Below are 230,686 nucleotides of genomic sequence, written 5' to 3' on the forward strand. Positions count from 1 at the left end.
AGGACATCGTTCAAATCAGCGCGACAAGGCTGTTCAGTTCAAACCTATGTTTTTTACAGAGAAACTGATTCCCCCGTCTTCCTGCCGGGGTTTTCGTTTTCCTTTGCGTACTACACGACAGGGCCTGCCTTAAAGCTCTCTTCGGCGGAATGCCCCAACTTCTTCAGCAGTTCGACTGCCTGCTTCTTCTCCTCTACGCTGAGACCCTCAACGGCATGCACAAGCACCTGCTGATGATGCGGGAAAATCCGCTCGATAAAGGCCCGTCCTTCATCGGTCAGATCCGCGAAAATCACGCGGCGGTCATCCGGGGACGCTTTGCGGACCAGCAAGTTTTTCTTCTGGAGTTTATCGGCTACATAGGTGATGTTACCGCTCGAAATCAGCACCTTCTCCCCGATCTTTTGCAAAGGCTGCGGGCCTTTATGATACAGCAAATCCAGTACGCCAAACTCTGTCGTGTTCAGGCCGTGGCTTTGAATATCGCGTATGGAATGCGCGACCACCGAATTGTAAGCACGTGTAAGAACGATAAATAGATCCAGGGATATTTCGTCATTGTTCGTTTTGTCTGCCATCCTAGAAACCTCCAAACGTACTATCTTAATGCAAAGATAATAGAAAGCTGCGGGATTGTCAATCTCCCGCTTGTTTCGACGCTGGAGGCTGGCTTTTTAGAGGCAGCACCAATCCCGCTTTTTCAAACATTATTTCCGTTCCAGCACCGTCACCGTGCCATCCTTGCGGCCGATGATCGCCCGGGCGGCAAGCCCGATGAAAAGGCCGTTATCCACGACTCCCGGCATTGCCAGCAGCTTGCGGTGAAGTTCGGCGGGATTGTCGATGGAACCAAAACGGCAGTCCGCAATATAGTTGCCGTTATCCGTGACGAAGATATGATCTTCTTCCGTTCTGAGCATAGGATTCGCACTTATTTCATCCAGCGAAGCGAGTGTCCATTCATTTGCAAAAGGAATGATTTCCACCGGCAGCGGAAAACTGCCCAGCTTGTCCACCAGCTTGCTTTCATCGGCGATGACGATCATCTCCTTGCTGTGAAAAGCAACGATTTTCTCCCGCAGCAGCGCCCCGCCGCCGCCTTTGATCAGGTGAAGTTCCGAGTCGAGCTCATCGGCTCCGTCAATCGTAAGATCAAGGCCATCCAGCTTGGCAAAAGGAATCAGAGGAATTCCATGCTCCTGCGCCAGCTTTTCCGAAGCTTTCGAGGTGGCCACGGCCTGAATTTCCAGCCCTTCGCGCACCCGTTCGCCTATTTTCCGGATTGCCCAATAAGCCGTCGATCCTGTTCCAAGCCCAATCCGCATCCCGTCCTTGACATATTCCACCGCTTTTTCCGCTGCCAACTGCTTCAGATTCATTTTTCCACGCCCCTCTACTGAAATGAGATCCTTGCTTCGGACCCATCGCCCGCCTAGAAGCGGACCCGGCCGGACAGCGCGCTGCATTCTTCTTTAAAGCGCGGCTGCTTCGCCTCGAAGACATGATCAACATGCTTGAATGGGTCATCAATGAGCCAAATTGCAGTTATCATATGTAGTAATAAAGCATCTTTCGAATCAGCCGCCCCTTGCATTTTTAGATACAAGCTCCACGACCTCTACAGGCGATCTGAACAAAAAATCAGGCTCCGGCGCCAAGGTTAGATTTTGTACCTCTTCAAACCAATGGGCCCCCCCGGTCCATGCGCCTGCGGCACGTCCGGCAACCATATCCGCATTGCTGTCGCCAATAAATAATGTTGCTTCAGGTTTGATGCCAAGCGCCGCCATCGCCCGGTCGATTCCTTCGCGGTCGGGTTTGGGCCGCACCAGCTCATCACCCGCCAGTTGCACGTCAAAATAATGCCTCATACCGAGCTTATCCAGCGAAATATCCAAGCTGCGCCGGCTTTTGCCAGTAATGATGCCCATCGGAATCCGCAGCCGGGCTAAGTTATCCAGCATAGTCTGAATATTTGCTGCTAGCGGCAGCATATCCTCATGATATTCATCATACAGACGGTAATACTCACTGCAGGCTTCGGTGGAGAGCGCGCGATCCTGGACAACGCCTGCAATAATCCCGTCCTCCGTTGGACCAAAAAGGCTTACCAGCTCCGGATTGGTATATTCCTTGCCCGCATACCTTCGGAATACTTCCTTAAATGCAAAAAAAGAAAGCGGAAGCGTATCTGCAAGCGTTCCGTCAAAATCAAACAATACACCTTGAAATTGAACTTGCCCTCCCTGATCTCCCATATGGCTCCTCCTCTGACTGTATTCAGGCCTTCGGTATCATCCATCGTGTTGAAGTTTTATGCGTTAAGGATAACCCTTACGCCCTTAGCTGCTGCAATTGCTGTTCGAGGCGGGTTACCGCATCGTTTTCTTCGGCGTTCTCCACGGCATGTTGGCAGGATATGATGTCCAGCATTTCTCCCTTGGCCGCAAATTCAGAGCAGGTTAGCTCCATGATTTGCACCGCATGACCCAGCTTCAGCTCGCTGATGGTTCCATTCATCCGGCATAAGCAGACATGCACTGTTCCTTCAGCTTCCTTGAAAGATGCTTCGAGGAGCGGAATTACTTCCCCAGGCCTCTCTGCTTCGGCTTGGCGGCTCACTTGCACCGTATAAGAGGAAAAAGCCGGAACATCTCCTTTGACTTCCCGCTCCCCGGCAATGATTCGCGAATTTCTCCAGGCAAGCATGCCCGCAAGTGCGAGAATCAATATTGCCAATGCACATCCGATATAAAAAATCAAATCTTCACCTTCATCCATTTAAGGACTGTACACGGCCATAAGACCATGCACAGTCCTTGTATTCATCCGATAAGAGTCAGATGCGCATTACAGTTTTTTCAGCATATGAATATCCTCGGGTTCCAACCGGAACAACTCTTCATCAACGTGATCGGTAATTTTGCCGCCGCTTGCCATATAAAATTGGACTGCGGACTCCGTTTCCGTGGAGGAAATATACAAATAAGACGCTCCGCGCTCCTTCGCTTCCCTGCCAAGTTCCTGGATGATCTTCGTTCCGATTCCCTGCCGGCGGTGACTGCGGCTGACATACATCAGATCCACTTGCAATTGGTCCTGGTTTTCGCCCCGGAACTTGTGTCCGAGTACCCCGAAGCCTACAAGCGTTTCCCCGTCAAAAGCGCCAAAAGCGACGCCGCCGGACTTCAGCTCATATTCGAACCGTTCGATCAATTCCTGCGTCTCCCGCTCATCCCAGGTCGGGCACTCATGCCCTGCAGGAGCCGTTTCAAGCATGCCTTGATTCATTTTGTAAATTTTCCCGATCTGTTCCGATCTGTCGATTTGCCGGATCAACCCGGATTCATGCAGCTGCATCTGTCTAATCATCATTGTTTTATTCTCTCCTTAAATTTTGTTTTGGATTTTCAGCCTCCTTTGATTGAAAACTTATATTTGGAAATGCAATCGTCATTTTTTTAATAACTTCACAGCTCCTCTCTTTTACTTTAATTATACGGAGATTTTGAAAAAATCCAATAATTAGCTTTATTAACATGGATGCTCTAGCAAAATAACCCCACAAAGTGTATCGGAAAGAAGTCCGACGCCTGAAGGGCGCTTTTGCGAAGCAAAAGTACTGAGTGGAGCCTATGCTTCGATGCTTATTCCAAATACTTTGCGGGGACCCCAAAAAACTTATATAACACCCCCACAAAGTGAAGCCTTTGCTTCGATGCTTATTCCAATTACTTTGCGGGGACCCCAAAAAACTTATAAAATTCTATAATTGCAAAAAAAAAGCCTGCGGCTTTAAGCCGAGGCTCTTCGAAATGAAGCTTTTACATGATGTCATCAAGCAGAGTTTTCCCGCGCCTCATACAGAGGCTGCTTTTTTTTGCCGGAAAAACGGATCTGCGGAACGGCAATGCCGATAAAAATGAGTACGATCCCCAACCATTGAAGCCCGCTCACATGTTCATGCGCGATAAATACCGATGCAACCACCGCAGCGGGAAGCTCGGCAGCACCGAGAATAGCCCCCATGCCTGACCCCACTTTCGGCATCCCGATCGCAAAGAAAACAACGGGGATCAAAATACCGAGAAAACCAAGCGCGATGCCGTATTTCCACAGCCCTTCCCCCATGGAACCATCCCACAAAAAGGAAGGAGAAAATACCGACAATACAATGACGCCTGAACCTGATGTCATAATGAAGCTTTTATTAAATGCAGGCACCGATGTCTCTACGCGTCCACTGACAAACATGTACAACGCAAAAGTAAATGCCGACAGTAGTCCAAACACAACGCCGGCGACATTCAGCACTCCGGAAGTTTCGCCAATGATCCCGCCCGCAAGCAGTGTCCCCGCAATCAGAATAAAAATCGATACGATCTTGCTCTTGCTTGGAGCACGGCGGTCAGCCGCCGCTTCCAGCAGAACCCCGATCCAGGTGAACTGGAACAAGAGCACGACGGCGATAGATGCCGGCAGCCGCTCAACGGCTTTTCCGTAAAAAATCGATGTGCCGCTCATGGTGATGCCAACGGCAAGAAGCGACAGCCACTGCTTTAGAGTCAATTTTTTGCGGGAAAAAACCAGCATTAAAATCAGCAGAAACGTCCAGCCAAACACGTATTGTCCGCCCAGCATCTGGTTAACGGTAAAACCTTCATGCATGCCAAGCTTCATAATGGAGGACAGGATGCCGTAGCTGCATGCCCCGATCAAAATCAGCAATGAGTATTTAAATTTGTTCATGACCATTCCTCCTGATGCCAGTTTGCGCATCACCAAAAGCCCCCTGCCTTATAGGCGGGGGGCGAACGAAACCGACGACTGTTAAAGGTTGTTCAAAAAAGTCCGCTCCTTGCGTCCCTAGCTGCATCCAACTCAAGCGTTTGAAAAAACGCACAATGTAGCATGAGCCAAAGCGTTTTGAAAAAACGCACTTCGGAAGTAGATGTTCCGGTGCTGAAAACCGGCCTTTTTAAACACGCAATTTTATGGATCGCCGTTAAAATTTCGCCACTCACGAACGAATCGGAGTTTATAACAGGTGCTGCGATATTTTCAAATGTCGGATCATGATGCTTACAAAATGACATGTTAAAGCATTATTTCGAAGGCGTCAATGAACTACGTTAACATAATAAAGCAAGTACAAGCACCGTGAAATCAAAGGCAGTAAATTTCTTCCCATTTTCCATCTTTCCGTTCCCAGATCCGCTGATTCCTGCTCCCTCTGAATGGGATAGTCAAATCCCGCTGCTTCAGTTCGAACCTTCCGTCCACCAGCACATCGACATAGGACAGCAGCTCCGATTTATACCTGTCGCCGCTTGCTGCGAGCTCTTCCAGCGTATAACCCGTATACGCCCATATATGCTTTCCCTGCTGCCGCAGCTGAAGCGCGACTTGACTCATGCCCCGTGCCTGAAGGAAAGGGTCGCCCCCGGACAACGTAATATCCGTCAGCGGATTGCTTCCGGCTTCCCTAACGATCTCGGCGATGCCCCACGGCTGCCCGCTGCGCATGCTCCAAGACTGGGGATTATGGCATCCCTCGCAGCGATGCGCACAGCCGGCGCAAAATATAACGGTACGCAAACCTTCTCCGTCCACCACGCTGTCATGGATGATATCCATGATCCACACCGCATCTTCCCTGTTTGCCCGATCTTCCGTCGCATCACACATGCTGTTCACCGCCTTTTGGCTCCCCTATCTGCCATGTTTGACCCGGTCGGCTTCCTCGGCGCGTTTGGCCGGGTTCCATTTATCCATATCTCCCACCAGATAACCGGTTATTCTCCGGATTCTTTCGACATGCCCATCTTCGGCGCCGCATGCCGGACAATTTTCGGCGATAATGCCGCTGTAACCGCAGCTTTTGCAGCGATCGACAGGATGGTTGATCGAGCCGTACCCGATTCCATTCTCCGCCATGCAGCGCACGATCCGGTCCAAGGCCGCCGTATTGTGAATCACGGACCCATCCACTTCCACATAAGTGATATGCCCGGCATTGCAAAGCTCATGATAAGGAGCTTCCAATTTGATTTTTTGTGCGGCCGTAATCGGATAATAAACGGGGATATGAAATGAATTCGTGTAATAATCGCGGTCCGTAACCCCCGGAATGTTTCCGAATTGCTCCCGGTCCTTTTTCACGAACTTGCCTGACAAACCCTCGGCAGGCGTAGCGATCAATGTGAAATTCAGGCCGCTCTCCTCAGTTTCGCGGTCCATGCGTTCACGCATCGAGCGAATGATTTCCAGTCCCCGTCGCTGCAGCTCGGGATTTTGCCCATGATGTTCCCCGTAAAGAGCAGTCAATGATTCGGCCAGCCCGATAAAACCGATGCTAAGGGTGCCTTGCTTCAGCAACTCTCCCAGTTGATCATGGGGTCTCAGAAACTCCCCTCCCCGCCATACGCCTTGGGAATATAGGAAACGATAATTGCCCGCCTTTCGGCCCGCCTGATAGCGAAAACGCTCATGAAGCTGTTTGACCGCCATATCCACTGCTTCCATCAGCCGCCGGTCAAACTCGGCCGGGGTTGCGGATAAAAGCGCCAGTTTGACAAGATTGATCGATGTAAAAGAGAGATTGCCCCGGCCAATCGCGTTTTCTTCCCCATTGACATTGCCCATCACGCGTGTGCGGCAGCCCATATAGCAAACTTCGCTTTCCGGCGTGCCGCGGTCATAAGCTTTGTTGAACGAGGCATCCAAAAAGGAAAAGTTCGGGAACATCCGGCGGGCCGTCGTCTCCAGGGCCAGCTTGTACAAATCATAGTTTGGATCTTCCGGCTGAAAATTCACCCCTGATTTCACCTTGAAGATCTGGATTGGAAAAATAGGCGTCTCCCCATTCCCCAAACCGCGCTGCGTAGCGAGCAGCAGCTGCCTCGTCAGCATTCTTCCGTATGCCGATGTGTCCGTGCCATAATTAATGGATATGAACGGAACCTGTCCTCCGCCTCTTGAGTGCATAGAATTTGCATTATGTACAAAAGCCTCGCATGCCTGAAACACGTCGCGTTCGGTCATTTTCCACGCTTCCTGCTCCCGGTCGAAATTTTCGGGCAAGGGCAGCTCCTCCAGCAGCTGCAGTTTCTTCTCATATGTCTTCCGTACATAAGGCGCCAGATCGTAATCAAACATCGGAAAAGCTTGTCCTCCATGCTGCTGGTTCTGGTTGGCCTGCAAAATAATCGACGCAAGCGCCATGGCGCTTTTAATGTCCTGCGGTTCGCGCATATGGCCGTGACCGGTGTTAAACCCTCCCCGCAAAAGTTTGCCCAGCGGAATCTGGCAGCATGTCGTCGTGCCTGCGGCATAGAAATCAAGGTCATGCGGGTATAAAATATTTTGGTCTATAGCTTCCTTGACTTCCGGTGATAACAGGTTCTCATAGGTATACAATCTGGCGCTTTCGCTCCCAAATTTGCTCATGAGTCCCATAGGAGATTTTCCGTCCACATTGGCGTTTTCCTGAAGCAGTTCTTGATTGCCTGCATGTATCATTTCATGGAAGGAACTCCAGAGCTGACTGATTTCATCCTGCTTGCTAACATTCATCAAATCTTCCTCCTTCACGACGTTCAGTGAGGTGGTGTCAAGCCACTCAACACTACATATGGTAGTAAAAACAAATTCACTACACTATATCTATTGTCACAGCGAAAAAGAAAGACTGATGCTGATGCTCTCGAACCTCATCCTCATGAAAGCGTCATCACAGGGTTAAAAAAAGGCCCCGGCAGAAATCCGCAGCTGTAGCATAAAGATTCGAGCGGATGCCCGTGCATGACTTTGACCCGCAAATAAGATTCTCCCGTCTTCTCTAGAAGGGTCAAAACATACCTTAGCATCTTGGCACCCAGTCCCTGGCCCCTATAAGACGAATGTACGGCAAGCACGTAAATGGAAGGAATGCGGTCTTCCGCCGTTTCGATTAAACAGACACCGATCAACGCATGTGTAGCGGCATCATAAAGCAGGCAGGAAGCTGTGAGAGCGCTTTTCGGACTATATCCGGCATACTTGCGAAGATTAGACAGAACGGCAGAGAATGAACCCGCAGCCGCCCCCGGATTGTCTCCTTCATGATGTTCAATTCCAGAGAATATGCCCGCAGGGATGCCAAATTTCTTTTCGGGCTCTCCATAAACATGTTTAAACAAAAATAAACCAATCTCCCGTTCCAGCTTCAGCCTCGGTTCATCGGAATCCAGAGCCGCCTCGACCGGGCGGCAAATGATATTTTGTTCTGCCAAACCGGTATAAGCGGAAGTAGGACGCAGCATCCAGCGGTAGCGGTATGGCTCCGGCCAAAAACCCGCTCTGATGTACGCATCCTCTTGACCTTCCGGCACATCCAAGGCTTGAAGAGGCAGCTCCCGTTCCCCCATTTGCCGCATGGCTTGGGTAATCCGTTTAATCAGCCCGGGACTCGTCTCAAATGGAGGGACCGTAAACAGATTACGAATTCCGCTATCCGAGAGCGCAACCCCTCCCAGAAGCCGATCACCTTGCTTAAGCCAAAAAGGCGCATACCCCTCGGGCAGAAGCACGGAGAGTCCGGTCAGCCGGTGAAAGCCGTCTGCAGCCTGACTGTAATAAACAGAGCAGTACCGCTCCCACACTGCGAATTCAGCACGGCTTAAATCCAGCGAGTCAGCGGGATCAAGAGGAAGCAAATTATCCTGACTTATTTTATAGTCCATATCGCACCCCTTTTAGGGTTGTTTAGAATATGCCACTTACGGTGCGGTTTCTATGACACTTTAAGTGACTGAAGGTTAAAAAGGCTCCCCTCACAATTTTACGCTCAGGCGATACGATTTCATGCCACTTGATGTTGCGATTCCTATGGCATTCGATGGTGCGGTTTATATGCCACTTATCGGTGCGATTTATATTACATTTGATGGTGCCGTTTATACGCACTTAGCGGTGCGAAATCTATTTCATTTCATGGTGCCATTTATATGCCACTTAGCGGTGCGAATCTATTAAATTTCATGGTGCGGTTTCTATGCCACTTTAACGGTGCGATTTATATTACATTTCATGGTGCGGTTTCTATGCCACTTAAAAGTGACTGGAGGTACCTAATTCCCCAAAATCTTTCGGATTTTTGGGTAAAATCCTGGAAATATTACCCTGATCGATATATTATGGAACTAGGTTTCATCTAATAAAACAAACTGTTTTAAAGGAGGATTTTTATGAAGGCTGTTGTTGTTGAAGCATTGGGTTCAGCTGAGCATATGAAATGCATTGATATTCCTAAACCGACCATTTCCGCTAAACAGGTTCTAATCCGCGTGCACACGGCCAGCGTTAATTTTGCCGATATCAAATCGCGGTATGGCAAGAAGGGCGCAGCTAAACTTCCGTTTGTACCGGGTTTGGAAGCTTCCGGGATTGTGGAAGAAGTCGGTGCGGATGTGACTGCCTTCCGCAAAGGCGACAGGGTATTGGCTTTCCCTCATAACGGTTCTTATGCCGAATATATCGCGGCGGACGAGCTTTTGACTTTTGCGGTACCGGAAGGCATCGGACTCGAACTGGCCGGTGCATGCGGTATCGTCTCCTTTCTTTCCTGCAAGCTGCTGACGGAAGTGGCCCGGATGCAGACCGGCGAAAACATCATGGTTCACGCCGCGGCAGGCGGTGTGGGAACTACGGCGATTCAGATCGCCAAAGCGATGGGAGCGGGGTTAGTCATAGGGACCGTCGGCCACGAGAACAAAATCCCGGCAGCCCAAAAAGCCGGAGCGGATCATGTAATCTCTGCTGAACATCAAAAAATCGCCGAACAAGTGCTTGATGTAACAGGCGGCCGTGGGGTAAACATTGTCCTCGACTCCGTAGGCGGGGAGTTGACGCGGGAGAGCCTGAACGTTTTGGCCAAGTATGGACGGCTTATCATTTTCGGCAATTCCAGCGGGGAGTACAGCCAAATCGGAACCGGTGATCTGCATGCCAGCTGCCGTTCCGTACTCGGATACAGTCTGGGAACAACCCGTAAAGAACGTCCGGAATCGCTCCGGGAAACCGCGGCAACCGTATTTGGGCTGTTGGAATCCGGAAAGCTGAATATTCATATTGGCAGGACCTTCCCGCTGCATGATGCAGCCTTGGCTCATGATTGGGTGGAAAGCAGACAAAGCACCGGAAAAGTAATCTTATCCGTGTCAACTAACTAAATATAGTTTGAGGCTTGCAGAAAATAGTTTGTTGGTGGTGATGTGAGGTCATGTCAGTTTCTAACGGACACCACAGCCGCTAAGAGGCTAAAAACAGCCATTCTTAAATTTTAACGGACATCACGGCTCTTATTTACTCCCAAACACCGCCCAAAAGGGACTTTTTGACTAAATAGCGGCGTCTGTGTCCGTTAAAACTCAAAATGGTCGAAATTATCCTCAATAGCGTCCGCTGTGTCCGTTATAATCATATATGGCGGTGACCGTCAGGCCATGTTTGATTCTAACGAAACCTGCAGTCGTTCTAACGAAACCAGCAATCGTTATTTGATCAAAAAAAGGCTTCGCAAAAATCTAACGAAACTAGGAATCGCTATTTAGTAAAATGAAGGGGAATAAAGCCGTATTTCGCCCGAATAACGATATGGAGTTTCGTTAGACTTGGAACATCGTCATTTTTGCCGAAATAACGTTGCTCAGTTTCGTTAGAGTATATTTGAGCCCCAGGCACTTTTTGCCTACATCCACCATGCTCGTTCACTAAAACCCTAGCGCCTCTTGCTTTCATCCGCCATATTCGTTCGCTAAGGCCCCGGCGCCTCTTGCTTTCATCCGCCATACTCGTTCGCTAAAACCCCGGCGCCTTTTGTTCTCATCCATATGCTCGTTCGCTTGGGCGTCAGCCGCTGCTGGCGGCTCTTTGGTTGACCTGTTCATACTCTTGAAGCGGATCGACTAAAATAACCCCACAATGAGTATCGGAAAGAAGTCCGACGCCTCTCACGGAGGGGCGCTTTTGCGGAGCAAAAGTACTGAGTGACGCGTAGCCTTTGAGCTTATTCCGATTACTTTGCGGGGACCCCGGAAGTTTATACTTAAAAAAGGATGCTCCCCCTCTCTTCTGCAGAGCGTGGGAACATCCTTCTTATCTTCCTGCACCTGATCGGCTGCAGTCCCGTTCGATCAATCCGCAATGTCGTAAGGCGCCTTCTGCGCTTGTTGTTCCAAGAAAACCAGGTTAACCGATGGCGGGATGCCGGCAACTCACACAAAGCCGCATCCTTTCGCAAAAAAGGCCTGACGGCAGGTCTCCTTTCACTCACTGAAGCGGGATTATGCAGTGGCTGTTATGTATCCTTTGATTTGCGCCATATGATGCCGGTCATGTTCGTAAAAATCCAGCAAATACTCATCGACGGATAATGTATCCTCATATTTATAGGCGTATTCCGCTTCCGGAATGTTTTGCAGCACTTCAAGCAACTGCTGCCGTGCATCCACGGTTTGCGAAATCAAAGCTTCCTTGCTTTGCGTCAGCCCGTAAGCAGCCGCATCGCGGTTGAATTCGTTGAAATCTTGATTTTTCAATGTCATGGGCCGATGTTCGGCCATCGGGCACACGGCATTCTCCAGAAAATATTTGTCCCAAAGCATGATGTGGCTGACAATATCCCGCGGCGACCATTTGCCTTCCGCGATCGGTCCCGTCCACTTCTCCTCAGGCAGATCCATCAATGATTGGGCAAACGTTATCCATTCCGCATAAGCTTCCAGTTTCTCCTGCTTCGTATACATTGGCGCTCCTCCTTGGCATAACCAATTTGTAATTTCCCTTTCCTGATTATACCATCGGCCGCAGGACGAAACAAGAACATTTGTTTGCCTATTGCTGTTTATTGTCCATTAAGTTCCTCATCTTCCGGTAAGCTTCATGCGTGCCCAGATCATAGCTGGTTCCCTCGGCAAAAAATGCCTTCATTTCTTTTATGCGCGACAGCCATTCCGGAAAATGGCCGGGTGCATCCGGCTCATGACCAGCCTGCAAATAATCCCTGAATAAAGGCAGCGTCTCTTTCCGGTACAGATAAATCGCAAACACTCCGACATCCGTTTTGGGCTGCGCCGGCTTTTCCTTAAACGACAGCACCCGCTGCGAAGCATCCAGTTCCGCCACGCCCACTCTTCTTAGTTCATCCTGATCCTGCATGCGCTGAACAAGGATGCAGTCCTTCTGCTCCCGCAAAAAATACTCCACATACGAGTTCAAATCAAACGTAAACACATTATCGCCTGCGCACACGAGCAAATCCTCGTCGATGCCTTCGCTTTCGATCGCAAACCCGATATCGCCGATGGCTCCAAGCCGATTCTGTTCGGAAGTGGAGCCGTCATTGATGATTTTTACGGTTTTTTTGAAAGAACGGGATTCCATCCATTTCCCAAAAGCTGCATAAAATTTGGCGTTGGATACAATAATGATTTCTGTAATGGAAGCAACGTCCTCCATTTTGCGTATGATCAGGTCCAATACCGTTAGATCGCCTAAAGGGAGCAGGGATTTCGGCAAGTTGCGGGTCAGCGGATACAATCTTGTCGCATAACCCGCAGCCAGAATAAGAGCTTTCATAGTGCCTCCTGTACAATTTATTCTCCTACTCCCAGTATAACTTGAATTACAGCAGCAAGCTTCTTTTTCTGAAAAGAATCACGCCCGCGGCAAAACCGGCCAAACCGACGCCCAGCAAAATGGCAACCACCGGACCCCAGTGAACCGTGCCTTTGACGATCTCTGCGGTATTAAAGAGCGAAAACAGGGAAATATTTTTCATCCAAGCCAGCTGATCGCTGATCTTACCCAATAGATTCAGGCTGAAAAAACCGAATACGATCACGCCGGAGATTCCGAGCGCCCTTTTCTCATCATTCGAAACCGCCGAAATAAAAAAGCTGATGCCGCAAACCGCGAAAAAAAGCAAAAACGCGCCAATGTTCAGCTGTAAAAATGCTTTGGAATCAAAATCGGAGAGGTTCCCGATAAACCACGCGTACCCTCCGTAACCGGCAAGCGTCGTCACCGCCGTAATGACCAGCAAGCCTGTAAGGAGAACGACAGCTTGGGTCAAAGCCACTTTAACGCGCGTCGTTGGCGCGGACAGCAGATATGCCATGGAGCCTTGATCAACGAGCCGGGCCATCAATTGGGTGGAAGTCATGATGCTGAATATGGAAAGAATAAGCACAAACAGCAGTCCGTAATATTCTCCGGAAATAAAAGAATCAACGGTGCCGAAACCATTCTCCAGTCCAAACGCCCTGCCGATTCCTTCAGGCATGGATGCAATAAGCTCGTTCAAGCTTGCCGACTGTTCCATGATGCTTGGGTAGATTCCGAACATCAGCAAAATATAAAAAGCCGAACCAAAAGCATAACTCGTCATCGTACGCAGGTGATTTTTCAGCATTTGTCCATATAACGGCATATTCATATCAGACCTCTTCCTTCCCGGTCATAATAATCCATAAATATATCCTCTAAATTTTGGCTAAACACATCGATGCTGCGGATTTGGTATTTCGCTGTTTCCCTGACAAAATGGTTATAGTCGCCCTGCACCGACACGCGCACCTGATTGCCTTTATAGGAATCGACGTTCAGGCCGCTGGCAAGAAACGCATCCCGGTCCGCTTCATATTCGAAAGTAACTTCAAACAGCTTCCGCTGCACCGCCTGCAGTTCATGGATATTTTTGACGGCAATGATCCTTCCGTCTTTAATGATCGCCGCCCGGTCGCATGTGCGCTCGATTTCCGGAAAGCTGTGGGAAGACATCAGAAAGGTGGTGCCTTTCGCTTTTTCCTCAAGAACCAGTTCGATAAACACCTTCTGCATCAGCGGGTCCAAACCTGACGTCGGTTCATCCAAAATGATCACCTCAGGCTCATGCATAAAAGCGGCGACGATACCCACCTTCTGCTTCATGCCTTTGGACATTTTACGAATCGGGGTTCTGTCATCAAATTGCAATCTTTGGATCAATTCGGCCCTGCGCTGCGGGTTGACTCCGCCCCGTAAACCAGCTAAGAAGTCTAGAAAAGATTTGCCCGTCATCCCTTCCATAAATGCGATCTCTCCCGGCAAATACCCAACCAGCTTCTGAAATTTGCCTTGATCCTTCCAGGTATCCAAGCCATGGATTTGGACGTATCCTTTCTCCGGCTTCATAAAACCCATAATATGGCGGATCGTTGTTGACTTGCCCGCCCCGTTAGGGCCGAGAAATCCGAATACCTCCCCTTTGTGGACGGTAAAAGAGACGTCGTAAATCCCTTTACCGCCCGGAAATACTTTGGTTACATGTGACACCGTTAGCATAGCCAGCGCCTCCCGTTGTGGGAATGAATTTATGAAATATAACCAATCACATATTTCACAACCAGATCATACGCCGGAGAAATCACCGCGTCAATATAATTATGAAATATTTTTATGATATAATTTCATTATTAGACGGCGGCAGCCGGGGACGGAGTTGAAATGCAAATGAATGGTTTTGAGCGTAGAGCAAGGCAAATTAAGGGCAAAATTAAAGAAACCACTTTAAACATGTTATCCACGTCCAGCATGAAGGAAATCCGAATTGCGGATATCGCCAGGAAAGCCGGGGTTTCCCAGGTAACGATTTATAATTATTTCGGCAGCAAAGAAGCTTTGATCCGGGAAATCTTTCTGGAATTCATGGAATCGATTTTGGACGAATTCGAGGCGGTTGTAACTGGGGAAGCCGCATTAAAAGAAAAAATCGAATTCATCATTTTGCAAAAGAAAAAAAACTCCCATTCTTTTCATCCCTCCGTCATTGCGGAGCTGATGGAAAATGATTCTGAAGTCCGGGTTATGGTGCAAAAAAATTATGAAGAGCGCAGCTTGCCTTTAGTTGTCGAACTTCTAACCAAAAGCAAGGCAAACGGGGAGATTTCAAACGATATTTCCATCGATACGGTCATGCTCTATCTGAATATGCTTTATGAATCCTCGCATCGTATGCTGGAATCCATTCAGTACGAAGAAGATCAGGAAAAACTGATCGAAGAGATGGTCCAAGTATTTTTTTATGGTATTTGTGGACCGCAGACCCAAAAATGATTAACATTATGTTAAACCTATGTTAATTTAGTATTTTCATTATGTAAAAAAGCTAATATAGTATTGATTAGTATGTGGAGAGGGAAAAATTTACATACTCACGAAAGGAGTCAGAATGCTCGACTTTACCATACGTTCAAAACCTAAGACACCAGTCATCGCAGTATTTGTTTTGCTGATGCTGAAACTTTTGCTTCTACGCTATTTTTTCTTCCACGGGATCATGTGGAGCCGCATCGCAGTGGATGCTGCGTCGCTTGTCGTGCTCCTTTCCCTAATCGAGCTCATCACACCTTCCAAAGCGAAAGGAATCGTGTATTGGATATTCAATTTGCTGTGCTCGTTTATCTTTTTTGCATCGGCACTGTACTTCCAGCACTTCAATACCGTGCCGACCTACACCGCCCTGTTCGAGTTAAAGCAGGTGGGACAGATCAAAAGCAGCGTGCAATCCACGATTGAACCGGCAAACTATCTCTTTTTTGTCGACGTCGTTGTGATTGCTCTGGCGTGGGCGATCAGTAAACTGATAAAACGCAAATTCAGCATGTCCACGCCGCTGCGCAAAAGATGGCCGGCTGTACTTGGCGTCATCGCTCTGGCGGTATCCATCTTTTTCATCCGTCAGGACCGCATGATCACCAATGAAGTGCTTCAGGCGGAGCATCTTGGTTTCTTTAATTACCAGGTCGCTGCCGGGCTCAGAGCCAAAGAGGAAGCGGCAGTCGTCGCATTTGGCAATATCGAAGAAACCGTGGACAAAATCAATACCCAGGAAAAAAACTTTAATTACCAGGATCAACTGCAGAAGAAACCGAAGTTTTTCGGAGCGGCCAAAGGCAAAAATGTAATCGTGATCCAGATGGAGGCTTTTCAGAATTTTCCGATCCATCTGTCCGTCGACAATCAGGAACTGACCCCTGTGCTGAATGGTCTGGCCAAGGATAGCTTTTATTTCCCGCGGGTATTCCAGCAGATTGGACAAGGCAACACCTCCGATGCCGAGTTTATGAGCAACACGTCGATCTATCCGACGGCAACGGTCGCCATGTCTACCGGTTACGGTGATCGCGAGCTGCCAAGCATGCCGCGCCTGCTTGAGAAACGAAATTACGAAGCGGATACGTTCCATGTGAACGACGTCAAGTTTTGGGATCGGAACAAGCTGTATCCCGCTTTGAATTTCACCAATTACTACGATAAACCTTATTATAAAAACGATCATTTTAATGAATTTGGAGCTTCCGATGAGGAGTTATACAAATTCGGCATTGAAACTTTGTCCAAGCTGCATCAGGAACATAAACCGTTTTATGCGCAGTTTATTACCGTATCAAGCCATTTCCCGTTCAATGTGCCGGAAGACCGGATGAAAATAACGATTCCGGATTCCCTAAAAGACACGCAGCTCGGCAATTATCTGGCGGCTGTCAATTATACGGATTATGCGATCGGAACTTTGATTGACCAGCTGAAGCAAAACGGAATGTGGGACGATACCGTGCTCGTCATTTATGGCGACCATTTCGGCCTGCAGCCGCAGGACAACGATCCGGAAATGGTCAGTCAGGCGCTCGGCATCAAATATGATCCGCGGGTCACACGTTTTAATATTCCGCTCATTATCCATGTGCCCGGTGTGCAAGGCCAGGAAGTGAAGCGGGTCGGCGGACAGGTAGACATTATGCCGACGCTTGCCAACCTGCTTGGAATCTCGCTGAAAGACGAGAATTTCACCGCTTTCGGCCATGACCTGCTTAACATCGATCACAACATCATAGGCAGCCGTTATTATTTGCCGAGCGGTTCCTTCTTTAATGATGAAATCATGTACGTCCCGGGCAAAACGTTTGAGGAAGGCGACGCGGTCAATCTGGACACGCTGGATCCTGTCGAAGACTTCTCCAAATACCGTAAAGATTATGATTACAACTTGGCGCAGATGAAACTTTCGGACGAATACGTCAAGCTTCTGCCTAAACGATAATGAGTATGGCAAAATAACCCCGCAAAGAGTATTGGAAAGAAGTCCGGGCGCCTCTCACAGAGGGATGCGAAGCAAAAGTACGGAGTGACGTATAGCCTTCGAAGATTATTCCGATTACTTTTCGGGGCCCCCGGATATTACAAAAAGCCTCAAGCTCCCTTGCGGGATGCCTGAGGCTTTTTTGATCCAATACCTGCCGCAGTATGCTGTTTTCGAAGCATGTACCCCGCACCTTGCTCTTTTCCCGCGAATGGCGAACTGCCGCTGAATATCTTTAGGTTCAAGCCTCCGCCGCCACGATCAGCGCGATTCCTTTGTCCTTTAGCAGCCTGGCGTCCTCGGCATCGATGTGGCCGTCAGTGATAACGGTGCCGATCTCTTCCCATCCGGCCACATGCGTAAAAGCTTGCGTTCCGATCTTGCTGGCATCGGCCAAAAGATACACGGCAGCCGCCTGCTTGATCAATTTATGCTTCACCATGGCCTGCAATTCATTCGACTCGCTGATGCCCCGCTCGGGATGCACTCCTTTGCAGGAAACAAAAGCCTTGTCGACATAATACGCTTCCAGACTGCGTTCGGCCATCGGTCCGACATAAGAAAGGGATCTGGGCGCCAAAATGCCTCCAGTCGATATCACTTCGATTTTTTCCTTGGCGGACAGCTCAAGCGCGACCTTGATGGAGTTCGTCAGCACCGTAAGCGGTATATCCGGCAAAATGGAGGCCATGTACCAGGCCGTCGAGCTGGCGTCCAGCGCGATCCGGTCGTACGGCTCAATCAAAGCGACCGCTGCTTTTGCGATCCGCATCTTCTCATCGCGATGTATCACTTCCCGCTCGAAATACGGAATTTCGGCCTGCGTCTCCTTGACGCTGACAGCCCCGCCGTGGCTGCGCCGCAGCTTGCCCTGCTGCTCCAACCGGTCCAGATCGCGGCGGATCGTCTCTTCGGTCACTCCGCACAGCTCGCTCAATTCGGATACCCGGATGCTTCCTCTCTCGTTGACGAGATCCACGATTTTATCGTATCTTTCCGCAACTAACATAGCTACCCTCTTTCATCGCCGGCCGTTTATGCGCCGGTATAAGAACATTATATGAAAAACACGGATCGACGTAAATTCTTGGGAGACAGACCGCTTTCAGTTGATATTTTTCATGCGATAACAGGAAGTATCGTACCCTGCTGATTGATCATTCTGTTATCTAATGAAAAACACGGATCGACGTAAATTCTCACTCATCCCACGATCAAAGCGTAAGCGACGCCGGGTCCGTGTACGCCGATTGTCAGGTCGTTTTCGATATCCGATGACCGGCTTGGGCCTGATATGAAGTGCACGCCGGCCGGGAACCGTTCTGCGCGGACTGTGGCGATGCGGCTCATGGCCTCTCCGAGACGGGTGTACATGCGGTCCGCCGGAACAATGGCCAGCAAAATGTTAGGCAGCAGCGTGACCGAACGTCCTTTTTGCGCCGAAGAAGCGGCGACGATCGTGCCGGTGTAAGCCACCGCATAGTCGGCAAGCGCAATCCCGGCTGATGCTCTCTCACAAATCCGCAAGGAACCTTCCGGATCGCTCCCTTCCCAGACATGATGCTTCATCTCCGGCAAGCAGCCGTCCAGTTTCAGCTGCTCAAGCTCCGGCAGGTTTTGCCGGATGGTGGACTCAGCATTTTGCGCTTTGAGAATCGATGCGATCACCTCCGGAAGCTCGGAGAACGAGGACACCCTCTCCGCGAATCCGCCAACGGCCTGCCAGGCATCTGAGAAACGGGCGATGCGCTCCTCCCGGCCCAGTTCATAAGAAGTCCAGAAATCAGGCGCTCCCCGAAACGGATGCACCGGAGCAGGGCTGACGGCGGAACGCCCCAACCTGCCTGCGATATTTCCGATAAAGGCCTTCTCAGCTTCCAGCGACTCCCGATTCAACCTCGCCAGAAACGCGGGATCGGATTTGCTCATGTTCGATGCCCTCCTTGCGCCCGTCCCCGGACAATCTCTTCCATCCGCGACTTGATTTCTTCATCCATAGGTTTAAACGACTTCTCGGCTGCGGCGGATACCTCTGTCCACTGCTCCCTGAACGAACGCGCGGGCAACGCCGGCAGATGGCGGTATGCGGTCCATCCCCCCAGCGGGCCGATGCGTGATTTGATATAACCATCGCGCACCAGCAGCTTTTGCCCGATTCGCCCTGCCTTGACCGCCCGCTTAAGCCGTGTATGGCTTCCCATCAGCAGCTTGAAGCCCTTCATGGCCATTTTCTCTCCGGACGCGGCGGCGCCCCGCTCCACCTTGCGGTTTCGCAGGTAAACAAGCATATCGTGAAGAGGAATTTTGACCGGGCAGGCTTCATAACAGGCGCCGCAAAGGCTTGATGCGTTGGCGATGTCATGCCATTGCTGTACGTTGCTGTTCAGCGCAGGTGTAAGCACGGCGCCAATCGGACCGCTGTACGTTCCGGGGTAGGAGTGCCCGCCGATATGCCGGTATACCGGACAAGCATTCAGGCAAGCGCCGCACCGGATGCAGTTCAGCAGCTCTTGAAATTCCGGGTCTCCAAGCTGCAGCGAACGCCCGTTATCCACGATGATGAGATGCATTTCCTCCGGACCGTCCCCGTCCTCCATGCGTCTCGGTCCCGTGATGCCGGACATGTAAACCGTTAGCCGCTGGCCCGTTGCCGATCGCGGCAAGAGCGTAGCCATCACCTCCAGATCATCCCAGCTCGGGATAATCCGCTCCATGCCCATAAGCGTGATCTGGGTTTTCGGAACCGTGCTGACCATGCGGGCATTGCCTTCATTTTCAAAAATAACGATGCTGCCTGTTTCGGCAATTCCGAAATTGCATCCGGTCAGGCCGATATCCGCTTCCAGAAACCGGTCCCGCAGCTTGCGCCTTGCAAAACCGGCCAACACCTTCGTCTCCGGCGCCAGCGTTTCCCCCGCCTCCTTGGACAGCAGGTCCGCGATTTGCTGCCGGTTTTTGTGAATGGCCGGAATGATGATATGGGATGGCGGTTCATCTGCCAACTGGATGATGTATTCGCCAAGATCGCTTTCGATCGACTCGATTCCGATCTTTTGAAAGGCTTCATTGATATGAACCTCTTCCGACACCATCGATTTGGATTTCACCACTGTTTTCGCGCCCTTGTGCTTGGCGATTTCGATCGCGATCCGGGCGGCGTCTTTCGCCTGCGGAGCAAAATGCACATGTACGCCCTGCGCGCGGGCGTTCGCAATAAACCGGCTCAAATAATAATCCAGATGCGCCACTGTATGGGCCCGGATCTGCCGCCCCCGTTCCCGCCATTCCTCCCAGTTGCCATGTTCTGCCGCCGCCGCTAGTTTGCTGTTTTTCAGCCTTTCCGTCGTAAATTTGACCGCACCGGTCAAAAATTCATCCTTAAGGGCCGACTTTGCTCGTTCCTTGACGTTAGACCCCTGCGGTTTGCTCACGGTTTCTCACTCCCTCGTACAGCAATTCGGCCAAATGCATCACCCGGACCGGCTTGCCCCGGAATTTCAGGTTGCCGCCAATGTTGAGCAAACAGCCCATATCCAGCCCAACGAGTACTTCGGCTTCCGTTTCGAGTACATGCGTGCTTTTTTCTTCCACCATCGCTCCGGAAATCTCGCTCATCTTGATGGCGAACGTCCCGCCAAAACCGCAGCAGTCCTCAGCATACGGCAGCGGCACATATTCCATCCCTTCGATACGGCTCATCAGCTGCATCGGCTCTTCCTCAATCCCCAAAAGCCGCGTACCGTGGCAGGATGGATGATATGTCACCTTATGCGGGAAATACGCCCCGACATCCGTCACGCCAAGCACCTGAACAAGGAATTGGGTGAATTCATAGGTTTTCTCTTTTAAGCGGTTGCTTTGTTCAAGCAGCTTGGCGTCGTGTTCAAACAATCTCGGATAATAATGATGAATCATGCCGGCACAGGATCCCGAAGGCACAATGACAAAATCGCTGTCGGCAAACGCTTCCAATATAGTTTTGGCCGCCGCCCGCGCTTCATCCCAATAGCCGCTGTTAAACGCAGGCTGCCCGCAGCAGGTCTGCACTTCCGGGAAATGCAGGCGGACGCCGCAGCGTGCCAGCAATTGCGTCATGGCTTCCCCGATTGGCGGAAACATCGCATCGCTGATGCAGGTAATAAAAAGCGACACTTTCATGCCGAGACTCTCCTCCTTTGCCTACAAACGAATAAAGCGGTAGGAACAACCAATCCCCGTAAGCCTGAACGCGGCTCCTCCCGCATTAGCATAACGGGGAATCGGTTCCCTTCCCGACCACACGCATGTAATCTTCCCATAACGCAATCCATCGCATGTGATAAATTGATGATTACAAGCTTTTGAACCCCTGAATCAACGCGTAAAAGCTGCCGGTACGCCGCCGTCGATCGTCAGCATGCAGCCGGTCGTCTTTTCGGCTTTCGACGAAGCGAAAAAGGCGATGCCTTCAGCCACGTCCTTCGGATAAATGTTGACCAGAAGCGTCGTTCTTTTGCGGTAATGCTCCTCCAACTGATCCGGTTCAATGCCGTATGCAGCAGCACGTTCATTACGCCAACCGGAATTCCAAATCGCCGAACCCTGCAAAATGGCATCTGGCAAAATCGTGTTGACGCGGATGCCATGCTCTCCGCCCTCGGCGGCGATGCAGCGGGCCAGATGAGCTTCGAGTGCTTTAACCGAGCTGTAAGCCGCCGCGTTTTTGCCAGCGTATACGGAATTTTTCGAAGCGACAAAAATCATGCTGCCCCCAAGTTCCTGCTCCTTCATCAGCTTGAATGCTTCCCGCGCCACGAGGAAATAACCTGTGCCCAGCACGTTCATGTTCAGGTTCCATTCCTTCAGCGAGGTCTCTTCAAACGGACTGGATGTCGCCAGGCCCGCATTGTTAACGATGATGTCCACCCCGCCATAAGTCAAAGCGGTTTCGGCCAACGCCGCAGCCACCATTTCTTCGCTGGTCACATCCATTTTCACGGCCTTGGCCCGGCCTTCGCCGTATTTAGCGTTGATGTCGGAAGCGACTTTCTCGGCTCCTTCTAAGTTCAGATCAGCCAGAACCACATGAGCCCCTTCGGATACGAGGCGGCGCGCCGTTTCGCTTCCTATGCCGCCTGCGCCGCCGGTAATAAAGGCAATCTTGCGGGAAAATTCCGCTTCGGCAGGTGCGAGCGTCAGCTTGTAAAGCTCCAGCGGCCAATATTCCACATTGTAGGATTCATTTTCGTTCAGCGATACAAATTCGCCAAGGGCCGTGGAGCCCTTCATAACGGCGATAGCACGGTGGTATAACGCGCCGCTGACGCCAGCCATCGCCAGGCTTTTTCCCGTGTTGACCATGCCGATGCCCGGAATGAGGATGACGCGCGGCGCCGCCTCGAACATCACGTCCCCGTCTTGTTTATTACGCTCGAAATATGCTTGATATTCAGCTTTATATGCCGCGATACCTGTACGTACAGCTTCTTTGAGCGCAGCCGTCCCTGCGGACGGAGTCCAATCCACGAATAGCGGAACGCGCTTCGTATGTACCAGATGGTCCGGACAAGCTGCGCCGACTTGGGAAAGCTCCTTTGCATTTTTGCTGTTCACGAACTCAAGCACATCATCCCCGTCGTCATACATGCAGATCATTTTCTTGGCATCGCTGACAGCGCCCCGGATCATGGGCATCACTTCAGCGAGGATGGATTTACGCTGCTCCTCTGCAAGCGTTTCCGTTTGACTGCCGCCGAAAACCTGGCCCTCTTGAATCCGGCTGTTGATATACTGTTCCGCTTTCTGAATCATGGCAATTGTCTGGTTATAGCAAGCCTCCGAAGTTTCTCCCCATGTGACCAAACCATGCTTTTCCATCAGCACCAGCTGGGCATTCGGATTGCTGCGGACCCCTTCGGCGATCATTTTGGACAATGTGAAGCCTGGACGGATATAAGGAACCCACACGAAGGCGTCGCCGTAGATTTCTTTGGCGATTTCCCGGCCGTTATCCGCGCAGCAAAGGCTGATAATCGCGTCCGGATGGGTATGATCCACATGCGGAAACGGCAGGAAAGCATGCAGCAGCGTTTCAATCGAAGCTCTCGGATGTTTGCTGTCGATCATGCAGTGGGACAGATAAGCGACCATTTCCTCGTCCGGCATTTCGTCCCGCCCGATAAGCGGCTTGATATCCTCCAATCGGAGTCCTGTAAAATGCTGCGCCTTCATCGTGGCCAAATCCGAACCGCTGCCTTTGACCCACATCACTTCCACGTCACGGCCGCGGAAATCTTTTTCTACGGTTTTCAGCGATGTATTGCCCCCGCCCCAATTGCATACGCTTCGGTCGCTGCCGATCAGATTGGAGCGGTACACTAGTTCTTCCACTCCGGCTTTCTGCTTCGATGCTTCTTCGTTATTCCAAAGATTTTGAACCATGATGACGCCTCCCGAATAATTTTGTTTTTGTTTGTTTATATTTGAATTTCTTAAATTATATCAGATTGTTTTTTGTTTTTGCACTATTATTTTTGTTTATGACTGAAAAAATGAAGTGAAACTGTCTATCGGCACACTCACAGAGACAGACCACGCTTAGCAGCACTTTTTCTTGCGATATAAGGGCGCAGGAACCCCCGAAGTTTCCTTATATCTAAAATAGCGAAACCGGCAGTAATGCCGGCTTCGCTCTATGCAAACGATATTTTTCAATCTCCTTGTCATGCTTGTGTATCTATATATTATTTTACAGTGTACCGCTCTTCGATTTTAAAATATTTCCATATCAAAACGGCCAGACCCCAAATGAGCAGAAAACTGGCGACTAGGAAATAACCCAAATTATCGAAGTCGATGGAAGCGATCACATTCCATATGCCCCCGGATAAATGAAGCTTGTCCGTCGTGATTTGCGCCAATTCGATCATCCCGACCGCCAACGCAGCAACGACGGAAAGCGCGGTGACTACCAGATTGTAATAGACTTTCCGCACCGGTCTGTCATTTGCCCAAGCATAACTTTTGGTCATCATGATGCCATCCAGCGTATCGAATAAACTCATGCCTGCGGCGAACAAAATAGGCAAAGAAATGATTCCAAGCACGGGAAGATTATGATTCGCCGCACCTGCCGACATGGTCAGAAGAGAAATTTCCGTCGCCGTGTCGAAACCTAAACCGAACAGAAATCCAATCGGATAGATATGCCAGCTTCGGGTAACCACCTTAAAAAGCGACCCCAAGTAACGGGTGAAAAATCCCTTTGCCTCGAACATTTTTTCGAGTTCCGATTCGTTTATTTTTTCTACTTTCATTTTCCGGAACATATTCCAAAGCTGAATAAACAGCATTAAATTGATAATCGCCAAAAATACCAGGAAAACGCCCGATACTGCAGCTCCGATGATACCGCCGATATCCTGCATGCTGGACATGTATTTGGCGACGAACTTTACCGATACCGCAGTTAATACAGCCAGTAAAAAAACGACTGTGGAGTGTCCGAGCGAAAAATAAAAACCGACGCCCCTGGGATCCTTCTTTTGCGCAACCAGCTTGCGGACCGTATTGTCGATCGCGGCAATATGATCAATATCGAATGCATGGCGAAGTCCAAATACGTAAGCCGCGATCCCCATTCCAATAAAGGTTGGATGAGTCGGCACGACAGTGGACAATGCCGCGATGCCGATGATATGAATGATCACAACGGCCAGCATATAGCGATTCCAAATAAAGCCCATTTTCTCTCCCCCATCCGTCCAAAGCATTGAATCGATTTTAATATAAAAAATGACTCTAAACTGAAATTAGCTCTTGATATTATGCCGAGTTGACCGCTGCGGCTCCGGATCCTAAAGATTTTAGTATTTTCTAAGAAAACTTGGGGTAGTGTTAAAAAACGACTGATTGATCAGTCTATGACACTGCGCATAAATTCTCTCAATGGTTTGAGTCGAGTTTGCCAGTACGCGCACAATCAGCCCGGATACAGGCAGCAAGGATAGGCCGATCCGGTATTCCTGGGTATCCTCATATATCTCATGGTACAGCCGATCCAGAAAATCCTGATTCACCTGTTCCGAAATCACGATCATAGATCCGAGATGCGAATAACCTTCCATAATGCCGAGAGAGGACATATGCTGCGCAGCAGGATTCAATTTAATATGATCATAAACCGCCAATTCGCCATCCACATAAATCTCATTGGTTAACTGAAGCAGATCATAGCTAAATTGAACTCCGTCGGGAGACCACCCCGAAGTAATGATTTCTGAATAAAGAAGATTGGCCCCCTTATCCATTCGAATCACCGTTTTTTGTTTATACCGCGCGTCTTTATATCCAATGATCGGATCCGTTATATATTCGAGATAGCTGCCGTTCTTCAGCCAAATTTCAATTTCTTGGTAGGCGGGTTTCTTCGGCGTCTTGTATATTTTGGTTGCCGATTGCGTCGTTAATGTCATCCGCGCCCCTTCCTCCAATGAAACCTGCATCTGATAGCGGTCTCCGTCCAAATAACCTCCGCCGGGATTCAGAATATAGTAACACGCCTGCCCCGAATCATCGTGATAGACCGGCCGCATCACTTTAAACGCGCCTTGGAAATACACGTTTCTCGCGACGGTTTTCCCGCTTCTCTCCTCGGCATTCAGCCGCAGAATCCCAGTCCAGTCTTCCATCTATTCCAGATCCTTTAAGAACGCATTCTTTTTGACCCAGTCGATGACTTGGTCCAAACCTTTGTTATCCTTCAAATTGGTGAACACAAACGGTTTATTCCCGCGGAAAACCTTCGTATCCGATTCCATGACTTCCAGGCTTGCTCCGACGTAAGGCGCCAGATCGGTTTTGTTGATAATGAACAGGTCCGATTTAATCATGCCTTGTCCGCCTTTGCGCGGGATTTTTTCCCCTTGCGCCACATCGATAATATAGATCGAGAAATCAACCAGTTCGGGACTGAAAGTGGCTGCAAGATTGTCTCCGCCGCTTTCCACGAAAATGAGCTGAACATCCGGATGCCGCCCGATCAGCTCGTCGATTGCGGCAAAATTCATCGAAGCATCTTCGCGGATGGCCGTATGCGGGCATCCGCCGGTTTCAACGCCGATAATCCGGTCTACGGGCAGAACTCCGTTCTCCATCAGAAATTTGGCGTCTTCTTTGGTATAAATGTCATTCGTGACGACGGCCATGCTGATTTCCCCCTCCATATGACGGGTTAATTTCTCGACAAGCATCGTTTTTCCGGCTCCGACCGGTCCGCCGATTCCGATTTTAATGGGTCCCATAATTCACACGCTTCTTTCTGTATGATAGTTAATTAAGGCTCAATATAGAAATCGGTTCTTGATATTATGCGAGGTAAGCGCTACGGTTACGGATCGTTCTTCCGATCGCTGTTGCTCGCAGATTTCTTTGATTTTATTCTATAGTAGAAATCTGCTCACAAAGGCGACCGCTATCGCTTCTTCAGATCGATTCCGTCCCCTCCGCCACTTTCGCTCTTTTTCAAGCACTAATTATGAGGTTGAGCCTCATTAAGACATGAAAATCCGAATATTGACGTGTTCATGTTTCATTTGCGATAATTCCAGACCTGGCGATACGATCCCGAAGTCGTTCTCATCCAATTGGCCGATTAGTTCCGCGGCGCTTACCAATACATTCTGAAATTGTTGAAGCACCTTCTGCCCGGCCGTTTGGCCTAGCGGAATTGCGCGCACCGCATTTTGAACCAGGCTGGTGACGACCGAATACAAATAATATAAAAGGGTAGTCCTCTCGGAAACGCCGAGATGATACCCGGCCATTGTGAACACAATGGCCGGATGCCCAAAACTCAGCTTTGCTTTGATCCGCTTTTTGTACATGGAGAAAACAGGAGCCTCGTACAAGGATTGCACGAGATTCAACATCCGTTCTCCCATCTTTTGCGTGCCTTCCCTCGTTTCGCGGGGCAAGTTTTGAACAAACAGCATCCGGTCCAGCTTCCATACGGTGTCCATATCCCCATCCCGCAGTGCATGAAATGCAAGGCGGGACGCAAGCCCGTCCGAATAGACAAGCTGTTCATGGATATAAGTGTCAAGCCATTCGGCAAATGTAGCCTGATCCCTTACCAGATCTTCCTGAATATAAGTTTCCAGCCCGTAAGAATGGCTGAAAGCCCCGGTGGGAAAGTTGGAATCGCATAGCTGGAATAAGGCTAGAACCTGTTTATCCATGGCTGTGGCCGATATGGCGGAATGCCTGCTTCACTTTCCGCTCCTCCCTTGCATGAGGAATATGTAGCTGCACCAACAGTTCCTCAACAAGATAATCGTATTGAACGAGCATTTCGTCTCTTTCAAATTGGGCGGGCAGATGCCGGTTGCCTAATTGATGCGCGATGTTGCCCATTTCCTGCAGGCTGCGCGGACGGATCACGAGTAAATCGTCAGAGTGAACATCCACGATGATCATGTTTTTGTCATCCATGTACAACACGTCGCCTGCTACGAGATCGCGCTGCTGCTTCAAACGGATGCCGATTTCATTGCCATGGTCTGTCGTCACCCGTTGGATCCGTTTTACGAGATCGGCGCTTTCCAGGTATACTTTTTCGATATGGCGCTTTCCGATCTCTTCCCTGTCCAAATGTTCGATATTTGCAATAATCTCCTCGATAATCATCGGCTTCACCTCAAAATAAGAAATAGCGCTGCCCCATCGGCACTTTGCTCACAGGCTCGCAGGTCATTAATTCCCCGTTGACCCGGACCTCGTACGTTTGCGGATCAACGGTGATCTCAGGCGTTTCAAAATTAAGCTTCATATCTTTTTTCGTTAATGTCCGAATGCCGCGCACAGGCAAAATGATTTTTTCCAAGCCCAGCTGCTCGTGAACTTTATTGTCATAAGCGGATTGCGAAATAAAAGTGATGGAGCTTTGGGAAAGTGCTTTCCCGTATTGCCCGTACATCGGACGGTAAATGACCGGCTGCGGCGTCGGAATGGATGCGTTCGCATCCCCCATCAAGCTTTGGGCGACCATCCCGTTTTTGATAATCATTTCAGGTTTCACCCCGAAAAATGCAGGTGACCAAATGACCAGGTCGGCGATTTTTCCGACTTCAACGGAACCGACATATTCGGAAATTCCATGAGTAATGGCTGGATTGATCGTATATTTGGCCACGTAACGTTTGGCACGGTTATTATCGGAGAGCTCGCTGTCGCCTGAAAGCGTTCCCCGCTGCTTTTTCATCTTGTCGGCCGTCTGCCATGTGCGCAAAATGACTTCGCCGATGCGGCCCATCGCCTGCGCGTCCGAGCTGACCATGCTGAATACGCCCATATCTTGGAGAATGTCTTCGGCGGCTATCGTTTCGCGCCGGATACGGGAATCCGCAAAAGCAAGATCCTCGGGTATGGATGGATTCAAGTGGTGGCATACCATCAGCATATCCAAATGTTCATCGATCGTATTGATCGTGTACGGCAGCGTCGGATTGGTAGACGACGGCAGAACATTCATATAGCTGGCCGATTTGATCAGGTCGGGAGCATGTCCTCCCCCAGCTCCTTCCGTATGGTACATGTGGATTACCCGGCCTTTGATCGCAGCCATGGTGTTCTCCATAAAGCCGCCTTCATTTAGCGTATCGGCATGAACCGCTACTTGCACATCATACTTGTCGGCCACGCTTAGAGCGTGATCAAGCGCCGACGCGGTTGCTCCCCAGTCTTCATGGACCTTCAGTCCGATCGCTCCGGCCCGCACCTGCTCGGCAAGCGGTTCTTCGGCTGCAGCTTGTCCTTTTCCGGTGAATCCGACATTAATCGGCATCCCTTCCGCTGCCTGCAGCATGCGATGAATATTCCATTCTCCCGGAGTTACCGTTGTCGCTTTCGAACCCGCGGCAGGGCCTGTCCCTCCGCCGATCAGAGTCGTCAGGCCCGAAGAAAGCGCCGTCTCGATCTGTCCGGGGTTGATAAAATGGACATGCGTATCGATGCCGCCAGCGGTGACAATCATGCCTTCCCCTGCGATAATTTCCGTTGCAGCGCCGATGATGATGTCCACATGATCCATTACCAAAGGATTCCCCGCTTTGCCGATCCCCGCGATTTTCCCGTCCCGGATTCCAATATCCGCTTTGTAAATGCCTGTATAATCCAAAATAACCGCATTGGTAATCACAACATCCGGAATGCCGTCTCCGCGGGTTACAAGCGGATGCTGGCCCATGCCGTCGCGGATCACTTTTCCTCCGCCAAAAACGACCTCATCGCCATATGAAGTAAAGTCCTTTTCAATCCGGATGATGATATCCGTATCCGCCAAACGGATCGAATCTCCGGTCGTCGGCCCATACATTTGCGAATATTGACTTCTGGACATTTTAAAGCTCATGATTGACACCCGCCTTCCACAGATCCATCCGTTTTGTTGTTAAATCCATAAACCCGACGTTCACCCGCAAAATCAACCAGTTCCACTTCTTTTTCATCACCAGGTTCAAAACGGACCGCGGCGCCCGCAGGGACATTCAAATGTTTTCCAAATCCGCCCTGCCGGTCGAAAATAAGGGCTTCATTGACTTCATAAAAGTGAAAATGCGATCCGACTTGCACAGGACGGTCACCGGTATTTTTAACGGTTAATTTCGACACGGTTTTGCCGGCGTTGCAAATAATATCTTCCTTCTGCAAAAAGATTTGCCCAGGTATCATTAAACTCCCTCCCATCGGTTCAGATTTATCGTATCGGATGATGTACCGTCACCAGTTTCGTGCCGTCCGGAAAGGTGGCTTCAACCTGGATATCGTGTATCATCTCGGGAACGCCTTCCATAACGTCATCGCGTGACAAAATGGCAGCGCCGTATTCCATTAATTCCGCAACCGTCTTACCGTCCCGGGCTCCTTCGAGTACTTCATAGGTTATAAGTGCAACGGCTTCGGGATGGTTCAACTGAAGTCCCCTTTCCTTTCTGCGCTTGGCGAGATCTGCAGCAACAACGATGAGAAGTTTATCTATCTCACGGGGTAGCAATTGCATGAAATTAGCCTCCTTTGGTTTTACGAAACCTGTTCTGCACTGAAGAGAATGAATCGAATCGCTTGGTATGCACCCTCTTTCTGATTTTGATATGTTTCGATTCTCAGCAAAATAATGTCAGAAATAAAAGGCGTAAAATCAGTGTTTTCGGCTACAAGTTCTGTTGTGCTCTAGTAATTGACGATTGATCCTCTCTGAAGCTAATATATCATGTATATACATATGTAACAACTTATATAAGTAATCTATGACATATATATTCTATTTATATATATGAAGATTGGCGAATCTTTCGCCTACCATTCCACAAGCGGAGAAAAGGAGGTTTATTAGGTTTATTCCTGATCGTATCTTACTTCACAGAAAGAAGGGCTTATTGATGAAACAAGGCAACCCGCAACAACAGCATGAAAACATGTTTTTTTCTTTGGTCACTGCTGCTCTCAAAGGAATCTCCCAAGTCATTTTGATTGAAAATGCCATCAGCGGGCTCCTGATTCTAATTGCACTTCTGATATCATCCATTCCGGTGGGGATCATCGCATTTCTGTCAGCATTGATTGCCGTATGTATGGGCCGCTTTGGCGGAGCTGACAAAACGCTCGTCAACCAAGGATTGCTTGCCTACAATTCGGTATTAACCGGCATTGTGCTGGCCTTGAATTTTACAGGGGGACAGCGCTGGGTCATCGCTCTGGCCGGAGCTGCGATCACGACGCTGCTAACCGCAGCCATGATGCATTGGATGCGAAACTCCGGCACGCCGATTTTCACATTTCCGTTCATTATCGTTAGCTGGTTTCTTTTGCTCGCTTCTTACCGTCTGGGAACATTCCAGCTCCATCCCGGACTTGTTCCGCAAGATCTTTCCCAATGGAGGCTGCATCAGGGAGGAACCGTCGATTGGATCAACGGACTGGTCGATGGAGTTGGACAGGTCTTTTTACAGGACAGCATGTGGTCCGGAATTTTGATTCTTGCCGGAGTGTTCTGGGCGAGCCGCAAACTGGGTTTTTATGCCATCATTGGTTCTGCCGCGGCTTGGCTCGCCGCTTACGGTTTGGGGGGAGAAACAGCTCTGCTGAATGCGGGTCTTTACGAATATAACGCCGTATTGACCATCCTCGCTGTAGGTGCGATTTTTGATGCCAAAAGCCGATGGGCACCCGTGTCAGGTCTCGTCGCTGCCATTGTTTCCGTACCGATGACCGCTAGCTTTGACTCCTGGCTGCTGCCCTATGGGCTGCCGGCGCTAACCATGCCCTTTGTTGTATGCTCATGGGTGTTTATTGCCGCCAGAAAGGTTATCCCCAAGCTCTAATGAGGCTGCCTTAAAGCGGTATGTAAAAATGCCAAAAGCCCCGAAAAATCGGGGCTTCATGCATATACTCAAAGATTGTTTAGGCGGGAACCGCGCGCTGCGGCCCCCTTTGCCTACGCTAAGTAGAACACCTGCTCTAAGTCTTTTGCAACGGGACTATTGTCCGGGTTCGATTTCATAATGGGTGCCATATAAGCCCACCATTTTTTGCAAATGTCCGTTTCTGCGATTTTATCGTAAGCGGCTTTGTTTTCAACTTCTAAATAAGCAAATAGCGTATCGGTTTCACGATCCAGGAAAATCGAATAATTGGAAGCGCCGTGTTCCTTCAAAGCTTCCTCCATTTCAGGCCAAAGCTCATCATGGCGTTTTTGATATTCAGCCTGTTTACCCGGATATAAATACATCACGGATGCGATTCTTTCCATCATTATGCCTCCTAATGGATTTCAATGAGGTTTGCCACTTGCGAAGCCTACTATCTTTTTAGCAATACGTTTTTTTCATATGATTTGACCTCTTTGAACCAGTCAAACCCAACGGGCACGCTGTTGATTTCACAGAAATAATTCCAAACATCACTGTAAGGGAAATCTTTCAGCTCTTCGGTAATGACCATTCGCGAAGTAAAGTCGTTTTCCAGTTCCAATTTCTTAAGTTCCGCAGTAGGTTCCAAGAAAGCTTTAAGAAAAGCTTTTTGTGTGTTGCGCGTGCCAACCACCCATGCCGCCACGCGGTTGATCGTTGCATCAAAGAAGTCAAGCCCGATATGGGTATGCGGGAGAAGATCATTACGGACCAGTTCGCGCCCGATTTCTACCAGTTCATCATCCATCAACACAACATGGTCGCTATCCCAGCGAACCGGCCGGCTTACATGCAGCATCATGCCTTTGCCAAACAACGCCAGCGAAGACAGTTTGCCCGATATCATTTCCGTCGGATGGAAGTGTCCGGCATCAAGGCAAATTAATTTGCCCCGCGTAATGCCGTAACCCATGTAAAATTCATGCGATCCGACCGTATACGCTTCGGCGCCCAAACCGAAAAGCTTGCTTTCGACGGCTTCCCGCGTATATTTTTCATCCAATTTCTCCGCAAAAATTTCGTCCAAAGCTTCCATCAAGCGTTTGCGCGGCGTGAAACGGTCGATCGGGTTATCTTTCATGCCATCGGGAACCCAGAAGTTATTAATGCTTGTTTGGCCGAGCTCCCTCCCGAAATATTCCGCGATTTTGCGGGTGCGTTTGCCGTGTTCTACCCAGAAATCACGGACTTCTTTGTCGGGAGAAGCCAGGGTGTAATTATCTTTAAACATGGGGTGAGAAAAGAAAGTGGGGTTAAAATCAAGTCCCAGCCCTTGTTCCCTGGCCCATTCAACCCATGGAGCAAAATGTTTGGGTTCAATTTCATTTAAATCGACTTTTTCATCCGTATCGACGTAAATCGCATGCAAGTTCAATTTATGTTTGCCAGGGATTAAGGAAAAGGCTTTTTCAAGATCGGCGCGCAGTTCTTTGGGCGTACGCGCCGCACCTGGATAATTGCCTGTAGCCATAATGCCGCCGGTCAATTCACCGTCAGGGTTCATAAACCCTTTTACATCGTCACCTTGCCAGCAGTGTACCGAAATTTTGACTCCCTTTAATTTTTCAAGCGCATGGTCTGTATCCACCCCGATGGCTGCATACCGTTCTTTTGCTGCTTGATAACGTTGTTCCACTTTGCTCATGTTGTCGACCTCCCAAGTTTATTTGTTGCGGATGATTTTGTCATATTTCTCAAACACGCTTGCCGATTCGATTTTTTGCGGTTTATATTCCTTGATGTCAAAAGAATTTCGAACCAAGTCGCGCGCTTGATCCACGTCCTTGATTTCGCGTTCCGTGATCATTTGGACACTCAAGTTTCCGACCGCTGTCGCTTCAGCAGGGCCTGCATAAACAGTGACGCCGGCCAGATTTGCTGTAAGCTGATTGAGAATCGCGACACTGCTGCCGCCGCCGACGATATAGAGCGCCTCAATATCCCGCTTAGTAATCCGCTTCATTTTTTCAAGTTCTTTAGCATAGCGCAGCGCCAGACTTCCATATACACAGTTTGTCAGCTCGCCAATGGATTCCGGAACATCCTGCCCCGTTTCCCGGCAGTAATTTTGAATCTCCGTAATCATATGCACCGGATGATTAAAACGCGGATCATTCACATCAATGATTTGTTTGAAAAATGGATATTGGTTTGCTTGGTCAGCCATTTCTGAAAAACTGAGCCGGGAATCCGAATTTCTTGCGATTTCTTGAACAATCCAAAGTCCCATGATGTTTTTTAAGAAGCGATACGTACCATATGCGCCCCATTCATTGGTGTAGTTTTCTTCGAATGCCATTCGCCCGGTATTGGGGGCTGTTAATTCCATCCCAATCAGCGACCAGGTGCCGCTGCTTAGGAATGCCCAATTCTTGCCTTTGGCCGGAGTACCCACAACGGCAGATGCTGTATCGTGAGTGGCCACCGTAATAACGCGACAAGCAGGGATATCGTATTTTTCATGCCACTTTGGTTTCATTTCCCCCAAATAAGTTCCTGCATCGGTCAATTCGGCAAATTGGCAAGGATCAATATCTAAATGCATTAATAAATCCTTATCGAAGAGCCGTTCCCGCAAATTCAGCATTTGCGTCGTGGAAGCGTTGGTTGTTTCGGCGGCTTTTTTTCCAGTAAGAACATATCCAATATAGTCGGGAATCAGCAAAATTTTGTCCGCCTGTTTGATGAGTTCTTGGTCTTCCGCGTACAATTGATAAAGCGTGTTTAGCTCCAAAAACTGAATCCCGGTTTTCTGGTAGATATCATCCTTTTGAATTTCAGATGTCAGCTCGGCAATTTTATTTTGCGTCCGGCTGTCCCTATAGCTGATCGGGTCCGCCAATTTTTCGCCGCCCGGAGCGACCAGAACGTAATCGACGGCCCATGTATCAATCCCAAGCGTGCATTCCGTGACGCCTTCTTGTTTTAATTTTTCGAGCCCTGCGAATATTTCGTGAATCAGCCCGTCAATCTCCCATCGATCATGCCCATCCCGAAAGGTAAAACCATTTTTAAAACGGTGCACCTCACGCAGATTCAGCTTGCCTTCCACCAAATTTCCAAGAATCATCCGCCCGCTGGATGCGCCAATGTCAACCGCGACGTAATTTCTCACATCAATCACTTTCCTTTAAAAAGTTGAACATTCACTTGAAATAAGCAATATCCTGATTGGCTGCCGATTCTAGATTGCCGTAACGCTCTTTCGTAATCTCATCCAAAGTGCGGCCGCGGGTGTTTGGCGTCCAAGCAACTCCGATAAGAAGCGAAATCGCAAGAAGAATAATCATAATGGTTCCAGCTACGGTGAAACCAAGGTTTGCAAGGATCACCGGGAAGATAATCGACCAAATTCCGGCACTGCCGCGAACGAGGAAGAACATAATCCCTTGCACCCCGCCGCGATATTGCGTCGGAAAAAGTTCGGTAGACCAAAGCGCATAAAACGCTTGCGCGCCGATTCCTGCCGAAATCCCCCATAGAATAACGAATGTCCAAAGACCTGCCCAAGACATGCCGACATAAGTAAGGACAATCCAGGATGCAACAGCCATTGCCGCGCCAGCAAGAAACAACCAGCGATGACTTACGCGGTCGCCGAATTTTGCAAAGCCGTAATAAGTTGCTGCTGCCGTTAAAATCCAAAGCACGGCTTGAAGCAAGTTTGCCTGCGTATTGGTCAGCCCGCCAACCGTTTCATATACGAACGGCATGAAAAATCCCATTGCTCCGGCGACCAGATTCCAGAACATATACACGCCAACAAGGAATAAAATCGATTTAACATTTACAATATTGGAAAAAGCATGTTTGAAAGGGTGGGCAGTTTTTGCGCCGCTTTGTTTAAGCTTGGCTTGCTCTTCTTCCCAGTCCTTGGATTCATCAAGCCGGCGCTGCAAAGTCCAAGCTACAACCGCCACAATGAGTAGAGACAAGAAAAGTAAGCGGTTGCCTAAAAGGCCTAACGGAGAAACGATAATGCCTAAAGTAAAGATGATTGCGGGTCCGCAAGACCAAGCAAATTGGGAAATGCCGATGTTTCTCGCCCTGGTTTTTGGATCTGCCATTTCAGAAATATAAGTCCATGACGCCGGAACCCCGGCTCCTACAGATAAACCGGTAACTAAAAATCCGATTAACAGCATCGGGAAATTCATCGCAAGCATAATAATAGCCACGCCGAGAATATAAACGAGCATGTTATAGGTGTAGATAAATTTGCGTCCAAACTTATCGGCCAAATGCCCCCCAATCAATGCCCCAAAAGCTGAACCGAATGCATTCGCACTTACTGCTCCAAGCAAACCTACCGCAAAACTATCAAGGCCAAACTCCGCAGCCCATAAAGTTAAGCCGCTTGCACCTGCAACAATACAACCTGAGTCCAAATAATTCGTAAGTGATACCGCAAAGGTTCCTTTTTTTCCTTCACTTACATTACCGCTCACAACTAACCCTCCTTCATATTCTTGTTAAGCGCTTACTCCTAATATATGACCGGATGATTGCGTTTACAATAACGTGAAATTATAATAAAAGTAACAAATTTACAGGTCGTGATCATATGGATGAAGATATAAAAAGAGAGCTTTACCGTTTAAACAACATGGAAAAAATCCAAAAAGTAACAGGTCAATTTATCATGGATCATCCCAAGAAATCATTTTCCGAGGAAAATGGAAACATGAAATTGCTGAACGAGTATTTTTTCAAAAACAAGGATATTTATGTCAGCAAACATAATCGATACGCGGAGTATCCTTACCATTCGCATCAATTTCTTGAGTTAAACTACATGCTTCAGGGAGAATGTCGACAAATCATCGAAGGAAAGGAGGAAATGCTGCAGGAAGGCGAGTTGCTTTTACTCGACAGCGGCTGCCGCCATTTGATTAAAGCAACCGGCGATCATGATATTTTAATCAACATTTTATTCCGCGATCAAAACATCAACTTGGAATGGCTTACGGGGATCAAAAAGAAAAACAGTCTTGTGTATGATTTTCTGCTCAATTCAACCGTTGCCGGCAATCGAATGAAAAAATACATCATTTTTAAAAGCGCTAACATTCCGCATATCCGGCAAATTTTAGAACAAATTATTACTGAATATTTTCGGGACGAGGAATTTTCGACCAAAATTATTACGCTTTATCTGCCGATCTTATTCACCGAACTTGTCCGTAAATGCGATACCTATTTATCCGATGAAGTCAAAAACCTGCACTCCGAGACAAACAATGTCGCGCTGAACACGCTGCAGCTCATCGAGCAGGATTACCGCGATATTACATTAAGCTCGGCGGCGGAAAAATTAGGCTACAACAAAAATTATTTAAGCAATGTCATTAAAAAGAAAACCGGGTCCACGTTCACGGAACTCGTCAACAAGCAAAAAATCTTGGCCGCCAATCTGCTCATTGAATCGACCAGCATGCCAATAAATGACATTATTGAACAAGTCGGCTTTCAAAATAAAACCTATTTTTATTCGCTTTATAAAAAAGAGCATCAGATGCTGCCGCTGCAAAAGCGTGCAGGTATTTAATCTCCATCAGCTATCGGTTCATGGCGCTGAAAAAATGCAAATAGCCCCGACTTTTCGGGGCTTCGCGTGCTATAACATGATGTCCCTCCCCTTGGACCAGCGGGAGCCTTTTGCTTGTTGGACCGGAGATTTCTGCTTCGAAGCGGAAAGACGATCATTACGGATTACCTTTCGGAAATGTAATTTCGCGATCTATACCTGCCAAACTCTGTAAGATGACGGCAGCTTTTGGACCAAGGAGGTTGGGCGGCGTTTCACGGGTGTTTTGTGTGAAACAATGGCGGTAAGGGCCAGGGACATCACTATTATTGTATAGATTTAAGGTTACAGACATGACAAATCTTTTCGCTAATTATTCAACGTGCCTTCTCGCGCATCATCCATCCGCCTGCCGCCGGTTCGGTCCGGGCTTGGGGAGTATCCGTTTTATCCTGCTCCGGCTTCACAGCGAACAAGGTCAGCAGGCCTCCAACAGCGCTTATAGCAGCCATCACGCCAAACAGCACCCAATGATTGGTTTTCATTAGAAGCGACACCGCTGGCGGCCCCAGCGATACTCCGATAAACCTCATGCTGCTGTATAAAGATGTAATGGTACCCCTCTGTTTTTGCTCAATGCCTTCCGTAATCAGCGCATCCATGCAAGGCAGAGCCATGCCGATTCCGGCGCCGCACAACGAAAAAAACGAAATCACAAAAACAATCTGGCTGCTGAAGCCGGTAATGATCAGGCATAAGGTCAGAAGCCCCATCCCAGCGAATCCCGTCCATTTCATCCGCTTTTTGTGTTTGCCGATCCATTTGCCTGCGGCATAGGAAGCCAAGCAAAGCACGGCCAGCGGAATCGCCAGCACCAAACCTTTGATGACCCCATGCAGATTGTACTCCATTTCAAGCGTTTCGGATAAATAAAAAAGCACCCCGAATAAAATAAACATGCTGATCCCGCCGACGGCAAAAATGGCATACAGCCATCTTCCTTTTTCCCGCAAAATGTTTCGGGTGTCGGCAAGAAATTGCCTGATGGTCATATCGCCGCTGTTTTTCTTCTTGGGAGCTTTGACAAAAATAAGAACCAGCAGCAAAGATAATACGCACAGCACCGGTATGGCCAGGAACGGCAAATACCAAAGCACAATCGCTAACGCCGCTCCGAGAATAGGACTTAACACCTTGCCGAAGGTGTTGGAGGTTTCAATGATCCCCAGACTTTTGCTGACGTCATCTTCCTCCTTGAACATGTCCCCCACCAGCGGAAGCACAATGGGAAAAGCTCCGGCAGCGCCGATGCCCTGAAGAAGCCTTCCTGCGAGTATGATCCAGTAAGTCGTCATTCCGCTGGACATCCAGGCAGCCGCTCCCGATACCGCTCCGCCTGCGGCGGCAATGGCCAAACTGGGGACAATGACCACCTTCCGCCCGAATCGGTCGGATAAATATCCGGCGATGGGAATTAATAAAATGGCTACTATAGCATAAACGGTAATGAGCATGCTGACTTGAAAAGGACCGACATGCAGCTGCTGGGAAATAAGCGGCAAAATGGGGATGAGCATCGAATTGCCCAGCGTCATGATCAAGGGGATGGATGCAAGCGCAGCAAGGTCCCATTTTTTGTCTTCCATGACAAAACCACCTTTGTTCTTCGATAATAGCTCGTTATATTGTGGTTTCTTTTGCCCCTTACTATACAGACATTGTCAGTCAATCATTTCCCTGATCGTAGTGCCGGGTTTCCGCACTGTCTCTTATAGCCCTCCAAATACAGGAAACCCCGGAAACTCAAAGTCTCCGGAGGCTCATGGCTAAGGCTGCACTATATATTTTTCTTCGCCCGTATCCCGAATAAACCGGCAAGGCGTACCCAGACTATGGATATGCAGCAGATGCATCGCGCGCGTACACACGGTATAAAACAGCTTCCGTTCCGACTCCCTGAAATATGAATTTTCCGAAGCGTCATAAATGACCACTGCATCAAACTCCACGCCTTTAGCCAGATAAGACGGAATCACCAACGTGCCTGTTACGAACGATGGGGTCGTCTTGCTGATTTTTTTGAGAGGAAGCTCATCCTTAAGCGAATCGTAAACCTGCTCGCATTCCTCTGCCGTTTTGCAAATAATAGCCGTATGTTCGTATCCCTGCCCGTTAAGATGCCGGATATCCTCCACAATGCCGCGATGCAGTTTCTCCCTGCTGTCGGCAAGTTGGATAAGAGGTTTTTCGCCTGAGCGGTTAAACGGTATGATCGACTCGCCTCCCGGCATCATGCCGCGCGTGAAATCAACGATTTCCAGTGTGGAACGGTAGCTGCGGGTTAGAGAAACGACTTCGGTATCCTCCGCCCCATAGAGCTGCGTCAGCGACTCCAAACTGCCTCCCAGCGCATTCGTATGCGCGTAGATCCCCTGGTTCAAATCCCCAAGCGCCGTCATGCGGGCACGCGGAAAAATCCTTTTTACATATTCAAGCTGGAATGGAGAATAATCCTGAACCTCATCAATGAAAACATGACGTATGACATTATTAACCCGGAAACCTTTCACAAGATCCTCCAAATAGAGATAAGGAGTCACATCCTCATAGGCCAGTTTTCCCTCCTGTATCATGCTCACCGTCTGCCTGCTTGCCTCATCCCATTCATCCGGAATTCCGGCTTCACCGCTGACGCGCAGGAACAGTTCCCGATTGGTAAAGAGCTCTATATACATCGCTTTAACATCCACAAACCTCTTCCGCTTAATCCATTTGCGTACAGGTTTCAACCACTCGTTTACAACCATTTTGGCCAGCAGGCTGCGCTCACGTTCATAATCGTCAAAACCGGCATCTTTCCCGGTCTGCTTGCGGCGCATCCGTGTATAGGCCTTTTGGTATTCATCCGGGTCCAGCAATTCGATTTGATCATCGACCCATGAAGCCGTGCGTTCGTTTTTGGCAAACCGGGCCAGCTCTTTGAGAAGCCAATCCCGCATCAGCTCGACCCGATTCGCCAGCCGCACCGCCGGATCAAAACTGTAGAACTTCTCCAGCATAACCTCCTCCGACACGATCAGACGCCCCTTGAAACGAACGGGTTTGAATTTCATGCCGGTCTGCTCCAAATCATCCTTGTACCTGCGGATCGTCTCCAGAAAATGCGTTGAAGATTTATAGCCGATCGATGCCCGCTTAACCTTTAACCACGGACCATCCTCTGCTTTCAAAATCGACTCCAGCTGCGAAAAAACATCCTCCAGGTCAAACTCCCTGCTCAAGCGGTGCTCCAGGTAAGCCTGAAAAGTGGTTTGCAGCATATTATCTTCACCGAGTTCAGGCAGCACGGATGAAACATAGCTGTTGAACATCGGATTCGGTGAGAAAAGGATGATTTGGTCCGCTTTTAACGTCTCGCGGTATTTATAAAGCAAATACGCAACCCGCTGCAGCGCGGCCGACGTTTTACCGCTGCCCGCTGCTCCCTGCACGACCAGCATCCTGCTTTTATCGTTGCGGATGACTGCATTTTGTTCCTTTTGGATGGTTGCCACGATGCTTTTCATTTGATGATCCGAGGAATGACTGAGCACTTGCTGCAGCAGCTCGTCGCCGATTGTCACGCCGGTGTCGAACATCGCTTTGATGTGGCCATCCCTGATGGCAAACTGGCGTTTCAGTTCCATCGTCCCGCCAATCTCTCCGCTCGGCGTCTGATAGGACGCGGGACCGGGAGCTCCATCATAATATAGGCTGGATACCGGGGCCCGCCAGTCGTAAATCAAAAAGGTTTCCTGATCATCGTCCAGAAAAGAAGCGATGCCCAGATAAATTTGTTCTGTCCGTTCGTCCCCGTTTTCCTTAAAATCAATCCGTCCGAAATAAGGCGATTTGGACAAAAGCTTCAACTTCTTTAAAGTCTCCGAGGATTGCAAATGCGCACGTTCCCGTTCGGACAATACTTGGGATTGCTGACGCAAGCTGGTGGACGTCTCCCCTAGGTCATCGGCGCTGCTGAAGTTTACTCTGACTTCATCCCAGAAATCCTTCCGCAGCTCAACCACATCGCTCCGGACAACGCCTACTTCCGCTTCCAGCGCTCCTTTGCGCACGGCGATTTTTTCAGTTACCTGATCCACCCGCCGCTGCTCGTGCTGCCACTGCTGATCGTTTAAATCCATGCCCGTCTTCATCCCCTTTTAATATTTGACAATTCCTTTCCAAGATGGTATAATAGAAAAGGAATTATTATGTGTAATACCCGCTTAAAAGGGCGTATGATCTATTTTATCAAGTATCGATTCGAAAATCAAACCATTAAGGGGAGCCGTTGGCTCCCCTTTTTCAATTGTATATGCAATTTTTTTCAAGTGTGCATTGATCTATTTTTCGGCTGCTTGCGTAATAAATAGCGGTACGATATCGATCCCTTCGGAGGAAATCCGGACCAGGCCTTTATCCGACAAGCGGATTTCGGGAATGACGACAAGCGCCAGCAGCGACAGGGTCATAAATGCGTTGTTCAGCGGGCATCCGGCCGCGATCAGCGCTTGGCTGATTCCTTCCGACTGCCGGGCAACCGTTTCAAAAGGCTGGTTGGACATAATGCCGCCCACCGCCAACGGAAATTCGGACATGCTATCTTCGGTCAGCATGACCACGCCGCCCTGCATGTCCGCTACGAGATTGCCTGCACGGGCCATCAACTCATCATCATTGCCGATTACGGTCAGGTTGTGGCTGTCATGGGCAACGGTCATCGCAATCGCCGCAGGTTTCGTGAACCCGATCCCAGCGAGTATCCCGAGTGCATGTCCGCCATCTTTGCCATGACGCTCAAACACCGCCATTTTGCATAATCCGTCTGCCGGATCAAGCAGGACCGTATTGTTTTTCACATTCACCCATAAATGGCGTTCAATCGTCTCCACATGATTTTCGACGACTTCAATCGCACGTACCTCCGCTTTACCATCGGCAATCGGAGCCGAAATCGCAAAATCCCCTGCATGCAGCTTCCGCTCCATCTTTACCGTTTTCAAAGCCGATTCAGGAATCGGATAACGCTCCCAGTCCGCGGTCATCCGCCCGTTCTCCGCCACAACTTGGCCGGCGGCAATCGTCATGACCACGTTGACATCCGCCAAATTCCCGTCGAGCAGAATGATATCCGCATACGCTCCAGGAACGATGGCGCCGATATCCCGCGACAAACCGAAACGTTCGGCCGTATTGATCGTCGCCATCTGAAAGGCCGTAACCGGCTTAACCCCCTGCGCGATGGCATGACGGACGACGTAATTCATATGCCCTTCATTCATCAGCGACTCGGAACTCCGGTCATCGGTGACCAGAATCATCCGGCGCGTGTCAATTCCACCTTCGGTGTGGGACTTGATCGTCGCCGCAACATCATGCCAGGCCGAACCCTGCCGCATTTTGGCATACATTCCGAGCCGGATCCGTTCGATAACATCCTCTGCCGTAACGCATTCATGATCCCCGTTGATTCCGCTCGCGGCATACACCGGCAGACGCCAGTCATCCGCTTTCCAGGTGAAATGCCCGTCAGCGATTTTGCCTGCGCGCAGCGTCGCCTGAATTTCCCCGATCATTTTGTCGTCGCCGTAGACGACGTCCGGGAAATTCATCACCTCGCCAAGACCAATCATATCATCGCCCCAGCTTAGCGCTTCAGCGACCTCCTCAGGCCCGATCATTGCGCCGGTCGTTTCCAGCCCCGGATGCGTGGAAGGCACGCAGGAAGCGACTTGCATGTATGCAGCAAGCGGGGTTGATCTGGCTTCCTCCAGCATGAACCGCAGCCCGTCGAGACCCAGTACATTGGATATTTCATGCGCATCGAAAAATCCCCCTGTCGTCCCAAGAGGAAGAACGGCCCGAGCAAATTCCGTTGCCGTCATTTGCGTGCTTTCGATATGGCAGTGGCCGTCAAGCAGTCCCGGCGCGGCGTATTTTCCGCCTGCATCGATGATTTGCGTTGTCTCACCAACCGTATGGCTCACATCCCGTCCCACATATACGATCCGTTCGTTGCTCACCGCAATCGACATCCCCGGCAAGATCTCGCCGGATACCACATTCACCAAACGGACATTTTGAATGACCAAACTTGCTTTTTTATCTCCGCGCGCAGCTGCTACCAGCTCCGGCACTATTTCCGCGAAAGGTCTTCTTTCCCTTGCTGCTGTTTTCAACTGTAAGCCCTCCATCTCTCTTTTAAACATTCTCTGGTATCTCTCTACAAAACTTAATCACCATCATATAACCGCCGAGGATAAAAAATCAATTCTTTAAGGAATCTTAAGGTTTTCTTTCGAGGCAGTTAAACAGTCATGGCTATGATGTAATCAGATGTTTTGAAAAATAAAAGCGGGGTAGAATTCAAATGACAGTAAAAAACAAGAAAAAAAAGAGAGCGTACATATTCATGCTGCTCGTCATATTCGCAATCGTGCTGGCGGCTTCCACGACAATGATCCGGTTTCCATTATTTAAAATCGAAGCTTCTTCCGCCGTGCTTATGGATGTGAAGACGGGAAAAGTATATTATGAACATAACGCATCTACGGCGCTTCCTCCGGCCAGCATGTCCAAAATGATGACGGAACTGCTGGTGCTGAAGAATATTGCGGAAGGCCGCAATTCCTGGGACGAACCTGTAACGGCAAGCCGGTATGCCGCACGCGTGACGGGAGCCAAAATCGGACTTCGGCCCGGCGAAACGCTGCCGCTGCGCACGATGTTTGAGGCGATGGCGATCCATTCGGCCAATGATGCCACCATTGCGCTAGCAGAACATATCGGTGGAAGCGAGCAAGCATTCGTGACCGAAATGAACATGATGGCGCATGAGATCGGTTTATCGTCCAGAACCGTATTCGCTAACGCTACCGGCTTATCTTCGGACGATCTGAAGCCGTTCAAGTCTGCTGCGTCCGATGGGGAAACGGTCATGACCGCCAAGGACCTGGCCAGAATGGCGCGCTATTTGATCCAGACATACCCGGAGGTATTGAAAACAACAGATCAAACGGAATTGTACATCCCTGAAAAAAAATTAACCTTGCACACGACAAATGCCATGCTGCCTGGAGAAGTATTCGCTTATAACGGCAATGACGGCTTCAAAACGGGTTATACGGAGCGGGCGGGCTACTGCTTCACTGGTACCTCGGAAAGAAATGGCAAACGTTTTGTAGCCGTAGTAATGGGTTCCAAGAGTACCGACCAGCGTTTTGAGGCGGCTGCCAAAATGTTTGACTACGGTTTTGGCGTTCGCGGTGCGGGTATAAACGGATGGTTGAAGCAGGTGGTGCAGGCGATCCGTTAAAATTGCTTGGAGGATATGATATGAGAAACATACTGGTCGTTGACGACGACAAAGAAATTGCCAATCTGATTTCCATCTATTTGAAAAATGAAGGTTTCCAAATCGTTTGCGCCCATGACGGCGAAGAGGCGTTAAAGGTTCTGGATAGCTCCCCCGACCCTTTTGATCTCATCGTACTGGACGTTATGATGCCCAAAATGGACGGACTCGAAGTATGCAGACAAATCCGCGACAGAGCTTCCGTCATCCCGATTCTGATGCTCAGCGCCAAAACGGAGGACATGGACAAAATCCTCGGGCTGATGACCGGAGCGGATGACTATATGATCAAACCCTTCAATCCGCTGGAGCTGACCGTTAGAGTCAAAACGCTGCTGCGGCGCACGTTCCAATACAATACGGACACGCGCGGCTCCGATGATACGATCCTTCAAATCCAGGACGTTGAGATCAACCGCAGCACGCACCGGGTAACCGCAAGCGGCAACGACGTCCAGCTGACGGGACGGGAATTCGATATTTTGGGCCTGCTTGCCCAGCATCCAGGGCGGGTATTCAGCGCGGAAGAAATATTCCAGCGGGTATGGAAGGAAAAATATTACGTTTCCAACAATACGGTCATGGTTCATATCAGCAATCTCCGGGACAAGCTCGAAAAAGAGCTGGGTTATAAGCTGATTCAAACCGTGTGGGGAGTAGGTTATAAAATCGATGCGTAGTTTTTTTAATAAGCTGCAGTGGAAAATTATACTGTTGTTTTTTCTCAGCGTCGGGTTGGCGGTGGGTACGTTTTCGCTCCTGATACCTTTGCTTTCCGCAATTTATGACCGCTATCCGACCTTCCGCTATGCGACTAAACTTCACACGATCCGGTACGGCTTGTTCCGTATAAACGAAATCGCCAGCTTTCCAGTTTGGCAGGCCGTCATGGTTGCATTCCTGTTCATTTTCTATGTGCTGCTGCTCAGCTGGGGGACGACCCGCAAACTGACAAGCATCTTCAAAGGCGTAAAGCGGATGGAAGAAGGAAATATGGATGAACGGATCCGGGTCCGCTCCAATGACGAAATCGGCATGCTCGCCGACCAGATCAACACGATGGCCGAGCGGCTGCAAATCTCCCTGCAGGAGGAACGGATGGCCACACAGGCGAAAAATGAGCTGATCACCAACGTATCCCATGATTTGCGGACGCCGTTAACGTCTATTATCGGCTATCTAAGATTAATCGAAGAGGATAAGTACAAGGATGAAGTGGAGCTTAGATATTACGTCAATATCGCATATGAGAAGTCCAAACGCATGAACCGGCTTGTGAGCGACTTGTTCGATTATACTAGGATGGGCTTCGGCCAAATCCCGCTAAACAAGACATCCATTGATTTGGTGCAGCTGAGCGGCCAGTTAACGGCGGAATTCACCCTTCAGCTGAAAAACCACCAGATGGAAATCGAACTGTTCCCGCCGCAGGATAAACTTTGGATTTATGGGGACGGAGATAAAATCATGCAGGCATTTGAAAATCTGATCACCAATGCAATGCGCTACGGCAAAGAGGGCAAAAAAATTCACGTCCATGTTGCCAAGGAAAACGAAGAGGCCGTGGTGAGGGTTATTAATTTCGGTCCTCCGATTCCATCCATGGAATTGCCTTATATTTTCGACAGGTTCTATCGCGTGGAAAAATCGCGTTCCCTGGATACGGGCGGCGCCGGCCTCGGCCTGGCTATCGTCAAAAGCATTATCGAACTGCATGACGGCAGCATTACGGCAACCAGTTCTCCGCAACAAACCGAATTTATCGTTCGCCTTCCCCTAAGCGAAGTTAAACAGTGAAATAAGCCCATAAAGAGTATCGGAAAGAAGTCCGTCCCCTTCAAAGAGGGGCGCTTTTGCGGAGCAAAAGTACTGAGTGAAGCCTATGCTTCGATGCTTTAATTCCGAATACTTTGCGGGGACCCCAAAAATGAAATAACCCCACAAAGTGAGGGTCACTGGATATCATCGTGATTTCTAACGGACACAGCGGACGCTATAGAGGGAAATTTCGACCATCTTGATTTCTAACGGACACAGATGCAGCTATTTAGTGTAAAATGCCTCTTTTGGCGATGAATTGCAGCCAATAAGTGCTGTGGTGTCCGTTAGAATATGGAATTGGCTGTTTTAGGCCAATTAACGTCCGTGGTGTCCGTTAGAGGAACATGACTCAAAAGCGCTCCTCGTTTGCTGCTTAAAAGGCGGCCCCTATGCTCTGATGCTTATTCCAATTACTTGCAGGGGCCCAAAAAATTTATAAAATAACCCCACAAAGTAGAGCCTGTGCTTCGTTGCCTATTCCAATTACTTTGCGGGGACCCCAATTTTTGAAAAAGAGGCTTGCCCGCAGGGTTGTTAACCCGAAGGGTCAAGCCTCTCTTTTACTTCTTCAGCCATGACAACCACAACGCCTCGTCATCGGACTTATGGTAATGTTCGACGAGCCTGTTCAGCCGCTCCAACTGATAGCCATAATCGTACATGGTCGAAGCAACAATGGACAAACGCAAACTATGTTCCGCATGCGCTGCGGTATACGTCAGCACCTGTTGAAAAAACTCGTCGCTCTCCTGAAGCAGTTCATTGGCCTCGCAACTGTTTGGCTTCAGATTATCATCGAATTTGAGCAGCACATATTCATGAACTTTAATCAGCTTCTCGAGCTGCTGGTCAAACAGCGAGTCCATCTCTTCAGGCCGCTCCGACTGAAAATAATGCTCCTCTACCGCATCCAGCACCTCCCGGCCTTTTCGCAGCGTATTCAGCATCTGCTTGTACACCACAAGATGGCGGTTTTGGCTGAATTTCGGGCGCTTCATTTTTTTCTGCTCTTCTTCCAGCAGCTTGTATTTGTCCGATAGCGATTTAATGGAATCTTCCAGCGCTCTTTTTTTATCCCGGAAAACATTTTCCTTGATCTCATCCGAGATAGCCGTACGCATCAGCAGCGACATTTGAGCGAACGTGGTCTGAATCTGGCCTATAAACTGCACTTTCGGTTTCGGCGGAAACAGCAAAATATTAATCAAAAACGCGGATACGATGCCAATTAAGCTAAGTGAAAAACGCGTTAAGGCAAACTGCCATTGACCGGAAGCTTCCATTACGACGATGACGGTTACCAGCGTCAGGCCAATCGTATCCCCCATGTTTAGCTTCAAACAAATCATAATGACGATAATGCAAACGAGACCGACGGCAATAGGCTCATTGGAAAATACAAGGCCTGCAATCAAAGCCAAAACGGCCCCGAGCGTATTCGTCTGGATCTGGTCCAGAAAATATCGCCAGGAACGATAGATCGACGGCTGCATGGCGAATATGGCCGCCACAGCCGAAATAACCGGCGAGGATAAATGTAGCCACATGCTGATATATAAGGCGAGCGTGACGGCGATTCCCGTCTTCAACATACGTGCTCCGAATGTCAAGGCTGCATCTCCTCCATTCTTAAAGAAATCATTATATCATTAGCGCCTTTAAGGCGGCCTTTTATTTTCCTATACATGGGAATGTTACCCGTTGTTCTTCATACTCATGCAAATAAATACATTATGTTTTCTGAAATCAAGAAGTATGTTTTTTCCAAAAAGGCCCATAATAACTACAGAATATGAATGTATGACCATAACAGCAATGAGGTGACCAGATGAACAATTTCAATAAAACATTATTGGCAGCGGCCCTCTCCTGCATTTTGTATCACGGTGGGGGTTCCTTCGTTGATACGGCGAATGCGGCTTCCGGAACTCTGATGGTTGCTCCCGCAGAGGTGACTCCACCGGCGGAATCAGAAGAGCGGGACGAAATCAGGCATAAACCCCATGGACATCATGGCAGAAAATTCGTGCTTTTCAAAGATACGGCCGCTCTCCTAGATATGACTGAAAAAGATCTGAAAAATGAATGGAAAAAAGGCAAGTCACTTCAGCAGATCGCTAAGGAGAAAAAGAACTGGGACGCTGATGTTTTCGTGCAAAAACTCACTGCCGTTCAAAGCGCTAAACTCGACAATGCCGTTAAGGCAGGCAAAATGACGCAGCAGCAGGCGGATATGCTGAAGAAAAAGCTGCCTGGCTCGCTGAAGCGTTTCACCCAGCATAAATATGAGCCCAAACAGAACCGGCGATTGCCTGCCGCCCATTCAGAAATCTGAATTAACAATTCCGAAACGTTCAATTCCATAACCATATAAAAATCCTAACGGCAGCGTTAGGATTTTATTATTTCAGGATTTTGCAAAATTCGTTTCCATACTCTTCCCGCTTGTTGGATTTTCGCAAAATCCTTATTTAAGACGTTATGGCCGATCAAAAGTTATTTGCGCTTGTTCTTTTTCTTTTGCTGCTGATCGAGCAGCGGTTCCTTGTGATTGTTGACGGGCACGTCAAGCAGGTCCAACAGAAACATAAATACCGGCACGCCGAGAATCAAACCCCACACCCCAAAGAAATGCTCCGATACGATCAAAACCGCAAAGGTATAAAAAATGGGAAGATGCGTTTTGTCCGACATAAACTTCGGATTCATGACATAGGCTTCGAACGCATGCAGAACGGCAATCATAATGAGAACATAAATGACTTTCGTGACCCCGCCGATGCTAAATGCAATCGCGCAGAGCGGAACAAGCGAAATAATCACACCCATCACCGGTATGAGTCCAAGCAGGAAGATCATGATCCCGAGCGCAAACAGATTCGGAAAGCCCATAATCCATAAAAACAACGTCGAAAATAAGGCATTGATGACGGAAATCAAAAATTGTACTTCAATAACTTTCCCGAAGGAAAACGTAAACTTTTTGCAAAAGTAAGCCAGTTCATCATAGACGTAGGATAGCTTGCTTGAGTTGAATTTTTCCGTGAAATGCGTCACTTTCTCTTTTTCCAGCATAAAGAACAAACTCATAAGGATCGCAAGCGCGAAATTCAGGCTGAATTTGCCGACATTCGAAATCGTTTTGGACAAGAGGTCGTAACCTTGCTTGATATAAGCTACGAAATCGATCTTGTGGATATACTCCAGAATAAAATCCATTACCCTGTTATGGGTGAGATCCAGCGGATTGCTGTAAAAATAAATCACCTGGTTGATCAGCCCGTTCAGCTCGGAAATCAGCTTAGGCGCGTACTGGAGCGCCCCATAGGAAATTAACGCTACAAAAATAACATAAATCAGAATAAGAGCGATCTTTTGGCTGATGCCCATCCGGTTCGTAAAACGGCGGGTAACGGTGGAATGGGCCCGATTTACAAGATACGTAAGGATAAAAGTAATCAGGACCAGATTCATCATGCTTCTGAACAGGTACAGAAACAGGACAAAGAAAATGAGTACCACGCCTCTTTTTACGGCGGGAAGATGAAAAAACTCTTTTAATGACGTCATTGTTTTACGACCATACTCCTTTAATCTCTAAAGTTTCTCCCACATATTTTTGCATTAAAAACTTCCTATGACTTCATATTACGCGAGCGGAGTAATTAGATGCAAGTTATCATGCCTGTTAGCGGAAATTCATTTCACGAAAGACCATTTTCGGAAGCAGACGATACAAATCATGAGCCAAGTGGCACTCGCAGCATAACCTCCGATGACATCGCTCGGGTAATGAACCCCCAAATAAATCCGGCTGATCCCGATCAGAAGCGTCAGTGCGATGCCGGCCGTTATCATGGCGATTCTGCCCGCATACCGCGGGATATGCCTCCAAAGCAAAAACGTGATCGCCCCGTACAAAGCAAAGGCAGCCATGGAGTGGCCGCTTGGAAAGCTGAAACCCGTTATTTCAACCAAACGATGGGTGTTCGGTCTGGCCCGCTGGATGATATTTTTAAGGATTAAATTCCACAGCTCCGAGCCCCCTACGGTCACCAGAAACATAATCAGCTCGCGCCGATGTTTCAAGACAATCATCAGGAACAAAAAGACCACAACAAAAATCATGACAGACATCAGCGAGGAGCCGATAAAACTTAGAAATTTCATGAATGACGTCAGCCGATCATTTTCAAGTCCTTGCACTAGAGAAATGATCGCATCATCAAACCAAGCGATATTATTCGTAATAACCAGCAGCATAATCATGATAAAAATAACACCCGAAATGATACTGGTGATCACCAGCTTGTCGGGCCGGCCGCGCCGCAAATTCATTCAAAATCCCCCTTTTTAAATGCTACACGGGTTGACCGCCGCAGCTTCCGGATCGTTCTTCCGATCGTCCTTCCGACGCTTTCGCCGCTAAGAAGCGGTTCCACCCCTTCTCTGCTTAAGTTGTTGTCAATTACGAAGACAAACGGGCCATATTTATACAAGCTCATTTTGGCCTTTCACTATTATCCATAAACGCTGATGCTTTGTCACCTTTTAACATTATTTTTCCGGTTTCGCCCAAAACGCAAAGAAACAAGCACTGACTGCGCAGTGCTTGTTTCAGAGCGGTGTCTTGTTATGTAACAAGACCTTTGCAATATTCTAGAAACCTTTGTATTGCGGTTCTTCGTTTTCCAGCTGCTGAACTCTGCTTTCCACCTGCTGCACGATTTGTTGCGTTTGTTGTGCAGCGTTGGTGAACAGGTTTTTAGCCTCCTGGTTTTGCGTGCCGAGCGCAAACGTCTCCAAGCTTGCTTGAGCACTCTTCAGAGAAGCGAGAGTCGTTTTAACCTGAGATGCTACTGTCATGTCGGTCCCCACCTCCTTTGCGTCAAGTACGAATCATAATCTAACCTGCATGGGACGAAAAAATTCATAAAAATGATGAGCGATGCAAATAATTTGGTTATTCAGAACTGAAATGGGGGTTATGCTATGCCGGAATGGGTCGAGGTCATTGTCCGCACCCTGGCATCCATCATTGTGTTGTTTGGTTTGACCAAACTGCTTGGCAAAAGACAAATTTCCCAGCTTTCCTTCTTCGAATATATTACTGGGATTACGATCGGGGATCTGGCGGCATCGATATCGCTTAACATCAAGGAAGCCTGGTATTTGGGGATCATCTCTTTGACCGTATGGGTGCTCGTGTCGCTTGGCATCGAGTTTTTGCAGCTAAAAAGCAAAAAAGCGCGTGATTTCATCGACAGCAAAAGCACCGTTCTGATTAAAGACGGCAAAATCATGGAGGACAATCTGAAAAAAGAGCGTCTGACCAACGAGGAGCTTATGCAGCTGCTTCGAACCAAAAACGCCTTCAAAGCGGCCGAAGTGGAGTTTGCCCTCATAGAGCCGAACGGAGAAATCAACGTGCTGCTCAAAAAAGAATACCAGCCTCTTACGCCGACGCATCTGGGCATTAAAGTCGGTCCCGAGGCCGAACCGCAAACCGTCGTCTTGGACGGAAAAATCATGGACGAGCCGCTTGCAACCCTTGGACTTAACCGGAAATGGGTTCATACGGAACTCGAGAAGCTTGGCGTTTCTCTCGACAACGTTTATCTCGGCCAAGTCGATGCATACGGGCAGTTCTACGTCGATTTGTTCGACGACCAGATCAAGGTTCCCGAACCGCAGCAAAAAGCGACGCTGTACGCAGATTTGAAAAAATGCCAGGCGGATCTTGAAATGTTCGGTTTGTCCACGGACCAGCTCGAAGCCAAAACCATGTATGAGCAATGTTCCACGCAGCTCGAGCAGGTGATTTCTGACGTCAAACCGTTATTAACCCGTTAGGAGGGCATACATTTATGGTCAGCCAAAAGAAAAAAAAGCTTACCCCTGTGATGCAGGAATATCAGGAGCTTGCCAAAAAACGCGAGCCGAGCAAATTTGCCTTCAATAAATTGTGCAGAGCATTTCTAGTCGGCGGACTCATTTGCCTGCTTGGGCAAATCGTGCAGCAAATGTTCGTTCGTCTTGGAGGTTTTAGCGTAAAGGAAGCTTCCAGTCCAACCGTAGGCGTTCTCGTTTTGATTTCCGTCATCCTGACCAGCTTAGGGGTATATGATAAAATCGCCCAATGGGCCGGAGCGGGAACGGCGGTGCCGGTAACCGGATTTGCCAATGCCATGGCCTCGGCAGCCATCGAATACCGCAGGGACGGCATCGTGCTGGGACTGGGGGGAAGCCTCTTCAAAGTTGCCGGCCCGGTGATCGTATTTGGAACGGTTGCGGCTTTTGTCGTCGGCATCGCTTACGTTATTTTTAATCCCAACATCGTAGGAGGTTGAACCGCTTATGCTGAAAGGCCATCAGAGCTGGCTGTTTGAAAACAAACCTTCCATCCTCTCCACCTTTACGACGGTCGGCCCCTTTGAAGGGCAAGGCCCGCTGGCCGAAGATTTCGACATCATACACGCGGAGTTATATCTCGGACAGGATACCTGGGAAAAAGCCGAGAGGACGTTTCTTGAGGAAGCGGCCAAAATGGCGATCCAGCATGCCGGGTTGACCGAAGGCCAGATCCAGTTCCATTTCGGCGGCGACCTGATGAACCAGATTGTTTCGAGCAGCTTTGCCGCCCGCACGCTCGCAATCCCGTATCTCGGTCTGTTTGGGGCTTGCTCCACTTCGATGGAAAGTCTTGCCCTTGCCGCTTATGTCATTAATTCAGGCGGTGCGAAACATACGCTGGCCGCAACCTGCAGCCATAATGCAAGCGTGGAGAAGCAGTTCAGGTATCCGACCGAATATGGCTCGCAGAAGCCCCCAACCGCCCAATTTACGGTGACCGGGGCCGGGGCAGCCGTATTGGGCCAGCATGGGGATGGACCGTACGTCACCTCCGCTACGATCGGGCGGGTTGTGGATATGGGGATTACGGACCCGTTCAACATGGGGGCTGCCATGGCGCCTGCGGCGGTGGATACGATTCAGGCTCATTTCCGGGATCTTCAAATCGAACCCGGGTTTTACGACCTGATCGTCACGGGCGATCTGGCCAAGGTCGGATATGAAATCGCCAGCGATTTACTCAAAAAACATAACATCCCGATGCAGCAAACGACGTTCTCGGATTGCGGCATGATGATCTACGATTACGAAAAACAAAACGTGCAGGCCGGAGCGAGCGGCTGCGCCTGCTCCGCGGTTGTCACTTACGGTCATCTGCTGAACCGGATGCGCCGGGGCGAGCTGAATCGGATTTTGGTCGTCGCCACGGGAGCGCTTCTCTCCCCGCTTACTTTCCAGCAAAACGAATCGATCCCTTGCATCGCTCATGCGGTATCGATCGAACGCGAAAAATAAAATAACTGCACAAAGGGTATCGGAAAGAAGTCCGACGCCTCTCGTAGAGGGCGCTTTTGCGAAGCAAAAGTACGGAGTGACGTGAAGCCTTCGAAGCTTATTCCGATTACTTTGTGGGGCCCCCCGGAACTTTAACCCCACAAAGTGACGTATGGCATTCGAAGCTTATTCCGATTACTTTGCGGGGCCCCTGGAACTGGGCTGCTTGAAGTTTCTATTTTCTTATATCTAAGGCTGTATCCGGCTTCGGCTGGAGGCAGCCTCTTTTTTGCCGATTCTTAAAACAGCATTAAAATTTTTTCCCCACAATTAATTTCATCTTAAGGATTATTGCCGCCGAATCTGGTAAAGTGGTACGCATAAGTGTTATTGTTTATATCAAAGGAGGAATTAGATTTAATGTCAGAAAAAGAAAAAGACATATTAAACGAAGAAGACCTCGCATCTAATGAACAATCGGGGGGAAATGAAGGGCAAGCGGAGACGGAAATGAAGTCCGGCCAGTCCGCTGCTGAAACGCCTGTTCCTGAAAAAACAGAGAAGGAAACGAAGGCGCCTGCTCACCATAATGCCCAGGCTGCGGGTCCGAAAGCCGCACCCGTGCCGCCGACGCCAGCTCCCGCTTCGGGAAATAAATTGTGGATGGGCATCGCTTTAGTACTGGCAGTCGTGCTCGTGGTTGTATTGATTAAACCGCCATTCGGCAAAGGCGGAGGCAGCGAAACGGTAGCAACTGTCAACGGCGAGAAAATCACAAAGGACAAGCTTTACAATACCCTCGTCAAAGCCGGCGGCGCGCAAACGCTCGACGGCATCATTTCCGAGACGCTTGTGGACCAGGAAGCCTCCAAAAAAGGCATCAAAATTACGCAAGAAGACATCGACAAGGAAATGGCATTCTTCAAGAAAAACTATGGCAGTGAAGAAGAGTTTAAAGCTGCACTCGCTCAAAACGGTCTGACGGAAGAAGATTTCAAAGATCAAATGAACATGCAGGTTAAATTGCGCAAGCTGCTGGAACCTGAAGTCAAAGTCACGGATGAAGACGTGAAGAAATATTTCGAGGAAAATAAAGCATCCTTCGATACGCCAGAAGAAGTGAAAGCTTCCCATATTCTGGTCGCAACCAAAGAAGAAGCCGAAGAGATTCTGAAACAGTTGAAAAACGGCGCGGATTTCGCGACATTGGCCAAAGAAAAATCGACCGATCCAGGTTCCAAAGCCAAAGGCGGCGATCTCGGATACTTCGGCCGCAACATGATGTACAAAGAATTCGAAGATGCCGCATTCAAGCTGAAAGAAGGCGAACTCAGCGGCGTCGTCAAAACGCAAGCAGGTTATCACATCATCAAGAAAACCGGCTATAAAGCCGCACACACGGCCACTTTGGACGAGAAAAAAGCCGAAATCAAAGATCGTTTGATCTATCAGGAGATCATGCAAAAAGCTCCGACATGGCTGTCCGAAGTGAAAGCAAAAGCGAAGATCACCAACACCCTGGAAGAAGCCCAAAAGAAAAAAGAAGCTGACGCCAGCAAGCAGGACGCCGGCAAGAAAGAAAGCGGCAAATAAACAGTTGATTCAAAATAACCCCACAAAGAGTATCGGAAAGAAGTCCGACGCCTCTCACAAAGGGGCGCTTTTGCGGAGCAAAAGTACTGAGTGATGTGTAGCCTTTGAAGCTTATTCCAATTACTTTGAGGGGACCCCGGAAGTTTATACTTTCTGATATGTCAAGAAGAAGCGCCTACGTCGTTCTTTTAAGGACAGTAAGCGATTCTGCAAGAAATATAAGATCCGAGTATATGCGCAGCTTATACTTTCTTATATTTAAAAAAGGGAACTGTTTCATGGTTAGCCTGTTTAATACAGGCTGACTTTCTCCCTCAAATAAGAATCGAGTAGGAGGGGGTGACGAACCCCCGTCCTCTCACACCACCGTACATGCGGGTCCGCATACGGCGGTTCCAAAAGGTTAACGAAGTTCCAAATAACGAGAAAGCAGACTTTTCAGCCCTTTCGCTTCCCAATAGGATGTCGGAAGGGCGTTATTCATGTTTCGGGACATTTCCCAAGCTCCTCTGCGGGAGTTGGCCATGATGAAAGTGGCCCAGTCTGGCACGCCCAAGGCCCGGAGTTCTCGGATACGCGTACGTACTCGCTTCCATTGTTTCCATAGGCACATGCGCAATCTTCTTCGGATCCATTTGTCCAATCTCTCGTAGTGTTTCTGGGCTGAGGCCAGACGAAAGTAGCCCAGCCAGCCCATCAGATAGCGATTGAGACGAGCAATCCTCTCTTCCATCGCTATCGGGCGGGTGCGGCTTGTGAGCTCCCGGATCTTCTCCTTCAATCGGTGTATCGTCTTGGGGGCTAGTCGAATTGTAGCCTTCTTGTTCGACAGAAAACTAAAGCCAAGAAACTTACGGTTCCATGGCCGGTCCACCGCGCTCTTCTCCCGATTCACTTTCAGTTTTAGCTTTCCTTCTACATAGCGTGTCACCGACTCCATCACACGCTCTCCTGCTCGTTTACTCGCGACGAAGATATTACAGTCGTCCGCGTAGCGGACAAACCGCAATCCTCTCCGGTGAAGCTCTCGATCCAGATCGTCCAGCAGGATGTTGGCCAAGAGTGGACTGAGCGGACCACCTTGCGGCGTTCCTTCCTCGGTCTTTTGGCAAACTCCGTTTTCCATCGCTCCGGCACTCAGGTAAGCTCGGATCAGCTTCAACACTCGCTTGTCCTTCACCTTCCGTGCCACCTTGGCCATGAGCATATCATGATTCACCTGGTCAAAGAACTTCTCCAGGTCCAGATCTACGACCCATCTTCGGCCGCTTTGGATATAGTGCTGCGCTTGCTTCACTGCGTCATGAGCCCGCTTTCCGGGTCTAAAGCCGTAGCTGTACCACGAAAAGTGAGCATCAAACATCGGATTCATCACTTGTAGAAGCGCTTGCTGGAGGAAGCGGTCCATTACGGTCGGGATACCGAGCAGCCGTACGCCGCCTCCGGGTTTGGGGATTTCCACCCGTTTGACTGGCGCCGGCCGGTAGGTTCCCGCCAGAAGTTCAGCTTTCACCGTTTCCCAGTGAGTTTTCAGGTAAGCTTGTAGCTCGGCTACCGTTACACCGTCCACACCAGGACCTCCTCCGTTTTGGACCACCCGCTTGTAAGCGAGCCGAAGGTTATCTCCTTCGAGCATGTTCTCCAGCAGGTCGTTTTGGTCTTCGCGAGAGGAAGGGGCGACTTGTGCCGGTGAAGAGCTCGGCGCTCCAACATACCCTTGCGGCTTCACCGCTTCTCTCTGCTGGAAGCTCCCTTGCGGGATATTCGGCTGTCTTCGCTTTTCACTCGAACGCATCGGTTTCCTCTCTCCTTTCGGTTCGGCCCTTCCGTTTTCCGGTGTCCCGTACTCGCGTACTATGGCCTCTGCTGACTCCTGCGGGTTCAGCACAGCCTTTCGACTGTGGTTACGAAGTGACTTCGCATTTTTTTTTCTCCCGCAGGTCTCCCCAGATAAGAACGTCATCTTTCCGCCCGCGACCACTGGAGTTTACAGGAATAGCCTTTGGCGGCTTGGGATTTCGTTGTGTGAAGGCAACTCATCCGGCTATCCCTGCCTCGAATCCAGTTCGTGTACCTTGGCCCGTGCTTTTGCCTCCGGCTTCCTTCAGATTCTGCCTCGCGACAGACACCCTTGCCCTTGGCTAACGGTAGGCGCTCGCCAGCCCCCGTTCAGGACTTTCACCCTAGAGATGACGCCCATGCTGGGCGTACTCCCAAAAACGGGGACGCGCATTAATACGCCTCCCCGATTGAATTTCGTATCCCTTCGTGTTTTAAACCTCTAGAACACCCGCCGCAGGCGTAACGCCGAATGCCGCAGCCAATTCCGACAGATCCCGGTCGGTTATCGCCTGCTTGATGCCGCGTCCGGCCGCCAGCATGTAAACCTGCGCCGCCTTTTCCACCGTCTCGATCAGACCGAAGGTTTCATTCATCGTCGATCCAGTCCCGAAAATGCCGTGATGCGGCCAAATGACCACCCGTCCGCTTTGCATCTTCTCCGCCGTTTTTCGGCCGATTTCCGCGCTGCCCGGAACCATCCATGGCAGCATGCCTACTCCTTCGGGAAATACGACGATACATTCGGTGCACATTTGCCAAAGTGTTTTTGTGAATTTTTTCTCATCCAGATCATGAACAAATGTCATGGCAATCACATTCGTGGTATGGGTATGCATCACGACCCTGTGGCTTGGATCCGCCTTCAGCCGCTCGATATGGCTCATAAAATGCGAAGCAAGCTCGCTCGTCGGCAGCGCATTGCCTTTAAATCCCCATAACACATTTACATGCTCCCCATCGGACGCCACGCGAATGACTCCCAGATTCGTTTCCGGATCGGAAATGACATTTTTAAAATATTTGCCCGATCCGGTGACAATGAAGATTTTTCCGGCTAGCTCGGGAACCGGAAAAGACAATGCGATTACACGGCTGCCTCCGTCCAAGTTCAGATAAGGACTTACCTCCTCCTCATCTAAAATGCGGCTGATATTCCCGCCATTGCGCTCATCCCAGCCCAATTGCCACATATGATACGTCATTTCCGCCATCTCCCGGATAAAAGGGATTTCAAGTGCCGGAAGATCACGGTTCAATTCCAGAGTCGATGTACCCACAGCTAGCCTCTCCTTTAATATAATCTGTGTTTTCACCCTCATCGTACTCTGATCGCAAAGAATAGTCAACAAAAACAAACATAATCTATATTGTTTTATTTTTGTTTATGTACTTTTTATGTCCGTTTTATCATTAAAAATATTTCTTGTTATACAAATAAAGATTGACAAATACAGGAATTTTAATTATATTATTAACAATTTCATTCGATGTACGGCTTACGAAGAAGCACCCGTAAGAGAAGGCAGTCAGCCTTTCTTTGCGGGTGCTTTTTTGTCGTCGTATGTGACTGAAGCCGTTCTTCCATTTTCAATGCAAAGGAGCATGTTCATGAAACTGTTCAAAAATCCTATTCTCGCCGTCCTGCCTTTTATCATCGCGCTGTCTCTAGTCTCGTCCCTACCTGTTCGAGCCGCCGCTTCCATGCAGTGGTCCTCCGCCCAACAAGCCGCCGTTGACCGCGCCACTGCAGCAGACAGCGCCCTCCGCAGCAAACTGGGCTCGCTGTACAGCAGTTTTACCGCGCTGCAAAACCAGCTGCAGCAAACGGATCAAAGCATCAACACGCTGCATTACCAAAACGAAGAACTGAAATCCGCTTTGACCAAGCAAGTTAAAACAATTGATGCGGATAAAATATCCAAACTGGAACAGGCGCTGAAGCAGGCCAAAGACAAATATAAACCCCTTATGTCCGCATATACGGCGCTTAATCAGCAAATCAAGTCAGCAGGCAAGCTCAAAAACAAGCAGCTTAGTTCCATGTTAAAAGCCCAAGCCGACACGGTTAAAATAGCCGTGCAAATCGCAAAAGCGGATATTAAAAACAAGGAGCAGGCGCTTGCCGCGGCCAAATCCAAACGAAGCGCCTCCCAGAAAAGGATCCGCGCGATCCTTTCGGGCGCCGATCCGCTCCGGATCAAAATCAAAGCCGAAAAAAGCACCGCAGCCAGCCTTAATAAAAACATCAGTCCGATGTGGAGAGGGGTAACCCAATCCGTCAAAAGCGGAGATGCGAGAAAAATCCACAATGACCTGAACACCCTGGTTTCGCAGCTCCGGCAAATCCAAACACAAAAGCAGAAAATTCTCGCCCTTGAAAACCAGATCAGCAGCATACTGCAAAACGCCAAATCACAGTTGGCACAATTGAAATGAGCTAGTGAATTCAAAATTACGGAGCGCCAAGTGGCGGTGCTTCGTCCGCTGCTCATGTTTGAAATGAGTCGTTGAACCACGCCCCCTGGCAACCTCGGAAAGTTTGTATTGCGGTTCAAACCAGATTTTGGTATGATGGATACCTTCTCACTCGTTCGCCTTGACTGAAGTTGACGGATCCGTCACCGCAAAACTTATCGGAGGTGTTCAATGCTTTATTTCACTTTGGCTTCAAAAGCTTATGCCCGCAATTTGCATTACCGCGGCGCCCACATGCTGCACAATGTCGCAAGCGCTCTCTTTGGCTATCTTTACGCTTGCATCTGGATCGGGATCGGACAGGACCGCCCGCTTGGAGAATACGGCGTGCACGGCATGGTCGGCTACATTGCTTTCACGCAGGCCTCGCTCTGGGTCAGCGGGTTCACTACCAATGGGCTTGGCATTCCGCAAGCCGTCAGGACAGGCCAAATCTCGCTTGATTTAATGCGGCCCGTCCATTTATTCGTCATGTGCATGTGCAGGGAATGGGGACAAATCGCTTATCAGTTCGTCTATAAATCCATCCCTATCTATTTCCTGTACATCGTTGCGTTCCGCCTTACGTTGCCGGACCGCTGGACAACGCTATTGTATTCGCTGATCGCCCTGGCCGCGGCCGCCTATATGTCCATCTGCATCAACTACATCATCGGCGTCACGGCGCTTTGGACCACGGAATCAAACTGGCTGTATTGGGGCAATCATGCACTCATCAATTTGCTTGCCGGTTTTTTTATCCCGGTCGAATGGCTGCCGTCTTGGCTGCAGACGGTGAGCTGGCTGTCTCCTTATCCCTATCTGCTGTACGTCCCGACCCGGATTTATCTCGGGTATGAACAAGCGGGCCGGTTGCTGGGCTCATTCGTTTGGTGCGCTCTCTTTACGCTGCTTTGCCTGCTCGTTACGGTCATTGTCAGACGGAAAGTGGAGGTGCAGGGCGGATGACAATCAAATATTGGCTGGGTTTGTACGCCGTGCTGATCCGTTCGAGCGTCCGAAGCGGCATGCAGTACAAATTCAATTTTATTCTAGGCACGATCCTTGCCGCGTTGGTCCAGTTTGCCGAATTTCTGATGATCGCGATTGTCCTGAACAAATTCGGCGCCATCAAAGGCTGGTCATTGCATGAAGTAGGTTACCTCTTTGCCGTCATGACTTTGTCCAAAACGCTGTACCGCATGCTGGCAAACGATGTCCATCATCTCGAAAAATATTTGACGACAGGGGAACTCGATCAGCTGCTGACCCGTCCGGTTCCGATTTTGCTTGCGCTCATGTCGCAAAATTTCCGCCTGATGCCGGCCGAACTTCTGCAGGGAAGCACGATTCTTTTCTGGTCATTGCACGGCCTTCACGCCAGCGGCCAAATCACGTGGATCGCTCTGCCATATACGCTTCTGGCGATCGTCGCCGGATCCGTGATCCTTTTCTCCATCGGGCTTGCTACCGCTGCGGTTGGCTTCTGGATGACGCGGATCAACGAGCTGCAAACGCTTACGGAGGATTCCGCACAGACAGCCGCCCGCTATCCGCTTGCCATTTATCCGGCCTGGCTCCGGTCCATTCTGCTCATCGTGATTCCCGTCGGCTTTGTCAATTATGTCCCTTCCCTGTTCATTTTGCGCGGAGAATACGGGCCTTGGCTGATGCCTGCCATCGCGCTTGTCGCAGGCATCGTTTTCTGCCTGGCCATGAAGTTTTGGAAGTTCGGACTCTCGCGTTATCAAAGTACGGGAAGCTAAAAATGCATGTTCAAAAGGGGCGGTTTTCAGCACCGAGAAACGATCTCTAAAAAGAAAGGGGATTTCAAGATGCAGCAAGCGCAAGCCATGATTGAAGTGAAAGGACTAAATAAGCAGTTCCGGACGCCTGTCGTCAAGGAGGGCCGTTTCGCCGGGCTCCGCACCTTGTTCACCAGGGAATACCGTTTAAAAGAGGCGGTAAAAGATATCAACTTTACGATTGGAAAAGGGGAATTCGTCGGGTATATCGGCCCGAATGGAGCCGGCAAATCCACTACGATCAAAATGCTGACCGGGATTCTTCATCCATCCTCGGGCGAGGTGAAGATTAACGGGATCAACCCCCATAAACAGAGGCGGCAGGTCGCCAAACGGCTGGGCGTCGTGTTTGGGCAGCGCAGCCAGTTGTGGTGGGATCTGCCGGTTAAGGATTCATATGATATTTTGGCCCATATGTATAAAGTCGCTCCTGCCGACAAAGAAAAGAGGCTGGCAGAGCTTGGTGAACTGCTGGAATTGAAGGAATTCTGGTTGACACCGGTCCGCAAGCTGTCCCTCGGACAGCGAATGCGCGCCGATATCGCCGCCTCCATGCTGCATGATCCGGATGTTCTGTTCCTGGATGAACCGACCATCGGCCTGGACGTGACGGCTAAGCGCAGCATCCGCGGATTTTTGAAGCGGTTGAACCATGAATATGAGAAAACGATTTTGCTCACCACCCATGACATGGATGACATTGAACAGCTGTGCGAGCGGGTCATGGTGATTAATCACGGGGAACTCAGCTATGAGGGAACGATCCCGCATCTGCGGGACAAAATCGGACTGCCGACAGTCATCCGTATTGCATTCCATGGCGATTACCGGCTGCCTGTCCCGGAAGGCTGCCTTTTCCCGGCCGAACTGGTGCTGGATGGTGACCAGACGTTTCGGATCGTGGAAGCAGGCGGGCAAGAAGTGCGGATTGAAGCAAACAGGCAGCAGGTCAAAGCGATGGATATCCTGCGGATCGTCAGCGATTGGGGCGAGGTTGCGGATATTCATATGGAGGAACCGGATTTCGAGGATATCATACATCGGGTATATTAACCCTAGTAGGATAACCCCACAAAGAGTATCGGAAAGAAGTCCGACGCCTGAAGGGCGCTTTTGCGAAGCAAAAGTACTGAGTGACGCGCGGCCTTCGAAGCTTACTCCGATTACTTTGCGGGGGCCCCGGGATTGTGCAAATCATGGGGCTGCACCGAATGCAGCCCCGTTTTTTTCATTCACATCACACATGCAGCAGCGTTTGGGCGGACGGATGTTTCACCGCCTCAAAATGATTGCGGAGCCCGTTTAGAAATACAATTTTGCCGCAAGAACCGCTGTTCATCAGCGCGAAGGCTTCCTCAAAACGGTCCAGCGAGCAGGTATGCGTCACCAGCTTGCCGAGGCCCAGATCTCCGTTGCGCAGCAAACCTTTCAGTTGATGCCAGGTTTCGTCCATCCTGCGGCCGGTGATCCCCTCAACCCGCAAGGCTTTGAAAATGATCTGACCCATGTCGAGCGCCACATCTTCTGCAGGAATGCCAAGCAGTGAGACCCGGGCTGCGCGTCCTGCCGCTTCGAATCCATCCCGGATCGCTCCCGGATGCCCCGACATTTCCAGCACGACCTCCGCCCCTTCGCCTCCCGTTACGTCTCGAACCAGCTCCGGGAGACTCGCTTTGGAGCTGTTAATGACGATATCCGCTCCCATCCGGTGGGCCATGCCCAGCCGATAAGGATGCACATCCGCCGCCATCACAAGACCGGCCCCGCACGCCTTGGCGACCGAGATCGCCATAAGCCCGATCAACCCCGCTCCCACGATCAATACCGATTTGCCCACAATATCCCCGGCAAGCACCGTGTGAACGGCATTGCCCAAAGGATCCTGCAAACTGGCCAGCTCATGCGGCATATCCGGATCGTTGCGAATGATATTGTCCGCCTTCACGACCGCATACTCTGCGAAGCATCCCGGGGCGGTAATCCCGAAGCTGCGGGTGTTGCGGCATACATGTTTATTTCCGGTGCGGCATGCTTTGCAGTTTCCGCATACCATATGCCCCTCGGCCGACACATGATCGCCGATTCGGATATGGCCGGCCCACTCCCCCGTTTTCACTACGATCCCGGAAAATTCATGGCCGAATACGTTTCCGGTCACCACCGATTTTTCAGCCCAAGCATCCCAGTTATAGATATGTAGATCCGTACCGCAGATGGAGCTTGCTTTGACCTGTACCAAAACTTCATCCGGACCGATGATTGGCAGCGGAACTTCTTTAAGCACTGCGCCGGGAGCCCGCTGCTCCTTGACCAGCCCGATCATCGTTTTTTGCATTATTAGGCCGCCTTCCTTTTAAATGTTTGGATTTCGTTTCAAATATGCTGCGCCTTACAACAAAAAAAATTGACTGCCGGAAGCGCTCCTAGCCAGCTCCAGCGAATCAATTCGGTTTTCCCTTATAGTGCGTGATTAAAAGCGGACTTTTTGAACAACCTCTTACGGATTCACGCTAACAATATTGCCGGAAAAGTCTCTCCAGTTCGTCCCGTCAAAATAAACCGGTTTTTTCTTCACCGTATCGTAATAGACATCGCCTTCCACCGGCTTTTTGGTTACTTCCGTGCTTCGTTTTAAATTGATGAACTTATCTTTCAGCACCACTTCGGCATATTTCCCGTTGGAATTTCCGGGTTTACCTCTGAAGAATAACCGCCCTGTCTGAACCTGATACTGCAGAAATCCGGGGGCATAATCGGCTGAAGGAAATCCGGAGGAACTATTTTCATCAATAATCATGGGGGTCAGCATCGTCTTCTCGAATCCTTTGAAATAAAGCGCGAACGTATTGGCGTTATACCATACGGATCCCGAATCGATCCCTTGAATATTACCGTTATTTACATCCCCCTGAAGCTGCGACATCCGCAGCATGGGAATACGCTCTGCAATCTGTCTTCCGCCCCAGCCCATGTCAGCTTCAATATGATCATCCATCGGCAGATTCCCCGGGTTGATGTTGCCTTGAATATGATGATGTCCCGAAACGACGGAAATCGCCTTAATGCTGTACTTCCGGCCTGGACGCGTATCCAGAAACAGATTTCCCTGAACAACCGTAAATTCCGCTCCAAATAAATTGATCCCGCAATTTTGGTCATGGTTCGTAGCCGGATTCATATCCTGGTAATTCCAGTTGTGGATACGATTGCTTGTCATAATAATGTTCGAGCACCCCGGCTCGGGATAATTCGAACCGTTTACGGCGGCAATGCCGGAGGTGGGTACATTTTCGATCGAATTCCCGTCCACGATAATATCTTTGGAAGCATACATATTGATGGCGCCGAAGCTATAATCCTTGATTGCCGGTGCACTGATGCTGTTCCCTTCTACAATGCACTGCCTTACTCCCCACAGCTCGATACCGTCATAACGGTTGTTGATGCAAATATTGCCCGATATCGTTATATCGAACGTCTCGAATTGGCTGGAAGCAAACGCGGTAATTCCTTCTTGTCCATTTCCGATGACAATATTCCCTGCCGCCAAATTGCTGAAACACTTACGGCCGTCTCCCGTAATCCCGATATTCGTATCAAACGTAATTCCCTGTCCGCCGCAGTTCTCGATATGATTATTCACGACCCGGCAGTATTTGGATGAGGAAACGTTAACCCCGATATTCAGGTTCCCCGGTACATTATTAAAGAGCAGCTGATTTTTGATCTGATTGCCCTCAACCAGCATATAGCTGCATCCGCTTAAATACAGGATTCGCTCGTTCACATTGTTGGTGTTCAGGATTTGATTATGGGTAATCATCCCATTCGAGCAGCCCGAAAAAATCCAATTGCCCGTGTTCCCTGTTATACGCAGCTGATGGATATGGAAACCTGTGCATGAATCCAAGTTAAAGCTGATTTTCCCTTCCATGCCGGTTACTTCAAAGGAGGAGACGCCTGAGGCCGAGAAAATCGTATCTGTTCCCTGCGACGCGTTTTGAAGCACGGCCCCTTTTTCACCAGCCAGCTTCACACCCGATTTCAAGGAAACGGTGCCTGCATTGTATGCCGCCGCCGGAAACACAACCGTTCCGCCTATGGAAGCTGCCGTATTGATAGCGGATTGAATGCCTCGGGTATCGTCCGCTTTTCCATCTGCCACAGCGCCAAACCATTGCGGGTAAAATTCTTTGACCTGGGGTTTGCCCTTAATCAAGCCATCCCCGGCAAAAATCTGCGTCATTCCTGCCTCGATTCTTCCATTCAAGGTCAATGATTTTCCGCTGGTTATATTCAGCCTGGCACCATTCATGAAATTTAACGCGATGCTTGCATCTACCGTCAGGTCCGTATTCACAGCATACGTTCCGCTTGAAAGAATCAGTTCTCCTCCCCCGTTTGCTTTTAATTGGGCAAGATCACCCAGAAAACGGCCGGGATCTGTTACGATAACCCATGAGGTACTGTCAGCCATCTGCCTCAACTCCCTGCTTATAGTACTACCAGACTATTCAAACGATTTCTCGTTTGCTGTAGTCATTCTGATTAATTCTAGGGATATTGAAGGCAAGCCCATGCATGCTTTTCCTGTCATCAGATAACAGAGTATGATTGGCAATCAAGCCATAGAGAATCCAGTTTACCGGATTGGTAAAATAACCGCCGGCAATTTGATAACTAAGAATAAAGATCAAAAGCCCGTATTTGAACACCCTCTCGTGCCTTCGCACCCGCATCACCAGCATGACTAGGAAAACGAACAGCAGCAAGATTGCCCCGATCCCTCCCTCTGCGATAACGTACATAAACGAGTTGGCAATAATCTCAACCAAGCCATGGCTGTAATAAGTATTTTTGACAGCATCCGTATTCAGATTGCCCCATCCGGTTCCAATGAAATTGGAATCTACGAGAATCTGCCCCATTATTCTGGCGCTGACGTTGAAACGGTAAAAAACGGAACCGTCCGTACCATTTACAATATCGTTAAACCGCATATAAAAACTGTTATTGCTGGCTGCAAACCTGAAGAGAGCAAAGACTCCCACAATCGATAAAAGCATAGCCGCCAAAAGTTTCGGTACGCTGATTCTTTCGCCCAAATAGTAAATGTACATAACGGTCAACGCCAGCCCTAGACTGAGCATCCCCCCCATACCTGCCGATACGATGACAACTCCCGCATTCGCTGAAAGGAAGAAGAGGTTGATCATGTTTTTTCTTAGACCCGTCTCGCGCATAATGAAGCTGACCAAAATGACGATCAGAATGCCTGCATGAAACGATGCTTCGCTTGGTTCGGCGTAAAAAAGCGCAAGCCGGACCTTTTGGTACAGGTTGACGTCATCGTCCAGCCGCCATAGCAGCTTCGTCTTATGCACCATACCGATACAAAGTAAAACCAGGTTGATCGCAGATGCGGCATAAATGATCTTTTTGAAGGAGTTCAGCCCCACCTTCATCTCCTTTACCTGCAAAAACAGCACAATATTCAGAAACAGCTTGGAGAGGTTAACGACAAGACGGCCCACTTCAACATGGTCGTTCATAAGAATTTGCAGGAAGGCATACAGAACGGCAAAATAGACATATCCAACAGCCCTCCAGGTCAAACTTCTACGTTCAATAACATCCTTTAAAATCAAAACAATGGACAAGAAATAGAATAAATCCAGGTTGGCTGAAATCTTCTGGTGCAGTATATAAATGGACGCGAAAATGATCTCCATATGACTCGTATACCTCATGTATTAGATATTCGCCATCGATTGCCCGGGCCAGCCATTACCGGCTTTGCTTCAGCTTCTCCCCGGTATATTCCGGTAAGCTCCTTACACGGGAAGACTTTCGGTGAAGTACCTCAAAGGAATGGAATAAATGCTCATAGGATTTGACGATGTGGTTCCAAGTATATTCCGCCGAAATCCGCCCCTTGGCCTTCGCTTCAAGTTCCTTGATCATGCGGTCGTCATAACGCTCCAACTCGCTGATTTTCGCTGCCATGGAACCCGGCTCGGCCGAAAAATACAAAGCCCCGTCTTCCCCTACCTCGCGGTTAAACACCACGTCATACAGCAAGTTCAATTTCGTGGATGCCAAAGCTTCGAGCAGCGAAGGATTCGTGCCGCCCACTTCATGACCATGGCAATAACCATAAGCAAGCTCCCGGATTTTCTTCAACAGCTGCTGCTCATATACCGTCCCCACAAACTTGATCCGAGGATCGCGGTCGAACCGGCATTCCCGCTGCAATTCATCGTAAAGCGGGTTTTGTTCAATCCCCGTAATGATCACCAAATCCTTGTCCGTGTCCGATTTCATGTATTCCTTGATCATCAGCTCATAGTTATTTTCAGGCACAAACCGGCCGATGATCAGATAATATGCGCCCGGCGTAACCCGGTGTTTCTCCAACCAGCCCAGCAGCTCCGGACTTTGGTCATCCAGCGTCGAAGAAGCCAGATCCGCACCGTAAGCGATAAACGTCGTTCTGGGGCGGTATTTGGCGTAGTCCTCGTGAATATACTGCTCGATTCCCCTCGAATCGCAAACGAGCAGATCGGCATGTTTGACCATCAGTCTCTCCGAGACCTTCCAGTACCGCTTGATCAGTGCGTTCCACTTGCCGCGTTTCCACTCATGGCCGTCGGGATTGACCAGCACGGTCACGCCCATGTGCTCAAGCTTGCGTTTATAGGGATAAAAAAAAGGCCCGATCCGGCAGGCCAAAATATAGACCTTGCAATCCGTCAGCCGGTGCCGCCGGATGTAACGGATGCATTCCTTTAAGCTGAGCAAATCGTACAGGACGGCCCTGGCGCTGCCGATAGCCGGAACGGCGACCTGAAAGCAGCGCGCCCCGTTGTGTTCGAATTCCCCTTTCCGGTCCGACAAGCAGGCGACATGATACCGGATATCCCGGTTTGTTTTGCGGGCCGTCAGCTGCTCCACGAATGTCTCGAAGCCCCCGTACCGGGCCGGAATCCCCTTGGAACCGATAATAAACACATGCTTCATCTTCCATACCTCTTCCGTTTTTATGTACCTTGCAGGTTTAAACAAAAAGAAACGCCTACGGCGTCCTGTTCAAGAACGGTAAGCGATTCCGCGAGAAATATAAGATCAGGGTATGTGCTTCTTATATTTCAAAAAAGACCCCTCGGGCCTTATAGAACTTGCGTTGACCTCTTTATAATACGGAGAAGTTGCGCGATAATTCCATGATCTGCGAGCCGTACACCAGCAGCGTCATGCTTGAATCCGCCGGAAAAGCGACGTATGAACCGCTGCCCTTCAGTTTGACGTTCGGAATCTGCCGGGATATTCGCAAATTGCCTGTATAGGAATACAGCACGACGATTCGCGGCAGCGATGCGGACAAGTCCTCTTTCGTCAATTGAGTAACAGTCGTTGTTTTTGTATATGCAAACACAGCAAGCGTGAGATTCGAAATATCGACGGCAGCCGAATTATCCGTAAACGCCTTGTATTCTTGGGATAACACTCCCTTGATCGGAACGGCCGGCAGCCCTTCGGTATTGCCGCTCAAATAATTGGTGCTGACCGGACTCGCGGAGTAGTAGTCGCGGCTTATCGAACTTGCCGGATAATTCGTAAATTGGTTCGAAGTGATGCTGATCGAAGCGCAGGTCGCAGGCGAATCGATTTTGACCGGCTGGTTTTTGCCGTATTGGCTTCGCGCGTTGTTACCCGTAATATTAATAAAGGAGCTGTCTTTGATCTGCAGCGCGTATATTCCTGGGAAAAAGATATTATTGTTCGAAACATTGCCGATAAAATAGGGACTGTTTTCGATGTAGACGCCTGTGGACTGAATGTCCTCCCCCGACTTCCAGGTCAGGTTGTTGCCGTTTACGATTCCGCCCACGACCGATGACAAATACACGCCGTATTGCTTGGCCCAAGCAACGTTATTGTTCGCGATCACCAAATTAAAGCCATCCTTGGCAATAACGGCGCTTTCCACCGCCTCGAATAAATGGTTCCCTTCGATAATAACCCAGTTAAAATCTTCGATGTAGATATTCGATTTTTCCGAGCCCGTATGCCCGAAAAACAATGTATTGCCTTTGCAAACCAGGCCATCGATGCCTTTGGCCCATATATGGCATATATTGCTGAAAGCACCCGGAACATTGGTTCTTGATTCATACATATTATTCGAAAAATTCACGTCGCCCACCACATGGTTTCCGCCGTCATCCGGAGCAATAAAGTCAACGTAAAGACCGTAATTGCAATCAATCAGCTGGTTTCCGGAAATCGTAAAACGCGAGCAGTGCTGCGTCTTGTTTACCTTTTCAAAATAAATGGCTTTCAGGCAGTTGATAAACCGGACTCCCGTAATAATGACACCGTAATACCATTTGCAGTTGATGCCGTTTCGGGTCTTTTCCCCCTGAATGGTGATACCGTCGATTTTGACATTGCCGGTACCGGTAAATCTGTCGTTTGCGGTTGGAGTTCCATACAGGTTGATCGAACCATTTAACGTTCCGGTTCCCGTAATGCACACATTGGATGTCGTGATCGTAATATTCGCATTATAGACGCCGTCCGGAATCACAATCGTTCCGCCGCTCGCGGAAATGCTGCCTAACGCCAGCTGGAACGCCCGCGAATCGTCTGTCACACCATCTCCCTTGGCTCCGTAGAGCCGTACGTTCACGCCCCCAACATCGGCCATCAAAGCCACCTCCCTCATCCCGAATGGTCAGATCCCCTTGTACATTTGCATTATATTGACGACCTGCCGGTTTGGTTTGGGACAATTTGACGGCTCCATTTGTACATTTTGCTTGGCCGATTGGCGCATGTCCGGGCTTTTGCGAGCAAAGACAAGGACGAAGGCGATTGCAAAAAAGGTATACGTGCAGAGGCTGTAGTATTGGTTCGGATTGAAGTTCGCGACAATAAAATAACCAAGGAAAAGGGCTACAGGAAACCAGCCTTCCCCTTTGTATTTTTTCAAGCTCCAAACAAACAAAGCCCCAAAAGCGAAGAAGAACATCATAAATCCGAAAATCCCCTGCTCCACCAGCGCGTTCAGGAACTGGGAATGCAAAGCGATATCATCGATTCCGTGATGGGTCTGCATGTAAGGTATATACTGCCCGGCCCCAAGCCCGAACCAAAGATGCTCCCGCAGCACGCTGAACGCACCCGTAAACTGCATGAAACGATGGGATTCCGTATCCCCCCGGTCCAGGAACAGAATTTGGTATAACTGATCAAAAAAGAGCTGGTAGGCAATAACGGCTGCCAGGCCTGCTGCAATGATCATCCCTATTTTTTTCATGAGCCCATACCTGTTGCCAAGCGGAGCGAAAAACAGAAAAATCAAAAACTGCACGCAAACCGATAAATAACCGATTCTCGTAAAGGTGAGGAACAAAAATGCCGCATTCAGCAGCATGGCGGTAAAAGCAAACAAGCTTTTTCGCTGCATAAAATAATACAGCAGCACAGGGAATAAAATCGCGCCGAGATTGCCCGCGCCGTTGCTCGCCCCAACAAAACCAACCACCCTTTTGGCGACTTTAACCCCTTCATAATAATTAATGGAGTCCTGCGCCGAAAAGAGCAGCAGCGATTTATTCGTCGCATATTGGAGCAGGCCCAGCACCGAATTGGCAACCGAATAGCATACTATGCAAAGGAGCAGCGTTGATGCATGAATCTGAAGCATGCCAAGCAAATAAAACAATAAAGCCATCTGCAGCAGATTCAGGAGAAGATTCAAATGGTAAACGTATAGGCCGGCTTCGTAAATCTCCAAAGTATATCCCTGAAATAACAGCATCAGAAGCATAAATGCAATGGATCCGGCCGCAAGTCGAAACCTTGTCCCGCTAATGCGGTCGGTTTCCAGTGTCTGAAGCTTGTTTTTTAGCATCAAATGTACCGAAAGCGACAGATTTACAATTAGCAAAACAAATACCGTAATATCCACGCGCACATTCTCATAGCCGATATTCAGCTGAATATTGCTGACCATCGCCAGCAGCACCAGACCAAGCAATGTTCCCCCCAGCCGCTTATTTGGCAAAAAGTTCACCGCCACCAGCATTCCCGCCTGCAGCACAGGTATAAGAAACAGCATGATTGTGAGCATAATCAACCCTCATCACTCGGATTTTACATTCCGCCCGTCCAGCATGATTTGTTCCATAAACTGAAGTATCCGTTCCGCTTGAAACTTTCGGGAATACTCCCGTCGGTTGGAAAAATCATACGTTGCCCCGCTCAGACGCTCCAGCGCCTGCGCGATTCCGTTTGCCTCATGACCGGCGCATTCCCCATATCGTCCCTGGACAAGCGCTGACAATTCACGGTCCTCCGTCACTGCAAGAATAGGCTTGCAGGCGCCTATGTATTCAAAGGTTTTGCCCGGAATGGCATAGTCGCTCCCGTGCGTATGGGTTAGGATAACGGCAGCATCCGCTTCCCGAAGCAGCCTTACGGCCTGCTCATGCTCCAAGCTTCCATGAATGTGAAGCGTGACTCCGGACTCCGCGTCAGCTGCGCTGTCCATATCGCTGATCGCCTGCCTGTCAAGCAGACCGGCGATGTGAAGCTCCACGTCAATCCCTTTTCGTTCAGAAAAAATCTGCAGACCTTCGATGAGCGCTTTAACGTTCCTGCCTTTATAAATCGAGCCGATATGCGCCAGAATCATTCGTCCTTTCGCAAGCGAAACCGGCTGAAAAACCGCGCCTTCAAAGCACTCCTCGTCATAGCCGTTTTTGACAAGCTCCATCTCAAGCACCGGATTTCGGATCCGGTAATGCTGATGGATCCCCTCGGAAACGGCAATTACGCCGTCCGCAAGCTTAGGCACCATTTGTTCAGCCTGTTTAAGCACATATTTCGGATTGCCTTCCCCGATGCTGTGATTGATAATGTCGCGGATTTCGATAATGGACGGCAGATGCGGCGACTTCCGCTTGATATAATCCAGCACGTATAAGCCATACACGTCCGGTACGGTGACGAACACGGCCTTAACTTCTGTTTCCAGGAGCAAACGATCCAGCTCTGCATACAGGGAGGCGTTCATCCGGTCGAATTTGAACTTGCTGTACTTGTAATTGCGCCATGCCGATAATATCCATTTCTTTCGTAGCATATTCTCCGCATACCGGCGGAAGGCGCCGCTTTTCTCATGCGTTCTTCCGCCTCTCATCGGCTGGGTCAGCATGCTGTCCGCCGTCGTATATTCAAAGCTTGCGGATGCGAACCGGCTGGGCTTTGTTCCGTATTTTCCGTCATGGATCACGATCAGTTCGAACCGCTGCCGGAAATATTCCATCAGCCCCGCAAACCGGACCGATGCAACCACCGGCTCGCCTTCGATATAGTCCGAGACAATGATCACGGATTCTTTCATCCCGTATCCGCCTCCCTGTCATTTAGGCCAAGCAGCCGTTCATAACCTTGCACAGTCAAATCCGCCGCCCGTTCCCAGGTGTATTCGGACATAATCCGGTTCTGCAGCCGCTCGTTATAAGGAGCCTCAAAGGCTTCAGTGACGGCTCTGCGGATGCTCCCGACATCCCCAGGTTCGCAATAAAAAGCGTCGTCTCCAAAATATTCCCTGGTCGTTCCCCTGGTCGTCGCAACGATATTGCATCCGCTGACAGCGGCCTCCAGCGACACCAGGCCAGGGGTATCATACCAACTGGGGAGCACGTGGACTTTGGCCCGTTCATACAGCTTTTGCAGTTCGCGGTGGTCCACTTCATCCAAAATTTGGATGTTGTCCTTCCGGATCGCTTTTTTCATCGCCTCAAAATATTTCCGCTGCGTCTCATGTGCCGTACCCGCAAGGATCAGCTTATAGGGCAAGTCATTAAACGCCCGGATCAAATTCAACTGATTTTTCCGGGGTTCGAATCTCCCCACGCACAAAATCGTCTCCCGAGTCGCTTTGGGATCATACGAGAAAATACGGGCATCGATCGCATTGGGTACCACCAAATAATGCAGCTTTTTTACCGGCTTGAAAATGCTCCGGATGAGCTCGACCTCTCCCACGCCATTGGGCAGAAGCAGATCCGCCTGGTCCAGAATTTCGCGCTGCAGCCTGGTATACCCCTGCCGGATCAACCGCAAGGTCCCTTCATGTTTTTCTCCGTCGATATAATAACGGTACATCGCCCTCAGCTTCTCCATGTCGTCGTAACGGATCATGCGGTTGACCATTTTCCGCAGCCCGATCTGGCCCTGCCGCTCAAACTCCGCACTTCTCCAGAATATGGTGGAAAGGGCGACTTTTTTATGCTGATCTTTGGCATTGTTCATGAACAGGATGGTTTCCTGCGGCCGCAGCATATTAAATACATGCACAAGATCATACGCCGACAGATCCACCTGTGGGTCGCTGTTGATGTCAATTCGGATGCCGGAGTACCGATTCTCGATAAATTCCTTGGTTTTCAGCAGTTGGACGGTATCCCCACCCTTGCGGGTGAAGATATTATATCTGGTTTGATAAAGCACCCTCATAACGCCTTCTCCTTTACGCAAATCATGCTATATTCCGCGGGTTATGACATAATCCCCTTCCATCACCGGCACGTTGGCGGCTCCCTTTCGCACATCCAGATGGCGGCCGTCCGGAAGCTGAAGCCGGAAAGGCCGAAGCTCGCTAAAGCTCAAAGACAACAGTTTGTCCCGATCTTTGGTCTCATGTTTTAATGCAAACCGGTTTTCCGCAAACCGTTCGATCATGACCCGATCGCGCAGATTGACGTAATCGGCCAGTTCCGTCCCTGTGCAATACCATACGTTTTTTCCTTTGACATAGCTGAAAATTTGGAGCAGGCTCTCGCGGTCGTCAAAAATATTCGGGCTTTGCCTGCGGCCGTCATCACGCGAAGGCGCAATATGCTCCTGCACGCTGATGACCAGCCGATGCTTCAGGAGATAATCGATTTCCCGCAGCTTCCACTTGATAAAAACCGGTTTTAGCATCCGCTTGATCCGATCCTTCGCCGATGTTCGGGCATGGTAGAGCCCGTTCAGAAGCGCGCCGTTTACCGTCGACGGAATATCAAGCACGCCGTTTTGGCCAAAACGCTTTACATCATAATTGCTCAGCGGGTCCGAATCCGGTCCGCAGCACGGGTCTTCGCTCCCGTCCGCCCGGCCGCGGTTCCAGTATCGGCACCACCATGCAAACCCGGATTCATCGATGCTTTGATCCGAAAACCCATTGCTGGTATAACCGCAATATTTGCCGCCGGATGGCTTCATTCCAACTGCATCCTCAAAAATCCGCACTCCCTCGTCTATTTGGTGCAGCGCTTCTTCCAAGCTGGCAAATGACGCCCATTCCTGGATAAAATCCTTTGCTTCCTCGCCTACGATGCCATGCGTCGTCCCATGGTAAGCAAGCTCATAATTGGGATGCTGGTGGACGGAACGAAAGAAAGCCTTGCTATCCTCGTCCGCATTGATTGGCTGAGCGGTCATCGCGTGGACCGGATTTTGGATCATGCCGACACGGGCCCCGACAGGCACGAAGAAAGTCACCTTTACTTCGGGATAATACTTCAGGATCTCTTCCCGCAAAAAACGAAACGAGGACCGGTCCTCCTCCTTGAAGAACCCCCAGTCCTCGCCCCAATCCAAGCTGCCGTCGCCACTGGTGTCAACCCATGCGTTGGCCAGATCATCGATCATAAACAGCACGGGCGAATCCGCGCCGTTAAACCATTTGCTTCGGTCGATGTGCATGCACGCTTCTCCTTGATTCCAATATTGCTTCTCCCGATATGTGATCCGGCTTCTTCTGCTTCACCGGAAACAATGACCGGATGCCTTCCTTATTCGTCTGCAGCAGCGTCCAGGCCTTCAGCAATTTTCTGCCGCGATCACGGCTGATCAAACGGATGTGGTGGCACAGCCTGGCTCTATCCGCCCAGAAAAATTTGTACTCCTGAGCGCCGCTCATAAAGTCGACTTCCTTGACTCCGCTGTCCAGATAATATTCCATCACCCTGTTCAGCAGAACAAGCCCGACGCCATACTCCATATACTGCTGGGAGAAGGATGTGATATACAGATATACTTTGCTTCTATAACTAAAGGTAAGCATGGCCGAAGCGATGCTCCCGCCGATTTCGAGATAAGAAAAATGCGCACGGTTCATTGCCGCAAGCTTCGGTACGATCTCCCGGTAAAAATCAACCGCCATCCGGTTTTTGAACAGGCTGTCCTCCCACCGTATTTTGTGCATCTCAAAAAACTCTCCCAAATGCGGCCATCTACGGGAACATGAACCTCCAGCTTAACGTTATGCTCCCTGCTTAATTTCCGTTCTTTCCGCTGGATCGCCTTGATTCTCCCCGAAGCCAGCTGATCCTGGTGGAATGAAGCCATGTCCAGATACGGCATAACCGACTTCGGCTCGGCAAACACATCGAATGAGCCGCCAAAAACTTCCCGAATAAGCCCCATAACCGGATGCAGCGAATGGAGATTGTATAAATCGATCCAATCCCACTCCTGCTGATGTTCCTTCAGCGTCTTGGCGATTTCCTTCAGCAATTTTACTTGGCTGTATTGCCGATGCAGGAAAAAGCTGCCGGTCTCGCCGGTTCCGGAAACGATAAACTGCAGCGATCTTACGCGGGTCCACTTGATTTTTTGCCTGGCAATGCACATCGGGGCAATGGCGACGCATTGTTCCCGGTCGGTGATGATAACAATGAACAGCTCATGTTCCTCGTTAAACATATGGCTTAGATAGGAATCCAGCCATTCCCAGGTATCGAAAATTTCCGCGTTTTCCAGATGATCTATCAATTGCTTCCAAGCCGGCTCCCAGGGAGCCAAGTCTTCAGCCTTTCGCACAATCACTGTATTCATGAGTACACTCCATAGTTTTTACAGGGCGTTTTTCAATTCCTTGACAGCCCGGATAATTTCCCTCGATTGATTCAGCAGCCGCAGCAACTTCGTTTGCTGACTGCATTCATTCCACATCACAAATGAATAGCTGACCGAAAAGTGATTCGCCCACCGGAATTTCCAGGGATAAGTGCCGGCGCCGAAATCGATCTGCTTCGCGCAGCTGCCGGAAAACAAGCTTTCGATCATTTCCATCAACAGTACGTCCGAAATGCCGTGGTAATTCGAATATTTCGGCGAATATCCCGTATTCCAGCCATACAAAACATCTCTATAAAGATAACAGCATTTATACATGATGATTTCGCTGTCTTCCGATTCCAGGTAAAAAAACAAAATCCGGTCATTTCCCTTGAACAGCTCTCTCAGGAATGTTTCATTGGCTTTGTCCTCGAACAAGCTCCCGCGCTCCGTCCGTCCCTTCACCTCATGCAGATACTTCTTCTCCAGCTGATGGACATTAGCGATTTGCTCGTACATATCGTCACTTTCACTGGCCCTGACAATTTTGAAGCGATAACCCGTGTCCTGCCGAAGTTTAACCCGTTTGCGCCTGAGCTTGGTGTTGATCATTTCTTTTTCAAACTGTTCATACGATTCAAAATCACCGCTATTAATCCGGTTGCAGGTAGTCAAATACTGCGTATGCTTGCTGTACCGGTCATGCCGCATGATATACTGCAGCAGCTGGGTATTCATCTGCAGATGGGTCAATTCGATTTTGTCCCATTTCTCCGAGTTTTCCTCGATCGTATGGAATAATTCCCGGATTAGCGCGGAAGCCTTGAATTTGCTGGAATCGATGATGAAGTTGAAATAATCTCCTTTTCCGAGAAAGCTGAGCACCCGGCATTTCACGATTTTTTTGTCGATGCAGCGGATCATAAGCGGCGCGATGGCTACCATCATATTGTCGCGGTAGTGGCAAAGGATAAACAATTGCTTGTCACAGCCGCTGCCAAAGGTTTGCCACCAGAAATAATTAAATTCAAAGGTGCTGTAATAGGTGGCGTCCGGGTCCTGTTCGGTCAGCCGTTCCCAATCCTCCCGTATGGCGAGAAATCCGTCCACATCGGTAATTATTTTCGTGTTCATGATTCGGAACTTGCTCCTTCCACGATCATTTTTTTGGATTTGCGGTTCAACGCGGACAGCAGGTCTCCAAGCAGCTCATGCCTGTTGATAAAACCAAAGAGAAGGCTTGCAGCGGTAAAAATCAGCACAAGCAGCATATTCAGGCCGATTTCAAGCGGCAGAGATAAGGGCAGCTGCATGCACGCGACGTAGAGAGCGTAAATCGGCACATAGAGGATCAAATATTTGTACGGAAAAAAAACGCTTAGCCCAAGCGGGTAATATTTGGATCCATAATGATAAAACACAGCGTTGGTCACTGCATAGGAAATCACCGTCGCAAGCGCCGAACCGTAAATCCCAAGCCAAGGGATCAATACCAGATTACATATCACGTTGATGACCGCAGCCAGGATGGATATCAGATAATTCGTCCGCATTTTATTAGCTATATGCAGTCCAAGAGAATAAAAGGCGACGCTGCCCGACAGGAAATACGAAAAGGCGATCAGCGGAATTAAGTAGGCGGCCGCATCGTATTCTGCCGTAGCCACCAGCCTTACACCTACATGGGCGAAAAGAGATAATCCCAGAACACATAACCAGCCGAGAAAATTGTAGATCCTGAACATTTTCCTGATCTTTTCCGGCCCGTCCTCATCCTTATAGGCCTTGAATTTAAAAGCCGTGAACACGGACATAAAAGGGGCGATGAATGCCGGATTGATCAGCATGCCGATCTTGTATCCAATGGAGTATACGGCGACTGAAGACAAGTTCATATAACCTTTGATCAGGAAACGGTCGCTTAAACTAAGCACCCAGGCGGAGATGTCCCCTAACAGCAGGCCGGTGCCGTACCTCAGCATATGGCGCAATTGCTTTTTCTCCAGCGTAAAACGAAAGGTTCCGAGATTCAGCACGAACAACACGCCAAACACAAGCATGTTCGCCAGCAGTTGAGACGTAAAGATGCCAATGATTCCTTGCCCCCGGGCGAGAAAGAAATACAAGGCAAAAAGCAGAGTGGATAAAACGACCGAAAACTGTATACTGCTGGACTTCATCGCCTTAAACTGCATAGAGTAAAAGCTGGAGTAGATCAGATTAAGGCAGGAAAATACCGAAATCATAACCACGTATGGAATGAACAGGACGGCATCCGCACTGTGGTCAAACGCAAGCGGAGACAATAGCGGGCTTAAAGCCCAGGCGCCCAAGATGCAGACCGCGCCCCACAGCATGGCAAATGTCAGCGCGGTATTCCGCAGCTCCCGTTTGTTTTCGAATTCGTTAAAAAAACGGATCATTCCGGAATGAACTCCCAACGCGATGAGCAGCGAAAGCAGCATCTGCACGCTGAGAAGGAGATCATATTGGCCGAACTGATCCTGCGTTAAGTTCCTAGTATATAAAGGGATAAGCAGCAAATTGACAAGCTGGGTCAAGACCGAGGAGCAGAAGTACACCGCCCCGCTTGACAGCATTTTGGGATTATCGGTTGACACGGGACATCACTTTGCTTTCTATAGGCTTTGGACCCGAAATCCGGTTGTAGACCGCGATCAGATCGGATGCATAGTCCTTCGGCATCGCCTTGGACGCGGACTGCTTGAAGCTTTCGTAATTCCGTATTACCCGGCGCACCGTTTCCGTAAGCTCCTCCAAATCGCGGGACTTAAACAAAAGGGTTCCGTCAGGTCTTTTGCATACATCGCTTGCCACCGCCGGAATTTGGCAGTGAAGCGCCTCGGCAACGGACACGCCGTAGCCATCCATGCTGGTCGGCCTTATGAACAACCTGCTTTTTTTCAAAATGGGCCAAAACTCCGTATCCTTCACTTCATAAAAATAAAACCGTTCGGCCAAACCGTAGGCGGCAATCCGCCGCTTGATCGCCTCGTAATATTTCCGTTCTTCCGGACTCTGCTCCGCAGCTCCAAGCAGGGCAAACAGCAAACGGGCTGAAATGCCGTTATCCGTTAGCCCCCTCATCATCTCAATGAGAAGATCAATGCCATACAGATCATGATCTTGAAATAAGCGCACAAACCCGTTGGCGCAGATGACAAAATCCTCCGTATCGATGAATTTGCTGACCTCAGCCGGCAGCGGCCATTGCCCTCCCCCGCGTTCATTCGGATGAATATAAGCCGGAATCGTGCCCACCCGGTCCTGCCGGAAGCCAAGATTCAGCAGCAACCGCGTCGTTGCTTCATTGACGCATACGATATAATCGATCCGCTTCAGGCTTGCCAGCAGCAGCTTGCGCGTGAGGCGGCCCGCATGTTCAAGCTGCTGTGACAGGCTTTCGCCGTGAACGGTGAGCATAATCTTTTTGCCGAGCAGTTTATAGCAACCAAGCAGCATCCGAAAACGCGGATCGATCGTGTGAAAATGAAACAGATCCCCGCGGATAAAAGGGATCTGCAGTACGAATTTTCTGTAGCTACCCATAGCCACGATATGCCGCTGCTGATCCGCCACATTGGACTCGTTGTAAATGACGCATTCGACGTTATGCTTTTGCAGTTCGTCAGCCAATCTTTGAATATGGACCGAAATCCCGCCGATTGGAGGAGGAATCGGTCCTACCATAATCAATTTCATCAGATTACCGGTTCCTTTCCGATCCGAACCTCCACGTTCTTAAACTTGCCGGTTTCCGTTCTGACGATATGGGGAACGATCGTAATCTGAAAATTCATGTCGATGGTAAACAGATTTTCCAGCTTCTTCACCACCATGCTGATTTCTTCTTCCACAATGTCTTTCGGCTGGCTGGATTCGGCCATAATCTCAATCAGATCATAACGATGCTGAATCAGCTTGCAGGCGCTGAAAGTTCGCGTCCCCCGAAGCGCAATGGCGATCAGCGGCGATGGAAGCATATCCCCATTCGGTTTATACATGATTTCACCCATGCGCCCGTCGATGGAACGAATGACCGGAAACAGGTGTTCAAGCCCTTTTTGCGGCTGTTGATCGAATGGCGAAGCCGCATCGGTTAATTCATAGCGAATGAGCGGCATCACATCGTTTAAGAAAGAAGTGCCGATAATTGCGCTGGTGTCCGGGTTCTGCTCTACGTAGCTATATAAGGGCAGGAAATAATAAGCGCGGGAGTCGTTCATCCATCCGCCTAAAGCCGCCTTTTCGGTTTGCCCGTAATGGGCGAACAGCTTCGAGCGGGAAAAAACGCTGCCGATCAGATGTACCTGATAGTCATGGACCATTTCGCAGGCCAGCAAAACGGCTTTCGGCTGATATAACGCGGTCAGCTGCTGATCCACCAGAAACTTGGCGAACATGGCCAGCGCCGACGGGAAGCCGTACAAGTATTCATATCCCGATGCCAAGATGGCCTCCAAGATTTCCTTTATATTATGCTCCGTAATGGACGTCGTGTTGATTTTCAACGTTCTCGAGTACTTGTCGAGGATATACAGCTTGCTGCTCGGCAGCGCTCCCCTGAATTCCACGCGCCCGTCTCCCGGCTTGTAGCCGACATTGGCCCACTGATAGCAAATGGCCGCCCATTCGCGCTGTTCGACGGTCCGGTTCGTATACAAGGTTAGAGAGGTGCCCGTCGTTCCGCTGGTGCCCAGCTTTTTCAGCTTTTCCGGCGAATATTTGGCCACGACCATCTCCTTGCCGTGCATCCGCACATCCTCTTTATGGATGATTGGAATCCGTTCAACGTCGCTGAAATCCTGCAGCATATCCGGGTGAAAGCCGTGCGAATCATAAAGCCGCTTGTAGAATACCGTTTGTTCATAAGCGAGTTTTACGATCTCCTTCATGGCTTGAAGCTGCGCCTGCCGGATCTGGCCGTAATCCATCGATTTCATTTGCTCGAATTTATGCAGCCATATATGAAATTCCCTGCCGACATTCACGTACCGGAACGGAAAATACGATAAGATCTGTTTGGCGGCCGTTTTCGTGATACTCATGGGTTCATCATTCCTTTGGTTAATGATCTTTCGACTTCAAGCGCAATTTCCGAGGCCTGGATCTGCTGCCATAACGGTATCGGCCACTCCGTGCGGCCTTGAACGGCTTCTCCGAACCGCTCAAGCGTTTCGCGCTGTCCTTTGCTGGAGATTTTCGTTTCCAGCCCTTTCGCTTTGCTGCCGGCAATCAGCAGCCGGCGGTAGTCGTCAAGGAAAATGTTTTTGCCGTCCACGTAAATGTCCATCTGCTCTTTGGGATAAGATTTGCTGCCAAGCGCGGTATAGGTCACCGTGGCGACGGATCCGTCCCCAAACTCCATCGTTGCGACAAAATTATCCGTATGCGTATAATGTTTCGTTGCCGGATCGATATGGGATACGTGAATCCGCTGTACCCTGCTGCCAGTCAAATAAGTAAACAGATCATAAATATGGCAGCATTCCCCACGGTTGCGGCCTCCGCCTTCTTCCGTCTGCGTCCAATGGTCCAAAGGCAGATAACCGGCATTCATCCGGTAGTTCAATATCATCGGGTTGCTGCGCCGTTCCGTGATCTCTTTGATCTTGGCCGCATAAGGCGAAAACCTGCGGTTAAAACCGGTGACCAGCACCGGAGCCGATTTTCCATCCGGCAAATCCGCATAAAACTTTTCGATATCCTCCAGTTCCGGCCGGGTTAGAGCCAGAGGTTTCTCCACAAACACATGTTTTCCGGCCTCAAGCGCCTCAAGCACGATAGAAGCGTGGGTATCATGGCGCGTTGCGATCAGCACCGCGTCAACCTCGGGGTCCTCAAGAAGCAGCCGATAACTCGTGGCCGCATACACCGCCCCAAATTGCTTGGCCGTTTCGGCGGCATTATGCCCGGTCTGGCTCATGACGGCCTGCAGCTGAAACATGCCTGATAAGGCATTGATATTCGGCAGGTGCATGGCTTTGGCAAATTCGCCAGCTCCAATCAATCCGATCCGCACTTTGTGCTCCATGCCCACCCTTGCGCTGAGCTGCGGATTAGTAGTTACTTTATGCCTGTCGCCCGAGATGACTGCCGTCTGCGGATATGAAAGCAGCACCATCATCGGCTTGGCCTCCGCATGCTGGATAAATGCATATGCTTCCGCCGCTTCGCTTACCGGGAATACGCGGGAAATCATCGGTTCAAGCCGAATCTTCCCCTCCGCAACTAACCGCAGGTATTCCCTCATATTCCGATTTTCCGTCCAGCGCACATATCCGAGCGGATAATCTTGTCCCTTCTCTTCGTAGTTCCGGTCATAACGGCCCGGCCCATAGGAGGTGGAAATATAAAAATCCAGTTCCTTCTCATAAATGTCGGACCGATTAATCTCAAGGCCGACATCCCCCACAACGACAACGCGCCCCTTCTTCCTTGTCATCCGGAAGGCTTCCGCCAGGATCGTGCTGGATTTTGCCGCTGCCGTAATAATGACGCCATCCGCGCCCAAGCCGTCGGTCAACCGGAGCGCGGCTTGGGCGCTGCTATCCTCCCCGGGCCAAATGGCCAAATCCATACCCAAGCGCTGTGCAAGCGCGATCCGGTCTTTATCCAGATCGGTGCCGATGACCCGACATCCGTTTGCTTTCAGCAGTTGTGCCGTCAGCTGTCCCAAAATTCCCAGCCCGATCACCACAAACGTCTCCCCCAAAGTCGGGGCCGCACGCCGCAAGCCCTGCATGGCGATCGCTCCAAGCGTCACCGTGCTTGCTTCCGCCATCTCCAATCCTTCGGGAACGGGCGTCACCAAATTCCGGGGCACCCGGATGATCTCGGCATGGTGGGCAAACTGGGCTCCGGCACAGGCAACGCGATCCCCCGCTTTTAAATCCGTAATTCCTGCCCCGACTTCAATTACCGTTCCGGCGGCGGAATAACCCGAAGGCTGTCCCGAGCCCATCTTCACCTTGAGCATATTCCGCGTATGGGACAAACCTTGGGCGGCGGCGATTTGCATCAGCTTCCTGACCTTGTCCGGCTGCTGTACCGCGCGTTTCCAGAGCGGAACGCCGCTGGTCTGCAAACCGCTGATTTCCGTTCCGATCGAAATGCACGAATGGTCCACCTGGACGAGCACGGTTCCTTCCCTAATTTCCGGCGCCGGAATTTGTTCAACAACGGCGCTGCCCTGCCTAATGATCACTTGATTCATCCAATTGCTCCCCCGTTTGCTTCGAAGTGGATATTCGTCTTCAATATTTGGCTCTGGATATCTACCCGCAGCAGCTTGCTTGGCACCCGGGTTCCATAACTTGTCGATACCCAGGCTTCCTGCAGCTCGACTTTGGCCGCATGCTCGAATTCGAGAGTAACCGTCAGCTCTTCCGCATGCAGCAGCCATTTCTCCCGGTCCCTGGATACGTGAATTTCCGGAGCCAGCATCAGAGAGACGGCCGCGGAAGGCACATCGGCGGTCATCGCAGCCGTTTGCTCAAGCGTATCGATAATAATCAAGCTTGCTTGTTCCAGCGTTATATAACGGTTATGGATAATACCGCCCTTCGCAAGATAGCCTTCATGCCTGCCCGCAAAATGACTGTCCGCAAATCGTGTACATGCCGCGTTTGTCTGCTCCCGCAACAGGAACAGATTTCTTTCTTCCATATCATTTTGTTCCATCCCGCCAAGCTGCAGTGTATTATGTACGGCCGTACTGCGAAACACATTCCGGGCCCGGTAATCCGCTGAGTAAACGTAAGTGCCCGGATCCACCGCAATGTCCCTTCCCCTAATATTCAGCACGAAGCTCAGCTGATCGTTATGGCTGTGTGCCCCATGCCCATGAAAGGAAAGCTCCCCGCAGCGAATCAGGCAGTAAACCTCCGGACTGCGCAGTACATAATATCCGCCATCCGGAAAGGCAGAGGATTTCATCGCGGAATAGGCCGACTGCAAGAAAGGCTTCAGTCCGCCTGCAATCCATAACGCATCCTCTCTGGCGCAGAGGCCTGCAGTCCGAAAATCATCCCGATCAAAAAACTCCCCGGCCACCGCCAGCAGATGGCGGAAATCATTGCGCAGCCATCCCCCGTATTGCGAAACGATGAGATATCTTCCGTCATCGGCATCGCCGATCAGCGGGGTTAATCCGTCCGGCTTCATGATTTGCAGCATAAAATCAAACATCGCCTCAAGACGGCGCAAATATTCCGCAGAAAAGCCAAGGTCATTCCTTGCGCACCAAATCGTTGTTACGAGAAACATTTCCGCGACAAGACGATGGTAGGACGTGGATGCCTCGTAGTTCGTTCCGTCCGGATGGACCTGGATGAACATTTCTTTTTCCAATTCCGACAGACCGAAAGCCAGCCACTCTGCCGGACCGGTACCCTGCATCCGGTCTTCGGGCACGTGAAAGCCGCGGAAATAAAGCCCCAGCGCAATCAGCCCGGCCAAATCGGCCGTATAATGATTGCCTGTATGTTCCCCGGTGTTTTCAAGATTTCCGCGGATAAATCTGCCGTGCAAATATAGCGATGCATGGAAGTTCTCCCAAAAGGCGTCCGGTATGGACGGGCTTTCCCGAAAAAAAGGAACGGCGGCAATCCAATTCGCCGCGCGGATGGCCACATCCATCGCACAGGTCCAGTTGACGGACATCCCCACCGGATTCTGTAAGATCCAATCTTCCAGCTGCATCCGGAATTCAAGTGCGTATTTCTCGTCCCCTGTAAGCCAATAGGCCTTCCCCAGCGTAAACAAATGCTGAAAACGCGACAGTTCCCAAGGAACTTTAACGTCAGCCGCGTTGTCCAGATCAACGATTTTGATTCGTTTATAAAACTTCTTGGCCCACCGGTACCCCGACTTAAAATCCTCATTCCAAGGCAAAGAAGGCCCCAGTTGGGTATCGCCTGATCCCAGCAGATCAAATACATGCGCGCAGATTCGATCCGCATCGCGAATAATATCCGCATCGAGCCCCTCGGTCAGAAGCATTTTCATATATCCGTCCTTGTCCGCAGGATTAACGAGGTAAGCGCACTCCGGCACAAACGAACGGAACAGCTCTGCCGGAATGGAAACCGGCTTGCGTCTGATCCGATATTCGCGGTATACGAAACCGGCCTGTTCTGCGGCTTTGCCGGCAACTTTTTTGACGGCTATCCGAAAAGGCATCTTCTTCAAGCGCCTGAATTTGGTTTGAAGCGTAAGCATGACCTACACTCTCGCTTCCACGCGGGAGGGATGCATGAAAAATCCTCTCGTATCCACCACGATTTTGTCTTCAAGCAGTTCGGGGCCGATCGGGCCGAAAGCGTCATGGTTGACGAGCAGCAGGACAATATCCGCCTGGCGCACCGCCTCCTCCGCTTCGCAAAACTGTACATTTCCGTACTGCAGGCTGACCGGCAGTTCCTTGATATGGGGCTCGGCAACATACAGGTAAGCGGCCGCCGCCTTGGCCAAATGTTCCACAATCGCCAGCGCCGGACTTTCGCGCAAATCATCAATATTTGCCTTAAAAGATAAACCCAAGCAGGCAATTCCCGGTGATTTCAGCTTTGCGGCAACCTGGATGACCTTCTCCGCCACATACCATGGCTTGGAATCGTTGACGATCCGGGCCGTATGGATCAGCTTCGCCTGCTCCGGGGCAGCATCCACCAAAAACCAGGGATCGACCGCGATGCAATGTCCGCCTACGCCGGGGCCGGGCTGAAGAATATTGACCCTCGGATGGCGGTTGGCCAGACGGATCAATTCCCACACGTCGATCTCCAGATGATCGCAGATCAGAGACAGCTCATTCGCAAACGCAATATTGACGTCCCGGAAGGAATTCTCCGTCAGCTTAGCCATTTCGGCCGTACGCGCATTCGTCTCCAGAATGGCCCCCTTGACGAAATGCCGGTAAAAATCAGCGGTCCATCGTGTGGACGCCTCGTCGATTCCGCCGACAATCCGGTCATTCTCCACCAGTTCGCGCAAAATTTGACCGGGCAGAACCCGCTCCGGGCAATAGGAAACAAAAATACGGTTATATGCGGCATAAAGCGAATCGGAAATGCTCAGATCCCTTCTTGCTTCCAGAATCCAGTCCGCAATTCGTTCCGTCGTGCCAACCGGACTGGTTGATTCGAGGATGACCAGATTCCCGGGGCGCAGGTATGGAATCACCGCTTTAACGGCCTGCTCCACATAAGTCAGGTCAGGTTTGTTGTTTTCTTGAAAAGGGGTCGGTACGGCTAAAATATAAACATCCGCTTCCGCCGGAATTGTTGAAGCGCGAAGCAGTCCGCATTGTACGGCTTCCTTTACGACTTGGTCCAAATCCGGCTCCGTGATGTGAACCTCTCCCTGACTGATCTTTTCGACCGTATGTATGTTAACGTCTACGCCGTGTACCTGAAATCCGTTTTTGGCCAGCAGGCCGGCCGTCGGAAGTCCGATATACCCCAATCCTACTACGCATACTTTTTTCACCATTTACGTCCCTGCCCTTGTAATAAAATTGAGGGAATCCCTCTTCGCAAAGCTCCCGCCATGAAGAACATCCTTTAAAAGAAAAACGACTTTCGACGTGCCTCCACAAAAGACGCGCTGCTTTTAGCGGATGCTTTTCTTGTGAAATAAGGATGCGTAACCAGGCGAGATATGCTTTCTCGTATTTAAAGAAAAACGTCTATCGACGTACTTTCAAAGAAGACAGACGGCGTTTAGCGGAAGTTTTTCTTGCGATCTTAGGTACTTAAGCTCCGCTTAAAACTTATTATTTTATAGTCTTCAAAAAGAGGGCTTCTCCTGTTTCTCCAGCTGAAGAATGCGGTCCATCGCGGACAAAAGCGGCAGCCGCAAATCCTCCTGATGCAGTGCGAAATCGATGGTAGTCAATATGTAGCCGAGCTTTTCCCCGACATCAAACCGCTCCCCTTTAAACGCATAAGCGATGCAGCCCTGTTCCACGATCAGCTTCTGGATGGCGTCTGTCAGCTGTATTTCACCTCCGTACCCCGCCTCCTGATGTTCCAAAAACCCGAAGATCTCCGGCGTCAGCACATAGCGGCCGATAATGGCCAGATTGGATGGGGCCTCGCCCGGATCCGGCTTTTCCACCACTCTGCGCAGCTCGTATGCCGTCCCTTCATGGTCAAGCGCATGCAGCGGATCGATGACGCCATAACGATGCGTCTGATCGCGGGGAACGGAGCCGACGCCAATGACGGATACCCCATAGGTTTCGTATTGCTCGACAAGCTGGCCGATACAAGGCACCTCCGACCGGACCACATCATCGCCGAGAAGCACCGCAAAAGGTTCGTTGCCGATAAAATTGCGGGCGCACCATATGGCATGCCCGAGCCCTTTGGCCTCCTTCTGACGGATGTAATGAATTTCGACCGTAGAAGAACGCCGGACCGATTCCAGAACCTCCAGCTTGCCTTTTTGCAGCAAATTATGCTCCAGCTCAAACGAATGGTCGAAGTGATCTTCAATGGAGCGTTTGCCTTTTCCGGTTACGATGATGATATCTTCGATCCCCGCGGCAATCGCCTCTTCGACGATGTACTGGATCGTCGGTTTATCGACGATGGGCAGCATCTCCTTGGGCATGGCTTTGGTTGCAGGCAAAAAACGGGTTCCAAGCCCCGCTGCCGGAATGATTGCTTTCCTGACTTTTTGCACTATGTTTCTCCCCCTTTTGTACTTCCTTCTCTTTACAACCCCAAAAAGTGAAACATATGCTTCGCGGTTGATTCCGAGTACTTTTCGAGGACCCGTGATTTAAAAACCGGAAACGCCTTGTTAAGGATTAAAGGATGAGCTACATGTCCGGCCCCGCATAGCTCATACTTCAATCGAAGTATGAATTCGGGCATCTAACCCGGCCTCACACCACACTCTCGACGATTGACGTCTAAGGTACCTTCATACCCACAGCGTGATCGAGTGCCTACCGTGATAAAGGTGCAGTAGACATAACCTTCGGCCGTTCCGGCCGACAATAACCTATTCGAGGTTGTTCAAAAAGTCCGCTTTTGATCACGAAGTATAACAAGGAGAAGCTCGGCATCGAACCTTGAATTCAGCCGGGCCTTCCGGTGCTCATGTACCCAAAACGTACACTCCGCTCCTCATTCCCTAACTTCATCCAATCTTCTCGGTGCTGAAAACCGACCTTTTTGAACACGCACTATTCGGGAATTCCGTAATTATAGTACTGATGCGATTCCGACTTGCTGTATCTCTTGTTATTGAGGAACACGCCCAAAATGTTGGCTTTGGCAAGCTCCAGCTTTTCCTTTGTTTTCCTAATGAGCTCCCGCTTCACTTTTCCCGCATGCACGACAAGGATGACCCCATCGCAAACCGAAGCGACGATCAGCCCATCCGCGACAGCCATCACCGGGGAAGTATCCAGCAAAATCACATCGTATTCTTCCTTCCAAAACTCGATAATTTCCCTTAATTTATCCGAAGACAACAGCTCCGTCGGATTCGGCGGCACGGGACCGGCGGTGACCAGAGACAAATGGTCGATCGACGTTTGATGCAAAATCTCGCCATACGTGCATTGATTGGCCAAAATATTGGATAAACCGATCCGGTTGCTCACATTGAAGACGTTTTGCAATGAAGGATGCCGCAAATCGGCGTCGATCAGAAGCACCTTTTTTCCTTCATGGGCATACGCTACCGCCAAATTGCTGATCGTCGTCGTTTTCCCTTCACCGGCTTGGGTCGAGGTGACGGCCAGCACCTGCAGCTTTTGATTCCAGCCCGAAAACTGGATATTGGTACGGAGATTCCTATATCCCTCTGAAATGATGGATCGGCGGTTGATGTCCATGATCAGTTTGCTTTTACTGGCTGAGCGGCGCATAATTTTCACCTGCCTGATTTTTGGTACGGGCCGAAGTTCTCGTTCTAAGATCCCTTTTGTTCATTTTCCGGATGGCCCCAAGCGTAGTCAGTTCGAGATATCGTTCCACGTCATATTCGTTTTTGATCGTATCATCCAGATGTTCAAGCAGAAGCACGATGCCCACGACAAGGAGGAATGATGCGGCAAAAGCGATCGCCATGTTGATTTTCAGCTTCGGGCTGACCGGAACCGGATGCTTCTGCGGCTTGGCCGTATCAAGTATCGAGATATTGTCGACCTTCATGATCCGGGGGATTTCTTTTTGAAACACTTGCGAAACGGAATTAACGATATTCATGGCATGGTTGTATGAAGCATCGCGTATTTTCAGTGTTATAACCTGGGAGTTCTGTGCGGTGATCACTTGCAGATTGTCGGCGAGATCTTGGGAGGATGCCTGGAGGTCGGGATGCTGCTGCACGACCTTGTCCAGAATCGCAGCGGATGTAATAATCACTTTGTAGGAATTGATCAGCATGATGTTGGAGGTTATTTCATTGATGTCGAGTCCCCTTGCCCCCATCTGGTCCATATTCATCTTGTTCACGATCAGGGTGCTTGTAGCCTCATATGCCGGCGTTATCATGAATCGGCTGTAAAGTCCGGTTCCGGCGGTGCAAATCACCACAAACGCTACAATCAGCCACAGCCTCTTTCTCACCATTTGTATCATCAGTTTTAATTCCATCAGGATTTCCCCCAACTCTTATAGATGTTGTTCTCTGCTTTTCGGTCCCTTACTTCATCCAACTGGAGCGTTTTGAAGAAATGCATGTCGGAAGCATAAGCCAAAGCGTTTTGAAAAACGCACATCGGAAGCATAAGCTAGCGTTTTGAAGAAACGCATGTCGGAAGCATATGCTTCGGTGCTGAAAACCGGCCTCTTTAAACTCGCATTTATACGATTTGAACCTGGGCGGCTCTTTCCAGGCATTTAATTATGCAGCAGGCCGATCTTTCCTCCAATAATCAATTGGGCCGCGTGATGCTGCAGCGTCTGCAAATACTCCGATCCGCACAGCCGCTCCAGCGCTTCATATCCTTCTTTGATATAAAATCGCCTTTTAAGGTTGTTATGCGCATCGCTTCCGATGAAGTGAATCCAGCGCTTTTTGCATAAATAGGAAGCGGTCCTCCTTACTTCATCCCCAAAAAAACCGATCAGCGATTGCGTCGTGACCTGAAGTCTTACACCATGCTCCTCAATCCAGCCGAGTACTTGATCGGGGTTGCTTATGACGTCCAAATTCCGCTCGGGATGCGCGATCACCGGATGGATGCCCCGCTGTTTCATATAAGCGAGAAATTCGTAAAAGCAGCTTGGGATGCTCCGGGAAGGCAGCTCCACCAGCAGATAAGCGCTCCCGGCGAGCGTCTGCAGCCGTCCGGCCCGGTGTTCCGCCCGGTAAGCGTCAGTGAGCCGGAATTCCTGGCCGGGAAAGATCTGCAGCGGAATATTGTTTTTCTTGAGTCTGCTGTTCAGCGCCGCTACCCGGCGCCGGATTTTGCGGGCCGTGTTGGTATACCTCCTAGTCGCATGGTGCGGGGTGGCAATCACCGCTTGCATTCCCTCTTTGACTGCGGCCGCAGCCATCCGGAGCGCGCCTTCCGCCGTGCTTGGACCGTCATCCACGCCAGGGAGGATGTGGCAATGGGTATCAATCATCATATCAGCACCTTATATCTTTTGTAACAAATCGTATCATTCATGAGCCAATCGACAGCGTTTTGTGTCGGTTAAAAATGAAACCCTGAGAACCTTGACGAAATTTAGAGTTACCATTTTTAATTGCACCAATAGGAAAAACTATGGATGCATCAAGGGGGTTCGGAACCTGATTTCTTAGGAAAATGGTTACAAAATGCATATTTACTATTGACGACACTGTTAATTTACGATACATTTTGTATCATGTCAAGCGTTATTTATTTGAACTTGGAGTCGTATACGAAGGGTGGGTACGAATGAAGTACGGTCACCGGATTGCGGAGCTTCGCGAGCGGAAAGGCATGACCCAGGAGGAGTTGTCCGCTTCCATCGGAATCAGCAGGGCGGCTTTGTCTCATTATGAGAAAAACCGGCGTAAGCCGGACTATGAAACATTAAATCGGCTGGCGGATCTGTTTCAGGTCTCCATCGATTATTTGCTGGGAAGGAGAGATGCGCCCAGGGCTTCCGCAGAACCGGAGACGAATCTTTCAGAACCGTGAAGCAACACCTGAGCCATACATACGGAAAATGCGGGACATTGCAAGAAAAACTTCCGCTAATCGCGGTCTGGCTTCTAGGCGAATACATCGATAGACGTTTTACTTTAGATATAAGAAAGCATAAACTTGAGAACCACGCACCCTTATATCGCAAGAAAAACTTCCGCTAATCGCGGTCTGGCTTCTAGGCGAATACATCGATAAACGTTTTTCTTACAAACTAACTTTACTCATTGCAGGTTCAGCATGTATAATATAGTAGCAAACATATGTTTGCCTATTTCAACTTTGTCAGTCAGGGGAGGAACAATGAAAGGTTCAACACATCTGGCCATCGGCGTGGCCATTGGAGCGGCGGCGGCCGCATATTATCCATTCACGCTGCAAAATGCCGCCCTGTATGTGGCGATTTCCGCGCTGTCGGCACTTAGTCCCGACTTGGATGGCCCAAGCATGCTGAGTTCAAGAATCGGCCAGTTTTCCAAATGGCTGCGGGAAATGCTCTATTGGTCCGGGCTGCTTCTCATCGTTATTCTTGCCTGGTTATTTTTTGCGCAGGGTTATTTTTCCGCAGAGTATTCACTCGCCGCACTCAGCCTGTTTCTTCTCGGTCTGATCATTAAAGACGGTCTCATACGGAATATCCTCGTCAGCTGCATAGGCGGCCTGCTGCTTTATATCGGATTGTCGCAGCAGATGAGTTGGCTGATGGGCTTCGGCGCTTTCGTCGCAGTCGCCCCATGGCTTAAGCATCGCGGGCTGACGCATACGGTCTGGGCCCTGGTGCTTTGGGCCGCCATCGGCTCGGGACTTGAGCATCAGCTCCAGGTTGAAGGCATCATGACGGTCGCAACCGCCGGGTATCTGTCGCATTTGATTGCGGATTCGCTTACGCCAAGCGGCGTCAAATGGCTGTCTCCGATCTTCAACAAAGCGTTCAAGTTTCCGATTGTCTAACTGGACGGCATGATCGCTCAAGGTGAACAGCTGTAAGTAAAAATGATAACTTGCCACAAGCGTCCCGTCGTTCGTGATTAGAGTTTATCGAATGCCCCGGCCATCATTTGACGATCATTACCGCTTTCGTCCGCAACCAGGTTTACGTCTCTCCTGTTTCATTCACGTTCGAACAAAAAAGAAACCGTTCTTTTATGATTGGAGGTATCCTCATCCAGGTTGGATAGGAGTTAACGTTCAAATCATTAAGAACGGTTTTCTTCGTAATTATTATGTTTCATTCCTTACCTCCGACTAGGAAGTCCCCTGCAAATAGACCTGCTTATTTTTATCCTTATGTACAGGCTCTCATAAAAAAATGCGAAAGTGCAGGCTTTGGTTGTTACTTGCCATTCTAGATGAAAAAGGTTGCAAAAGTGCAGGCTTTTGCTGTTATTCGCCATTCTAGATGAAAAAGGTTGCGAGAAGCTTTGGTTGTTACTCGCCATTCAAGATGAAAAAGGTTGCGAAAGTGCAAGCTTTGGTTGTTACTTGCCATTCAAGATGAAAAGGTTGCGAAAGTGCAAGCTTTGGTTGTTATTCACCATTCTAGATGAAAAAGGTTGCGAAAGTGCAAGATTTTTCAGTTATTCAAGGCAAATATAGATGATCACCTTAAAAAGGTTGCACTTTTGCAGGAATTTCCTATATTTCTTATGAAATCAAGGAAAATGGATGCACTTTTGCAACTTTTTCTATCAAAGTAGGAGAAATGAGCGGCATAGACGCGTGAATAACATATAGCTGCTAATAACAAGTGCTTATAAAGTCTTATACAGTAACTTTTGGGCATTTCCCACCCGTTTGCGATGTGCAGCATCCTTTTCGAGATCCTTAGCTGTGTTGGCGTTTTGTCAGGGTACTGTCGATGATCAGCGTCATTCAGCCAGTCATTGCGTCATTTTTCCAATCACTTTGCTGCCTTCTACCGATTCATCTGCGCGGTACTGTCAATGTTAAACGTCGGTACTGCCGATAATCTGCCTCGTTCTGCCGAGGATCAGCTTTCTTCACAATTGGGATTTATGGCCCTAGCGACGTCGGCGTCGTCCCCCTTTCGAACAATCATGAATAGATTCCACTTCTATTTCCCATAATTTATCTCAGGCTTTCACTATGGCAGCTTGTTGGTCATGTTCGCGCGCTTCTTCACTTTTGCTCATCTTAAACACTAACTGTTCTATAACCTAACTCAAATTACGCCATAGGTTTTAAGCGTACATGTTCAAAACTGAATAAATTATGCGTTCCCCCATCTTAAAAAGGGTTATTATAGTAATAAGATAGTATGATGTTCCAATTTCCACATCCCACACTTTACTTAAGGAGCATTCGAACATTGGCGCATAAATCCATTTTTGCGGTATGGATCAGTTTGATCAGCAATATTTTGCTGACCGCGTTGAAAATTATAACCGGCTTTGTGTTTAACAGTAAGGTTCTCGTGGCGGACGGGATTCACAACGCCGGGGATGTGGTGGCAACCGTCGCCGCTTTAACTTCAGCAATGGTATCCCGCAAACCTGCGGATGAGGATCATCCATACGGCCATGGCAAAGCCGAAGCGATCGCCTCGGGATTCGTGGCTCTGATTCTGATCGTGGCTGCGCTTCTGATGGTGTATAAGTCCATTGAGTCGTTTTGGGAACCACCTGCCGCTGCCAGTTGGGTTGCCCTTGCCGCGGCGCTTGTTTCCCTGATCTGGAAGCAAGCTCTCTATATGTACTGCATCCGGGTCGGGAGAGCCGAAAACAGCCGCAGCCTGATCGCCACCGCTTACGATCATATTGCCGATGTATATGCGTCCGCAGCTGCCGTAATCGGTATCGGCATTGCTTTGGCCGGAGACTACTTTCATATTCCCTTTACGGAATACGGCGATTCGGCCGCAGGCATCATCGTCTCTTATCTCGTCATCCGGCTCGGTTTCAAAATGGGGCGTGAAGCCATCGACATCCTGATGGATAAAAATATCACGCCCGAAAAGCTAACCGAGCTGAGCTCTATTATCTACTCCGTTCCCAACGTCAAGCGGGTGGACAGCATTCGTGCCAGAGAGCTGGGGAACGCAATCATCGTCGATGTCAAAGTGAGCGTCCCCAACCAGCTGACCGTCAAACAAGGACATGACGTGAGCCGCGAAGTCAAAAAAACGATCATGCGGCGGATGAAACATGTCGGAGATGTCATGGTCCATTTGAATCCATGGTATGCGGATGGAGAAGAAGAGTAAAATAACCCCGCAAAGTGTATCGGAAAGAAGTCCGACGACTCTCGCAGAGAGGCGCTTTTGCAAAGCAAAAGTACTGAGAGTATCGGAAAGAAGTAAGGGCGCCTCGCAAAGAGGGGCGCTTTTGCGGAGCAAAAGTACGGAGTGACGCGTGACCTTCGAAGCCTATTCCGATTACTTTGCGGGGACCCCGAAACTAATTTCTGATATGTAAATAAAGAGCTGTTCCCGGGCCAATAAAGTCTGGCCTTTCGGGAACAGCCCTTGCTTTCACATTTAACCAAGATCCGGCGTATCCAATAGCTCGACTGCCGGCTTGCTTGTACCATGAAGTTCGAAAATGACAAGTTCGTTGCTGCCTTCCTTCAGCAGTGGGGCGGGCACATAAAGCGTTTGCTGCGGACCGACCTCCCAGTAGCGTCCGAGATTAAAACCGTTTAGATAAACGACGCCTTTGGTCCATCCATCCAGGCGGATGAAGGTATCGGCCCGTTCGTTAACCTCAAACGTTCCCTTGTAAAACGCCGGCGCTGCCAGCTTTCCGGCAGCAGTTCCATCTGCCTGGAGCGGCCCGAACGCAAGCGCGGATACATCTTTTAACGGCAGCGGACGGATCGTCCAATGGTATAAAAACTGATTTCCAAGCCGGATGCCTTCCGTAATTCCCTTCGTATCCCTCATAAGCGGCCCGTAATTAACCCGTCCCATGTTTTCGACCAGCACGTCCAACTGCAAACCTTCGGCAGGAATATCTAGAGGAATGGCTGCCGGGTTCCAGCGTTCCACCGTGCCTGCATATTTGCCGTTCGCAAACACCAGCGCGCGGTCGCGCACGTCTTGAAGCACCAGCTCGAATCCCTTTCTCGGACCGGAAATACGGGTCGAATACAGAATAAATCCATAGTTTTGTCCGACCTTCTCCATCGGTTCCGGGCAAGTGCTTTGAATCGGCTGCGACAGCTTGTCCAGCTGATCGAATAATCCGGCCTGACCGGTCATCTCGACCTTGCCGTATGCATTTTTGCGAATAGGTTCAGGCAATACCAGCTCCGGCAGATCAACATAACGGGAAAGCACGTCGCGGACGGCATAAAATTTCGGCGTCGGATCTCCCCACTCGCTGAGCAGCGTATCGTAGTCATAGCTCGTTACCGTCGGCTCAAACTGCTGCCCATGATTAGCCCCGTTATAAAACCCGAAATTAGTGCCGCCATGGAACATGTAGAAGTTTACCGACGCGCCTTCCTTGAGCATTTCTTCCAGCGCTTTCGCCGTGTCTTCCGCCGGCCGGGTATGATGTTCTTCCATCCAGTGGTCAAACCAGCCATTCCAGAATTCCATGCACATCAAAGGACCTTCCGGCTGATATTCGCGCAGCTTCGCAAACGCTTCCTTGGCTCTGGATCCAAAATTGACGGTTTCGAGCACTCCATCCACCATGCCGCCCTGAAGCATATGGTCTTCCGGACCGTCGGACGTGAACAGCAGCACATCGATTCCGCGGCGGATCATCGCATCCTTCAAATAATTCAGATACTGCTTGTCGTTGCCGTAGCTGCCGTATTCGTTTTCAATCTGCATGGCAATGATCGGCCCGCCATTTGTGCAAAGAAGCGGTTTCAACCGCGGCAGCAGCTCGTCGAAATAACGGTCCACTTTATCCAGATAGGCCCGGTCGAAACAGCGGAGCCGCATCGACGAATCCGCAAGCAGCCATGCAGGAAGCCCGCCGAATTCCCACTCGGCACAGATGTACGGGCTTGGACGCACGATGACATGCAGTCCGAGTTCGCCGGCGATCCGGATAAACTCTTCAATATCGCCGAGCCCTTCGAAGACAAATTTGCCTTCATCCGGTTCATGAATGTTCCAAGCCACATACGTTTCTACCGTGTTGAATCCGCAGGCCTTCAGCTTCAGCAAGCGATCCCGCCAATATTCCGGTACGACGCGGAAGTAGTGGATGGAACCTGACAAGATCCGAAGGGGGGTTCCCTCATACACAAAATCGTTTCCTTGAACCTTAAGTTCTGCCATTTTGCTTGATCTCTCCCTCTAGGTGCCCATTTTTTGGCCCTTTCCTTGCCATTTAGCCCTGTCCGGCCAATTATAAACCAGAATCAGGGCTAATGGGATGATATTTTTTAATATTTTCCATCATTTTTAAACCGCTTGCATGAAATCAAGTTGCAATGCTTTGCTGGGCCGGCAAAAGAAGATGAAGCGTTATGATTTCAGCTGGATTCACGGCAAGCGACTCAAGCTCCGCAGGAGCCAGCAGTTCCTCCATAATATTGCTGCGCCTCGCTTCTTTGATCGCAAAACCGGGCCGCAGAGACAGGGTTCGCGCGCCGTGTGCGGCATTGTACCAGCGGGCGATGATGCCGCCGGTGTCCGGGGATATTTTGAGTGCGGAGAAGATCAGGTCCTCTCCCTTCCAAGACAGGAAAGATTGAACGGCCGGAAGGCTGCCCGCATGAATTCCCGTCTGCTTCACGGACCAAGGAACCTGAAGTTGATGGGCCCGGATCATCGATTCCGTCTCACCCGCCTCATCCTTCACCCGATTCGGCAATGCCCGCCCGAAAGGAATGATTTCAAGGCGCACGGCATGCTCGCCGCGGCACTGCGCTCCCGGTGTCGGGAAATACCCCCAGTCGCCCATTTCGCCGACCGCCCGAAGCAGCGTGACGGCAATGCCCGCCGTTTCTCCCGGCAGAATTTCATATTCCGGCAATCCCTGGTTCGCAATCGTTAAGCCATGCGCCTCATCCCGAACCAAAACGAATGCCTGCTGATGCTGGCAGTTGCTCGGATTCGCCCATTCCGCGGCAGGCAGGTTGCTTCTCTCCGCCGCTTCAAAAACGGAGTCCGCCTTATGGGTATCTGCGGCGATCCCCGAAGAAAACAACATCCGCAGCCGGTGATCTTCCGCCTCATTGCGGAACGATGCTTCAACCTGCACTCCCCTTCCGCCCCGTTCCAGCGAAACCAGCGTACGGATGCGGAGCTCCGTCAAAGCAGCGGATCGCCCCGCCTTCCTTCCCGTAAACCATATCAGTTCTTTTTGCTCTTCACCTAATCTGGCGTCCGCTGACGCCGGGATTTGCAGCGTATGCACGATCTCGAAGGAAGCACGGAACGGCTCGTCTTCGGCAATGGAAATAACCGCTGCGCCGTCCCTTGTCGTGATCGGAATGTCCCCGTCCGGCTGCTTGTACATATACTCGTTGCCGATGTCGCCGGTATCCTCGTAAATACACAGGTCGCGGAACATTTTCCCCGTTACTTTATCCTTGACGGTGAGGGAACCATTCGCTTCCACTGTCACTGCCAAATATTCATTTTCCATGCTGAGTTCGCCCGTGACTAGCGATGATGCGCCGCGTTCCCATTCACCTTCGCCGGCGCAGCAAGCTTCCGAAGTCTCGCAGCCTATCCGCGACCTGACGCTCACCTGGCCTCCCTGCATAAGGACATATGTTTTATATCCCAGCGCCGGCACAACCTCCGCTTCGAACCTCACCTTGATCTTTCTAGCAAAATACGGCTGACGGAACCGGTCCTCCGGCAAATCATAACCAAATGAAACTCCTTGGTCCTCGAATGAGAAAGAAACTGCCCTTCCGTGTGGGTCCAGCAGACGCAGAGAGTCAAGCGGCAGCTCTCGCAAGGTGTTTTTCATCTCCGCAAAGCCCATGCCGCTTCCAAAATAGATCCGTCCAAGCTCAAGCTCCGCGGTCACCACACCGGAGCGAATCCACCCCGTCGTATTAAACACGATCAGCGGATATGCCGTTTCATCGACCTCGCTGAGCGCCGCCAGTATGCTGGTATCAACCTCCTCCGCCAATACATTCAGGCTGTCTTCGGCGATCGTCTCAGCCACATGCCTGCTTTTGGCGAAACGCATCACCATCTCATCATGCACTTCGTCCACGCTGCAGCCGCAGATGCTGTCATGCGGATGATTCTGCATCAATGTCTTCCAAGCATATTCGAATAAATGATGCGGGTATGGGGCCTTGCCTGTCGCATGGGCAAAAGCAGCCAGCGGCTCCGCCACTTTTTCCAGCAACGTCTGCCCCTGGTTGTTCAACTGCTTCAGGTAAATCCGGGAAGACGCCGTATTCACCAGGGTGGACCAGCCGTCCGTATGCTGGCTGCGCAGCTCTCCGCGCACAACGGACAAATGCTCCGGCGCTTCGGCCGTTACAGCCGCGATATAATCCGTGAAATTGGAATGGACGAAACGATACTCCGGAAAAAGCTCCTGTGCCACCTTGATCGCTTCCGCCACGTTTTGCTGCACCGGCTGGTGGTCGCAGCCGTTCATCATCAGCAAATGCGGCGTCGAAGCATACGCTTCCGCTTCTTTCAGCTTGCGCTGCCAATACTCCCGCGCTTCCTCCGAATCCACCGGAATCTCATTGCCGTTGCTGTACCAGTTGGCAAACAGGATGCCCAGCACACGCGATCCGTCAGGCGCTTCCCACACCATTTCCGAATATGGCGATTCATAAGCGGCTTGCCCGCTGACCTCGTTGTTAAAGCCGGTAGGCTTCACACCGCGGCCGAACACGCTATTTTCGATTCCGGCCTGCAGCAGCAGCTGCGGCGCTTGCCCCATATTGCCGAAGGAATCCGGAAAATACCCGGTCCTGCTGACCGCGCCAAACCGCTTGGCATCCTTGTGCCCGTACAGCAAATTACGCACATTGGCCTCGCTGCTGGTCAGAAATTCATCCTGCAAAATATACCATGGCCCGATATGTATCCGTCCTTCCCGGACGTATTTCTCGAGCAGCGGCCTCTTTTCCGGGCGGATCTGCAAATAATCCTCCAGCATGATCGTTTGGCCGTCGAGATGGAAGCTTTTAAAATCCGGATCGGTTTGCAGCGTGGCGAGCAGGTTGTCCATCAGCTTGATCAAACGCATGTGATGCTTTTCGTAAGGCAGATACCATTCCCTGTCCCAATGCGTGTGCGAAATGATATGTACTGTCTTGGCCTGTGTCAAAACATCCGCTCCCCATTCTCATCTAAGGTTTTGTCTGAAGCATCGGCCCGAAAGATACGGAATTCTTACCCGCTTCGGGCCGCTTATCGTTTTATTCCCGGCATCCATCCTTCCCCCGCTATCCAACGATACCGGTTCGCTCCACGCTTTCTACAAAATATCTCTGCACGAACAGGTACAAAATGATCAGCGGCGCCGTCAGCAGCAGCACACCCGTGTTCAGGAGCATAGACTGATATACCAAATCCGGTTCCTTCCCGAGCGCCGAGCCCATATCCATAAGCTGCGTGGACAGCACTTTAACCTTGCTCAGGAAAAGGGATACGTAATAGCTGTCATTCCACTGCCAGACGAACGAAAACAAAAGCACGGTCACAATCGCGGGCACCGCGTTTGGCAGCATGATCCGGTAAAAGGTCTTCAGCACGCCCGCGCCGTCCACAAGCGCCGCCTCCTCGATCTCCTTCGGAATTCCCCGGAAAAACTGCCGGAAAATATAGATGTACAAGCCGTTTTTGAGGCCCATTGCCGTTGCCGAGGAAATCAGGAATGGCCAGAAGGTGTCGATCAGATTAAAACTGGATTTGCCCGTAAACAGCTTGACCAAACCAAATAGATCAAAATACCTGTAGGTCAGATACAACGGGATCATGATAGTCTGAGGCGGCACTACGATCGTGAAGATAACAATCCCGAACAGCAAGCCGCTCCCTTTAAATTTCAGCCTTGCAAAAGCGTAGGCCGCCAGCGCGCATGAAGCCAGCTGAATGATCGTCGTTCCCGCCGAAATCAAGAAGGTATTCAGCAGCGCCGTAAAATAATCGGTAGCCTGCATGGCGATTTTGACGTTATCGAGCGTAAAATGGCGCGGAATCCAAAGGACGGTCGGATCATAGATGTCGGCTTTGCTCCGGAAAGCTACCGACAGGCGAAGAAACAACGGGAACAAAATAATAAAGCAAAAGCCGACGATCATAACCGTGCGTATGAGCTTCCACAACCAAAGCTTGGATTTTTCCAGAGGGTTGAATCGGTATCGGATGATATCCGCGTAAGCGGCAGGCGATTTCATAGCCCTTCTCCTCCTTATCAGTCGTAGTAGAACACCTTTCTGGAAATAATGCCCGTCGAAACACCCAAAATCACAGTAACGACCGCAAAATAAATCCAGGACATCGCCGCGCTTTGGCCGAATTCGAAGGACTTGAACGCGGTTTCGGAAATCAATGAATTGATTGAATTATGGCTGAACGAATCGATGATCGAATACACCGTATTCGTTAAAATAAGCGGCGTCATCATCGGAAACGTGACCTTCCAGAACATTTCGTAGCCGGTCGCCCCTTCAATCCGCGACGCCTCATACAAAGCGGGCGACACCGATTGCAGGCCGGCGAGGAAAATTAAAATTTGCACGCCGGAAGAGCTGATGATTTCATAAATCCGGTCCACCGCACCCGTGATGTAATCGACGAATACCGGGGCAAGTCCCGACTCCGTCAGCATTTTTTTCAGTTCAAAACTTTGCAGCAATCCGCCGCTGCCCTGACTGCTCCCGGACAAGTTCGAACCGCCGACAAAGCTGCTGATATCAAGGTTGGCGATCGCGGCCGAAGCCAAAATGACCGGCAGGAAAAATATCGCTCTTGCGAGCGCCCTCCCCCGAAACTTCTGATTCAGCAGCACCGCCGCGAACAGGCTGAAAATGATAATGATGGGAACGTTAACGACCATGTTCGTTACCGATTCGGTCAGTTTTCGCAGATAATCCGGGTTGGTCGTAAACAGACTGCTGTAGTTGGACCAGCCCAAATAATCGACGGCAAAGCCGCCCTCCACCAGATGAATGGAGCTTAAGCTGAAACGGAATGACTGCAGAAGCGGCAGCAGAAACAGGATGACGAGCCCCAAAATAAGCGGTGTCGCAAACAATAAGCCGCATAGCTGTTTTTTTCGGGACAGGGTAAGTGGTTTTCTGAACATGTTATTCACCGCCTACGTGATAGCTCTGCGGCTGAAGCTGCAGGCCGTCCACGGCTACCGCCGTTTGGTTGTAATTAATGGTTACGCTGACTCCGTTTTGATAAACCGTGCGGACAACGCCGGGCGCAAGCTGCCGATGGGAAGTGATCACTTGGCTCCGAACCTTCGCCAAAACCGGATTCGCCTCCTGATACAGCCGCACGGCTTCATCCAACCAATTCCGGTAGCTCAGCGCATATAAATCGTTATAATCCGTGTCCTTGACCTTGGATGCGTCGCTCGCAAACCACTGGTAATACACCGCGGATCCGGTTTCCAGCGATTTCAGCATGGACAAGCGCGGATTTTGCAATTCGTCCATGTTGTAGGGAGCGCCGGCAAGATCGAAATAGCCATGCAAAGCGATTTGGTAAAAAGGGATTTCCTCATCCGTAATATTCAGACGGCTGCTTCGCATCGGCGCATTCACGATCGTTTGAGCGAACGGAAGGCTGTAAGCATTGCCGCCCTCCACCATCAGCGCCCCCGCCTGCTTCTGCAGCACCTCCAGCTCCTTAACCGAAGTTAAAAGCGAATCCTGCCGACTGACCGGATGATCCGGATTAAAATCGGAATGGACCTCTCTGCCCAAATCCCGCAGTGACAGCCCAGGTACGCCCAGCTTGGCGTAATCTTTCAAAAAGCCGTTTACCTGCTTGGGCAGCTGCGCCGGCGCCAGGATATAATGCGAAAATTTGCTGGTATCCTTCGCATGCGTAACGGGATTGTAGCCGTACACTTCCGCCTTGCCCCGGTCAAGCAGCATGGCCGCCCCCGATGAGCCTTTGTATTTCTCCAAAAAAGCGGTGTCCGGATAAAATTCAAAGCCGTTTTCCTTCATATATTCAGCCAGCTGCAGAAAGCCCTTTTTGCCTCCCAAAACCCCGGCGACGGATAAATCTGACGGCGAAGAATGGCGAATGCCCCCGTTGAACCAGCCTACAAACCGAAGATCGATCGCCTTGACTCCCGCGGCTTTCAGCTGTTCCAAAATCTCTTTCGCTTCGTCAAAGGTCGTTAATGACTCCGTGGACTTGTATGGGATGCCGAGGAAAGATTTGTTTTTGCGGAATGCTCCCTCAAGCTCCAGCACAAACGGAGCATCGGCCGAAGCTTGGAGCGGCTGCAGCTTGTATTTGCCAGCCAAATAATTCCGGTAAGCCGCCGCCATGCCTGTATAATCCGCAGAAGGGCCGGCCAGAAACGCGTATCTGACCTGGAAGTTGCCCTGATATTTCCCTGTTTCGAACATTGGAACCGCACTGGTCTTGGTGCCGGAGGACAAAGTGTAGTAATCCATGGCCGTCACCTGGAATTTGCTGCTGACCGTGTTGTAAGAGTCGTTGCGCCCGCTGATGTCTGCGGTAATGCTGGCCCCCGCTTCCCCATCCTCGATGATGCCGAGCAGCGCATGATCGTTTTGCTTCAGGCCGAATACCGGCAGACGGGAAACTTCATTCGTTTGGATTTGCTCCTTGACGTCAAAGGTTCCGTTATTGCCGTAAACCGGCAGACTGTAAGGCTCCGCATTCCGTTTATTATTGTTGAGGCGGATCAAAGCGCCCGAACCGTCGGGAACGAAAATATATCCCTGCTTGCCGGCATCCGCCGCGCCGAAAAATTTCAAAACCTGCAGCGAAGCGATCGGATAGGCCTTGCTTGCTTTCAGTTCTTTGGCTGGAACCGATACCACCAAATTGGCGCCGTCGAGGGAATAAACAACGGGAACGGTGAATTCCGCTTCCTCTGATGCGGCCGCTTCGCCGACCCCGTTCTCCTTGTTGTCACGCGCCGCATCCTCCGCCGTATAACCTGCGGCTTCAAGGACAGCCGACAGTTCCTCCGCCACGTAATCCTGCAATTTCCGCACTTCGTATACCTGCTTTTGCTCATTCAAGCGAAACTTGTATTTAACGTCCTCCCGCTGATCCGGATCCTTGATGTTCTCGAGGATTTCCGTTTCAAAACGGTTTTTGCCGATCACCTTCGGGATATTGGCAAATGACTTCACCACATTTCCCATCCGATACTCCACGCGGATGCCCTGATCGACAGGCGAAATTTCAAATTGCTTTTTGGCCACGCTGTCATCGAAGCTGTTGAAGGCATTGATTTGCCCTTTATCGTTATAGTAGGAAAGCAGCACCTGAGCAGACAGCTCGGACTTATAAAGCGGCGATGCAATCGGGTCTTCGTCCCGCTGGGCGGGATTGGAGAACCAGATATAACCGCTTGCCTTTTCCTGAACGGCAATTTCCGCCGTTGCTTTGTTCACGTATAAGCCGAGCCGATCATTTTCCGCCACTTTCTCCATCGCAGCCAGCGCTTCAATCTCCTGCGGCGTATTGGAAGTTGCCTTGACGGGCTGCTCGGGTACCGCTTGCATCTCTGGCGCCGCGAAGGCCGGGGGCGAACCCTGCGCCTGTTCCGAAGCAGCGGTTGAGGATATCTGTCCTTGTTCGGGCGCGTCCTTTTCCCCACTGTAAACCATGCCGGTTCCTGCCCCCAGAATGCCCGCAGCCAGGAGAGCAGCGCACATGATGCTTGCGGCTTGTTTTGTTCGATTGCCCACCTTCATCCCTCCTTTTGCGGCTTACATTCTGAATGAAATTTCTTTGTAAATGGAGCCGACGAAATTGATCATCTGCTGCAGCATGCTGAAGAACAGCACGCCAAGGAAGATGATGATGCCCATCACGACCAGCGTCAACAGCATCGTCGCAATCGTTTTCCCCGCCGTATATTGATGCACGGTCATCGTCCCCGTAAACAGGAGCCAGACAAACCAGATCATCGCAATGGCGTTTAACAAATAATAGAAAGAACTCTCATCCGCCGTGATGACATTGCTGTACAGCACCTGCGGGAAATAAATCAGAACCAGCGGCAGCAGGGAATAAGCGGTTGCAATCACGATTTCGCTAAACTTCCCTTCCCCGTCCATCAGCGTCGTGAGCGACCAGTTGGCCACGCACCAGAGCAGGAACGGAAGAACGATATATTTAAGCTCATCCAGGCTGTTCAGCTGCTCGGGATTGTTGAGGTTGATGACAAAGCCGCCCAATTGGCGTTTCACGATTGTAGCGATGACAAGCAGTCCGACAATGACACCCGCGACACTGAGCCGGCCTTTGCGCTCGTATTTCATTTCCCAGAAGCCGTTGAATGGATGCACCAGCGTGTAAAACGGATTGCGGATGATGCCGAATTCGCTATAAAACTGGCCTTTCTTCTTCCTGTTCGCCAGTTTGACGGCGGAAATGACGACCGCGATCGTCATGGCTATGACAAGCACGATACCGCCAAAATGCTCGAACACCACTTCCTTGCGGTAGCGTTTAAAGGCTTCCGAATAATATTCGCGGCTGTTGCCCAGCTTGAAGTAAGTCATGGCTTCGCGGTTGTCGCCCTGCTTCAGCAGCGACTTGCCGATGCCGATGTATGCTACATCGAAATTGGAGTTAAGCTGCAGCACTTTTCTCCAAGCGGCGGTGGATTGTTCCGTCCTGCCTTCGCTCAGCTCCGTCACCGCGCTGCGGATCAGGCTGCCATAGGTCGTCGGAGCGAATACCGCAAGGCGGTTATTGTCCTTGTCGACGACGAGCATCCGGTCACCCAGCATCCCGATGGCAACCGGCGTGCGGAAATTCTCCTGTTGGCTGCCGAGGCCGCCGAATTCATACAGCAGATTGCCGTCCTTGTCATACGTGAATATGCGTCCCCTTTTGGAATCCAATGCGCTGTACATCCCGCCCTGATCGGCGATCACATCCACAAAAATGGAACTTCCGGTCACGCTGCCGCCCTCAAGATTGCCGACATCCCCTTTCGGGGCAAAATAACCTTTGCTGCGCAAAATATCCACGCCTGAAGGATTAAGATGTTTCAGCGGCTGATCGGAATCCTCCTCCGATGTGGAGGTATAAATAAAGCCGTTATCATCGAGATCCAGATTGTTAAACTCGATCGGAATAAACTGCTGCATCTGCTCGCGCTGGGCTTTGGTCGAGATCCGTTTCCAAAAGAGGTCGACTGGGCTGAATTTGACGCGGTTGGTACCGATAAAACCGTTAAATCCCCCATCCGCATCGAATTCCATAATTCCTTCATAGCTTCCCTGGCTGATCACATACATCCGTTTGGCCTTGTCTATCGCCAGTTTGACCGGAAGATACTGAAAACCCGGGCGCAGCAGCGTCGATTTCGGCTCGTTTATGATCCGCACCAGCTTTCCGCTGCGGTCCAGCTCGACAATGCGGCGGTTGTCCGTATCCGCGATATACACATGCCCGTCCGGATCGGCGAAGACGCCCTGCGGCTGGCTTAGGCTATCTTTTTGGCCCGCGTTTTGAAAATCAGTGAACACCCCATCCACTTGCAGATTCCGGTTCAAAACGATAATCCGGTTATTGCCGGTATCCGCAATGTATATCCGTCCGTCTTTGCCTGCGTATATGTCCTGCGGGGAGGACAAGGGGCCAATGCTCCAGTCGTTTCCGTAGAGCACCCGCTCCAGCGCGTAAGCCTCCGGAGCCGGAACCGGAGTTCCCCAAAATGAATAATTGTAGGGGGAATTCCCCGCCGAAACGGGGGCTGCGGCGATTCCGGAAACCAGAAGCAGCATCATTAGGATTAAAGCCGTCCATCTCTTCATCTGCATGCCCCCCTGTTATTCCTTCAAGCCCGATGTGGACATCGTCTGGATAATGCTGCTCTGCGTCACGATAAACACCGTGATCGGAACGATCATCATAAGCAGCGTAACGGCCGCTACCGGCCCCGTTCTGACCAGTCCGCCGTTTGCGATTTGCCCGAAAACATAGTCCACCGTCTTCAACTGTTCGCTGTAAATATATTTGTGGCTCGTTACGGAGCCGTTGGTCCAGAGGCTCTGAAGCGAGAAGATGATCAGCGTCAGCCACGCGGGTCTGACAATAGGCATGACGATCTGCCAGTAAATACGGTACTCGCTGGCGCCGTCGATTTTTCCCGCTTCAAGCAGGGCATCGGGAATCTGCTCCATGAACTGCTTCATCAGGTAAAGCCCGAGCGTCATGCCGAAAGCAGGCAGCAAAATGGCCCAATAAGTGTTGATCAAACCCAGGTACGAAATGATCATGTAGTTTGGAACCTGGGTTACATAGGCTGTAAACATAAGCGACAGGACCACGATGCTGAACAGCAGCTTCCTGCCGGGGAACCGGATTTTCGCAAGCGGATAGGCCGCTGCGGAAGCCAGAATCACATGGCCTATGGTCCCGATGATCGCGATGAAAAACGTATTGAACACATATCTTGAAAACGGCACCCATGAGTCGCTGAAAATGCCGACCAGGTCGGTAAAGTTTTTGAACGTCGGATTGCGCACAAACAGCTTGGGCGGAAAAGTAAAGATCTCATCGATCGGCTTAAACGCGTTGCTGATCGTGAAAACCAGCGGCAGCGCCATAAAACAGGCCACCCCGCCCAGCAGCAAGAACAGCAGCACATCGACGCCCCAGGACCGGTTCAGCCTTTTCGGCATTTTAAGTGTGATTTTCATCTTTACTCACCTACTTTTCCAAGGAGCTTCTGGGTAACCAGATTTACGGTCAGCATAATTGTGAACAATACGGTGGCGATCGCAGATGCGTAACCCATTTCAAACCGGATCGTGCCGTAGTCGACCAGATGGGTTACAATCGTATGCGCAGCATAATCCACGCTTGGGAAACCGATGAGGTAAATCGAAATCTCCGCGACGGAAAATGCCGAGGCGATCTGGATGACCGCGCCGAACATCAACTGCGGCCGCATGGCGGGCAGCGTAATAAACCACAATTCCTGCCAGCGGTTGCGGATGCCGTCGATGCTGCCCGCCTCGTACATCGTCCGGTCCACATTCTGCAACCCGGCGATAAAAGCCAGGAAGGAAGTTCCCAGACTCAGCCATAGCTGAACGAGAATCAAAATCATCAGCACATACCGGGTATCTTGAAGCCATTGGATCGGCTCCAGGATGAAGCCCCATTTCATTAAAAAAGAGTTAGCGTATCCGTAGGAGTCCCCCGCAAACAGCAGCTGCCAGATCAAATACGTGTTGCCTGCAATCGAAGGGGCGTACAGAACCAGCGTCAGCACAGCCCGCAGCTTTGGCGGCAATTCATTAATAAGCCAGGCGAACATGAAGCAGGCGATATAGCTGATCGGGCCCGTTATAGCCGCAAACAGCATCGTGTTTTTCAAGGCGATTAAAAAGATGTCGTCCTGCACGAATAATCTGGCGTAATTCTGCCAGCCGATCCAGCGCGGCGGCTCCAAAAGATTGAAATTCGTGAAGCTTAAGACAAGAGATAAAAGCACCGGAATAACCGTAAATGTGCAAAAAATGATAAAGTAAGGCGCCATCAGCACATAGGCATGCCTGTTTTTTTTCATTTCCGTCCATACCCGCGCGGCCTTGCTGCGGAGCATGCGCCCCGGCTTGCCGCCCGGCATGTTCGCCCCCGTCAAGACGGGACGGTAAGCCGTTCTTTCCTTCATGGAAGGTCCCTCATTTCTCGGTCGGGAGATTAAATTCTTTTCGTTTAAGCGTGATTTCCTCATTCATCGTCCTAACATAATTGTCCATCGTTTCGCGCGGGTCCTCGCCCTGCACGACGACGCGGCGGAACGCGTTATCGATATTCCGGCCCGTCAGGTACCCCCCGGGCACTTCCGGAATGCCTTTGACCCACTGCATCTGTTCCTGCAGCTTATGCAAATCCTGCGTCGGCCACGGAAGCTGCGCAAGCGCCTCTTTATTGGCGGTCGGATAACGCGCCGAAGCGCCCATGCGGATTTCCATTTGCCGCCCGTAGGCGATCTGCGTATCTTTGCCCGTCCACCATTTCATAAATTCCCATGCGGCATCTTTATTGCCCGCGTGTTTGAACATGACGGTAGCCGATCCGCTGCTGCCCACCTCGCGATGAAGTTTTCCATCCGTGCCAAGCGTTCCCGGAACGGGCGCAAATGCCCACAGCCCCTTGATTTCCGGCGCAAATACGCTCAGCTTGTTATACATCGTATAATCGACGATGCCGATCGGCATTTCTCCGGTGCGGAAGCGGTTGGCGAAATCGACCGTGATCGGGAGTTTATAATTAACGTAAAAATCCGTCCACTGCTTAAATTGCTTGATTGCCGTTTCGGAATCGAGATCGACAGCCATGCCGCCATCTTTGTAAATTTGTCCTTGATTCTGATACAGCAGCATAACGAGGGCCGGATTCGGCGCCATCGTCACGATATCCGTCCGCACCGTTTCGTTGCCGAAGGAATCCAGCGGCTTTTGCGGCAAGCCGAACTGCAGATTATGCTTTTGCAATACCGGAAGCATGTTATACACGTCATCCCAGCTTTGCGGCACCTGCAGATGCAGCTCATCCAAAATATCCTTCCTGTAAAATAACATCGGGAAGGTTTGCTGCTCCGGCAGCGCGTAATATGCCCCGCTATATTCATACGGCACAAGCGCGCTTGCATTAAACTGCTCTTTGACACTGCTGAAATCCGGGAAAGACGACAGATCCTGCAGCGCACTTCGGCTGGCGTAGTTCACCGGCAGATCATTGCCGATCTGCAGCGCCACATCCGGCCCTTTGCCCGCAACGGTCGACGGCAGCAGCACATCCGCCGATACCAGCTTCAGGTTGACATGAATTCCGGTTTTTGGCGTGAATTTGTCATCGATCAGCCTTTTGATCACCTGCGCCTGGTCCCTGGCCGAAGTGACCCATACGGTAATGTTCCCGACCGCTTCATCATTTGAGAAATCATCATAATTTTCAGTGAAAGAAGCGATAAAGGATTGTGTGCCGGATACCAGCTTCAACCACGCCCCCGCTTCAGGATCGGGCAGCTTGCCGCCTGGCGAGCTAACGATCAAATAATCCAGCGACAGGGGCTGCTCATTCACCGTCAGCATCCATGAACTCAGCGCACCCACATTCGTTTTGAACGCCTCGACGCGCGACGGCACCGATTCCGGTTTATCCGCCATATCCTGCAGCTGGTATGCAACCGTGCGAATGATCGACGTCCGTTCATCGCTTTCGCCGGAGGGCCCTTCGATCGCCTTGGCAATCCCGTACAGCTGCTCGCTGGACTCCCGGAATACCCGGGTCATCTCCGGAATCCGCTGCTCCAGATTGTAATCCCGGAAAGAGTCGGGAACCGTACCGGTGTAGCTGATGATTTTCCGGTACATCGCATTCAGGTCCAGAATGCTGGATTCCACGGAGCGCAGGATCGGGGCGATATCCCCGAGCGTAACCTCCATCCGGATCCGGTGTTTTCCCGGCGTCAGATGAACAAGATAAGGTTCCCCCCCATCAGCTCCGATGACTTTCATTTGCCAGGAGTTGCTGTACGGGAACGTAACCGTTTGCATTTCTTTGAACGGCAGTTGACCGTCTATGTAAATCGAACGAAGCACCGATAAGCCCCGCAAATAGTTTTGGTGGTTTTTAAAAGCAATCTGGTACAAGCCGTCCTGCGGCACATCCACCTCCCATTCGATCCACTGTCCCGGAAGCCTCCAGGCATACCCGCCCATGGCGTTATTGCGCAGCTTGGACACATGGTACGGCTCTACGGCCGGATTGGACCGGTCGTTGTAGGGAAGAAGACTCGGCGAAGATTTATATAAAGCCTGCTCAGCCTGAACCTTAATGAATACATCCGAAGCCGCCTTTACTCCTTCCCGCTCATACCGGGCCGAAACTTCGCCGTAGCTTGGCACGGCGGACGGTTTGGCCAGCGTGATTTGGCGGATGACAAGCGGCTCTTTGATGGAGGTCAGCGAGAGACTGTGTTTGCCTGCGGAAAAATAAAATAAAAAAGGATCTTCATAAGAGCCGGTGCTGTCCTTCAAGGTTATTGCCTGCCAGAGATGCTCCTCTACCTGGGTCGGCGTTAAATCATTGCCGCGTCCGTCTTGTTCAAACTCCGATTTTTCGTTTTTCCACACCCGGTTGAACACCAGGTTTTTTGCTTCCGTAAAAGGAACGGCCCCGTCGATGGCAAGCTCCCGTTCGATATCGGAATCCTTGCCTTGCTCCGTATACAAATCCAAACGTATGTTATACAGCCCCGCTTGCTTGATATCAACATCCCATGTAATCATGCCCGAATCTGCGGTCAGAACGGATTTGCCGCTTCGGCCTGCGTGATCCTCCAGCACGGAAACCGTCATGCCGTCCGTTTGGCTGTAGGCCTCCCCGGGAATGACAACATCTTCAGCCGCAAGCGCGGCGCCTTCATGTTTGGCCAAATACTCTTCATAACCGCCCGCCCTGACGGATGCCTTGATGCCGCGAAGATCCGGCTGCTTCGGCGTTGTCTCGGCCGAGGCTAAAGCCCCGCGGGAAGCTGGACCCTGCGCAGCTGTAACGATGCCTGCAAAGAGCGCGGCCGCAAGCAATATGGATGCTGCTTTGATGAATGGTCTGTGCATGGGCTCCCCCTTTCTCTCCGGCGGGTCCCCCGCCCTATAGCTCATGGGGCAGGGGCACTCGCCTTCCGAGTTCTTTAGCTGCCGGGATCTTATTTGCTGTCCTGAAGCAGCTTGTTGATGTTGGCTTCGAATTGCGGTTTTACTTTGTCAACGGCAGTGGAAGGAGAGATTTTGCCTGTGGTGATGTCCTTCACGACGCCTTCAAACAGCTTCTCTCCGTCCGGGATGGCGTAATAGGAAATGTAATCGATGCTGTCAGCCATGGCTTTGCGCGTTTCCAGCGATTCCTTGTTCGGGTAGGAGCTTTCCCATGACTGCTGCGCCAATTTCCGGCCGGTATCATGGAGGCTGATTTCATCCATAATTTTGGCGGCTACATCGGCATGCTTCGAATATTTGGCCACCATGAACATGTTGCCGAAAGGCGTATAAGAGACGTATTTATCCGATTTTGGACCTTTCGGGAAAAACACGAAGCCGAGCTCCTGATTTTTCATATTGTCGAGAAGTCCGCCCAGTTCCCAGCTGAAACCGCCGTACATGACGCCTTTGCCCGCAACGAATTCCTTGTTTGCGTCTTCCGGAATCGGCTGCATGATGGATTTGTCTTTGTTGTACAGGTCGGATACGAACTGAAGCGCTTCAACTGCATTTTCGCCGTCCAGGGAGAACTTCATGTTGCCGCTCGCGTCCTTGTCTACCCTGCCGTTATTGGAGTAAATGATCTGTTCCGTAAAGGAGTTGATTTTGCCGTAAGCGCCCGCGATGCCGTAAATATCCGTTTTCCCGTCGCCATTGGTGTCTTTTGTTGCTTTTTTGGCGAAGTCGCGGAATTTCTCCCAGGTCCATTCGCCTTTTTGCTGAAGTTCGAATGGATCTTCGAGACCCAGTTTTTTCACGAGCGTTTTGTTGTAAAAAATGCCGTAAGGCGATGGAGAGGAGTCGGTCATGCCGTATTGCTTGCCTTTGAAGCTTCCCCCGTTTTTCATCCAGCCGATGTATTTCGGATCATTCAAATTAAGTTTGTCGTCAACCGGAACGATAAAATCTTTGTTCGCAAGCGTCGGAAACGCCCAGAACAGTTCCAGCAGGACAATGTCGGCAAACGGCGTGCCGGAGAGAGAGGTCGTGGTGAAGTTTTCTACGTATTTGTTGTAATCCCCGAATTTGACGAATTCGATTTTGCAATTGTATTTCTTTTCGACTGCATCGATCAGTTTGATTTGCTCTTCTTCCCCGGGGCTCTTATCTTTTGACTGCCTTGGATCGGCATCGTCGTACCATACCCCGATCTTGATCGTGTCGCCGCCCAGGTCGATTTTTTGTTCTTCCGGCGCGGCAGCCTGCTCTTTCTCCTTCTCTTTCCCGTCTTCTTTCGCAGGCTCTTGCTGCACGGCTTTATTGCTGTCATTGGAACCATTTTCCTGACTGCTGCCGCCCGAACATCCCGCAATAGTAAACACAAACAGCATGATTGCGAGCAGCATGGAGAGTCCCTTCATCTTTTTCATGCATTCATCCCCCATTTTCCGTTTCGGATTAGATTGGCGCGGATCAAAAAAATAACAAATCAAATGTGCGAAATAATGGCCGTCGTTACGCTATGCTGGGCAATCGAATGGAGCTAATATTTTCTTGACCCGCGCCTTGTTGAACTTGAACACAGAAATGCCAATGAAACCTAAAGCAATAAAACCGATCACCCCTTTGTTCATTGCGGTATCCGCAAGAAAGAATGCGCTTACATAAAGAGAATTGAATAATAAGCGATACGCATCAGATTCTGAAAAGAAAACCAGAAATATCAGCTTTATATACCATATTAGATATATCATTTATACCGCTTACACGAGTTATTATAATATTCCGCCTATATTTTGTAAATAGTGAATATATCTTATTTATATTCTTAATCATATTAATTATATCTAAAATTGAAAACCATCTTCGTTCGGACCATTTACCTGCTTACACACAAATAACCCCACAAAAAGTATCGGAAAGAAGTCCGGGCGCCTCTCACGGAGGGGCGCTTTTGCGGAGCAAAAGTACGGAGTGACGCCTGGCCTTTGAAGCTTATCCGATTACTTTGCAGGTATCCCGGAAGTTTATGCTTTACGATATAAGAAAAACGTCTATCGACGTACTTTCACAGAAGACAGACCGCGATTAGCAGAAGTTTTTCTTGCGATATAAGGAAGCGGAGGCTCCGAAGCTTATACTTTCTTATATCTTCGCAAAAAGACCGCCCCGTGTGGGACGGCCTCTTCGTTTTTACGTTATGCTTGTTCCTGTTTCTGCAGCTTTCTCCGATAAAATCGAGGTGGATGCCCGCTCGACAAACCGGACCGGGACCAGCGCCCGCTCGGGGCTTTTGTCTAGTTCTTCGATCCGGCTGACGATCAGCTCCGCCGCCTTCCGGCCGATTTCGCCGTAATCCTGGGCAATCGTCGTGAGCGGCACTTCGACAAGGCTTGAGATCATATGGTCGTCGAAACCGGCAATGGACAGCTGCTCCGGAACCCGGATGCCCATGTCCAAACTGCTTCTCAGCAGTTCGACCGCGAGATGGTCATGCTCGGCCTGAATCGCCGTCACGCCAAGCTCCATCATTTTGCCGATCAGCTTCGGATAAAAGATGTTGCTCCCTTCTCTGTCGGCTTCGCGGTAAAAGTCGGTAATGACCAGCTCCGGATCGATGCTCAATCCGTATTCCCGCAGCGCTTGGCAGTACCCCTGATACCGGTCGCGAACCGAGCTCCTGAATTCGATGCTGATGCTGGATACAAAAGCGATCCGCTCATGGCCGAGCTCGGCGAGCCGTTTGGCCGCCATATAGCCGCCGCCCGCATTATCGGAAACCACGCTGGTTACCGGGAGGCTGTCTATGTATTGGTCGATCAATACGAGCGGAAAATCGTTCCAGTGCAGCGCATTAAGCACATCGTTGTTGCTGATCGTGCTGATTGGATACAGGATGATCCCGCTCGAACCGTTTTTCGGAATCCGGAGCAGAAACTCCCGCTCCCGATCTTTGCTCCAATTGCTGTTATGGATGCTCAAATAATAACCTTTCGTATCCAAATAATCGGTGGCGCCTTTGATGAAATCGAGCTCTCCCGTCGCCATGTAAGGAAGGATCATCGAAATGATCGGCGCCGTCGTGCCCGTGCCCCCCGTTTCGAACGGGCTCCCTTTCGCTTCCCGTTTCTTGACGTAGCTCCCGCTGCCCCGTTTGCGGTAAATCAAGCCTTCGCGGTCCAGCTCGATCAGAGCCCTTTTGGATGTGATCCGGCTGACGCCAAACTGCTCGGCAAGCTCCATTTCGGTCGGAAGCTGCTGATCTTCTTTATATTCACCGGCAAGGATCTTTTCTTTCAAGTCATCCTTGATGATCATATATAACGGCTTTTGGTGTGACTGCATTATCCCACTTCCAGTCTGTCCCATTATTCACATACTTTTATGCTATTGCTTCGGTTGATTATATCAAATTATATATATAGCATGCAAATATTATACCAAATTAAGAAACTGAACCCTGTTTGTAATAAAAAACAAGATTTGCGTTTCACATTCCTATTTTCGATTTTCATGATCGGAATTCAAGCTTCAAAAGTTTGCTCCCCCGAACTGAAAAGAGACCGAACCTTCCGGGGTTCGGCCTCTTGGCATGCTCACCGCCAATACTTACTTCTCAACTTGGATTTTCGCCTGCCGGCAGCGGTTCATAAACTCAACCATACGCGCATAGGCAATCTTTTCGTTATCTTTTCTCATTATGCCATGCCCTTCATCGTCAAACACGATATATTCCACATCGCGGCCTTTGGCCCGTAGCTCTTCCACGAGTTGGTCCGATTCGGCCTTGACGACACGCGGGTCGTTGGCGCCTTGGATAATGAGCAGCGGATTTACCATCTTGTCGAGATAGGTAATCGGCGAATCCTTGATAAAACGCTCGCGGTCCCGTTCGGGATCGCCAAGCCACTGCCCCATGATCGGCTTCCAGTCTTCCGGTACCGAATGATAAAAAGTGAACAGATTGCTGACGCCGCAAATATCGATAGCCGCCTTGAAATATTCCGGATTCCTTCCGGCAAGCAGCAGCGTCATATACCCGCCATAGCTGCCTCCCATCACAAACAGGCGATCCCGGCTGGAAATGCCTTGTTCAAACAGCCAATCCATGGCTGCCAAACAATCCTTGCGGGGCCCTTCGCCCCAATCCTGCTCCACCAGCTTCGCGAACGAACTTCCGTATCCGGTGCTGCCCCGGAAGTTCGGGCAAAAAATATTGTAGCCCTCCGCAATGATGTATTGGAACATGGAACGGAACTGCTTCCGTTCCGCAGCCTGGGGACCTCCATGCGGCCAAAATACGGTATAACCGTTGGCCGTCTCATCTTTGGCACGGAAAAGCAGCGCTTCAATTTCCATCCCGTCAAAAGAGCGGTATGTGATCACCTCAGGAACAATCAGATCCGTTTCGGTCAGGCCTGTCACCACGTTTTGGGTCAGCATGGTCCAGCGGCTTCCGTCAAAACGGTAAATGTTATAAGGTTTTGCGGCTCCGCGTCCCAACATATAAAGGTTGCCTGAGCGTGCTACTACAATCTGCTCCAGAATATCAACAGGCAGCGGAATCGCTTTCAATTCGCCGGTGTCCAGAGCATACGCATACAGATGGTCTTGGACGCCTTTTTCGGTAACGATATAAACCGTGCGCGAATCTTTGTGGTATTTGAGCATCACGACCGTTTCACTGTCGATCTCGCATAAACGCTTGAATGTTCGTTCCTTGATATCGTAATGCGCCATATATGCAAATTCCGAGTCATAATCCGTGGCGAATATGACGTTGTCCCCATCCAGAAACTGTACGCCGCCTGAAGTATGGACTTCATCCGGAGACGGAGTGAGACAAATCTCTTGACCATCTTCAAGTTGGATGTAGCTCACATAATGCGTGTTGGCATATTCTTTGACAAAAGCGAACCTTTTCTCGTCCTGACTTACGGCGCAAATTACGGTTACCGTGCCCTTGCCTTCTATAAGCAGCCGGTCTTCCCCGGATTCCAAATCGAATACGCGGGAGTTGAGGAAATTTGGATTTTCTCTGTTCGTCGAATAATAGATCCGTTTCCCGTCTTCGGATAAATGCAGGAAATGATGTTTTTCTTCCGGAGGAATACCGGCAAAGAGCGGCTGCGGCTCGCCGCCATTCCATCTCAAAGCATGCATCTGGTAGTTTTCATCGCCGTCACGGTCAAATGCCGTCAGAATATGTCTGCCCTGCGGATCGAGCTTGATAAAGCCGCACATCTGGTCATTGTAAGTAAGCGGATAAGGATAACCCGTCTCTCCGCCGATATCCATGGCCCATAAATTAAATTTGCCGTTTAATGTGCTGCTGAACACCAGCCGCGATTCGTCTTGGCTTATGGCAAAGGTAGAGATACGATATGTCTGGAAAAATTGCTCCACATTCGGCTTAGAAAATTGAATCATGGATCATTCCATCCCCCTGTCTCCCATAAATTAACCCCTGGTCAAAATCCCGGGGCTTAAGCCTATTATAGAGGCTGCAGGCAGCCACTTCCACATATTCCCTCACCATTTATTCACCCCGCACTTCCAAAGGGCAAACTATCGCTTCAATGTCCATGCTCCTGGGACCTTCCCAAACATTTTGCAGGGATAAGCGGTCGTGATATCACAATTGCGTATCCTACTGGATATTGCCTGCTTATAGCTCTCTTGGTGAATCCCCGGATTTCCCGGCATACCTCCAAAAAGCCAAGAAGGCCCGCCTCATTCTAATGAACAAGGCAGGCCTCTAAAGGGTTTTCTGACAAAATGGCATCCTGTATGCTTAGTAAACGCTTGATAGACCACTTGATATACGTTTCCAGTTATTATGCCTTCCGCGCAAGCATTTCTTTCGCTCCAAGCTGATTCAGCATATCCGCGGTCATCGCATCGAGATCATATTTGGCCTTAAATCCCCACTCTTCCGCTGCAGCGGATGCATCGATCGCATCCGGCCAGCTTTCGGCGATAGCCTGTCTCTTCGGATCCACCGCATACTCCAGTTTGAAGGAAGGTATCCGCTTGCGGATCGATGCTGCTATCGCTTCCGGATCTACGCTCATGGCGGTCACATTAAAGGCGTTCCGGTGCTTCAACTTCGATGCATCCGCTTCCATCAGCTGCACGATGGCCTCCAGCGCATCCGGCATATACATCATATCCATGAAAGTTCCTTTACCGATAAACGAAGTATAACGTCCATGGCTGACCGCCTCATAATAGATCTCGACGGCATAGTCGGTTGTGCCTCCGCCGGGAGGGGTCACATAGGAAATGAGGCCCGGAAACCGGAGTCCTCGGGTATCCAGCCCGAATTTATGGAAATAGTAGTCGCACAGCAGCTCTCCGGATACTTTATTCACGCCATACATCGTTGTCGGACGCTGTATAGTCTCCTGCGGTGTCTGCTCTTTGGGCGTCGACGGTCCAAACGCGCCGATCGAGCTGGGCGTAAAGAACTGGCAGCCAAGCTCTTTCGACACTTCAAGTGCGTTAACCAGTCCGCCCATATTCAAATTCCAGGCAAGGAGCGGTTTTTCTTCCGCCGTTGCTGACAACAAGGCTGCCAGGTGGATCATCGTATCCACCTGATGCCGTTTAGCGATCTCAAACATGGCTTTTCCATCGGTTACATCCAACGTTTCAAACGGGCCTGATCGGGTGATCTCATGTCCCGACATTCGAATGTCGGTGGCAATGACTTGGTCGGCGCCGTACAAATATCTTAACTTAGCGACCAATTCGGAACCGATCTGACCTAATGCTCCCGTTACCAGAATCTTTTTCATCGCTTTTCCTCCCCTTGGCTTCCCGGCAGGCTGGGTTAAATAATTCCCAGTTCCTTGCCCACTTTCTCGTAGACCGAAATCACCTGCTCCAGCATTTCCCTGCTGTGGGCAGCCGTAGGCATATTGCGGATGCGTCCGGTTCCTTTCGGCACCGTCGGGAATACGATCGCTTTGGCATATACGCCCTCTTCATACAAGCGTTTGCTGAATTCCTGGGTTTTCACTTCATCTCCGATGATGCAAGGCGTGATCGGCGTTTCGCTGTGGCCTGCATCGAACCCGAGCTTCTTCAGCTCGCTTTTCAGGAAATCGCCGTTTTCCCACAGCTTTTTCAGCAAGGTCTTATCATTCATCAAAATATCCACCGAGGCCATGCATGCGGCTGCTGATGACGGCGTCATCGCAGTCGAAAACAGGAATGGACGGCTTCTCAGCTTCAGCCATTCGATCAGATTTTTCTTGCCTGCCACGTATCCGCCAACCACGCCGATCGCTTTGGAAAGCGTGCCGATTTGGAAGTCGATCCGGTCCGACAAGCCAAAATGTTTCACCGTACCTGCCCCTCCGCCCAAAACGCCGGAACCATGGGCATCATCCACATAAGTGATCAAATCAAACTCTTCGGCTATATCCACAATTTCCGGCAGCTTGGCGATATCGCCATCCATGGAGAAGACCCCGTCCGTAATAACCATGATTTTATTGTAAAGACCGGATTCCTTCGCAGCCTTGGCCTGCTTTCGCAGATCTTCCATATCCGAATGGTTGAAGCGGATGATTTTGGCCTTGGACAAGCGGCATCCGTCAATGATCGAAGCATGATTCAGCTCATCCGACAAAATGGCGTCGTCTTTATCCATGACTGCGGAAATGGCCGCCATATTGCAATTAAAACCCGACTGGTACGTAATTACCGCTTCGGTATGCTTGAACTCTGCCAGCTTCCGTTCCAGTTCCAGATGCAGATCCATCGTCCCGTTAATTGTTCTGACCGCGCCTGCTCCGGCACCGTATTTCTTCGCGGCTTGGATCGAAGCATCGACCAGTCTCTCATCGGTAGCCAATCCCAAATAATTGTTGGAAGACAGATTAATCAGCGTTTTGCCGTCAATCTGAATGGTCGGTCCGTTCGGACCTTGAAGCGGATCAATGACGTTGTAGAGCCCTTTGCTTTTTAAAGCCTCAATGTTTTCCGTTAAAAACCGGTCGAGTGCATGACTGGACATAGGGAATCCCTCCTAAACATACAAGTGTCTATTCACAGTGGACTTGGATATTTCATAAAACCCTGATATACAAGAGATTAACTATCATCAATGTAGCATCTTTTTTTCGTTTTGTACATCCACCAAGGACACTAAAATCCATAAAATTTTAGTTTTTTTATTTTCTATAGATAAACATGGATGAACTGCCCGCTCCATCTTCCATCTGGTAAGTTGAAAAAGTGTCAAAAGTGCAACTATTTCTATTTTTCCAGACAATTATGGCTAGGAAGCTTGCAAAAATGCATCCTTTTTCCACCTTTTGAGCATAAGCAGATGATTCATGATTCAATTAGTGCACTTTCGCAACAATTTCGCGTTGCACGCCATCAAAGGCTTGAAAAGGATGTACTTTCGCAGGCTTTCCTCTATTTCACATGACTCAGCTGTCTGAAAAAGGTTGTACCCTGAATCAATTTCAAAATGGATTTATATCGAGTGTTTGAACTTAGATATCGATTCATCTTATATTTATCGATCTAAATCTATATAAGTCGAACCAATGATTATGAACGGAAGGAGGAAGCCGGGTGAAATGTTCTTTTTGAATCGCTGCCCGCTCCCAGATTTCTATGATTTGAACCTGATCCATTGTTATTCATAGGTCTTCATCCATAGGCTTTCCAATTTTTGCGCCTTTCTAACGGAATTCCATCTTCTGATATCTAAAAACTAAAAAGAGGGTTGCCAAAAACATAAAAAAGAGCTAATGTGAACGTATATGAACGATATGAACATAAATGAACATAAAGGGAGTGTTTAATGTGGAAAGAAGATATGCCTCACATCCACGGGAAGTAAAACAATTTGATACGGCGCGTTTGCGCGAAGAATTCCATATTCCGGTGCTGTTTACGCCTGACCGTCTGGAGATGGTGCTGACGCATGAAGACCGTCTGATCATCGGTGGAGCTTTCCCGGTGAAAGAAGACGTCAAGTTGGAAGTAGATCTGAAAGAACTGGGCGTCTCCTTCTTCCTGGAACGCCGTGAAATCGGTATCATCAACGTCGGTGGAAAAGGCATCGTCGTTGTGGAAGGCAAAGATTACGAACTCGATCATAAAGAATGCCTGTTTGTCGGCATGGGCAACAAAGAGGTTGTTTTCAAGAGCGTGGATTCCGCGCAGCCGGCCAAATTCTATCTGAATTCGGCTCCTGCCCATCAATCCTATCCAACTCATAAAGCAACGCTTGCGGAAGCAGAGTCGGCTGATCTGGGTTCAATTACGAATTCCAACGAGCGTACGATTTACCGTTTCATCCATCAGGACGGCATTCAAAGCTCGCAGCTGGTTATGGGTATGACACTGCTCAAAACGGGGAACATGTGGAATACGATGCCTGCCCATGTCCATCCTCGCCGGATGGAAGCTTATATGTATTTTGACCTGCCGGAGGATGCGGTTGTGATCCATTTGATGGGTGAACCGAACGAAACGCGCCATATCGTGATGAGAAACGAACAGGCCGTCATCTCGCCAAGCTGGTCGATCCACAGCGGTGTAGGCACAAGCAATTATACATTTATTTGGGGTATGGCCGGCGACAACAAAATTTATTCCGATATGGACCCGGTTGACATAAAAGAATTAAAATAAACATATTCGTTCTTTTTACCCTGATTTGAAATGAGGCTTGTTCATGAACCCGATACTGCGGCACGAGAAAATTATGGAAGTCCTGCTGACGAACAAAGAAGTTACCGTGATCGAATTAAGCGAAATCTTGAAGGTGACGGGAAAAACCATCCGCGAAGACTTGACCAAACTGGAAGAACAAGGGTTGATCCGCCGCGTTCATGGCGGCGCCGTTCTGGCCCAAGCGGATCAATTTGGCATCTTGCCGTCAAAGGAACCGATTACCAAACACCTGGATATGAAAAAAAGCATCGCGGCGGCAGCCATGCAGCGGATTCTTCCGGGTGACATCATCGCGCTTGACGGGGGCAGCACGACGCTGGAGATCGCCCGCCACATGCCTAATCAACAGTACACGGTCATCACCAACGATGTGCATATCATCAGCGAACTTTCCAAAAAAGATAAAATTAATCTCGTGGTTCCCGGAGGTTACCGGGTCCGCAACATTCTTACCGGTCCCGAAGCCGTAGCGTATGTCAAGCAGCTGAATATTCAAAAAGCGTTCATTTCCGCAACCGGCATACATTTGGAGCACGGACTTTCCGTTTACACCGGAGAATTGATTGATTTCAAACGCGCATTGATCGATACCGCGCGGGAAACCATTGCGGTGATCGACCACCATAAATTCGGGCAGACCGCGCTTCGCACATTTGCGCAGCTGCAAGAGATACACTGTTTGATTACGGACGATGGGCTGCCGGAAGCCATGCTTGCGGAGTACCGCAAAGCAGGTATTCCAATCAAGCTGAGCGGCGGCCATTGATCCCCCACCTATTACCAAGGAGCGGATGATTGTATGAAACTTTTTAATTTGGAAGGTAAAACAGCATTAGTAACCGGTGGATCCGGCGGCTTGGGACAAGGCATCGCCCTCGGACTGGCTGAAGCAGGCGCCGATATCGTAAGCGTATCCCGCGGCTCTTCCCAAGAAACCGTCGATAAAGTCAAAGCAATAGGACGCAAAGCGCTTGACATTGACGCCGATTTGAGCGATGCATCGAAACTGCAGGAAGTTTTTGATCAAGCGTTGTCTCTGACTGGACATATCGATATCCTCGTCAACAACGCAGGCATCATCCGCCGGACACCGGCCAAAGATCACAGCGATAAAGACTGGTATGATGTGATCGACATCAACCTGAACACGGTGTTCCTGCTTTCGCAAATCACCGGCAGACATATGCTTGAACGCGGCAGCGGCAAGATCATCAACATCTGCTCGATGCTGTCCTATCAGGGCGGAATCAATGTTCCGGGTTACACGGCAAGTAAACACGGCGTAGCAGGCCTCGTCAAAGCTTTCGCCAACGAGTGGGCCGGAAGCGGCATCCAAGTCAACGGCATCGCGCCAGGTTACATGGAAACGAATAACACTGCGCCGATCTTGGCCGATGACAAGCGCAAAGCCTCGATCACGGAGCGCATCCCTGCCGGACGCTGGGGGACGCCTGCCGATCTTCAAGGCGCAGCCGTTTTCCTCGCTTCCTCCGCTTCGGATTATGTCAACGGACATGTCCTTTGCGTGGATGGCGGATGGATGGCAAGATAAACGAGGTCATCCGAGGCTGCGTACAAAGAAACTCCTAAGAATTGAAAAGCAATCATACATTCAATATGTAAAACGGCGTGCACATTTGCACGCCGTTTTTTGCGATTATATTCATTATGCATTTACCCATCCGGCTCGCCAAATAAAATCCCCCTCCCTGCAGGAAATCGGGACAATAAAACTTCCACTCTGCAAAACTCGATGCTGCATTTTTGTCTCCGCAAAGCTGCTTATTGAAGCGTACGTGTCGCCGCATGATCGGCAGCCTTGCCGCGCCCGCTCCATTTGATCGAAAACAGCGCGGAAACCAGCGCCAATATGACGAAAACAACACCGACCCACGCATTGTAATATACCGATGAGCCTTCGATGACGATTCCTCCGATCGCCGAGCCCAGCGCGATGCCGATATGCGAAGCCGAACTGTTCAAGCTTTGCTGGATATCGGCCGATTCGGGCGCGGATTGGATCAGGTAACTTTGCAGCGACGGCGAGATCGACCAGCTGAGGCCGCTCCAGACGATCATAACGATAAGGCAGACAACTGCCGAAAAGGTCGAGAGCGGCATCAGAAACATCACAATGGCAAAAATGCTCACGATTCCCAAAATGCTTTTTTCCGCACCGAATTTATCCGTAACCCATCCCCCAAAACCGCCGCCGGTTACCGCAGCGATTCCGAATATCAAATAAAACAGACTGAGCGCGGAAGGGCTCAAATGCAGCATTTCCTGAAGAAAAGGCGTCAAATACGCATAGAGCGTCAAATGCCCCGTCAACATCAAAATCGAAATCAAATGTGCGGAAATGATTTTTCCGCTTTTCAGTGAAGCCAACTGCCGCCGCAACGGAACTTGTACCTCCGGTGTGGTGCGGGGGATAAAGACTCGAATTGCCACGAGCGATACAACTGCCAGCAAAGTGATCATTACAAATGGGGCGCGCCAGCCAAACGAATTGCCAAGCATCATCCCAAACGGTACGCCAAGTACCAAAGAACCGCTCACGCCCATGAAAATAACGCCGATTGCTCTGGCCTTATATTCTTTCTCCGCCATTTGCGCAGCCATTGTGATCGACATGACGGTAATCAGCGCCCCGCTTGCCGCGGATAAAATCCTTGCAATCAGCATCGTCACTAAATTGGGACTGACAATAGACAGCAAATTTCCGAAGATAAATACGAGCAAGGCGCATTGGTACAGCTTTTTCCGCTCCATGCGCGCAGTCGCCGCCAGCAGCAGCGGGCCCGATACGGCAAAAATAATGGAATACAGCGTGATCAACTGCCCGGCAGAGCTTAAGGAAATATGCAGATCTTTGGAGATCAAATCCAGAATTCCGCCTACGATCAGCTCAACCATCCCTACCACAAAACAGGCAATTGCCAAAATATATATTCTAAAGTTCATACGCCGGTTCGTTCCCCTCTCTAAGATGTCTCATTTGGTTACTACCGTAATGGTAACTTATATGCACGAGATCATCAAGCCCAAATTTCAGAGAAGAAAATCGTTTACCGTTGTACTTACAATGAAGACAGACCGCTCCATCATCGAAGAAACCCCGCATTCCGCCTAAAGCGCAAATACAAAAAGACGGATAGAGTCTCTTCTATCCGCCTTAGGCTTCACAGACCGGAATTAATACCGCAGCTGCATCAGCTGGGTCATAATTTCTTTGTCGTTCAGCATAATATCCTTGTATTTGGTTGTGATTTTGCTCAATAGAATATCGTGGTGGAAATAATCCGTAAAAAAGCGCACAAACGGCTGCGCTCTCGTTTTGATCGCCTGCCAGGCCTCTTCCTCCACGCCCGCAAAAAGCACTTCCGCATCGTCGACGATAAGCAATCTGAAACGTTCAAGCGTAACATGTTCCCTACTTGGCTCCATGATAACCAGGCTTTTCAGACTGCTCTGGATTTCGCCGACAGCAAGCGCTTCTACCCGTACCCCAGCCCGTTCCTTCTCCTCCAAAATGGGCAAATAGAGCTGAAAATCATCCTTCCAGGACGAAAATCGAATCGAGTCTCCGGCATCAAGCAGCATCTGCCGGATCTGGGCTTCAATGGAGGTATCCGCTTTTAAGCTCCAGACCCGGTCGTCCACGATTTCTTTTTGTAATTTTTGCCGCTCCAGTTCCTTGATGTCGGATTGAAACTCGGAGGTCAACTTCTCGATGACCAGCGGGAGCGGCAGCGCCGTGTACAGTTTCTTCTTTTCCGAGATCGATTCCAGCACCATCCCTTTATCTACCATTCGGGATATAACCTCGTAAATTTTGGCTTTGGGCACGCCGGAATGCTTTACGATCATGGATGCATCCAGGGGCTGCACCGTAGCCGCCAATGTTTCATACACTTTGCTTTCATACTGGGAAAAACCGAATTTATGCAACAAGTCATCCAACTCCCGATCTTTCGAACTTGGTATTAATGTACCATAATTCCGGTATCCCAAGTCAATTTCATAATGCCAATGGCTGTTTGAATCCATTATGAAATGGACTTCCCTGCATTTATTCGTAACTTAACGCATCAATCGGTTTCAAACGCGAAGCCTTATAGGCCGGATACACGCCAAACAGGATGCCGATCCCCACCGCGCTAAGGAAGGACAGCAGGATGGGCGGAAGCGTAATCAGAATCGGCAAATCGGCGAATTTCTCAAGCAAAGCCGCCGCTCCGATGCCGAACATAATGCCAATCACCCCACCCAGCATGCTAAGTATAACCGCTTCGGCCAGAAACTGTGTCATAATATGTCCGCGCCCCGCCCCGATCGCCTTGCGTATCCCGATTTCGCGCGTTCTTTCCGTCACGGACACAATCATAATGTTCATAATGCCGACGCCTCCGATCAGCAAGGATATCGCCGCAACCCCTTGAAGCAGATTGGTCATGATCCGGTTGACGCCCTGGGCCGACTTCAAATATTCCTTTTGGGTTTCGATTCTGAAATTCCTGGCTTCGCTCGGCTTCATCTTATGCTGAAGCCGGAGCGATTCTCCGACATCGCTGCTTGCTTTGTCGATCAGTTCCGGTGTTTTGGCTGAAATATACATCATGTCGAATTTTTTCGCACCAAACCGTTTTTTCATCGTCGTAATAGGTATATATAACTGATCGTTTTGGGTGTTAAAGCTGTTCAATTTTTCAAGCACGCCGATAACCGCGTACGGAATCCGGTTGATCTGGATCGTCTGGCCGATTAATTTCCCTTTGTCTCCGGAAAACAGACGTTTCGCGGCCTCGCTTTCAAGAATAACCACATTCATTCCGTGCTCAATCTCATACTGGGTAAAATTTCTGCCTTGCGCGAATTTAAATCCGAATACCCGGTCAAACCGCTTTAAGGTTCCCTCGACTTGAATATCGTAATTCTGAGGTCCTCTAGCCACCTTCGCGCTGGCTGAAGCTCCTTTAGGAGCCACGCCGGCTACGGTGTCCAGTTTTTCAATCCTTTGAACGTCATCCAGTGTCATCCGGCTGGCCTCATAAGAATTTCTTCCGTTTTCGGAATAATCCGGAACGTAAGAATAAACAAAGATCACGTTATTGCCCATACTCTTAATTTCTTTTTCAATGCTGGCCGTTGAGCCTTTGCCGATGGCTACGATCGCGATAACCGCTCCGACCCCGATGATGATCCCCAGCATGGTCAGCAGGGAGCGGAGTTTATTGGCCAGCAGGCTCGCAAGCGACACGCGCACGATTTCCATTACATTCATCTGCCCGTTTCCTCCGCCGCCAGTCTGCGGTTCATGATGACCCTCGAACCTTCGATCGCGCCGCCACGGAAATCGACTAACCGTTTGGCATATTCCGCCGTTTCCATTTCATGCGTGACAAGCAAAATGGTTACTCCCCGGTCGTTCAGCCTTTGGAAGATCTCCATGATTTCCATGCTTGTTCGGCTGTCAAGAGCGCCCGTAGGTTCGTCCGCCAGCAAAATCACCGGATGATTTACGAGCGCCCGCGCGATGGACACCCGCTGCTGCTGTCCCCCCGACAGTTCGCTTGGTTTATTTTGAAGCCTGTCCCCGAGCCCTACCTGAATCAAAGCATCGGTCGCCCTTCTGCGGCGTTCCTTGGCGGGAACTCCCGCGTACATCATCGGCAGCTCCACATTGGCCAGCGCCGTTGCCCGCGGAAGGAGATGAAACTTTTGAAATACGAACCCGAGTTTTTGATTTCGAATGATCGCCAGCTCATGCTCCTTCGCCTCCAGAATCGAATAGCCGTCGAGATTGTATTTTCCAGAGGTCGGCCGATCCAGACAACCGATCATGTTCATCATCGTCGATTTTCCCGACCCGGAGGGACCCATAATAGCTACAAACTCCCCTTCGCAAATGGTCAGGTTTACCCCGCGGAGAGCTTCTATTTTCTGATCCCCTACATGATATATCTTTTTCATGTCTTCGATTTGGATTACCGTTTTCATACGCTCCCCCTTATTCGTGTTTACACGTCTGCCCGTCTAACCGACTGGGACGCCGAAATCTGCGTTTTCCGCAGGAGGTACGGCCGGTATAACGACGGTGGCTCCTTTTTTCACGCCTGATTTAATTTCCACGCGGTCAGTTGTGTAAATACCGATTTCGACGGGCTGGAACGTGTAATTTTCGGGATGAGCCGGGTCGGACGCCAGATACACGCCGTCTTGGCCGCCTTCCGATTGCAGCGCAGCCAAAGGGATATACATCACGTTGTTATGCGTAGCAAGTTCCACCGATATCTGCATATTCATCCCTGTCTTCAGCGTTCCTTCCGGATCCTGAATCGAAAGCTCCACGCTGTAAGTCGTTACCCCTGAGTCCGTCACGGCTTGCGGTGAAACGAAGGTGATTTTGCCCTCATACTCTTTGTCAGGGTATGAATCCGTACGCATGACCGCTTTAAGCCCGGTTTTCATTTTCGCAATTTCGGTTTCGTCTACTTTGGCCAGCACCTTCAACTGGTTGGAGTTCGAATTGTTCATGACGATAAATGGAGCGGTCGGACTTGTCCCGACGTCCCCGTTCACCTTCAAAATCAATCCGTCCCACGGAGCGGTGATTTGCAGCTTGGACAGCTCGCTTTTCTTTTGTTTCAGATCCGCTTCCGCCTGCTGTACGGCAGCTTCAGCCGACATTACCGCGGAGACCTCTGGCGGAGCTTCGACATTTTTTAAACCCTTCAAGGCGGATTGGTATGAAAGCTCGGCTTCCTCTTCCGCCTGCTTGCCTTTCGTCACTGTTTTCTCGTACTGCAGCTCCGCGTTGTCGTACTCTTTTTGAGCTTTATCCAGTGCATCCTGCAAGGCCGTTTGCGCTTTGGCATACTGCAGTTCGGCGTTCGTATGTTCAATTTTGGCTTTTTCCAGATTCCGCTCAGCCTCCGTCGTTTCGTTCAATGAAACGGCTCCAAGGCCAAACAGATAGGACTGGTCGTCATATTCCTTCTGGCTTTTATCCAAATTGGATTTCGCCGCTGCGATTTGCTGCTCCGCTTCCTTTAATGCGGCATTTTCGCCCGGTTCCGAAAGGGCCTGCTTGGCTTTATCCAGATTTGCCTTGGCCGCCGCTTTCTGGTTCTCTGCTTCCTTCAAGGCAAATGGGTCATTCACGCTGTCCAATGCCATTTTCGCCTTCAGAACATTCTCTTTTTGTGTTTCAATTTCGCTTGGCTTGGCGCCTTTCTTCACCTCGACCAACTTCGCTTTGACAATCTCCAAATTGGATTCCGCGCTTTTGATCTGCATCTTCGCTTCCGAATCGTCAAGCTGCGCCAGGATCTGCCCGGCCTTCACGCTGTCTCCGGCTTTGACGTTCACCTTGATCAGCTTGCTTGTCCCTGCGCTGGTAAAGTTCAGGTTCACTTCTTTGGTGGCCTGGACGACGCCCGCCACGTTATGCGTATCCGTTACATCTCCCTGCTCAACCTTGACGGTTTCATTCGGGGGTGCTTCGACAGGTTTGGGGGCTTTTTCAAAATAGATAAAGATGCCGATTCCGCATAACAAAACGATCGCAGCCACAATCCAAATCCACCGTTTTCTTCGCTGCCGCCTCAGAGTGGTTAATGACTGATTATCATCGATTTCAAGCACGCCGTTTTCCTCCAAATTCATCATTTCATGTTCCGGCTCAATACTAAATTAGTTCTTTACATTGCGCGGGGTGACCGCTGCAGTTACGGATCGTTCTTCAGATCGATTTCGTCCCCTCCGCTACTTTCGCTTCGCATCAAGCACTAATTGTAATATTGATTCCATATTCCCTTAACTTTTTTACATGAGCCACGGTTTAAACAATGTAAATTCCGTTTGTTTCTGCTGGATTGCGAGTTCCGTCACTTTTCTTTCCAATTGCTTTACTTTGATCTCGTTTGTTTTGACTTCAATGCCGGGAATAAGCCCTCTCCGCCATTTATTTTCGGAAAGCGCCTGTTCATCGCGGGCAATCTGAAGATTGCGCTGCAGCTCTTCGTACTGCGCCTGATATTGCTGGATGCTCAAATAAGCGGCTTTTAGCGATTCCGCCAACTGTTCCTTGGTATGAGCAAGCTCCATATTTGCCGCTTCCACGTCCAGCGCTTTTAGCTGATATTCGCTGATGGCTGTTCCGTTGTAGTAGGATGCCTCCGTCATCGCTTGTTTCACGGCATTTTCCTGCTTGTACAACGCTGGGCTGCCGGAAGATGTCAGATCATGGATATGTAACTCGATGTCAAGCGCCTTGGGCTTGCTGTATGTCGGTATATCCACCAGTTCGTATACAGTCCCCTGCATTCTCCCCATGAGTTTGCTTAAATTGTCCACGACTTTCTGCGAGGCAGCTTCGCTTTCCGCGAGTTTTCGCTCGGCATCCATTCGCGCCTGAACCGCTTTCCCTTTGGCGTTCCCGGATATTTTGCCGCGGGCCGCCTTGGCAAGCGCAATTTTCTCTTCCTGAAGCGCAAGCTCCAAAGACTCTTTGCTGCTTGTCACATTATTGGCCGCCGTTATTGCCTCATAATAGGCTTTCATCGTTTGGAATTCCAACTGATCCATGACAAGGGGAATCTGCTTCTTTGCCTCTTCGTATGTACTTGCAGCTGCTTCGTATCGTTTCAACGCCGCCCGTTCCGCTTCCGCATCACCCGGCCCGCTATCGTCGTCATCCTCATGGTTATCCCGCCTGGTAGCCTGCTTCAGTTCATCCGCCGCGCTTCGGAGCATGATCGCGTTCCGATCCACGTTTTGATTGGCCGTCTTGAGCAAATAGCTGTTTTCTTGCGCCCATTTCGTCGCCTGCTCCAAGGTCAGTTTTAATTGGTTTTTATTTGATTCCACAATATAACCTTTGACCACCGTTTCCGCGTGCGCAGACTGAAGCATCGTCAATGCAATGAATGCCGCCGCAGCAGCGGCCAAGGCTAAACGTCCACTCCCTTTCATACTGAACCCCCGATCCTGATCTTTCTTCATGCCGGCTTATGCCAACAACCTGAACCACACTCGCAAATTACATAAATTGCCACAGATAAATCTGATATTACTATATCACTTGCGAATGCTGGACTACCATCGTTCTCTCTTACGATTAGCTTACAATTTTGTCATATTAACGCTAAAAAGCCCGTTTCCGTTCTTCAATTTCCTCGGGAAACCACTTTTGACAAAGGAAAATGAAAGAAAAGAAGCAGGCGAAATGATAGGTGTATTTTTTGTGTACGGCTACGCTTCCTGAGCTTCAGCATCTCTCGGCAATCTCACCTCAAAAACCGTACGAACCGGGCTGCTTTGCGCCGAAACCGCACCTTCATGCTGCTCCACAATATTTTTCGTGATGAACAGGCCAATTCCCGTACTGCCCTGCCGATGCGTTCGCGCCTTGTCACCGGTATAAAACATATCAAAAATATGCGGTAATTCCTCCGGATCGATATAATCCCCATAGTTGATGACCTGCACAACCACGTTCTCCCCATCGTTAAAGCCGTGAATGTCGATATATTGACCATCGCTTCCATAACGGACGGCGTTGGTCAGCAAATTTTCGAATACGCGCGCCAGCAACTCGCCATCCCCGTTAATATTCAAAAACCGGGCTAATTGAAGCCGGGACTCCAGATTATTTTTCTCGAAAACAGGATAAAGTTCCTCGTTTAACTGCATCAGCAGTTCGCTGAGATCAAACGTTTTTTTGTCAAGCTGCAGCCTGCCGTAATTCATTCTCGCAATTTCAAACAGTTCTTCGATCAGATTCTCCAGCCGTTTGGACTTCTGGTACGCGATCGTGGTGTAATGTTGCTTCTGCTCCGGCGTGAGCTGATCATCCTGAAGAATGAAATCCAAATACCCGATGACAGACGTCAGGGGCGTGCGCAAATCATGGGCCAAATTCAGAATGAGCTGATCTTTGCTGCTCTCCGCGTAATCCCCTCTTTCAATCGCTTCCTGCAGTTTCTGCATCGCCTGATTGATATCGGCCCCAATGGCCCCGAATTCGTCCTTTGAAGAAATCCGGACATGATTCGAAAACTCCCCTTCCGCCAGATGATGAATCCCTTTGGATATCTCCTTGAAGTATCTTGCGTAGGACCTCGTAAACAGGAAAAAAAACAAGATCGCAAGCGGAATGAAAATGATGAGAAAGGCATTCACGTCGCCGATATCCCGCATAAAATACCGGATTCTGGTCAGCGGATTTTCGAAAAGAACCTCTGAACGGTAATAGAACTGCAGAATCTTGTAAAGCACATAGGTAATGCCGCCGGATGCCAGCATGCTAAGCATCAGCAGCAATATCATCCGGGTGCGAAAGCTGTATATGAATTTACGCATGGAGTGTATAGCCTACCCCCCATACCGTTTTAATAAACTTATCTTTGTCTTCGCCGAGTTTCTTGCGCAGCGTACGGATATGCACCATCACCGTATTTCCGCCTTCAAAATATTCCTCGCCCCATACCTGTTCAAATATATTTTCGGCGCTGAACACTTTTTTCGGATGTCTGGCCATCAGGTACAAAATATCGAATTCCTTCGGGGTAAGATCAACGGTTTTGCCGTATAAGCTCACGCTCCGCTGCTCCGGATCAATGATCAAACCCGCTACCTCAATGATCGGTTTGCTCGCGGCAGCCATTTGCGCCAGCTGCATCGTACGCCGCAGATGGGCGTTCACGCGGGCAACCATCTCCATCGGATTAAAAGGTTTGGTTATGTAATCATCTGCTCCGCGAACCAAGCCTTCTATTTTATCCAGATCGGATGCTTTGGCGCTCAAAAAAATAATCGGCATATAATACTGCTCCCGGATCTGCCTAGTCACTTCGTAACCATCGAACTTGGGCATCATGATATCCAAAATCGCCAAATCGACGGGCTGCGTATGAACAGCCTGGATCGCGTCCTGCCCGTTATGCACCGTGATACAGTGATAACCTTCTTTTTTTAAATGCAGTGCGATCAGATCCGCAATTTCAGGCTCGTCGTCCGCAATCAAAATCGTGATACGGTTCATTACATCCCCTCCAATACAAACTTAACACATGATGTCTTATATTGACAAAAGTACCGGGTTATTATCGATCGATTATACAAATTGCGTTGTTAAAAAAGGAACCTGGAGCGAATGACAAGCATTCGCCAGATTCCTTCATCCGAAGCCATGCAGAAAATACGTCATGAAAAAGGGTACCAAAAACCTGTCAGCACCTTGATTTTCAGCCATATTCCCGCCCCCAGAAGAACGACGCCAAGAACGGCAAACATCCAGTCCAGAGGTTCCATATCCTTGCCGCTGTACCAGGTGCGGCGTTTTTGCGTCCCGAATCCGCGCAGTTCCATCGCATTGGTTACCGAATCGATACGATGCAGAGCCGATTGCAGGACTGGGACGACAACGGCCGCCAGATTGCGCAAACGCTGTATGACGTTTCCGTCCTCCTTGGAAATCCCCATGCCGCGCGCCTGCATCGAATTTAAGGTGCTGCGGAATTCGTCCCTTAAATCCGGGATGTACCGAAGGGCAATGCTGACCGCATACGAGATTTTGTAAGGGATTCCGATCCGGTTCAGGCTGGCTGCAAAGGCGCTGGGCTGCGTGGTGAAAATGCATAAAATCGTAATCGGCAGCAGCGTCAAATATTTCGCGGACAAAGTTAATACATAAAAGAGCGTTTCCGCATTGATCGTATTGTAACCGAGCGGGATGACCGGTGTATCGGTTCCTGTCAGCCTTGTTCCGAAGGTTGGCGTGATAAGCAAAATGAAAATCCCGTTGAGCAGGATAAAAATGATCATCAGCCAAAACAAAAACGCCATCCGTTTAAACGGAATGCCTGCGGTGATCAGCAAAGCGATGCCAACAACCAGCATCGGCACAAATACGCGCAGGTCCAAAAACATGTAAGTCATGACCGTCCAGGCCATAAACAACACCAGCTTGACCGCTCCATCCAGCCGGTGAAACAGCGAGCTGCCCGTCACATAGAGGCTTCCCGTTTTATTCATGGCCCTTCCCCTTTTTCTCTACATTAATAAATGCCTGCACGAACCGTTCAGGCGAAGCCAACCCGTTCGCTTTCGCAAACAGGGACAGCGAGGTTTCCTTCAGATGGGCGGCTTCGGTGATCTCCGGATTGCTCAGCACCGCCGCCACCGTATCTTCGGCAATTACGCGTCCGCCGCTTAAGACGACGGCCCGGACCGCATACTCCAAGGCGAGATACATGTCATGAGTAATCAGCAGAAAACCGATGCCTTGACTCGATAAGGAGGCGATAAAATCCATAAACTCCTTGTAATGATGATAATCCTGGCCGGCCGTCGGCTCGTCCAAAATGATCAGCTTCGGCTCAAGCACCAGAATGGAGGCGATGCTTAGCCGCTTCTTCTGGCCGTAACTCAGCGCGGACACCGGCCAGTTGCGGAAGGGGTACAGCCCGCATACTCTAAGCGCATCCTCTACGCGCCGTTTGATCTCGGCAGTCGGCACGCCCCTCACTTTGAGCCCAAGTCCGACCTCTTCGGCGATCATATGCTGCGTGATCATCCGGTTCGGATTTTGCATCACGCACCCGATCGCTTCGCCCCGGCGGCGGATCGACCATGATCCGATATCTTCTCCCCCATACAGCAGTCCGCCGGATTGCGGCTTCAGGATGCCTGTGATCACTTGCGACAGAGTAGATTTCCCGGCCCCGTTATTGCCGAGCAGCGCGACAATTTCCCCTGCGCCGATCCGCAGGGAAACATCCTTCAGCACCGGATGCTCCGGCTCATAACCAAAAGTTACCCCACGCACTTCCAGCAGCGCTTCGGCGGGCGGGCGGTGCCCTGTCGTCCCGAATTCCTCGCTCCAGTCATCCAGATTACCGGTCAAATCCGGGATGTCCAGCCGCTGCGGACGCTCAAGCCCCCGGACTCCCTGGAGCGAAATTCCCGCATATTGAAGCGCATCGACATAAAGCGGCGGACGAAGGCCGTAGCTATGAAGAACGCCGGAGGATAAAATTTCGTCTGGTGTTCCGATGGCTGCGATCCGGCCTTCGTTCATCAGCACGATGCGGTCTACCGGCTGCTGCAGCACGTCTTCAACGCGATGTTCGATGATGATGACCGTTTTACCGGTTTCGCGGTGGATGTCGTCAATCAACTGCATCGCCTTGCGGCCGCTGGCCGGATCAAGATTGGCCAGCGGCTCGTCGAACAGTAGCACATCCGCATCCGTAGACAATACGCCGGCCAAAGATACGCTTTGCTTTTGACCGCCCGACAGCTCATATGGACTATGCTCGATGTAATCGAGCATATCCACCTTGTTTAATGATACCTCGACCTCCCGCTTCATTTGCGGGCGCGGCATCGCTTTATTTTCCATCACAAAAGCCGTGTCCTCGGCGACGGTAAGTCCTACGAACTGGGAATCCTGATCCTGCAAAATCGTCCCCACCGTCCGGCTTAGCTTAAAAATGGTCAAATCCGCCGGGTTCTGGCCGGCGATCAACAGTTTGCCGCTGGTCTCTCCCCCGTAAGTAAAGGGAATAAGCCCATTGATGCAATGGGCCAATGTCGATTTGCCGGAGCCGCTGGGGCCGGCGATCCAGATTTTTTCGCCCGGATAAATATCCAGCGTAATCTCTTTCAGCGTAGGCTCCGACTGGTTTTTATATTTGAATCCGTATTGTTGAAACGAGATGATTGGCTGCATAACGATAAAAAACTCCTATTCCTTCGGCACTCCCTCGCACCTACTCATTGACGCTCAAATTGCTGACTTTGGCATTGCGTTTGGCAAATCCGATCACGGCCGGAACCCCAAGCACCAAAAAGACGATGATATTCGAAATCGAAGCTGCGGCTACCTGTAAAACCAATTTATCGGAAGGTTCGCCCATAAAAGCGACGTCAAACCATCCGGAGAACAGCAGAGACAATATGATTCCGACGATGCCGTATGCGATAAATAGTCCAATGTGCTTCCCTTTAAATTGTCCGTTCTGCGGATCAAAACCTTTGGATAAGTAAATCAGCCCCATAAATGCGGCGGTAATGCCGGAGCCGAGCGCCCAACCCCACCACACGGTGCCGCTTGTCAGCAGATCATTCAGCACATGACCGATCAATCCGGCAATACATCCGACCACCGGTCCGAACAGGGCGCCAAAAATCGCCAGCAGCGCGACCGCCGGACGCAGCGAGGTGTCGGGTCCCACGGGAATGCCGATGAAGCTGGTGGCTCCATACAGGGCAGCACCGATGCCGATCGTCACCACAGTTCTTGTGTTTAATTGAAAAATGGATTTTTTCAATTCAGAGTCACCTTTCCCAAACCGAATATTCAATAACTCCAATGCTCAAAAACGAACATTAAACGTTCATTGTACTCTTAATATAAGGGTACTTGCACGGGAAGGCAAAACTTTTTTTACGAAAGTCTGATAAATTTCTTCTATAAGCGCATGATCAGAGCGAATTCAAAAGTCTGATTAGCTTCTTGGATCGGCGTTCCGTTCAATGAAATTTCATTTGCCGATAGTCCCGTGGTAAACATGGATTATTTTTATGCAAGCATTCCCCCTACCTCTTTCATTTTGCAAAGCACCAAAATATGGCCCAAATTCGGAAAGCATATCCCAGTTCAGGATGGGAAGGATAAATGTTGAATTTCAATGAACCACAGAGGAGTCAAACAACATGAAAGCCTTATGGATAATTCCTTTGTTTGCCTTAACGATATGTTCCGGATGCGCTTTGTATCATACAAAACAGGCACCTCAAGCGCCGTTGAGAAATATATCGCAATACAGTGCAAACACATCCACTCCGGATTTGCTTCAAGGATCCGAAGGGAAGGTTCGAAATCCCCATCCGCTTTCATTGGCTGACTTACGAGCTTTTGCTAAAATTAAGCGATGCCGACTTTCGAAATCAGGTTGTTAAAACAGATCATTTGATTCGAATGATTTCGGGATATAAGCCAACATTTATCAGACCGCCGTATGGAAATATTAGCGAACAACAAATTAAGTGGCTGGCAAGCGAGCACAAGGTTATCGTGAATTGGAATGTTGATTCTTTGGATTGGAAAGGGTTAAATGCGGAACAAGTGAAAACGAACATTTTCGCGCAAGCACAACCGGGATCCATTACCCTTCAGCACGCAGCTGGAGGCACAGGAGAAGATTTATCCGGTACGGTTCAAGCGCTGCCTGATATTATTCACAATTTCCGAAATAAGGGCGTGAAACTGGTTACCGTTCCGGAACTTCTGGATTTGCCAAAAGGCAAATAAACATGGGAAATTCAATTCCTCTCTAAATAATAACTTACAAAGGGGGATTTGCTGCTGTGCTACGATTGTTTCTGCTGATTAGTGTTTCATTAATCATAGGCTTATCGCCATTAAATGCTTATGCGCTCTCCCCTAAGCAGGATCAAGATAAGGAAGAAATGTTGGTTTTTTTGCGGCAATTGTTTACGGATCGCAACAAATTGCTGGTCAATCAACAGCCTGAGACCATTCAGAAGTATTATGTTCCATCCGAGGCCGGAAGCCGCTTCGCCTATCAAATGGAATTAAAACGCGCAAAGTACATTAGCGCATGGGCCGAAAAACGCGGCCTTCGGCTTGTATCGGCTGAACCGAATATTCGAATCGCCCGTTTTAAAGGGAATGGGGATCAAGCCAGCATTTCTTTGGTGCAATCCGCCAGGATTTCTTATGCTTACAAAGCGTCGTCCCTTCCCCCGCAATCATTTGGCATCGGTACCCGGCATGCCCTAACGGTAAAAAAGATGGGCGACGGATGGGTGGTCAAAAAGGAGTGGTATTTGGATCCGCTGGAAGAAAATCCGGATTTAATTCCAGACTCCCCTAACGGCTTTCCACATCTTGTGCCCGATGATAACGCAACGAATAAAAAGGGACGATACAACCGGGAACGTGCTGTCGCTTACGCCAACAAATATGCGGGATTGGCTTGGGGAGCCGGAAATAACAATCGATATAACCGGAAATATAAGGATTATACTTCTCTCGGAGGAGACTGCACCAATTTTGCCTCCCAAGTGCTTGGCGACGCGAAGGAAGGCGGGGGATTACCAATGTCGGGTGCCTGGGGGTATTGGGGTGGCGGAAGCCGTGCATGGGTGCAAACGGATGCCTTTGAACATTTCTTGCTATACTCCGGATACGGTCGATTGATTGCAAAAGGAACTTTTGAAGAAATTACCCGATCGGGCGGAAAACATCCACATGGCGCAATCGCAAAACTTCAGCCTGGAGATTTAATCGGCTACGAGCTTAAAGGGGATACGGATCATTTTTCCATTGTCGTCGGACAAGATGAAAACGGCTATCCTTTGGTTAACTCGCATACCGCAGATCGTTATCGCGTACCATTCGATTTGGGATGGGATCAAACGACTAAATATATATTGATTCATATTAAATAGTAAAAATAGTAAATTAAGGATTAACTTCACTTTGAAGCCGAAATTTCTTTTCGATCAGACTTAGTGTGTTGCGTCATTCGCGATCCAACAAAGGTTGAAGTCTACCCCGACAGTCTCGTTCATATAATGATGTGGACAAGAGTTGTTTGGGGTGAAAAAATGAATCTTCCCTCTTTTATTAAGCAAACCGCGCTGCGTTCTATCGCTATTTTCCTTGTGAAAGCCATAGGACTCGCATTTCGTATTCCATTATTTCGAATACTTGGAGCCGAAGGAACAGGCATCTATCAAATTGTATATTCGATTTATGGTTTTACGCTCACGCTCATTTCCGGCGGCTTTCCGACATCTTTGGCGCTTATGACTGCCAAAGACAAAACACGGGGCTGGCAATTTTTCAGGAATATGAGCATCCCTTTTTTTGTTTTTGGGACGGGCATTAGTGTTCTTTGCTATGTACTGGCACCCTATATTGCGGTTTTTCTAGGGGATGACAAACTGGCCATACCCATCCGTTTTCTGGCGCCGGCCCTTGCAATTGTGCCGCTTCTGCAGCTGTATCGCGGTTTTCTGCAAGGCTTGGAACTTTACGGAATTGAATCCGCTTCTCAGCTCATTGAGCAAATCGTCCGCGTCATCACGATGCTTTTTCTCGTCATTGTATGGATGAAATACGGTGTTCATACTTCTGTAGGAGGGGCTGTTTTCGGCGCATTTACGGGAGCTTTGATCGCGTTAGCATTCCTTTGGATACTGTACAATCGCCAAAAATCGCCCCACTTTCCCCTTGAATCAGGTGGACATGAGATAAAATCCATGCGTTGGTTAGTTTTTGGACCGGGGTTATTTTGGTTCATCAAGTCATCCCTTGCCATTACATTAACGCGTTTAGTCGTTCCTGCATCCGATTTCGTCGATGCCATCATTATACCGAGCCGCTTGCAGGTTTCAGGTCTTAGTCAGTCGGAAGCGTTCGCTATTTTCGGTGAAATCTTCGGAATGGCGGCAACCATCGTCTATATGCCTACCATTATTACCGCTGCATTGTCGTTTACGATTGCCCCTAAATTAACCGCTGATTGGGAAAACCAAAAAAAGAGGGAATTTGTTAACCGTTCTAATTTATCTTTGGAGATTGGATGGTTCTGGGGTATTGGTTCCATCGGATTTCTTTTATTTCATGCGGATGAGTTAGCCATGTTCATCTTCGGCAGCTCAAGTGCGGCCAATGCCATTCGTTATTTATCTTTTGTGCCCCTCATTACGGGGATGCGAGAATTAACGACAACGATGTTATGGGCGGCCGATCAAAAGAGAATACCCTTGATTGGCTTATTGTTCGGTTTAGTTTGTTCGGCAGCATCAGCATATGTCCTGGTGGCGATCCCGAATTTCGGACATGCCGGCGCAGCAATCAGCGTCTTGGTGTTGGAGTCCATCTCCCTTCTCTGGAACGCTTCGTTTCTGCGGAAACGCTGCAAAGGCATCTTTCCTTTATTTCCGTTATTGCTCAGTTTGACTTTTCTGGCGGCAGTCGTTTTTTTGTACCCTGCATTCGAATCTTTTTTATTTGACATCGGTGCGGGATCGGCAACCATCCGGTCGGTGGGCAGAATACTCTTTCTGGCTATTTGTCTCATCTTATATTTAATGCTGCGATTTTGGCGTAAACTAAGGCTGCATTAAACAATTGCCGCAAGAGATAAGCAGTGCCAGTCTGTTTCTTGAGAAAAAAAGCATAATGAATGAACGCCCCGCTTCTTGTCGGGGCGTTCTTTGTGACCCGCTTGATTAAGGAGTCACGTTTTTTATTTGTTAAAAAGGAATTCGTTCTGAATGAATGACGTAATGATGTTCAGCAGCCCAAGCTTCGAGACCATTCCAGAAATCTTCGCAGGCGGAAACGATTTTCGATGGGTCGGCCAAATCTCCGGACATCACCATTCCGGCAACATGATCGTATCCGGCCGGGCGGTTCGTGAGTTTCAAAGATTCAGGTAAAACCATGGCCCCGGTCGAATAAAGTTTCCGATGGTGCAACCCGATCAACATGGCACCGTATTGGGCAAACTGCATGGCCAAATAAGGCAAGTAGGTTTGTGGGCCGTTTAGACTTATATTTCTGAGCTTCCCAATAAATTCATACATTTCACCTACGAGAATCCCGTTGATTGCTTGCGTGAAATCTTCTCTTGCTGGGGATTCTGCCGCCTTTTTTAACGTTGAAAAAAAGCCCTTAGGATCAAATAGACTCAGCGGGGAAAAGTAAGGACCATGCGTCAAAGACCAATCGTCTTCAACTGTAGCAGCTGTTTCCAGAAGAACGTTAGCGCTAAGGACATTCACTTCAGCTTTCCAAGGTCCCGCAGACCATTCATAACTAAATTCTACGTCTTCATTGGATTCCTCGAGCACGCAAAACATCTCAATATCCGAAAAAGGACCGTCCGTTCCCCGGGAAACGGATCCATAGACTCCGATGGCCAAAATTTTGTCTTGGTATACCTCATGTAATCTCGCTGCAATTTCTTGACAGGTTTGAAATCTGTCGCTTTTGGAAATTTTTACGGGTCCACTCATATTCATTCGTGTACATCTCCCTTGGAATTATTAGTTTATTTGGGGTGAGCTGACACAAACGCATGAATGGGGGACCACGGGATTAACGGGGGACTTTTTTGGGATGCATAAGATCTCCTCCAACATATTCCATAATTTGGTTCCTAATTAGTTTCATTTTAGCATGAGAGAAACTGCCTCGCAAGCTCTGCTTCCTTGACACCACTTAAACAATTCTGCATTCTAGTGGATTTATATGGAAATTCGGCGCTGGATTGTTTTTAACCTAAAATCAACATTAGAATCATCTCTCTCTAATACATGTTCTGATCCTGCAATCGAATCAGTACTTTGCCAAAACGTCCCCCCTCCTGAATGACGATTTTGCCGGACGGATAGGCTTGCTCTAAATAGTCGGCAATGATATTCCGATTCCGCTCATCAACAGGCAGACGGTGATGGCCAAGCCAAGTCATTGCCTCCTGCAACGCCGCTTCTCTGGAGACTTCCGTCGTTTTCCCTTCGAGCGTGATCAACGATTCGTATGCATAACCTTTAAGATACAGCAGATGCAATAAATATCCCATTTCCGTAAGTTTCGATTGGTAGGGTTGACCGGTGACGAGCGGCCAAACCTCCTTCACTAGGCTGTGCTCCGTATGAAGTACCGGCATACTGATATAACAGAACTTTCGAGCGCACTGGAGCACCTTCTCCACGCTCTCCCAATTGTGAACGACCGGGCTCATCGAGACAAAGACGAGATCGAAGGCTTGGTTCCAGCCCTTGGCCTCTACGTCAATATCTTCAAACGGTACGGGTACAATCTTCACCTGATCTTCGGCGAAGTTCGAGATGTTTTCTTCCAGCAATTCGATCAGCGGCGGAGAAGTTTCTACAGCGGTTACGCGGGCCCCTCGCTCCGCAAACGGTACTGAGAACACGCCCGATGCGGCGCCAATATCCAAAATAGAGTTGTTTTCGAACTGAACGCCTTGCCCTTCCAGCCAGTTCATGATTCGTTTCGTTCTTTTTCTTCCCTCTTCGCTAAACGATTGTTCGTTGAAGGTCTTGGCCTTAGGGTCAAAAGAGCGTGCAGGATCGATCCCATCCTTTTTCATCCTGTCGATTTTCAGATCGGACTCGTCTTTCCATACTTTTTCCCATAGGGCTGCATTAAAAAAATCGTTCATGAATATTCCCCACGCTTTCTATATGATTTATGAATTCCCCTAAACGAACAGGCTAATTCATCCAGCCGCCTGTTCTTGCTCCGGCGATTTCCCCTTACGGATAAAGAGACCGAGCACGAGCGCGACGAGCGCGATGATGACGCCGAACCAGAATGCGTTGTTGATGCCGTATGCGAGCCCTTTGGCGATTTCCGCCGGAGCCTGCGGATCGCTTGCATTGCTCAAATACTGCTTCTGCCCGCTCGACATAATACTGATGTACAGGGCAGTGCCGATTGCGCCGGACACCTGCTGCAATGTATTTAAGATCGCTGTCCCATGCGGGTGCAGATGACTTGGCAACTGGTTAAGTCCAGCCGTCTGTGCAGGCATCATGACTAGCGCGATGCCAATCATCAACGCGATGTGAACGGCCACGAGGAAGCCGGTGCTCGTCGTTTCGTCAAAGCGGGTAAATTGCCACAATGAGATAACAGCGATGACCAATCCAGGTATGACCAGAACGCGCGGCCCAAACTTGTCAAACAGCTTGCCGGAGACCGGAGCCATGAACCCATTGATAATCCCGCCAGGAAGAAGGATCAAGCCGGACTTGAATGCCGTTACCAGAAGTACGCCTTGCATAAACATAGGAAGCATGATGGCCGATGAGAAGAAGGTCATCATAAGCACAAGCAGCAGCACCGCGACAAGCGCAAAGGTCGGATATTTAAATGCGCGTAAATCCATGACAGGCTGCTTCAGTATTAGCTGCCTCCAGATGAATAGCAACAACGCCGCACCGCCCGCTGCGATCGTCCAGATGACTTCCGGCTGCGACCAGCCGTGATCCCCGGCACTGCTGAACCCGTAGACAATTCCGCCAAAGCCGATCGTCGACAATACTATGGATAAGAAGTCCACTCGCGGATTCGTAACTTCCCACACATTCTTCAAGACAACGGCTCCTATAATAATGGAGAGCAGCGCAAACGGTATGACAAGGTAAAACAGCCAGCGCCATGAAAGCCCGTCAACGATCAAGCCCGATAGGGTCGGGCCAATCGCCGGCGCGAACATGACGACAAGCCCTAGCATCCCCATTGCGCCTCCCCGCTTATCCGGCGGATAAATGGTCATGATGACGTTCATGACAAGCGGCAGCAGCATGCCGGTTCCGATCGCTTGGATAATCCGCCCGACAAGCAGCACCCCGAATTCCGGCGACACCGCCGAGGTGACCGTTCCCGCGAAGAACAGACCCATCGCCGACAGAAATATTTGCCGTGTTGTGAACCATTGCTGCAGGATTGCAGTTACCGGTACAAGCACGCCAACGACGAGCATGTAGGCGGTGGAAAGCCACTGGACCGTTGCCGCAGACACGCCAAACGATTTCATCAATTCGGGAAGGGCATTGCCCATTAGCGTCTCATTCAAAGCGGCGACGAACATGCCGATAATCAGGGCAAACATGATTGGGCCGCGCTTAATATTAGTTATCGTGCTCATTTTTTCTCCCCCAACTCTCTGTATTCAGCTCATTATTGATGACCGCAGCGACAAATGCGCCTGTCGAAGCCGCGGCTATAGCCTGATGCAGTCGGGAAGCTGCATCCCCAGCGCTATAGATGCCCGAAATATTCGTTTTGCCAAATTCATCGACGATGATCATCCCGTCTTCCGAGATCCCGCAACCGAATGCCTGCGGCAAGTCCGAGCCTAACACCAGTTTTGGTTTGAAAAATATTCCCCTGCATGGAACTGCTGTCCCATCTTCAAGCACTACTTGTTGAACGATCCCGTCGCTGGAGTCGATATGCCGGATCGGCGAGTCGAACAGAGGCATTTGTCTACGCCGGAACTCCTCGCGCTCGGCATCTGTCAGTTCATCAGGGCCATTCGTGCATACAGTAAGACGATTCGTCCATCCAGATATGAGTTGAGCGAAATGCATGAGCTCAGCCCCCTTATTAATGATGACAAGCGGCTGATCCCTTAACTCCCAACCGTCGCAATACGGGCAGACGAAGGCGCTTTTCCCGTAGACCTCCGCAAGTCCCGGAATGTCGAGCGGCTCATCTTTCATGCCGGTAGCAAACAGAACTTTTTTGCTTGCAAAAGTTTGCCCATGGGCAGTCTCAATCTGAAACTGACCGTCGGTTCCGGTGATCCCCACCGCGGTGTCCGCTACGAATGATACAGAGGGATAGGCGCTAATCTCGTCCTTTGCAATTCGCCGAAACTCGCTCGGAGTGACCCCATCTCGAGTAAGAAACCCATGGATCTCGCGAGTTACCGCGTTGCGTGGACGACCTTCATCGATGATCGCCACCTTTTTCCTTGCCCTCCCGAGCACCAAGGCGGCGTTCAACCCAGACGGTCCGCCGCCAATAATGGTTACATCTACATGTTGTTTTTCCATCTTTCAAATACCTCCTCGGACGATCTATAATATCCATAATTAAAGCGCAAGAAGCGTATCACTTCTTGTTTTCCTTATGGGTACAACGCTTGAAAGCTTCATCCAGTACCGACTGGATCGTGTGTTCCCGCAAATATTGGTACAGATGCTGTTCCGCGCCGTACATAACTTTCTCAACCAAGCATTCCTGTTTTTCCGGATGTTTCAGTTCCCGCTGTGCAGCCCCCTCTTCCGCTAACAACCGATGCTGCCGCGAACTCGAATTGGAACATACGAATAACTTCTGTCTTCCTTCAATCACTTGAATCACATCAAGAAACGTAATCTGATCCGCCGGCCGTGCGAGCTCGTAACCACCGTTCACCCCTGGCACAGCACGCACGATTCCATCCTGCCTCAGCTTGGACATGATTTTGGATAAATAGCTTTCGGAAACGCTAAGTGCCCCGGATAATTCCTTGATCCCGACGTTGTTGCAACGCTCCGAGTGTCCCAGATGAACTAAGGCGTGTAGGGCATAATCTGTACTTTTGGAGAACTGCAAGCGTCCCCCTCCCTTCTCAAGATTATCATTAATATGGATCTTCGGTATCCATAATAAATCATTCAACTCTAATTTGCAATGAAATTTTTGATCCGAAATTCGCTTTTACGGTGGCTGTCTCTCCTTATGTTGAAAAAAAATGGAACATCATGCAACGGTTCTTATTGTCCCAGTGTATGAGTTATCCATTCGAACTGCTTGTCACGCTTACGGTTGCGGGTAGTACCGTCGTAAGCTGTATACTGTTGCTGCGGCTCCTTTCACCAACCATATTTCCTGCAAAATGGCGTTGCGACGAAATCGCGCCGCCCAAAAAGCCGTAGCCGATGCTTCCGCCGCCCGTGAACAATATCGAAAAAAATGATCTCACAGAGCGCTATGATCGGCACGACCGGAATTGCTGCGATTAACTTAAGAATTATGCAAAATGCTCAGTAACATGGCATTGAGTTGCGGCATTTAAGTTTAATAGTTGACAAGATACTTAAGTGCACATTAATATAACGGTGTAAGATAAATCTAATACTGTTAGAGGAGTTGGTGTAGGGATGCATAAATTTTCTGTAGCTATTATAGGAGGCGGGCTTGGCGGGCTTGCTCTGGCCCAAAGTCTAAAGAAAAACAATATCGACTTTCATGTCTATGAAAGAGAACAGTCGTCTTCATTTCGCCAAACAGGATATCGTATTAAATTGAATCCAGAAGGTACGACCGCGCTTCGAAATTGCTTGCCGAGTCATCTATACGAACTCCATCTTGCGACAGCAGTTTACACCACGAGCCATCCTGTATTCCTCGACGCATTCTCCTTAAAACCGGACGGACCCTTTGGGCCTGAAGGACCGGGTCCAGAAGGAGCGAACATACAATCTAATGAAGTCCAGCCTGCCGTGAATCGGTTTACCCTTAGAGAAGTACTGCTTGGAGAATTGGATGAAAACATTCATTTTGGCTACCGATTCACGCACTACAAGAAGTTGGACAACGGGCAAATTAGAGCATGGTTTGATAATGGGGAGCATGTTGACGCAGATGTACTCGTAGGAGCTGACGGCGGTGCGTCCAAGGTTCGGAATCAGTATAAGCCTAGGGTTGAAATTTTCGATACAGGAGGAAGGGTTTTATATACCAAGGTATTTCTGGACGAACATCGTAGAGAGGAATTGAATTTACTCACCGGCAAAGAAATGCGAGGTATCGGGTGTCCGGATGGAGAAGCTCCGGGCATGTTGCTCCTAGATGATATGGCCTTCAAACAGCCTTTGGAGAAGATTTCGGAAACGTTGGCGCCTCGTGTGAAAATCACTCCGCAGCAAGACTATCTTTATGCCGTTTTTGCCGGATCGCCGGAATGGTTCCATATTCCCGATGAACAACTTTTCAAATTGAGCGGTTTGGAATTGTTGCAACTCGCGCAAGAAAGAACCCGGGAATGGCATCCGCAAGTCAAACGCATGCTTGAGTTGGCCGAACCCGAATTAACGGCAGTTTATCATCTTCGTAATGTGATGCCATTCAAGCCGTGGAAGGAAACGACGCAAGTCGTATTGCTGGGCGACGCTCTTCATCCGATGACTCCTGCCGGTACCGGGGCAAATGCGGCATTGTTTGACGCAAGCGAGCTATCCAAAGAATTGGTTCAAGTGAAAAACGGAAATAAGCAATTGCTGGACGCACTTCGGGATTATGAATTACCCGCCATTCAGCGCGGCATGAGGAGTGTTCGTCTATCTTCGCAAGCTGGTGCCGATATGTTTAATCAAAAGCCGTTGCCGGATGAAGATATGGTTATCGAAGATTAGTTGCATTTGTTTTAACTCAAATTATTAAGCCCCAGGTTAATCTTCACCGCGTTCTCAATTACGATACTAACGGCTTACTTGTCCCATCAAACAGAGAATATCTGTCTCAGCAGGACCATGCGGTGCGGCGCTAAGCCATGCTTTCGGCCATACGTTTTTCATCCCTTTTGTCTTATCTCTCGCCGCGCTGGTGTTGAGTTTGTTTCTTTCCAAACCAAAGCCCGGTTAAGATATAATAAGAGATAAAAGAAAAACGATGGGAAGTGACAGGATGAAGCAAAAGCGCAGGCCCCATATATCTGAAGAGAAGATCATGGAAGCTTCGTGGAAGCTGCTTAGTTCTCAAGGCATCGAGCAATTTACGATGAGAAGTCTCGCCACAGAACTTCATATTCAAGCGCCAACGATTTATTGGTACTTCAAGAACAAGCAAATTTTGTTCCAGGCACTTGCGAACGAAGTTGCACGAGAGATCATCCGCGATCTTCCTGAAACCGGAGTATGGAGGGAACGGCTGTTATTAAGCGCACAAGTCATCCGTCAGAAGCTGAAAAAGTTTCCATGCTCTGCCCAAATTCTCATAAAGTCGCGTCCCGAGTCCGATTATTTGCAGTTGTTCGACTGCCTGCTGCAAATGATCGAGCCGACGCAGTTATCGGATAAGCAGAAGTTTTCGTACGTGTCCCATGCGTTCAATTTCGTGATCCATTATGCCATAGACGAGTACGAACAACGTATGTTGTATTTGACGCTTGAAGACGAGGGCGAGGGCAGTTCCGAAATCAATCTCTCCCAATTCAGTCTGATCGAGCGAATGCATGATGCAGGGCTATTCAATTTAATCGGATCTGACGAGATGTTCGAATCAGGAATCGCTTTGTTGTTGGACGGGATAGAGCAAAGAGTGATCGAATCCTCGCGAGGGACCACATAGACAAGGATGATCTTCGTTACTACTCGATGGCCGAGCATTTTAAGAGACCATTTTCTATTTGACAAGTATGGGCAGCTCCGGGCAGAAAAGTCCGGAGCTGCTCCGTTTTATTTGAAATAGGGGTAGTACCAGGATACTGCCAACAAAACTCGGAGACCGTACGCTAAAGGGTCACCTCGACCCCAAGAACGACAGTCAAAGAAGTTTCTTTACTTTCATTTTAATAGATTTGGGAGCTTACACAAACTATTTTACAGACTCATATTTCACCTTTAATTACGCTATAAATGGCGTTTATTTCATCCACATTTATTTCATATATGTTTTCCAATGATTCAATTTGAAAAGTATTCATATTGAGAGACACAGCCTTTCCTTTATAAACTTCATCAGAGAGTAAAAAAACTACGACTTGCTGATTTCCTAGAATAGCTCCATTTATAAATTCAATAATGTCAACTGACATGTTATTCACCTACATATTATAAAAGTTAATTAGGGAATTATTGTTGATACGGTAAGATTTGAATTATTTTTTGAAAACTTGTAGATACGGGGTTTATTCCTTTATTTACTGCAATAATGTCCTCAAGCAAATCATCATCCCTATTGTTCAAAACTAGTAAAAACTGATCAATAGATCAATATTATTTTTCTCAAAGTACTGATTCATTTTTTTATTCTCAATTGTAAAAACGTATTACTATTTCTTTGTTTCTTATACCACCCAGAAGATAAATCCCGTTAGCTTAATCTTGAACGATTATTAAACAATAAAGTAAAAATGCAAATGATACATATAATCCCACCAAGAGCTAACAGTATGCTTCCACTCCATTTAAATTGTTCAATAAAATTTTGCAAAAGTATATTGGCTTGATTAGTGTCCATACTGCCCCCCATTTCCACCCTTATATAATCGCTTAATTTCTGGTTCCCCCACAAAACTGAATTATTGAGTTGTACATAACCTACAATCGAAACGACGACCGAAACAGCTAATATCAGTAATAAGAGTTTATCAATTACCTTCACATGAATAGCCTCCATCCGTATTCGCAGTGATTAAACACATGAACAATATATATTCATTATTCGTGAAGTGATTATTCAATCCTGCCCTTAGCTTAATGAAAGGAAATAAAAAGGAAATAAACTAGCTGCGGTTACAACTGAAGCAAAATGCTGAAAACCTGGATAGGCGAAAGAAAATTCTGAGCAGGCAGCTTTGATAGATCAGCTGCGCGAGAATAAGGAGAACGTGTCATGGAAGTGAGAAAGAATCTGAAACAGTGCCAGGCTTGCTCTGATTATGAAGGTGAAACTGATTCTTATTCAACGTTCGACATCCAGGAGCATCGCGTCTCCTACGCTCCGTTCTAATGTCCCGAAAGGTTTGCTTTATGATGAATGGTTACTCCATGATACGTAAATGGCAAGATCCAGTTTACAAAACCGTAAGTTTTTTTTGAGTAATTACACTAACCATCCATATAGAATAATTGTTTATATATAAGAGTTGTCAAGCTAAGAGCGACAACTCGGCCATGAAAGATTCGTAAGCAGACTTCCAGCCCAGACATTTATGAAGACGGTTTTTGAAGAGATGAACGGCATGAAGTAGTTCTTCATCTGTAACTTCTGCAAAATCGTACCCTTTGGGGAAAAATTCCCTAAGAAGTCCGTTACCGTTTTCGTTGAAACTTTGTTGCCAAGAAGAGCAGGGATCTGCGAAATAGACCTCTCATTATGAATATGTTCTAAGTCCGGAAACAAGCGGACTCATTCCCTCAACTCTGCGTCTTTCCGCAATTTTGTTTAGGCGACAAGGTTTGGCTCAGCTTCATTTCCAACTCTTGGGCAATCTCTCGGGTTGACACAAAACTCACATGAGCCTTTTGTTTTTAGTTGTCGTACCAAACGTAATTTTTCCAACAATAATAATTTCATGAATAAATAGAAATAATTACCCATGTAGATAAAAAAATATATTGTATTATATTAGTATAAATTGAAAAAATATATAAAAGAGAGGAAGGGCGTTTTTATGAAAAAAATTCTAGGTCTTGGTTTGTCGGCATTGTTACTCCTGGCAGCTAATCCAGTTAGTGCACAGAGTAACAGTGTCGGTACTTCCAATATCCAAGTAGTAAAAAGTGATGATACTGATGGTCCTATCATCACTCCTTTCGATGTCCAATTGATCCCACCCACTTCTTACACCGGATATGCAGGTTATGAGAAATCATTTACTATGGATCCGGGGAATGGAAGAGAGGCTAATGTTTGGGTTTATAACAAAAGTAGTGCGCCGATTTATATGAAGATATATAAAAATGGAGTAGAGCAAACTGAAGTTACTTATGAATCTGGCCAACAAAAAACTGTTTCAATTTATACAGCGGTAAGAAATGATTATAAAATTTATATTTTCAGTAAAACCGGTCATAAATTAGATATTGATCTTAGTGCAAGACAGTTTTAAGTTGAGTATCGGAACCGACATCTTAATGATATTGGTTCTTTTTGCTTATTGGGGTAACGGTCCCCCTATATAACCTTGGGGGTACCGCCAGGGTAGTACCAGCGAAGCTGACACCACCCGCAAAGTAGATGTTAAAATTTGTAAATACTCACTGTAATCCGCTTAATCAACAAGTGCATCAACGTTTTCCGCTGTTCAAACGGTGCGGTGGTTAGTATTTGATAAAATCCCTGAAGCAAGTTCCGTAACAGCAGCAAAAAAAAAGTTGTTGACATAAAAATAGTTAGGTGCCATACTATATTTACGGCCTACGATAGCAACGTTGATATCGGGTGATCGTTTGCAGGGAAGGAATTAACTTGATGTGTGTAGCATCGACTTGTGAAAGGTCTTTTTTTTACACACATATAGTTAGGTTCCTAATCATTTGAAAGGAGCAGCTAGATGAATAAGACAAAATACTCGGATACGACAGGCGGTTCTTACAGTACGAGCCCTGTTCCTCCCGGCAACAAGGCATTTGTGTTATGGCGGGAAGTGTTGATGGCTTTTATCTCCCCTACCGTTATGGCAGGCATTGGCGGATTGGTTACTGGGGATAAGATTCTTATGATGAGAGCATTAACCACGATTGGTGGAATATCCGGTTTGTTTGCTTTATTGATTGGCCTATGGTTGCGGGCAAAAGGGCAGCAAAAACGCTGGCTGGTGCGCACTCCACAATTGATCGTGGTCGTGTTGTTCGCGCTTGGCGGGTGCATGTTAGGCTTCCTGTCCGCTTTTGCAACAACCAGTGTCCTGACATTGGTCAATCCGACTGAATATTCGGCTTGGTCAGGTCATATCTGGACTGATTTTCCGCTGTCAGCAACGATTGCGAGTACAATCATAAGCTGGCGCTGGCGTTCATCAATTAAAAAATAGATCGATTTGGAGGAATGATGAAATGATAGCAATAATCGGAGCAACAGGAACGATTGGAAATGCGCTTGTGGAACGTTTGATCAAGCTGGATGTGCCCGCGCGGGCGCTGAGCAGAAAACCTGAGAAACTGGAAGCCAAGATCAAGGAACTGGGCGGCTCCAAAGTGGAGGCCGTTATGGCCGATGCATCCGACCCTTCGTCGCTATATGGCGCTTTTAATGGAGCAGATCAGCTTTTTCTTGCCATGGGCAATAGTCCTAACCAAGTTGAAATAGAGACATCGATTATTCATACAGCTGCCCAAGCCGGTATTAAGCATATCGTCAAAATTTCAAGTCCTGCTTTTGAAGAGCGATCTCCTGTAGCCGTAGCCGGTTGGCACTGGAAAATTGAACAGGTATTGGCCGAATCAGGTTTGACTTATACCGTATTGCGCCCTTATGCTTTTATGCAAAATCTGCTGCGTCTTATACCTACAGTTACGGCACAAAGTATGTTTTTCGGATCGATGGGCAGTTCCCCATGTAATTTTATTGATTGCCGGGATATCGCGGATGTTGCCGCCGAAGTGTTGACTGACCGCGAGAAAGCCGGACAGATTTACACTTTGACGGGCTCCGAAACATTCAGTTATCCGCAGATCGCGGATAAATTATCTATGTTGCTGGACAGAAACATTCAATATATCAATTTGGAACCCGAAGTTCAACGCAGCAACTTGATCGAGCATGCACAGATGCCGCCTTGGCTGGCAGATCACGTTGTAGAAATCCAGACGATGGCCACGGTGGTGCCGGAGAGACCTACGGATACGGTCAAACGATTGCTCGGCAGAGATCCGCGAACGCTAGATGCATTTCTGCAGGAGCATATTGAACTTTTTAGGTAAAAGCATTTAATGGCGACCAGTACGTGTCAAAAGACGGTAACCAATCTTTGATATAATGAATTCGAACTACCAAGATCCCCTGTTCCTTTAAATAAGAACAGGGGTTTTTGACGCTCCGAGAAGGATGCATAAATCCCATTCCTCCAATCGGGCCTAAACGAGGAACGCATGCATCCACATCATAACGGCCGCTATCAAGTTTGTGGCAGCAAGCCGGGAGGACGTAGCCCATGCGATTTTTCAAATGGAAAACGTACTACGTAAATGTGTTAAGTAAAGACGGCCATACAGATATTTTCTCATGACAGGACGGGCATAATGTTTCTCCCGCTAAATAATGCAGATGCCTGGCTAATGACTGCTCCCCAATCGCTTCTGCCCGCTCCGCTATCATTCGTATTTCTTCATCTGCAAATGACGCTGCCGGAAAGATGACTTGTGATTCCTGGCCCGTGTGAAAGACGGGATCATGTTCATATGCTTGAAGGATTTCTGGATTTTGTTCGTTAGGCCATATGAATACGTCTTCCTCACAAGCCGGACACACGGCCACATACTCATCGCCGTTAATAAACGTCAGCAGCATGTTGGCAAGGACATACGAACCCCGATAAGCAGCATCAGCAACAAGAATATAACGTTTCTCCGTCTCATCGGCGCAATGGTAGGCCGTATAGGCGAATACTTCCTTTGTAAGCGCCTTGATCCTGCCAATTTCCTCGATATATTCCCAATACAATTCAGTACATACGGAGCTCCCTGCTTCTTCAACCAGCTCGGCCCAAGATTCTGGAAATGGCGCCTCATCGCGCCCATCACGGCTTGCCTCGATGATGCCGCAATTTATAAACAGCTCTTTGCGCACTTCTGCATCAGATGTAGAACATGCTATTTGTGCCAAAAACGGCATCGCCGCGTATGTAACCGGATATATCGTATTTTGATGGAACAAATGCTCCTGAAAGAGTTCGTCAAAAACCTCCTGGCTATATTGCCGCATTAGCTGCTGCAATAACACAGGCACGTTTTCTGAAGAACCATACGGTCCCGTCAGCTTCCTCCATATATTGCTATTCGGCTTAAGCAAGCTCTCCCTCCGTTCTTGAAGGATGATCATGCAGGATAGAGCAATAGTGATGCACTATCATTATGAAGCTTCATTTTCATTTTACTTCTTCAGAGCATGTTCGATCCGCTTATCCGGCAAGAACCAGATCACGGCAACAAGTACAAAAAAAGAAGCCGGATATCCAAGGGCTTACATATGCGGTCAAGGCTGCGAGAGCAAGGGAGATAATTTCCCCTCCAATCTTTCCCCACCGCCAGAACGCCATCGCTGAACGCTTCCATCCGATTCACTTTCATAATGTTTCACCTTTTTTCGCTTCTCGCACTCTATTCACCTTTTCGACACCAGTAACTTCGCATAAAACCCTTCATCTTGTCAAGCAAAGCTTTCGCGAAATGTAGTAAAAAGGAAGAACGCCATTATCTATTAGAACAAATGCTTGATGCCGTCGAATAAATTACCGAAAAAATGGCCGATAGAACGAAGCAGCAAAATGAACCAACCCGCTTTCTCGACTTTTTGTTCGGAGATCAGGTTCACGGTTTGCTTTTGGACCGAACTCATACCCTCGACATGGTAAGTGAACGTTGCGGTTCCGGCTTTTGCGCCTGGTTCGACTGGAGCGGTGAGGCCATCGCGGTTAAGATTGACCGAGACAGTAGGCTTTAATAATCCGCCTGCTTTTGGAACAACAAAGTTAACCGCGCTTTCAGTCACCAGCGGGACTTCCGTTTCTTTCCCATCAATGACGGGAGATGTTTCCGCACCGGTCACTTTGCTGCCAGCGGCGACCATCTGCTTCACTTTAAAGTTATCGAATCCGTAATCGAGCACCTTCTTCGTTTCTTTAAAGCGGCCGCCCATCGATTTGGTGCCCATGACGACGCTGATCAGGCGCATTCCGTTGCGCTCTGCGGTACCGGCAAAGCAGTAACCTGCATCCTGGGTATATCCTGTCTTTAAGCCGTCAAGTCCTTCATAAGCGTATTGCTTTAAGTTCGGAATCTTTTTATTGGCTTCCAGCATCCAGTCCGAGTTAACGATAGCATCTTTATCTGTCTTACGGAACTTGTAGAACTGAATGGATGAAAAATCAGCGAAATTAGGATCATCATTGATAATATATTTAGCCAGCGTCGCTACGTCCTTGGCGGACATCAGTGTTTCACCTTCTCCTTCAGGACGAAAACCCTCCGGCATGTCTGCCCTGTTAAGACCTGTGGAGTTAATAAAATGGGTCTTTGTCATTCCCATACGCTTGGCTTCCTCGTTCATCAACTTTACGAAGTTCAGTTCGGAACCGGCCACGTATTCCGCAAGCGCGACCGTAGCGTCATTGGCGGAACCCACCGCCATCGCGGTATACAACTCTTTGACAGTGTGCGTATCTCCTTCTGCCAGAAATATACGGGAACCAATGCTTTTGGAGGCATTTTCACTGACGGTAACGACGTCATTCCAGGATATCTTTCCTTTTTTGACTTTATCCGCGACAATGTACTCCGTCATCATCTTGGTCATGCTCGCTGGAGCGAAAGCCTCGTCGGCGTTAATGGACAAGAGGATCTCTCCTGTTGTCGGCTCAATCAGCACGGCCGATTTAACGTTAAGATGGATTGAATCAGCAGAAGGCACTTTGGCTGTTTTTGTTGTCGCCGCCGTATCTGAAGTTCCTGCAGCTGCAGCCGTCCGGATTGGCGCGTCGGCCGCCAAAGCGGATACCGGCATCACGGACGAACAGAGAATACTTGTAACGATTATGGCCGCTATACGTTCCTTAAACTTGGATTTCCCGCTGTTGGCAAGGTATTTAAATCGATGATTATATTTTTTCATTTATGATGCTCCTTTCTAAACTTCCGCAGTACTTTTGGCGTTGTGGGCGATCATCATCTTGGCACCTCCCTTTTATAACACCCGCTAACATTTATAAAACTTACAGTAAAAATAATAGAGTTAAATGACAAACAGATTACAATTCGGGTTACAATTCTGCTATGCAAAATTGAACACAATTCAAGATTTGTTCACAATTAACTCCCTCTTTCCGTGGATGCGATTGTTAGAAAAGCAAATAAAACTCCGTACTGAATCCATATGTTCAGCAGAAGTTTCAAAATATAAGAAAATTTTCGCTTGAGGTCTTCACCGCAGTAACGGAAAGCTTGCCGGCATATTTCTGCTCATTATCTTCCAGTATCGGTTCGCAATGCTTGCAGAGCGTTCACAATTCCGCCCAAAATTACACCAAAACAGCCTGCTCATCGGATACAAATTTGTCATAAGTGTTACTGTTTATTTCGGCCAATCGCCATTTTTACTACCAACGCAAATTCAAAAACTCAACTTGTTACATCATCACTATTATTTCATTTTCGGTACCGCAAAAAAATGTCGGTTTACCGCAATACGTTTTTCGTTCAATTACAAATATTAGTAGTTTAATATAAAAATAGAATTAATGTAAATGATATTGCTAATTGTTAAAAATAATTGGAGGTGACTTTTGTTTACAATTAGATCATCTGAAGTTGGAAAGCAGCCGTAAAAATTAATAAAAGGAGAGTCTGATATGAAAAAGCTATTTTCTTTTGTCTTGTGCTTTGGTCTTATCTTCAGCCTTAATCTTGGTGGGGTTAAAGCGTCAGCTAATGAGGTATCTCCAGATGAATTTTTAATACGTGCAGGTATGCCACAAGCTCAAGTTGATTCTTTAGATCATGATATCAAATTGTTCATGGTTAATGATATGAAAAATAATGCTGATGTATCTACGCTAGAATATATTGAATCCTCTGATATGATAACTTCTAAAGTAAATCAAGTTTTTTCCGAGATTACTTTTGATGCATCTGCATTTAAATCCGGTGATACAATATATATATATCCAACGTATGAGTTTACTGCAGATAAAAAACCTGCTGGTAATGACAGTTTTTCATTTCAACTTGGGGATGCGATGAAACCGTATGAATATGGTGGGCAAGTATGGTATAAGGATTATACAATGTCTAATTGGGCTGTTGGCGGCAGTATGACAGCAAATACACAACAATTTAATGGAGCAGAATATTCAGGCAGTCAACTCGGTTCACCTGATTGGAGCATGAAAATGAAAGGAGCTGCATATTGCCACGCCAAAGTTGGTTCAGGTACAGATAAAAGAATAATCATGAGTTATATGTATAATCCAAATAAATATTCTTATACTATTTCATTTACTGCAGGAGCTATAGGCATAACATATAATTCATCAAATACAATTTATACAAATGCTAAAACTGCAATTTTGAGTTATTAATTCCTTCGCAACATGAAAGCGATAGAAGTCTCTTCCTCATACATCCAGTAATTCAAAATAGTGTTTCCAGAGCAATATTTAGTTGGTCAACTGGCTATTGTTGATTTATAATTGTGAAGGCACCTCTTCTGTGTGGTAATAACCTTTGGCTTCTTACCATATGAAGAGGTGTTCTCCTTTTTGTTAATAACAAATACATAACATATATGGGCACGTTACAATATTTTTTGAAAAGGAGGAGTTTTAATGTGAAATGCATTGCTATGTTTTTGTCATGGAAACAAGGATTAAAGATCAATTTATTTAAATTGTATATTATGACATTTTTTCTGATTCTTTTAACGAATACAGCAGTTATGCAGGTATACGCCGAACCATATGCAAAAATTAATGATAAATTGGCAATAGATAAAATATTGCGCGATTATATAAACAGCACTACCAAAGATAATACCAGTTTTATTGATTCTACCTTTAATGTGAATTCAGTACAAATTTCCAACCCTAAAAGCGGCTTTAAAAAAAATATTGATGATAAGATAAAATATTCTATTTATACATTTAAAAATGTCGATAATAATGAACCAATTTATGATACTTATATAGATTATTATTTTACCGATAAAATGATAGTTAAGAACAACGACAAATTAACGGTGGAAGTAAGCGACTTTTTAAGACCCATAAGTCCTATAGATTCCAAGATGTATACAAAGTCGAATATCAATGATGAATGGAAATGGTTAAAATCGCCACAGCCAGTGATGACAACTCTCCAAAGCTTTACTCTTGAAGGTGACGAGCTGACCAATCACGACAATTTTACTCGTGTCATTATTCATTTTTCCTCTTACTCGAATGATCATTCAAAAGAGAATTCTCTTCCAAATTATTTTTTACAATACACACACGATACAAGCACTTATATTACATTTCCACTGATATATGTAATGGTGTCATTGCTAATCATCCTACTGCTTGCTTATCTTTTCATAAAAAGATTACGCTCCAGATCTTCAAGGTAAGTTTAATGCCCCCACCAGCCTAAGCTAGTGGGGGCATGTCATTTAAATCATTTCCAGATGCATTAAAATGAGCTGCATCGATCAAGCACCCGGATAGAATCCCATTTCCCGCTTTCCTGCCTTACGAACACTTGCTGTACCCGCAATTCCCGCAGGTTTTGCAGCCTTCGATATTGATCAGCGTCGCCGATCCGCAGGATGGGCACAGATCGCGGGAAGCTTCCGGATCACGGTAGCGGTTATCCGCAGCGATGTCATGATCTGCCGTCTCCTGAGCCAGCGTAGCGGCTACCGGAGCCGGATCATGGTCATCCCCGAAGTCGGATTGCAGATGAATTTCAAGCGCTTTGGCAACGGCGTCGGCGATGGACTCGACGCGGTTAGGACCAAAGCCGATGGCTCCGGAACCGCCGATACCCTTCAAATGCTTGATCAACAATTCGGCTTTTTGGCCATGATCCCCGTAACGAAGGAACAGTGAGCAGACGCGCCCAAGCGCTTCCGCCATCGCAAATACGTCGGAGCCGGCTTTGCCCACGTTCAGGAAAATCTCACTTGGAATGCCGTTGAGATCGTTAATCGTGATATAAGCCATGCCAAACGGCGTGTTGATCTTGTACGTTGCCCCGCGCAGCACCTGCGGGCGGCGTTTGTACTGATTATCGACAACCTTGCCGCCGGATACGCCTGCAGGGGCGATAGACTGCGTCGCAACGCTGGTTTCTCCCGTGCTGGCCGCTTCATCCGCAGCCGCGGTTTGTTTTTCGTCCTGCTTCTTATCTTCTTTATTCTCCGTTTGCAATACCTGTACGTCGCGGCTGCCGTCACGGTAGATCGTCACGCCTTTGCAGCCCAGATCGAAGGCCAGCTCATACAAACGTTTCGTATCTTCCACCGTGAAGTCCGAAGGGCAATTCGCCGTTTTCGAGATGGAGCTGTCCACCCAGCGCTGGATCGCCGCCTGCGCCCGGATATGATCCTCTGCGGACAAATCCATCGCCGTTACGAAATAATCCGGAAGCTGCTCGCCCGGATGCGCATCCAGCCAATTTTGGGCGATCGGTACAAATTGTTCGTCAAAGCCGAGACGGCTTTGGCGGAAATATTTGAACGCGAAATACGGTTCGATGCCTGTCGATGTCCCGACCATGGTCCCTGTGCTTCCGGTCGGAGCTTGCGTAATGATGGTTACGTTGCGGATGCCGTTTTCCCGGATCGCCGCTCCTACCTCCGGATATACCTCGGTCATATTTTTCATAAAGCCGCTTTGCAAATAAAGCTCGGCGTCAAGGGCCTGGAAGGAACCTTTTTCCTTGGCGATTTCAGTGGATGCCAAATAAGCTTCGCGGGCGATAAATCCGTACAGTTTGTCCAGGAATTCCAGTGATTCCGGGCTGCCGTAGCGGACTTTCAGTTTGATCATCAGCTCTGCAAGCCCCATCGTGCCGAGACCGACGCGGCGTTCGTTCTTCTGGTTTTTTTCGTTTTCTTCAAAATGATACGGCGTCTTGGCAATGACATTATCCAGGAATCGTACAGAATAATGCGTAGTCAACGCCAAATCGTCCCATGCTACGTCCTGCTTGTCTTCGTCATAAAACTTCGAAAGGTTGATCGCCGACAGATTGCACACGCCCCATGCAGGCAGCCCCTGCTCGCCGCACGGATTGGTGCAGATGATCGGGTTGAAATACCAGCTGTTGGACATTTGGTTGTAATATTCCATAAATACAACGCCTGGTTCTGCGGATTTCCATGCCGATTCGATAATGGTATGCCAGATTTCACGCGCTTTGACCGTGCGGTAGTGGATTACGGCGCGGCCTTCCTTTTTCCATTTATCGAGATCGCCGTCCCAGATTTCATCGTAATTCGGCTCGTTCGTGTCCGGGAAAACAAGCTCCCAATCCAGATCCTCCTTGACCGCCTTCATAAAATCATTGCTTACGCAAACGGAAAGGTTCGCGTTCGTAACTTGTCCCATCGTTTGCTTGACGGTGATGAAATCCAGCACATCCGGGTGCCAGTCATTAATCATCAGCATAAGCGCGCCCCGGCGGCTTCCGCCCTGCTCAATCAGGCCGGTCGTATAGCTGAACAATCCTCCCCAGGAAACGGCTCCGCTGGAAGAACCGTTAACTCCCTTGACGATCGCTCTGCGCGGACGCAAAGAAGACAGATTGATCCCGACACCGCCGCCGCGAGCCATAATTTCCGTCATTTCGGACAGGGTAGCCATGATGCCTCCACGGCTGTCTTTCGGCGATGGAATGACATAGCAGTTAAACAGCGTCAGCTCATCGCTGGCGCCTGCCCCCGCCGCAATCCGGCCGCCCGGAACCAGCTTCCAATCATCCAGTACCGAGCGGAATTTCTCCCGCCATTCCTCCTGCAGCTCCGGCGTTTCTTCTACGGAGGCCATCGCTCCGGCCAGGCGGTCCCACATCTCCTCCGGTGTTTTTTCAATGTTCAGCGTTAACCGTTCCACATCCGATTCCACAAGTTCGCCGCGGCGGGTTTTAACCGTCACTTTATTGCCGTCCCGGTTTACGATCTCGCCAACTTCTTTGGTCGGAAATTTCGGATCGTCTTTGGTCAGCACCAATACGACATCCCCAACCTTGGCATGACTGGAATCCGCATCTTTCCACGCATACCGGTCCAAAAAGATTTTTTCGCTTAATCCCTCAAGTTTCTGCTTTCGTTCGTTCATGCTCAAACATTAAACCTCCCATGAAATTTGCTTAAATCCACCCTAATTTATCGTTTTCTCATCTGATGATCCGTTAGTCATATATAAGGCGCCACTTCCTGAAACAAAGCCCATACGCACCATATATTGTGCACATTGCTAATTATACAATACCATATGTTGTGACTCTACAGAGTACATCTGAGAATTTCAAGGCTGAACAGTCCTCTTCGCCGGACAAACTCTCCTTTTCTGCTTTTATCTCACTTTTTTGATTTTTTGTCTATGAATCTGATCATGAAAACATCCATCGCCTAATTTAACCCCTGTTCTTTCCCGCCCTGTTATGAACTCTTTCGTTTACGTGCATACTACACATACGTAGGTATACGACGAAGAGAAGGAGGTACGGATATGAACAATTCCCCAACCCCCAGCGGGCAGGCGCTTGATCTTCCGGTTCCTCTGCATATCGACCGCAGCTGGCTTGAGGAGCTGAGCAGCCGGTTGGACAAAGGCGGACCCTGGGGAGACTGGAAGCTGGCGCAGCTGGCCATTCAAGGCGAAGAAGCCCGTCTGGTTACCAGTTTCGACGAACTTCAGTGCCTCAAGCATTTGTACGGCCTTTCCCCGCTCCCCCATCAGGTGGACACGGCGCGCAGGGTGCTGTTTGAAATGTCCGGCAGAGCGATTTTGGCCGATGAGGTCGGACTTGGCAAAACCATCGAGGCAGGCCTGATTTTAAAAGAATATATCATTCGCGGCCTCGTATCCAAAGTATTGATTCTCGTGCCGGCTTCTCTAGTGCTGCAGTGGGTGCGCGAGCTAAACAGCAAATTCGGCATTCCCGCCGTTGCCCAAAAAAAAGCCTACACCTGGCATTCCGATATTGTCGTCGCTTCGATCGATACGGCGAAACGCGACCCGCACAAGGATTTTCTGCTGGAACAGGAATATGACATGCTGATCATCGATGAAGCCCATAAACTGAAAAACAAAAAAACGACAAACTATCAATTCATCCAAAAGCTGCGGAAGAAATACTGCCTGCTCTTGACGGCAACTCCGGTGCAAAATGACATGACCGAGCTGTTTAATCTGATCACCTTGCTCAAACCCGGACAGCTAGGCCGCCAAGGAGACTTTGCCACCAATTTCGTAGTCGGAAAAAGACAGCCGAAAAATCAGGAACAGCTTAAAGACGAACTGGCCAAAGTAATGATCCGCAATCGCCGCGGCGAAGGCCCGGTTCATTTTACAAAACGCCATGTAAGCAATGTCAGTCTGCAGCTGTCGCCTGAGGAGCAGGCGCTGTATGACGGCGTGACGAACTTCGTGAAGGAACAATACCAGGCCTCCGGCGGCAATCTAAGCAGCATGCTGTCGCTTGTTACCTTGCAGCGGGAAGTATGCAGCAGCCGTGACGCCGTATTTCTGACGCTTGTGAATCTCTCCAAAAAAATTCCGGACGAGTCGCCGCTTACAGCCAAGGTCTGGGAACTGGTAAATGCGATTAAAGCAATCCAAGCCAATACCAAAGCCGAAAAAACGATCGAACTGATCCGGCAGATGGACGATAAGGTGATCGTGTTCACCGAATACCGCGCCACCCAGGAATATTTGCTGCAATATTTTCAGAAGCACGGCCTCATTTGCGTACCCTACCGGGGAGGCATGAACCGCGGCAAAAAGGACTGGATGATGGATTTATTCAAAGGGCGCGCCCAAGTCATGATCGCCACCGAAGCCGGCGGCGAAGGCATTAATCTGCAATTTTGCCACCATATGATCAATTTCGACCTGCCATGGAACCCTATGCGGGTAGAGCAGCGGATCGGACGGGTGCATCGCCTTGGACAGCAAAACGACGTAAAAATCTACAATCTGTCCACCACCGGTACCATCGAAGAGCATATTCTGCATCTGCTGCATGAAAAAATCAATATGTTCGAAATGGTCATCGGCGGCCTCGATGTCATTCTCGAACGTTTTGAAAAAAAGGAATCTTTCGAAAAAAGCTTGTACAAGCTGTTTCTGGAATCTGAGTCCAACGAGGAAATCCGGCAAAAGGTCGACACGCTCGGACAAACCCTCGGTCAAATCAAACAGCAGGTGGATTACGAATCGGAAAACATAAAAGAGGAGGAAGCATAACATGGCCTTGTCGACGCAGCAGGTCCGGGAGCATATGCTGACTTATCTTGAGGGTACGGGATGCCAGATCATCGAGACATCGCCGCATCATGTGACGGTCAAACTGTCCCCGCAAGCGGACAGACAGTTGACCAACCGGCCCTATTACTGGGGATTCGTCGACCGGACCGGCGCGGAAGCCGAGACACTCTCCTTCACGTTTGTATTCGACCCGGAGCAATACGACCAAAACGAGCAGAAAAGAGCAGCCGATCCCGCGGACAAGCTTCTTTCACGGTATTACGGCGCAGCACCGGTGCTGCCTCAGATCGGGCCGGGACGTATTCAGCGCGAGGACGTAACCTACGGCAGCAGCAGACTGCAGCAAATCTGGAATGCCGCGCGCCAGGAAGGCTTCTGCCTGTATCTGTTCGAACAGCCGCCTTCGCTTCAGCGTGAAACGCTGTTTTCCGCGGCGTACGAACCATGGCTCGGAGTTTGTTTCAAGGCGGAAATGTCCTGCGACGTCAAAAAGGAAGAACTGCATTTTATCGGCATATCGCTTGTCACCGGGCAGATCATTACCCCTTTTCCTGACAGGTTAAGAGGCGTGACCCTCAGCCCCCGCCTGCCTGAAAACATTCATATCCGGCCTGCCTCCATCTCGCTTTCCCAGGCTGCCGGTTCGCTTGAGTCCTATTTGATCCGCAGACTCGCGGAAATGGATTACGGCTGGGCGGAGCAAGCCAGAGAACGCCTGAAAGAGGAGCTTGCGGTCATCGACATATATTATGAGGATCTGCTCAAAGAACCTGATGAAGAAAAGCTGGTCTCTATCCGCGAACAATACGCCAGCAGACGGAGCGAAACGACATGGCAATACGAACCCAAGGTCCATTTGTCCGCCATAACTTGCGGTCTGTTTCATTTGCGGTCCACCTGGCGCGGGTCAAAAAAATAACAGACCCGTTTGATTCGCCCAAATCACGTACAATCAGGCATTTTCCGGGCAGATCCGATCCGCCATTTTTTTGATTGCGCCCCGCTAGAGGCATTTAGACTTCCCTCGCTAAAAGAAGGCAAAAATAGAACCGTGCAAACGAATGGGCGGGCGACAACTTGCAACAGCCTTTTTATGGCTTGTCCCATACAATTAGGAAAACAATGGTAAATAGGAAAGGTGAATGAAATGAACAAGACACTTCTCTCCTTGACCAAAAAAGCGGCAGCCCTGCTTCTTATTGTCCAATGCCTGATGCCAGCAGGAGCATTACATGCCAAAACATCCGCAAATACCAAGGCAGACAAACCAGGCGTTTCGATAAATACAGCTACTTTAAAAAATATGGTTTTCAGCCGGCAGCTCGCAGCCATTCCGTCTTCTCTGCAAAGCTTCACGAAAGACGTGGTGAATGAACTGTCCTTACAGGAATCTTTCGGACAATGGAAAAATGCAAGCATCTCCTATCAGCCGCTTGGTCCGGGTACGCACAGTTGGCTGGCTACGGTCAGCCAAAACGGCAAGCCGATCGGCTACCTGATTTTGACCTCAACCGATGATGGAAATTACATGCTGAGCGAATACGGCCGGGATGAATCCATGCCTTATAATACGCAGGCGCTGTACAGCCGATTAAAGCAGCTTGGCATTCTGCAAGCCGGTTCCAAGCTGCCGGCAGGGGTAAGCATCGAAGCGCGGTATTCCGCTTTGCTTCCGGTATGGGAAATTTCCCAACCGGGCAAAAAGGCGATCTACCTACACGGCATCACTGCCGAAGAACTGCCGCTTCAAACCGCGAGTGATGCCAAGGCCGCCGGCGGTTTAACGCCGCATCCGGGCATCCGTGTCGCCGGTACGATGATCCCCGTCCCGCAGCGGATTACCGATCCTTATGACAATCTGATGTGGCTTGCCTCACCCAAGTTATCCTTGAAACAAAACGGCGATCTGATGCAAGCCGTAACTAAGGGAAGGAACAGCCTTGTGTTCACATCCCCGGGACGCAACGCCGATTATGGCGCGCCATTTGCTATTACCGGTATCCATGCCTGGTCTGCCGACGGCAGTGAAAGCGAAATTTTGTACGCTGCTTCCGGTAAAAACGGCAGCCGCTTTTTGCCCGCATCCGAGCTCATCGGACACGGCGAGTTTCACAGCCTGAACTTATCCCAAATCTAAACACATATGCATGAGATGTTTCTAACCAACTCAAAAGACGCCCCGACCGATTGCCGGCCAAGGCGTCTTTTGCCTATTATTTTTGTTTTTTTCTTGAGGACTGCCGCTTCATCAGCGTTAACCCAAGCGGAATCATGCCAAACCATTTTTCCGACCATGGTTCCTTCGCTTTGTTCCTCCGCCGCTCTTCCTTGGGAGTTTCCATAAATGTTACGACGCGTTCCGTAATGTATTTAACAAGTTCGTCTCCGTTAGCCATTCACATTTACGCCCCTTCCGTATCTGTGATAGCAATAGCTTGCGCAAATCTGCAGCGTTTTAAACAGATCTTGTTTGAGACCGGAATGGAACTTTCAGGGGAAACATCATATCCGGATTCACTTTCGGTTTTATATGCATTTTTTTCCGTTATTTGCGCATTCTAACTATTGAGCATAACTTTATGGGACGGTTGGCTGTTTATTATGAACTTCAATTCCTGAAAGGGTGGCCTTGATATATGAACAAGTTTTCAAAGTTGTTGTTTTCCTCATTAATTACCGCTTCCCTGACCATTGCTTCTCCCCTGCAAGTCATGTCTTTGGCTGCTCCGGAGGAAGTCAAGGAACATCCTGCATTTCCACGCGACGTCATTATTATCGATGCCGGTCACGGCGGTGTTGACGGAGGTACTTCTTTTCAAAACATTTTGGAAAAGGACATCACTCTCGCCATCTCGCAAAAAGTTTTCATGCTTCTGCGCAGCAAAGGATATCATGCCATTCTTAACCGGACTGGCGATTATGCACTCAGCGACGACAATCACTGGCTGAAAAGCAGATCCAGACATCAAAAAGATTTGGCCCAGCGCAAAGAGCTGAGCCAGCAAATTCCAACACTCGTAGTCGTCAGTTTACATGTGAACTGGTCGCGTAATACCGCCAATCGCGGAGGTCTTGTCTTGTTTCAGAAAGAAGGACGGAGCGTCATGCTTGCCTTGGCTATTCAGGAGCAGCTTGATCAGCTGTACGGGCTCAAAGGTTCTATCAAGCATGGCCGGCCGTTTTATCTGCTCAATCAGGTAGCCGATCCTGCCGTGATCGTGGAAACCGGATTTCTGAGCAATGCCGAAGACCGGGCCATGCTGACAGATCGGAGGGGTCAGCTCAAAATCGCCAAGGCCATCGTAAACGGCATCAATTATTATTTGACGGCAATATAGGCACAGGCTGCCAGCCCCAGATATCCCGGACCATATCGCTGATGCCGACAAAGGTCACGCGCCCCTGCATGCTGGCAATACTCTTCTTCAGCGCTTCGGCCGTTTTTTTGCCCTGAGTCCCCACATGGCCGATGGTCACGCAATGATCATGTTTTTGGGCAAACTCCTCGACAGCCCTCAGTTGTTTGCTGATATGGCTTATCGTATGCTGATCGTCCAGGAAAATGTGGTTCGTAACAGGAGGCATGCCCATATTTACGGCGAGCTTGCCGACTATGGAATGGTAATTCGTTTTGCTGTCGACAAAAAACAGGCCCCTCTCCTGGCAAACTTTGAGAACTACGGACATAATCCGCTCATCGCCGGTTATTTTCGAGCCCATGTGATTGTTCATGCCAACGGCATAAGGAACATTGTCGATGGCTTCCTCCACTTTCCGGCGCACCTCTTCGTCGCTCATTTTCGACGTAATTGCGCCGGGGCCAAGCCATTTCGGGTTGCTGTGCTTTGGTTCCATCGGCATGTGGACAATGACATCGTAACCTTTTTTATGCGCTTTCTCGGCATCGCTTTGGGTTGTCGGGAGGAATGGCATAATGGCAACCGTCAGCTTGATCGGCATCGAAAGCATCTCTTCCGTTCCGCCCTGCCCGTTTCCAAAATCATCAATGATAATGGCTACCTTTTTTTCTTTTGTCGCAGCCGCTTGCGGATTCTGCTGAATTTCCCGCTTTCTCTCTTCAGGCGTAATCACGCTTTCACTATGCGTGGATGATGATTGTTCCGCAGACACAGGTAACGTCGGTATGATCCCGAGAAGCAAAGCCAGTCCTGCCGCCTTTACGCAATTAGGCCATTTATTTTTTTTCCAAAATTTCAAGACCTTCTTCCTCCTTCTTATTACGACGTGGTCTTTACCTCATTGTTTGAGAAAGCAGGAGGAAATATGTATTCATTTTTATCAAAGCAAAAGCCTGTAGAAATTCAGTCTCCAGCCATTATTTTGATAACAAAACTTGCCTGAAAGAAAAACTTTAAGGATTGACAACTGCGACAAGTTGTCGTATATTTTCATTGCGACAAGTTGTCGCAGTAATGATTGGAGATGCGTGCCAATGAAAAATCTAGGAAAACTGTCCGAAACAGAAATGGAGATCATGGAGGTGATATGGAAATCGGCTGCTCCCGTAACCGTTGCACAGCTTTTGAATATCTTCGACAACAAAGACTGGAAAACTTCGACTGTGTCGACCATACTGAAACGGCTGATTGAAAAAGGATTTCTGGCCAAATCTATGCACGGCAAGGTGAATTTTTACGAACCTACTTTGACATGGAGCGAATACAAGAAGTACGAGAACCAAACTTTTCTTCGCCGCCTATACAATGGCAAGATCAAAAACTTTATCGCTACATTGGTTGAAGATGATGACCTCAGTCAAGATGACATTGAGGAGTTAAAAGAGTGGTTCCATCGGAAGGATGGTGAGAGATGACGGTTTTTGCCTTGTCTCTCATCATGGCGTCATTCGTCGGGACGATCATTTGGATCGTGCAAACCAGTGTAAAGCCAATCACGCAAAAACTGTTTTCGCAAACATGGCACTATTACACCAGTTTTATTCCTGTGTTTTTTCTGCTTGGCGGTTCTGCGATCATCAATAGGCTCGGCCCGCTTATCTGTTCTATTTTGACCGATAGCAGTACAAGCCCGCCGGCGGGAAAGATGACGGAACCATTTATACACGTCCTGCCAATCGAACAAACAGCAAGTCATCGCTCATTTCTTAATCAACCGTTTATCAGTTTGTCGCGGCTGGAAAATCTTCAAGAAATCGTATTAACCGCCATCCTGATTTGGGCAGCGGGAACCATTGTCTTTATTGCCGTGAATGTAAAAAACTATCGGACTTTTAAGCGGTCGATCTTGCAAAACAGCCGCGTATGTGAGACGGTTGACTGCCCCGTCAAGGTAATCGTCAGCAGTCATGCAACAACACCCATGGTCATGGGGTTGTGGAAACCTTTTGTTGTTTTGCCGGATACCCCTTTGGACGAAAAAGAGCTCGACATGATAATCTCTCACGAGCTCGTTCATTTAAAGCGCGGCGATCTGGTGATGAAACTGATCATACTGGTTGTTAACGCGATTCACTGGTTTAATCCGGCGGCCTATGTTCTCAACAAACAGTTGAATACGCTTTGTGAACTCTCCTGCGACGAAAAAGTCGTTCGGGACATGGATATGGAAAGCCGCAGATTATACGGTGAAACACTGTTAAAAATGCTGGAGTATGGCGTTATGAAGAGAAATGTGGTTTGCACCAGCAGCTTATGCACTCCGAAAAAAAACATGAAAAGGAGACTCGTAAACCTGATGGGTGTGAAGAAACTGAATAAGTTTATTATCATGATGTCTCTTGTCTCAACAATCTCAATGGTTGGAATCGGCGGACTTGTTGCGTCTGCAGCCGAATCGGCAGTGCCGCCCAAAATCCCGACTGATAAAAAACCTCAGGGCCGCAATGTTTACGTTCAAATGGCGGACGGAACGGTCCTCTATTACGATAAAGATGGAAATGTAACCGAGGCGCCCGAAATGAGAAAAAGTTTAACGCCGCCGGATTATACAACTGAGGAAGTTGTAGAAATTATGAAACAATTGATTAACGATCATTCTTCCGTACCTTACAATTCTTCCATACCTATAGAACTTTTCATACCTCAACATTTTGTCGATCAACTGCCGCAAAAATATTTGGACGAGATCAATAAGACTTATGGCTTGGAACTTAAAAAGACGGAAAGTTTCACCACCGAGGAGATTGTAGCGCTTACGAAAAAAGGAATTGAGAAAAACACCGTACCTCAAGCCTATGTCGACGCACTCCCGCAAAAAGAATTGGATGCGATCAACAAGACTTACGGCTGGGAACTGAAAAAGTCAAATTAAGAATCAGACATATCTGGGAGATGATGATTTTGTTGCAAACAAAATGGAAACTTGCGACGATATTCACCCTGCTTCTTATCCTGTTGATCGGAAATACGGCATATGCAAGGAATCCGGATGATAATTTCTTTTGGTCGGATGTTGTTCCCATGCCTTCCTGTTCCACAAGCCCAAGCCGAGACGGCGGTTTGGTCATCGATGGAAAGAAAGTAAAAGTAGAACTTCCCACTTGTGAAGAAGCGAAGAAAAACCGTGTCATAGTCCTCGTAAATGGGCAATATCTGCATACCGTATTCGGAAGCGGAGCGGAGCCGTTTATCGAGAATGGTTGGACCATGATTCCTTTAAAAGCACTGGCGGACGCATTCGGGTTTGAAGTTGGATGGGAACAAAGCCAAGAGAAAATTACGCTGAAGAAAGATAACAAAAATATCATTATGCATATTGGAAAATCCGAGATGCTTGTCGACGGCAAAAACGTAAATCTCGGCAAGGCTGCGCCTACGATTAAAAACAATGTGACCTTCCTGCCTGTCAGACAGCTTGCTGAAATTCTTGGCGTTAAAGTCGACTGGAATGGAAACACAAGAACCGCAACGTTTACGGATTCTAAATAGTTATTGCACGAATTGTTCACCTCTGCCCCGGACAATCCGATTTTCAGGGTAGAGTTCTTGAATCAAACAATATACGTATGCAGAATATTCCATGAGGAAGGCTGTGATCCACTCCTTATATCGCTAACAGGGTGGCTCACAGCCAAAAATCTATCTGTCCTCATTTTTATTATCTTAGCACGACTGTCTGCTTTTGCTCGGATGCCTGATAAGCCGCCAGCGCCACCTCAGTTGCCCGCAAACCGTCGAGACCTGTTGCTAGTGTGCCTTTTCCGCTGCGGATACTTTCGATGAAATCCTGCATAAGTCCCGCGTCCATGTTGTCCCCCCAAGGGTCCCATTTCACCCCATCAGCTTCGCTGTATACATTCACTTTCTGCCCGAATGCGTCCACATGCAGAACACCGTCCGTCCCTATGATTTCCATGGTCACATCGCCCCAGGTCGGATAAATTTTCGTGCGCGACCAACTGCAATCGATCGTAGCAAAGACGCCGTTGTCAAACTCCAAGGTCACGATACCGCAATCATCAATCGGGTCGTCGGAAAAACGGCTGTCATATTCCGCATATACTTCTTGAACCTCAGCCCCCATCAACCACCTCATCACATCGACCAGATGCACGGTATGATCCATCACCGCTCCTCCGCCGGATAATGAGGGATCCGTGAACCAGCCGCCCGGAATATACCCGTGGTTGGTGCCTTTAATCGCGAGGATGGCGCCGATTTGACCGGAATCGATCGCCTTCTTTGCAGCTGCGACCGGGGTGCAGAATCGAACCGGAAAAGCCGTACGGAGATAGACGTCATTCTTTTCACATACTTCGATCATCTCCTGCATGTCCTTCAGGTTGGTGGCCAGCGGCTTTTCGCACAGCACATGTTTGCCTGCGCGAGCCGCGGCTAGAACATGCTCATGATGCTTCACGTTTTCCGATGTCACGACGACGGCATCTACATCCTGTTCCAGCAGCTGCTGATAGTCCGAAAACAAAGGGATATTGAGCTGTTTGAAATGCTCGGCCCACTGTTCCCTTCTTGCCCGATCCTCATCGGCGACACCAACGATCTGCACATCCTTCATATCAAGCATAACCTCGATATATGTAAGCGCATGCATATGCGCCAAACTGATAATACCAATTTTCATGGATCGTCCCTCCCCTGTTTAATTGCTCAACGCCGGCAGCGCATGTTCGCCCAAAGTCACCGGTTGCCCTGTTTCCATGGATTGAATCGCGGCAAGCACGATTTCGACTGCTTTGTAGCCATCCTCAGCCGTTACCTTCGGTGTGGAGCCGTCTTCAAGGCACCCGATAAAATGCTGCAATTCACGGGCATAAGGGGTTTGCACGAGCGGACTTTCCGGCACATAGACACCCGTTGCAGTCACCGCCGCCTGGCGCCGGGTCAAGGCAAACGACGTATCCTTGTTGCTGTCAAAATCAATGATTCCGCCCGAACCCGCAAACTCATATTTAGTCGTGAAGCCTTCATGCGCCCAAGAACCCTCTACGTGTGCGATCACGCCGTTCTTAAAGCGGAGCGTGACAAGCCCATAATCCATCCTGCCGTTGGCGTGTTTTGTCCGCCCATGCAAACTTTTGGCATAAACACGTTCCACATCGCCGAAGCACCAGCGAAGGAAATCGATATCGTGGATGGACAAGTCCATGACTACGCCGCCGCTCTGTGCAAAATCCGCATACCAATCATTCCACCCGATCGGCATCTGGCCGGCCCGCGTCATGCGGACAACCCCCACTTGTCCGATCGCCCCGTTGTCCAGATGGGATTTTGCTTTTTCGTATTCCGGAAAAAACCGCACGACATGTCCGACAAACAATTGAACCTGCCGGGATTCGCAATATTCGATCATTTCCCTGGCATCCTTTAAATTTCCGGCAAGCGGCTTTTCGCAAATGACATGTTTTCCTTGTTCCGCTGCTTTCAGCACAAATTCCTTATGCAGAAAAGTAGGCACGCAAACGTCTACGATATCGACACGCTCCAACGACTGAAGAGCTTCCTCGATAGTGGCAAACGCCCGGGCGCCGGCATGCTGCGCAAGCTGCTCTGCCTTATCCAGCTGAATATCGACGATACCGACGAGTTTGGCCTGGTCAAGACCAAGGTAAGAAAAGGTATGGGCGCCTCCCATCGTGCCGGCACCAATCAATAAAATATGCTGCACTCGTCATTCCTCCTTGTTATAAGTCGTTACTGCTTTATTTATTGGTTATTGGCCCATCCGTCCAATCGCTTCATGCTCTTCGACAAGCTCAGTGCTTATTCCTGCCGATCTTTTCAATATCAGCTTCGAAAGCGGAGTGTTCGAAGGACGCAAAACAGACCGGACTCTTCCGCCTTCGCTTTTTGGGCGTGCTCTTCCCCGGCATGAAGCGAAAGACCCTCTTCCGCCAACCTTTTTTAAGCATGACAAAAGCACCTTCCATGACACCCCTCAGGAAAATTTATCGCGAATGGGAATAAACAGAGACGAGTTGGCATGTTTATAGAATGATAGGGTTCACACCGATGGCGGCCTCTCTTTTCGTTTCATCGTTTTGCCGCCGGTCAGGTGAACCACTATATCAAAGAGAGGGGTACGCTATGCGAAAGAAACGCAAATCCATACTGGCCGTGCTAATCATATTGGCTGTAAGCGCTATTATGAGCGCTTGCGGTAGCAGCGGCCAAGACGCCAAATCTTCTGCGCCTCCGAAGGCGAACAACGAAAAACCCGCTGATCCGGCGCCTGGGGGCAAAACCGAAAAACCGAAGGAGCAGGTCTTCCGCTTCAATCTGCATTCGAATCCGCCGACGCTCGATCCCGGTCTGGCGCAAGACACCGTAGCGTTCGCCGTGCTCAACGGACTGTTCGAAGGTTTGACGCGGAGCAACGACAAGGGCGAAATCGTCCCGGGCACTGCCGAGAAATGGGAAGTTTCCCCGGATGGGACCAAGTACACCTTCCATTTGCGGAAAGACGCGAAATGGTCGAACGGAGATCCCGTGACTGCGGGTGACTTCGAGTTCTCGTGGAAGCGGGTACTTGATCCGAAAACTCAACCGGCACCGCCGTACGCCTATCAGTTGTACTATATCAAGGGTGCCGAAGCATACAACACCAAGAAGAACGCCGACCCGAATTCGGTCGCCGTCAAGGCCGTGGACGCCAACACGCTTGAGGTTGAATTGGAACACTCCACACCGTATTTTTTAAGCCTTCTTTCATTCCAGACCTTTTTCCCGGTACATTCCTCCGTTAAAGACAATCCCAAGTGGGCGGCCGAAGCGAGCACCATTATTTCCAACGGTCCTTTCAAAATCAGCGAATGGAAGCAGCAAAGCTCGCTTGAGATGGTGAAGAATGAGCATTACTACGCTAAGGACGACATCAAATTCACCAAAGTTCAGATGACAATGGTAGACGATTCCGGCTCGGAGCTGAACATGTATGAGACCGACCAGCTTGATTTCGCCGGCATGCCGACCGGACGCATTCCAAACGAGCAGATTCCGGTCTTGAAGCAGACGAAGCCGGATGAACTGGAGATTAAGGGCATTGCCTCCAGCTACTACTACTTGTTCAACAATAAGCAGAAACCGTTCAATAATGTCAATATCCGCAAAGCACTGGCGATGGCGATCGACCGCCAGTTGATCGTCGATAAGGTGACTCTCGGCGGACAGCTGCCGGCGTTTGGCATCGTCCCTCCGGGAATCGCAGGGGAGAAAGGCGAATTCCGCTCCGAACACAAGGACGATTATTTCAAGGAAAATGTAGAGGAAGCGAAGGCGCTGCTGCAGAAAGGACTCGGCGAGTTGGGACTGTCCTCCATGCCTGAGTTTACCATCGCCTACAATACCGATGAAAGCCACAAAAAGGTGGCCGAAGCCGTCGCTGACATGTGGAGCAAAAATCTCGGCATCAAAGTGAAAATCGAAAACCAGGAATGGGGCGTCTTCCTAAAGAACCGCACCGCGCTCAACTACCAGATGGCCCGGGCCGGATGGCAGACCGACTACAACGACCCGATGTCCTTCATCGATCTGTACATGACCGGCAGTGGCAACAATGATATCGGATACAGCAATCCGGAATACGACAAGCTCGTTCACGAGGCAAAGCAATCGCTTGACAACAAGCAGCGGATGGAATTGATGGCGAAAGCGGAGCGCATGTTGATCGAGCAGGATCAAGCCATTCTTCCGCTGTACTACTATACAAACGTGGCGATGAAGAAACCGAATCTCAAAAACGTGTTTGTCGACTATCAAGGCATGATCAACTACAGCCGGGGTTACTTCGAATAACAATGTGCTTACACGCATGATTGACAGGAAGTTTTAACCGGGATGCACTCGGCTTCATTGCCGGTGCGTCCCTCTTCTTCATATCCATGAAAGAAATAACTTGACCAGAAAGGAGGATGCATCCATGATTCGGTACATCCTGACCAAGCTGTTCTATCTCATCCTGTCGCTATGGGTACTGGCTTCCGTCACTTTTGGGCTCATGAAAGCCATTCCCGGCGATCCGTTCATGTCGGAAAAAGCGGTTCCGCCGGAAATCCGCGCTCGTTTGCTGGCGCAATACGGACTGGATAAACCGCTGTATGAGCAATATTTCGTATACTTGTCCAACCTGGCAAAAGGCGATCTTGGGATTTCGATGAAAATGCTGGACCGCGAAGTCGGCCAGACGATTCGCGATGCTTTCCCCTACTCCCTGAAGCTCGGCATTGTCTCGATCATCGTCTCCGTTGTCATCGGCGTCGGCCTGGGAATGATTGCGGCGCTGCGGCATCGCAAACTGCTCGACTCCGTCTCGATGATCATCGCCGTTCTTGGCGTATCCGTCCCCAGCTTTGTGCTCGCTTCCTTCTTCCAATATATTTTTGGCGTGAAGCTGAAATGGCTGCATGTCGTGGGCTTAGGCGGTCCACTTGATTATATAATGCCGACTCTGGCGCTCTCGGCGCTGCCTATCGCTTTTATCGCACGCCTGACGCGTTCGAACATGCTGGAGGTGCTCACGGCCGATTATATTAAGACCGCCAAGGCCAAAGGCTTGTCCCGCGGCGCCATCGTACGCAGGCATGTGCTGCGCAACGGTATTCTGCCCGTTGTCACCTATCTTGGGCCGCTCACGGCCAACGTCGTGACAGGCTCCTTCATCATCGAGCAAATTTTCGGAATCGGCGGTCTCGGCAAAATATTCGTCACGAGCATTAGCAACCGCGACTACTCGCTCATTATGGGCATTACCCTATTCTATGGGCTTATTCTGATGTGCGCCCGCTTCATCACCGACATCGCATATGGACTCATCGACCCCCGCATCACTCTTGTCTCGAGAAAGGAGAAGGCCGCATGACAATGTTCCATTCCTCCCCTGCCGAAAAACGCGCTCTGGCCCCGGAAGATTTTCGTAAGGCGGACGTCAGCGAACATGCGGCGGAAGCGATCGAACAAGAAGGCGTATCCGCATGGCGCGACGCCTGGCTGCGTCTGCGCAGCAACCGGGTTGCCATGACAGGACTTGTCTTCTTGCTGCTCATCATCGTTATGGCTATTATCGGCCCGATGCTGACGCCTTACGATTACTATTCCAATAATCTGGAGAAGACGAACCTGCCGCCTTCAGCCGAGCATTGGTTCGGCACGGACGATCTCGGCCGCGACATGTTCGCCCGCACGTGGATGGGCGCCCGTATTTCTCTTACCGTCGGCTTTTCCGCCGCCGCCATCAACCTCGTCATCGGCGTTATCTATGGCGGCATCATGGGTTATATCGGCGGACGTCTCGACGAGGTGATGAACAAAATCTCCGAAATCATCTATTCCATTCCGGATTTGCTGGTCGCCATTCTGCTCGTCGTCGTCTTCGAACCAAGCCTGGCCACGATTATTTTGGCGCTGTGCGTAACCGGCTGGATCAATATGTCCTGGATCGTGCGCGGGCAGATGATGCAGCTCAAAAATCAGGAATATACCCTCGCCTCCCGTTCCCTGGGATCGCCTCACATGCGCATTCTATTCCGGCATCTCCTGCCGAACGCAATGGGCCCGATCATCGTCACCTTAACCTTGGCGGTGCCGGCAGCCATCTTCAGCGAAGCGGTGCTGAGCTTCCTGGGGCTGGGCGTGCAGTCGCCGGCCGCATCATGGGGGACGATGATCAACGACGCGCTTAAGGCCATGATCATTTATCCTTGGCGGCTTGCCTTCCCTGCGCTGTTCATCAGCTTGATGATGCTGTGCTTCAATCTGTTCGGAGACGGACTGCGCGATGCGCTTGATCCGAAGATGAAAAAATAAGGACAAGGAGGGTTCGCCCATGCAACGATTGTTGGAAGTCCAAGATCTCCGTGTCTCCTTCGATGTCCGCGGCGGCGAGGTGCAGGCCGTGCGCGGCATCGGATTCCATGTTCAGCCTGGCGAGGCCGTCGCCATCGTCGGCGAATCCGGCTGCGGCAAAAGCGTGACCGCCCAAGCGATCATGCGTCTTCTGCCGCAGCCTCCCGCCCGCATCCACCAAGGAACGATCCGCTTCCAAGGAAAAGATCTGCTGCGTTTGAAAGAGCATGAAATGCAGTCCATCCGGGGCAAGGATATCGGGATGATTTTTCAGGATCCGATGACATCGCTGAATCCGACGATGACGATCGGACGCCAGATTACCGAGGTGCTGACCAAACATCAGCGCATGGCAGCGCAGGAGGCCAAGCGGCAGGCTATCGAGATGCTTGAGATGGTCGGCATCCCCCATCCCGCCTCTCGCTTCTCGCAATATCCGCACGAGTTCTCCGGCGGCATGAGACAGCGGGCCATGATTGCCATTGCCTTGGCCTGCCGTCCGGCGCTGCTCATCGCGGACGAGCCGACGACGGCGCTCGACGTGACGATCCAGGCCCAGATTCTGCGTGTGCTAAAGTCTCTGCAGCGCGAATTTGGGACATCGATCATTTTGATTACGCATGATCTTGGCATTGTGGCGGATTTATGCGATCGCGTCATCGTCATGTATGCAGGACAAATCGTCGAGTCCGGCACGAAGCGGGAAATATTCAAGCAGCCGCAGCATCCGTATACCCGGGGCCTGCTGCGTTCCTTGCCGCGGATCGATCAGAGCAGGGATGAGCCGCTTGTGCCGATTTACGGCACGCCGCCGGATCTGGCCAAGCCGCCGGAAGGCTGCCCGTTCTGGGCCCGTTGCAGCGATGCTATGCACGTCTGCCAGCAGCGGCAACCGGAATCGACCGCCATCAGCGGGACCCACAACGCAAGCTGCTGGCTGCTGCATCCGCTGGCACGGGAGGTGGCCAGATGAACACAGAGCCATTGCTCCAGATTAACCGGCTGAGCAAACATTTCCACCTTGGACGCGGCCAAACGCTGAAGGCCGTCCATGATATCAGCTTCAGCGTCGATAGAGGCGAAACGCTCGGGATGGTAGGCGAATCGGGATGCGGCAAATCGACGGCGGGGCGGACGATCCTCCGCTTATACGAGCCGACGGCAGGGGAAGCCTGGTACGGAGGGACGAACATTTACCAGCTCAGGCCGCGGCAGCTTAAGGCATTCCGCCGCGAGATGCAGATGATCTTTCAGGACCCGTATGCATCGCTGAATCCGCGCATGACCATCATGGACATTATCGGGGAGGCGCTGGATATTCACCGTCTTGCCGACAGCCGTTCGGCGCGCAGGAAGCGAGTCGAGGAGCTGCTTCATCTGGTCGGGCTTAATCCTGATCATGTCACCCGTTATCCCCACGAATTCTCGGGCGGCCAGCGCCAGCGCATCGGAATCGCCCGCGCGCTGGCGGTCGATCCGAAGTTCATCATTTGCGACGAGCCGATCTCGGCGCTGGACGTTTCGATCCAGGCCCAGGTCGTTAATCTGCTGAAAGATCTGCAGAAACGTCTCGGGCTGACCTATCTGTTCATCGCGCATGACCTGTCCATGGTCAAGCATATCAGCGATCGGGTTGCCGTCATGTATTTAGGCCAGATCGTGGAGCTCGCCGACAGCGGGACGCTGTATGCCGAACCGCTTCACCCGTATACGCGCGCGCTCATGTCCGCCATTCCCGTCCCCGATCCCGACATCGAGGCCGACAAGGAACGCATCGTGCTGAGCGGAGAGCTGCCGAGTCCGCTGAATCCCCCGAGCGGCTGCTCCTTCCGGACGCGATGTCCATACGCGACCGCAACCTGTGCCGAGCGCAAGCCTGAATTCCGGGAAGCGAAGCCGGGACATTATGTCGCCTGCCATCTGGTCTAAGCCGTCTGCGGGCTGCCGCAGGGACGCCGCCATAAGATAGAGCAGAAGATACCGAAGAAGGCCGAACGTTTTCCGTTCGGCCTTCTTGTTTGCTGAATGGGGCAGCCACATTTTAAGGGCGAATCCGGCCGATTCTATTCCGTGATCCCCCGTCTTATCGCCATTCATGTGTTCACTTCGTAATACCACACACAATTTCAATAGAATTACGACTTCATTTCAAGGCAAAATCTGCCTTATGATCAAAAAAGAAACGCATGCTACAATCAAAAAATAAAGGAGGAGGTGCCTCTCATTTGGTTGGCGACGTTTGCTTCCACTGCGGTCAACCGGATTAATTGATAGTATGTACATTTTTCGAATAGGAAAATAGTCAGGAAGGAACACGTGATAACGGCGCTAAGGACAAAGTGTAGCGCAGAGAAAATTATATTTTAAGGAGAATGGAAAACGTGAGAAGCAAAAAACGAATCATTGCCTGCGTTTGCATCCTAACCATGATATTGGGAACGTTCCTGATGTCATTGGGAGCCCCTCGCCCTGTTCAAGCCGCTGGTGCTCAGAATATGGCAGCTGGCAAACCTGTGACTGCGTCCGGCCACGCCGACGTTTATGTCGCGTCCAATGTAACGGACAGTAATCAGGGCACATATTGGGAAAGCACCAATAATGCCTTCCCGCAATGGATTCAGGTTGACCTCGGCAGCGAGATCGCGATCAACCAGGTCGTACTGAAGCTTCCAACCGGATGGGAGAGCCGGTCGCAAACCCTATCTATTCAAGGAAGCACGGACGGAACCAGCTTCTCGGATCTCAAGGCGTCGGCCAGTTATAAGTTCGATCCGAACACCGCGAATACAGTAACGATCGACCTCCCTACCGTCAGTGCGCGCTACGCCCGGATCAACGTAACCGCCAACACCGGCTGGCCGGCTGCGCAGTTTTCGGAAATCGAAATTTACGGCGCTTCCGAAGGTGCAACTTGGACGATTCCAGGCAAAATCGAAGCGGAAAACTACAGCGCCATGAGTGGCATACAGACCGAACCGACGACGGATATTGGCGGCGGTCTCAACGTGGGATGGATCGATGTCGGCGACTGGCTGGATTATGACGTAAATGTGCAGAACGCAGGCACATACACCGTAGAGTATCGGATCGCCAGCAATGCCTCCACGGGTGAGCTCCAGCTTCAATCGGGCACGACGACGCTTGCCGCCACGAAGGTGCCTAACACCGGCGGATGGCAAAATTGGCAAACCATCACCGCCAACGTGACCCTGAGTTCAGGACCACAAACGCTTCGCATCTTTGCCAGCGGATATGACTTTAATATTAACTGGATCAATTTTGTACCAGGCAACGTGGATCGTGAACCTCCTACAGCCCCATCCAATCTGGCCTTAACGCAGCCAACCTCGGACACCATCAATCTCGCATGGAATGCGGCAACCGATAATGTTGGCGTCACCGGATACGATATCTACGCGAATAGTCAGCTTCGCGGCAGCGTAAACGGATCGACGCTCACATTTACGGACAATCAACCGCCCAGCGCAACGGTTACCTATTACGTCATTGCCAAAGACGCCGCCGGCAATTCATCCGCCCCAAGCAATACCGTAACAAGGTACGGTTCGGGAGGCAATAATACCGGCCGAGGCGCAAACATGCCTTTCACCATCCTTGAAGCCGAATCTCCATCCAACAAAACGAACGGCACTCTTCTGGCCCCCAATTTTATACCGGGCGATTTTGCAGGAGAGGCTTCCGGACGTTCGGCCGTTTATCTTGATGCCACCGGGAAATACGTAGAGTTTACGCTCACCTCGCCCGCAAACGCTTTTGTGCTTCGCAATGCCGTTGCGGAGAATACTACCGGAACGATCAGCGTTTACGTTGACGGCGTCGATAAAGGCAACTTTACCGTCACATCCAAATTCTCATACGTGTACGCTACGCCTACCACTCTCGGACGGCTAGGGTATGATAACTCAGGTTCCAAAGCTTACTGGCTGTATGAGGATTCCCAGTTCATGCTCGACCAAGTCTATCCGAAAGGAACCAAGATTAAGATCCAAAAAGACGCAGGGGACGTTCCTTGGATTTATGTGGATATGATCGAAACGGAAAATGTCGCTCCGGCGGCCTCCAATCCAGATCCAAGCAAATACGTCCAAGTATCGAGCACCAAGTCGATTGAGCAGGCTCTGGCCGAATTCAGGCAGGATAAAGCAAAGAAAGGGATCTTTATTCCTGCCGGCGAATGGACGATTTCGTCCAAAATCTATTTGTACGGCCGGGCTACCGAAATTATCGGTGCAGGACCGTGGCATACCAAACTAACGGCCCCCCAAAACCAGACGAATACCGATGTCGGATTTAATATCGGGCCTGAAGCGAACGGCTCAACCATTAAAAACTTATCTGCTTGGGGCAATTATGTATACAGGCAGGACGGACCCGGAAAATTCATTGACGGGAACGGCATGCGGAACGTAACCATCGAAAACGTCTGGGCCGAACACTTTATCTGCCTCTATTGGGGAGTCAACTCTTCCTACAATACCTTCAAAAACAACCGGATCAAGAACATGTTTGCGGATGGAATCAACATGACCAACGGTTCGTCCTACAACGTCATAGACAACAACTATGCCCGCGGAACCGGTGACGATGCATTCGCATTATTCAGCGCGATCGATTCGGGCGGATCCTACAATGTGGGCAACAAATACACCAACCTCACTGCCACCAATGTCAGACGCGCAGCCGCTTTTGCCGTCTATGGCGGTCAGGGCAACGCCTTCCAGAATCTGTACGGTGCGGATACCTTAACTTACCCGGGCGTGACCATTAGCAGCTTAAGCTTCGGATACAACACATTAGGTTTTGGCGATCAGGATACCGTATTTGACGGCGTCACGCTAGACCGCACCGGAGGAGATTTCTGGACCAGCGTCGGAGCCGATGATAAAATCAATGATTATCAAAATTTCGGGGCCATCTGGTTCTTTGGCGGTGACCGAAACTTCAAGAATATCCTGGTGAAAAACGTTGATATCAATAATCCGGTGTACTTTGGTTTAATGTTCCAATCCAAATCTCCGGAAAATCTTCCGATGGTTAATGTTCGTCTAGAGAACATTAATATCAATAATCCGACCCGCTATGGCATCAAACTTGTTGCCAAAGCAGAGGACGGGCAAGGCCCCGTCGTCGGTGCAGCGAGCTTTACCAATGTTAAGGTGAATAACCCTGGCATCAGGGCCATTTACGGTCAGGACAAATGCCCGAACTTCAATGTTATAAAAGTGTCGGATAATAACTGGTAATAAAAAAACTGCTCCATAAATTACAAAATTACAGGACCGCCCCGCCGTTTAATCCGGCTCGAGCGGTCCTGTTGTTGTCTTCGGGACGGGCAGAATAAGGGTTGACACCTGTATTCTTGAACGAATATAATAAGATCAACTCAAACATATGAATAATTGCTCATATGTTTGTAATATTAAATTGTTTCCTTCTAACTGTAAAGAGAGGAATGGGAAGACGGGAATGGGAACATTAAAAAAGCAGAATGATTATGTTATTTAATTTGCAAAAGGAGAGGATACCGGATGTCTGGACACAATCACGATCACGGTCATGATCATGGACACAACCATGTTCATACCAACAATAAAAAAGTACTCCTGATTTCATTCATTATTATAACGGCGTACATGATTATCGAAGCGGTTGGAGGAGTGCTTACCAACAGCCTGGCCCTGCTGTCCGATGCGGGTCATATGTTGTCCGATTCCATCGCTTTAGGGGTTGCTTTGCTCGCATTCACATTTGGAACAAAAGCTGTGAACACAGGGAAAACGTACGGCTACAGGCGATTTGAAATTTTAGCCGCGGCCCTTAACGGCATCACGCTGATCGGGATTTCCATCTATATTTTTTATGAAGCGATTGAACGTTTCACGAATCCGCCGGAAGTGGCTACATCAGGCATGTTAATTATCAGTACCATCGGGTTGCTTATTAATGTGTTTGTCGCATGGCTTATGATGAGGGGAAGCGATACAAAGAATAATCTCAATATGCGCGGCGCCTATTTGCACGTGCTCAGCGATATGTTGGGGTCTATCGGCGCTATTACCGCAGCTCTGTTGATGATGTTCTTTGGCTGGGGCTGGGCAGATCCGCTAGCAAGCGTCATTGTCGCGGCACTTGTATTGCGCAGCGGTTATTTTGTCACCAAAACGTCCTTGCACGTCTTAATGGAAGGGGCGCCGAAAAATGTTGATTTGAATGAAATTGTCGATTCGATTCGACGGGTGGACGGCGTTAAGGGAGTCCATGATGTGCACATTTGGTCCATTACAAGCAGCATGAACGCTCTTACTGCTCATATTGTCGTCGGCGGAGACAAGACGGTTTATGAAACCGAAGCGATTCTCAAAAAAATCGAACATATGCTGGAACACAAAGAAATCTGGCACGCGACATTGCAAGTCGAATCCGAACGGCATGCCCACGATAACTCGCTTTTATGCACCGCCAAAGCCAATGCGCCGGATGCGCATGCCCATCATCACCATTGATTATGGACGGAAGCGGCAAGTGCTGACACTGCAGACCAACGCAAGCGGCCCCAATCCTCCACTTTTCGGGGATGGGGCCGTTCAGCTTTACATGTTCCCCTCCTCCCTTTCCAATATCGTTCTTAATATGGGCCTATGAATAATAAGCTAGCCATCTGCCAGTGACAGGACGAAACCGGATATCGCATCCGCGGTGGCAAGTGGTGATCCTTTTTATGTTCTTTGACCAACCAAATCGCATGTGACTCAGGGCATCATTTTCTTGACAGATAAATACAAATCATGCTTTAATATGAATGAACCAAAAAAATATTCATTCATACGAGGTTGGTTAACAAATGGATAAAAAAAAGATCATCTTTAATTGCGGTTGGGAATTATTCCACTCCAAAGGATTCAAAGATACGAATATTTCAGATATTGCAAAAATGGCGGGAATAGCGGTAGGTACTTTTTATAACTACTATTCCTCGAAGGAGCAATTGTTCTTTGAAATTTATATTAAAGAAAACGAGAAATTGAAGAAGCATATTTTCGAATCCCTTGACATGAATCAAGATCCCATAACAATTGTGAGACAAATAGTTGAGCAGAACATCAGTACCGTGAACTCAAATAAAATACTGAAGGAATGGTATAACCGGGATCTCTTCCGGGAACTGGAACACTACTATGAAGAAGTCAAAGGGAATGATGATTCCATTCGCGGCTTATATACTGGATTAATAAAAAAATGGAGAGCCGAAGGTAAAATAAGAAATGATATTGATGACGACCTTTTAACTGCTTTTTTTGACTCGTTAACATATATCGATTCACATAAGGAGGAAATTGGGATTCGGCATTTTCCACAATTGATACAGTATTTGGCGGAGTTTATCATGAAAGGCTTAACGGATTCCCAAAAATAGGATGCATACAAGCATTCTTTTTTTCCTTGAATATGAATGAATTATAAATTATTCATTCATATTTTTGAATGGCTAATTCCAATGCAAGTAGCTTCGTGATCAGACAATGATACACCGGGGCATCCTGCGCCGATATAAAAGGAGGTGATTCAAGCGAAACCGTGAGATTTTTGCCATGGGAAAGATATCATTAAAAATAATGGAGGTTGAACATGAAACGAACAGGGGAAATCATATTAAGCATCATTGGAGCCGTAACGAGTCTCATTATGGTCGGGACCGGGATATTTTTCTTATACAGCAAAGATAATCAAACTTATTTAGACTATTTGCATGCCAATTGGAATGATACCCAGGTGGCTGCTACGCTCGAGCAGATGAACCAAGCAGGAACGTTGTGGGTTCTTCCCGGAATTGCCGGCATTGTTCTAAGTATTTTAGCTATTTTTTTGTTAAAAGGGAACGCTAATCCGAAAATAGTAGGCTGGATGCTTATTCTTGGGTCGGTAGTGCTTTGTATTATTTCTGTTTTTGGATTCTTCCCTCTCGTGTTCTTTGTTATCGCCGGAATTATGGCATTGGTTAGGAACCCGAATGTAAGAAGGAAACAAGGAATTAGATAAGGCGTTATAAAAAGCCGTAATGAGAAATGATCTTTACAAATCTGCTTTTTCAGGGGACGAAAGTAAAAAGGAGAGCTAATGTTGAGAATTGCACAGTTGATATGGCAATGTACTCTTAATAGCGTTCTGTAAGAAATGAATTGAAAATTCAAATAACATAAAGGGTTCTACATATTATGCATTCCTAATTTGTGGAACCCTTTATGTTTAACAATCATAGTTCTACGCTCTCACCTAGAACCGCTGCCTCTTTCACTTTATTCATTTTATGATTACCTGACTACAACCAGCCCGCTCGAGCTTGGATGAAGCCTATCGGCCGCGACCAGCACCCCGGCTTTAGCCAGACCTCGTTGTACCTCATCATCGCTGCGGCCAGCTCCTCGCTGGGTATGACACCCCCCTCATAATTTCCCCTTCTCCATTATTCTTCCCTGATTCCTTGAACAGTTTACGGAATACGTTTGCCATCAGCAGGAATCAAGTCTGGCGGTACACACGCCGGTCGATGATTTACCAAAAATCGGAGGCTGCTGAAACGCAACAATTCAGAGGGTATCGAGGCAGCAATCAGGGCTTCCGGGTCGACAGCTCCAGCGCCCGCTGCATTACCGGATCTTTGCGGGCGTCGATGTCGGCTTGTTTCACGACGATTTCTTCGTCCGGCGGAAGCCCTCGTTGCTCGTAATTGACGCCCTCTGGAGTCATATAACGCTCGTTGCTGAGCGTAAAGATCTGTTTGTTCGGCAGCATTCTGAGCAGCATATCGGAGAAATAACCACTGGTTGCTTCCCCGATAACCGTAGCCTGGTCCAGCGATTGCAATGCCATCGTTCCCGTCTCGCCGGCGCTCACCGTCAGCGGGCTGGTCAGCACAACAACATTATCCGCCTTAAACCGCTTCGCTCCTGGTTCAACATACACTTTGACCGGCTTCGAAAATTGCTCGTAAGCGCCCGTTCGAGCCTGCTTGATATAAGCCAGCTTGCGCTGGTCGGTAAACAACCCAGCGATGTTGAGCCCAAAAAAATCCTCGCCCCCCATGTTAAAGCGCATATCAATAATAAAATTGCGGCAATCCGCCAGGTCCTCCACCATTTCCGCTAATGCCTTGTCGATCCGCAGCGGATCGGATTCGTCGAAACCTGTCAGTCTGATGTAGGCTTCGCCGCTCGCGGTCCGGCCATACGCAATGCGTCCGTCCAGCTTGCCGGTCATAGCTCCTTCGATGTAGGTTTTCTCGACATTGCGCTGCATCCACTCTGAATTGGCCTGATAGACCTGTTCGCGGGCGTTGCTTTGCTTGGAATACCGTATACCGTTTTTGCTAATAAGAACGCTATGTCCGTCATTCAGCTTCCCGAACATTTCCGAGAAAATAGATTCCAGCTCCTTGGCGGAGGTCGCGGCGTTGACCTTGGGCCGGTATGTTTTGTACATCGCTTTCCAATCCGCTTTAACGATCGGGAAAAAACTGAAATTTTCCTCGAACGATTGCCAGAACACCTCGAAATTGTGAACGGGATCTTCGCTGAACCCTTTATAGTTGACTTGGGGGAGACGATCAACGCGTTTTAGCCGTTTCACGTAACCTAAGCGGTCGGTCAAGCTTCCGTCAGCGAACCGTCCCATCCCTAATCGCTTGACGCCCAAATCCGCCAGCAGCTTGGCGTTGCCGTAAATTTCGTGGATATAAACGTCGCCGTTCCCCTCCATAATGCCCTGACCGAATGGAACCAAACTGTCCTTCGTATAGTTGTACACTTTCACCTGCTTGCCCGTTAGTTCAAGAATAAAGCCATAACCCTCCGATTGCCAAAACTGGCGCTTGTCTGAAACTGCGGCTGGCCGCTTCACATTCTCCTGCGCATGTACCCAGTTCCCCGACACGGTGAGCGTCAAAACAGTTAATATTGCAATTAACGTTCTCATGCTTGTCTCCTCCATCCAAATTAATTTGCGTCTTCACATGCTTTCTCTGTGCTCCCCGACCCTTATTGCATAACCTTCCACTTCAGGCTGCACGCTCCACCTCCCTGAATCCGTCGTTCCTCAAGTATAAAGCCCGAATTTGTCCTCAGTTTGAACGGAAGATTACAATTCGGGCTTTACATATTGGAGGGGAAGTATAATCATGAAAGAAGTACCAGTTCCGGGTTGGCTGAACACTTCGATTTCTCCGCGGTGAAGATCGACGATCCGCTTCACGATGGAAAGACCGATGCCGTTGCCGCTTATATTTCGGTTTCTCGCTTGATCGACTTTATAAAACGGTTTGAAAATTTGGCCGATTTCCTCCTTCGGTATGCCGATGCCGCTGTCCGTAATCCTCACCGCCGCGCTCCGGCCCTTCACGTATGCTTCAACCGTAATTTTCCCGGAATCACCGGTAAATTTAATGCCATTGCCAAGCAAGTTGCTCCAGACCTGGTTCAGCTTGTCTTCATCCGCAACAATGTTAATCGGCTCCAGTGCCAGCTGCATATCCAGATTGCGGACGGACCATAACGGCTCCAGCCGAATGACTGCCTGGCGCAGCTGCTCGTCCAGACGAAACGGCTTTGCGTCCAGCTTGGGGTATTCGTGCTCTAGACTAGACAATTCCAGTAAATCGTCACACAGCCTGGACAACCTGTCGCTTTCTTCCTCGATGATATTCAACATCCTAATGCGGCTTTGCTCATCCATGGACTTGAGCTTCAACACACTGGTGTACCCCTTGATTGACGTAAGCGGCGACTGAATTTCATGCGATACGTCGGAAACGAACCTCCGCCGGAGCTTATCCAGCCGGCCCAGCTCGTTTGCCATGACGTTGAAGCTATGCGTGAGCTGGCCGATCTCGTCGCGCCGCTTTACTGGCAGGCCAACAGCAAAATCGCCTTTGGACATTTTTTGCGCGGCGTGAGTCAAAAGCCGCAGCGGACGAATCAAATACCTTGCCGCGATCAGCGCCAGAATACTCCCCAAGCCCAGCAAAAACAACTGCTGATATTTGATCAGCGAATCGATTTCATTGAGGAAAAATCCGACCTCGGTCGTAATGAGCAGGGCATACGGCGCACCGTTCAGCAAAAAGGGAAGCCCCACTGTAATGTCGTCATTTCCGCCGGACCGGCCACGGTACGTTTTGTTGTGCTTCAGCACTTGCTCCAGGCGGGGTTGATCCAGCTGCCGGTATGGCTCGCCGCTTCCCGGATTCAATAGCATTCCTTCGCCGTCATACAGGCGTATCGTGTAAAAAGGCATTGAATTACTGACATCCACGAAAGCTTTGGCATCCCTGGGATTCAGTTTTTGGTATAAGCCGATGATCATCTGGGCATTTTCGATCATCTTCTGCTCCACGATCGATTCAACGCGGTTTTTGTACAGATAGCTTTGTACAAGAAATCCTGCCACCAAACTGACGATAACCGAACCCACGAACATGACGACGACCCGTGCGTACAGCGAGTTAATCATGGCGTGCCTCCAGGCGATAGCCTATGCCGCGCATCGTAACAATCCGGAAATCTTCATCATATTCGCTGAATTTGTCCCGCAGCCGCTTGATGTGAGTGTCCACCGTCCGTTCGTCCCCATCGTATGCGTACCCCCAAATATCTCGAATCAGCAAGTCGCGCGTAAAAATTTGGCCGGGGTAGCTGGCCAGCTTGTACAGCAACTCGAATTCTTTCAAAGGCAAAACCCATTCCGCGCCCGTATCGGACAAACGGACCTGGTAGCTTGATTTGTCCAGCGTCACGCGTCCGAGCTTCACGATATGAGAGGTCGCAATCCGATACCGTTTGAGCAACGCCTTGACCCGCATGACCAGTTCCATTGGATCGAAGGGCTTGACCAAATAATCGTCCGTTCCCAACTGGAAGCCTTTCATTTTGTCCGGCGGTTCCTTTTTGGCTGTTAGCATGAGCACCGGCTTGTCCCCGTCCTCCCTCAGCTTTCTGCACAGCTCCCAACCGTCCATGCGGGGCATCATAATATCCAATACGATTATATCGATGGGGTTGTTCATATAATAATTCCAAGCGTCGAACCCGTTCGTTTTTTCGATGACATCCATGCCTTCATCCCTTAATACGAGACCTACCAATTCACGGATCAGGACGTCGTCATCTACCACCATCACCTTTACCAAGCCAATTCACCTCAACTATCCTGCCGCAAAAGCTGCCAACGGGTCTTTTGGGCATCATCTCTTTTTCATAACAAGTGAAATTCATTTTGCTCTGTTTTTGTTTTGTAATAAAGTCAACAATAATATATTACAAGGAGATTCCCGATGGATAAATTCCCCAGATTGTTATACTACGTTGTAGCTCGTTACTGCAGGCGCTGGTCTTACAAAAAGGCTGATCCTCACAAATAGAATCGTCATCATAATGATTAAAGTCGTCAGTCTGATAGGCAAATAATGAACGAAATAAATAAAAAAGGCTTTGGTTCGCATAAAATTGCGACCAAAGCCTAACGTTGGTGTGTTGATGCGGTCGAGAGGACTCGAACCTCCACGGGGGGTTAGCCCACACGGACCTGAACCGTGCGCGTCTGCCAATTCCGCCACGACCGCATATATAAAATGTCCATCGCTTTGTTGTTTCATCGTTTCCGACTCTCTCGCGGCGACAAGATAGATCATACCATGTGTGCGAAATACAGTCAACACTTTTTTTATAAGAAAAACGTCTATCGACGTACTCTCATAGAAGACAGACCGCGCTTAGAGATAGTTTTTCTTGCGATTATAGAATTGTTCAGCGTAGCAAGAAAATTTATAATTCTATAATCTTAAAAAAGTTATCTTACGCTTTTCATCCAAGTTTAATCTGCCCGAACACAGTTACCGGATAATGCTACTGAATTTCGCCAGAATTGATATTCCATCTTTTTTGAGACTTTAACATTCCTCAATTTCGTTAGCGTTATAGCCGATATCAAACAACCGCCTTAACCAATGTCAAAGCGGCTGCTGCCATTATGCATTACTGCATAGATATTTATGTTTAAGCTTCCGGGCTTTTGCGGGGCTCGTCCAACGGCTGGTATATATAGCAACGGTCGAGCTTGACCACCTTCCGGTTGCGTCGGCGGATCAGCACATGCTCATCATCCCACGCGACTACAATTCCTTTGACGTCGTTGTCTTCTATACCATCGCGGACAACCCGGACCGTTTCTCCGGAAAGCCGGTAGTTGTTCAGCTGTTCGTCGGTAATCATTTTGGCATCGCCTCCCTTTCCTCCTGTTGTTTCACAAAATAACCCCACAAAGTGACGTGTATCCTTTGAAGCCTATTCCGATTACTTTGCGGGGACCCCGGTAATTCAACCCCACAAAGTGACGCGTGACCTTCGAAACCTATTCCGATTACTTTGCGGGGACCCCGGTAATTCAACCCCACAAAGTGACGCGTGACCTTCGAAACCTATTCCGATTACTTTGCGGGGACCCCGGAAATTCATGCTTTCTGATATGTCAAAAAAAGACCTAAATGAAATCATTTAGGTCATATCTTTTCGCGGCAGCTTCCTGCCAGAATGGCTATCTAAACGGAATTAACGTTGTGCGTGTTCTTTGCTGTCATTTTTCTCGAACCAAAAATCAAGCACCGTCGAAGACATCACCCGTTTGTTCAAATACTCTACTTGATGAGGGGTGAACAAATCCTTCCAGGAAAAGTCAAGCTCATCACACATACGTACGATAGTCAGAAGTTCTGACCAGGCGACATAGCGTTTGTACCAGAAAAACTGAGGATGCTCCATCATGTAGGGATAAAGATCATCGAACTCCGTATGCTTGCAGTCCAAAGCACGTTCGAAATGGTCCTTGGCTGCAGCCAGCTTATCAACAAAATATTGCTCGGTTACAGGTTCTTTTCCCATTGTGCCGCCTCCCCTCTTTGCGATCTTAACTATATTATAAGCGAAAACCGCGCTACTTGAAAGGAATTGTTTATATTTGGACGATTGAAGAGGAAGCATCTGAAGGATTAATCCTCAAAGGTTATGATGCCTTCGTCCAGCGACTTGATCCGCACCAACGATTCCAGCCGGATTCCCTGCTCACGGATTGTTTGCGCACCTGCTTGAAAGCATTTTTCCACTACGACGCCGAGTCCGAGAAGCTCCGCCCCCGCACGTTCTATTATTTTCAAAAGTCCTCTTGCCGCGTCGCCATTGGCGATAATGTCATCGATAAACAAAACTTTATCCTGCTTCTGAATATATTTGCGCGAAAGCAAGATATCGGTCACAATGCCTTTTGAAAAGGACGGAACACGCTCGCAGAAGGCGTCGGGATCAGCCAGCAGCGTTTTTTTGCGGCGGGCGAATACGAGTGGCACACCAAGCTCCAGCGCCGTGGCAAAGCCAACCGCAATCCCGGAGGATTCTACCGTAATAACACGGGTGACGCCTGCCCCTTCAAACCGTTTGGCAAACTCGCGGCCCATCTCCATCGTGAGCTCGGGATCCACCTGATGATTCAGGATCCCGTCCAGATTCAGTACATTCTCCGACATGATAGAGCTTTCTTCCATGATTCTTTGTTTTAACTTTTCCAATTTCATCAACCCCCAAAGACGGCGCTTCTTCTTTTTTGATAAAAAGCCTTGTCCAATAAATCTCACGTCAATAACTAGTCCTGCCGTCGTTCGCATCCACTTCGGCCCACCCGCTGGAACGGCTAACGAAACTCACAATCGTTATTTAAGCAAAATAAGGACTCTCCTAATTTTAACGAAACTGGGCATCGTCATTGCCCGAAATAAGCAGTAATTAGCACGCCTGTTGATTTACCAGCATCTGGGTTATGGCAATGCTAAATGGTGAGCCAAATAAACCACCCATTCGGGAGGCAAGGCCGCTAAGCTGATCAGTCGATCGAACTCTGCAAAAGATAATCGTGCACTTGGGTGAACCTGGCTATTTCCCTGCTCATACACGTACTGAAGCAGCACGTACACGATTAATGCGGTGTATAATTGTCCGTAAACGGCATTTGGTGTCTTCCCAAAAAGTTTGGGCACATTCAGATGCTGTTTAATCCATCGAAAAAACACCTCGATTTGCCAGCGTTGTCGGTAGATTTCTGCTATTTTCTCCGCCGAGGGACGGTGTAAGTTGGTCGCCAGGACAACCGGGTTGCCTTGGGGATCCTTTAGCTTTACGACCCGAAATCGATATCGGGTCAAAGACGCTTTTGTTCCGAGCTGACAGGTCAAATCTTGCTCAATTGTATGTTCGTAAGGGCGTTTTCGTTCACGATAAACCGGCTCATGCAGTACCGTATTGTTTCTCAACCGGATGACAAAATACTGCCGTTGCTCCTGCTCCATGTACGCATCAAACTGCTTATGCTTTCCATATGCACGATCCGCAACCAGAATGAAATTAGAGTCCGTTACCGCACTGCACAGGGTCGAATCGTGCTGTTTTCCCGTCGATTCCGTAACACGATGGAGTTCGCCGGTCTCAGTCAACAAAGACACGTGCAGCTTAATGCCACTCTTCTCTCCTTTTACCGATGGAGCCCAAGGCAGCCGATTGTGACCGGCAGAAATGGTCGTGGAATCCACCGCCAGCGGCTCTTTTGGAAGCCGAAGACGCCTGCGAGTGGAGCGATTGCATTTGCGAATCAGTAGATGAAGCAGTTGCTTAAAGACGCTGAACGGAACTTCTTTCGCTTTTTTGGAGATCGTGGAGTGATCCGCCGGACGCAATCCACAGGCGACCATTCGCTTTTCTCCGTCTCGATAGCCATCCCACTGCCCAAGCGCCGCTTCAGCAAGAAAGATAAAGAGCTCGTAAACTGTAAATTTCCTTGCTGTATCAACATAATTGGCTTGCTGTAACAAAGGTTGAAGCTCCTCGTTAGGAATAAGGGATTGAAGAATAGGGACTAACATTGTACGATGGTTCATGAGACCGTCTCACCTTCCGTAGGGTTTGTAGGGGTACAAACACTTTACAGAAATGAGCGGTCTTTTTCTACCATTTTTTTGATAATCAACAGGCGTAGTAATTAGCACGGATTTGGCCCAAATAACGATCTGTAGTTTCGTTAGATTTGATTTGGCCTCATTTTTGCGGCAATAGCGCGTCTCTGTTTCGTTAGAAGAAATCAGGACTATCTTGGCCGTGTTCGCCTGCAATCTTTCTTTTTCCGCATTAACAAACCTGCAACCACCAGAATCACGACGATCAGCGCTGTGATAATAATACCGATCTTAAACGATGACCGCTCCATCATCATTGCAATATCGCTCCAGTGATATCCGACGGCATGCCCGATCAGCAAAAACGTCGTGCAAAACACAAACGCGCCCGCAGCGGCAAGCATGATGTAACGGCTCAGCGGCAGTTTGGAGATGCCCGCCATATAGGCGGACAAGTGGCGGAGCCCAGGAACGAAATACCCAAAAAGAATACTCCAGGAGCCGTACCGCTTAAACCATTTTTCCGCTGAATGCAGGCGTTTCGGCGTCAGCCGGACCCATTTGCCGTATCGGTCCAGAAGAGGCTTGCCTATCTTCCTTCCAAGCGTATAGCTTATCAACATCCCTGTCATGCTGCCCAAAAATGTAACCGCAAGCGCACTGGCAAAACGGAAGTGACCTTGCGCGATCATTCCCCCGAAGGTGGCAATCAGCGTTTCGTCAGGGATCGGAACTCCTAATATTCCCAAAGCAAGCAATATGAACAAAGCAATGTAACCGTATTGCGTCAGGTAAACCATGATTTCAGTCAATCCGTTATACCTCTCTTCTCTCATGCGGTCTGCAGTTATGCAGTATCATATCTTTCGAGGTCTAACCGTTTTTTGGACACGCTTGAGTCATGTCCTCCCTGTCCCCATCATAACCTGTACAAAGCGAAGTACACAATAGCGCCGCTTTAAAACAGGGAGGAACCAAATGAAAAACGTGATACGCATCTTTCAAATCGCATTTACATATATCGGAACCGTCGTCGGGGCCGGGTTTGCAACCGGTCAGGAAATCATCCAATTCTTCACCCAATATGGCAAATGGGGATCCCTGACCATCATGCTGGCCACGGTTCTGTTCATCTGGCTTGGAACAAAAATGATGCTGATGTCGCGGCGGATTTCCGCCCGATCCTATGAAGATTTAAACAAGCATCTTTTCGGCCCGAAAGCCGGCTCCGTGATCAGCATCATCATGCTGATTGTATTGGTCGGCGTAAACAGCGTCATGCTGGCCGGGGCAGGCTCTGTCTTTATGGAGCATTTGAACATGCATTATCAGACAGGCCTAATATTGACGGTGATCGGCACCTATTTTTTGCTGAAGCGCGGTATCCATGCCATTTTGCAGATCAACAGCATCGTTGTTCCGATGATGCTTACTTTATCCGTTCTAATTGTCCTCAATACGATAAAACTGCCCACGGCCGACCGCTTTCTCAGCTTGAGTACGGATGAGCCATTGGTAGCGGCATGGTTGTCGCCTATTATCTACACAGCGTTTAATCTAGTGATGGCCCAGGCGGTGTTTGTCCCGCTCGGAAGCAAAACGGAAAGCGCGTCTGCCGTAAAATGGGGCGGCATCATCGGCGGCATCGGCGTCGGACTTATGCTCCTCTCAGCCCACATTTCCATTTCCGCGCATATGCCCGGAATCCGGCAGTACGAAATCCCGATGGGCAGCATCGCCAACCAGTTGGGCCCCATCGTTCAGATGATATATGTACTGCTCATTTTCATGGAAATTTTCAGTACATTTGTCGCCGACATTTATGGCATCACCCTGCAGCTGCAGCAGCATATTCCGTTATCGCCCAGGGTTATCTCGGCATGCGTCATGTTTATTTGCTTCCTGCTCAGCCAAATTGGATTCAGCTCCCTGCTGTCGGTCCTCTATCCGCTATTCGGGTGCCTTGCTATTTTCTGGGCGCTGAAGCTCATGCTTAAGTCCAAATGATTTGTTCAGCAGCCCCGTTACCTCTTATGAAGAATATTGTAAGTATAATTTCTTGAGTTCGTTCACCGCATTTGTTAAGGAATAATGGATTTTCGCCTTATCCCATGCCGAGCGCGCCAGGTCATAACGGTACAGCGGATCGCTGATTACCTTCTCCAGCGCTTCGCCAAGCGCGATATAATCTTCAGGCGGAACCAGAAGGCCGTTGACACCATCCTCGATTTGCTCGGCGATCCCGCCGACATCCGTTCCGACCAGTGCCAGACAGCTCAGCGCAGCCTCGGCAAATACGGAGCCAAACGCCTCCGCCCGGGAAGGAAGAACAAAAATATCAAAGAAAGGCATAAATTCCTCCGGATGAAGCGTATAGCCGTAAAAAATGGTTTCATTATATATGCCGAGCTGTTTGGCCAGCGTTTCAAGCTCCTTGCGGTATGGTCCGTCGCCAATAATATGAAGGACGTAATCGAACCCCTTCTTTTTCAGTTCCGCACAGGCTTTGAGCAAAATGTCGAGCCCCTTGGCAGGAACCAGGCGGCAAACGGTAATCAGCTGCGGCACCGCATTTTCATGCGGAATGGGCTTGAATCGTTTTTCGTCAAAACCGTTTGGCGTCACGGCGATGTTGTCCGGATGTTCTACAAAGGCCCCGAGGTAATCCGCAAAAGAGCGGGATACGGTCAGCATCTTTTCGCTTTGCAGCTCAAGTTCGCGGTACAAGGAAACCAGAAAACGGTGTTCGGGACCGCCGGATTTAATTTTTCCGTTCAAAATCAACTCTTTTTCATAGCTTGAGTGAATCGTTTGGATCAACGGCACCTCCGGGAAAACCTGCTTCATCGCAAGACCGGCGATCGGATGATGCGCATGGATCAGATCATAAGGCTTCTGAAGCCTCAGCCTGGTCCACCACAGATAGTCTCTATAGGTCTGTATATATTTCTGGACCGTCGGGCTGTCCCCGTACTCCGCCCAGTCGAATGTTTGAAATTGAACCTCTTCATGGCCCTTGTTGCGAATGCGCTTCGGGAGCCAGAACATTTCCATATCCCACCTCGACGATTGAAAACGCTCCTGCATATACGGAATCATCGAAGATACGCCACCTGGTTGTTCGGGTGGAAAAAAGAGTGCTTGCAGTAGTCTCATATGGGGAAACCGCCCCTTTCCGGTATTCTCTTTTTCGTTTTTCGGATCTTTGAAATTATGATATATTAGAACATATGTTTCAAGAAGAAAATCGTCTATCGACGTCATCTTAAAGAAGACAGACCGCTTTTTAGCGGAAGTTTTTGCTTGCGATATCAGGTTGCGTTTCCCTGGAGTTTATACTTTCTTATACTAAAAGAAAACGATTTTCAGGAGCGAAAATATGCCTATGCCCTATGCGTCGGGATCGGCTTTTGCCCTTCAAGCCGGCATCGCATCAGCATGCTGTCTATACATCATACTCATCATGACGCTGATGTGCCTCATCATGTATAGCAAGCAGCGGAAAAAAGCTTATTTGTCCATGATTGCTGCTTTCCTTTTTATTATGACATATGAAGGGCTGAACATCCATTTCACCTTGTCACAGACAAAACCCGATGGAAGCAGCTACCCCTTGGCCGCCGATCTGCAAGTTTTCTCGTTTCTGCTGCTGAACCTTGCGGTCTATCAGCTGTACCGCCGTATGAACAAGACGTCTTATGCGGTATTTTCCGTTCTTGTTTTGTTGTTTCCGGTACCGCTAATTTCGGCCGTCCTTCCTTTCGCGGGAAGCGGCTGGCAGAAGTTTTATTTGGATATCTACCAATTGGGCATTCTATGTACAGGCGTTTTCTTTATATCCCCGCGAATCGGGCAGCGCGGCAAATATTTAACCGGGATCGGCCTGTATTTCGCCTATGCAGTCCTCGGCATGCTGTCCCGCTACACCGCTTGGCACGGCGCATGGATCGAAAGGGCGCTAATCTGGATTCCGCTGCTTTATTACACGGTTGTGTTCTGGATTCTCTTCGAACGGATTGTCGAAATGATGCAGTCCATTTACCGCTCCTCCATCACCGACGGCCTGACGAATCTGTATAATCGCCGCTTTTTTATGAAACAGCTAAGCCGTTATATCGATCAAGGGGTTAAGGTGTCGATGATTTTTTGCGATATTGATAATTTTAAGAAGTTGAATGATACAGAGGGGCATCACCGCGCAGATCTGGTTTTGAAGCAGGTCGCGGCGATCATCGATGAAGAAGTTGCCGAACATGGCCTGAGCGGCCGGTTTGGCGGCGAGGAACTGGTTGCCCTCGTTGTCGACAAAAGAGCCAAGACGGCCGAAATCGCCGAAAGGATTCGGGCGCGGGTCGCCGAAGAATCGATCGTGACCTTAAGCATCGGCTACAGTTCCCTGCGCAAAAATATGACGGCAGAGGAACTTGTATCTCAAGCAGACCAGGCGATGTACCTATCCAAAACGACAGGCAAAAACAAAGTATCCCCATACCGGTCATCCAGAGCCAAAAAAGAACCGGATGAAATCAGCGTCTAAATGTAATACCGCTGAGCCTTAAATGATCAACAAAGGAGTTTGAACGATGGGCAAAGAATCGCTTCCATCCGCATACATTGAACAAATGAAGCCTATTCTGGGCGGGGATCTCCCCGCCTTTTTGCACAGCTATGATCTTCCGCGCACGCAAGGTCTCCGTTTTAACGGACTGAAATCATCCCCGGAGCTTGAGAAGAAGGTCGTTTCCATGTTTGACCTGAAGCCTGTTCCCTGGTGCCCAAGCGGATACTATTATCATGAAACATCAAGACCCGGCAAACATCCCTTCCATCAGGCCGGGCTGTATTACATCCAAGAGCCTTCGGCCATGTCCGCGGTAGAACTGCTTGATCCGCAGCCGGGCGAAACCATCCTGGATCTCGCCGCGGCTCCCGGCGGGAAAACAACCCATATCGCTTCCAAAATGAATGGCGAGGGGCTGCTCATCTCCAATGAAATCCATCCCGAGCGGGCCAAAATTCTGGCGGAGAACGTGGAACGGATGGGCATACCAAACGCGCTTGTCACCTGCGCCGCACCGGATAAGCTTTCCCGCCGCTTCCCGAACAACTTTGACCGGATTATGCTGGATGCGCCTTGTTCGGGCGAAGGGATGTTCCGCAAGGATCCCAAAGCATTGGAGGAATGGACTCCAAGGGTGGTGGACATGTGCGCCGCCCGTCAGCGCGATATTTTGGAGCATGCCTATCTGATGTTAAAACCCGGGGGCATGCTGGCATATTCGACATGCACCTTTAATCGCAGCGAAAACGAAGACATGATGGAATATTTCACCGGGGCTTATCCCGACATGGAGATCGTTGCGGTAAAAAGACTTTGGCCGCATGAGGAAGCCGGCGAAGGGCATTTTGTGGCTGTTTTGCGAAAACAGGCGAACCAAGACCGGACCGAAGAACCAAAACGGCTTCGCAAACAGCAGGACAAAGGCCAACATAAAAACGGGCAGCCCGCACTCCGCGAATTTACGGCATGGGCAGCCGAGGAGCTTCCAGGTTTCAGTTTGCCTGCAGGCGCACCGGTATTGTTCGGAGATTCCTTATACCTGCACCCCGGGGCCGAACCGCAAAACTTAAGCGGGCTTAAAATTCCAAGAGCCGGTCTGCATCTGGCTTATTTGAAGAAAAACCGCATTGAACCGGCCCATGCCCTGGCCATGACGCTGACGCCGGATCAAGCCAAACGGCATATCCGGCTCGAAGCGGACGACCCGCAGGTCGAAGCCTACCTGCGCGGCGAAACATTGCCCGTCCTCTCCTCGCTGCGCGGATGGACGCTAGTAACGGTCGACGGGCTTCCGCTCGGTTGGGGCAAAGCTAGCGGCGGCCAGCTGAAAAATCATCTTCCGAAAGGGCTGCGCCAGTTTTGATCACGAAAAAGAGGTATCCATCGGTTCGTATGACCGGGTGGATACCTCTTCTTTCTTTTAGGACAAACAATATTTCAGCAGCGCCTTATGCACGCCATCTTCGTTGTTGGATGCCGTTACCTCATTCGCAGCCGCCTTTACCTCCAGCGGTGAGTTGTCCATGGCGATGCCAAGGCCGGCAAAGGTCAGCATGGTGATATCATTATAATAATTGCCGATCGCCAGCACCTCTTCCGGCTGAATGCCGCGGCGTTTGGCCAAATGTTCAAGCGCATTTCCTTTCGAGGCGTCCGGATGCATCAAATCGAGAAAATATTCGCCGCTGCGCAAAACATTGAATTCCGGCGTCCATTTGCCGATTTCTTCATGCACTTTGTCGAGCACATCAGGATATGAAAAGGCCGTCACTTTAACAACGGGCTGGTCCAGCTCCTGGATCGGCGGCAAGTTTATCGGAAGCATCAGGAAGTTTTCGTACATGCTGCGCACCTCGACCGCCATGCCCTCTACATTATCAACATACATTTGAAATGCGGTATTCACGTCAAAATGGACCTTGTTTTCACGGAAATAATCTATGTACGGCCGGATTGCTTTCGTATCCATCGCAAATTGGTGCACGACCTCTTTGCTTACGACATCCACCGTCGCCGCCCCGTTATGGCTGATCACGTAACCTTTCAATCCGATTTGTTCCATAAACGGAATGGAATTTTGCGGGCCTCTGCCTGTACAAAGCACGATTTCGGCACCGCTTCGGGAAACCTCCTGAATGGTTTGTTTCGTTTGATCAGTCAGTTCATGATTATCATTCAGCAGGGTTCCGTCAACATCCAATGCTATCAGCTTATACTTCACGTCTCCACCCATCCTTTTAGCGGTAGTTCAAAAAGTCCGCCTTTTTGAACTCGCACTTTTTATTATTTTTATTTGCGCAGCAATTCAAGCTCGCTTTCGGTCAACTCGCGGTATTCGCCCAATTTCAGCGATTCATCAAGATCCAGGTTTCCCATGCGGATTCTCTTCAAATAAACCACCTTTTTAGAAACGGCCTGGAACATCCGTTTGACTTGATGGAACTTGCCTTCATGGATCGTCAGCTCGATCCGGGAAATGATTTCTTCCCCCTGCCGCTCTCGTTCCAGCACAACAAGCTCTCCGGGAAGCGTCACATAACCGTCATCAAGCGTAACGCCTTTGGCGAATCGCTCCACATCCGCATCATTGACATCCCCTTGAACCAAAGCGGTATACGTTTTGGGCACATGACGCTTCGGGGATAACAGTTCATGCGCCAGTTTGCCGTCATTGGTCAACAGGAGCAAGCCTTCGGTATCCTTGTCCAGGCGTCCGACCGGAAAGGGCTCAAAAGCCAACATCTCAGGTTCAAGCAAATCCAGAACCGTGCGGTCGCGATTGTCCTCGGTAGCCGATACGACGCCGGGAGGCTTATGGAGCATGACGTAAATAAACTCTCTGTAAACGACCTGCTCCCCGTCCAGTAAAATCACATCCGTCTCCGGATGAACATGCATCCCGCTATCTTTCGCGCGAACGCCGTTCACTGTTATCCAGCCCTGTTTGACGTATTTTTTGATCTCGCTTCGGCTGCCGTATCCCATATGAGTCAGCACCTTATCCAACCGGAGCGTCGATCTTCCTTTTCCACTCATGCCGATGTCCACCTCCATCCTGCAGGGTATTCATTTTTAAGCCGCCCATCCTGCCATTTGCCGAAGCCTGCTGAGCAGCCATCGATGCATATCAGCACATAACCTTTGGCTGCCGTACCCTCAAAGCAAATGATGCGATTCTCTTCCACATCAAGGGTTTCGCCTTTTAAATACCGCACCGCCTCGCCCGAATCAACAGACAAGTGGAGCACGCGGCAAAACTCTTGCGGATGCAGGGCGGTAGCAAGCGGATGCGCCGGGACGAAACGCCCGTTTTTGGCATCTCCCATATACCACCCAGGCCGCACCACCTTCAGTCCGTCCAGGGCTGTGGAAGGAAGCGGTGATTGATAAATATGCTGGCCGTACACAACCGTATATCCAGCTGGCGGGAATGAGAGATGCTTTTTGATAAACTCCCCGTAAGCCGCAAGCGCAGCAGCACCTTGTTCCGCTGTGGCAGATTTGGAGGAAACTTTATCTTTTTTGCTGCCGCCGAAGCCGCGTGCGGACCGGGATTTATTTTTATCATGCAGATGCCCGCTTCCAGCCTGGGCGGGTGGATAAACCTCTTCAATCTGAAGCACGCGGTCATCCTCCGAGCCGTCATGCTGCAGCACCGCCAGGAAATGTCCTTCCCCTTCAATCAGATGCGGCCACAGACGTGCGGTATGTTCCACCTGCTCCCATATATCATCCGGAATCACCCGGTTTTCCTCCGCCTGCTTGCAGCGAATTGTTTCCCCTTTAGCAAACAATTCGCTGCAAGCAGGCACCTCAACATGAAAATGTCTGTGATCCGAAAGAAATCCGGCGATAATCGCTTCATTTTCTTCCGGGGAGAAGGTGCATGTGGAATATACCATTCGTCCGCCCGGCTTCAGCATTTTGGCTGCCGATGCCAGAATGTCGCGCTGCATGACGGCGTACTTGGCGGGAGATTCATTCGTCCATTGACGGATCATATCCTCGTCCTTGCGGAACATTCCTTCACCTGAGCAGGGGGCATCCACGAGGATTTTATCGAAAAAGCAAGGAAAGCGGCCGGCAATTCGTTCGGGATGCTCCTGCAGCACGATACCGCAGCGCACCCCGTACAACTCTAAATTTTTGGCCAACGCTTTCGTTCGTTCCGGATTCAGATCATTGCTAAAAAGCAATCCTTCATTGTTCAGTTTGGCTGCAATTTGAGTGGATTTGCCGCCAGGAGCCGCGCATAAATCCAGCACCTTATCTCCGGGCCGGACATCCAGCATCTCTACCGGCGCCATAGCGCTTGGCTCCTGGATGTAATATAACCCTGCATGGTAGTAAGGATGTTTGCCCGGTCTTGCCCCGGATTCCGTATAAAATCCCGTAGGGCACCATGGAATCGGCTTCAGCTGCCAAGGGCTTCTGGCGAGCATGTCCTCCACGGAAATCTTTAATGTATTCACACGGATACTGCTATAAGGATTATGATCATAGGAAGCGATAAAGCGATCATAATCCTCCTGTAAAAGGAATTTCATCCGGTCCTTAAAAGCAGCAGGTAACTGCAATGCCATATTATTCATCATCCTGTTCTGTCTTGTATAGAGAGGTTGTCAAAACGTACACTTTTGAATTTTGAATCCGTTCCATTTTAACATATTCGCGGAAAAGCTCCCAATCGGTAAAATAACCCCACAAAGTGACGTGTAGCCTTCGAAGCCTATTCCGATTACTTTGCGGGGCCCCCGGAAGATATGTTAAAAAACCTGCCGTCCAGCGGACGACAGGCCAAAATAATCGGGCGGGCAGCCTATTCCTCGTGCGAATCTTCCTTCCGGTAAGCCGCCATCAATTCCTGGACTTCTCCCAGCAGCGCCTTCATTTCCTCCATGTCCGGACGACCGTTTTGTTGGGTCCAAATCCGGTTAAAGCGCTCTTGAAAAGCCATGGCTTCATTAACAAGATGATAAAAATAAAGCTGATGAATCAAGGCGAGCACCTGCGAGGTGATGTTGGAATCATCCTCAAACTTTTTCTGGGCTTCCAAAATTTCTTCGCGGATGCTGGACATCTCGTTATCCAAAATCGCAGCAGCTTCCGCAGCTTTCTGCAGTCGTCTGCGCATTTCATCCGGCAGACTTTCGCGATATTTATAACTTAAAGAATGCTCGATCGTGGCCCAGAAATTCATCGCAAGCGTGCGAATCTGAATTTCGGCAAGAACCTGCTTTTGCCCCAGCGCCGTTTGCACCGGATATTCCACGATCATATGGAAACTGCGATAGCCGCTTTCCTTGTAATTTGTAATATAATCCTTTTCATATAAAAGCTTCAGGTCTTTACGTTTGCGGATATATTCGGCCACACGCCGGATATCCTCCACAAACTGGCACATAATGCGTATGCCGGCGATGTCCTCGATTCCGGTTTCCAGTTGGTCCATCGGCACGTTTAATCGCTTGGCCTTCTCCAAAATGCTGGAAATCCGTTTTACGCGGCCTGTAACGAACTCGATCGGCGCATATTCCTCGCGCTTTTTCAATTCCGCACGCATCGTTTTGAATTTGACTTTAAGTTCTTCAACGGCTTGCTCATACGGTTGTAAAAACAATCCCCAATCCCTGCCGTCCATTCACATGCCTCCTGTCTATCTCCCTCAGCGATGGTCTGCTCCTACGGCTTCGGAAATATGCGAGAATCCGTCACGGCGCAGAAGCTCCCTGAGTCCGGCGTGCAGCCGGCGGTTCACTTCGGGCCCTTCATATATATAACCTGTATAAATTTCGACCAGACTTGCTCCGGCCTTGATTTTCTCGTAAGCATCCTCGGGCGTAAAAATACCGCCGGAGCCGATGATCGGCAGCTTTCCCCCCGTTTGCCGGTAAACTCGCGACACAACCTCCGTGGAACGGGTCCGCAGCGGTTTGCCGCTGATTCCGCCCGCTTCTTTTTTGTTCGGGTGGGTAAGTCCTTCCCTGCTAATCGTCGTATTCGTTGCGACGATTCCGGAGATTCCGCTTTCACGCAGGACGTCCACCATCATTTCAAGCTCCTCGTCGCTGACGTCCGGAGCGATTTTAACCAAAATATGTTTGGATTGGCCGTATTTTTGCGCCTGCAGACGCATCTCTTCCATAATATGCGCAAGGAGCGACGAAAGCTCGCTGCCATACTGCAAATTCCGTAAATCAGGCGTATTCGGGGAACTGATATTCACGACGAAAAAATCGCCGTAAGGATACAGCTTCCGGATACATTCCTGGTAATCCTTATAAGCCTCCTCGTTAGGAGTCACTTTGTTTTTGCCGATATTGACGGCTACCGGAACAGTCCTTGATTTCAGACGGGACAACTCCTGTGCCATCGCATCCGCGCCTTTGTTATTGAAGCCCATCCGGTTCACCAAAGCCTCATCCGGAGGCAGGCGGAATAAGCGGGGCTGATCGTTGCCGGGTTGTCCCTTCGGCGTGACGGTCCCCACCTCCATAAAACCAAATCCGATGGCAGAAAAGCCTTCCACTGCTACCGCGTTTTTATCCAGTCCCGCTGCCAATCCCACCGGGGTCGGAAAATGAAGTCCAAACAAATCGACCGCCAAATCAGGCGTTTCGCTGACGCCGTACATACTTCGCAAAAAGCCGGTGCCTCCCGGAAAAGATCCAACAGTATGTAGTCCTCCGATCACCAAATGATGCGCTTTTTCCGCGTCCAACTTAAAAAAAATCGGTTTTGCAACGTTTTGGTACAGCACCTGCTATTCTTCCTCTCCATCCACAGTTATGTTCTCTACCCTTAAGTGTATCCTTTTCTGTGGTAAAAGAAAAGTTTTTTACCCTGCCGTCCATCGCCATTTTGCTCTTAATCCGGCTGGAATTTTAAGGACAAACCCTTTACAATGTAGCTATCTAGGCGCGATCAAAAAACAATAGACCATTCGATTTGTCTGAACAGCGTAATGATCGGCATTTTCCGCGCAAATCCGATTCACTATTTTGGGGATCGCGCCCACTGAAAATAGATAGAAAGAGGGTTGAACTTCATGGCAACCAAACGCAAGCCTCCGACACTTCAACAAAAAAAGGAAGAAGTGAACAAAAAGGCGATTTTTTGGTCCGGCCTCAGTTTATTGCTTCTCATTCTGCTCATTGTCGTGCTGATTATTTTTAACTCCTAGTCAAAGCCAGTGGTATGTTCTCCGGGGGTTTGTCTGGTCCTGCTCCCGCTTCGTTCGGAACCTCTCCTGCGGAGCCAGCAGTTCATCGGGCGCCCCCCCTTTGCTTATAATGACGGGTGTTCCCATAGGAACCAAATCAAACAATTCCTCAATATCCGTTTGGCTCATGCGAATGCAGCCAAGCGACTCATCCTTCCCGAAGCTGTCCGGATCGTTGGTCCCATGTATAGCATAATTCGTTTCGGAAAGCTGCATCCCCCTGCTGCCGAATTCCCCGTCCGAGCGACCGTTCGGATTCATGACCTTGTCCGTAATAACGAAGCTGCCTTCCGGCGTCCGTTCCCCTCCAAGTCCGACCTTATAATTTCGCAGCATAACGCGGCCGCTGACGACAGCCAGGCGGTGATTGTTTTTGTCCACGATAATTTTGAGCGGTTCGGCAAAAAAGGGTTTGCTGCCCCATGTGCCTAAAAACGTTCCATCTCCTGCCTTGGCGTCTGCTGCATTTTTTGAAGCCGATGGATCTTTGCCCGATGCCTCTGCTTTAGCTTTTTGCAGCAGCGGCTGGAAAACCTCCTTCATGTCCTGCGTCGTTCCCGATACCCAGTTTTCCGGAAACGGTCGCAGCAAGTCCGAAAGCTCATTCGGAAATTGCCCTGTTCTGTTTTTGTACGCTTTGATTGCGCTGTATAACATGGCCTGTTCCTCCTGCTCGCCCGTCCAGGCAAAGGCGGCATCCTTCAGGTTGCCCGCTTCCGGAGGCTGACAGCTGCAGTCTTGAGGATTGTAGGACTGATACGTTATCGAGCCCGGTCCGCTGCTTTCGAGCGTGTAGGCAAGCGGCATGCGCCGCTTCCATATCAGCCAATCGCCGTTTTTCTTCATCTCCAGCACAGCCAGTCTGCCGTGCAAACGGCCGGGACGGGCAAATGGCGACGGTTTGATTCCATTGTCTCCCGCTCCATATCCACCTGCTTGCGCTGCCGTAAATATCGCCTTGTCTTTGTCGGGCGGCAGCAACTGCCCGCGATCCGAACTCTTTCCGTTATTTGGCTGCTCCTTGGCAATCCCGACATCCGGCGTCTTGCCGCTCAGTGCCGTTTCCGCCTTCCCCTCCCGCTGTGGGGCATTTACCGTCGGCACCAGGGTAAGCAAAAACAACATCATAACCGTAAGCGTACGGCGTATCCATATAGAGCGGCGCTCCCTTTTTTGCGCCTGCTGAATCAGCTTGAATTCATAGTCATTCCATAGGTCGGAAGGCTTTTTGCTCGTTTCGAATGCCTCGTAAACACCGCCCGATCGGTTAAAGCAATAGTTGGCTTTGCCGGGTTGGCCCTCCCTTTCATATTCCTTACCAAGCAGATACCAGCCCATCTTGTTGTCCGGATGCATCTGCACATATCTTTTAAGGTAAAGTAAATCTTTCACGGGATTCCTCCATTGATTGAAAACGTCTTTACAATATATATCGGACAAACAGGCATAAAAAAACATCCCCCATCAGGCCTAGCCGATGTAAGGATGTATTTATGATGAAAGTTCTAGTTTTCAACCGCAACCTGAAACGGGGTGTCCGCAACCTTAATGGATTCGGTCGGACATCCGTCAGCCGCATCCTGCAAATCTTCCAGCATTTCCTCCGGTATGGGGGTAATTCCCCGATTGCCGTCTCCATCAATAACGACTTCAGCCATTCCGTCATCATCGTAATCGTAGATATCCGGCGCGGTAGCCCCGCAAGCCCCGCAAGAAATGCATGTATCCTTGTCAACCCAACAGTATTTCGCCATGGTGTTCTCACTACCTCCTATTGCCAGTACCAGCTTTTCATTCAGAACCAGCTGCATGAAGCCGCGAACCTTATCGTATCGTATCATCCGCAAGGGGCATATGACAAATATCACTTACAAATGAAATCCACTCTTTGTATATTGAATGGTTAAGGCAGATCAATCCCATCTTCGCTTACAAAATCCATTTGCAGCGAAGTCCCCCGCAGTTTATGATTCCGGAGCAGCACCGAAGGATCGTCTCCTAACATGCCTGCGGTGACCACCGCATTTTCGCCGAATTTATTGCGAAGCATATCCATCGTTTTCGTCAGCATTTCTTTTTTCGGTTGCTTCTCATACTTAAACAGGTCCAGCTGAATCGCCGATTCGTTTTTGGGCGTCAGATGCTGCAGCGTAACCCCAAGCAGCCTTACCGGTTTGTCCCAGCTCCAATGTTCGGCGTACAAACGCCGGGCCTCCTCATAGATTTCGCCTGCATCTTCCGTCGGCGTAGCGAGCGTTCGGCTGCGGGTAATGGTTTTCATATCCGGTGTACGAATGGTAATCTGCACTCCGCCCGCTACCAGTTCCTTGCGCCTAAGCCTGCGCGCCACCTGATCGCTGATATTCAACAGTACCCGGTTCACATCCTCGCGGGCCTGAATATCATTTGGCAGCGTTGTCGTATGGCCGATCGATTTATTTTGCTCCCGCTCCTCAAGCACCGGGGAATGATCGATGCCATTGGCCGCTTGTTTCATCCAAACGCCTACTACACCGAATGCTTTGGTAAGCGTCTCTTCCTCGGTTTTTGCCAGCTGGCCAATCGTGTAAATCCCGAGCTTACGCAGCTTCTCGGCCGTCTTGCCGCCGATTCCGAACAGCTCCCCGCATGGTTTATCCCATAATACCCGCGGAACGTCGCGAATACGAAGCACGGATATTCCCCGCGGCTTTTTCATATCCGAGGCCATCTTGGCGAGGAGCTTATTGGGTGCAATCCCTACCGAACAAGGCAATCCCAGTTCCTCGTCAATCCGCCTCTGGATTTCCTCGGCAATCTGCTCCGGCGTGCCAAACTGGCGGGAACCGGTAATGTCGAGATAACATTCGTCAATGGAGGTTGCCTGCATCAGCGGCGTGTAGCCATAAGCTATTTTCATAAAAGCGGTCGAATATTTGCGGTACAGGTCAAAATCAGGCTGTATAATCACCAGTTCCGGACAAAGTTTAAGCGCGCGGTTCACATGCATGCCGGTGGAAATCCCCCGCCGTCTCGCGGCATAGGAGCAGGTCACGATAATTCCTTTGCGCAGTTCAATGCTGCCGGCCACCGCCGTCGGTTTATCGCGGTATTTATCCGGCTCCTCCGCCGCATGGACCGAGCAGTAAAAAGCATTCATATCGACATGTAAAATGACTCTTCCGTTCACTGGATAATAAGCGTCAATGTCATTCTTCATGAGCTTTCTCACCTTTGCTCCAATTCATATGTCCAGCATAACGTTCCTGCCAAAAGAGGTCAAGAAAACAGGCATGTGGAAATACTGAATTCTTTGTTACATTCCCGCGTAAAAATGCTATAATAAAGAACTATATATGTGGATCGTTACAGAATCCCGCTAAAATAGCCCTGCAAAGAGTATCGGAAAGAAGTCTCGACGCCTCTCACAGAGGAGCGCTTTTGCGGAGCAAAAGTACTGAGAGTATCGGAAAGAAGTCCGACGCCTCTTACAGAGAGGCGCTTTTGCGAAGCAAAAGTACTGAGTGACGTGCGGCCTCTGAAGCTTATTCCGATTGCTTTGCGGGAACCCCTTATAAATAAGGCGCGATCAAGAAAATAATAGACCTTCCAAAGGAGGACGCTTCATGTCTAAGTCCATATCCATCTTTGACACAACCCTTCGCGATGGCACCCAAGGAGAAGGGGTCAGCTTGTCGGCCGACGACAAGCTCAAAATAGCCAAAAAGCTTGATGATCTTGGTGTGCATTATATTGAAGGCGGGATTCCGGGAAGCAATAGCAAAGACATCGAATTCTTCAAAAGAGTACAGCAGCTCGGGCTTAACGCCAAAATCACCGCTTTTGGCAGCACGCGCCGCAAAGACAGCCAAGCGGATCAGGACGCGAACCTGCAGCGCATCATCGAGTCCGGCGCCCAGGCTGCAACACTCGTCGGCAAGTCCTGGGATTTCCATGTCCATACCGCCCTGCAAACGACGCTTGAAGAAAATATTGCCATGATTTATGATTCCATCGCTTACCTGAAGCAGCAGGGTCTTGAAGTCATCTTTGACGCCGAGCATTTCTTCGACGGTTACAAGAACAACCCCGAATACGCGGTTTCGGTACTGAAAAAAGCCCATGAAGCCGGAGCTGACTGGCTCGTCATGTGCGACACCAACGGCGGGACGCTCCCGCATGAAATCAGCAGCATCGTCGGAACCCTCCGCAGCGGCCTGCCGCTGGCCAACCTGGGCATTCACACCCATAACGACTGCGAACTGGCAGTTGCCAACACGCTTAGCGCCGTTCAGGCCGGAGTTCGCCAAGTGCAAGGAACGATCAACGGTTACGGCGAACGCTGCGGCAATGCCAATCTCTGCTCTATTATCCCTAACCTGCAGCTCAAGTTGGGCTACGATTGTATCGGTGAGGAACGCCTGAAACAGCTGACGGGTACCGCCCGTTACGTCAGCGAAATTGCAAACGTGAATATGCCGGTTAACCAGCCGTATGTCGGAAATGCGGCCTTCGCCCATAAGGGCGGCATCCACGTGTCCGCCATCCTCCGCGATTCCCGGACTTATGAGCATATCGTGCCTGAATGGGTGGGCAACAAACAGCGCGTCCTCGTATCGGATTTGGCCGGGCAAAGCAACATCGTGTCCAAAGCAAAAGACATGGGACTTGATTTTGACGCTGCAAACGAGCAGTCCCGTAAGGTCATCGACAAAATTAAAAACCTGGAGCATCAAGGATATACCTTTGAAGCTGCCGACGCATCCCTCGAACTGCTGCTGCGTGAAGCCGGCGGGGAGGCGAAAGAGCTATTTACCTTTGAATCCTTTAAGATGCTGGTCGAAAAAACAGCCGGACGTCCCGTCGTTTCCGAGGCCTTCGTCAAGCTGAAAGTCGCCGGCAACCATGTTTATACCGCCGCGGAAGGCAACGGTCCGGTCAATGCTCTCGATAATGCGCTGCGGAAAGCCCTGGTACAATACTTCCCGGCGATTAAGGAAATGCATCTGTCCGACTATAAGGTGCGTGTATTGGATGAAAAGGACGCGACGGCAGCCAAAGTCCGCGTACTTATCGAATCCAGGGATATCCACAATTCCTGGAATACGGTAGGGGTATCCGGCAACGTGATCGAAGCGAGCTGGGAGGCTCTCGTCGACAGTGTGCGATATGCTCTGCTTGGACAAAACCTTCAAAGCGGCAGCGATATGGAAGAATTGTTATCGGAGCAAAAAGGCTTGGTTAATCATTAGCAAGCTCCCGCTACAAATAGCACTTCGCTAAAATGCTTCTGCAAGGGCGTAGGCAATAATTGACGGTATCTTAGAAAACACTGAGCGCCATCTCCTCATTTTTTCCAAACACATAAGGGAGCGTTCTTCCGTCCGCCTGCATCTCTAACGAAACTACAGATCGTTATGGCCTCAAAAATGGAAGTCGTTTGAATCTAACGAAACTGCAGATCGTTATTTGGGGTAAATACCGGCTGAAGGGCAATTAGTTCGATTAATAGCGATACCCTGTTTCGTTAAAATTCTAAAAGGCCCTTTTTGAGATAAATAGCGATATCACGTTTCGTTAACCATAATCCGCACACTCCGCCCCCGTGGATGCATTGATGCTCCCGGGGGCGCTTCTATTCGTTTTCGGGAAACCAGACGAACGCAAAATCCAACTTAAGATATCCAACTGCGATAAAGCATCAGACACTTTAAGCTCTCAAATAATTCATGCTCGCAATCAAAATATGAGCGACTCCAAAAAAAGGATTTCACTCTCTCCGAGCATCTAAAAAAACCTCGATGTCCGTTTGGACACACGAGGTTTTAAGGTTTTTGGATTCTTTTCGTGAAAACCGTTCCCTCAGACCTTTTAAGAGCTGCGAAGTTACGCTGCTTGATTACCGCTTAACCAGCTTTTTCACTTTTTTCTCCAGCTCGTTCGGAGGCAAGGTACCGAGAATAACCTCCTGAATTACGCCGTGCTTGTCAATCAGCACATTGGTCGGATAGGCAATAACCCTATACATCTTCTCGTAAATATCGGCCTTCGTATCAAGCATAACCGGAAAGATCACATTATATTTTTTGATAAACTCAGGAACATTTTTCTCTTGATCGTTTTTTGTCACATTGACCCCATATATATTGAGCTTATCCTTGTACTTTTCGGCCAGTTCATTCAGAACGGGCGTCTCTTCCTTGCAGGGGTCGCACCAGGTAGCCCAGAAATTCAGCAAAATCGCTTTGTCTTGCTCGCCGCCGACATGATACTCTTTGCCGTCCAGCCCCTGTAGACTAAACGGTGGAGCAAGCAGTCCCGCCTTGGGCCCTGTCTCGGTCGGCATCGGTTCTTCGTGCCGGAACACCGACTGGATGCCAGGTCCCGCATTTTGATAAATGGCGATGCCAATCAACACGATAACGCCAATAAGTATGTATAGATTACGCTTCATGGATGTCTTCATTTTCCTTCCATAAATTTTTCATTGATTATATTCTCTATAAGTTGATTAATGATTGAACGGATGAAGGCAGCCGGGCGAAATGTGCTTTCGATCGCTGTTGCTCCCGGATTTCTATGATTCAAATTCATTCATGGTCGAAATCCGCTCACAAAGGCGAGCGCTCCGCTTCTCCGTAAATCTTTCTCCCTCTTGCCCATTCCTTATCCTTTTCTTTACTCAACTTATATAATATTGTACCCTCTTTTCAAAGTAACTTACAGTTTCTATTTAAAAAAAGTATGATATAGGATATATTCCAAAATAACAGCCCCCGTTTAACCAACAGGGGCATTACGAAAGTGGGAACTTCATTTGCCGGCATCTCATGAAACCCGTCAGGAAATATGGCTCTGCGCCTCATGTAAAAAACAAATCTCCGAGCATCTGACTTCGGGATTGCCGTACGAAACTTGCGGCGTACTGCAGGGCAGAGCCGATATGGACGGCCTATGGATCGACAACTTCATACCGATACGCAATGCTGCGCCCGACCCGCTGCATCATTTCAGCCTTCATCCCGAAGATTGGACCAAAGCATGCTTACGCGGGGATAGCCTGATCGGCCTGTTTCATTCCCATCCGCATTCGCCTCCGCTTCCTTCCAGTGAGGATTTGCGGCAGCTGCCGCTGTTTGCGGGGATGCTTGGCGTATATTTGATCGGCAGCCCGGACGGAGATGACGGGGAAATTGAACTGAACGGATATCGGATCCGCCAAGGATCGGATGGCGGGTACACGCTGCAGCCGGCAGTCATCAGGCATGGCTGAGACAGGCGTATAAATCGCCGAGCGTCTCGGCCTTTTGGCCTGCTGTTATTTCCTTCATATAAGAAACCCACAGCTTTGCCGTCATTTTCGCATCCCCAAGCGCATGATGCCTGCCTTCGATCGAAATACCTCTTTCAGCCAACAATTCGTCCAGCGCATAACTCTGACGGTTGGGCTCAAGCCAGCGCGCAAGCATCATCGTATCGATGACGCGGTGACGAAGGTTGACCTTGGATGTTTTCCAAAGGGCGGCATTCAAAAACGACTTGTCATGTGCGCTCGCATGGGCTACAAGCACCCTGTCTCCTACGAAATGCATGAAACCATGCAGTCCTTCCATTAAAGGCGGTGCCTCATCAATCATCTGCTGGGTAATGCCCGTGAGCTCAATGATATGCTGCGGAACCGGGCGTTTGGCCTGAACCAGCGTGTAGAAATGCCTATCCTCCAAAATACGGCATCCATCGACTTTCAGGGCTCCGATGGACAAGATTTCATCTCCTTGCTGAGCACGGAAACCGGTTGTTTCGAGATCGAAAATGACGGTTTCAAGCCTATTCAAAGAGATATGCAGTAGTTCAGGCCGGCGCTGCTCCCTCATCAGGGAACGGATAAAAGCCATTTGCTGGGCCGTAGCGCCGCCCATCACGGACGCGATGGCCGAAGGCACTCCTCCTTGGCGCAGCATGTTCCAGAATCCGCTATTTCCGCGGTCCGGGGATTTCATGATTTTCCCCTCTCCGCAAAACGCAGCCGTCTCTGCAGCGCCCGATGAAGCTGTCTCGCCGTGGCCAGGCAGTCGCGGAGATGAAGCGAAATCGGCTTTTTCCTCAGCTCCGATTGCGGTAAATAACCGCTGCCGGAATATGTCCCATCCTTCATCGAAAAAGACGCAAGCGCCCGAAGCTTCAACGCCTTCAGAAAGGCGCGCTGGCAGTTTTCAAGCAGCAGATTGCCGCCGTCCAGGAGCGTAAGCTTTTCCAGCCGCTTCAAAGTAGAAGTTTCGCCGATTCCCTCCTGCAAAGCCATATATCGGATGCTGTTCACGAGAGGAATATAAACCCCGTATTTCACATCAAATTCTCCGGCATGTTCCCCAAACCGCTCGGTCACCACCTGTCCCAAAATATTCATCGTTGCCTTATGTCTGACCGTGTTTCTCAAAATAGCCGTCGCCATCTCCGGAGATTCATTCATGCTGCTTTCAAAAAATTGTTTCCAGTCCGCTGCAAGCCCCCGTTCGCCCGCTATAAAACGCATATCCGAAGCGATCATCAGGTAACGGACGGGTTCCCATCCGTAGTCCTGATGCCAGCTTGCGATCTGCCGTTTCCACTCCTCCAGGGTTTTCCGCCACAATGGCTCAGAGCACATAACCTTGCCTTTACACGGTCCATACCCCAGGTATTCAAGCAGATTCGATAAGCGATGCCCATATGCCTGAAAATACTCATTTTTAGCCTGATGAACTTCATCGCTGATGATAAGCCCATTGTCCTGATCACTCCAAAGCGTGGACTCGCGCCGTCCCAGACTGCCGAATACGACAAAAGAGTATGGAACCGGAGGAGAGCCGCAACCCGCTTCTAACATCTCCGATTCACAAACAGCCGCAGCTCTTGCCACAATCTCATCATGCATGTCATTCACCAGCGATGTCCATGCGGCAATAGGAAGAACTGCGTATAATTGCTCCAGCTGCCCCTCACATTCCTGCTTTTCCTTTCTAAGCTGTTCGCGGGAAGCTGAGCTCCTGATGCCTTCCAAATCCGGCTTGCTCTCCGCGTATTTTATCGGTTCCATCCCTCCACCTCCCTGCTGAACTCCAATAAATTGACGCTTTCATCCATCGGGCAAAGCCGTAAGATTTCAGCTTAAAGCCTCTTCGATTCCCGCCGCCGGTTTAACCGTTGAAAGCTCCGGCTCAGATTTGGCAGCTCTATCAATAATAAGCTTCATTTGTTCCGGATAGCCGTATGAGCCATGCTCGCTGATATCCAGACCCATCATTTCTTCTTCCTCCGACACCCGGATACCCATCGCTCTTTTCATCACGCCGATAATCACGAATGAGATCGCGAATACGAATATAAATGCCCCGAGAACCCCAAGAAGTTGTACACCAAGCTGTTCCAGCCCTCCCCCATAGAAAAGGCCCGGTTTTCCGACGCCCGTCGTCGCAACGAGTTTCGGCGTTGCAAAAAGCCCTGTGGAAATCGCGCCCCAAATGCCGGCAATACCGTGCACGGAGAATGCGTAAATCGGATCGTCGATTCCCGCTCTTTCTAACCATTGCGCCGTAAAAAAGGTAACGATGCCGGCGACGGCACCGATCACTGCGGCAGCCCACGCATCCACGAACGCGCACGAACCCGTGATGGCAACGAGTGCCGCCAATACGCCATTCAGCATGCTTGGAATATCGGCTTTACCGAATATGGCCCAAGAGATCAATAGCGCAGCGACAGCCCCGGCCGCTACCGCAATATTCGTCGTAAGCGCCACATACCCGAAGAAACCGTCCATCATCGCCGATAATGTGCTGCCCGGATTAAATCCAAACCAACCGATCCAAAGAATAAAGACGCCAAGAACGGATAAAACCTGATTATGACCCGGAATGCTGTTCGGCTTGCCGTCTTTATTGTATTTGCCAAGACGCGGTTTCAGCATATAAGTGATCACCAGCGCTGCCGTGGCGCCTGTCAAATGCACAACCGTAGAGCCCGCAAAATCCTGCATCCCCAATTGCCCAAGCCAGCCGCCGCCCCACACCCAATGGGCCACCACCGGATAGATTACGATCATAAACAAGGTGCCGAATACGATATACACGCTCAGTTTGGCGCGTTCAGCCATACCGCCGCATGCAATCGCAAGAGAAATGGCCGCAAAGGAGAGCTGGAACAGGAATTTCACCGAAAGGGAGACATCCGAACCAGCCAGCGAATCGAAGGATTTAGCCATGGAATCGCCTGTCATGAAAAATCCGGTCGTCCCAAAAAGACTGTTGCCGTTACCGAAACCGAGCCCGAAGCCTAAAGCCCAAAAAACGAGGATTGAGATGCCAAGCGTCAGAACCGTTTTGCCTGCAATATGGCCGGCATTTTTCATGCGTACCGATCCAGCTTCCAGCAGCGCAAAGCCTGCCTGCATAAAAAATACGAGCATTGCGGCCATGAATACAAAAAAGGTGTTTAGTCCCGTCTGGAGCTGCGTGACCGCGGAACCGTCATCGGCAAACACAGTAGCCGGAAAAACCATTAATGCAAGAAAAGCCATAACACCGCCAATACACTTTCTTTTCATATCCCCACTCCTATAAATGTCATATTTTATAACATAATGAGAAATTATTAATCACATTATAAGCAAATTAATACGACTTTGACAATAAAATTATCAATTTAGATTTTAATGTAACGATATATAACATTAATTGTAATGTAGTAAAAGTATGACGTTTGACTGTATGGTTAATCTTCATGTATCATATTTTTCATCAAACCGTATCAAAAGAAGTTACATTTATTTTTTCTGCGAGGTGATGTTTAGTGGGGATATGAAATTGTACCGCATTGGAGAGTTATCTAAAGCCGGAGGAGTTAGCGAGCGGACGATCGATTACTACACAAAACTAGGGCTGATTTCTCCCGAAAAGCGAACTCAGAAAAATTATCGCTTATACAGCCATGAAACCTTATTACGTCTAGAGCGTATTAATGATTTGAAACAAGAGAAATATACTCTGGAAGAGATTCGCCAGACGCTTGAAAAGTGGGACGCGGATCCCGAGATTCACCAGGTATCCGATAAACTGTCCTATCTGGAGCTGCATATGCAGCAGCTTGAACGCGAGGTCAGGGAGATTGCCCCCCTTCTGAAGAAAATGAAGCCAGGGCAAGCCCGGCATTTGCTGCTCAACTTGCTGCCGCAGGGAGCGGCATGCATTGAAGCCATCCGACTCTTTCTGGAGCAGGGACCTACGCTGTAGCCCTTTTTCTTATTTTTCGGGGTCTCGCAAAGCAATCGGAATGAGCTTCAAAGACCACACGTCACTCAGTACTTTTGCTTCGCAAAAGCGCCTCTCTGTGAAAGGCGTCGGACTTCTTTCCGATACTCTTGCGGGGTTAATACACCAGGTATTACTTTTTATGAAAAGCAGGAGGTTGTAAGGTATGATGTATCTTCTCATAATTATTGCGTTCGGGTTTTCCCTTTGGGCTCAATTCCGGGTACAGGGAACTTTTAAAAAATGGTCCACGGTACCTTCCCAAAGCGGCATGACAGGATATGATGCGGCACGGCATATGCTGGACAGCAACGGCCTTCATGATATCCCGATCGAACCGGTCCGCGGCGCATTGTCCGATCATTATGATCCAATCCACCGCGTTGTGCGTTTGTCCGAACCGGTATACTATGAAAATTCGATTTCAGCGATTTCGGTAGCCTGCCATGAAGTTGGCCACGCTATTCAGCACAAGCAGCATTATCCGATGCTGGTGCTCCGTCATCGGATTTTCCCGATCGTCAACTTCGCTTCGGGAATCGCTCCTTTGCTGATCATCGCTGGGTTTCTGTTTCAATGGGCGGGATTGCTCGGACTCGGCATCGTTTTCTTCTCCGTTGCCGTCGCCTTTCAGCTGATTACTCTGCCGGTCGAATTTAACGCAAGCAACCGCGCACGCGACATCATGGTTTCGGAAGGTTACATTACCAATGATGAAGAACGGGGCGTTGCCAAAGTGCTGAACTCCGCGGCTCTTACGTACGTTGCTGCCGCGCTGATCTCGGTTCTGGAACTCCTCCGATACATTATGATTTTCGCGAATAATAACCGGGACTAATTAACGACCCAAGAAAAACAACCCACAAAGCGGAGCCTATGCTTTGATGCCTATTCCAAATACTTTGCGGGGGACCCAAAAAAATTCTACAAGCTAAAAAACACCCCGATCGGTTACGAACCGACCGGGGTGTTTTTTGGGTTTTCGTTTTGCTGTTGCAGTCCAAAGTAGGTGAGCAGAAAGGTGCGGAACGCTTGCGCGACCCGCGGCAGCTTATCGTCGGAACGGTGGATGAGCCCGATCGTCCGCGTCACCTTTGGCTCCGAAATCCTTACCCGCGCCGGCTGCAGCGGATTGGTTTGGAAGAGGGCCATTTCCGGCAGGATGCTGACGCCCATGCCTGCGGCAACCAGTCCCCGGATCGTATCCGTCTCTTCCCCCTCAAATGCGATTTTTGGCGTAAAACCCGCTTCCAGGCAAGCATGCCAAACGATCGGCCGCAAAGAGTACCCTTTGCTGAACAATACGAATTTATCGTCCTTCAGCTGATCAAGCTTAATACTCTCTTCTTTGGCGAGCGGGTGATTCGGAGGCAAAATCGCGTACAGCTCTTCAGTAAGCATAACCTCGCCCTCAACTTGTTCATGTTTCTCCGGAAACGGCGAAATGAAGGCCAGATCAACCTCTGCCGAAATAACGTCCCGGATTAACGAAGGAAACATTCCCTGTTTGAATCTGAATTTCACGTTAGGATACCGTCGTTTGAACTCGGCCACAACAGACGGAATAAGATGAATCCCCAAACTATGCGGAAATCCGATCCGAATTTCCCCTTGCTCCGGGTCCAAAAACTCGTGGACCTCAACAACCGCTTTATCCAGTTCTTTCAGAATGCTGTCTACCCGTTTGCAAAATAGCTGTCCCACCGGGGTTAATTGCAGGTTTCTTCCCTTCTGCATAAACAATTGAACGCCAAGCTCTTCCTCCAACTGGTGAATTTGGCGGCTGACCGCAGACTGTGCCACATGCAGTTCTTCCGACGCCTGAGTGACATGCTCCTTCTGCGCAACTTTCAAAAAATACTGCAACTGTCTTAGTTCCACCTATTACTCGCTCCATTCTGCATTTTACGCTGTCCGCTAGTTATGACCTGATCTTTTAATCCTTCTCTTCAAAATCCTTGCCATTAAACCATAAACGAAAAATCCGCAAACCAGTCCGCCCAGATGCGCCACCCAGTTCACTTTAAATTCCTCGGTTCCGGAAGCAAACGAGAAAACGATGCCGACGAGAAGCAGCGCGTACACCGTTTTTCGGGAGGAATCATCCATCCAGTTGCGCTGTAGAAGAGCAATATACAAATAGGCCCCGTAGATGCCATAGATTGCTCCTGACGCTCCAATCGTAAGCAGCGCTTCCCCAATCCGGTTATAATGCGCAACGGACAGAATGTTGCCGATCACGCCGCTCAGCAAATAAAGCAGTGAATATCTCCATGCACCAAGCAAACGCTCAAGCGGGGGAGCAAAGACCAAAATCGCGAAATCATTAAATAAAAGATGCGAAAAACTTCCATGCAGAAAAATCGACGAAACGTATCGCCACCACTCGTTGTAGCCGTCCCAATTGGTTAAAGCACCGAATTTCAGGAGTGTGTTCGGATCCGATGCGCCCCCATTGAACGTAACGACAAGATGCATAATGATATTCGCCACAAAAATAATCGTCGTAATCGGGTAATATCTTAGATAACTTTTCCAATTCTCATATCGAACAAATAACATGCTACACTTCCTTTACTTAAAGCAAATCTGTATATAGGCTATCCGGATCACCACCTCATCGATATCCCCCGCGGAAATAAACCAAGGAAACTGATTGGACAATGCCTTTTTAAAAAGATTATAATGAATCTTGGCACGATTCACCAAATTTCATTTCCGAAAGGAGAATCAATTATGGCACAAGAACGTACAGGTGCTGCAACTTTTAAAGGGAATCCGCTGACTCTGGTTGGACCGCAACTTCAAGCAGGCGACCAAGCTCCGGATTTTACCGTCAGCAAAAATTTGCTTGAACAAGCTTCTCTTAAAGATTTCGAAGGCAAAATCAAATTGATCAGCGTCGTTCCTTCCCTGGATACCGGCGTATGCGACGCCCAAACCCGCCGTTTCAACGAAGAGGCAGGCGCACTTGGCGATGATGTTATCGTTCTGACCATCAGTGCCGACCTTCCTTTCGCCCAAGCACGCTGGTGCGGAGCAGCCGGTGTAGACCGCGTCGTCACGCTTTCGGATCACAAAGATATGTCCTTTGGCCAAGCCTATGGGGTTATGATCAAGGAATTCCGCCTGGACATGCGTTCCATCTTCGTCATCGACAAAAACGATAAGATTACGTATGTGGAATACCTGCCAGAAATGACAGAGCATCCGGACTACGAAAAAGCGGTAGCGGCTGTTAAGGCACTGCTGTAAAGATTTAGCCTTACCCTTAGTATATGCTTTAATTCGCACAAAGAAAAACGTCCGACCAATGATTTCAAAGGGCGGCAAAAACGTGTCCAGCATAAAGATACACTTGCTGATATCTTAAAAAAGCGGGAGAAAGAGCCTTGTCCTTTCTCTCGCTTTTTTCATGCATAGGATATGCAAATCATTTGGAATCCTTGTATTTCCCTAACTTCTTGTCGAGAGCCGAAAACAAGTTCAGAATAATACGGTAGTTCGCTCCCAAATCCCCCAAAGAACCTCTTGAAGCCGAATACATGTCAACTGCGCTTCGCACCGGACCGACGGACAGTACCGATACCGTGATATCGACCGTCCTTCCCATGGAAGTTCTTTTCTCCAGTGTGATTTCTCCGACGGAAGGTACCTCATGCAGGACTTTATAGCCCGGAATTTTCTTTAATGTTGAGGATATTTCCTCCCATGCCTTGTCCTTCGATAAATTATAATAGCGCGTCTTCATCTTAGGATCTTTTGCCCGGTCGCTTGTTCCTTCCTGACTGCGAACGATCCCTACCAGAACTCTTTTTAACGACAAGACCTTTCCCCCTTTGTAGTAAGCATCTTCAATACTTTACAGTGTATCATTGTTAGGGGCAGAACAAAAGAGAAAGTAAGGTAAAATATCCCCGAACAGATAAAAACACCCCTTATTCCGGATCACATCCGTAAAAGAGGTGCGTGATGAATAGTCAAAATAAAAACCCGCCTATGCCGTCCGGTTAAATTGTCTTCTGAACCTGCTTTAGCAGGTGGGTGATCGCGGAAGCGTTTTTGAAGTCCCCTTGTCATATAGACAGGGCTTTTCAGCGGCGCCTCGTAAAAATCTCCCTAGACATTATCATTGGTTCAAAACAACGATTAACCGTGGCGAACATCGCAGGATGTAGTCTTATTATAGACCCATTTTATCAAAATGTAAATGTCGGGTACAGAAAATTCGGGAAAATAAACCGATTTCCTATTCTTTTTTACCCTCTTCTTTAACGCGCGAATCATCGTCATCAGGTTCCGAATCCGACGGATCGTCAGACTCTTCTCCCTCGGACGCCTCTTGTTCTTCCTGCTCTTTCTGTTTAAGCTTCTCGGCCTGATCCTGCATTTTTGTGAACGTCGCGTAAAAATTGTAAAATGCCCAATAAGCGATTAAACTTCCGCCGAAGAAGAATATGAGCGCAGGATATTTAAAGCCAAAGAAAAGCACGGCCGCGCTGCCGAGAACCGTCATAATGACGCGAAATGGACGGATGATCGTGATGAGCACCGCATTTTTCAGGATTTGTCCAAGTTTCATATGATAATGAACAATCATCGAAAAGAAATTAAACAACGAGACAAAAAGCACAATCAATAATACGAGCATAACGATACCGATGATCTGCATGTTTTTGAACTGCGTCATGTAGATGGTATAATCAACCATCATGATCACCAGCAGCAGGACGTAAAATATGCCCCCGATCATACTTTGCTTGTAATTTTCTTTGTAAGATCTGAAAAACAAGCTGAAGATCTTCACATCAGGATCGCCCATCACCCATTTACGGACCACCGCAAACAGCGCCGCCGTAGCCGGAAACAATGTAAACGGTGCCACAATACCCATGGCCCAGTTCATTTGCAACGATTCGTTAACGCCGGTTACCATCAATCTGGTCATCAAAAAAAAGAAAAACGGAGCCGAACATAACAGCCACAGGATGTTGCTGAAAGCAAAGCGGGTAATCCATTCTGTAATTTTGTAAATACCGCCCATTGCACCTTTAAATTCCAAGTAAAAGCCTCCTCCTCCACTATCTATGCCTGTACATATTAATATACCGCATTTTAGCCTTACATTGCCAGAGCCTAATTTTCCGGGATATGGGTAAGGGTCTATACCCGAATGCCCGGACACACATAGGATACACAGTAACCTATAGGAATCAAACAAATTAAGGAGGTAATTCTTAATGTCTCATGTTGCCGGATACGGATATGGTCATGGTCTGTGGGGTTCCACAGGTGCGATCCTTGTGCTGTTTATACTGCTTGTGATTATTACCCGGGCATTTATTTGGTAATTAAATAACAAAATAGCCGCCCCAATGCAAGGGCGGCTATTTTGTTATTAGAAGCATTTTTTTAATTAATTGAGGTTGTACCAACCTGCCCGCATTCGCGTTTTAACGCCCTGGGGCAAGCCACGCATGCGGATTAGCTGTTATAGGATTCATCCCGCTTCGAAGAAGGGCGTCTTTCGCTATTATTCGTGCGCGGCTTACGGTCGCCGTTGTTGCGGTTGTATCCGCCGCGGCCGCTATTGTCGCGATCGCGGTTATATCCGCCTCTGCCGCTGTTGTTTCCACGGAACCCGCCGTAGTTGCCGGACGGTCTGCGGCCGTTGCGGAGATCCGGTTTGCCGTTGTTGTAACGGCGTTTCACGCGGATCGGCTCTTCCGGAGTCAATTGGATTTCGGAGTCGCGTTTCTCGCCTGTCAGCATTTTCATCGCACCGGACAGAAGCTGTACGGAATCGTACTGCTCAAGCAACTGGATTGCCAGGCCCTTATATTCGTTCAATTCACCGGATTCGATCGTTTCCATCAAACGTTCCGCAATAACGCGCTGTTTGCCTTCGATAGCTTCAGCCAGCGTTGGCAGCGGTTTGCGGGCAATGCGATGACGCGTAATCCGTTCGATCAAGTGCAGATGATCGATTTCACGCGGCGTTACAAAGGACCATGCGCTGCCTTCTTTGCCCGCGCGGCCCGTACGTCCGATCCGGTGTACATAACTTTCCGGATCCTGCGGAAGGTCAAAGTTAACGACATGTGTGACGCCGGAAACATCCAGACCGCGTGCAGCCACGTCTGTCGCTACCAATACGTCGATGCTGCCGTCGCGGAATTTGCGCATGACGGTATCGCGTTGGTTCTGGGACAAGTCGCCATGAAGGCCGTCCGCAGAGTAGCCGCGTTTTTGCAGCGCTTCAGAAAGTTCATCGACCCGGCGTTTGGTACGGCCGAATACGATCGCAAGCTCAGGAGACTCCATGTCGATCAAACGGCAAAGTGCTTCGAACTTCTGGCGTTCAGGCACTTCGATATAGGCTTGATCAATAAGCGGAGCGCTCACTTGTTTAGGTACTACCGATACATGTTCAGGATTTTTCAAAAATTGCTGAGCAAGTCTTTGAATGTTAGGCGGCATTGTTGCGGAGAAAAGCATGGTTTGGCGTTCTTCCGGAACCAGCTTCAGGATGGATTGGATATCATCCATAAAGCCCATGTCCAGCATTTCGTCAGCTTCGTCCAAAATAACGGTTTGTACATCGTCCAGACGGATGGTTTTGCGGTTGATATGGTCCAGCAACCGGCCTGGGGTACCAATAATGATTTGAGGTTTTTTCTTCAGCGCGCGGATCTGACGTCCAATATCTTGACCGCCGTAGATTGGCAGCGAACCGATTCCTTTGAAACGGGTCAATTTGCCGATTTCTTCCGCGACCTGAATGGCCAACTCGCGGGTTGGCGTCATAACGAGCGCAACGATTTTATCCGTATCTTTGGAGATCTTGTTGATTAGCGGAATACCGAAAGCTGCGGTTTTCCCTGTACCGGTTTGTGCCTGCCCGATCAAATCGCGGCCGGTCATGGCAATCGGAATCGATTGCGCCTGAATAGGTGTGGCTTCCTCGAATCCAAGCTCTGTAATGGCCCGGAGAACCTTTGGTTCCAAGCCTAAATCTGCGAAATTTTTCAAAATGTTCATACTCCTTCTATATAGTGGACATTCCACAATCTTGTCTGTATTCTTAAGTAGCGGTAAACATATATAGGTTAGCCATCGGCATAAAATTTGTTGCATGGCTTATATTCTCTATAGAGTTTATCCAGGGCAAAAACAGCCTACAGATGTTAGTAAACGGTAATTTTTCTCCTGAAACAATGTCAGAATAAAACTATTGTACAAGCCTACTCAAGAACATCCAAATCATTATATCATAAAATAAATCGCAAACACCAGCGACCTTGGAAGCAATCGTTTAAAACCTTTTGCCTCATGAGATTTTTTGCAAATAATAAAAAATAAATTCAAGTAAGAAACAGAGGTGGAACAATCGTGAGGCTCAGCAATGTCTGGAAGTATTTGGTCGTCATTCTGGGGGCAGCGTTTATCGCATGCGGATTCAATCTTTTCCTGGTTCCCCATCAGCTATTAAGCGGGGGCGTATCGGGGCTTTCCATGTTAGTGAATTATTTTACGCGCATGGATCTAAGTATTTTGTATTTTGCATTTAACGTTCCGATCTTGGTCGCCGGTTGGTTCCAACTGGGCAAGCGTTTTATCGTGCTTAGCATTGTATCCGTCGTGGCCACGACCTGGTTTATTGCGATCGTGCCTGTTCATGCATTGTCATCCGACACGCTGCTCGCATCGGTCTTCGGAGGCGTTTTGGTCGGAATTGGAGCAGGCATTTCCTTCAGGGCGGGCGGTTCCTCGGGGGGGTTCGACATTGTCGGCTCCATCGTAACGCGCTACCGCGATTTTCCGGTCGGCAATGTGCTTGTTGCCATGAACGGGCTGGTTATTCTCGCCGCCGGATATCTGCAGCAGGACTGGAACCTGGCCTTGGCTTCGATGATATCGATCTTCGTGTCGGGCAAGGTCGTGAATTTTATCCATATCAGCCACTACAAGGTCACCGTATATATCATTACCAATGAAACGGATGCGCTTCTGACCAAACTGCTCGAGCTTCCCCGCGGCGTTACGAAAATCAAAACCGAAGGTGCGTTTTCCCATAAATCCAAAGACATGCTGATGACGGTTACCACCCGGTACGAGCTGCAAGAACTGAAGCGGATCATCAAACAAACCGATCCGAAGGCTTTCGTCAATATCGTCGAAACCGTAGGTATTATGGGTTCGTTCCGCAGAGGCTGATTTTTGGCGGCCTCGGTGTAAAAAAGTTGCCTTTTGTGGTATATTAAAGATGCGCGGTTCCTGTATTTGTTCCATGAGATTAGGATTGACCCGGTTTTTCCAAGCACTTAAACGCTTTTCCGATTCTCCTTTCGCTTTAAAGAATTAAGGCTGCAAAGAATCTGAGAGGAAAGGGTGATTTTTGTGGAAATGGAAACGGTAAAACTGTCCCAAATCGTCATGAAATGGTTCCCGGATCTGATGCCTTCCTTAAAAAACAATGAACTGAATTCACTCATTGTGCTGCGGGACGGACTCGGTATTCTGGAACAGGATGATGCGATGGAGATTATTCAGTACAGCATCTGTGAACATCAAAGCTCTACGCCTCTTCAATAATGAAGGTGCGATTAAAGCATCAAAAAGATAATGCCGCCTGCTTTTCAGTTTTGTATCCCACTGAAAACAGGCGGCATTTTTAATTTGTCACATTGGTTGCGAAATTGTAAAAATGTTGCCAATCCTAGATCCCGTTTGTATTTATCAAGTTCGCGGGCAAACCTACAACTGACGAAAAAGTTTAATCCCGAAGCGTATGGTTTAACTATTGATAAAGCGGCCCTTCATCATTCGAAAATTTACGCCAAATTGTTACAAACCTGTTGTTTTTGAGCTCATTTGTTCTTATATAATCATTACTGTTAATGCTAACAAGGGAGAGAATTATTTATGAATATCATCTGGGCTTTGCTGATGTTATTGGGAAGCGCGGCGCAACATCCGCAGAACGACAGTCAGCAAGTCGCCAAAATCATTGGATCATCCTTTCATTCAGCCCTGATCGCTTCCCTGCAAAAAGACGTACCCGTAAGCGCCGACCATCCACCGGTCAAAGTGGATCCCCAGACTAACGCTCCCAAGGTAAAAGGGGTATACGTTACGGCTTATAGCGCCGGAGGCTCCCGCATGCAGCAGCTTCTGGATCTTGTAGACAAAACGGATCTGAACGCCATGGTCATCGACATCAAAGATGATGCGGGATACATAACCTACAAAACGGACAACCCCGATCTGATCAAAAAAGGCCATCCACAGCCTTTCATTCGCGATATCAACGGACTGATGGACCGTCTGAAGCAGCATCAGGTATATCCGATTGCGCGCATCGTCGTGTTCAAAGATACGGTTCTTGCCAAAAAACGTCCTGATCTTTCTTTCGTCAACAGCGATGGAACCGTATGGAAAAACGGCAAAGGCGACAGCTTCGTCAACCCGTTCAACAAAGAAGTATGGGATTATAACGTGGAAATCGCCAAAGAAGCGGCCAAGTTGGGTTTTAAGGAAATCCAGTTCGATTATGTCCGCTTTCCGGAAGGATTCGAAAAACGCGCCGATTCCTTGAAATACTTCAAGAACGGTAAGTCCCGGGTAGACGCCGTGGCCGAATTCGTTCAATATGCCCGCAAACAGCTCGCGCCACTGGGCATACGCGTATCGGTCGACATTTTTGGTTATGCGGCTTCGGTACCCGCAGCGGAAGGGATCGGTCAGGACTTCAACAAGATATCCGAAAACGTGGATGTCATCAGTCCGATGATCTATCCAAGCCATTATACCCAAGGCTGGTTCGGCTCCAAGGATCCCGACAAGGAACCTTACCGGACGATCAAAGGATCGATAACGGATACCTTCAAAAAACTCGATCCCCTTGCAGATCAGAAGCCTATTGTGCGGCCATGGATCCAGGATTTCACCGCAAGCTGGCTCGGCAGCGGTCACTACATCAAATATGGCAAATCTCAAGTCGAAGAACAGATTCGCGCCTTAAAGGATATGCATGTTGACGAATACCTGCTTTGGAATGCCACGAACCGGTATTCCTCAGGCGTTGAATATAAGTGAACCGCCTTATAACGGCTAACTGAGAGTCGCCCCCAACAGATTGAGGGGCGGCTCTTCATCTATTTTCACAAGAAACACCTAACAAATTAGGGCCAATTCGCTTAAAATTTTTCCATGTACTGTAAATTTTTTCTCGGTTTTCTCTGTTCAAAGCGGGAGTTATGCTCTACAATAAACTACTATCACCATGATATCAGATTCCAATACAGTGAGGCTTATTTTTTATGAAACCAACCTTGACCCTTCGCCAAAAAACAAAGCAGTTTCTCGTTATATTGCTGCCGATCCTGATTACGCAAATCTCCTTATCGGCCATCACTTTTTTTGACACCAACATGTCAGGCAAAGCCAGTTCCACTGACTTGGCCGGAGTCGCCATCGGCTCAAGCCTGTGGGTTCCGCTGCAAACCGGATTAAGCGGCATTCTGATGGGCATGACCCCGATCGTCTCCCATTTGATGGGCGGCGGCCAAGCCAAAAAGGTTGCATACCATATCATGCAGGGACTATGGCTTGCGCTCTTGCTGGCGGTTGCCATATTAGCTGTCGGAAGCATGCTTTTGCCCACGATTCTCGATGGAATGAAACTGGATGCCGAGGTAAGGCATATAGCTTTCCGCTTTTTAAGCTTCCTGGCAATCGGCATTATTCCCATGTTCGGATATACTGTGTTGCGCAGTTTCATTGATGCTCTCGGGCAAACAAGAATTTCGATGACCGTTACCTTGATTTCGCTGCCGATCAACATTTTCCTCAACTACCTGCTGATTTTCGGCAATTGGGGATTTCCGCGGCTTGGCGGCGCAGGCGCAGGTATCGCATCCGCGATTACCTATTGGTGCGTTTTTATCATTGCCGCCATCTTTGTTATCCGGCTTAAGCCTTTTGCTTCCTTTGGCGTTTTCCGCAGCTTTTACGGTATATCCCTGAAGGTGTGGAAGGAGCTGCTCAAGATCGGCGTGCCCATCGGATTTTCGATTTTCTTCGAGACGGCGGTATTTGCCGCAGTAACGCTGCTGATGAGCCGCTTTGATACGATTACCATCGCAGCCCATCAGGCCGCCATGAACTTCGCTTCAACGCTTTATATGATTCCGCTCAGCATCAGCATGGCGCTAACCATTCTGGTCGGCTTTGAAAAGGGGGCAGGCCGCCTTAAGGACGCGCGGCAGTACAGCATCCTCGGCATTGCATCGGCGGTCGCGCTGTCTCTTGTAACAGCCGTTGTACTGCTTGTAGCAGGTCATTATGTTGCCGGACTTTATTCGGATGAAAGCAGCGTCATCAAGCTGACGCAGCATTTCCTGATCTATGCGATTTTTTTCCAAATTTCCGACGCGATTGCGACGCCGGTCCAAGGTTCGCTGCGTGGATATAAGGACGTAAATCCCGCTTTTATCATTACCTTCATTTCGTATTGGGTCATCGGACTTCCCGTCGGCTATCTGCTGGCTACCTTCACGGGACTTGGTGCTTACGGGTTCTGGGTCGGACTCATTGCCGGCCTTGCGGCCGGCGCGGTTCTTCTGCTTGCGCGGCTGATCAAAGTGCAGCGCCCCAAGCAGGAAAGCCCCGCCGCGGCAGCCTCAGCCTAAATCATGTTCGACTGATGTTTATACAGCCTTGTATCCAAAATGCCCCCGCAAAGAGTATCGGAAAGAAGTCCGACGCCTCTCACAGAGAGGCGCTTTTGCGGAGCAAAAGTACTGAGTGACGTGTAGCCTTTGTAGCTTATTCCGATTACTTTGCGGGGACCCCGGAAATTCACCCCACAAAGTGACGCGTAACCTTTGAACCTTATTCCGATTACTTTGCGGGGACCCCGGAAGAAGAGCCATAGTAGCAGTATGGACAATATTTTCATTCATCAGTGGTGCCGCGAAACGGCATGATTGTCTGATATGTAAAGAAAACCCTGCAAAGTTGATCTTTGCAGGGTTTTCTTTATGCTTTTCGAATTATTGCGAAAGCCGCAGGGCCAATTCGTAAAGCTCCATATTGAATTCCTTTTTGGTGTTTACCACTTTGTCGATGTCCGTAAGAACAAGCTCGCCTTTAATAATACCGCAGGCTTTATCGGATTCGCCTTCAATCAGCTTGCGTACGGCAAAGTCGCCAAGGCGGCTCGCCAAATTCCGGTCTGTAGGCGTAGGCGTGCCTCCACGCTGGATATGACCCAGGCATGTCACGCGCGGCTCAAGCGTAGGGCAGCGGTCTGTCAGCGCTTTGGCCACATCTTCCCCGCTTCCAACCCCTTCGGCCACGATCACGATGCTGTGGCGTTTGCCGTGGGCAAAGTTTTCCTTCATTCGTTCTGTAATTTCGTCCATGTCATGCGGCACTTCTGGAACGAGAATCGTCTCCGCTCCGGACGCCAGACCGGCATAGAGGGCAATATCCCCGCAATGTCTGCCCATGACTTCAACGATCGAAGAACGTTCATGGGAAGACATCGTATCGCGAAGTTTATTTACGGCATCCACAACGATGCTCACCGCTGTATCGAAGCCGATCGTAAAGTCCGTGTAAGAAATGTCGTTGTCGATAGTGCCCGGCAGCGCCATCGTTTTGATGCCAAGCTTACTCAGCTTGTTGGCTCCATGGTACGAACCGTCTCCCCCGATGACAACCAGGCCGTCAATGCCATGCTTGCGCAAAATTTCAGCGCCTTTTTGCTGGCCTTCCGGGGTCATGAATTCTTTGCAGCGCGCAGACTGCAGAATCGTTCCGCCGCGTTGGATGATGTCTCCGACACTGCGCAGGTCCATCGAGAAAATATCATCATTCAAAAGTCCTTGATAACCACGCTGAATCCCGTAAACTTCAAGTCCATAATATAGTCCGCTGCGCACAACCGCCCGAACTGCCGCGTTCATCCCTTGGGAGTCCCCGCCACTTGTCAGTACTGCAATCTTTTTCACTGTCATGAAAAAATTCCTCCTCGTAATCACTCATACAAATGCTTGCGAATCCAGCGGCTGTTGACGAAAAAGAAGAGCCTGGTCATTGGGCTTCCTTTCATCAATCGCCTGGATACGGAGCGAACTTCCTGCTGCTCGCTGACTTTCGGATCAGACAAATAGATTGCCAGCAATCCCTCAATGATCATCCGATGAAACGATGGTACAGGTATGGACGATACATCCTTGCGCGCCGATTCAACCAACAAGGCAATCCGGTCCAGCATAGCTTCGGGAGATTGATAATAATTGCAAAAATTGAGATCTCCTCCAAGCCGATCCTCTTCCTGATCAATCAGGTAATCCAGCATAATGTGCAGACAGCAAACATGTGGAAAGTATGACGCATGAATGGAGGCCGCAGCCGCATCGCTCAAGTGCCGATCACTCGCGGCGAGAAACAGCATAAATACGCCTAACGTAGAACCGGTGGCAGCAGCGAATTCATTCCACTTTAGATGAGGTGTCCGTTCGCGGTGAAGCTCCCACCATTCCAGGAGCGCCTGCTCCCTGAGTTCGGGTTTGATGTGCTTGTACACCTGCAGGTCGGTATACAGGCCTGCTAAATCCCGAATGTAGGGCATGGCCGCCGAATAACCCGGAAGCTCACGAATACAGCCCTGACAAGTTGTTACCAGACTGTTCAGATATCCTCCGTCATTCTGCTCCTGACGCAGTGCGTAATAATTGACCGGCTCCGCCTCCGGATCGGTGGCATCCAGCATAGACTGGTGCAAAAGCCTGAAATCCCCCTGATCCATAGAGGTGCTGCGGTCGCACAGATTGTCCAGATAGTCGCTTATCGTCTGGTATGCGACGATAAGCTTTACCAGAACAAGTCTGTCAGGTAAAGGAACGGCGGCATAAATCCCCCCGCCCTCGCAATGAAACTGCTTGGTTTCAATGCTGGCAAGCGCCTGTTTCCGCAGCTCGGGATCCGGAATCATTCCGGCATTCCGACGCCACCCGTCCAATTCCTTCCGCACTTCAGGCAGAATATGCTTATACACTCGTCCCATCAAGCTTATAGGATTCTTTGGAACTTGATATTGACTTTGCCTAATTTCATTCAAGACGGTGCCTCCACAGTGTTGTCTACTAATATCTATCCTAATGTCCCTTATTATAATATGGACCTTAAAATAGCACAAATAAACTAGATCACGTCATGTCAGGTCTTACGCCGAAATACAATAAAATAGAAAAGGCTTACACCCTTGTTATAACCAACATGTAAGCGTTATGAAAATAAAAAGGATTCTTTTCAACTCGGCTCGAAATATAATTAAAAATTTATTGAATTTATCTTAAAGGAAGGTGCAAACAATGATCAAACGGCTTCTCTTGCCCGCCGCCATCCTCGTGATGGGACTGGTCTATATTTTTGTTTGGCACGGAATCGTATTCAAACTGATCCCCATGTGTTTGATCCTCATTTTCGCTTATCTTCAAGCACCCGCAGCCAAAAGTACATATGCAAAGCTGATATTATCGGGTCTTTTCTTCTGCATGTTGGGTGACGGACTGCTGCACTGGTTTATCATCGGGCTTACCGCATTCCTGATCGGGCACCTCTTCTACTTATCCGCCTTCACGACTCGGTGGCAGTTCTCCGCCTTTCGGCTGTGCTTGCTTATTCCGCTTGTCTGCTACGCCGTCTATATGGGCTGGAAGCTGCATCTGGGACTGGAAAGCGGCGGCCATTCCAATCTTTCGGCCCCGATCATTTTGTATATGATCGCCATTATGCTGATGGGCTTCTTCGCCATCATGTCAGGCAATCTGAAAGCCGCCATCGGCGCCCTGCTATTCATGATCTCGGATTCCATTCTCTCCTGGAACATGTTTATTTCCAAAGTCTCGTATTCGGAGGTCCTGATTATGTCGACATATTATACCGCGCAGTTCCTTATCGCCGGCAGCATCCCAAACAACCAGCGCAACCGTTCCAGTGTAGACAACCAAGTTATGCAAAATACCCCCACAAAGTGAAGCCTATGCTTCGATGCTTACTCCGAATACTTTGCGGGGACCCCGGAAACCTAACAAAATAACCCCACAAAGTGAAGCCTATGCTTCGATGCTTACTCCGAATACTTTGCGGGGACCCCAGAAACCTAACAAAATAACCCCACAAAGTGGAACTTATGCTTCGATACTACTCCGAATACTTTGCGGGGACCCCTAAAAAACTTATACATTCTATACCCGCAAAAAAAGCACAGTTCTCTTTCGAGAACTGTGCTTATAGGCTTAATTAACCAAAGCTATAAGAAAAACGTCATCGACGTAATTTCACAATGAAAAACGTCAACCAACGTTACTTCCAAAGAAGCTAAGACCGTGTTTAGCGGAATTTTTTTTCTTACGATTATCGAATGGTTCAGCACTGCCGAGCATTTATAATCCAAAGAAATCCGTTAACGAAGGCCAATCTTATAATTTAGTTACGTTAGCAGCTTGTGGGCCACGGTTGCCTTCAGTGATTTCGAATTCAACTTCTTGACCTTCGTCCAGAGTTTTGAATCCATCTCCTTGGATAGCGGAGAAATGTACGAATACGTCCTCGCCGCCTTCAACTTGAATAAAGCCATAGCCTTTTTCTGCGTTAAACCATTTAACTGTACCTTTCAAATGAACAACCTCCTAAAAATACCGCCATATGTGGCGAATAACTACATTATACTTCATGCCCCTTGACAATGCAATCGCTCTTTTGCGAATTGTATCTTTTCATTTGCTTTTGGAGCTTCCTCTGCGGTATCATTTTACCAAAAGACCAAACGGAGAATGCATATGATCAAAAAACATGAAATATACAAAAAAGACAAATGGAACATGATGACCGTCGAAGTGCAGGGACGATATATCGTTCTTCGTGAAATCTCCGATCAGTGGGGCGAGGAAACCCATACATTCATGAGCCGCCCGGCTCTTATGCAATGGGCCGCAACCCGTTTTCCAAAAGAAGAGTACGAAGACAATATGGAAGAATGGCGTTCAATCATGGCCGCTTTTAAAGGAGTTTAGTCCTTCAAAATGGAATATAACAGCATCCTTATCTTTATCATTTCCGCCTTTTGCCTTGGAGCCGTTCTCATCATGATGAGAAATTCGGTGCCGCAGAAGCTGAAACGGGGTCTTGCGGGCACAGCTGCCTTCATGATCCTCATTGCCTTTATTCTTATTGTATACAGTCTGTTCAAGATGGGTTCCAGCCCTTGAAGGAAAGATTAATATTGCGGGGAAAAGTTCATACTAAGGGGGATATTTCCTGACTAAGGAGGTCTCCCTACCCTTGAATTTCAATGCAACACTCAGGCTTGCCATGGCATTTGCCATTACCGTGAGTGCGGATCCCCTTTTTCCTCCTGCGGTTTCATCAAGCGGAGCCCATGCACCATCATCCCAACATTTAAGGAGGATTCCCATGGAAAAAATATTGAAACGTTCTGAAGTCGCCGAAGAGCATAAATGGAATGTGGAGGATTTGTTTGACGGGCAAAAGGCCTGGGATCAAACCTATGCCGAGCTGCAGCAGGAAGTGAAGAAAATGGCTGACTTCCACGGCAAACTTGATAATGCGCAATCCGTGAAATCCTGCTTCGGACTGGAAGACGAAATTGCGCTTAAGGCTGAGCGGCTTTATGTTTACGCGCACTTGCATCATGATGAAGATACAGCAAACCCTACATACCAGGCCCTCTCCCAGAAGGCCAAAAAATTGAACGTACAAATCGGCGAAGCTCTATCTTTTATTACGCCTGAAATTTTGTCCCTGCCGGATGAGAAGCTGGATGCGTTTATTGCCGATCCCGCCCTCGCCCCTTACAAGTTCAC

The 230,686-nt window shown here is 49.3% G+C and carries 196 protein-coding genes, 1 tRNA gene, 1 other RNA gene and 2 pseudogenes (1 of these 200 only partly in view); 68 read left to right on the forward strand and 132 right to left on the reverse strand.

Going from position 1 to position 230,686, the window contains the following annotated elements:
* Positions 1 to 110 precede the first annotated feature (110 nt).
* The 9 genes from L6442_RS22875 to L6442_RS22915 form a co-directional block, all read right to left on the reverse strand.
* Entirely contained in the window at positions 111 to 578 is a 468-nt protein-coding gene (locus L6442_RS22875) for a MarR family winged helix-turn-helix transcriptional regulator (protein ID WP_194231087.1), read from the reverse strand.
* A 129-nt stretch (positions 579 to 707) separates the two neighbouring features.
* The gene (gene rpiA, locus L6442_RS22880; protein WP_212978817.1) at positions 708 to 1,379 is read right to left on the reverse strand and encodes a ribose-5-phosphate isomerase RpiA; all 672 of its coding nucleotides are present in this window, start codon (positions 1,377 to 1,379) and stop codon (positions 708 to 710) included.
* 198 nt (positions 1,380 to 1,577) lie between these two features.
* The gene (locus L6442_RS22885; RefSeq protein ID WP_194231089.1) at positions 1,578 to 2,258 is read right to left on the reverse strand and encodes an HAD family hydrolase; all 681 of its coding nucleotides are present in this window, start codon (positions 2,256 to 2,258) and stop codon (positions 1,578 to 1,580) included.
* Positions 2,259 to 2,334: 76 nt separating this feature from the next.
* The gene (locus tag L6442_RS22890) at positions 2,335 to 2,739 is read right to left on the reverse strand and encodes a hypothetical protein (RefSeq protein ID WP_212978818.1); all 405 of its coding nucleotides are present in this window, start codon (positions 2,737 to 2,739) and stop codon (positions 2,335 to 2,337) included.
* A gap of 111 nt (positions 2,740 to 2,850) precedes the next feature.
* A complete protein-coding gene (locus L6442_RS22895) occupies positions 2,851 to 3,375 on the reverse strand; it encodes a GNAT family N-acetyltransferase (RefSeq protein ID WP_237100050.1) in 525 nt (174 codons plus the stop codon).
* 462 nt (positions 3,376 to 3,837) lie between these two features.
* On the reverse strand, positions 3,838 to 4,749 hold the full coding sequence (locus tag L6442_RS22900; protein WP_212978819.1) for an EamA family transporter: 912 nt from the start codon (positions 4,747 to 4,749) through the stop codon (positions 3,838 to 3,840).
* A 417-nt stretch (positions 4,750 to 5,166) separates the two neighbouring features.
* Positions 5,167 to 5,646, reverse strand: a complete 480-nt coding sequence (gene nrdG, locus L6442_RS22905) for an anaerobic ribonucleoside-triphosphate reductase activating protein (RefSeq protein ID WP_212978868.1) — start codon at positions 5,644 to 5,646, stop codon at positions 5,167 to 5,169.
* 66 nt (positions 5,647 to 5,712) lie between these two features.
* Complete coding sequence (locus L6442_RS22910; protein ID WP_212978820.1) at positions 5,713 to 7,575, reverse strand: anaerobic ribonucleoside triphosphate reductase; 1,863 nt, start codon at positions 7,573 to 7,575, stop codon at positions 5,713 to 5,715.
* 143 nt (positions 7,576 to 7,718) lie between these two features.
* Positions 7,719 to 8,723 (reverse strand): GNAT family N-acetyltransferase, encoded by a 1,005-nt coding sequence (locus tag L6442_RS22915; protein ID WP_212978821.1) that lies wholly within the window; start codon positions 8,721 to 8,723, stop codon positions 7,719 to 7,721.
* A gap of 121 nt (positions 8,724 to 8,844) precedes the next feature.
* Here L6442_RS22915 and L6442_RS22920 point away from each other — a divergent pair, with 121 nt between their 5' ends.
* Together L6442_RS22920 and L6442_RS22925 are read left to right on the forward strand one after the other, a co-directional pair.
* On the forward strand, positions 8,845 to 9,015 hold the full coding sequence (locus L6442_RS22920) for a hypothetical protein (protein ID WP_212978822.1): 171 nt from the start codon (positions 8,845 to 8,847) through the stop codon (positions 9,013 to 9,015).
* Between the two features lie 212 nt (positions 9,016 to 9,227).
* Positions 9,228 to 10,211 (forward strand): quinone oxidoreductase family protein, encoded by a 984-nt coding sequence (locus L6442_RS22925; RefSeq protein ID WP_212978823.1) that lies wholly within the window; start codon positions 9,228 to 9,230, stop codon positions 10,209 to 10,211.
* A gap of 1,113 nt (positions 10,212 to 11,324) precedes the next feature.
* On the opposite strand, the gene L6442_RS22930 is transcribed toward L6442_RS22925, so the two are convergent.
* The 4 genes from L6442_RS22930 to L6442_RS22945 all read right to left on the reverse strand — a co-directional run bounded on the left by L6442_RS22930 (position 11,325) and on the right by L6442_RS22945 (position 14,364).
* Positions 11,325 to 11,786, reverse strand: coding sequence for a DinB family protein (locus L6442_RS22930; RefSeq protein ID WP_212978824.1), 462 nt, complete (start codon positions 11,784 to 11,786; stop codon positions 11,325 to 11,327).
* 88 nt (positions 11,787 to 11,874) lie between these two features.
* Positions 11,875 to 12,618 carry a nucleotidyltransferase family protein gene (locus L6442_RS22935; protein WP_212978825.1) on the reverse strand — a complete coding sequence of 248 codons (744 nt, stop codon included), beginning with the start codon at positions 12,616 to 12,618 and terminating at the stop codon, positions 11,875 to 11,877.
* A 46-nt stretch (positions 12,619 to 12,664) separates the two neighbouring features.
* On the reverse strand, positions 12,665 to 13,477 hold the full coding sequence (locus tag L6442_RS22940) for an ABC transporter permease subunit (protein WP_212978826.1): 813 nt from the start codon (positions 13,475 to 13,477) through the stop codon (positions 12,665 to 12,667).
* A complete protein-coding gene (locus L6442_RS22945; protein ID WP_194231100.1) occupies positions 13,474 to 14,364 on the reverse strand; it encodes an ABC transporter ATP-binding protein in 891 nt (296 codons plus the stop codon). Before L6442_RS22945 ends, L6442_RS22940 begins: the two co-directional genes overlap by 4 nt.
* 168 nt (positions 14,365 to 14,532) lie before the next feature.
* On the opposite strand from L6442_RS22945, the gene L6442_RS22950 reads away from it, so the two are divergent.
* Positions 14,533 to 15,135, forward strand: coding sequence for a TetR/AcrR family transcriptional regulator (locus L6442_RS22950; protein WP_212978827.1), 603 nt, complete (start codon positions 14,533 to 14,535; stop codon positions 15,133 to 15,135).
* 115 nt (positions 15,136 to 15,250) lie between these two features.
* Positions 15,251 to 17,122: an LTA synthase family protein gene (locus L6442_RS22955; protein ID WP_212978828.1), complete on the forward strand. Its 1,872-nt coding sequence runs from the start codon at positions 15,251 to 15,253 to the stop codon at positions 17,120 to 17,122.
* A gap of 280 nt (positions 17,123 to 17,402) precedes the next feature.
* On the opposite strand, the gene L6442_RS22960 is transcribed toward L6442_RS22955, so the two are convergent.
* The 13 genes from L6442_RS22960 to L6442_RS23020 all read right to left on the reverse strand — a co-directional run bounded on the left by L6442_RS22960 (position 17,403) and on the right by L6442_RS23020 (position 30,197).
* Entirely contained in the window at positions 17,403 to 18,170 is a 768-nt protein-coding gene (locus L6442_RS22960) for a DeoR/GlpR family DNA-binding transcription regulator (RefSeq protein WP_194231103.1), read from the reverse strand.
* 194 nt (positions 18,171 to 18,364) lie between these two features.
* Positions 18,365 to 19,090, reverse strand: coding sequence for a LutC/YkgG family protein (locus L6442_RS22965; protein WP_212978829.1), 726 nt, complete (start codon positions 19,088 to 19,090; stop codon positions 18,365 to 18,367).
* Positions 19,087 to 20,592, reverse strand: a complete 1,506-nt coding sequence (locus tag L6442_RS22970) for a LutB/LldF family L-lactate oxidation iron-sulfur protein (protein ID WP_212978830.1) — start codon at positions 20,590 to 20,592, stop codon at positions 19,087 to 19,089. The genes L6442_RS22965 and L6442_RS22970 overlap by 4 nt, the downstream gene beginning before the upstream one ends.
* A complete protein-coding gene (locus L6442_RS22975; RefSeq protein ID WP_212978831.1) occupies positions 20,570 to 21,319 on the reverse strand; it encodes a (Fe-S)-binding protein in 750 nt (249 codons plus the stop codon). The genes L6442_RS22970 and L6442_RS22975 overlap by 23 nt, the downstream gene beginning before the upstream one ends.
* A gap of 195 nt (positions 21,320 to 21,514) precedes the next feature.
* Positions 21,515 to 23,581, reverse strand: a complete 2,067-nt coding sequence (locus L6442_RS22980) for a bifunctional aldolase/short-chain dehydrogenase (RefSeq protein ID WP_212978832.1) — start codon at positions 23,579 to 23,581, stop codon at positions 21,515 to 21,517.
* A 302-nt stretch (positions 23,582 to 23,883) separates the two neighbouring features.
* Complete coding sequence (locus L6442_RS22985) at positions 23,884 to 24,885, reverse strand: HoxN/HupN/NixA family nickel/cobalt transporter (RefSeq protein ID WP_212978833.1); 1,002 nt, start codon at positions 24,883 to 24,885, stop codon at positions 23,884 to 23,886.
* 120 nt (positions 24,886 to 25,005) lie between these two features.
* Positions 25,006 to 25,830: an urease accessory protein UreD gene (locus L6442_RS22990; protein WP_212978834.1), complete on the reverse strand. Its 825-nt coding sequence runs from the start codon at positions 25,828 to 25,830 to the stop codon at positions 25,006 to 25,008.
* Positions 25,831 to 26,442, reverse strand: a complete 612-nt coding sequence (ureG, locus tag L6442_RS22995; protein WP_212978835.1) for an urease accessory protein UreG — start codon at positions 26,440 to 26,442, stop codon at positions 25,831 to 25,833. It lies immediately after the preceding gene.
* A 249-nt stretch (positions 26,443 to 26,691) separates the two neighbouring features.
* Positions 26,692 to 27,378: an urease accessory protein UreF gene (locus L6442_RS23000; protein WP_212978836.1), complete on the reverse strand. Its 687-nt coding sequence runs from the start codon at positions 27,376 to 27,378 to the stop codon at positions 26,692 to 26,694.
* The gene (gene ureE / locus L6442_RS23005) at positions 27,371 to 27,826 is read right to left on the reverse strand and encodes an urease accessory protein UreE (RefSeq protein WP_212978837.1); all 456 of its coding nucleotides are present in this window, start codon (positions 27,824 to 27,826) and stop codon (positions 27,371 to 27,373) included. Before ureE ends, L6442_RS23000 begins: the two co-directional genes overlap by 8 nt.
* Before the next feature lie 10 nt (positions 27,827 to 27,836).
* Complete coding sequence (gene ureC / locus L6442_RS23010; RefSeq protein ID WP_212978838.1) at positions 27,837 to 29,549, reverse strand: urease subunit alpha; 1,713 nt, start codon at positions 29,547 to 29,549, stop codon at positions 27,837 to 27,839.
* Positions 29,546 to 29,869, reverse strand: a complete 324-nt coding sequence (locus L6442_RS23015) for an urease subunit beta (protein ID WP_212978839.1) — start codon at positions 29,867 to 29,869, stop codon at positions 29,546 to 29,548. Before L6442_RS23015 ends, ureC begins: the two co-directional genes overlap by 4 nt.
* Positions 29,870 to 29,894: 25 nt before the next feature.
* A complete protein-coding gene (locus tag L6442_RS23020) occupies positions 29,895 to 30,197 on the reverse strand; it encodes an urease subunit gamma (protein ID WP_212978840.1) in 303 nt (100 codons plus the stop codon).
* Between the two features lie 379 nt (positions 30,198 to 30,576).
* Between L6442_RS23020 and L6442_RS23025 the strand changes: the two genes are divergently transcribed.
* On the forward strand, positions 30,577 to 31,518 hold the full coding sequence (locus tag L6442_RS23025) for an urea transporter (protein WP_237100051.1): 942 nt from the start codon (positions 30,577 to 30,579) through the stop codon (positions 31,516 to 31,518).
* 113 nt (positions 31,519 to 31,631) lie between these two features.
* Here L6442_RS23025 and rhaM read toward each other — a convergent pair whose 3' ends face one another.
* Genes rhaM through L6442_RS23045 form a run of 4 tightly spaced genes read right to left on the reverse strand, consistent with a single transcriptional unit; the run spans position 31,632 to position 36,053 of the window.
* On the reverse strand, positions 31,632 to 31,946 hold the full coding sequence (gene rhaM / locus L6442_RS23030; RefSeq protein WP_212978870.1) for an L-rhamnose mutarotase: 315 nt from the start codon (positions 31,944 to 31,946) through the stop codon (positions 31,632 to 31,634).
* 50 nt (positions 31,947 to 31,996) lie between these two features.
* Entirely contained in the window at positions 31,997 to 33,250 is a 1,254-nt protein-coding gene (gene rhaA / locus L6442_RS23035; protein WP_212978841.1) for an L-rhamnose isomerase, read from the reverse strand.
* An 18-nt stretch (positions 33,251 to 33,268) separates the two neighbouring features.
* Positions 33,269 to 34,720 (reverse strand): rhamnulokinase, encoded by a 1,452-nt coding sequence (rhaB, locus tag L6442_RS23040; RefSeq protein ID WP_212978842.1) that lies wholly within the window; start codon positions 34,718 to 34,720, stop codon positions 33,269 to 33,271.
* Between the two features lie 31 nt (positions 34,721 to 34,751).
* Complete coding sequence (locus L6442_RS23045) at positions 34,752 to 36,053, reverse strand: MFS transporter (protein ID WP_212978843.1); 1,302 nt, start codon at positions 36,051 to 36,053, stop codon at positions 34,752 to 34,754.
* 116 nt (positions 36,054 to 36,169) lie between these two features.
* On the opposite strand from L6442_RS23045, the gene L6442_RS23050 reads away from it, so the two are divergent.
* Positions 36,170 to 37,153, forward strand: coding sequence for an AraC family transcriptional regulator (locus L6442_RS23050; protein ID WP_212978844.1), 984 nt, complete (start codon positions 36,170 to 36,172; stop codon positions 37,151 to 37,153).
* Between the two features lie 356 nt (positions 37,154 to 37,509).
* Here L6442_RS23050 and L6442_RS23055 read toward each other — a convergent pair whose 3' ends face one another.
* The 3 genes from L6442_RS23055 to L6442_RS23065 form a co-directional block, all read right to left on the reverse strand.
* Positions 37,510 to 38,778, reverse strand: coding sequence for a bacillibactin exporter BcbE (locus L6442_RS23055; RefSeq protein WP_212978845.1), 1,269 nt, complete (start codon positions 38,776 to 38,778; stop codon positions 37,510 to 37,512).
* A gap of 180 nt (positions 38,779 to 38,958) precedes the next feature.
* Positions 38,959 to 41,313 carry an RNA polymerase recycling motor HelD gene (helD, locus tag L6442_RS23060; protein WP_212978846.1) on the reverse strand — a complete coding sequence of 785 codons (2,355 nt, stop codon included), beginning with the start codon at positions 41,311 to 41,313 and terminating at the stop codon, positions 38,959 to 38,961.
* Positions 41,314 to 41,514: 201 nt separating this feature from the next.
* On the reverse strand, positions 41,515 to 43,350 hold the full coding sequence (locus L6442_RS23065) for an adenine deaminase (RefSeq protein WP_373871815.1): 1,836 nt from the start codon (positions 43,348 to 43,350) through the stop codon (positions 41,515 to 41,517).
* A 191-nt stretch (positions 43,351 to 43,541) separates the two neighbouring features.
* Here L6442_RS23065 and L6442_RS23070 point away from each other — a divergent pair, with 191 nt between their 5' ends.
* From L6442_RS23070 to L6442_RS23080, 3 genes are read left to right on the forward strand one after another with little or no spacing between them, the layout of a single operon-like run.
* Complete coding sequence (locus L6442_RS23070) at positions 43,542 to 44,486, forward strand: D-alanyl-D-alanine carboxypeptidase family protein (protein WP_212978847.1); 945 nt, start codon at positions 43,542 to 43,544, stop codon at positions 44,484 to 44,486.
* 20 nt (positions 44,487 to 44,506) lie between these two features.
* Positions 44,507 to 45,205 (forward strand): response regulator transcription factor, encoded by a 699-nt coding sequence (locus L6442_RS23075; protein ID WP_212978848.1) that lies wholly within the window; start codon positions 44,507 to 44,509, stop codon positions 45,203 to 45,205.
* Positions 45,198 to 46,322, forward strand: a complete 1,125-nt coding sequence (locus tag L6442_RS23080; protein ID WP_212978849.1) for a sensor histidine kinase — start codon at positions 45,198 to 45,200, stop codon at positions 46,320 to 46,322. Before L6442_RS23075 ends, L6442_RS23080 begins: the two co-directional genes overlap by 8 nt.
* Before the next feature lie 584 nt (positions 46,323 to 46,906).
* Here the strand turns inward: L6442_RS23080 and L6442_RS23085 are convergent.
* Positions 46,907 to 47,956, reverse strand: a complete 1,050-nt coding sequence (locus L6442_RS23085) for an aromatic acid exporter family protein (RefSeq protein ID WP_194231119.1) — start codon at positions 47,954 to 47,956, stop codon at positions 46,907 to 46,909.
* A 218-nt stretch (positions 47,957 to 48,174) separates the two neighbouring features.
* Here L6442_RS23085 and L6442_RS23090 point away from each other — a divergent pair, with 218 nt between their 5' ends.
* The gene (locus L6442_RS23090; RefSeq protein ID WP_212978850.1) at positions 48,175 to 48,681 is read left to right on the forward strand and encodes a hypothetical protein; all 507 of its coding nucleotides are present in this window, start codon (positions 48,175 to 48,177) and stop codon (positions 48,679 to 48,681) included.
* 161 nt (positions 48,682 to 48,842) lie between these two features.
* Here the strand turns inward: L6442_RS23090 and L6442_RS23095 are convergent, their stop codons facing one another.
* The 3 genes from L6442_RS23095 to L6442_RS23105 form a co-directional block, all read right to left on the reverse strand.
* Positions 48,843 to 49,916: an AI-2E family transporter gene (locus L6442_RS23095; protein WP_212978851.1), complete on the reverse strand. Its 1,074-nt coding sequence runs from the start codon at positions 49,914 to 49,916 to the stop codon at positions 48,843 to 48,845.
* A 129-nt stretch (positions 49,917 to 50,045) separates the two neighbouring features.
* Positions 50,046 to 50,684: a phosphatase PAP2 family protein gene (locus L6442_RS23100; RefSeq protein WP_212978852.1), complete on the reverse strand. Its 639-nt coding sequence runs from the start codon at positions 50,682 to 50,684 to the stop codon at positions 50,046 to 50,048.
* Positions 50,685 to 51,005: 321 nt separating this feature from the next.
* Positions 51,006 to 51,212, reverse strand: a complete 207-nt coding sequence (locus L6442_RS23105; protein WP_194231123.1) for a DUF1657 domain-containing protein — start codon at positions 51,210 to 51,212, stop codon at positions 51,006 to 51,008.
* A gap of 126 nt (positions 51,213 to 51,338) precedes the next feature.
* Here L6442_RS23105 and L6442_RS23110 point away from each other — a divergent pair, with 126 nt between their 5' ends.
* From L6442_RS23110 to L6442_RS23125, 4 genes are all read left to right on the forward strand, one after another.
* Positions 51,339 to 52,199 (forward strand): DUF421 domain-containing protein, encoded by an 861-nt coding sequence (locus L6442_RS23110; RefSeq protein WP_194231124.1) that lies wholly within the window; start codon positions 51,339 to 51,341, stop codon positions 52,197 to 52,199.
* 14 nt (positions 52,200 to 52,213) lie between these two features.
* Positions 52,214 to 52,696, forward strand: a complete 483-nt coding sequence (gene spoVAC, locus L6442_RS23115) for a stage V sporulation protein AC (RefSeq protein ID WP_212978853.1) — start codon at positions 52,214 to 52,216, stop codon at positions 52,694 to 52,696.
* A 7-nt stretch (positions 52,697 to 52,703) separates the two neighbouring features.
* Positions 52,704 to 53,714 (forward strand): stage V sporulation protein AD, encoded by a 1,011-nt coding sequence (gene spoVAD / locus L6442_RS23120; protein ID WP_212978854.1) that lies wholly within the window; start codon positions 52,704 to 52,706, stop codon positions 53,712 to 53,714.
* A gap of 399 nt (positions 53,715 to 54,113) precedes the next feature.
* Positions 54,114 to 55,286, forward strand: coding sequence for a peptidylprolyl isomerase (locus L6442_RS23125; RefSeq protein WP_212978855.1), 1,173 nt, complete (start codon positions 54,114 to 54,116; stop codon positions 55,284 to 55,286).
* Between the two features lie 403 nt (positions 55,287 to 55,689).
* Here the strand turns inward: L6442_RS23125 and ltrA are convergent, their stop codons facing one another.
* Both ltrA and rhaD read right to left on the reverse strand, forming a co-directional pair.
* Positions 55,690 to 57,081, reverse strand: a complete 1,392-nt coding sequence (gene ltrA, locus L6442_RS23130) for a group II intron reverse transcriptase/maturase (RefSeq protein ID WP_237100052.1) — start codon at positions 57,079 to 57,081, stop codon at positions 55,690 to 55,692.
* Positions 57,082 to 57,559: 478 nt separating this feature from the next.
* Complete coding sequence (rhaD, locus tag L6442_RS23135; RefSeq protein WP_272880273.1) at positions 57,560 to 58,405, reverse strand: rhamnulose-1-phosphate aldolase; 846 nt, start codon at positions 58,403 to 58,405, stop codon at positions 57,560 to 57,562.
* Between the two features lie 331 nt (positions 58,406 to 58,736).
* On the opposite strand from rhaD, the gene L6442_RS23140 reads away from it, so the two are divergent.
* From L6442_RS23140 to L6442_RS23155, 4 genes are all read left to right on the forward strand, one after another.
* Positions 58,737 to 59,564 carry a hypothetical protein gene (locus tag L6442_RS23140; RefSeq protein WP_212979662.1) on the forward strand — a complete coding sequence of 276 codons (828 nt, stop codon included), beginning with the start codon at positions 58,737 to 58,739 and terminating at the stop codon, positions 59,562 to 59,564.
* 210 nt (positions 59,565 to 59,774) lie between these two features.
* On the forward strand, positions 59,775 to 60,551 hold the full coding sequence (locus L6442_RS23145) for an ABC transporter permease (RefSeq protein ID WP_212979663.1): 777 nt from the start codon (positions 59,775 to 59,777) through the stop codon (positions 60,549 to 60,551).
* A complete protein-coding gene (locus L6442_RS23150) occupies positions 60,548 to 61,348 on the forward strand; it encodes an ABC transporter permease (RefSeq protein WP_212979664.1) in 801 nt (266 codons plus the stop codon). Before L6442_RS23145 ends, L6442_RS23150 begins: the two co-directional genes overlap by 4 nt.
* A gap of 87 nt (positions 61,349 to 61,435) precedes the next feature.
* Positions 61,436 to 62,440 carry an ABC transporter ATP-binding protein gene (locus tag L6442_RS23155; protein ID WP_212979746.1) on the forward strand — a complete coding sequence of 335 codons (1,005 nt, stop codon included), beginning with the start codon at positions 61,436 to 61,438 and terminating at the stop codon, positions 62,438 to 62,440.
* A gap of 184 nt (positions 62,441 to 62,624) precedes the next feature.
* Here L6442_RS23155 and tdh read toward each other — a convergent pair whose 3' ends face one another.
* From tdh to L6442_RS23265, 22 genes are all read right to left on the reverse strand, one after another.
* Positions 62,625 to 63,722, reverse strand: coding sequence for an L-threonine 3-dehydrogenase (gene tdh, locus L6442_RS23160; protein ID WP_212979665.1), 1,098 nt, complete (start codon positions 63,720 to 63,722; stop codon positions 62,625 to 62,627).
* Positions 63,723 to 63,884: 162 nt separating this feature from the next.
* Entirely contained in the window at positions 63,885 to 65,864 is a 1,980-nt protein-coding gene (locus L6442_RS23165) for a right-handed parallel beta-helix repeat-containing protein (RefSeq protein WP_212979666.1), read from the reverse strand.
* A 37-nt stretch (positions 65,865 to 65,901) separates the two neighbouring features.
* Positions 65,902 to 67,119: a hypothetical protein gene (locus L6442_RS23170; protein ID WP_212979667.1), complete on the reverse strand. Its 1,218-nt coding sequence runs from the start codon at positions 67,117 to 67,119 to the stop codon at positions 65,902 to 65,904.
* A 55-nt stretch (positions 67,120 to 67,174) separates the two neighbouring features.
* A complete protein-coding gene (cps2T, locus tag L6442_RS23175; RefSeq protein WP_212979668.1) occupies positions 67,175 to 68,407 on the reverse strand; it encodes a beta 1-4 rhamnosyltransferase Cps2T in 1,233 nt (410 codons plus the stop codon).
* Between the two features lie 172 nt (positions 68,408 to 68,579).
* Positions 68,580 to 70,097, reverse strand: a complete 1,518-nt coding sequence (locus L6442_RS23180) for a right-handed parallel beta-helix repeat-containing protein (RefSeq protein WP_237100053.1) — start codon at positions 70,095 to 70,097, stop codon at positions 68,580 to 68,582.
* A gap of 27 nt (positions 70,098 to 70,124) precedes the next feature.
* Positions 70,125 to 71,525, reverse strand: a complete 1,401-nt coding sequence (locus tag L6442_RS23185) for an O-antigen ligase family protein (protein ID WP_212979670.1) — start codon at positions 71,523 to 71,525, stop codon at positions 70,125 to 70,127.
* A gap of 12 nt (positions 71,526 to 71,537) precedes the next feature.
* Positions 71,538 to 72,800: a glycosyltransferase family protein gene (locus tag L6442_RS23190; protein ID WP_212979671.1), complete on the reverse strand. Its 1,263-nt coding sequence runs from the start codon at positions 72,798 to 72,800 to the stop codon at positions 71,538 to 71,540.
* A complete protein-coding gene (locus L6442_RS23195; RefSeq protein WP_212979672.1) occupies positions 72,797 to 73,918 on the reverse strand; it encodes a glycosyltransferase in 1,122 nt (373 codons plus the stop codon). Before L6442_RS23195 ends, L6442_RS23190 begins: the two co-directional genes overlap by 4 nt.
* 27 nt (positions 73,919 to 73,945) lie before the next feature.
* Positions 73,946 to 75,151 carry a hypothetical protein gene (locus tag L6442_RS23200; protein WP_212979673.1) on the reverse strand — a complete coding sequence of 402 codons (1,206 nt, stop codon included), beginning with the start codon at positions 75,149 to 75,151 and terminating at the stop codon, positions 73,946 to 73,948.
* Positions 75,123 to 75,653 carry a GNAT family N-acetyltransferase gene (locus L6442_RS23205; protein ID WP_212979674.1) on the reverse strand — a complete coding sequence of 177 codons (531 nt, stop codon included), beginning with the start codon at positions 75,651 to 75,653 and terminating at the stop codon, positions 75,123 to 75,125. Before L6442_RS23205 ends, L6442_RS23200 begins: the two co-directional genes overlap by 29 nt.
* A complete protein-coding gene (locus L6442_RS23210) occupies positions 75,563 to 76,285 on the reverse strand; it encodes a GNAT family N-acetyltransferase (RefSeq protein ID WP_212979675.1) in 723 nt (240 codons plus the stop codon). The genes L6442_RS23205 and L6442_RS23210 overlap by 91 nt, the downstream gene beginning before the upstream one ends.
* Positions 76,286 to 76,303: 18 nt before the next feature.
* Positions 76,304 to 77,422 carry a GNAT family N-acetyltransferase gene (locus tag L6442_RS23215; RefSeq protein ID WP_212979676.1) on the reverse strand — a complete coding sequence of 373 codons (1,119 nt, stop codon included), beginning with the start codon at positions 77,420 to 77,422 and terminating at the stop codon, positions 76,304 to 76,306.
* Positions 77,419 to 78,909, reverse strand: a complete 1,491-nt coding sequence (locus L6442_RS23220) for an oligosaccharide flippase family protein (protein WP_212979677.1) — start codon at positions 78,907 to 78,909, stop codon at positions 77,419 to 77,421. The genes L6442_RS23215 and L6442_RS23220 overlap by 4 nt, the downstream gene beginning before the upstream one ends.
* Positions 78,896 to 80,011, reverse strand: coding sequence for a glycosyltransferase family 4 protein (locus L6442_RS23225; protein WP_212979678.1), 1,116 nt, complete (start codon positions 80,009 to 80,011; stop codon positions 78,896 to 78,898). Before L6442_RS23225 ends, L6442_RS23220 begins: the two co-directional genes overlap by 14 nt.
* Entirely contained in the window at positions 80,011 to 81,357 is a 1,347-nt protein-coding gene (locus L6442_RS23230; protein WP_212979679.1) for a hypothetical protein, read from the reverse strand. The genes L6442_RS23225 and L6442_RS23230 overlap by 1 nt, the downstream gene beginning before the upstream one ends.
* Positions 81,354 to 83,525: a bi-domain-containing oxidoreductase gene (locus L6442_RS23235; RefSeq protein WP_212979681.1), complete on the reverse strand. Its 2,172-nt coding sequence runs from the start codon at positions 83,523 to 83,525 to the stop codon at positions 81,354 to 81,356. Before L6442_RS23235 ends, L6442_RS23230 begins: the two co-directional genes overlap by 4 nt.
* Positions 83,522 to 85,531 (reverse strand): alginate lyase family protein, encoded by a 2,010-nt coding sequence (locus tag L6442_RS23240; RefSeq protein ID WP_212979682.1) that lies wholly within the window; start codon positions 85,529 to 85,531, stop codon positions 83,522 to 83,524. The genes L6442_RS23235 and L6442_RS23240 overlap by 4 nt, the downstream gene beginning before the upstream one ends.
* Before the next feature lie 3 nt (positions 85,532 to 85,534).
* Positions 85,535 to 86,803, reverse strand: coding sequence for a UDP-N-acetyl-D-mannosamine dehydrogenase (gene wecC, locus L6442_RS23245; protein ID WP_212979683.1), 1,269 nt, complete (start codon positions 86,801 to 86,803; stop codon positions 85,535 to 85,537).
* Positions 86,804 to 87,100: 297 nt separating this feature from the next.
* Positions 87,101 to 88,000, reverse strand: coding sequence for a UTP--glucose-1-phosphate uridylyltransferase GalU (gene galU / locus L6442_RS23250; RefSeq protein ID WP_212979684.1), 900 nt, complete (start codon positions 87,998 to 88,000; stop codon positions 87,101 to 87,103).
* A 508-nt stretch (positions 88,001 to 88,508) separates the two neighbouring features.
* Complete coding sequence (locus L6442_RS23255; protein ID WP_212979685.1) at positions 88,509 to 89,198, reverse strand: CpsD/CapB family tyrosine-protein kinase; 690 nt, start codon at positions 89,196 to 89,198, stop codon at positions 88,509 to 88,511.
* Positions 89,179 to 89,928: a YveK family protein gene (locus tag L6442_RS23260; RefSeq protein WP_212979686.1), complete on the reverse strand. Its 750-nt coding sequence runs from the start codon at positions 89,926 to 89,928 to the stop codon at positions 89,179 to 89,181. The genes L6442_RS23255 and L6442_RS23260 overlap by 20 nt, the downstream gene beginning before the upstream one ends.
* Positions 89,929 to 90,174: 246 nt before the next feature.
* The gene (locus L6442_RS23265) at positions 90,175 to 90,909 is read right to left on the reverse strand and encodes a tyrosine-protein phosphatase (RefSeq protein ID WP_237100054.1); all 735 of its coding nucleotides are present in this window, start codon (positions 90,907 to 90,909) and stop codon (positions 90,175 to 90,177) included.
* Between the two features lie 296 nt (positions 90,910 to 91,205).
* Here L6442_RS23265 and L6442_RS23270 point away from each other — a divergent pair.
* The 3 genes and pseudogenes from L6442_RS23270 to L6442_RS23280 form a co-directional block, all read left to right on the forward strand.
* Positions 91,206 to 91,415: pseudogene (locus tag L6442_RS23270) on the forward strand (helix-turn-helix domain-containing protein); the annotation flags it as partial.
* Between the two features lie 345 nt (positions 91,416 to 91,760).
* Entirely contained in the window at positions 91,761 to 92,408 is a 648-nt protein-coding gene (locus tag L6442_RS23275; RefSeq protein WP_194231154.1) for a metal-dependent hydrolase, read from the forward strand.
* Positions 92,409 to 93,786: 1,378 nt separating this feature from the next.
* Entirely contained in the window at positions 93,787 to 94,680 is an 894-nt protein-coding gene (locus tag L6442_RS23280) for a cation diffusion facilitator family transporter (RefSeq protein WP_228100998.1), read from the forward strand.
* A gap of 273 nt (positions 94,681 to 94,953) precedes the next feature.
* On the opposite strand, the gene L6442_RS23285 is transcribed toward L6442_RS23280, so the two are convergent.
* The 14 genes from L6442_RS23285 to L6442_RS23350 all read right to left on the reverse strand — a co-directional run bounded on the left by L6442_RS23285 (position 94,954) and on the right by L6442_RS23350 (position 119,304).
* Positions 94,954 to 96,714 (reverse strand): glycoside hydrolase family 35 protein, encoded by a 1,761-nt coding sequence (locus tag L6442_RS23285; RefSeq protein WP_212979687.1) that lies wholly within the window; start codon positions 96,712 to 96,714, stop codon positions 94,954 to 94,956.
* A 145-nt stretch (positions 96,715 to 96,859) separates the two neighbouring features.
* Complete coding sequence (locus L6442_RS23290) at positions 96,860 to 99,697, reverse strand: alpha-mannosidase (protein WP_212979688.1); 2,838 nt, start codon at positions 99,695 to 99,697, stop codon at positions 96,860 to 96,862.
* A 118-nt stretch (positions 99,698 to 99,815) separates the two neighbouring features.
* The gene (locus L6442_RS23295) at positions 99,816 to 100,769 is read right to left on the reverse strand and encodes a carbohydrate ABC transporter permease (protein ID WP_194232693.1); all 954 of its coding nucleotides are present in this window, start codon (positions 100,767 to 100,769) and stop codon (positions 99,816 to 99,818) included.
* 17 nt (positions 100,770 to 100,786) lie between these two features.
* The gene (locus L6442_RS23300; protein ID WP_212979689.1) at positions 100,787 to 101,680 is read right to left on the reverse strand and encodes a carbohydrate ABC transporter permease; all 894 of its coding nucleotides are present in this window, start codon (positions 101,678 to 101,680) and stop codon (positions 100,787 to 100,789) included.
* Between the two features lies 1 nt (position 101,681).
* Complete coding sequence (locus tag L6442_RS23305) at positions 101,682 to 104,291, reverse strand: DUF5696 domain-containing protein (RefSeq protein WP_212979690.1); 2,610 nt, start codon at positions 104,289 to 104,291, stop codon at positions 101,682 to 101,684.
* Between the two features lie 21 nt (positions 104,292 to 104,312).
* Entirely contained in the window at positions 104,313 to 106,373 is a 2,061-nt protein-coding gene (locus L6442_RS23310; protein ID WP_237100055.1) for a YIP1 family protein, read from the reverse strand.
* A 15-nt stretch (positions 106,374 to 106,388) separates the two neighbouring features.
* Entirely contained in the window at positions 106,389 to 107,261 is an 873-nt protein-coding gene (locus L6442_RS23315) for a carbohydrate ABC transporter permease (protein WP_194232697.1), read from the reverse strand.
* Positions 107,262 to 107,263: 2 nt separating this feature from the next.
* Complete coding sequence (locus tag L6442_RS23320) at positions 107,264 to 108,196, reverse strand: carbohydrate ABC transporter permease (protein ID WP_194232778.1); 933 nt, start codon at positions 108,194 to 108,196, stop codon at positions 107,264 to 107,266.
* 55 nt (positions 108,197 to 108,251) lie between these two features.
* A complete protein-coding gene (locus L6442_RS23325) occupies positions 108,252 to 111,197 on the reverse strand; it encodes an extracellular solute-binding protein (RefSeq protein ID WP_212979692.1) in 2,946 nt (981 codons plus the stop codon).
* An 89-nt stretch (positions 111,198 to 111,286) separates the two neighbouring features.
* A complete protein-coding gene (locus L6442_RS23330; RefSeq protein ID WP_212979693.1) occupies positions 111,287 to 112,708 on the reverse strand; it encodes an ABC transporter substrate-binding protein in 1,422 nt (473 codons plus the stop codon).
* A gap of 763 nt (positions 112,709 to 113,471) precedes the next feature.
* The gene (locus tag L6442_RS23335) at positions 113,472 to 114,623 is read right to left on the reverse strand and encodes a GntR family transcriptional regulator (protein WP_237100056.1); all 1,152 of its coding nucleotides are present in this window, start codon (positions 114,621 to 114,623) and stop codon (positions 113,472 to 113,474) included.
* A gap of 264 nt (positions 114,624 to 114,887) precedes the next feature.
* Positions 114,888 to 116,708 (reverse strand): S9 family peptidase, encoded by a 1,821-nt coding sequence (locus tag L6442_RS23340; protein WP_212979695.1) that lies wholly within the window; start codon positions 116,706 to 116,708, stop codon positions 114,888 to 114,890.
* 407 nt (positions 116,709 to 117,115) lie between these two features.
* Complete coding sequence (locus tag L6442_RS23345) at positions 117,116 to 118,078, reverse strand: L-threonine 3-dehydrogenase (RefSeq protein ID WP_212979696.1); 963 nt, start codon at positions 118,076 to 118,078, stop codon at positions 117,116 to 117,118.
* 35 nt (positions 118,079 to 118,113) lie between these two features.
* The gene (locus tag L6442_RS23350; protein WP_194232704.1) at positions 118,114 to 119,304 is read right to left on the reverse strand and encodes a glycine C-acetyltransferase; all 1,191 of its coding nucleotides are present in this window, start codon (positions 119,302 to 119,304) and stop codon (positions 118,114 to 118,116) included.
* A gap of 803 nt (positions 119,305 to 120,107) precedes the next feature.
* Between L6442_RS23350 and kduI the strand changes: the two genes are divergently transcribed.
* The 3 genes from kduI to kduD are packed head-to-tail and all read left to right on the forward strand — an operon-like array spanning position 120,108 to position 122,535.
* A complete protein-coding gene (kduI, locus tag L6442_RS23355; protein ID WP_212979697.1) occupies positions 120,108 to 120,941 on the forward strand; it encodes a 5-dehydro-4-deoxy-D-glucuronate isomerase in 834 nt (277 codons plus the stop codon).
* 43 nt (positions 120,942 to 120,984) lie between these two features.
* The gene (locus L6442_RS23360) at positions 120,985 to 121,749 is read left to right on the forward strand and encodes a DeoR/GlpR family DNA-binding transcription regulator (protein ID WP_194232706.1); all 765 of its coding nucleotides are present in this window, start codon (positions 120,985 to 120,987) and stop codon (positions 121,747 to 121,749) included.
* A gap of 33 nt (positions 121,750 to 121,782) precedes the next feature.
* The gene (gene kduD / locus L6442_RS23365) at positions 121,783 to 122,535 is read left to right on the forward strand and encodes a 2-dehydro-3-deoxy-D-gluconate 5-dehydrogenase KduD (RefSeq protein ID WP_212979698.1); all 753 of its coding nucleotides are present in this window, start codon (positions 121,783 to 121,785) and stop codon (positions 122,533 to 122,535) included.
* 230 nt (positions 122,536 to 122,765) lie between these two features.
* Here kduD and L6442_RS23370 read toward each other — a convergent pair whose 3' ends face one another.
* The 11 genes from L6442_RS23370 to L6442_RS23420 form a co-directional block, all read right to left on the reverse strand.
* A complete protein-coding gene (locus L6442_RS23370) occupies positions 122,766 to 123,947 on the reverse strand; it encodes an MFS transporter (protein WP_212979699.1) in 1,182 nt (393 codons plus the stop codon).
* Positions 123,948 to 124,178: 231 nt separating this feature from the next.
* Positions 124,179 to 124,937: a TrmB family transcriptional regulator gene (locus tag L6442_RS23375; RefSeq protein ID WP_212979749.1), complete on the reverse strand. Its 759-nt coding sequence runs from the start codon at positions 124,935 to 124,937 to the stop codon at positions 124,179 to 124,181.
* Between the two features lie 118 nt (positions 124,938 to 125,055).
* Complete coding sequence (locus L6442_RS23380) at positions 125,056 to 126,267, reverse strand: ABC transporter permease (protein WP_212979700.1); 1,212 nt, start codon at positions 126,265 to 126,267, stop codon at positions 125,056 to 125,058.
* Positions 126,264 to 126,983: an ABC transporter ATP-binding protein gene (locus L6442_RS23385; RefSeq protein ID WP_194232712.1), complete on the reverse strand. Its 720-nt coding sequence runs from the start codon at positions 126,981 to 126,983 to the stop codon at positions 126,264 to 126,266. Before L6442_RS23385 ends, L6442_RS23380 begins: the two co-directional genes overlap by 4 nt.
* Positions 126,984 to 127,019: 36 nt before the next feature.
* On the reverse strand, positions 127,020 to 128,654 hold the full coding sequence (locus L6442_RS23390) for an efflux RND transporter periplasmic adaptor subunit (RefSeq protein WP_237100057.1): 1,635 nt from the start codon (positions 128,652 to 128,654) through the stop codon (positions 127,020 to 127,022).
* A gap of 156 nt (positions 128,655 to 128,810) precedes the next feature.
* The gene (locus tag L6442_RS23395; protein ID WP_212979701.1) at positions 128,811 to 129,959 is read right to left on the reverse strand and encodes a TolC family protein; all 1,149 of its coding nucleotides are present in this window, start codon (positions 129,957 to 129,959) and stop codon (positions 128,811 to 128,813) included.
* A 279-nt stretch (positions 129,960 to 130,238) separates the two neighbouring features.
* On the reverse strand, positions 130,239 to 131,348 hold the full coding sequence (locus tag L6442_RS23400; protein WP_212979702.1) for a sensor histidine kinase: 1,110 nt from the start codon (positions 131,346 to 131,348) through the stop codon (positions 130,239 to 130,241).
* Positions 131,341 to 132,030, reverse strand: coding sequence for a response regulator transcription factor (locus tag L6442_RS23405; protein ID WP_212979703.1), 690 nt, complete (start codon positions 132,028 to 132,030; stop codon positions 131,341 to 131,343). Before L6442_RS23405 ends, L6442_RS23400 begins: the two co-directional genes overlap by 8 nt.
* Before the next feature lie 161 nt (positions 132,031 to 132,191).
* Positions 132,192 to 133,022 (reverse strand): energy-coupling factor transporter transmembrane component T family protein, encoded by an 831-nt coding sequence (locus L6442_RS23410; RefSeq protein ID WP_212979704.1) that lies wholly within the window; start codon positions 133,020 to 133,022, stop codon positions 132,192 to 132,194.
* On the reverse strand, positions 133,015 to 134,721 hold the full coding sequence (locus L6442_RS23415) for an ABC transporter ATP-binding protein (RefSeq protein WP_212979705.1): 1,707 nt from the start codon (positions 134,719 to 134,721) through the stop codon (positions 133,015 to 133,017). Before L6442_RS23415 ends, L6442_RS23410 begins: the two co-directional genes overlap by 8 nt.
* Positions 134,722 to 134,761: 40 nt before the next feature.
* Positions 134,762 to 135,322 (reverse strand): ECF-type riboflavin transporter substrate-binding protein, encoded by a 561-nt coding sequence (locus tag L6442_RS23420; protein ID WP_212979706.1) that lies wholly within the window; start codon positions 135,320 to 135,322, stop codon positions 134,762 to 134,764.
* Between the two features lie 497 nt (positions 135,323 to 135,819).
* On the opposite strand from L6442_RS23420, the gene L6442_RS23425 reads away from it, so the two are divergent.
* The 3 genes from L6442_RS23425 to L6442_RS23435 all read left to right on the forward strand — a co-directional run bounded on the left by L6442_RS23425 (position 135,820) and on the right by L6442_RS23435 (position 139,154).
* Entirely contained in the window at positions 135,820 to 136,305 is a 486-nt protein-coding gene (locus L6442_RS23425; protein ID WP_237100058.1) for a polysaccharide deacetylase family protein, read from the forward strand.
* Positions 136,306 to 136,361: 56 nt separating this feature from the next.
* Positions 136,362 to 137,468 carry an amidase domain-containing protein gene (locus L6442_RS23430; protein ID WP_212979707.1) on the forward strand — a complete coding sequence of 369 codons (1,107 nt, stop codon included), beginning with the start codon at positions 136,362 to 136,364 and terminating at the stop codon, positions 137,466 to 137,468.
* A gap of 159 nt (positions 137,469 to 137,627) precedes the next feature.
* Positions 137,628 to 139,154, forward strand: coding sequence for a polysaccharide biosynthesis protein (locus L6442_RS23435; protein ID WP_212979708.1), 1,527 nt, complete (start codon positions 137,628 to 137,630; stop codon positions 139,152 to 139,154).
* Between the two features lie 129 nt (positions 139,155 to 139,283).
* On the opposite strand, the gene L6442_RS23440 is transcribed toward L6442_RS23435, so the two are convergent.
* The 5 genes from L6442_RS23440 to L6442_RS23460 all read right to left on the reverse strand — a co-directional run bounded on the left by L6442_RS23440 (position 139,284) and on the right by L6442_RS23460 (position 144,168).
* The gene (locus L6442_RS23440; RefSeq protein WP_212979709.1) at positions 139,284 to 140,054 is read right to left on the reverse strand and encodes an ANT(4')-I family aminoglycoside nucleotidyltransferase; all 771 of its coding nucleotides are present in this window, start codon (positions 140,052 to 140,054) and stop codon (positions 139,284 to 139,286) included.
* A gap of 287 nt (positions 140,055 to 140,341) precedes the next feature.
* Complete coding sequence (locus tag L6442_RS23445) at positions 140,342 to 141,220, reverse strand: class I SAM-dependent methyltransferase (RefSeq protein ID WP_212979710.1); 879 nt, start codon at positions 141,218 to 141,220, stop codon at positions 140,342 to 140,344.
* A 57-nt stretch (positions 141,221 to 141,277) separates the two neighbouring features.
* Entirely contained in the window at positions 141,278 to 142,711 is a 1,434-nt protein-coding gene (locus tag L6442_RS23450) for an MDR family MFS transporter (RefSeq protein WP_212979711.1), read from the reverse strand.
* On the reverse strand, positions 142,695 to 143,624 hold the full coding sequence (locus L6442_RS23455) for an NAD(P)/FAD-dependent oxidoreductase (protein WP_212979712.1): 930 nt from the start codon (positions 143,622 to 143,624) through the stop codon (positions 142,695 to 142,697). The genes L6442_RS23450 and L6442_RS23455 overlap by 17 nt, the downstream gene beginning before the upstream one ends.
* A gap of 58 nt (positions 143,625 to 143,682) precedes the next feature.
* On the reverse strand, positions 143,683 to 144,168 hold the full coding sequence (locus L6442_RS23460) for an RrF2 family transcriptional regulator (RefSeq protein ID WP_212979713.1): 486 nt from the start codon (positions 144,166 to 144,168) through the stop codon (positions 143,683 to 143,685).
* Between the two features lie 548 nt (positions 144,169 to 144,716).
* Between L6442_RS23460 and L6442_RS23465 the strand changes: the two genes are divergently transcribed.
* Positions 144,717 to 145,970, forward strand: coding sequence for an FAD-dependent oxidoreductase (locus L6442_RS23465; RefSeq protein WP_212979714.1), 1,254 nt, complete (start codon positions 144,717 to 144,719; stop codon positions 145,968 to 145,970).
* A gap of 271 nt (positions 145,971 to 146,241) precedes the next feature.
* On the forward strand, positions 146,242 to 146,904 hold the full coding sequence (locus L6442_RS23470) for a TetR/AcrR family transcriptional regulator (protein ID WP_212979715.1): 663 nt from the start codon (positions 146,242 to 146,244) through the stop codon (positions 146,902 to 146,904).
* A 259-nt stretch (positions 146,905 to 147,163) separates the two neighbouring features.
* On the opposite strand, the gene L6442_RS23475 is transcribed toward L6442_RS23470, so the two are convergent.
* The 3 genes and pseudogenes from L6442_RS23475 to L6442_RS23485 all read right to left on the reverse strand — a co-directional run.
* Complete coding sequence (locus tag L6442_RS23475) at positions 147,164 to 147,370, reverse strand: hypothetical protein (protein ID WP_212979716.1); 207 nt, start codon at positions 147,368 to 147,370, stop codon at positions 147,164 to 147,166.
* Between the two features lie 278 nt (positions 147,371 to 147,648).
* Entirely contained in the window at positions 147,649 to 147,939 is a 291-nt protein-coding gene (locus tag L6442_RS23480) for a hypothetical protein (protein ID WP_212979717.1), read from the reverse strand.
* Between the two features lie 487 nt (positions 147,940 to 148,426).
* Positions 148,427 to 148,648, reverse strand: a pseudogene (locus tag L6442_RS23485) (transposase); the annotation flags it as partial.
* A gap of 303 nt (positions 148,649 to 148,951) precedes the next feature.
* Between L6442_RS23485 and L6442_RS23490 the strand changes: the two are divergent.
* The 3 genes from L6442_RS23490 (at position 148,952) to L6442_RS23500 (ending at position 151,202) form a co-directional block, all read left to right on the forward strand.
* Positions 148,952 to 149,389: a hypothetical protein gene (locus L6442_RS23490; protein ID WP_212979718.1), complete on the forward strand. Its 438-nt coding sequence runs from the start codon at positions 148,952 to 148,954 to the stop codon at positions 149,387 to 149,389.
* 444 nt (positions 149,390 to 149,833) lie between these two features.
* Positions 149,834 to 150,313, forward strand: a complete 480-nt coding sequence (locus tag L6442_RS23495) for a hypothetical protein (protein ID WP_212979719.1) — start codon at positions 149,834 to 149,836, stop codon at positions 150,311 to 150,313.
* Between the two features lie 22 nt (positions 150,314 to 150,335).
* Positions 150,336 to 151,202, forward strand: coding sequence for an SDR family oxidoreductase (locus tag L6442_RS23500; protein ID WP_212979720.1), 867 nt, complete (start codon positions 150,336 to 150,338; stop codon positions 151,200 to 151,202).
* A gap of 256 nt (positions 151,203 to 151,458) precedes the next feature.
* Here the strand turns inward: L6442_RS23500 and L6442_RS23505 are convergent, their stop codons facing one another.
* Both L6442_RS23505 and L6442_RS23510 read right to left on the reverse strand, forming a co-directional pair.
* Positions 151,459 to 152,289 carry a hypothetical protein gene (locus tag L6442_RS23505; RefSeq protein ID WP_212979721.1) on the reverse strand — a complete coding sequence of 277 codons (831 nt, stop codon included), beginning with the start codon at positions 152,287 to 152,289 and terminating at the stop codon, positions 151,459 to 151,461.
* A gap of 408 nt (positions 152,290 to 152,697) precedes the next feature.
* On the reverse strand, positions 152,698 to 154,107 hold the full coding sequence (locus L6442_RS23510; RefSeq protein WP_237100059.1) for a D-alanyl-D-alanine carboxypeptidase family protein: 1,410 nt from the start codon (positions 154,105 to 154,107) through the stop codon (positions 152,698 to 152,700).
* A 736-nt stretch (positions 154,108 to 154,843) separates the two neighbouring features.
* On the opposite strand from L6442_RS23510, the gene L6442_RS23515 reads away from it, so the two are divergent.
* Both L6442_RS23515 and L6442_RS23520 read left to right on the forward strand, forming a co-directional pair.
* The gene (locus L6442_RS23515) at positions 154,844 to 155,572 is read left to right on the forward strand and encodes a hypothetical protein (RefSeq protein ID WP_212979722.1); all 729 of its coding nucleotides are present in this window, start codon (positions 154,844 to 154,846) and stop codon (positions 155,570 to 155,572) included.
* Positions 155,573 to 155,820: 248 nt separating this feature from the next.
* Positions 155,821 to 156,597 (forward strand): hypothetical protein, encoded by a 777-nt coding sequence (locus tag L6442_RS23520; protein WP_212979723.1) that lies wholly within the window; start codon positions 155,821 to 155,823, stop codon positions 156,595 to 156,597.
* A gap of 121 nt (positions 156,598 to 156,718) precedes the next feature.
* Here L6442_RS23520 and L6442_RS23525 read toward each other — a convergent pair whose 3' ends face one another.
* Positions 156,719 to 159,310, reverse strand: coding sequence for an adenosylcobalamin-dependent ribonucleoside-diphosphate reductase (locus L6442_RS23525; RefSeq protein WP_212979752.1), 2,592 nt, complete (start codon positions 159,308 to 159,310; stop codon positions 156,719 to 156,721).
* Positions 159,311 to 159,703: 393 nt separating this feature from the next.
* On the opposite strand from L6442_RS23525, the gene L6442_RS23530 reads away from it, so the two are divergent.
* The 3 genes from L6442_RS23530 (at position 159,704) to L6442_RS23540 (ending at position 163,601) form a co-directional block, all read left to right on the forward strand.
* Positions 159,704 to 161,443: a DEAD/DEAH box helicase gene (locus tag L6442_RS23530; RefSeq protein WP_194232735.1), complete on the forward strand. Its 1,740-nt coding sequence runs from the start codon at positions 159,704 to 159,706 to the stop codon at positions 161,441 to 161,443.
* A gap of 1 nt (position 161,444) precedes the next feature.
* Positions 161,445 to 162,383 carry a YqhG family protein gene (locus L6442_RS23535; RefSeq protein WP_212979724.1) on the forward strand — a complete coding sequence of 313 codons (939 nt, stop codon included), beginning with the start codon at positions 161,445 to 161,447 and terminating at the stop codon, positions 162,381 to 162,383.
* Between the two features lie 228 nt (positions 162,384 to 162,611).
* Complete coding sequence (locus L6442_RS23540) at positions 162,612 to 163,601, forward strand: hypothetical protein (protein ID WP_212979725.1); 990 nt, start codon at positions 162,612 to 162,614, stop codon at positions 163,599 to 163,601.
* A gap of 76 nt (positions 163,602 to 163,677) precedes the next feature.
* On the opposite strand, the gene L6442_RS23545 is transcribed toward L6442_RS23540, so the two are convergent.
* On the reverse strand, positions 163,678 to 163,860 hold the full coding sequence (locus L6442_RS23545; protein ID WP_212979726.1) for a YqzE family protein: 183 nt from the start codon (positions 163,858 to 163,860) through the stop codon (positions 163,678 to 163,680).
* A gap of 240 nt (positions 163,861 to 164,100) precedes the next feature.
* Here L6442_RS23545 and L6442_RS23550 point away from each other — a divergent pair, with 240 nt between their 5' ends.
* Complete coding sequence (locus tag L6442_RS23550) at positions 164,101 to 164,802, forward strand: N-acetylmuramoyl-L-alanine amidase (protein WP_212979727.1); 702 nt, start codon at positions 164,101 to 164,103, stop codon at positions 164,800 to 164,802.
* Here L6442_RS23550 and L6442_RS23555 read toward each other — a convergent pair.
* Complete coding sequence (locus tag L6442_RS23555; RefSeq protein ID WP_212979728.1) at positions 164,777 to 165,682, reverse strand: divergent polysaccharide deacetylase family protein; 906 nt, start codon at positions 165,680 to 165,682, stop codon at positions 164,777 to 164,779. The genes L6442_RS23550 and L6442_RS23555 overlap by 26 nt on opposite strands.
* Before the next feature lie 235 nt (positions 165,683 to 165,917).
* On the opposite strand from L6442_RS23555, the gene L6442_RS23560 reads away from it, so the two are divergent.
* The 3 genes from L6442_RS23560 to L6442_RS23570 are packed head-to-tail and all read left to right on the forward strand — an operon-like array spanning position 165,918 to position 168,372.
* Positions 165,918 to 166,298 (forward strand): BlaI/MecI/CopY family transcriptional regulator, encoded by a 381-nt coding sequence (locus L6442_RS23560; RefSeq protein ID WP_212979729.1) that lies wholly within the window; start codon positions 165,918 to 165,920, stop codon positions 166,296 to 166,298.
* Positions 166,295 to 167,755 carry a M56 family metallopeptidase gene (locus tag L6442_RS23565; RefSeq protein WP_212979730.1) on the forward strand — a complete coding sequence of 487 codons (1,461 nt, stop codon included), beginning with the start codon at positions 166,295 to 166,297 and terminating at the stop codon, positions 167,753 to 167,755. Before L6442_RS23560 ends, L6442_RS23565 begins: the two co-directional genes overlap by 4 nt.
* Positions 167,756 to 167,784: 29 nt before the next feature.
* Positions 167,785 to 168,372: a stalk domain-containing protein gene (locus tag L6442_RS23570; RefSeq protein WP_212979731.1), complete on the forward strand. Its 588-nt coding sequence runs from the start codon at positions 167,785 to 167,787 to the stop codon at positions 168,370 to 168,372.
* Between the two features lie 169 nt (positions 168,373 to 168,541).
* Here the strand turns inward: L6442_RS23570 and L6442_RS23575 are convergent, their stop codons facing one another.
* Both L6442_RS23575 and L6442_RS23580 read right to left on the reverse strand, forming a co-directional pair.
* Positions 168,542 to 169,525, reverse strand: coding sequence for a Gfo/Idh/MocA family protein (locus tag L6442_RS23575; protein ID WP_212979732.1), 984 nt, complete (start codon positions 169,523 to 169,525; stop codon positions 168,542 to 168,544).
* A gap of 18 nt (positions 169,526 to 169,543) precedes the next feature.
* Positions 169,544 to 170,569 carry a Gfo/Idh/MocA family protein gene (locus L6442_RS23580; protein WP_212979733.1) on the reverse strand — a complete coding sequence of 342 codons (1,026 nt, stop codon included), beginning with the start codon at positions 170,567 to 170,569 and terminating at the stop codon, positions 169,544 to 169,546.
* A 419-nt stretch (positions 170,570 to 170,988) separates the two neighbouring features.
* On the opposite strand from L6442_RS23580, the gene L6442_RS23585 reads away from it, so the two are divergent.
* The 9 genes from L6442_RS23585 to L6442_RS23625 all read left to right on the forward strand — a co-directional run bounded on the left by L6442_RS23585 (position 170,989) and on the right by L6442_RS23625 (position 182,799).
* Entirely contained in the window at positions 170,989 to 172,695 is a 1,707-nt protein-coding gene (locus tag L6442_RS23585; protein ID WP_212979734.1) for a peptide ABC transporter substrate-binding protein, read from the forward strand.
* Between the two features lie 124 nt (positions 172,696 to 172,819).
* Positions 172,820 to 173,758: an ABC transporter permease gene (locus L6442_RS23590; RefSeq protein WP_212979735.1), complete on the forward strand. Its 939-nt coding sequence runs from the start codon at positions 172,820 to 172,822 to the stop codon at positions 173,756 to 173,758.
* A complete protein-coding gene (locus tag L6442_RS23595) occupies positions 173,755 to 174,702 on the forward strand; it encodes an ABC transporter permease (protein ID WP_228101223.1) in 948 nt (315 codons plus the stop codon). Before L6442_RS23590 ends, L6442_RS23595 begins: the two co-directional genes overlap by 4 nt.
* Positions 174,703 to 174,721: 19 nt before the next feature.
* Positions 174,722 to 175,714: an ABC transporter ATP-binding protein gene (locus tag L6442_RS23600; protein WP_212979736.1), complete on the forward strand. Its 993-nt coding sequence runs from the start codon at positions 174,722 to 174,724 to the stop codon at positions 175,712 to 175,714.
* On the forward strand, positions 175,711 to 176,670 hold the full coding sequence (locus tag L6442_RS23605) for an ABC transporter ATP-binding protein (protein WP_212979737.1): 960 nt from the start codon (positions 175,711 to 175,713) through the stop codon (positions 176,668 to 176,670). The genes L6442_RS23600 and L6442_RS23605 overlap by 4 nt, the downstream gene beginning before the upstream one ends.
* Before the next feature lie 443 nt (positions 176,671 to 177,113).
* Positions 177,114 to 180,005 (forward strand): carbohydrate-binding protein, encoded by a 2,892-nt coding sequence (locus L6442_RS23610; RefSeq protein WP_212979738.1) that lies wholly within the window; start codon positions 177,114 to 177,116, stop codon positions 180,003 to 180,005.
* 285 nt (positions 180,006 to 180,290) lie between these two features.
* On the forward strand, positions 180,291 to 181,265 hold the full coding sequence (locus L6442_RS23615; RefSeq protein ID WP_212979739.1) for a cation diffusion facilitator family transporter: 975 nt from the start codon (positions 180,291 to 180,293) through the stop codon (positions 181,263 to 181,265).
* Between the two features lie 338 nt (positions 181,266 to 181,603).
* A complete protein-coding gene (locus L6442_RS23620) occupies positions 181,604 to 182,176 on the forward strand; it encodes a TetR/AcrR family transcriptional regulator (protein ID WP_194232756.1) in 573 nt (190 codons plus the stop codon).
* 212 nt (positions 182,177 to 182,388) lie between these two features.
* Positions 182,389 to 182,799, forward strand: coding sequence for a DUF4064 domain-containing protein (locus L6442_RS23625; RefSeq protein WP_212979740.1), 411 nt, complete (start codon positions 182,389 to 182,391; stop codon positions 182,797 to 182,799).
* Between the two features lie 570 nt (positions 182,800 to 183,369).
* On the opposite strand, the gene L6442_RS23630 is transcribed toward L6442_RS23625, so the two are convergent.
* The 9 genes from L6442_RS23630 to L6442_RS23670 form a co-directional block, all read right to left on the reverse strand.
* Positions 183,370 to 184,731, reverse strand: a complete 1,362-nt coding sequence (locus tag L6442_RS23630) for a S41 family peptidase (RefSeq protein WP_212979741.1) — start codon at positions 184,729 to 184,731, stop codon at positions 183,370 to 183,372.
* Positions 184,732 to 184,893: 162 nt separating this feature from the next.
* Positions 184,894 to 186,264, reverse strand: a complete 1,371-nt coding sequence (locus L6442_RS23635) for a sensor histidine kinase (RefSeq protein ID WP_212979742.1) — start codon at positions 186,262 to 186,264, stop codon at positions 184,894 to 184,896.
* Positions 186,257 to 186,940, reverse strand: a complete 684-nt coding sequence (locus tag L6442_RS23640) for a response regulator transcription factor (RefSeq protein WP_212979743.1) — start codon at positions 186,938 to 186,940, stop codon at positions 186,257 to 186,259. Before L6442_RS23640 ends, L6442_RS23635 begins: the two co-directional genes overlap by 8 nt.
* Positions 186,941 to 187,287: 347 nt before the next feature.
* A tRNA-Leu gene (locus tag L6442_RS23645) sits at positions 187,288 to 187,372 on the reverse strand.
* A gap of 433 nt (positions 187,373 to 187,805) precedes the next feature.
* Entirely contained in the window at positions 187,806 to 188,021 is a 216-nt protein-coding gene (locus L6442_RS23650; protein ID WP_212979744.1) for a hypothetical protein, read from the reverse strand.
* Between the two features lie 336 nt (positions 188,022 to 188,357).
* On the reverse strand, positions 188,358 to 188,687 hold the full coding sequence (locus tag L6442_RS23655; protein WP_194231588.1) for a hypothetical protein: 330 nt from the start codon (positions 188,685 to 188,687) through the stop codon (positions 188,358 to 188,360).
* Between the two features lie 107 nt (positions 188,688 to 188,794).
* Positions 188,795 to 189,367, reverse strand: coding sequence for a xanthine phosphoribosyltransferase (locus L6442_RS23660; protein WP_212979745.1), 573 nt, complete (start codon positions 189,365 to 189,367; stop codon positions 188,795 to 188,797).
* A gap of 246 nt (positions 189,368 to 189,613) precedes the next feature.
* Positions 189,614 to 190,726 carry an IS4 family transposase gene (locus L6442_RS23665; RefSeq protein WP_212981630.1) on the reverse strand — a complete coding sequence of 371 codons (1,113 nt, stop codon included), beginning with the start codon at positions 190,724 to 190,726 and terminating at the stop codon, positions 189,614 to 189,616.
* Positions 190,727 to 190,932: 206 nt separating this feature from the next.
* On the reverse strand, positions 190,933 to 191,553 hold the full coding sequence (locus L6442_RS23670; protein ID WP_212979565.1) for a DedA family protein: 621 nt from the start codon (positions 191,551 to 191,553) through the stop codon (positions 190,933 to 190,935).
* Positions 191,554 to 191,719: 166 nt separating this feature from the next.
* Between L6442_RS23670 and L6442_RS23675 the strand changes: the two genes are divergently transcribed.
* Positions 191,720 to 192,748: a YkvI family membrane protein gene (locus tag L6442_RS23675; protein WP_212979566.1), complete on the forward strand. Its 1,029-nt coding sequence runs from the start codon at positions 191,720 to 191,722 to the stop codon at positions 192,746 to 192,748.
* A gap of 24 nt (positions 192,749 to 192,772) precedes the next feature.
* Here L6442_RS23675 and L6442_RS23680 read toward each other — a convergent pair whose 3' ends face one another.
* Positions 192,773 to 193,897 (reverse strand): glycosyltransferase family 4 protein, encoded by a 1,125-nt coding sequence (locus L6442_RS23680; protein ID WP_212979567.1) that lies wholly within the window; start codon positions 193,895 to 193,897, stop codon positions 192,773 to 192,775.
* A gap of 223 nt (positions 193,898 to 194,120) precedes the next feature.
* On the opposite strand from L6442_RS23680, the gene L6442_RS23685 reads away from it, so the two are divergent.
* Complete coding sequence (locus L6442_RS23685; RefSeq protein ID WP_212979568.1) at positions 194,121 to 195,278, forward strand: GGDEF domain-containing protein; 1,158 nt, start codon at positions 194,121 to 194,123, stop codon at positions 195,276 to 195,278.
* 46 nt (positions 195,279 to 195,324) lie between these two features.
* Positions 195,325 to 196,665 carry an RsmB/NOP family class I SAM-dependent RNA methyltransferase gene (locus tag L6442_RS23690; RefSeq protein ID WP_212979569.1) on the forward strand — a complete coding sequence of 447 codons (1,341 nt, stop codon included), beginning with the start codon at positions 195,325 to 195,327 and terminating at the stop codon, positions 196,663 to 196,665.
* Between the two features lie 57 nt (positions 196,666 to 196,722).
* Here the strand turns inward: L6442_RS23690 and L6442_RS23695 are convergent, their stop codons facing one another.
* The 5 genes from L6442_RS23695 to L6442_RS23715 form a co-directional block, all read right to left on the reverse strand.
* Entirely contained in the window at positions 196,723 to 197,523 is an 801-nt protein-coding gene (locus L6442_RS23695; protein ID WP_194231595.1) for a Cof-type HAD-IIB family hydrolase, read from the reverse strand.
* Positions 197,524 to 197,591: 68 nt separating this feature from the next.
* Positions 197,592 to 198,338, reverse strand: coding sequence for a pseudouridine synthase (locus tag L6442_RS23700; RefSeq protein ID WP_212979570.1), 747 nt, complete (start codon positions 198,336 to 198,338; stop codon positions 197,592 to 197,594).
* A complete protein-coding gene (locus L6442_RS23705) occupies positions 198,335 to 199,885 on the reverse strand; it encodes an RsmB/NOP family class I SAM-dependent RNA methyltransferase (RefSeq protein ID WP_212979571.1) in 1,551 nt (516 codons plus the stop codon). The genes L6442_RS23700 and L6442_RS23705 overlap by 4 nt, the downstream gene beginning before the upstream one ends.
* Positions 199,886 to 200,121: 236 nt before the next feature.
* Positions 200,122 to 200,943: a GTP diphosphokinase gene (gene yjbM, locus L6442_RS23710; protein ID WP_212979572.1), complete on the reverse strand. Its 822-nt coding sequence runs from the start codon at positions 200,941 to 200,943 to the stop codon at positions 200,122 to 200,124.
* Between the two features lie 24 nt (positions 200,944 to 200,967).
* Positions 200,968 to 202,062 carry a quinone-dependent dihydroorotate dehydrogenase gene (locus L6442_RS23715; protein WP_212979573.1) on the reverse strand — a complete coding sequence of 365 codons (1,095 nt, stop codon included), beginning with the start codon at positions 202,060 to 202,062 and terminating at the stop codon, positions 200,968 to 200,970.
* A 288-nt stretch (positions 202,063 to 202,350) separates the two neighbouring features.
* Here L6442_RS23715 and L6442_RS32875 point away from each other — a divergent pair, with 288 nt between their 5' ends.
* Positions 202,351 to 202,485, forward strand: coding sequence for a hypothetical protein (locus tag L6442_RS32875; RefSeq protein WP_272880274.1), 135 nt, complete (start codon positions 202,351 to 202,353; stop codon positions 202,483 to 202,485).
* On the opposite strand, the gene L6442_RS23720 is transcribed toward L6442_RS32875, so the two are convergent.
* The 3 genes from L6442_RS23720 to L6442_RS23730 form a co-directional block, all read right to left on the reverse strand.
* Positions 202,486 to 203,916 carry a L,D-transpeptidase gene (locus L6442_RS23720; RefSeq protein ID WP_237100060.1) on the reverse strand — a complete coding sequence of 477 codons (1,431 nt, stop codon included), beginning with the start codon at positions 203,914 to 203,916 and terminating at the stop codon, positions 202,486 to 202,488.
* 113 nt (positions 203,917 to 204,029) lie between these two features.
* A complete protein-coding gene (locus L6442_RS23725; protein WP_194231601.1) occupies positions 204,030 to 204,278 on the reverse strand; it encodes a ferredoxin in 249 nt (82 codons plus the stop codon).
* 149 nt (positions 204,279 to 204,427) lie between these two features.
* Positions 204,428 to 205,723, reverse strand: coding sequence for a DNA polymerase IV (locus L6442_RS23730; RefSeq protein ID WP_212979575.1), 1,296 nt, complete (start codon positions 205,721 to 205,723; stop codon positions 204,428 to 204,430).
* Between the two features lie 406 nt (positions 205,724 to 206,129).
* Between L6442_RS23730 and cimA the strand changes: the two genes are divergently transcribed.
* Positions 206,130 to 207,755: a citramalate synthase gene (cimA, locus tag L6442_RS23735; RefSeq protein WP_212979576.1), complete on the forward strand. Its 1,626-nt coding sequence runs from the start codon at positions 206,130 to 206,132 to the stop codon at positions 207,753 to 207,755.
* A 647-nt stretch (positions 207,756 to 208,402) separates the two neighbouring features.
* Here the strand turns inward: cimA and L6442_RS23740 are convergent.
* Positions 208,403 to 208,957: a TlpA disulfide reductase family protein gene (locus tag L6442_RS23740; RefSeq protein WP_212979577.1), complete on the reverse strand. Its 555-nt coding sequence runs from the start codon at positions 208,955 to 208,957 to the stop codon at positions 208,403 to 208,405.
* 363 nt (positions 208,958 to 209,320) lie between these two features.
* Here L6442_RS23740 and L6442_RS23745 point away from each other — a divergent pair, with 363 nt between their 5' ends.
* Positions 209,321 to 209,776, forward strand: coding sequence for a M67 family metallopeptidase (locus L6442_RS23745; RefSeq protein WP_212979578.1), 456 nt, complete (start codon positions 209,321 to 209,323; stop codon positions 209,774 to 209,776).
* Here the strand turns inward: L6442_RS23745 and L6442_RS23750 are convergent.
* The 3 genes from L6442_RS23750 to L6442_RS23760 form a co-directional block, all read right to left on the reverse strand.
* Entirely contained in the window at positions 209,763 to 210,503 is a 741-nt protein-coding gene (locus L6442_RS23750; RefSeq protein WP_212979579.1) for an exonuclease domain-containing protein, read from the reverse strand. The genes L6442_RS23745 and L6442_RS23750 overlap by 14 nt on opposite strands.
* The gene (locus L6442_RS23755) at positions 210,500 to 211,579 is read right to left on the reverse strand and encodes a DUF294 nucleotidyltransferase-like domain-containing protein (RefSeq protein ID WP_212979580.1); all 1,080 of its coding nucleotides are present in this window, start codon (positions 211,577 to 211,579) and stop codon (positions 210,500 to 210,502) included. The genes L6442_RS23750 and L6442_RS23755 overlap by 4 nt, the downstream gene beginning before the upstream one ends.
* 66 nt (positions 211,580 to 211,645) lie before the next feature.
* A complete protein-coding gene (locus tag L6442_RS23760) occupies positions 211,646 to 213,085 on the reverse strand; it encodes an ammonium transporter (RefSeq protein WP_194231608.1) in 1,440 nt (479 codons plus the stop codon).
* A 253-nt stretch (positions 213,086 to 213,338) separates the two neighbouring features.
* Here L6442_RS23760 and L6442_RS23765 point away from each other — a divergent pair, with 253 nt between their 5' ends.
* Both L6442_RS23765 and L6442_RS23770 read left to right on the forward strand, forming a co-directional pair.
* Positions 213,339 to 213,770: a MerR family transcriptional regulator gene (locus tag L6442_RS23765; RefSeq protein ID WP_194231609.1), complete on the forward strand. Its 432-nt coding sequence runs from the start codon at positions 213,339 to 213,341 to the stop codon at positions 213,768 to 213,770.
* Positions 213,771 to 213,954: 184 nt separating this feature from the next.
* Complete coding sequence (locus L6442_RS23770; RefSeq protein WP_212979581.1) at positions 213,955 to 214,626, forward strand: zinc metallopeptidase; 672 nt, start codon at positions 213,955 to 213,957, stop codon at positions 214,624 to 214,626.
* Between the two features lie 113 nt (positions 214,627 to 214,739).
* On the opposite strand, the gene gltC is transcribed toward L6442_RS23770, so the two are convergent.
* The gene (gene gltC / locus L6442_RS23775; protein WP_212979582.1) at positions 214,740 to 215,669 is read right to left on the reverse strand and encodes a glutamate biosynthesis transcriptional regulator GltC; all 930 of its coding nucleotides are present in this window, start codon (positions 215,667 to 215,669) and stop codon (positions 214,740 to 214,742) included.
* 36 nt (positions 215,670 to 215,705) lie between these two features.
* Entirely contained in the window at positions 215,706 to 216,350 is a 645-nt protein-coding gene (locus L6442_RS23780) for a rhomboid family intramembrane serine protease (protein WP_212979583.1), read from the reverse strand.
* A gap of 174 nt (positions 216,351 to 216,524) precedes the next feature.
* Here L6442_RS23780 and tpx point away from each other — a divergent pair, with 174 nt between their 5' ends.
* Positions 216,525 to 217,043, forward strand: a complete 519-nt coding sequence (tpx, locus tag L6442_RS23785; RefSeq protein WP_212979584.1) for a thiol peroxidase — start codon at positions 216,525 to 216,527, stop codon at positions 217,041 to 217,043.
* Between the two features lie 178 nt (positions 217,044 to 217,221).
* Here the strand turns inward: tpx and L6442_RS23790 are convergent, their stop codons facing one another.
* The 3 genes from L6442_RS23790 to L6442_RS23800 form a co-directional block, all read right to left on the reverse strand.
* Positions 217,222 to 217,614 (reverse strand): DUF1499 domain-containing protein, encoded by a 393-nt coding sequence (locus L6442_RS23790; RefSeq protein WP_194231614.1) that lies wholly within the window; start codon positions 217,612 to 217,614, stop codon positions 217,222 to 217,224.
* A 160-nt stretch (positions 217,615 to 217,774) separates the two neighbouring features.
* A non-coding RNA gene (ssrS, locus tag L6442_RS23795) (6S RNA) lies at positions 217,775 to 217,965 on the reverse strand.
* 72 nt (positions 217,966 to 218,037) lie between these two features.
* On the reverse strand, positions 218,038 to 218,850 hold the full coding sequence (locus L6442_RS23800) for a YesL family protein (RefSeq protein ID WP_212979585.1): 813 nt from the start codon (positions 218,848 to 218,850) through the stop codon (positions 218,038 to 218,040).
* A 178-nt stretch (positions 218,851 to 219,028) separates the two neighbouring features.
* Here L6442_RS23800 and L6442_RS23805 point away from each other — a divergent pair, with 178 nt between their 5' ends.
* On the forward strand, positions 219,029 to 219,139 hold the full coding sequence (locus tag L6442_RS23805) for a sporulation protein YjcZ (RefSeq protein WP_194231616.1): 111 nt from the start codon (positions 219,029 to 219,031) through the stop codon (positions 219,137 to 219,139).
* 133 nt (positions 219,140 to 219,272) lie between these two features.
* Here the strand turns inward: L6442_RS23805 and cshA are convergent, their stop codons facing one another.
* Entirely contained in the window at positions 219,273 to 220,820 is a 1,548-nt protein-coding gene (cshA, locus tag L6442_RS23810; RefSeq protein ID WP_212979586.1) for a degradosome RNA helicase CshA, read from the reverse strand.
* 360 nt (positions 220,821 to 221,180) lie between these two features.
* Here cshA and L6442_RS23815 point away from each other — a divergent pair, with 360 nt between their 5' ends.
* From L6442_RS23815 to L6442_RS23830, 4 genes are all read left to right on the forward strand, one after another.
* On the forward strand, positions 221,181 to 222,005 hold the full coding sequence (locus L6442_RS23815; RefSeq protein WP_373871828.1) for a YitT family protein: 825 nt from the start codon (positions 221,181 to 221,183) through the stop codon (positions 222,003 to 222,005).
* Between the two features lie 189 nt (positions 222,006 to 222,194).
* Positions 222,195 to 222,383: a hypothetical protein gene (locus tag L6442_RS23820; protein WP_212979587.1), complete on the forward strand. Its 189-nt coding sequence runs from the start codon at positions 222,195 to 222,197 to the stop codon at positions 222,381 to 222,383.
* Between the two features lie 330 nt (positions 222,384 to 222,713).
* A complete protein-coding gene (locus L6442_RS23825; RefSeq protein WP_212979588.1) occupies positions 222,714 to 223,886 on the forward strand; it encodes a putative glycoside hydrolase in 1,173 nt (390 codons plus the stop codon).
* A gap of 224 nt (positions 223,887 to 224,110) precedes the next feature.
* Positions 224,111 to 225,481 carry an MATE family efflux transporter gene (locus L6442_RS23830; protein ID WP_212979589.1) on the forward strand — a complete coding sequence of 457 codons (1,371 nt, stop codon included), beginning with the start codon at positions 224,111 to 224,113 and terminating at the stop codon, positions 225,479 to 225,481.
* A 363-nt stretch (positions 225,482 to 225,844) separates the two neighbouring features.
* On the opposite strand, the gene pfkA is transcribed toward L6442_RS23830, so the two are convergent.
* Both pfkA and L6442_RS23840 read right to left on the reverse strand, forming a co-directional pair.
* Positions 225,845 to 226,813: a 6-phosphofructokinase gene (gene pfkA, locus L6442_RS23835; RefSeq protein ID WP_212979590.1), complete on the reverse strand. Its 969-nt coding sequence runs from the start codon at positions 226,811 to 226,813 to the stop codon at positions 225,845 to 225,847.
* A gap of 20 nt (positions 226,814 to 226,833) precedes the next feature.
* Positions 226,834 to 227,865: a tetraprenyl-beta-curcumene synthase family protein gene (locus tag L6442_RS23840; RefSeq protein WP_373871832.1), complete on the reverse strand. Its 1,032-nt coding sequence runs from the start codon at positions 227,863 to 227,865 to the stop codon at positions 226,834 to 226,836.
* Between the two features lie 307 nt (positions 227,866 to 228,172).
* Here L6442_RS23840 and L6442_RS23845 point away from each other — a divergent pair, with 307 nt between their 5' ends.
* Positions 228,173 to 228,838, forward strand: a complete 666-nt coding sequence (locus tag L6442_RS23845) for a lysoplasmalogenase (RefSeq protein WP_212979591.1) — start codon at positions 228,173 to 228,175, stop codon at positions 228,836 to 228,838.
* A 444-nt stretch (positions 228,839 to 229,282) separates the two neighbouring features.
* On the opposite strand, the gene L6442_RS23850 is transcribed toward L6442_RS23845, so the two are convergent.
* Positions 229,283 to 229,480: a cold shock domain-containing protein gene (locus L6442_RS23850; RefSeq protein WP_127599896.1), complete on the reverse strand. Its 198-nt coding sequence runs from the start codon at positions 229,478 to 229,480 to the stop codon at positions 229,283 to 229,285.
* 162 nt (positions 229,481 to 229,642) lie between these two features.
* Between L6442_RS23850 and L6442_RS23855 the strand changes: the two genes are divergently transcribed.
* The 3 genes from L6442_RS23855 to pepF all read left to right on the forward strand — a co-directional run.
* Positions 229,643 to 229,876 carry a hypothetical protein gene (locus L6442_RS23855; protein WP_212979592.1) on the forward strand — a complete coding sequence of 78 codons (234 nt, stop codon included), beginning with the start codon at positions 229,643 to 229,645 and terminating at the stop codon, positions 229,874 to 229,876.
* A 72-nt stretch (positions 229,877 to 229,948) separates the two neighbouring features.
* Positions 229,949 to 230,071 carry a hypothetical protein gene (locus tag L6442_RS23860; RefSeq protein WP_373871829.1) on the forward strand — a complete coding sequence of 41 codons (123 nt, stop codon included), beginning with the start codon at positions 229,949 to 229,951 and terminating at the stop codon, positions 230,069 to 230,071.
* Positions 230,072 to 230,276: 205 nt separating this feature from the next.
* Positions 230,277 to 230,686: the start of an oligoendopeptidase F gene (gene pepF / locus L6442_RS23865; protein ID WP_212979594.1), read on the forward strand. The gene runs 1,381 nt beyond the window's last position; 410 of the gene's 1,791 nt are visible here — the first part of the coding sequence; it begins with the start codon at positions 230,277 to 230,279; its stop codon lies beyond the right edge, outside the window.

The sequence above is a fragment of the Paenibacillus azoreducens genome (genome assembly GCF_021654775.1).
Classification (GTDB): domain Bacteria; phylum Bacillota; class Bacilli; order Paenibacillales; family Paenibacillaceae; genus Paenibacillus_AQ; species Paenibacillus_AQ azoreducens.

What these genes read in the sequence shown, in the direction of transcription:
- L6442_RS22875 (WP_194231087.1), bottom strand. Translation starts at nt 578, where the DNA reads ATGGCAGACAAAACGAACAATGACGAAATATCCCTGGATCTATTTATC.
- rpiA (WP_212978817.1), bottom strand. Translation starts at nt 1,379, where the DNA reads ATGAATCTGAAGCAGTTGGCAGCGGAAAAAGCGGTGGAATATGTCAAG.
- L6442_RS22885 (WP_194231089.1), bottom strand. Translation starts at nt 2,258, where the DNA reads ATGGGAGATCAGGGAGGGCAAGTTCAATTTCAAGGTGTATTGTTTGAT.
- L6442_RS22895 (WP_237100050.1), bottom strand. Translation starts at nt 3,375, where the DNA reads ATGATGATTAGACAGATGCAGCTGCATGAATCCGGGTTGATCCGGCAA.
- L6442_RS22900 (WP_212978819.1), bottom strand. Translation starts at nt 4,749, where the DNA reads ATGAACAAATTTAAATACTCATTGCTGATTTTGATCGGGGCATGCAGC.
- L6442_RS22910 (WP_212978820.1), bottom strand. Translation starts at nt 7,575, where the DNA reads ATGAATGTTAGCAAGCAGGATGAAATCAGTCAGCTCTGGAGTTCCTTC.
- L6442_RS22915 (WP_212978821.1), bottom strand. Translation starts at nt 8,723, where the DNA reads ATGGACTATAAAATAAGTCAGGATAATTTGCTTCCTCTTGATCCCGCT.
- L6442_RS22920 (WP_212978822.1), top strand. Translation starts at nt 8,845, where the DNA reads ATGCCACTTGATGTTGCGATTCCTATGGCATTCGATGGTGCGGTTTAT.
- L6442_RS22925 (WP_212978823.1), top strand. Translation starts at nt 9,228, where the DNA reads ATGAAGGCTGTTGTTGTTGAAGCATTGGGTTCAGCTGAGCATATGAAA.
- L6442_RS22930 (WP_212978824.1), bottom strand. Translation starts at nt 11,786, where the DNA reads ATGTATACGAAGCAGGAGAAACTGGAAGCTTATGCGGAATGGATAACG.
- L6442_RS22935 (WP_212978825.1), bottom strand. Translation starts at nt 12,618, where the DNA reads ATGAAAGCTCTTATTCTGGCTGCGGGTTATGCGACAAGATTGTATCCG.
- L6442_RS22940 (WP_212978826.1), bottom strand. Translation starts at nt 13,477, where the DNA reads ATGAATATGCCGTTATATGGACAAATGCTGAAAAATCACCTGCGTACG.
- L6442_RS22945 (WP_194231100.1), bottom strand. Translation starts at nt 14,364, where the DNA reads ATGCTAACGGTGTCACATGTAACCAAAGTATTTCCGGGCGGTAAAGGG.
- L6442_RS22950 (WP_212978827.1), top strand. Translation starts at nt 14,533, where the DNA reads ATGAATGGTTTTGAGCGTAGAGCAAGGCAAATTAAGGGCAAAATTAAA.
- L6442_RS22955 (WP_212978828.1), top strand. Translation starts at nt 15,251, where the DNA reads ATGCTCGACTTTACCATACGTTCAAAACCTAAGACACCAGTCATCGCA.
- L6442_RS22960 (WP_194231103.1), bottom strand. Translation starts at nt 18,170, where the DNA reads ATGTTAGTTGCGGAAAGATACGATAAAATCGTGGATCTCGTCAACGAG.
- L6442_RS22965 (WP_212978829.1), bottom strand. Translation starts at nt 19,090, where the DNA reads ATGAGCAAATCCGATCCCGCGTTTCTGGCGAGGTTGAATCGGGAGTCG.
- L6442_RS22975 (WP_212978831.1), bottom strand. Translation starts at nt 21,319, where the DNA reads ATGAAAGTGTCGCTTTTTATTACCTGCATCAGCGATGCGATGTTTCCG.
- L6442_RS22980 (WP_212978832.1), bottom strand. Translation starts at nt 23,581, where the DNA reads ATGGTTCAAAATCTTTGGAATAACGAAGAAGCATCGAAGCAGAAAGCC.
- L6442_RS22985 (WP_212978833.1), bottom strand. Translation starts at nt 24,885, where the DNA reads ATGGGCTTTATTTGGAATCGCTATATGCTGGCCGTTGTGATCATTCAT.
- L6442_RS22990 (WP_212978834.1), bottom strand. Translation starts at nt 25,830, where the DNA reads ATGGAAGACTGGACTGGGATTCTGCGGCTGAATGCCGAGGAGAGAAGC.
- ureG (WP_212978835.1), bottom strand. Translation starts at nt 26,442, where the DNA reads ATGGGACCCATTAAAATCGGAATCGGCGGACCGGTCGGAGCCGGAAAA.
- L6442_RS23000 (WP_212978836.1), bottom strand. Translation starts at nt 27,378, where the DNA reads ATGGATAAACAGGTTCTAGCCTTATTCCAGCTATGCGATTCCAACTTT.
- ureE (WP_212978837.1), bottom strand. Translation starts at nt 27,826, where the DNA reads ATGATTATCGAGGAGATTATTGCAAATATCGAACATTTGGACAGGGAA.
- ureC (WP_212978838.1), bottom strand. Translation starts at nt 29,549, where the DNA reads ATGAGCTTTAAAATGTCCAGAAGTCAATATTCGCAAATGTATGGGCCG.
- L6442_RS23015 (WP_212978839.1), bottom strand. Translation starts at nt 29,869, where the DNA reads ATGATACCTGGGCAAATCTTTTTGCAGAAGGAAGATATTATTTGCAAC.
- L6442_RS23020 (WP_212978840.1), bottom strand. Translation starts at nt 30,197, where the DNA reads ATGCAATTGCTACCCCGTGAGATAGATAAACTTCTCATCGTTGTTGCT.
- L6442_RS23025 (WP_237100051.1), top strand. Translation starts at nt 30,577, where the DNA reads ATGAAACAAGGCAACCCGCAACAACAGCATGAAAACATGTTTTTTTCT.
- rhaM (WP_212978870.1), bottom strand. Translation starts at nt 31,946, where the DNA reads ATGGAAAGAATCGCATCCGTGATGTATTTATATCCGGGTAAACAGGCT.
- rhaA (WP_212978841.1), bottom strand. Translation starts at nt 33,250, where the DNA reads ATGAGCAAAGTGGAACAACGTTATCAAGCAGCAAAAGAACGGTATGCA.
- L6442_RS23050 (WP_212978844.1), top strand. Translation starts at nt 36,170, where the DNA reads ATGGATGAAGATATAAAAAGAGAGCTTTACCGTTTAAACAACATGGAA.
- L6442_RS23055 (WP_212978845.1), bottom strand. Translation starts at nt 38,778, where the DNA reads ATGGAAGACAAAAAATGGGACCTTGCTGCGCTTGCATCCATCCCCTTG.
- helD (WP_212978846.1), bottom strand. Translation starts at nt 41,313, where the DNA reads ATGGATTTAAACGATCAGCAGTGGCAGCACGAGCAGCGGCGGGTGGAT.
- L6442_RS23070 (WP_212978847.1), top strand. Translation starts at nt 43,542, where the DNA reads ATGACAGTAAAAAACAAGAAAAAAAAGAGAGCGTACATATTCATGCTG.
- L6442_RS23075 (WP_212978848.1), top strand. Translation starts at nt 44,507, where the DNA reads ATGAGAAACATACTGGTCGTTGACGACGACAAAGAAATTGCCAATCTG.
- L6442_RS23080 (WP_212978849.1), top strand. Translation starts at nt 45,198, where the DNA reads ATGCGTAGTTTTTTTAATAAGCTGCAGTGGAAAATTATACTGTTGTTT.
- L6442_RS23090 (WP_212978850.1), top strand. Translation starts at nt 48,175, where the DNA reads ATGAACAATTTCAATAAAACATTATTGGCAGCGGCCCTCTCCTGCATT.
- L6442_RS23095 (WP_212978851.1), bottom strand. Translation starts at nt 49,916, where the DNA reads ATGACGTCATTAAAAGAGTTTTTTCATCTTCCCGCCGTAAAAAGAGGC.
- L6442_RS23100 (WP_212978852.1), bottom strand. Translation starts at nt 50,684, where the DNA reads ATGAATTTGCGGCGCGGCCGGCCCGACAAGCTGGTGATCACCAGTATC.
- L6442_RS23105 (WP_194231123.1), bottom strand. Translation starts at nt 51,212, where the DNA reads ATGACAGTAGCATCTCAGGTTAAAACGACTCTCGCTTCTCTGAAGAGT.
- L6442_RS23110 (WP_194231124.1), top strand. Translation starts at nt 51,339, where the DNA reads ATGCCGGAATGGGTCGAGGTCATTGTCCGCACCCTGGCATCCATCATT.
- spoVAC (WP_212978853.1), top strand. Translation starts at nt 52,214, where the DNA reads ATGGTCAGCCAAAAGAAAAAAAAGCTTACCCCTGTGATGCAGGAATAT.
- spoVAD (WP_212978854.1), top strand. Translation starts at nt 52,704, where the DNA reads ATGCTGAAAGGCCATCAGAGCTGGCTGTTTGAAAACAAACCTTCCATC.
- L6442_RS23125 (WP_212978855.1), top strand. Translation starts at nt 54,114, where the DNA reads ATGTCAGAAAAAGAAAAAGACATATTAAACGAAGAAGACCTCGCATCT.
- ltrA (WP_237100052.1), bottom strand. Translation starts at nt 57,081, where the DNA reads ATGCGTTCGAGTGAAAAGCGAAGACAGCCGAATATCCCGCAAGGGAGC.
- L6442_RS23140 (WP_212979662.1), top strand. Translation starts at nt 58,737, where the DNA reads ATGAAACTGTTCAAAAATCCTATTCTCGCCGTCCTGCCTTTTATCATC.
- L6442_RS23145 (WP_212979663.1), top strand. Translation starts at nt 59,775, where the DNA reads ATGCTTTATTTCACTTTGGCTTCAAAAGCTTATGCCCGCAATTTGCAT.
- L6442_RS23150 (WP_212979664.1), top strand. Translation starts at nt 60,548, where the DNA reads ATGACAATCAAATATTGGCTGGGTTTGTACGCCGTGCTGATCCGTTCG.
- L6442_RS23155 (WP_212979746.1), top strand. Translation starts at nt 61,436, where the DNA reads ATGATTGAAGTGAAAGGACTAAATAAGCAGTTCCGGACGCCTGTCGTC.
- tdh (WP_212979665.1), bottom strand. Translation starts at nt 63,722, where the DNA reads ATGCAAAAAACGATGATCGGGCTGGTCAAGGAGCAGCGGGCTCCCGGC.
- L6442_RS23165 (WP_212979666.1), bottom strand. Translation starts at nt 65,864, where the DNA reads ATGGCTGACAGTACCTCATGGGTTATCGTAACAGATCCCGGCCGTTTT.
- L6442_RS23170 (WP_212979667.1), bottom strand. Translation starts at nt 67,119, where the DNA reads ATGGAGATCATTTTCGCGTCCATTTATATACTGCACCAGAAGATTTCA.
- cps2T (WP_212979668.1), bottom strand. Translation starts at nt 68,407, where the DNA reads ATGAAGCATGTGTTTATTATCGGTTCCAAGGGGATTCCGGCCCGGTAC.
- L6442_RS23180 (WP_237100053.1), bottom strand. Translation starts at nt 70,097, where the DNA reads ATGGCCGATGTTGGGGGCGTGAACGTACGGCTCTACGGAGCCAAGGGA.
- L6442_RS23185 (WP_212979670.1), bottom strand. Translation starts at nt 71,525, where the DNA reads ATGCTCACAATCATGCTGTTTCTTATACCTGTGCTGCAGGCGGGAATG.
- L6442_RS23190 (WP_212979671.1), bottom strand. Translation starts at nt 72,800, where the DNA reads ATGAAAGAATCCGTGATCATTGTCTCGGACTATATCGAAGGCGAGCCG.
- L6442_RS23195 (WP_212979672.1), bottom strand. Translation starts at nt 73,918, where the DNA reads ATGAGGGTGCTTTATCAAACCAGATATAATATCTTCACCCGCAAGGGT.
- L6442_RS23200 (WP_212979673.1), bottom strand. Translation starts at nt 75,151, where the DNA reads ATGCACATCGACCGAAGCAAATGGTTTAACGGCGCGGATTCGCCCGTG.
- L6442_RS23205 (WP_212979674.1), bottom strand. Translation starts at nt 75,653, where the DNA reads ATGCACAAAATACGGTGGGAGGACAGCCTGTTCAAAAACCGGATGGCG.
- L6442_RS23210 (WP_212979675.1), bottom strand. Translation starts at nt 76,285, where the DNA reads ATGAATACAGTGATTGTGCGAAAGGCTGAAGACTTGGCTCCCTGGGAG.
- L6442_RS23215 (WP_212979676.1), bottom strand. Translation starts at nt 77,422, where the DNA reads ATGAACACGAAAATAATTACCGATGTGGACGGATTTCTCGCCATACGG.
- L6442_RS23225 (WP_212979678.1), bottom strand. Translation starts at nt 80,011, where the DNA reads ATGAAATTGATTATGGTAGGACCGATTCCTCCTCCAATCGGCGGGATT.
- L6442_RS23230 (WP_212979679.1), bottom strand. Translation starts at nt 81,357, where the DNA reads ATGAGTATCACGAAAACGGCCGCCAAACAGATCTTATCGTATTTTCCG.
- L6442_RS23235 (WP_212979681.1), bottom strand. Translation starts at nt 83,525, where the DNA reads ATGAATCAAGTGATCATTAGGCAGGGCAGCGCCGTTGTTGAACAAATT.
- L6442_RS23240 (WP_212979682.1), bottom strand. Translation starts at nt 85,531, where the DNA reads ATGCTTACGCTTCAAACCAAATTCAGGCGCTTGAAGAAGATGCCTTTT.
- wecC (WP_212979683.1), bottom strand. Translation starts at nt 86,803, where the DNA reads ATGGTGAAAAAAGTATGCGTAGTAGGATTGGGGTATATCGGACTTCCG.
- L6442_RS23255 (WP_212979685.1), bottom strand. Translation starts at nt 89,198, where the DNA reads ATGCGCCGCTCAGCCAGTAAAAGCAAACTGATCATGGACATCAACCGC.
- L6442_RS23260 (WP_212979686.1), bottom strand. Translation starts at nt 89,928, where the DNA reads ATGGAATTAAAACTGATGATACAAATGGTGAGAAAGAGGCTGTGGCTG.
- L6442_RS23265 (WP_237100054.1), bottom strand. Translation starts at nt 90,909, where the DNA reads ATGATGATTGATACCCATTGCCACATCCTCCCTGGCGTGGATGACGGT.
- L6442_RS23275 (WP_194231154.1), top strand. Translation starts at nt 91,761, where the DNA reads ATGAAAGGTTCAACACATCTGGCCATCGGCGTGGCCATTGGAGCGGCG.
- L6442_RS23285 (WP_212979687.1), bottom strand. Translation starts at nt 96,714, where the DNA reads ATGGCAGAACTTAAGGTTCAAGGAAACGATTTTGTGTATGAGGGAACC.
- L6442_RS23295 (WP_194232693.1), bottom strand. Translation starts at nt 100,769, where the DNA reads ATGAAATCGCCTGCCGCTTACGCGGATATCATCCGATACCGATTCAAC.
- L6442_RS23300 (WP_212979689.1), bottom strand. Translation starts at nt 101,680, where the DNA reads ATGTTCAGAAAACCACTTACCCTGTCCCGAAAAAAACAGCTATGCGGC.
- L6442_RS23310 (WP_237100055.1), bottom strand. Translation starts at nt 106,373, where the DNA reads ATGAAGAGATGGACGGCTTTAATCCTAATGATGCTGCTTCTGGTTTCC.
- L6442_RS23315 (WP_194232697.1), bottom strand. Translation starts at nt 107,261, where the DNA reads ATGAAAATCACACTTAAAATGCCGAAAAGGCTGAACCGGTCCTGGGGC.
- L6442_RS23320 (WP_194232778.1), bottom strand. Translation starts at nt 108,196, where the DNA reads ATGCCGGGCGGCAAGCCGGGGCGCATGCTCCGCAGCAAGGCCGCGCGG.
- L6442_RS23325 (WP_212979692.1), bottom strand. Translation starts at nt 111,197, where the DNA reads ATGCACAGACCATTCATCAAAGCAGCATCCATATTGCTTGCGGCCGCG.
- L6442_RS23330 (WP_212979693.1), bottom strand. Translation starts at nt 112,708, where the DNA reads ATGAAAAAGATGAAGGGACTCTCCATGCTGCTCGCAATCATGCTGTTT.
- L6442_RS23335 (WP_237100056.1), bottom strand. Translation starts at nt 114,623, where the DNA reads ATGCAGTCACACCAAAAGCCGTTATATATGATCATCAAGGATGACTTG.
- L6442_RS23340 (WP_212979695.1), bottom strand. Translation starts at nt 116,708, where the DNA reads ATGATTCAATTTTCTAAGCCGAATGTGGAGCAATTTTTCCAGACATAT.
- L6442_RS23345 (WP_212979696.1), bottom strand. Translation starts at nt 118,078, where the DNA reads ATGAAAAAGATTCTGGTAACGGGAGCATTAGGTCAGATCGGTTCCGAA.
- L6442_RS23350 (WP_194232704.1), bottom strand. Translation starts at nt 119,304, where the DNA reads ATGTCCAGTCATGCACTCGACCGGTTTTTAACGGAAAACATTGAGGCT.
- L6442_RS23360 (WP_194232706.1), top strand. Translation starts at nt 120,985, where the DNA reads ATGAACCCGATACTGCGGCACGAGAAAATTATGGAAGTCCTGCTGACG.
- kduD (WP_212979698.1), top strand. Translation starts at nt 121,783, where the DNA reads ATGAAACTTTTTAATTTGGAAGGTAAAACAGCATTAGTAACCGGTGGA.
- L6442_RS23370 (WP_212979699.1), bottom strand. Translation starts at nt 123,947, where the DNA reads ATGAACTTTAGAATATATATTTTGGCAATTGCCTGTTTTGTGGTAGGG.
- L6442_RS23380 (WP_212979700.1), bottom strand. Translation starts at nt 126,267, where the DNA reads ATGAATGTAATGGAAATCGTGCGCGTGTCGCTTGCGAGCCTGCTGGCC.
- L6442_RS23385 (WP_194232712.1), bottom strand. Translation starts at nt 126,983, where the DNA reads ATGAAAACGGTAATCCAAATCGAAGACATGAAAAAGATATATCATGTA.
- L6442_RS23390 (WP_237100057.1), bottom strand. Translation starts at nt 128,654, where the DNA reads ATGATGAATTTGGAGGAAAACGGCGTGCTTGAAATCGATGATAATCAG.
- L6442_RS23395 (WP_212979701.1), bottom strand. Translation starts at nt 129,959, where the DNA reads ATGAAAGGGAGTGGACGTTTAGCCTTGGCCGCTGCTGCGGCGGCATTC.
- L6442_RS23400 (WP_212979702.1), bottom strand. Translation starts at nt 131,348, where the DNA reads ATGCGTAAATTCATATACAGCTTTCGCACCCGGATGATATTGCTGCTG.
- L6442_RS23405 (WP_212979703.1), bottom strand. Translation starts at nt 132,030, where the DNA reads ATGAACCGTATCACGATTTTGATTGCGGACGACGAGCCTGAAATTGCG.
- L6442_RS23410 (WP_212979704.1), bottom strand. Translation starts at nt 133,022, where the DNA reads ATGAATAAAACGGGAAGCCTCTATGTGACGGGCAGCTCGCTGTTTCAC.
- L6442_RS23415 (WP_212979705.1), bottom strand. Translation starts at nt 134,721, where the DNA reads ATGCAGCCAATCATCTCGTTTCAACAATACGGATTCAAATATAAAAAC.
- L6442_RS23435 (WP_212979708.1), top strand. Translation starts at nt 137,628, where the DNA reads ATGAATCTTCCCTCTTTTATTAAGCAAACCGCGCTGCGTTCTATCGCT.
- L6442_RS23440 (WP_212979709.1), bottom strand. Translation starts at nt 140,054, where the DNA reads ATGAATATGAGTGGACCCGTAAAAATTTCCAAAAGCGACAGATTTCAA.
- L6442_RS23445 (WP_212979710.1), bottom strand. Translation starts at nt 141,220, where the DNA reads ATGAACGATTTTTTTAATGCAGCCCTATGGGAAAAAGTATGGAAAGAC.
- L6442_RS23450 (WP_212979711.1), bottom strand. Translation starts at nt 142,711, where the DNA reads ATGAGCACGATAACTAATATTAAGCGCGGCCCAATCATGTTTGCCCTG.
- L6442_RS23455 (WP_212979712.1), bottom strand. Translation starts at nt 143,624, where the DNA reads ATGGAAAAACAACATGTAGATGTAACCATTATTGGCGGCGGACCGTCT.
- L6442_RS23465 (WP_212979714.1), top strand. Translation starts at nt 144,717, where the DNA reads ATGCATAAATTTTCTGTAGCTATTATAGGAGGCGGGCTTGGCGGGCTT.
- L6442_RS23470 (WP_212979715.1), top strand. Translation starts at nt 146,242, where the DNA reads ATGAAGCAAAAGCGCAGGCCCCATATATCTGAAGAGAAGATCATGGAA.
- L6442_RS23475 (WP_212979716.1), bottom strand. Translation starts at nt 147,370, where the DNA reads ATGTCAGTTGACATTATTGAATTTATAAATGGAGCTATTCTAGGAAAT.
- L6442_RS23490 (WP_212979718.1), top strand. Translation starts at nt 148,952, where the DNA reads ATGAAAAAAATTCTAGGTCTTGGTTTGTCGGCATTGTTACTCCTGGCA.
- L6442_RS23495 (WP_212979719.1), top strand. Translation starts at nt 149,834, where the DNA reads ATGAATAAGACAAAATACTCGGATACGACAGGCGGTTCTTACAGTACG.
- L6442_RS23500 (WP_212979720.1), top strand. Translation starts at nt 150,336, where the DNA reads ATGATAGCAATAATCGGAGCAACAGGAACGATTGGAAATGCGCTTGTG.
- L6442_RS23510 (WP_237100059.1), bottom strand. Translation starts at nt 154,107, where the DNA reads ATGAAAAAATATAATCATCGATTTAAATACCTTGCCAACAGCGGGAAA.
- L6442_RS23515 (WP_212979722.1), top strand. Translation starts at nt 154,844, where the DNA reads ATGAAAAAGCTATTTTCTTTTGTCTTGTGCTTTGGTCTTATCTTCAGC.
- L6442_RS23525 (WP_212979752.1), bottom strand. Translation starts at nt 159,310, where the DNA reads ATGAACGAACGAAAGCAGAAACTTGAGGGATTAAGCGAAAAAATCTTT.
- L6442_RS23530 (WP_194232735.1), top strand. Translation starts at nt 159,704, where the DNA reads ATGAACAATTCCCCAACCCCCAGCGGGCAGGCGCTTGATCTTCCGGTT.
- L6442_RS23535 (WP_212979724.1), top strand. Translation starts at nt 161,445, where the DNA reads ATGGCCTTGTCGACGCAGCAGGTCCGGGAGCATATGCTGACTTATCTT.
- L6442_RS23540 (WP_212979725.1), top strand. Translation starts at nt 162,612, where the DNA reads ATGAACAAGACACTTCTCTCCTTGACCAAAAAAGCGGCAGCCCTGCTT.
- L6442_RS23545 (WP_212979726.1), bottom strand. Translation starts at nt 163,860, where the DNA reads ATGGCTAACGGAGACGAACTTGTTAAATACATTACGGAACGCGTCGTA.
- L6442_RS23550 (WP_212979727.1), top strand. Translation starts at nt 164,101, where the DNA reads ATGAACAAGTTTTCAAAGTTGTTGTTTTCCTCATTAATTACCGCTTCC.
- L6442_RS23560 (WP_212979729.1), top strand. Translation starts at nt 165,918, where the DNA reads ATGAAAAATCTAGGAAAACTGTCCGAAACAGAAATGGAGATCATGGAG.
- L6442_RS23565 (WP_212979730.1), top strand. Translation starts at nt 166,295, where the DNA reads ATGACGGTTTTTGCCTTGTCTCTCATCATGGCGTCATTCGTCGGGACG.
- L6442_RS23575 (WP_212979732.1), bottom strand. Translation starts at nt 169,525, where the DNA reads ATGAAAATTGGTATTATCAGTTTGGCGCATATGCATGCGCTTACATAT.
- L6442_RS23585 (WP_212979734.1), top strand. Translation starts at nt 170,989, where the DNA reads ATGCGAAAGAAACGCAAATCCATACTGGCCGTGCTAATCATATTGGCT.
- L6442_RS23590 (WP_212979735.1), top strand. Translation starts at nt 172,820, where the DNA reads ATGATTCGGTACATCCTGACCAAGCTGTTCTATCTCATCCTGTCGCTA.
- L6442_RS23595 (WP_228101223.1), top strand. Translation starts at nt 173,755, where the DNA reads ATGACAATGTTCCATTCCTCCCCTGCCGAAAAACGCGCTCTGGCCCCG.
- L6442_RS23600 (WP_212979736.1), top strand. Translation starts at nt 174,722, where the DNA reads ATGCAACGATTGTTGGAAGTCCAAGATCTCCGTGTCTCCTTCGATGTC.
- L6442_RS23605 (WP_212979737.1), top strand. Translation starts at nt 175,711, where the DNA reads ATGAACACAGAGCCATTGCTCCAGATTAACCGGCTGAGCAAACATTTC.
- L6442_RS23610 (WP_212979738.1), top strand. Translation starts at nt 177,114, where the DNA reads ATGGAAAACGTGAGAAGCAAAAAACGAATCATTGCCTGCGTTTGCATC.
- L6442_RS23615 (WP_212979739.1), top strand. Translation starts at nt 180,291, where the DNA reads ATGTCTGGACACAATCACGATCACGGTCATGATCATGGACACAACCAT.
- L6442_RS23620 (WP_194232756.1), top strand. Translation starts at nt 181,604, where the DNA reads ATGGATAAAAAAAAGATCATCTTTAATTGCGGTTGGGAATTATTCCAC.
- L6442_RS23625 (WP_212979740.1), top strand. Translation starts at nt 182,389, where the DNA reads ATGAAACGAACAGGGGAAATCATATTAAGCATCATTGGAGCCGTAACG.
- L6442_RS23630 (WP_212979741.1), bottom strand. Translation starts at nt 184,731, where the DNA reads ATGAGAACGTTAATTGCAATATTAACTGTTTTGACGCTCACCGTGTCG.
- L6442_RS23635 (WP_212979742.1), bottom strand. Translation starts at nt 186,264, where the DNA reads ATGATTAACTCGCTGTACGCACGGGTCGTCGTCATGTTCGTGGGTTCG.
- L6442_RS23650 (WP_212979744.1), bottom strand. Translation starts at nt 188,021, where the DNA reads ATGATTACCGACGAACAGCTGAACAACTACCGGCTTTCCGGAGAAACG.
- L6442_RS23655 (WP_194231588.1), bottom strand. Translation starts at nt 188,687, where the DNA reads ATGGGAAAAGAACCTGTAACCGAGCAATATTTTGTTGATAAGCTGGCT.
- L6442_RS23665 (WP_212981630.1), bottom strand. Translation starts at nt 190,726, where the DNA reads ATGAACCATCGTACAATGTTAGTCCCTATTCTTCAATCCCTTATTCCT.
- L6442_RS23675 (WP_212979566.1), top strand. Translation starts at nt 191,720, where the DNA reads ATGAAAAACGTGATACGCATCTTTCAAATCGCATTTACATATATCGGA.
- L6442_RS23680 (WP_212979567.1), bottom strand. Translation starts at nt 193,897, where the DNA reads ATGAGACTACTGCAAGCACTCTTTTTTCCACCCGAACAACCAGGTGGC.
- L6442_RS23685 (WP_212979568.1), top strand. Translation starts at nt 194,121, where the DNA reads ATGCCTATGCCCTATGCGTCGGGATCGGCTTTTGCCCTTCAAGCCGGC.
- L6442_RS23690 (WP_212979569.1), top strand. Translation starts at nt 195,325, where the DNA reads ATGGGCAAAGAATCGCTTCCATCCGCATACATTGAACAAATGAAGCCT.
- L6442_RS23700 (WP_212979570.1), bottom strand. Translation starts at nt 198,338, where the DNA reads ATGAGTGGAAAAGGAAGATCGACGCTCCGGTTGGATAAGGTGCTGACT.
- L6442_RS23705 (WP_212979571.1), bottom strand. Translation starts at nt 199,885, where the DNA reads ATGGCATTGCAGTTACCTGCTGCTTTTAAGGACCGGATGAAATTCCTT.
- yjbM (WP_212979572.1), bottom strand. Translation starts at nt 200,943, where the DNA reads ATGGACGGCAGGGATTGGGGATTGTTTTTACAACCGTATGAGCAAGCC.
- L6442_RS32875 (WP_272880274.1), top strand. Translation starts at nt 202,351, where the DNA reads ATGGCAACCAAACGCAAGCCTCCGACACTTCAACAAAAAAAGGAAGAA.
- L6442_RS23725 (WP_194231601.1), bottom strand. Translation starts at nt 204,278, where the DNA reads ATGGCGAAATACTGTTGGGTTGACAAGGATACATGCATTTCTTGCGGG.
- L6442_RS23730 (WP_212979575.1), bottom strand. Translation starts at nt 205,723, where the DNA reads ATGAAGAATGACATTGACGCTTATTATCCAGTGAACGGAAGAGTCATT.
- cimA (WP_212979576.1), top strand. Translation starts at nt 206,130, where the DNA reads ATGTCTAAGTCCATATCCATCTTTGACACAACCCTTCGCGATGGCACC.
- L6442_RS23740 (WP_212979577.1), bottom strand. Translation starts at nt 208,957, where the DNA reads ATGAAGCGTAATCTATACATACTTATTGGCGTTATCGTGTTGATTGGC.
- L6442_RS23750 (WP_212979579.1), bottom strand. Translation starts at nt 210,503, where the DNA reads ATGAAATCCCCGGACCGCGGAAATAGCGGATTCTGGAACATGCTGCGC.
- L6442_RS23755 (WP_212979580.1), bottom strand. Translation starts at nt 211,579, where the DNA reads ATGGAACCGATAAAATACGCGGAGAGCAAGCCGGATTTGGAAGGCATC.
- L6442_RS23760 (WP_194231608.1), bottom strand. Translation starts at nt 213,085, where the DNA reads ATGAAAAGAAAGTGTATTGGCGGTGTTATGGCTTTTCTTGCATTAATG.
- L6442_RS23765 (WP_194231609.1), top strand. Translation starts at nt 213,339, where the DNA reads ATGAAATTGTACCGCATTGGAGAGTTATCTAAAGCCGGAGGAGTTAGC.
- L6442_RS23770 (WP_212979581.1), top strand. Translation starts at nt 213,955, where the DNA reads ATGATGTATCTTCTCATAATTATTGCGTTCGGGTTTTCCCTTTGGGCT.
- L6442_RS23780 (WP_212979583.1), bottom strand. Translation starts at nt 216,350, where the DNA reads ATGTTATTTGTTCGATATGAGAATTGGAAAAGTTATCTAAGATATTAC.
- tpx (WP_212979584.1), top strand. Translation starts at nt 216,525, where the DNA reads ATGGCACAAGAACGTACAGGTGCTGCAACTTTTAAAGGGAATCCGCTG.
- L6442_RS23805 (WP_194231616.1), top strand. Translation starts at nt 219,029, where the DNA reads ATGTCTCATGTTGCCGGATACGGATATGGTCATGGTCTGTGGGGTTCC.
- L6442_RS23820 (WP_212979587.1), top strand. Translation starts at nt 222,195, where the DNA reads ATGGAAACGGTAAAACTGTCCCAAATCGTCATGAAATGGTTCCCGGAT.
- L6442_RS23825 (WP_212979588.1), top strand. Translation starts at nt 222,714, where the DNA reads ATGAATATCATCTGGGCTTTGCTGATGTTATTGGGAAGCGCGGCGCAA.
- L6442_RS23830 (WP_212979589.1), top strand. Translation starts at nt 224,111, where the DNA reads ATGAAACCAACCTTGACCCTTCGCCAAAAAACAAAGCAGTTTCTCGTT.
- pfkA (WP_212979590.1), bottom strand. Translation starts at nt 226,813, where the DNA reads ATGACAGTGAAAAAGATTGCAGTACTGACAAGTGGCGGGGACTCCCAA.
- L6442_RS23840 (WP_373871832.1), bottom strand. Translation starts at nt 227,865, where the DNA reads ATGGGACGAGTGTATAAGCATATTCTGCCTGAAGTGCGGAAGGAATTG.
- L6442_RS23845 (WP_212979591.1), top strand. Translation starts at nt 228,173, where the DNA reads ATGATCAAACGGCTTCTCTTGCCCGCCGCCATCCTCGTGATGGGACTG.
- L6442_RS23855 (WP_212979592.1), top strand. Translation starts at nt 229,643, where the DNA reads ATGATCAAAAAACATGAAATATACAAAAAAGACAAATGGAACATGATG.
- L6442_RS23860 (WP_373871829.1), top strand. Translation starts at nt 229,949, where the DNA reads ATGATGAGAAATTCGGTGCCGCAGAAGCTGAAACGGGGTCTTGCGGGC.